The organism is Telluria sp. GW821-FHT07G12, from assembly GCF_059418525.1.
In genome coordinates this window covers 1-230,686 of sequence record NZ_JBWKQA010000004.1, presented here as the reverse complement: position 1 = coordinate 230,686, position 230,686 = coordinate 1, and the positions used below count along the sequence as shown (strand labels likewise).

Annotated in this window: 195 protein-coding genes, 5 tRNA genes and 1 riboswitch (1 of these 201 cut by a window edge); of the genes, 108 read left to right on the top strand and 92 right to left on the bottom strand. The window is 65.5% G+C overall.

Annotated elements, in window-relative coordinates:
- The 3 genes from AC07PE_RS16800 to AC07PE_RS16790 form a co-directional block, all read left to right on the top strand.
- Positions 1–900 carry the end of an HzsA-related protein gene (locus AC07PE_RS16800; protein WP_498766455.1) on the top strand. Its footprint begins 1,212 nt before the window's first position, so only the last 900 of its 2,112 coding nucleotides appear in the window; its start codon lies off the left edge, out of view; its stop codon occupies positions 898–900.
- Positions 901–980: 80 nt separating this feature from the next.
- Complete coding sequence (locus AC07PE_RS16795) at positions 981–2,858, top strand: potassium transporter Kup (protein ID WP_498766453.1); 1,878 nt, start codon at positions 981–983, stop codon at positions 2,856–2,858.
- Between the two features lie 97 nt (positions 2,859–2,955).
- Entirely contained in the window at positions 2,956–3,396 is a 441-nt protein-coding gene (locus AC07PE_RS16790) for an FKBP-type peptidyl-prolyl cis-trans isomerase (RefSeq protein WP_498766451.1), read from the top strand.
- Here the strand turns inward: AC07PE_RS16790 and AC07PE_RS16785 are convergent, their stop codons facing one another.
- Genes AC07PE_RS16785 through AC07PE_RS16770 form a run of 4 tightly spaced genes read right to left on the bottom strand, consistent with a single transcriptional unit; the run spans position 3,397 to position 10,220 of the window.
- Positions 3,397–5,793 (bottom strand): ABC transporter permease, encoded by a 2,397-nt coding sequence (locus tag AC07PE_RS16785; protein WP_498766449.1) that lies wholly within the window; start codon positions 5,791–5,793, stop codon positions 3,397–3,399.
- A 10-nt stretch (positions 5,794–5,803) separates the two neighbouring features.
- Positions 5,804–8,215 carry an ABC transporter permease gene (locus AC07PE_RS16780; RefSeq protein WP_498766447.1) on the bottom strand — a complete coding sequence of 804 codons (2,412 nt, stop codon included), beginning with the start codon at positions 8,213–8,215 and terminating at the stop codon, positions 5,804–5,806.
- Positions 8,216–8,225: 10 nt separating this feature from the next.
- Complete coding sequence (locus AC07PE_RS16775) at positions 8,226–8,906, bottom strand: ABC transporter ATP-binding protein (protein ID WP_498766445.1); 681 nt, start codon at positions 8,904–8,906, stop codon at positions 8,226–8,228.
- Between the two features lie 30 nt (positions 8,907–8,936).
- On the bottom strand, positions 8,937–10,220 hold the full coding sequence (locus AC07PE_RS16770) for an efflux RND transporter periplasmic adaptor subunit (protein ID WP_498766443.1): 1,284 nt from the start codon (positions 10,218–10,220) through the stop codon (positions 8,937–8,939).
- A gap of 211 nt (positions 10,221–10,431) precedes the next feature.
- Here AC07PE_RS16770 and AC07PE_RS16765 point away from each other — a divergent pair, with 211 nt between their 5' ends.
- The 4 genes from AC07PE_RS16765 (at position 10,432) to AC07PE_RS16750 (ending at position 15,603) form a co-directional block, all read left to right on the top strand.
- Positions 10,432–11,799, top strand: a complete 1,368-nt coding sequence (locus AC07PE_RS16765; RefSeq protein ID WP_498766441.1) for a sigma-54-dependent transcriptional regulator — start codon at positions 10,432–10,434, stop codon at positions 11,797–11,799.
- A complete protein-coding gene (locus AC07PE_RS16760) occupies positions 11,789–13,018 on the top strand; it encodes a sensor histidine kinase (RefSeq protein WP_498766439.1) in 1,230 nt (409 codons plus the stop codon). Before AC07PE_RS16765 ends, AC07PE_RS16760 begins: the two co-directional genes overlap by 11 nt.
- Before the next feature lie 89 nt (positions 13,019–13,107).
- On the top strand, positions 13,108–14,193 hold the full coding sequence (locus AC07PE_RS16755) for a hypothetical protein (RefSeq protein ID WP_498766437.1): 1,086 nt from the start codon (positions 13,108–13,110) through the stop codon (positions 14,191–14,193).
- A gap of 105 nt (positions 14,194–14,298) precedes the next feature.
- Positions 14,299–15,603 carry an MFS family transporter gene (locus tag AC07PE_RS16750; RefSeq protein WP_498766435.1) on the top strand — a complete coding sequence of 435 codons (1,305 nt, stop codon included), beginning with the start codon at positions 14,299–14,301 and terminating at the stop codon, positions 15,601–15,603.
- Positions 15,604–15,621: 18 nt separating this feature from the next.
- Here AC07PE_RS16750 and AC07PE_RS16745 read toward each other — a convergent pair whose 3' ends face one another.
- The 9 genes from AC07PE_RS16745 to AC07PE_RS16705 form a co-directional block, all read right to left on the bottom strand.
- The gene (locus AC07PE_RS16745; RefSeq protein ID WP_498766433.1) at positions 15,622–16,080 is read right to left on the bottom strand and encodes a GNAT family N-acetyltransferase; all 459 of its coding nucleotides are present in this window, start codon (positions 16,078–16,080) and stop codon (positions 15,622–15,624) included.
- Positions 16,081–16,107: 27 nt separating this feature from the next.
- Positions 16,108–17,151, bottom strand: a complete 1,044-nt coding sequence (locus AC07PE_RS16740) for a histone deacetylase family protein (protein ID WP_498766431.1) — start codon at positions 17,149–17,151, stop codon at positions 16,108–16,110.
- A 45-nt stretch (positions 17,152–17,196) separates the two neighbouring features.
- Positions 17,197–18,804: a glutamate--cysteine ligase gene (gene gshA / locus AC07PE_RS16735; protein ID WP_498766429.1), complete on the bottom strand. Its 1,608-nt coding sequence runs from the start codon at positions 18,802–18,804 to the stop codon at positions 17,197–17,199.
- 99 nt (positions 18,805–18,903) lie between these two features.
- On the bottom strand, positions 18,904–20,796 hold the full coding sequence (locus AC07PE_RS16730; RefSeq protein WP_498766427.1) for a DUF885 domain-containing protein: 1,893 nt from the start codon (positions 20,794–20,796) through the stop codon (positions 18,904–18,906).
- Between the two features lie 90 nt (positions 20,797–20,886).
- Positions 20,887–21,711 carry a peptide chain release factor N(5)-glutamine methyltransferase gene (gene prmC, locus AC07PE_RS16725; RefSeq protein WP_498767126.1) on the bottom strand — a complete coding sequence of 275 codons (825 nt, stop codon included), beginning with the start codon at positions 21,709–21,711 and terminating at the stop codon, positions 20,887–20,889.
- Entirely contained in the window at positions 21,711–22,184 is a 474-nt protein-coding gene (locus AC07PE_RS16720; RefSeq protein WP_498766425.1) for a disulfide bond formation protein B, read from the bottom strand. Before AC07PE_RS16720 ends, prmC begins: the two co-directional genes overlap by 1 nt.
- 143 nt (positions 22,185–22,327) lie before the next feature.
- Entirely contained in the window at positions 22,328–23,404 is a 1,077-nt protein-coding gene (gene prfA, locus AC07PE_RS16715; protein ID WP_498766424.1) for a peptide chain release factor 1, read from the bottom strand.
- Positions 23,405–23,500: 96 nt separating this feature from the next.
- Complete coding sequence (hemA, locus tag AC07PE_RS16710) at positions 23,501–24,787, bottom strand: glutamyl-tRNA reductase (RefSeq protein ID WP_498766422.1); 1,287 nt, start codon at positions 24,785–24,787, stop codon at positions 23,501–23,503.
- Positions 24,788–24,853: 66 nt separating this feature from the next.
- Entirely contained in the window at positions 24,854–25,543 is a 690-nt protein-coding gene (locus AC07PE_RS16705; RefSeq protein WP_498766420.1) for a response regulator transcription factor, read from the bottom strand.
- A gap of 213 nt (positions 25,544–25,756) precedes the next feature.
- On the opposite strand from AC07PE_RS16705, the gene AC07PE_RS16700 reads away from it, so the two are divergent.
- The gene (locus tag AC07PE_RS16700; protein WP_498766418.1) at positions 25,757–26,290 is read left to right on the top strand and encodes a hypothetical protein; all 534 of its coding nucleotides are present in this window, start codon (positions 25,757–25,759) and stop codon (positions 26,288–26,290) included.
- 3 nt (positions 26,291–26,293) lie between these two features.
- Here the strand turns inward: AC07PE_RS16700 and minE are convergent, their stop codons facing one another.
- The 3 genes from minE to minC are packed head-to-tail and all read right to left on the bottom strand — an operon-like array spanning position 26,294 to position 28,205.
- The gene (minE, locus tag AC07PE_RS16695; protein WP_498766417.1) at positions 26,294–26,545 is read right to left on the bottom strand and encodes a cell division topological specificity factor MinE; all 252 of its coding nucleotides are present in this window, start codon (positions 26,543–26,545) and stop codon (positions 26,294–26,296) included.
- A gap of 1 nt (position 26,546) precedes the next feature.
- On the bottom strand, positions 26,547–27,362 hold the full coding sequence (gene minD, locus AC07PE_RS16690) for a septum site-determining protein MinD (protein ID WP_498766415.1): 816 nt from the start codon (positions 27,360–27,362) through the stop codon (positions 26,547–26,549).
- A gap of 54 nt (positions 27,363–27,416) precedes the next feature.
- Positions 27,417–28,205: a septum site-determining protein MinC gene (gene minC, locus AC07PE_RS16685; protein ID WP_498766413.1), complete on the bottom strand. Its 789-nt coding sequence runs from the start codon at positions 28,203–28,205 to the stop codon at positions 27,417–27,419.
- Between the two features lie 273 nt (positions 28,206–28,478).
- Between minC and AC07PE_RS16680 the strand changes: the two genes are divergently transcribed.
- The 9 genes from AC07PE_RS16680 to AC07PE_RS16640 all read left to right on the top strand — a co-directional run bounded on the left by AC07PE_RS16680 (position 28,479) and on the right by AC07PE_RS16640 (position 37,056).
- Positions 28,479–29,654 carry an acetyl-CoA C-acetyltransferase gene (locus AC07PE_RS16680; protein WP_498766411.1) on the top strand — a complete coding sequence of 392 codons (1,176 nt, stop codon included), beginning with the start codon at positions 28,479–28,481 and terminating at the stop codon, positions 29,652–29,654.
- Between the two features lie 58 nt (positions 29,655–29,712).
- Positions 29,713–30,453: an acetoacetyl-CoA reductase gene (phbB, locus tag AC07PE_RS16675; protein WP_498766409.1), complete on the top strand. Its 741-nt coding sequence runs from the start codon at positions 29,713–29,715 to the stop codon at positions 30,451–30,453.
- Positions 30,454–30,527: 74 nt separating this feature from the next.
- On the top strand, positions 30,528–31,247 hold the full coding sequence (locus AC07PE_RS16670) for an AAA family ATPase (protein ID WP_498766407.1): 720 nt from the start codon (positions 30,528–30,530) through the stop codon (positions 31,245–31,247).
- Positions 31,248–31,320: 73 nt separating this feature from the next.
- Positions 31,321–31,713, top strand: coding sequence for a DUF2750 domain-containing protein (locus AC07PE_RS16665; protein ID WP_498766405.1), 393 nt, complete (start codon positions 31,321–31,323; stop codon positions 31,711–31,713).
- Positions 31,710–33,014, top strand: coding sequence for an amino acid deaminase (locus AC07PE_RS16660; RefSeq protein WP_498766403.1), 1,305 nt, complete (start codon positions 31,710–31,712; stop codon positions 33,012–33,014). Before AC07PE_RS16665 ends, AC07PE_RS16660 begins: the two co-directional genes overlap by 4 nt.
- 59 nt (positions 33,015–33,073) lie before the next feature.
- The gene (pip, locus tag AC07PE_RS16655) at positions 33,074–34,030 is read left to right on the top strand and encodes a prolyl aminopeptidase (RefSeq protein ID WP_498767124.1); all 957 of its coding nucleotides are present in this window, start codon (positions 33,074–33,076) and stop codon (positions 34,028–34,030) included.
- Positions 34,031–34,044: 14 nt separating this feature from the next.
- The gene (locus AC07PE_RS16650; RefSeq protein WP_498766401.1) at positions 34,045–34,482 is read left to right on the top strand and encodes a DUF2721 domain-containing protein; all 438 of its coding nucleotides are present in this window, start codon (positions 34,045–34,047) and stop codon (positions 34,480–34,482) included.
- 21 nt (positions 34,483–34,503) lie between these two features.
- The gene (locus AC07PE_RS16645; RefSeq protein WP_498766399.1) at positions 34,504–34,959 is read left to right on the top strand and encodes a hypothetical protein; all 456 of its coding nucleotides are present in this window, start codon (positions 34,504–34,506) and stop codon (positions 34,957–34,959) included.
- A 51-nt stretch (positions 34,960–35,010) separates the two neighbouring features.
- Positions 35,011–37,056 carry a 2,4-dienoyl-CoA reductase FMN-binding domain-containing protein gene (locus AC07PE_RS16640; RefSeq protein ID WP_498766397.1) on the top strand — a complete coding sequence of 682 codons (2,046 nt, stop codon included), beginning with the start codon at positions 35,011–35,013 and terminating at the stop codon, positions 37,054–37,056.
- A gap of 56 nt (positions 37,057–37,112) precedes the next feature.
- Here the strand turns inward: AC07PE_RS16640 and AC07PE_RS16635 are convergent, their stop codons facing one another.
- The 3 genes from AC07PE_RS16635 to AC07PE_RS16625 form a co-directional block, all read right to left on the bottom strand.
- The gene (locus AC07PE_RS16635) at positions 37,113–37,562 is read right to left on the bottom strand and encodes a hypothetical protein (protein ID WP_498766395.1); all 450 of its coding nucleotides are present in this window, start codon (positions 37,560–37,562) and stop codon (positions 37,113–37,115) included.
- A gap of 158 nt (positions 37,563–37,720) precedes the next feature.
- Complete coding sequence (locus tag AC07PE_RS16630; RefSeq protein ID WP_498766393.1) at positions 37,721–38,842, bottom strand: beta-ketoacyl-ACP synthase III; 1,122 nt, start codon at positions 38,840–38,842, stop codon at positions 37,721–37,723.
- 105 nt (positions 38,843–38,947) lie between these two features.
- Complete coding sequence (locus AC07PE_RS16625) at positions 38,948–40,378, bottom strand: S41 family peptidase (RefSeq protein ID WP_498766391.1); 1,431 nt, start codon at positions 40,376–40,378, stop codon at positions 38,948–38,950.
- Between the two features lie 148 nt (positions 40,379–40,526).
- Here AC07PE_RS16625 and AC07PE_RS16620 point away from each other — a divergent pair, with 148 nt between their 5' ends.
- From AC07PE_RS16620 to AC07PE_RS16595, 6 genes are all read left to right on the top strand, one after another.
- The gene (locus AC07PE_RS16620) at positions 40,527–41,591 is read left to right on the top strand and encodes a bifunctional UDP-4-keto-pentose/UDP-xylose synthase (protein ID WP_498766389.1); all 1,065 of its coding nucleotides are present in this window, start codon (positions 40,527–40,529) and stop codon (positions 41,589–41,591) included.
- 310 nt (positions 41,592–41,901) lie between these two features.
- On the top strand, positions 41,902–42,477 hold the full coding sequence (locus AC07PE_RS16615; protein ID WP_498766387.1) for a hypothetical protein: 576 nt from the start codon (positions 41,902–41,904) through the stop codon (positions 42,475–42,477).
- Positions 42,478–42,684: 207 nt separating this feature from the next.
- Positions 42,685–44,907 (top strand): TonB-dependent receptor plug domain-containing protein, encoded by a 2,223-nt coding sequence (locus AC07PE_RS16610; RefSeq protein ID WP_498766385.1) that lies wholly within the window; start codon positions 42,685–42,687, stop codon positions 44,905–44,907.
- A gap of 97 nt (positions 44,908–45,004) precedes the next feature.
- Positions 45,005–47,053, top strand: a complete 2,049-nt coding sequence (locus AC07PE_RS16605; protein ID WP_498766383.1) for a M13 family metallopeptidase — start codon at positions 45,005–45,007, stop codon at positions 47,051–47,053.
- A gap of 76 nt (positions 47,054–47,129) precedes the next feature.
- Positions 47,130–49,202, top strand: a complete 2,073-nt coding sequence (locus tag AC07PE_RS16600) for a M13 family metallopeptidase (protein WP_498766381.1) — start codon at positions 47,130–47,132, stop codon at positions 49,200–49,202.
- Positions 49,203–49,291: 89 nt separating this feature from the next.
- On the top strand, positions 49,292–51,355 hold the full coding sequence (locus AC07PE_RS16595; RefSeq protein WP_498766379.1) for a M13 family metallopeptidase: 2,064 nt from the start codon (positions 49,292–49,294) through the stop codon (positions 51,353–51,355).
- Positions 51,356–51,401: 46 nt separating this feature from the next.
- Here AC07PE_RS16595 and AC07PE_RS16590 read toward each other — a convergent pair whose 3' ends face one another.
- The 3 genes from AC07PE_RS16590 to AC07PE_RS16580 form a co-directional block, all read right to left on the bottom strand.
- Complete coding sequence (locus AC07PE_RS16590) at positions 51,402–52,595, bottom strand: right-handed parallel beta-helix repeat-containing protein (protein ID WP_498766377.1); 1,194 nt, start codon at positions 52,593–52,595, stop codon at positions 51,402–51,404.
- A 298-nt stretch (positions 52,596–52,893) separates the two neighbouring features.
- Positions 52,894–54,936: an RIFT barrel domain-containing protein gene (locus AC07PE_RS16585; RefSeq protein ID WP_498766375.1), complete on the bottom strand. Its 2,043-nt coding sequence runs from the start codon at positions 54,934–54,936 to the stop codon at positions 52,894–52,896.
- 440 nt (positions 54,937–55,376) lie between these two features.
- On the bottom strand, positions 55,377–56,240 hold the full coding sequence (locus tag AC07PE_RS16580; protein WP_498766373.1) for a c-type cytochrome: 864 nt from the start codon (positions 56,238–56,240) through the stop codon (positions 55,377–55,379).
- 188 nt (positions 56,241–56,428) lie between these two features.
- Here AC07PE_RS16580 and AC07PE_RS16575 point away from each other — a divergent pair.
- From AC07PE_RS16575 to AC07PE_RS16545, 7 genes are all read left to right on the top strand, one after another.
- Positions 56,429–56,504, top strand: a tRNA-Arg gene (locus AC07PE_RS16575).
- Between the two features lie 351 nt (positions 56,505–56,855).
- Entirely contained in the window at positions 56,856–58,145 is a 1,290-nt protein-coding gene (locus AC07PE_RS16570) for a nucleotide sugar dehydrogenase (RefSeq protein WP_498766371.1), read from the top strand.
- Between the two features lie 64 nt (positions 58,146–58,209).
- Positions 58,210–59,238 carry an SDR family oxidoreductase gene (locus AC07PE_RS16565; RefSeq protein WP_498766369.1) on the top strand — a complete coding sequence of 343 codons (1,029 nt, stop codon included), beginning with the start codon at positions 58,210–58,212 and terminating at the stop codon, positions 59,236–59,238.
- A gap of 40 nt (positions 59,239–59,278) precedes the next feature.
- The gene (locus AC07PE_RS16560; RefSeq protein WP_498766367.1) at positions 59,279–60,691 is read left to right on the top strand and encodes a TIGR03013 family XrtA/PEP-CTERM system glycosyltransferase; all 1,413 of its coding nucleotides are present in this window, start codon (positions 59,279–59,281) and stop codon (positions 60,689–60,691) included.
- Between the two features lie 60 nt (positions 60,692–60,751).
- Positions 60,752–62,836 carry an XrtA/PEP-CTERM system histidine kinase PrsK gene (gene prsK, locus AC07PE_RS16555; protein ID WP_498766365.1) on the top strand — a complete coding sequence of 695 codons (2,085 nt, stop codon included), beginning with the start codon at positions 60,752–60,754 and terminating at the stop codon, positions 62,834–62,836.
- Positions 62,837–62,848: 12 nt separating this feature from the next.
- The gene (gene prsR, locus AC07PE_RS16550) at positions 62,849–64,219 is read left to right on the top strand and encodes a PEP-CTERM-box response regulator transcription factor (RefSeq protein ID WP_498766363.1); all 1,371 of its coding nucleotides are present in this window, start codon (positions 62,849–62,851) and stop codon (positions 64,217–64,219) included.
- On the top strand, positions 64,216–65,679 hold the full coding sequence (locus tag AC07PE_RS16545; RefSeq protein WP_498766361.1) for a right-handed parallel beta-helix repeat-containing protein: 1,464 nt from the start codon (positions 64,216–64,218) through the stop codon (positions 65,677–65,679). Before prsR ends, AC07PE_RS16545 begins: the two co-directional genes overlap by 4 nt.
- A 6-nt stretch (positions 65,680–65,685) precedes the next feature.
- Here the strand turns inward: AC07PE_RS16545 and AC07PE_RS16540 are convergent, their stop codons facing one another.
- Genes AC07PE_RS16540 through AC07PE_RS16515 form a run of 6 tightly spaced genes read right to left on the bottom strand, consistent with a single transcriptional unit; the run spans position 65,686 to position 71,240 of the window.
- Complete coding sequence (locus AC07PE_RS16540) at positions 65,686–66,543, bottom strand: hydrolase 1, exosortase A system-associated (protein ID WP_498766359.1); 858 nt, start codon at positions 66,541–66,543, stop codon at positions 65,686–65,688.
- Entirely contained in the window at positions 66,533–67,375 is an 843-nt protein-coding gene (locus tag AC07PE_RS16535; RefSeq protein ID WP_498766357.1) for a hydrolase 2, exosortase A system-associated, read from the bottom strand. Before AC07PE_RS16535 ends, AC07PE_RS16540 begins: the two co-directional genes overlap by 11 nt.
- A gap of 38 nt (positions 67,376–67,413) precedes the next feature.
- A complete protein-coding gene (locus tag AC07PE_RS16530) occupies positions 67,414–68,655 on the bottom strand; it encodes a glycosyltransferase (protein WP_498766355.1) in 1,242 nt (413 codons plus the stop codon).
- Positions 68,652–68,900, bottom strand: coding sequence for an acyl carrier protein (locus AC07PE_RS16525; RefSeq protein ID WP_498766353.1), 249 nt, complete (start codon positions 68,898–68,900; stop codon positions 68,652–68,654). Before AC07PE_RS16525 ends, AC07PE_RS16530 begins: the two co-directional genes overlap by 4 nt.
- A 1-nt stretch (position 68,901) precedes the next feature.
- The gene (locus AC07PE_RS16520; RefSeq protein ID WP_498766351.1) at positions 68,902–69,966 is read right to left on the bottom strand and encodes a GNAT family N-acetyltransferase; all 1,065 of its coding nucleotides are present in this window, start codon (positions 69,964–69,966) and stop codon (positions 68,902–68,904) included.
- The gene (locus AC07PE_RS16515) at positions 69,963–71,240 is read right to left on the bottom strand and encodes a DegT/DnrJ/EryC1/StrS family aminotransferase (protein ID WP_498766349.1); all 1,278 of its coding nucleotides are present in this window, start codon (positions 71,238–71,240) and stop codon (positions 69,963–69,965) included. The genes AC07PE_RS16520 and AC07PE_RS16515 overlap by 4 nt, the downstream gene beginning before the upstream one ends.
- Positions 71,241–71,329: 89 nt before the next feature.
- Here AC07PE_RS16515 and AC07PE_RS16510 point away from each other — a divergent pair, with 89 nt between their 5' ends.
- Positions 71,330–72,931, top strand: a complete 1,602-nt coding sequence (locus AC07PE_RS16510) for an acyl-CoA ligase (AMP-forming), exosortase A system-associated (RefSeq protein WP_498766347.1) — start codon at positions 71,330–71,332, stop codon at positions 72,929–72,931.
- Entirely contained in the window at positions 72,928–74,157 is a 1,230-nt protein-coding gene (locus AC07PE_RS16505) for a pyridoxal-dependent decarboxylase, exosortase A system-associated (protein ID WP_498766345.1), read from the top strand. Before AC07PE_RS16510 ends, AC07PE_RS16505 begins: the two co-directional genes overlap by 4 nt.
- On the opposite strand, the gene AC07PE_RS16500 is transcribed toward AC07PE_RS16505, so the two are convergent.
- The 7 genes from AC07PE_RS16500 to AC07PE_RS16470 all read right to left on the bottom strand — a co-directional run bounded on the left by AC07PE_RS16500 (position 74,154) and on the right by AC07PE_RS16470 (position 83,521).
- Complete coding sequence (locus AC07PE_RS16500) at positions 74,154–75,362, bottom strand: polysaccharide pyruvyl transferase family protein (RefSeq protein ID WP_498766343.1); 1,209 nt, start codon at positions 75,360–75,362, stop codon at positions 74,154–74,156. The two genes, AC07PE_RS16505 and AC07PE_RS16500, sit on opposite strands and share 4 nt — an antisense overlap.
- Entirely contained in the window at positions 75,359–76,315 is a 957-nt protein-coding gene (locus AC07PE_RS16495) for a glycosyltransferase family 2 protein (protein ID WP_498766341.1), read from the bottom strand. The genes AC07PE_RS16500 and AC07PE_RS16495 overlap by 4 nt, the downstream gene beginning before the upstream one ends.
- A gap of 73 nt (positions 76,316–76,388) precedes the next feature.
- Entirely contained in the window at positions 76,389–78,884 is a 2,496-nt protein-coding gene (locus AC07PE_RS16490) for an oligosaccharide flippase family protein (protein ID WP_498766339.1), read from the bottom strand.
- 26 nt (positions 78,885–78,910) lie between these two features.
- On the bottom strand, positions 78,911–79,891 hold the full coding sequence (locus AC07PE_RS16485) for a polysaccharide deacetylase family protein (RefSeq protein WP_498766337.1): 981 nt from the start codon (positions 79,889–79,891) through the stop codon (positions 78,911–78,913).
- Complete coding sequence (locus AC07PE_RS16480; RefSeq protein ID WP_498766335.1) at positions 79,888–81,195, bottom strand: putative O-glycosylation ligase, exosortase A system-associated; 1,308 nt, start codon at positions 81,193–81,195, stop codon at positions 79,888–79,890. The genes AC07PE_RS16485 and AC07PE_RS16480 overlap by 4 nt, the downstream gene beginning before the upstream one ends.
- Positions 81,188–82,345, bottom strand: coding sequence for a glycosyltransferase family 4 protein (locus tag AC07PE_RS16475; RefSeq protein ID WP_498766333.1), 1,158 nt, complete (start codon positions 82,343–82,345; stop codon positions 81,188–81,190). The genes AC07PE_RS16480 and AC07PE_RS16475 overlap by 8 nt, the downstream gene beginning before the upstream one ends.
- Positions 82,346–83,521, bottom strand: a complete 1,176-nt coding sequence (locus AC07PE_RS16470; protein ID WP_498766331.1) for a glycosyltransferase family 4 protein — start codon at positions 83,519–83,521, stop codon at positions 82,346–82,348.
- A gap of 288 nt (positions 83,522–83,809) precedes the next feature.
- On the opposite strand from AC07PE_RS16470, the gene AC07PE_RS16465 reads away from it, so the two are divergent.
- A complete protein-coding gene (locus tag AC07PE_RS16465) occupies positions 83,810–85,180 on the top strand; it encodes a UDP-glucose dehydrogenase family protein (RefSeq protein ID WP_498766329.1) in 1,371 nt (456 codons plus the stop codon).
- 48 nt (positions 85,181–85,228) lie between these two features.
- Here AC07PE_RS16465 and AC07PE_RS16460 read toward each other — a convergent pair whose 3' ends face one another.
- From AC07PE_RS16460 to AC07PE_RS16410, 11 genes are read right to left on the bottom strand one after another with little or no spacing between them, the layout of a single operon-like run.
- Complete coding sequence (locus AC07PE_RS16460; RefSeq protein ID WP_498766327.1) at positions 85,229–86,263, bottom strand: GNAT family N-acetyltransferase; 1,035 nt, start codon at positions 86,261–86,263, stop codon at positions 85,229–85,231.
- 13 nt (positions 86,264–86,276) lie between these two features.
- Positions 86,277–88,172 (bottom strand): XrtA/PEP-CTERM system amidotransferase, encoded by a 1,896-nt coding sequence (locus tag AC07PE_RS16455; protein WP_498766325.1) that lies wholly within the window; start codon positions 88,170–88,172, stop codon positions 86,277–86,279.
- On the bottom strand, positions 88,160–89,371 hold the full coding sequence (locus tag AC07PE_RS16450; protein WP_498766323.1) for a TIGR03088 family PEP-CTERM/XrtA system glycosyltransferase: 1,212 nt from the start codon (positions 89,369–89,371) through the stop codon (positions 88,160–88,162). The genes AC07PE_RS16455 and AC07PE_RS16450 overlap by 13 nt, the downstream gene beginning before the upstream one ends.
- The gene (gene xrtA / locus AC07PE_RS16445) at positions 89,368–90,924 is read right to left on the bottom strand and encodes an exosortase A (protein WP_498766321.1); all 1,557 of its coding nucleotides are present in this window, start codon (positions 90,922–90,924) and stop codon (positions 89,368–89,370) included. Before xrtA ends, AC07PE_RS16450 begins: the two co-directional genes overlap by 4 nt.
- Positions 90,915–92,117, bottom strand: coding sequence for a TIGR03087 family PEP-CTERM/XrtA system glycosyltransferase (locus tag AC07PE_RS16440; RefSeq protein ID WP_498766319.1), 1,203 nt, complete (start codon positions 92,115–92,117; stop codon positions 90,915–90,917). The genes xrtA and AC07PE_RS16440 overlap by 10 nt, the downstream gene beginning before the upstream one ends.
- Before the next feature lie 2 nt (positions 92,118–92,119).
- Positions 92,120–93,229 (bottom strand): FemAB family XrtA/PEP-CTERM system-associated protein, encoded by a 1,110-nt coding sequence (locus AC07PE_RS16435; RefSeq protein ID WP_498766318.1) that lies wholly within the window; start codon positions 93,227–93,229, stop codon positions 92,120–92,122.
- Positions 93,226–94,110 (bottom strand): XrtA system polysaccharide deacetylase, encoded by an 885-nt coding sequence (locus AC07PE_RS16430; RefSeq protein WP_498766316.1) that lies wholly within the window; start codon positions 94,108–94,110, stop codon positions 93,226–93,228. The genes AC07PE_RS16435 and AC07PE_RS16430 overlap by 4 nt, the downstream gene beginning before the upstream one ends.
- Positions 94,107–95,162: an XrtA/PEP-CTERM system-associated ATPase gene (locus AC07PE_RS16425; RefSeq protein ID WP_498766314.1), complete on the bottom strand. Its 1,056-nt coding sequence runs from the start codon at positions 95,160–95,162 to the stop codon at positions 94,107–94,109. The genes AC07PE_RS16430 and AC07PE_RS16425 overlap by 4 nt, the downstream gene beginning before the upstream one ends.
- A 12-nt stretch (positions 95,163–95,174) precedes the next feature.
- Positions 95,175–96,758 (bottom strand): TIGR03016 family PEP-CTERM system-associated outer membrane protein, encoded by a 1,584-nt coding sequence (locus tag AC07PE_RS16420; protein WP_498766312.1) that lies wholly within the window; start codon positions 96,756–96,758, stop codon positions 95,175–95,177.
- Positions 96,739–97,713 (bottom strand): XrtA-associated tyrosine autokinase, encoded by a 975-nt coding sequence (locus AC07PE_RS16415; protein WP_498766310.1) that lies wholly within the window; start codon positions 97,711–97,713, stop codon positions 96,739–96,741. Before AC07PE_RS16415 ends, AC07PE_RS16420 begins: the two co-directional genes overlap by 20 nt.
- A gap of 36 nt (positions 97,714–97,749) precedes the next feature.
- Entirely contained in the window at positions 97,750–99,294 is a 1,545-nt protein-coding gene (locus AC07PE_RS16410; protein ID WP_498766307.1) for an XrtA system polysaccharide chain length determinant, read from the bottom strand.
- Between the two features lie 412 nt (positions 99,295–99,706).
- Between AC07PE_RS16410 and AC07PE_RS16405 the strand changes: the two genes are divergently transcribed.
- From AC07PE_RS16405 to AC07PE_RS16380, 6 genes are all read left to right on the top strand, one after another.
- Positions 99,707–100,441, top strand: a complete 735-nt coding sequence (locus AC07PE_RS16405) for a S1 family peptidase (protein WP_498766305.1) — start codon at positions 99,707–99,709, stop codon at positions 100,439–100,441.
- Between the two features lie 149 nt (positions 100,442–100,590).
- Positions 100,591–101,175 carry an XrtA/PEP-CTERM system exopolysaccharide export protein gene (locus AC07PE_RS16400; RefSeq protein ID WP_498767122.1) on the top strand — a complete coding sequence of 195 codons (585 nt, stop codon included), beginning with the start codon at positions 100,591–100,593 and terminating at the stop codon, positions 101,173–101,175.
- A 193-nt stretch (positions 101,176–101,368) separates the two neighbouring features.
- The gene (locus tag AC07PE_RS16395; protein ID WP_498766304.1) at positions 101,369–101,959 is read left to right on the top strand and encodes a hypothetical protein; all 591 of its coding nucleotides are present in this window, start codon (positions 101,369–101,371) and stop codon (positions 101,957–101,959) included.
- Positions 101,960–101,975: 16 nt separating this feature from the next.
- Complete coding sequence (locus AC07PE_RS16390) at positions 101,976–102,248, top strand: HPr-rel-A system PqqD family peptide chaperone (protein ID WP_498766302.1); 273 nt, start codon at positions 101,976–101,978, stop codon at positions 102,246–102,248.
- On the top strand, positions 102,242–103,159 hold the full coding sequence (locus AC07PE_RS16385) for an HprK-related kinase A (protein WP_498766300.1): 918 nt from the start codon (positions 102,242–102,244) through the stop codon (positions 103,157–103,159). Before AC07PE_RS16390 ends, AC07PE_RS16385 begins: the two co-directional genes overlap by 7 nt.
- Positions 103,156–104,271, top strand: a complete 1,116-nt coding sequence (locus AC07PE_RS16380) for a nucleotidyltransferase domain-containing protein (protein ID WP_498766298.1) — start codon at positions 103,156–103,158, stop codon at positions 104,269–104,271. Before AC07PE_RS16385 ends, AC07PE_RS16380 begins: the two co-directional genes overlap by 4 nt.
- 99 nt (positions 104,272–104,370) lie before the next feature.
- Here the strand turns inward: AC07PE_RS16380 and AC07PE_RS16375 are convergent, their stop codons facing one another.
- Positions 104,371–105,261 (bottom strand): PEP-CTERM sorting domain-containing protein, encoded by an 891-nt coding sequence (locus AC07PE_RS16375; protein WP_498766296.1) that lies wholly within the window; start codon positions 105,259–105,261, stop codon positions 104,371–104,373.
- A gap of 255 nt (positions 105,262–105,516) precedes the next feature.
- Here AC07PE_RS16375 and AC07PE_RS16370 point away from each other — a divergent pair, with 255 nt between their 5' ends.
- Complete coding sequence (locus AC07PE_RS16370; RefSeq protein ID WP_498766294.1) at positions 105,517–106,344, top strand: ThiF family adenylyltransferase; 828 nt, start codon at positions 105,517–105,519, stop codon at positions 106,342–106,344.
- Here AC07PE_RS16370 and AC07PE_RS16365 read toward each other — a convergent pair.
- From AC07PE_RS16365 to AC07PE_RS16335, 7 genes are all read right to left on the bottom strand, one after another.
- Positions 106,341–107,168, bottom strand: a complete 828-nt coding sequence (locus AC07PE_RS16365) for a PEP-CTERM/exosortase system-associated acyltransferase (RefSeq protein WP_498766292.1) — start codon at positions 107,166–107,168, stop codon at positions 106,341–106,343. The two genes, AC07PE_RS16370 and AC07PE_RS16365, sit on opposite strands and share 4 nt — an antisense overlap.
- A gap of 26 nt (positions 107,169–107,194) precedes the next feature.
- Positions 107,195–108,067 carry a PEP-CTERM/exosortase system-associated acyltransferase gene (locus tag AC07PE_RS16360; RefSeq protein ID WP_498766290.1) on the bottom strand — a complete coding sequence of 291 codons (873 nt, stop codon included), beginning with the start codon at positions 108,065–108,067 and terminating at the stop codon, positions 107,195–107,197.
- Positions 108,068–108,133: 66 nt separating this feature from the next.
- The gene (prsT, locus tag AC07PE_RS16355; protein ID WP_498766288.1) at positions 108,134–110,908 is read right to left on the bottom strand and encodes an XrtA/PEP-CTERM system TPR-repeat protein PrsT; all 2,775 of its coding nucleotides are present in this window, start codon (positions 110,906–110,908) and stop codon (positions 108,134–108,136) included.
- 226 nt (positions 110,909–111,134) lie between these two features.
- The gene (locus tag AC07PE_RS16350) at positions 111,135–111,437 is read right to left on the bottom strand and encodes a hypothetical protein (protein ID WP_230025174.1); all 303 of its coding nucleotides are present in this window, start codon (positions 111,435–111,437) and stop codon (positions 111,135–111,137) included.
- An 88-nt stretch (positions 111,438–111,525) separates the two neighbouring features.
- Complete coding sequence (gene icmF, locus AC07PE_RS16345) at positions 111,526–114,813, bottom strand: fused isobutyryl-CoA mutase/GTPase IcmF (protein WP_498766286.1); 3,288 nt, start codon at positions 114,811–114,813, stop codon at positions 111,526–111,528.
- A gap of 178 nt (positions 114,814–114,991) precedes the next feature.
- Positions 114,992–118,585, bottom strand: coding sequence for an indolepyruvate ferredoxin oxidoreductase family protein (locus tag AC07PE_RS16340; RefSeq protein ID WP_498766284.1), 3,594 nt, complete (start codon positions 118,583–118,585; stop codon positions 114,992–114,994).
- Positions 118,586–118,757: 172 nt separating this feature from the next.
- Positions 118,758–119,696: a LysR substrate-binding domain-containing protein gene (locus AC07PE_RS16335; RefSeq protein WP_498766282.1), complete on the bottom strand. Its 939-nt coding sequence runs from the start codon at positions 119,694–119,696 to the stop codon at positions 118,758–118,760.
- A gap of 132 nt (positions 119,697–119,828) precedes the next feature.
- Here AC07PE_RS16335 and AC07PE_RS16330 point away from each other — a divergent pair, with 132 nt between their 5' ends.
- Positions 119,829–121,052, top strand: a complete 1,224-nt coding sequence (locus AC07PE_RS16330; RefSeq protein ID WP_498766280.1) for an HD-GYP domain-containing protein — start codon at positions 119,829–119,831, stop codon at positions 121,050–121,052.
- Positions 121,053–121,067: 15 nt separating this feature from the next.
- On the opposite strand, the gene AC07PE_RS16325 is transcribed toward AC07PE_RS16330, so the two are convergent.
- On the bottom strand, positions 121,068–122,099 hold the full coding sequence (locus tag AC07PE_RS16325) for a GGDEF domain-containing protein (protein ID WP_498766278.1): 1,032 nt from the start codon (positions 122,097–122,099) through the stop codon (positions 121,068–121,070).
- A 397-nt stretch (positions 122,100–122,496) separates the two neighbouring features.
- Here AC07PE_RS16325 and AC07PE_RS16320 point away from each other — a divergent pair, with 397 nt between their 5' ends.
- From AC07PE_RS16320 to AC07PE_RS16265, 12 genes are all read left to right on the top strand, one after another.
- Complete coding sequence (locus AC07PE_RS16320; RefSeq protein WP_498766276.1) at positions 122,497–122,685, top strand: Flp family type IVb pilin; 189 nt, start codon at positions 122,497–122,499, stop codon at positions 122,683–122,685.
- A 57-nt stretch (positions 122,686–122,742) separates the two neighbouring features.
- A complete protein-coding gene (locus AC07PE_RS16315) occupies positions 122,743–123,261 on the top strand; it encodes an A24 family peptidase (protein WP_498766274.1) in 519 nt (172 codons plus the stop codon).
- A 102-nt stretch (positions 123,262–123,363) separates the two neighbouring features.
- Entirely contained in the window at positions 123,364–124,725 is a 1,362-nt protein-coding gene (locus tag AC07PE_RS16310; RefSeq protein WP_498766272.1) for a DUF8689 domain-containing protein, read from the top strand.
- Entirely contained in the window at positions 124,726–125,574 is an 849-nt protein-coding gene (gene cpaB, locus AC07PE_RS16305) for a Flp pilus assembly protein CpaB (RefSeq protein WP_498766270.1), read from the top strand.
- Between the two features lie 35 nt (positions 125,575–125,609).
- Positions 125,610–127,151 carry a type II and III secretion system protein family protein gene (locus AC07PE_RS16300; RefSeq protein WP_498766268.1) on the top strand — a complete coding sequence of 514 codons (1,542 nt, stop codon included), beginning with the start codon at positions 125,610–125,612 and terminating at the stop codon, positions 127,149–127,151.
- Positions 127,152–127,166: 15 nt separating this feature from the next.
- A complete protein-coding gene (locus AC07PE_RS16295; protein ID WP_498766266.1) occupies positions 127,167–127,448 on the top strand; it encodes a hypothetical protein in 282 nt (93 codons plus the stop codon).
- 81 nt (positions 127,449–127,529) lie between these two features.
- Positions 127,530–128,705 (top strand): CpaE/TadZ family protein, encoded by a 1,176-nt coding sequence (locus tag AC07PE_RS16290; RefSeq protein ID WP_498766264.1) that lies wholly within the window; start codon positions 127,530–127,532, stop codon positions 128,703–128,705.
- Positions 128,706–128,725: 20 nt separating this feature from the next.
- Complete coding sequence (locus AC07PE_RS16285) at positions 128,726–130,072, top strand: TadA family conjugal transfer-associated ATPase (RefSeq protein WP_498766262.1); 1,347 nt, start codon at positions 128,726–128,728, stop codon at positions 130,070–130,072.
- Between the two features lie 14 nt (positions 130,073–130,086).
- A complete protein-coding gene (locus tag AC07PE_RS16280) occupies positions 130,087–131,064 on the top strand; it encodes a type II secretion system F family protein (protein WP_498766261.1) in 978 nt (325 codons plus the stop codon).
- Between the two features lie 10 nt (positions 131,065–131,074).
- A complete protein-coding gene (locus tag AC07PE_RS16275; protein WP_498766259.1) occupies positions 131,075–132,016 on the top strand; it encodes a type II secretion system F family protein in 942 nt (313 codons plus the stop codon).
- Between the two features lie 18 nt (positions 132,017–132,034).
- Positions 132,035–133,129: a LytR C-terminal domain-containing protein gene (locus AC07PE_RS16270; protein WP_498766257.1), complete on the top strand. Its 1,095-nt coding sequence runs from the start codon at positions 132,035–132,037 to the stop codon at positions 133,127–133,129.
- A gap of 93 nt (positions 133,130–133,222) precedes the next feature.
- Positions 133,223–133,549 (top strand): BON domain-containing protein, encoded by a 327-nt coding sequence (locus tag AC07PE_RS16265; protein WP_498766255.1) that lies wholly within the window; start codon positions 133,223–133,225, stop codon positions 133,547–133,549.
- 70 nt (positions 133,550–133,619) lie between these two features.
- Here AC07PE_RS16265 and AC07PE_RS16260 read toward each other — a convergent pair whose 3' ends face one another.
- From AC07PE_RS16260 to petA, 8 genes are all read right to left on the bottom strand, one after another.
- Positions 133,620–134,396 carry a GIN domain-containing protein gene (locus AC07PE_RS16260; protein WP_498766253.1) on the bottom strand — a complete coding sequence of 259 codons (777 nt, stop codon included), beginning with the start codon at positions 134,394–134,396 and terminating at the stop codon, positions 133,620–133,622.
- Between the two features lie 121 nt (positions 134,397–134,517).
- Positions 134,518–134,748: a hypothetical protein gene (locus AC07PE_RS16255; protein ID WP_498766251.1), complete on the bottom strand. Its 231-nt coding sequence runs from the start codon at positions 134,746–134,748 to the stop codon at positions 134,518–134,520.
- 215 nt (positions 134,749–134,963) lie between these two features.
- Positions 134,964–135,039, bottom strand: a tRNA-Thr gene (locus tag AC07PE_RS16250).
- Between the two features lie 21 nt (positions 135,040–135,060).
- A complete protein-coding gene (locus AC07PE_RS16245; RefSeq protein ID WP_498766249.1) occupies positions 135,061–135,564 on the bottom strand; it encodes a ClpXP protease specificity-enhancing factor in 504 nt (167 codons plus the stop codon).
- A gap of 89 nt (positions 135,565–135,653) precedes the next feature.
- Positions 135,654–136,265 carry a glutathione S-transferase N-terminal domain-containing protein gene (locus tag AC07PE_RS16240; protein WP_052234221.1) on the bottom strand — a complete coding sequence of 204 codons (612 nt, stop codon included), beginning with the start codon at positions 136,263–136,265 and terminating at the stop codon, positions 135,654–135,656.
- Positions 136,266–136,356: 91 nt separating this feature from the next.
- On the bottom strand, positions 136,357–137,118 hold the full coding sequence (locus tag AC07PE_RS16235) for a cytochrome c1 (RefSeq protein WP_498766246.1): 762 nt from the start codon (positions 137,116–137,118) through the stop codon (positions 136,357–136,359).
- Positions 137,119–137,138: 20 nt separating this feature from the next.
- Complete coding sequence (locus tag AC07PE_RS16230) at positions 137,139–138,548, bottom strand: cytochrome b (protein WP_498766244.1); 1,410 nt, start codon at positions 138,546–138,548, stop codon at positions 137,139–137,141.
- 1 nt (position 138,549) lies between these two features.
- On the bottom strand, positions 138,550–139,164 hold the full coding sequence (petA, locus tag AC07PE_RS16225) for a ubiquinol-cytochrome c reductase iron-sulfur subunit (protein ID WP_498766242.1): 615 nt from the start codon (positions 139,162–139,164) through the stop codon (positions 138,550–138,552).
- A gap of 227 nt (positions 139,165–139,391) precedes the next feature.
- Between petA and mscL the strand changes: the two genes are divergently transcribed.
- From mscL to AC07PE_RS16205, 4 genes are read left to right on the top strand one after another with little or no spacing between them, the layout of a single operon-like run.
- Positions 139,392–139,820, top strand: a complete 429-nt coding sequence (mscL, locus tag AC07PE_RS16220) for a large conductance mechanosensitive channel protein MscL (protein ID WP_498766240.1) — start codon at positions 139,392–139,394, stop codon at positions 139,818–139,820.
- Between the two features lie 9 nt (positions 139,821–139,829).
- A complete protein-coding gene (locus AC07PE_RS16215; protein ID WP_498766238.1) occupies positions 139,830–140,993 on the top strand; it encodes a Do family serine endopeptidase in 1,164 nt (387 codons plus the stop codon).
- Positions 140,994–141,020: 27 nt separating this feature from the next.
- Complete coding sequence (locus AC07PE_RS16210) at positions 141,021–141,713, top strand: DUF2461 domain-containing protein (RefSeq protein WP_498766236.1); 693 nt, start codon at positions 141,021–141,023, stop codon at positions 141,711–141,713.
- 16 nt (positions 141,714–141,729) lie between these two features.
- Positions 141,730–142,101 (top strand): cupin domain-containing protein, encoded by a 372-nt coding sequence (locus AC07PE_RS16205; protein WP_498766234.1) that lies wholly within the window; start codon positions 141,730–141,732, stop codon positions 142,099–142,101.
- On the opposite strand, the gene AC07PE_RS16200 is transcribed toward AC07PE_RS16205, so the two are convergent.
- The 5 genes from AC07PE_RS16200 to AC07PE_RS16180 form a co-directional block, all read right to left on the bottom strand.
- A complete protein-coding gene (locus tag AC07PE_RS16200; RefSeq protein WP_498766232.1) occupies positions 142,098–143,129 on the bottom strand; it encodes an NAD(P)H-dependent glycerol-3-phosphate dehydrogenase in 1,032 nt (343 codons plus the stop codon). The genes AC07PE_RS16205 and AC07PE_RS16200 overlap by 4 nt on opposite strands.
- A 13-nt stretch (positions 143,130–143,142) precedes the next feature.
- A complete protein-coding gene (locus tag AC07PE_RS16195; protein WP_498766230.1) occupies positions 143,143–143,598 on the bottom strand; it encodes an SH3 domain-containing protein in 456 nt (151 codons plus the stop codon).
- A gap of 112 nt (positions 143,599–143,710) precedes the next feature.
- Positions 143,711–144,184, bottom strand: coding sequence for a protein-export chaperone SecB (secB, locus tag AC07PE_RS16190; protein ID WP_498766228.1), 474 nt, complete (start codon positions 144,182–144,184; stop codon positions 143,711–143,713).
- Between the two features lie 164 nt (positions 144,185–144,348).
- On the bottom strand, positions 144,349–144,618 hold the full coding sequence (gene grxC, locus AC07PE_RS16185; protein WP_498766226.1) for a glutaredoxin 3: 270 nt from the start codon (positions 144,616–144,618) through the stop codon (positions 144,349–144,351).
- Between the two features lie 19 nt (positions 144,619–144,637).
- Positions 144,638–145,042: a rhodanese-like domain-containing protein gene (locus tag AC07PE_RS16180; protein ID WP_498766224.1), complete on the bottom strand. Its 405-nt coding sequence runs from the start codon at positions 145,040–145,042 to the stop codon at positions 144,638–144,640.
- Between the two features lie 95 nt (positions 145,043–145,137).
- Between AC07PE_RS16180 and gpmA the strand changes: the two genes are divergently transcribed.
- The 16 genes from gpmA to AC07PE_RS16100 all read left to right on the top strand — a co-directional run bounded on the left by gpmA (position 145,138) and on the right by AC07PE_RS16100 (position 161,065).
- The gene (gene gpmA / locus AC07PE_RS16175; RefSeq protein WP_498766222.1) at positions 145,138–145,884 is read left to right on the top strand and encodes a 2,3-diphosphoglycerate-dependent phosphoglycerate mutase; all 747 of its coding nucleotides are present in this window, start codon (positions 145,138–145,140) and stop codon (positions 145,882–145,884) included.
- A gap of 41 nt (positions 145,885–145,925) precedes the next feature.
- Complete coding sequence (locus AC07PE_RS16170; protein ID WP_498767120.1) at positions 145,926–147,326, top strand: murein hydrolase activator EnvC family protein; 1,401 nt, start codon at positions 145,926–145,928, stop codon at positions 147,324–147,326.
- An 8-nt stretch (positions 147,327–147,334) separates the two neighbouring features.
- Complete coding sequence (locus AC07PE_RS16165; RefSeq protein ID WP_498766220.1) at positions 147,335–148,810, top strand: S41 family peptidase; 1,476 nt, start codon at positions 147,335–147,337, stop codon at positions 148,808–148,810.
- A 9-nt stretch (positions 148,811–148,819) separates the two neighbouring features.
- Positions 148,820–149,572: a HesA/MoeB/ThiF family protein gene (locus AC07PE_RS16160; RefSeq protein ID WP_498766218.1), complete on the top strand. Its 753-nt coding sequence runs from the start codon at positions 148,820–148,822 to the stop codon at positions 149,570–149,572.
- 135 nt (positions 149,573–149,707) lie between these two features.
- Positions 149,708–150,157: a type II secretion system major pseudopilin GspG gene (gene gspG / locus AC07PE_RS16155; RefSeq protein ID WP_498766216.1), complete on the top strand. Its 450-nt coding sequence runs from the start codon at positions 149,708–149,710 to the stop codon at positions 150,155–150,157.
- A 37-nt stretch (positions 150,158–150,194) separates the two neighbouring features.
- Positions 150,195–150,665: a GspH/FimT family pseudopilin gene (locus tag AC07PE_RS16150; RefSeq protein ID WP_498766214.1), complete on the top strand. Its 471-nt coding sequence runs from the start codon at positions 150,195–150,197 to the stop codon at positions 150,663–150,665.
- A gap of 8 nt (positions 150,666–150,673) precedes the next feature.
- Positions 150,674–151,063 carry a type II secretion system minor pseudopilin GspI gene (gspI, locus tag AC07PE_RS16145; RefSeq protein ID WP_498766212.1) on the top strand — a complete coding sequence of 130 codons (390 nt, stop codon included), beginning with the start codon at positions 150,674–150,676 and terminating at the stop codon, positions 151,061–151,063.
- The gene (locus AC07PE_RS16140; RefSeq protein ID WP_498766210.1) at positions 151,060–151,737 is read left to right on the top strand and encodes a PulJ/GspJ family protein; all 678 of its coding nucleotides are present in this window, start codon (positions 151,060–151,062) and stop codon (positions 151,735–151,737) included. The genes gspI and AC07PE_RS16140 overlap by 4 nt, the downstream gene beginning before the upstream one ends.
- Positions 151,734–152,831, top strand: a complete 1,098-nt coding sequence (gspK, locus tag AC07PE_RS16135; RefSeq protein ID WP_498766208.1) for a type II secretion system minor pseudopilin GspK — start codon at positions 151,734–151,736, stop codon at positions 152,829–152,831. Before AC07PE_RS16140 ends, gspK begins: the two co-directional genes overlap by 4 nt.
- Before the next feature lie 20 nt (positions 152,832–152,851).
- Entirely contained in the window at positions 152,852–154,063 is a 1,212-nt protein-coding gene (gene gspL / locus AC07PE_RS16130) for a type II secretion system protein GspL (protein WP_498766206.1), read from the top strand.
- Complete coding sequence (locus AC07PE_RS16125) at positions 154,060–154,578, top strand: type II secretion system protein M (protein ID WP_498766204.1); 519 nt, start codon at positions 154,060–154,062, stop codon at positions 154,576–154,578. The genes gspL and AC07PE_RS16125 overlap by 4 nt, the downstream gene beginning before the upstream one ends.
- Positions 154,575–155,348, top strand: a complete 774-nt coding sequence (gene gspN / locus AC07PE_RS16120; protein ID WP_498766202.1) for a type II secretion system protein N — start codon at positions 154,575–154,577, stop codon at positions 155,346–155,348. The genes AC07PE_RS16125 and gspN overlap by 4 nt, the downstream gene beginning before the upstream one ends.
- Entirely contained in the window at positions 155,348–157,663 is a 2,316-nt protein-coding gene (gspD, locus tag AC07PE_RS16115; protein ID WP_498766200.1) for a type II secretion system secretin GspD, read from the top strand. Before gspN ends, gspD begins: the two co-directional genes overlap by 1 nt.
- A gap of 5 nt (positions 157,664–157,668) precedes the next feature.
- Complete coding sequence (gspE, locus tag AC07PE_RS16110) at positions 157,669–159,096, top strand: type II secretion system ATPase GspE (protein WP_498766198.1); 1,428 nt, start codon at positions 157,669–157,671, stop codon at positions 159,094–159,096.
- A complete protein-coding gene (gspF, locus tag AC07PE_RS16105; RefSeq protein ID WP_498766196.1) occupies positions 159,096–160,316 on the top strand; it encodes a type II secretion system inner membrane protein GspF in 1,221 nt (406 codons plus the stop codon). The genes gspE and gspF overlap by 1 nt, the downstream gene beginning before the upstream one ends.
- A gap of 11 nt (positions 160,317–160,327) precedes the next feature.
- Positions 160,328–161,065, top strand: coding sequence for a type II secretion system protein N (locus AC07PE_RS16100; RefSeq protein WP_498766194.1), 738 nt, complete (start codon positions 160,328–160,330; stop codon positions 161,063–161,065).
- 104 nt (positions 161,066–161,169) lie between these two features.
- Here AC07PE_RS16100 and AC07PE_RS16095 read toward each other — a convergent pair whose 3' ends face one another.
- The 11 genes from AC07PE_RS16095 to AC07PE_RS16045 all read right to left on the bottom strand — a co-directional run bounded on the left by AC07PE_RS16095 (position 161,170) and on the right by AC07PE_RS16045 (position 171,734).
- Positions 161,170–161,901 carry a helix-turn-helix domain-containing protein gene (locus AC07PE_RS16095; protein ID WP_498766192.1) on the bottom strand — a complete coding sequence of 244 codons (732 nt, stop codon included), beginning with the start codon at positions 161,899–161,901 and terminating at the stop codon, positions 161,170–161,172.
- Positions 161,902–161,935: 34 nt separating this feature from the next.
- Positions 161,936–162,130, bottom strand: a complete 195-nt coding sequence (locus AC07PE_RS16090; protein ID WP_498766190.1) for a hypothetical protein — start codon at positions 162,128–162,130, stop codon at positions 161,936–161,938.
- 22 nt (positions 162,131–162,152) lie between these two features.
- Positions 162,153–163,487: an ATP-dependent protease ATPase subunit HslU gene (gene hslU / locus AC07PE_RS16085; RefSeq protein ID WP_498766188.1), complete on the bottom strand. Its 1,335-nt coding sequence runs from the start codon at positions 163,485–163,487 to the stop codon at positions 162,153–162,155.
- Between the two features lie 14 nt (positions 163,488–163,501).
- A complete protein-coding gene (gene hslV, locus AC07PE_RS16080; protein ID WP_230025057.1) occupies positions 163,502–164,035 on the bottom strand; it encodes an ATP-dependent protease subunit HslV in 534 nt (177 codons plus the stop codon).
- 88 nt (positions 164,036–164,123) lie between these two features.
- Positions 164,124–165,485 carry an STAS domain-containing protein gene (locus AC07PE_RS16075; RefSeq protein WP_498766186.1) on the bottom strand — a complete coding sequence of 454 codons (1,362 nt, stop codon included), beginning with the start codon at positions 165,483–165,485 and terminating at the stop codon, positions 164,124–164,126.
- A gap of 191 nt (positions 165,486–165,676) precedes the next feature.
- The gene (gene dksA / locus AC07PE_RS16070; RefSeq protein ID WP_230025053.1) at positions 165,677–166,129 is read right to left on the bottom strand and encodes an RNA polymerase-binding protein DksA; all 453 of its coding nucleotides are present in this window, start codon (positions 166,127–166,129) and stop codon (positions 165,677–165,679) included.
- Positions 166,130–166,288: 159 nt separating this feature from the next.
- The gene (locus AC07PE_RS16065) at positions 166,289–167,350 is read right to left on the bottom strand and encodes a CobW family GTP-binding protein (RefSeq protein ID WP_498766184.1); all 1,062 of its coding nucleotides are present in this window, start codon (positions 167,348–167,350) and stop codon (positions 166,289–166,291) included.
- 129 nt (positions 167,351–167,479) lie between these two features.
- Complete coding sequence (xerC, locus tag AC07PE_RS16060) at positions 167,480–168,418, bottom strand: tyrosine recombinase XerC (protein WP_498766183.1); 939 nt, start codon at positions 168,416–168,418, stop codon at positions 167,480–167,482.
- Positions 168,419–168,435: 17 nt separating this feature from the next.
- A complete protein-coding gene (locus AC07PE_RS16055) occupies positions 168,436–169,113 on the bottom strand; it encodes a DUF484 family protein (protein WP_498766181.1) in 678 nt (225 codons plus the stop codon).
- A gap of 99 nt (positions 169,114–169,212) precedes the next feature.
- Positions 169,213–170,484, bottom strand: a complete 1,272-nt coding sequence (locus AC07PE_RS16050) for a porin (RefSeq protein WP_498766179.1) — start codon at positions 170,482–170,484, stop codon at positions 169,213–169,215.
- A gap of 185 nt (positions 170,485–170,669) precedes the next feature.
- A complete protein-coding gene (locus tag AC07PE_RS16045) occupies positions 170,670–171,734 on the bottom strand; it encodes a porin (protein ID WP_498766177.1) in 1,065 nt (354 codons plus the stop codon).
- Positions 171,735–172,189: 455 nt separating this feature from the next.
- Between AC07PE_RS16045 and AC07PE_RS16040 the strand changes: the two genes are divergently transcribed.
- Positions 172,190–173,872, top strand: a complete 1,683-nt coding sequence (locus AC07PE_RS16040; RefSeq protein WP_498766175.1) for a tetratricopeptide repeat protein — start codon at positions 172,190–172,192, stop codon at positions 173,870–173,872.
- Here the strand turns inward: AC07PE_RS16040 and dapF are convergent, their stop codons facing one another.
- Genes dapF through AC07PE_RS16025 form a run of 3 tightly spaced genes read right to left on the bottom strand, consistent with a single transcriptional unit; the run spans position 173,873 to position 176,613 of the window.
- Positions 173,873–174,736 carry a diaminopimelate epimerase gene (gene dapF / locus AC07PE_RS16035; RefSeq protein ID WP_498766173.1) on the bottom strand — a complete coding sequence of 288 codons (864 nt, stop codon included), beginning with the start codon at positions 174,734–174,736 and terminating at the stop codon, positions 173,873–173,875.
- 9 nt (positions 174,737–174,745) lie between these two features.
- Positions 174,746–175,609, bottom strand: coding sequence for an LpxL/LpxP family acyltransferase (locus AC07PE_RS16030; RefSeq protein WP_498766171.1), 864 nt, complete (start codon positions 175,607–175,609; stop codon positions 174,746–174,748).
- Complete coding sequence (locus tag AC07PE_RS16025; protein WP_498766169.1) at positions 175,606–176,613, bottom strand: lysophospholipid acyltransferase family protein; 1,008 nt, start codon at positions 176,611–176,613, stop codon at positions 175,606–175,608. The genes AC07PE_RS16030 and AC07PE_RS16025 overlap by 4 nt, the downstream gene beginning before the upstream one ends.
- Before the next feature lie 26 nt (positions 176,614–176,639).
- Here AC07PE_RS16025 and metK point away from each other — a divergent pair, with 26 nt between their 5' ends.
- The 4 genes from metK (at position 176,640) to metF (ending at position 180,669) form a co-directional block, all read left to right on the top strand.
- A complete protein-coding gene (metK, locus tag AC07PE_RS16020; protein ID WP_498766167.1) occupies positions 176,640–177,809 on the top strand; it encodes a methionine adenosyltransferase in 1,170 nt (389 codons plus the stop codon).
- Positions 177,810–177,880: 71 nt separating this feature from the next.
- Positions 177,881–177,953: riboswitch (S-adenosyl-L-homocysteine riboswitch) on the top strand.
- Between the two features lie 28 nt (positions 177,954–177,981).
- Positions 177,982–179,397: an adenosylhomocysteinase gene (gene ahcY, locus AC07PE_RS16015; RefSeq protein ID WP_498766165.1), complete on the top strand. Its 1,416-nt coding sequence runs from the start codon at positions 177,982–177,984 to the stop codon at positions 179,395–179,397.
- A gap of 86 nt (positions 179,398–179,483) precedes the next feature.
- Positions 179,484–179,837, top strand: a complete 354-nt coding sequence (locus AC07PE_RS16010; RefSeq protein WP_498766163.1) for a phage holin family protein — start codon at positions 179,484–179,486, stop codon at positions 179,835–179,837.
- Positions 179,824–180,669: a methylenetetrahydrofolate reductase [NAD(P)H] gene (gene metF, locus AC07PE_RS16005; protein ID WP_498766161.1), complete on the top strand. Its 846-nt coding sequence runs from the start codon at positions 179,824–179,826 to the stop codon at positions 180,667–180,669. The genes AC07PE_RS16010 and metF overlap by 14 nt, the downstream gene beginning before the upstream one ends.
- Positions 180,670–180,743: 74 nt before the next feature.
- On the opposite strand, the gene AC07PE_RS16000 is transcribed toward metF, so the two are convergent.
- Complete coding sequence (locus AC07PE_RS16000; RefSeq protein WP_498766159.1) at positions 180,744–181,307, bottom strand: 5-formyltetrahydrofolate cyclo-ligase; 564 nt, start codon at positions 181,305–181,307, stop codon at positions 180,744–180,746.
- Positions 181,308–181,401: 94 nt separating this feature from the next.
- Between AC07PE_RS16000 and AC07PE_RS15995 the strand changes: the two genes are divergently transcribed.
- The 5 genes from AC07PE_RS15995 to AC07PE_RS15975 are packed head-to-tail and all read left to right on the top strand — an operon-like array spanning position 181,402 to position 186,951.
- Positions 181,402–183,417 carry a lytic transglycosylase domain-containing protein gene (locus AC07PE_RS15995; RefSeq protein WP_498766157.1) on the top strand — a complete coding sequence of 672 codons (2,016 nt, stop codon included), beginning with the start codon at positions 181,402–181,404 and terminating at the stop codon, positions 183,415–183,417.
- Between the two features lie 23 nt (positions 183,418–183,440).
- A complete protein-coding gene (locus AC07PE_RS15990) occupies positions 183,441–184,418 on the top strand; it encodes a complex I NDUFA9 subunit family protein (RefSeq protein WP_498766155.1) in 978 nt (325 codons plus the stop codon).
- Positions 184,419–184,427: 9 nt separating this feature from the next.
- Entirely contained in the window at positions 184,428–185,144 is a 717-nt protein-coding gene (locus AC07PE_RS15985) for a glutathione S-transferase family protein (RefSeq protein WP_498766153.1), read from the top strand.
- A 5-nt stretch (positions 185,145–185,149) separates the two neighbouring features.
- Positions 185,150–186,241 (top strand): multifunctional CCA addition/repair protein, encoded by a 1,092-nt coding sequence (locus tag AC07PE_RS15980; protein ID WP_498767118.1) that lies wholly within the window; start codon positions 185,150–185,152, stop codon positions 186,239–186,241.
- Positions 186,242–186,288: 47 nt separating this feature from the next.
- Complete coding sequence (locus tag AC07PE_RS15975) at positions 186,289–186,951, top strand: GNAT family N-acetyltransferase (RefSeq protein WP_498766151.1); 663 nt, start codon at positions 186,289–186,291, stop codon at positions 186,949–186,951.
- Positions 186,952–186,955: 4 nt separating this feature from the next.
- On the opposite strand, the gene AC07PE_RS15970 is transcribed toward AC07PE_RS15975, so the two are convergent.
- Positions 186,956–187,456, bottom strand: coding sequence for an Lrp/AsnC family transcriptional regulator (locus AC07PE_RS15970; protein WP_230025014.1), 501 nt, complete (start codon positions 187,454–187,456; stop codon positions 186,956–186,958).
- 165 nt (positions 187,457–187,621) lie between these two features.
- Here AC07PE_RS15970 and AC07PE_RS15965 point away from each other — a divergent pair, with 165 nt between their 5' ends.
- Positions 187,622–191,179: an indolepyruvate ferredoxin oxidoreductase family protein gene (locus tag AC07PE_RS15965; RefSeq protein WP_498766149.1), complete on the top strand. Its 3,558-nt coding sequence runs from the start codon at positions 187,622–187,624 to the stop codon at positions 191,177–191,179.
- A gap of 88 nt (positions 191,180–191,267) precedes the next feature.
- On the opposite strand, the gene AC07PE_RS15960 is transcribed toward AC07PE_RS15965, so the two are convergent.
- Together AC07PE_RS15960 and AC07PE_RS15955 are read right to left on the bottom strand one after the other, a co-directional pair.
- Positions 191,268–192,356, bottom strand: coding sequence for an ABC transporter ATP-binding protein (locus AC07PE_RS15960; RefSeq protein WP_498766147.1), 1,089 nt, complete (start codon positions 192,354–192,356; stop codon positions 191,268–191,270).
- A gap of 13 nt (positions 192,357–192,369) precedes the next feature.
- Positions 192,370–196,188, bottom strand: a complete 3,819-nt coding sequence (locus AC07PE_RS15955) for a GH36-type glycosyl hydrolase domain-containing protein (RefSeq protein WP_498766145.1) — start codon at positions 196,186–196,188, stop codon at positions 192,370–192,372.
- A gap of 189 nt (positions 196,189–196,377) precedes the next feature.
- On the opposite strand from AC07PE_RS15955, the gene AC07PE_RS15950 reads away from it, so the two are divergent.
- The 12 genes from AC07PE_RS15950 to AC07PE_RS15895 all read left to right on the top strand — a co-directional run bounded on the left by AC07PE_RS15950 (position 196,378) and on the right by AC07PE_RS15895 (position 214,888).
- On the top strand, positions 196,378–197,388 hold the full coding sequence (locus tag AC07PE_RS15950; protein WP_498766143.1) for a LacI family DNA-binding transcriptional regulator: 1,011 nt from the start codon (positions 196,378–196,380) through the stop codon (positions 197,386–197,388).
- A gap of 48 nt (positions 197,389–197,436) precedes the next feature.
- Positions 197,437–200,304, top strand: coding sequence for a TonB-dependent receptor (locus tag AC07PE_RS15945; RefSeq protein WP_498766141.1), 2,868 nt, complete (start codon positions 197,437–197,439; stop codon positions 200,302–200,304).
- A 77-nt stretch (positions 200,305–200,381) separates the two neighbouring features.
- Complete coding sequence (locus AC07PE_RS15940; protein ID WP_498766139.1) at positions 200,382–201,824, top strand: glucoamylase family protein; 1,443 nt, start codon at positions 200,382–200,384, stop codon at positions 201,822–201,824.
- On the top strand, positions 201,821–203,110 hold the full coding sequence (locus AC07PE_RS15935; protein ID WP_498766137.1) for a sugar ABC transporter substrate-binding protein: 1,290 nt from the start codon (positions 201,821–201,823) through the stop codon (positions 203,108–203,110). The genes AC07PE_RS15940 and AC07PE_RS15935 overlap by 4 nt, the downstream gene beginning before the upstream one ends.
- On the top strand, positions 203,107–203,985 hold the full coding sequence (locus AC07PE_RS15930) for a carbohydrate ABC transporter permease (protein ID WP_498766135.1): 879 nt from the start codon (positions 203,107–203,109) through the stop codon (positions 203,983–203,985). Before AC07PE_RS15935 ends, AC07PE_RS15930 begins: the two co-directional genes overlap by 4 nt.
- The gene (locus AC07PE_RS15925; RefSeq protein ID WP_498766133.1) at positions 203,982–204,815 is read left to right on the top strand and encodes a carbohydrate ABC transporter permease; all 834 of its coding nucleotides are present in this window, start codon (positions 203,982–203,984) and stop codon (positions 204,813–204,815) included. The genes AC07PE_RS15930 and AC07PE_RS15925 overlap by 4 nt, the downstream gene beginning before the upstream one ends.
- Positions 204,812–207,970 carry a discoidin domain-containing protein gene (locus AC07PE_RS15920; protein WP_498766131.1) on the top strand — a complete coding sequence of 1,053 codons (3,159 nt, stop codon included), beginning with the start codon at positions 204,812–204,814 and terminating at the stop codon, positions 207,968–207,970. Before AC07PE_RS15925 ends, AC07PE_RS15920 begins: the two co-directional genes overlap by 4 nt.
- Positions 207,967–209,382: a GH1 family beta-glucosidase gene (locus tag AC07PE_RS15915; RefSeq protein WP_498766129.1), complete on the top strand. Its 1,416-nt coding sequence runs from the start codon at positions 207,967–207,969 to the stop codon at positions 209,380–209,382. Before AC07PE_RS15920 ends, AC07PE_RS15915 begins: the two co-directional genes overlap by 4 nt.
- Positions 209,383–209,387: 5 nt before the next feature.
- Entirely contained in the window at positions 209,388–210,377 is a 990-nt protein-coding gene (locus AC07PE_RS15910) for a questin oxidase family protein (RefSeq protein WP_498766127.1), read from the top strand.
- Between the two features lie 78 nt (positions 210,378–210,455).
- Entirely contained in the window at positions 210,456–212,033 is a 1,578-nt protein-coding gene (locus AC07PE_RS15905) for a S41 family peptidase (RefSeq protein WP_498766125.1), read from the top strand.
- Positions 212,034–212,133: 100 nt separating this feature from the next.
- Positions 212,134–213,894 (top strand): M14 family metallopeptidase, encoded by a 1,761-nt coding sequence (locus tag AC07PE_RS15900; RefSeq protein ID WP_498766123.1) that lies wholly within the window; start codon positions 212,134–212,136, stop codon positions 213,892–213,894.
- A 106-nt stretch (positions 213,895–214,000) separates the two neighbouring features.
- On the top strand, positions 214,001–214,888 hold the full coding sequence (locus tag AC07PE_RS15895; protein WP_498766121.1) for a glycosyltransferase family protein: 888 nt from the start codon (positions 214,001–214,003) through the stop codon (positions 214,886–214,888).
- Here the strand turns inward: AC07PE_RS15895 and AC07PE_RS15890 are convergent, their stop codons facing one another.
- Entirely contained in the window at positions 214,889–216,175 is a 1,287-nt protein-coding gene (locus AC07PE_RS15890) for a sugar MFS transporter (RefSeq protein ID WP_498766119.1), read from the bottom strand.
- Between the two features lie 145 nt (positions 216,176–216,320).
- Between AC07PE_RS15890 and AC07PE_RS15885 the strand changes: the two genes are divergently transcribed.
- The 4 genes from AC07PE_RS15885 (at position 216,321) to AC07PE_RS15870 (ending at position 218,022) form a co-directional block, all read left to right on the top strand.
- A complete protein-coding gene (locus AC07PE_RS15885; RefSeq protein WP_498766117.1) occupies positions 216,321–216,791 on the top strand; it encodes a YciI family protein in 471 nt (156 codons plus the stop codon).
- A 24-nt stretch (positions 216,792–216,815) separates the two neighbouring features.
- Positions 216,816–217,124 (top strand): hypothetical protein, encoded by a 309-nt coding sequence (locus AC07PE_RS15880; RefSeq protein ID WP_498766115.1) that lies wholly within the window; start codon positions 216,816–216,818, stop codon positions 217,122–217,124.
- 77 nt (positions 217,125–217,201) lie between these two features.
- Positions 217,202–217,711 (top strand): hypothetical protein, encoded by a 510-nt coding sequence (locus AC07PE_RS15875; RefSeq protein WP_498766113.1) that lies wholly within the window; start codon positions 217,202–217,204, stop codon positions 217,709–217,711.
- A gap of 86 nt (positions 217,712–217,797) precedes the next feature.
- Positions 217,798–218,022, top strand: coding sequence for a hypothetical protein (locus tag AC07PE_RS15870; RefSeq protein ID WP_498766111.1), 225 nt, complete (start codon positions 217,798–217,800; stop codon positions 218,020–218,022).
- Here AC07PE_RS15870 and AC07PE_RS15865 read toward each other — a convergent pair.
- From AC07PE_RS15865 to AC07PE_RS15850, 4 genes are read right to left on the bottom strand one after another with little or no spacing between them, the layout of a single operon-like run.
- On the bottom strand, positions 218,019–218,513 hold the full coding sequence (locus AC07PE_RS15865; RefSeq protein WP_498766109.1) for a SixA phosphatase family protein: 495 nt from the start codon (positions 218,511–218,513) through the stop codon (positions 218,019–218,021). The two genes, AC07PE_RS15870 and AC07PE_RS15865, sit on opposite strands and share 4 nt — an antisense overlap.
- A 21-nt stretch (positions 218,514–218,534) precedes the next feature.
- Entirely contained in the window at positions 218,535–219,455 is a 921-nt protein-coding gene (gene ttcA / locus AC07PE_RS15860) for a tRNA 2-thiocytidine(32) synthetase TtcA (protein ID WP_498766107.1), read from the bottom strand.
- Positions 219,452–219,850, bottom strand: a complete 399-nt coding sequence (locus AC07PE_RS15855) for a dihydroneopterin aldolase (protein WP_498766105.1) — start codon at positions 219,848–219,850, stop codon at positions 219,452–219,454. Before AC07PE_RS15855 ends, ttcA begins: the two co-directional genes overlap by 4 nt.
- 9 nt (positions 219,851–219,859) lie before the next feature.
- Entirely contained in the window at positions 219,860–220,657 is a 798-nt protein-coding gene (locus tag AC07PE_RS15850; RefSeq protein WP_498766103.1) for an SDR family oxidoreductase, read from the bottom strand.
- 30 nt (positions 220,658–220,687) lie between these two features.
- Here AC07PE_RS15850 and AC07PE_RS15845 point away from each other — a divergent pair, with 30 nt between their 5' ends.
- The 4 genes from AC07PE_RS15845 (at position 220,688) to AC07PE_RS15830 (ending at position 226,207) form a co-directional block, all read left to right on the top strand.
- Complete coding sequence (locus tag AC07PE_RS15845) at positions 220,688–221,836, top strand: class I SAM-dependent methyltransferase (protein ID WP_498766101.1); 1,149 nt, start codon at positions 220,688–220,690, stop codon at positions 221,834–221,836.
- Between the two features lie 65 nt (positions 221,837–221,901).
- Entirely contained in the window at positions 221,902–222,855 is a 954-nt protein-coding gene (locus AC07PE_RS15840) for a J domain-containing protein (protein ID WP_498766100.1), read from the top strand.
- Between the two features lie 170 nt (positions 222,856–223,025).
- Positions 223,026–224,651, top strand: a complete 1,626-nt coding sequence (locus AC07PE_RS15835; RefSeq protein WP_498766098.1) for a response regulator — start codon at positions 223,026–223,028, stop codon at positions 224,649–224,651.
- On the top strand, positions 224,648–226,207 hold the full coding sequence (locus AC07PE_RS15830; RefSeq protein ID WP_498766096.1) for an HDOD domain-containing protein: 1,560 nt from the start codon (positions 224,648–224,650) through the stop codon (positions 226,205–226,207). The genes AC07PE_RS15835 and AC07PE_RS15830 overlap by 4 nt, the downstream gene beginning before the upstream one ends.
- Here the strand turns inward: AC07PE_RS15830 and AC07PE_RS15825 are convergent.
- Positions 226,173–229,433: an EAL domain-containing protein gene (locus tag AC07PE_RS15825; RefSeq protein WP_498766094.1), complete on the bottom strand. Its 3,261-nt coding sequence runs from the start codon at positions 229,431–229,433 to the stop codon at positions 226,173–226,175. The genes AC07PE_RS15830 and AC07PE_RS15825 overlap by 35 nt on opposite strands.
- Positions 229,434–229,638: 205 nt before the next feature.
- On the opposite strand from AC07PE_RS15825, the gene AC07PE_RS15820 reads away from it, so the two are divergent.
- The 4 genes from AC07PE_RS15820 to AC07PE_RS15805 all read left to right on the top strand — a co-directional run.
- Positions 229,639–229,723: transfer RNA gene (locus AC07PE_RS15820), tRNA-Tyr, on the top strand.
- Positions 229,724–229,777: 54 nt separating this feature from the next.
- Positions 229,778–229,851: transfer RNA gene (locus AC07PE_RS15815), tRNA-Gly, on the top strand.
- An 11-nt stretch (positions 229,852–229,862) separates the two neighbouring features.
- Positions 229,863–229,937: transfer RNA gene (locus AC07PE_RS15810), tRNA-Thr, on the top strand.
- Positions 229,938–230,018: 81 nt separating this feature from the next.
- Positions 230,019–230,686, top strand: a 668-nt coding sequence (locus AC07PE_RS15805; protein ID WP_498766092.1) for a GTP-binding protein, incomplete at its 3' end; no start/stop codon positions are given.

Here is a 230,686-nt window from a genome sequence, read left to right as displayed (position 1 = left end):
GCGCTGCCGACCGGCCGCTTCCGCAATCCGCTGGCGCTGGCGGATGGCACGCTGGTGGCCAGCCACGCGCCCGAGGTCGACGCGCCGGCGCCGGACCGGCCGCTGGCCGGCTTGCGCCTGGTCCGGCTGGCGCGCGGCGGCGACGGCCTGTATCGTGCCGGCGCCCCGCTCACGGCGGGCATCCGGCGCAGCGTCTGGTGGGACAGCAGGGCCGGTCGCAAGACCTGGTCCGGCGAGCTGTGGGAGCTCGAGGCGGTCGAAGTGCGCCCGCGCGCGCGTCCGCAACCCGCACGCATGCGCACCGGGCTGGAGGCACCGGAACGCGCGGTGCTGGCGGCCGAAGGCGTGGACGAAGCAGCCTTGCGGCGCTGGCTCACCGCACGCGGCCTGGCCCTGATCGTCACGCGCGACCAGACCAGCCGGGATCGGGCAGAATTGCAGCAGCCCTTCAACCTGCGCGTGCCGGGCGGCGTCAGGACCGTGTCGCAGGATAAGCCGGGCGGACGCACCTACGACATCGCGCATTTCCAGCTGTTTCAGGGCGACCAGCTGCGCGCCTATCCGGGCCGGCCCGGACGGCGCGTGCTGGCCCAGCCGCTGCACGAGGCCGCCAACCCCGCGAATCCGGGCGGACCGCCCGGCAGCGTGCGCATCGCCCCCGACGGTTCGACCGCGGCGCTGGTGCCGGCCGGGCGCGCGCTGACCTGGCAGACCACCGACCCGCAGGGTACGGCGGTAGTACGTGAGCGCAACTGGATCAGCTTCCAGGCAGGCGAGATGCGGGTCTGCGCATCCTGTCACGGGGTGAATCAACGGGACCAGGCAGGGCGCTTCCCACCCGTGAATCAGCCGGAAGCGCTGCGGACTTTGCTGAAATGGTGGAAAACCCTGCCAAAATGAGCGTCGCACTATGTAAATATTTGCATTTTTCTTGACGATATCTTATGGTGCGGTGCACCAGAACAAGCAATGGTGACATCTTGAGTGAGCAACACAAGAAAAGCAGTATCGCGGCACTGACCCTGGCCGCGGTCGGCATCGTCTACGGCGACATCGGCACCAGCCCCCTGTACACGCTGAAGACCATCTTCGACCCGACCCACGGCCTGGCGCTGACGACGCCGAACTTGTTGGGGATTGTGTCCCTGATCTTCTGGGGCCTGACGATGATCGTCTCGCTCAAGTACGTGACCCTGGTGCTGCGCGCCGACAACCGCGGCGAGGGCGGCATCATGGCCCTGATGGCGCTGGCCCTGAATTCCGTCACGCGCAGCTCGCGCTGGCATTACGTGCTGATGGTGATCGGCGTGTTCGGCGCCACCATGTTCTACGGCGACAGCGTGATCACCCCGGCGATTTCCGTGCTGGGCGCGATCGAGGGCCTGGAAGTGGCCACGCCCGGCCTCGAAAAATGGGTGGTGCCGCTGACCATCGTGGTGCTGGTGGGCTTGTACAGCGTGCAGCGCCACGGCACCGCCGGCATCGGCCGCTTCTTCGGTCCGGTGATGGTCGTCTGGTTCGCGGTGCTGGCCGTGATGGGCGTGATCAATATCGCCCAGGCGCCGGTGATCCTGCAGGCCCTGAACCCGCTGCACGCCTTCGAATTCATGCTGCGCGAACGCTTCATCGCCTTTGTTGCGCTGGGCGCCGTGGTGCTGGCCTTCACCGGCGCCGAAGCCCTGTACGCCGACATGGGCCACTTCGGCAAGAAGCCGATCCGCTTCGCCTGGTTCATGGTCGTGTTCCCGGCGCTGGCCCTGAACTATCTCGGCCAGGGCGGCCTCCTGATCACGCATCCGGAAGCGCTGGAAAATCCCTTCTTCCGCCAGCTCGGCAGCTGGAGCGTGCTGCCGCTGGTGCTGCTGTCGACCATGGCCACCGTGATCGCCTCGCAGGCGACGATTTCCGGCACCTTCTCGATGACCAAGCAGGCGATCGCCCTCGGCCTGCTGCCGCGCATGCGTGTGATGCACACCTCGGAAAGCGAGATCGGCCAGATCTACATCCCGGCCGTCAACTGGCTGCAGCTGGCAGTGGTGCTGATCGCGGTGGTCGGCTTCGGCTCGTCCGATAAACTGGCCGGCGCCTACGGCATCGCGGTGACGGCGACCATGTTCGCCACCACCATCCTCACCTTCTTCGTGACCCGCTACCGCTGGCATTTGCCGCTGTGGCTGTGCTTCGGCGCGACCGGCTTCTTCATGATCATGGACATCATGCTGTTCTCCGCCAGCACCTTGAAACTGCTGCACGGCGGCTGGTTCCCGCTGCTGCTGGGCGCGATCCTGCTGACCATCATGCTGACCTGGAAGCGCGGCCGCGAGCTGGTGTTCGAGAACCTGGAAAAGCACGCGATCCCGCTCGAGGACTTCCTGCAGTCGCTGTTCGTGGGCCCGCCGGCGCGGGTGGCCGGCACCGCCATCTTCCTGCGCGGCGAAACCGACGGCGTGCCGCACGCCCTGTTGCACAACCTGCTGCACAACAAGGTGCTGCACGAGCGGGTGGTGTTCCTCACGGTGCACATCCGCGAGGAGCCCTACGTGCCGGAGTCGGAGCAGGTCGAGGTGGTCTCGCTGGGTCACAACTGCTTCCAGCTGAACGTCAGCTACGGCTTCAAGGACGAGGCGAACATCCCCGACATCCTGCGCCTGTGCGCCATGCAGGCACTGGAATTCGAGATGATGGAGACCTCCTTCTTCATCGCGCGCCAGACCGTGATCTCGGTGCCGGGATCGGGCATGATGCCGTGGCGCGAACACCTGTTCGTGCTCATGCAGCGCAACGCGCGCACCGCCGCCGACTACTACCAGATCCCGGCCAACCGCGTGATCGAGCTGGGGACGCAGGTCGAGATCTGACGACAAAAGCCGTACAAATTATGCATAGACAGTGACGGTGAGTCCTTGGTATGGTCGAAGTTTCTCCCGTTTTACTTCCACCATTTCAAGGAGCACCATGAAACTGTTGTCCTTCCCGCTGGCAGCCGCCTTCGTCGCCGTGTTGAGCCTGAGCGCCTGTGGCGGCGGTGGCGGTGGCGATTCCGGCAGCAACGTCGTCGTCGCCAACCCGGCCGCCTTCACCAAGACCGACAGCGTGGTCGGTACCGGCGCCGAAGCGACGGCCGGCAAAAAAGCCACGGTCACCTACACCGGCTGGCTGTACAGCACCACCGCGGCCGGCAACAAGGGCTCCCAGTTCGATACCGGCAGCATCAGCTTCACGGTGGGCGCGAAGCAGGTCATCGACGGCTTCGACCAGGGCGTCGTGGGCATGAAAGTCGGCGGCAAGCGCACCCTCCTGATCCCGTCGAACCTGGGCTACGGCGCCAGCGGTTCCGGCCCGATCCCGCCGAACGCCGGCCTGGTGTTCGAAATCACCCTGACCGCCGTCCAGTAATTACTCCCGCAGCGCCAGCGCCGGCCTGATCCGCACCGCGGCCAGCGTGTGGCGCAGGGTCGACCCCAGCGTCACCGCGCAGGCCAGTAGCAGCGCCGCCACGATGGTCCAGGCGCCGATCGGCGCCCGTTCCGTGAAGCCGGCCAGGTAGCGCTGCATGGCGATCCAGGCGAAGGGCAGCCCGGCCACCGCGCCGGCGCCGACCAGCAGCGCGAACTCGCGCAGCACCAGGCTGCCCACCACTGCCCCATTCGCCCCGTACAGCTTGCGCAGCACGATCTCGCGTTCGCGCCGCTGCACGCTGTAGGCCGCCAGCACGTAGATGCCGAAGGCCGCAATCGCCATCGCGATCACGCTGGATGCCGCCAGCAGCTTGGCCAGGCGCTGGTCGTCGGCATAGAACTCGCCGACGATGAAGCTGTCCATGTGCAGCACGCTCACCGGCTCGTTGGGGAAGTGGCGCGGCCACAGTTCCTCGATCGCGTGCTTCACCGCCACCGGATCGCCGCTGCAGCGGATCGTCAGGATCCGCACCCGGTCGCGCAGGAAGAACACGCTCGGCTGCTCGCCCTCGCGCGCCGAACGGTGCCGGATGTCCGGCGCCACGCCGACGATCTGCATCTGCCGCTGCTCGTCGTCGGTCCCGAGCACCACCTTGCCGACCGCATCCTGCGGGCTGGCGAAGCCGAACTTGCGCGCCGCCGAGGCGTTGATCACCACGCGGTCGCTCTGGCTCATGCGGTCCACCGCCGGGCTGTACAGGCGGCCCGCCACCGGTGTCAGGCCGTACACGTCGAAGAATTCCGGGCTCACCCCATACTGGTTGATGTCCGCAGCCTGGCCACCCTCGCGGCGCAGCGAGGTGATGTTGTTGGCGGAGGTGATGGGGATGTTCGATTCCGCCACGCCCGCGACACCGGGCAGGCGCAGCACTTCATCGCGGAAGGCGCGCATGCGCGGGTCGCGCATGTCGTTCCCGGCGGGCAGCGTCAGCAGCGGGCGCGGATCGAAGCCGGGGTTCAAGGTGCTGGCGTAATGGGTCTGCCATGCCACCGCCAGCGTGGTGCCGGTCAGGCCCATGGCAGCGGCGAACTGCAGCGCGGTGAGGGAGCGGCGCAGCCACAGGCCGCGCGCGGTCTCGGTGCCGTTGCGGCCGGCCAGCGCGGCGCTGGCGCGCACCCGCAGCGCCGACCAGGTCGGCCAGGCGCCGGCCGCCACGCCCAGCAGCACGCCGAACAGCAGCGCCGCGGCCAGTGCGCCCGGGCTGAACATGGTGTCGAAGCGGCGCTGCACCAGGTCGGAAAACAACGGCAGCACCAGCCAGGCCAGCAGCAGGCCGAGCACGGTGGCGATCAGGCACACCAGCACCGACTCGGCCAGGAACTGGCGCGCCACCGCCTGCGCCGAAGCGCCCAGCACCTTGCGCATGGCGATCTCGCGCTGGCGCGCCAGGGTGCGGATGGTGGCGAGGTTGACGTAGTTGACCGCCGCCAGCAGCAGGATCAGCAGCGCCACCGCGGCCAGTCCCAGCATCGCCTGGCGGTCGCCATGGGTGTCGGAATGGCCTTGCAGGTCGGGGTCGAGGTAGGCGTCGGCGAGCGGGGCGAGCTTGTAGTCGATCAGGTCGCGCCCGCCGAGCGCCGCCACCTGGTCGGCATAGTCGCGCTGCATCAGCGGCGACGCGCGCAGGCCGCGCCGCAGGGCAGCCAGCACCGCCTGCGGATCGGCGCCCGGCAGCAGTTTCAGATACACGCGGCCTGCCGTTGCGCCCCAGGCGTCGCGGAAGTTCTTGATCGATGGCCAGATGGTGCCGCCGGTGCCGGCCACGGCCTCGTAGGGCAGGGTGGTGGCCGCGGGCTGGTCGGCCAGCACCGCCGCCACGACATAGGTCTGGCGGTCGTTCTGCAGGGTCTTGCCGACCACGTCGGCGCGGCCGAACAGCCTGATGGCGGTGTTCCTGGTCAGCGCCACCGCATCCGGCCGGGTGATGGCGGCCTGCAGGTCGCCGGCCAGCACTTTGGGGGCGAAGATCTTCGGGAAGTCGGGGTCGACCAGGATCACGCCGACGGTGCCGACGATGTCGCCGGCGCGCACGTCGAAGTTGGTCTCGACCACGGCGCTGGCCAGCACCGGCTGGCCGCTGGCCAGCGCCGCGTCGCGCGCCGGCAGGCTGGCGCCGGCATGCCACTCGTCGCCGAACACCGCCAGGTTCCAGTGCTGCAGCAGGCGCACCACGCGTTCGCGCTCCGGCACGTTTTCATCGTAGGAGAACGAATGGCGCACGAAGCCGAGCAGCAGGAAGCACACGGCAATGCCGACCGCCAGGCCGAAAATCACCACCGCCGAATACGCGGGCTCCTTGACCAGCAGGCGCCAGCCGATACGGAAATCCTTCACGCGGTTCTCCTTATTCGCGCAGCGCCAGCGCCGGACGGATCCGCACCGCCGCCACCGTATGCCGCAGGGTCGAGCCCAGCGCCACCGCGCCGGCCACCAGCAGCGCGCCGACGATGGTCCAGACGCCGATCGGTGCGCGCTCGTTGAAGCCGGCCAGGTAGTTCTGCATCGCCAGCCAGGCCGGCGGCAGCCCGATCAGGGCGCCGGTGCCGATCAGGACCAGGAACTCGCGCATCACCAGGCCGCCCACCGCCGCGGTGCCGGCGCCGTACAGCTTGCGCAGCACGATTTCGCGGGCGCGCCGCTGCACGCTGTAGGCCGCCAGCACGTAGATGCCGAAGGCGGCGATCGCGGTCGCGATCACGCTCGATGCCGCCAGCAGCTTGGCCAGGCGCAGGTCGTCGGCGTAGTTGGCGGCGAAGACGCTGTCCATGCGCTGCACCACCAGCACGTCGTTCGGGAAGAAGCGCGGCCACAGTTCCTCGATCGCGCGCTGCACCGTCTCCAGGTCGCCCTCGCTGCGCACGGTGAAGGCCGGCGTGCGTGTCGACACCCGGTAGATGGTCGGCTGCATCGGTTCGCGCGCCGTGCGGTGGCGGATGTCGGGCACCACGCCGACCACCTGCATCGCCACATCGTTGGCGCTGGGCGCGCGGATGGTCTTGCCGACCGCGTCCCGGGCGCTGGCGAAGCCGAGCAGGCGCACGCCGGCTTCGTTGAGCACGACCTTGTCATTGTCCTCGGCCTTGTCGCGCGCCGGGTCGTACACCCGTCCTGCTACTGCTTTCAGGCCGTAGACATTGAAGAATTCCGGGCTGACGCCGAGCCGGTTGATGTTGACCGGGGCGCCGCCCTCGCGCTGGTAGGAACTGCGGTTGTTGTTGATCGTGACCCGCGAATCGCTCTCGGCCACGCCGCTCACGCCCGGCAGGCGCGCCAGCGCATCGCGGAAGGCGCGCACGTTGGCGTTACGCATGTCGTCGCTGGCATTCAGCACCAGTAGCGGGGCCGGATCGAAGCCCGGATCGAGGTTGCTGGCGTAGCGGGTCTGCCAGGCCACGGCCAGGGTCATCCCGGTCAGGCCCATCGCGGTGGCGAACTGCAGCACGGTCAGCACGCGGCGCAGCCACAGGCCGCCGGCGGTTTCGACGTTGCCGCGGCCGGACAGGGCCGCGGTCGGGCGCACCCGCAGCGCCGACCAGGTCGGGTAGGCGCCGGCCAGCACGCCCAGGGCGCCGCCCAGCAGCACGGACAGGCCCAGCGAGGCGGGCGTGAACATGCGGTCCAGCTTGCGCTGCACCAGGTCGGAGAACACCGGCAGCAGCAGCCAGGCCAGCAGCAGGCCGATGGCGGTGGCGATCAGGCACACCAGGATCGACTCGGCCAGGAACTGGCGGCTGACCGCGCCGGCGCTGGCGCCCAGCACCTTGCGCACCGCGATCTCGCGCTGGCGGCGCAGGGTGCGCACGGTGGCCAGGTTGACGTAGTTGGTGGCCGCCAGCGCCAGGATCAGTACCGCCACCGCGGCCAGGCCGAAGATGGTCTTGCTGTCGCCGTGGGTATCGGACTGTTCGCGCAGGTCGGGGTCGAGGTAGGCTCCGGCCAGGGAGCCAAGGCGGAATTCCATCAGGTCGTGGCCGTTCAGCGAGGCGACCATTTCCGGCGTCATGCTGCGGTAGAAGTTCGAGGCCAGCATCGCGCGCCGCGCCGCTTCGGCCACCGCCTGCGGGTCGGCGCCCGGGGCCAGTTTGACGTACACCGGACCGTGGGTGGAACCCCAGTTGGTCGTCACCAGCTCGCGGTATTCCTGGTTCCAGATGCTGGTTTTGGTGCCTGCCAGCGCCTCGTAGGGAAGCGTAGTGGCGGCCGGCTGGTCTTCCAGCACCGCCATCACCTGGTAGGGGCGGCCGCCCACCTGCACGGTCTTGCCGGCGACATCCTGGCTGCCGAACAGCTTGATCGCGGTCTCGCGGCTCAGGGCCAGCGCATCCGGGCGCGCCAGCGCGGCGGCGAGGTCGCCGGCCAGCACTTTCGGCTGGAAGATGCTGCGGAAATCGGGGTCGACCACGGCCACGTTGACGGTCTGCACATGGCTGCCGATCTTGACATCGATCTTGCGCGTGATGAAGGCGCTGGCCTGCAGCGGCACGCCGCTGGCGACGATGGCGTCGCGCGCCGGCAGGCTGGTGGCATTTCCCCAGCCGCCGTCGCTGATGGCGAGGTTCCAGCGCTGCATCAGGCGGTAGATGTTGTCGCGCTGCGGTACGTGGCGGTCATAGGACAGCGAGTGATTGACGTAGCCGAGCAGCAGGAAGCAGGCGCAGAAGCCCACCGCCAGGCCCAGGATCACGACCGCGGAAAAGGCCGGTTCCTTGACCAGCAGGCGCCAGCCGATGCGGAAATCCCGCAGATTGATTTTCATGATCCGCTCCTCAAGCCGCCTGCAGGGCGTCGACCACCACGCGGCCGTCCAACAGGTGCAGGGTGCGCGAAGCCTGGGCCGCATGCGCCGGCGAGTGGGTCACCATCACCACCGTCGTACCCTCGGCGTTAATCTGGCGCAGCAGGCGCATGACTTCGTCGCCGTGCGCGGTGTCGAGGTTACCGGTCGGTTCGTCGGCCAGCAGCATGGCCGGGCCGGCCACCAGCGCGCGTGCGATCGCCACCCGCTGCTGCTGGCCGCCCGACAGCTGCGATGGACGGTGGCCGGCGCGGTGCGCTACGCCCAGGCGCTGCAGCATCTCCTGCACGCGGCGGCGCCGTTCGGCGGCCGGGGTGCCGGTGTATTCCAGCGCCAGCTCGACGTTCTCGTACACGGATAATTCTTCGATCAGGTTGAAACTCTGGAAGATGAAGCCGACCTTCCCGCGCCGCAGCGCGTTCAGGCGCGCCTCGCTCCAGCCGGCCACGTTCTGGCCCTCGAACCAGTACTCGCCGGCGCTCGGTACGTCGAGCAGGCCGAGCACGCTGAGCAGGGTCGACTTGCCGCAGCCGGACGGCCCGGTGATGGCCACGTATTCGCCGGCGGCGATCTCGAGGTCGATGCGGTCGAGGGCGGTGGTCTGCACTTCGCCCGCGTGGTGGACTTTGCTGACGCCTGAGAGTTTGAGCATTCTGGATTCCCTGTTCTGTAAGATTGAAATTTACTTCGTGAGCTGCAGCCGCTCGGCCTTGCCGAAGGGCGCGTAACTGGAAATGAGCACGTTCTCGCCCGGCGCCAGGCCGGACAGCACTTCGATCTGGGCGTTGTTGCGGCGCCCGAGTTTTACGGCGCGCTTCTCGGCCCGCTCGCCGTCGGGCCCCACCACGAACACCCAGGCACCGCCGGTGTCGTTCACAAAAGCGCCGTTCGGCAGCAGCATGGCCTTGGCCGGTTCGCCCAGGGTCAGCTGCACGTCCATGCTCTGGCCCGGGCTGATCACCCCGGGCTGAGCGCCCAGGAACACCATCTCGGCGGTGAAGCGGCCTTCCTTGATTTGCGGGTAGACGGTGGCGACCTTGAGCGCGAAGCTCTTGCCGTCCTGGGTCACGCTGCCCTGGCGCCCGACCGTCAGGCGGCTCAGATAGAACTCGTCGACCTGGGCGCTGAGCTTGAAGTGTTGGGGATCGTCGATGCGGCCGATGTGCTGGTCCGGGCGCACGGTCTGGCCGACCAGCATGCGGAAATCGGTCAGCACGCCGTCGGCCGGGGCGCGCACGGCCAATGCGTCGACGGTGGCGCTGACCAGCTTCAGGCCGGACTGCAGGCCGTGCAAGCCGCTGTCCAGCTGGTCCAGCGCGCGGTCACGCACCTTTTCCTCGCTGGCGACGGCGCGCTTTTCCTCGTCCAGTGCGCGCTGCTGCTGCGCCAGCTTGTCGGCCGACTCTTCCAGCGCCACCGCGGAGATGAAGCCCTGGGCCGCCAGCCGTTTGTTGCGGGCGTGCTGCTTCTGGGCCTGGCTCAATGCGAATTCGAGGTCGGACTGGCGACGCTGGTGGTCGGTGCGCACCGCTTCCTGGGCCACGCGCAGCTGGGCCGCGTTGAAGATCTGCTGCGAATACTCGGTCTGGCGCGCCAGCAGCTCCAGGTTGCGTTGCGGGTTTGACAGCCGGAACAGCAAATCTCCCTTCTTGACGGCCTGGCCGTCCTTCGCGAACACCTCCTCCACGCGGCCCGATTCGACCGAGTCGAGGATGATGGAATTCAGCGGCTCGGCGGTGGCGCGCACCACGATATCGTCGCGAAACACGCCCTGTTCGACCCGGGCCAGGCGCACGTCGCGGCTGGCCACCTGCAGGCCGTGCGGGACGAACTGCCAGCCGGCCCAGGCCAGCACGCCGGTCACGGCGGCGGCGACGGCGATGCGCTTGAACAGCCGGCCGCGCCGTTTGGGAACGACGGTGTCCATGGCGGCGCCGGTGACGGCGGGAGGAGGTATGTGATCCATGCTGATGCTTGTGTTGTTAAACGATGATGTGATCCCTTTTGCAAGCGCCGTGCCAGGCCGTTTTTAAGCGCTTTTTGCCCGGTTTTTCGCATCTGTCCGCGCCACCTGTCCGGATCCGGACAGCTATGCATGTGCGCTTGCGGACAGGCGTCCGCGGCGGTCATCGGCGATGGTCGCTTGCCGGGTTCGGCGCTGCTAGAATGGCAACACAATGGCCGACACCGCCCACATCCTGATCCTCGACGACGATACCGACGTCGCCTATGCCGCCCAGATGCTGCTGCGCCGCCGCCATGGCCGGGTGGCGACGCTCGACGATCCTGCGCGTTTAGCTAGCCTGCTCGAAGCGGGCGCGCCGGACGTGGTCCTGCTCGACCTGAACTTCACGCCCGGCCGCATCGACGGCGCCGAAGGGTTGGCGGTGCTGGATCGTCTGCGCGCGCTGGCGCGTCCGCCCGCCGTGATCGCCTTGACCGCCTACGCCGACGTCCCCCTGGCCGTCGAGGCCTTAAAACGCGGCGCTTCCGATTTCATCACCAAGCCCTGGGACAATGCGCGACTGATCGCCGCCGTCGACAGCGCGCTGGCGCGCCGCAGCGCGGCTGCCGGCGCGGCCGCCACCAGTGGCCTGATGGGCGATTCGAGCGCGATGCGCGACGTCAAATCGATGATCGCCAGCGTCGCGCCCACCGAAGCGAATGTGATGGTGCTGGGTGAGAACGGGGTCGGCAAGGAACTGGTGGCGCGCGCGATCCACGCGGCGTCGGGCAGGGCCGGCGCCACCTTCCTCGCGGTGGACATGGGCGCGCTGCCCGAATCGACTTTCGAGAGCGAGTTGTTCGGCCACCGCAAGGGCTCCTTCACCGATGCCCGCAGCGACCGCGCCGGGCGCTTCCAGGCGGCGCGCGGCGGCAGCCTGTTCCTCGACGAGATCGGCAACATGCCGCTGGCAAGCCAGGCGAAGCTGCTGACGGCGCTGGAGCGGCGCGAAGTCACGCCGATCGGCGCCGACCGCCCGGAAGCGATCGACGTGCGCATCGTCAGCGCCACCAACCTCGATGAAGCGCGCCTGTTCGACCCGGGCGTGTTCCGCCCCGACCTGCTGTTCCGCCTGAACACCATCGTGATCCGCGTGCCGCCGCTGCGCGAACGGCGGGATGACGTGCCCGGCCTGCTGCACCATTACCTGTCGCTGTACGAAGCGCAGTACCGGCGCCCGGTGCGCGAGCTGGCGCCCAGCGCGCTGGAACGCCTGTGCGCATGGTCGTGGCCGGGCAACGTGCGCGCCCTGCGCCATGCCTGCGAACGGGCCGTGATCCTTGCCGCCCAGGACGAGTACCGCTACGAGGATTTCGGTCTGGCGATGCCGGCGCCGGCGCCAATCGAGGCGCCATTGCGCGCGGCAGCCGGCATTCAGCTTGCCGATGGCGCGGACGGCGAATTCCGCCTCGGCGCGCTGGAGCGCGAGACCATCGCCGCGGCCCTCGACAAGGCCAAGGGCAATATCAGCCTGGCGGCGCGCATGCTCGGCCTGAGCCGCGCTGCGCTGTACCGCAAGCTGGGCAAGCATGGCATCTGAACGGCGCCTGAAATGGGGCGCCTTGCTGGCCTTGATCGGCGTCGCCCTGCTGGCCTTCGGCGCCGGCGTGGTGCGCGAGTCGCCGCGCCTGGCGGTGCTGTGCGGACTGGCCGCGCTGCCGCTGGCATTTCACTTGTGGCGCAGCCTGGACCGGCTGGCCGCTCTGCGCCGCGCGCCCCCCGAGTCGGCGCCCGGCCTGCCGATCGAGCAGCAGGCCCTGATCGACAATGCGCTGGCGCTGGAAGCGCGCCTCGAACACACCCCGGTGGCCCTGTTTCGCATCGACGGCGCCGGCGGCGATGGCCAGGCGGCGCCACTGAACGCCAACGCGCGCAAGCTGGTGGCGCCGGGCCGCGCCAGCGATCCGGCCGGCCTGTACCGTCAGCTGGCGGCGCAGCCCGGCGAGCGCCGTGCGCTGATCGACTTCGAGACCGAGCGCGGCACCGAGCGCGCGCTGCTGGCGGTGTCCTCGATCACGCTGCAGGGCAAGGCGCAGCGGCTGGCGGCCCTGATGCCGGTCGAGAGCGAGCTCGAAGCCGAAGCCCTGCACGCCTGGCGCCAGCTGGTGCACGTGCTGACCCACGAGATCATGAATTCGCTGACGCCGGTGGCCTCGCTGTCGCACACGGCCTACGGCTTGCTGGGCGAATTCCGCGGCGCGCTGCCGGAGGACGTCGGCACCGACCTGAGCACGGCGCTGGATGCGATCCGGCGCCGCGCCGACAGCCTGGTCGATTTCGTGGCCAGCTACCGCAGCCTGTCGAACGTGCCGGCCGCGCGCCCGGAGCGGGTAAGACTGGATGCGCTGTTCGAGCGCGTGGCCGCCCTGGTGGGGCCGGCCTGGCGCGCGCGCGGCGGCGAGGTGCACTTCTCCGTCGAACCGGCCTCGCTGGAACTGATGGCCGATCCGGGCCAGCTCGAGCAGGCCCTGATCAACCTGCTCAAGAACGCTTTTGAAGCGACTGCCGGCGGCGCGGGGAACGCCTGGGTCTCGGCGCGGCTGGTGCGCGGCGCGCGCCTGCGCATCGAAGTCAGCGACGACGGCCCCGGCGTGCCGGACGGGCTGGCGGCGCACATCTTCACCCCCTTCTTCACGACCAAGAAGCAGGGCGGCGGCATCGGCCTGGCCATGGTGCGCCACCTGGTGCACGAGAACGGCGGCACGGTGCGCCATGCGCGCTCGGTCGGACGTGGCGCGCGCTTCGTGATCACCTTCTGATTACCCGCCCCGCGTACGCCTGATCTGGCGCAGGCCGGGCTCTGGCGGGCAGCGTATCGTTGGCACGCCTGATGTCCGGAGCCTCTCCCATGCGCCTGTTGATGCTTGCCTTGCTGTTGCTGTTTTCATCGCTGTTGCCGGCGTCTGCGCTGGCCCAGCCGACCTTCGCCGCGACCTTCCTGCCGGCAAATTTCCAGGCCTTCGCGATCGACGACGCCGGCCGCGTCGCCGGTCGTGGCACCGATCCCAACGGCAATGCGCTGGCCTTCGTGTGGTCGGCCGGTAATCTCAGCTTCCTGCCCGCGCCCACACCGGACGGGCAATCGCTGGTGGCCAATGCCATCGACGGCGGCGGCGCGGCCGGCGCCTGGCTGTCGGGCGGCAGCATGCGCGGCTTCGTCAGCATCGGCGGCGCCAGCCAGGACATCGGCACCCTGTACGGCGGCGACACCGTCGCCTGGGGCGTCAACGCGGCCGGGCAGGCGGTCGGCGAATCGCTGGACGCCAACGGCAACAGCCGCGCCTTCCTGTACAGCGGCGGCAGCATCGTCGACATCGGCACCCTGGGCGGCGCCACCGCGCAGGCGCGCGACATCAACAACGGCGGCACCATCGTCGGCGGTTCGCAGCCGGGACCGGCGTTTCCAAACGACGGCGCCCACGCCTTCCTGTACAGCGGCGGCGTCATGACCGATCTCGGTACGCTCGGCGGCGGCTTCAGCTGGGCGAATGCCGTCAACGAGGCCGGCCAGGTGGCGGGCTACAGCCTGATCGCCGGCGACACGGCATTCCACCCCTTCCTCTACAGCGGCGGTGTCATGCTGGATCTGGGCTCGCTGGGCGGCGACTACGCCGAGGCGCGCGCGCTCAACGAGGCCGGGCTGGTGGTGGGCCTGGCCAGCCTGCCGGGCTTCGGCTTTTCGCACGCCTTCCTGTACGCGGATGGCAGCCTGCTGGACCTGAACCTGCTGGCCGAGGGTCTGGACGACTTCACGCTGACGGAGGCGGTCGGCATCAACGCCCAGGGCCAGATCATCGCCAACGGCTGCAACGACTTCGGCTTTTGCGCGCCGGTGCTGCTGACGCCGGTTCCGGAACCGGCGCAGCTGGTCCTGATGCTGGCCGGGCTGCCGCTGCTGGGCCGGCGCCTCCTACGCGCCACCAAACGCGAATAGCAATTATGATAAGTCTGCCTGGGCGCGCTGGCCTTGGCGGACCCTTTCCGGGAAGTCGTCCAGCTGCTGCCGAGGTGTATCGATGGATTAACCCGGAGGAATGGTATGGCAACGACGGACACGGCGGACGCACACGCGATCCAGGATCTCACATCGCGGCAGCGGGTTTTCGCGATCATCGGCGCATCGTCGGGCAACCTGGTCGAATGGTTCGACTTCTATATCTACTCCTTCTGCGCCCTGTATTTTTCCTCGGCCTTCTTCCCGAAAGCCGATCCCACCGTCCAGCTGCTGAACACCGCCGGCATCTTCGCCGCCGGTTTCCTGATGCGCCCGGTGGGCGGCTGGCTGTTCGGCCGCATTGCCGACCGCTACGGCCGTCGCAACGCGATGATGATCTCGGTGCTGATGATGTGCGGCGGCTCGCTGCTGATCGCCTGCCTGCCGACCTATGCCACCATCGGCACGGCCGCGCCGGTGCTGCTGCTGGTGGCGCGCCTGTTCCAGGGCCTGTCGGTGGGCGGCGAGTATGGCACCAGCGCCACCTACATGAGCGAAGTGGCGGAACCGGGCCGCAAAGGCTTCTTTGCCTCCTTCCAGTACGTGACCCTGATCGGCGGCCAGCTGGCGGCCCTGCTGGTGCTGGGCATCCTGCAGCTGCTGCTGTCGCACGAGGAGCTGGTGGCCTGGGGCTGGCGCATTCCCTTCGTGGTCGGCGCGGCCTCGGCCCTGGTCTCGCTCTACCTGCGCCGCTCGCTGCACGAGACCACCAAGGAATCGGAGCGCAAGAGCGAGCAGGCCGGCAGTGTGGCCTCGCTGCTCAAGCACCATTCGCGCGCCTTCATCACGGTGCTCGGCTTCACGGCCGGCGGCTCGCTGATCTTTTACGCGTTCACGACCTATATGCAGAAGTACCTGGTCAACACCGTGGGCATGAGCACCACCACCGCCAGCCGCGTCATGACGGTCTGCCTGCTGATCTACATGCTGATGCAGCCGGCCTTCGGCGCGCTGTCGGACCGCATCGGCCGCAAGACCTCGATGATCCTGTTCGGCGTCCTCGCCACCATCTTCACCGTGCCCATCCTGAGCACGCTGCGCGGCGTCGGCAGCCCGTTGATGGCCGGCGTCCTGATCACCTGCGCGCTGGGGATCGTCAGCTTCTATACCTCGATCGGCGGCCTGATCAAGGCCGAGATGTTCCCGGTCGAGGTGCGTGCGCTGGGCGTCGGGCTGTCGTATGCGATCGCGAACGCGCTCTTCGGCGGTTCCGCCGAATACGTGGCCCTGTGGTTCAAGCAGGCCGGCCACGAGTCCTACTTCTACTGGTACGTCACTATCATGGCCGCGGTCGCCTGCCTGGTAGCCTTCCTGATGCCGGACCCGACCAAGTCGGGCCACCTCAAATAATATGAGCGTGGGGTTTTGTTAGGCGCTCAGCAGCATGTCGATGTGCATGATGCCGTCTTCGTCATAAGGCTCGGAGACGGTGACGAAGCCGAAGCTGGCGTAGAAGGCTTCCAGATGGGCCTGCGCGCCGATGCGGATCGCGTGGCCAGGATGCAGCTGCTGCGCCAGCGCGATACCCTGCGCCACCAGTTCGCGTCCCAGGCCGCTGCCGCGCGCCGCCGGGCTGGTGACCACGCGGCCGATCGACATCTCGGTGTACTTCGCGCCCGGCGCCAGGCAGCGCAGGTGGGCCACCAGTTCCGGTTTGCCGTCGATATCCCGCCAGCCGAGCAGGTGGTGGGCGCCCGGGTCGAGACCGTCGATGTCCGGGTACAGGCAGGTCTGCTCCAGCACGAACACTTCCTGGCGCAAGGCCAGCATTGCATACAGCTGCGCGACCGTCAGGTCGGCGAAGCCGCTCCATTGCCAAGTAATCATTTGTTTGTATCGATAAACAGTTGTTGTTCAGGCGGCTGTTTCAAAGCCTTCGAGGACGTTGACCGCATTGACCGCGAGTTCCGGCACGACAGAACCGCCCTCCAACACGAACACGGTGGGCAGGCCCAGGTAGCCGATGCGTTCGCCGATGCGCAGGAAATCCGCGCTGGACAGGCCGAAATGGGAACGCGGATCGCCCTGGAAGCCGTCGACACCCAGCGACACCACCAGCGCCTGCGGCGCGAACATCGCCATTTTCAGGCAGGCCGACTCCAGCGCGGCGAACCATTGCGCGGCTGATGAACCCCGCGGCAGCGGCAAATTCATGTTGTAGCCGACGCCTTCGCCTTCGCCGATCTCGTCGGCGTGGCCGAGGTAGAAGGGGTAGTCGTGCAGCGGATCGGCGTGGATCGAGGCGAACAGCACATCCTTGCGATGATAAAAGATGCTCTGGGTGCCGTTGCCGTGGTGGTAGTCGATGTCGAGAATGGCGACCCGCTGCAGGCCGTCGTCCAGCAGGTGCTGGGCCGCCAGCGCGGCATTGTTCAGGAAGCAGTAGCCGCCGAAATAATCGGCGCCCGCATGGTGGCCGGGCGGACGGGTCAGCGCAAAGCTGCCGCGCTCGCCCAGGCGCAGTGCGTGGGCCGCATTGACGGCGCAATCGGCCCCGGTCTTGGCCGCGACCCAGGTGCCGGCGGTGAGCGGCGTGCCGTTGTCCATCGAGTACAGGCCAAGGCGGGCCGTGAAATTGTCCGGCTCGATGTCATGGCGCATGCCGCGGATCGGCCACACTGAGGGCAGGGCGTCGCGCTCGGCATTGCGCGCATCGAGGCCGACCCACTCGCTCCAGGCCGAACGCAGGAAATGCAGGTAGCGCGGCGTGTGCACCCGCTCCAGCGACACCAGCGGCACCCCGTGCGGCGTGACGATCTGGCCCAGGCCGCGCCGGCTCAGTTCGGCGACGACGAGATCGGCGCGCTCGGGCTTTTCCGAACAGGGGACAGGCTCGCCGCGGACCAGGTCGTGGCGCGGGGCGTGCTGGGCGTGGTGTTCGTTATAAAAAGTGAGCAAGGATGACCTCGTAGCCGGGGCTGCCCGGAAACGAGGTCCCGGGAATCAGCAATTACCGCACAGTGTACTGCTGTTATACGCAGCAACAAAATCATCGAAGCTGCCGGTGTCCGTCTGCTCGATCTGGCGCTGCTCGGCCAATGAGGCCTGCGCCATTTCGTCGAACACGCCGACTTCGGCCGGCATCAGGGCTTCCGCGCGGAAGGCTTGCGCGTGCAGCTCGCTCTGCTGCAGGCCGAACTTGGCGAAGGAGCCGAGTTCGCGCACGGCGTCCAGCACGCGCGCCGACGGGGTCAGGGAAGGATCCAGCACCTTGGCCTTCTGCGCTTCCAGCGACTCGAGGTGGGCGCCCTTGTAGTTGTGCTCCTTGTCCAGCAGCTCGGCCAGCGGGCGGATACGTTCGATCAGCTCCAGCGCCCAGTCCTGCAGCGGGATCTCCTGGTCGTCGCGCGTCAGGGTCAGATCCGGACGGCGGCCTTCCTTCACGGTGCGGGCGAAGTTGCGGGCGTGGATCTGCCCCTCCATCGCATTGATCTTCGGGCTTTCCTCGAGCGCGCAGAAGAGCAGGAAGGCATCCAGGAAGCGGCCGGTTTCCAGCGCGATGCCGACCGGCTCGAAGGGGTCGACGTCCAGGCAGCGCACTTCGATGTACTGCACGCCGCGGTTGCACAGCGCCTGCACCGGGCGCTCGCCGGTGCGGATCACGCGTTTCGGGCGGATCGTCGAATAGTATTCGTTCTCGATCTGCAGGATGTTGGTCGACAGCTGCACCCACTCGCCATCCTTCTTGGTGCCGATTTCCTCATAGGGCGGATACGGACGGTTGACGGCGTCCATCAGCGAGGTGACGTAGCTTTCCAGGCTGTTCTCGTGCGGGCGCAGGCCGGACTGGGCGTCGTTCTGGTAGCCCAGGTCGCTCATGCGCAGGCTGGTGGCGTAGGGGAGATACAGGGTGTCGTCGGACAGGGTCTCGAGCTGGTGCGGGCGGCCGCGCAGGAAGCCCTTGGCCAGCGCCGGCGAGGCGCCGAACAAATACATCAGCAGCCAGCTGTAGCGGCGGAAGTTGCGGACCATTGCGATGTAGCTTTCGGACTGGAAGTCGCGCAGCGCGTGGCGGCGTTCTTCCATGATGCCTTCGCTCTGCGCGATCAGGGTCCAGAACTGTTCCGGCAGCGAGTAGTTGTAGTGGATGCCGGCGATGCATTGCATGGCCTTCCCGTAGCGCAGCGCCAGGCCGCGGCGGTAGACGTGCTTGAGCATGCCGATGTTCGACTCGCCGTACCAGGCGATCTCGATCTCTTCTTCCGGCGGCAGGTCGCAGGGCATCGACTGGCTCCACAGCAGCTCGTCGCCCAGCTTGCTGTAGGCGTAGCGGTGGATCGCATCCAGGCGGTGCAGGGCCAGGCCGATGTCGTGCTCGGCCGGGGTGATGAATTCGAGCAGGGTTTCCGCGTAATCCGTGGTGATCTGCGGATGGGTCAGGGCCGAACCGAGCTGCACCGGATGAGGCGTGCGCGCCAGGTGGCCCTGGCTGTCGACGCGCAGGGTCTCGCGCTCGATGCCGCGCAGGCCCTGCATCAGCAGGCCGCGGTGGGCATCGTCGTCCAGTAAGGACAGGCGGCGTTCAAATTGATTCGAGACGGGCTTCGACACGGTGTTTCCTTTCTTATACTGCCGATGAGGTGCAGAGAGTAACCGAAATTAGCCAAGCGCGCCGGGCACCCCCCAATTCTGCATTGTGTGGTGTTTTTGTTACTGAAATATGTCGTTCGGCTTGGCTGGCGCGCTGCCCGGCGCCGCTGCTGCCGGCGTCGCAGCCGGCGGTGTCGGGGCCGGCGCGGCCTCCTGCGGCGGCGTGCGCTGGGCGGCGATCCAGCGCCGCACCTGGCGCTCCAGCAGCCCCAGCGGCAGGGCGCCGTTCTCCAGCACGGCATCGTGAAACGCGCGCGGGTCGAAGCGTTCGCCCAGCGCCGCCTGGGCCTCGGCGCGCAGCGAGGCGATGCGCAGCTGGCCCAGCTTGTAGCCCAGCGCCTCTCCCGGATGGACGATGTAGCGGTCGACCTCGACCTCATTATCCGACGGGAGATTCGCGGTATTCGCGTTCAGGTAGTCGATGGCTTGCTGGCGCGTCCAGCCCATCGCGTGGATGCCGGTGTCCGCCACCAGGCGGGCGGCGCGCAGCAGCTCGTCGGCCAGGTAGCCGAAGCGCGAGAACGGGTCGCGCAGCAGGCCCAGTTCCGGCCCCAGGCTCTCCGCGTACAGGGCCCAGCCTTCGCCATAGGCCACGTACCAGCCTTGCCGCCGGAAGGCCGGCAGCGCGGCATTCGCCTGCATGCGCGCGACCTGCAGGTGGTGGCCGGGCAGGCCTTCGTGCAGGGTGAGCGTCTCGATCTCCCATATCGGCCGCGTGTTCAGGCGCGCCGTGTTGATCACCAGCGCCGCCGCCCGGTCCGGGCTGCCGGCCTCGTAATAGGCCGCGCCCTGGCCCTCGGCGCCCGCCGCCTGCACCGGCTTGACTGCCAGCTCGTCCTGCGGGATCGCATTGAACAGCAGCGGCAGCTTGCTGGCCACGCGCGCAATCGTCCGGCGGTAGCGGTTCAGCAGCGCATCCGGCTCGGTGTAGTAGAGGCGCGGGTCGCTGCGGGTGAAGGCAATGAACTGGGTCAGGTTGCCGCGAAAGCCCGTACTCGGCACCAGCGCCGCGATCTCGGCGCGGATGCGCGCCACTTCCTTCTGGCCCAGCGCGTGGATCTCGGCCGGGCTCAGGTCGGTGGTGGTCGCGCTCTTGACCAGGAAGGCATACCAGGCGGGGCCGCCGGGCAGGCTGGAGGCGGCGATGGTCGTCCGCGCGGCCGGCAGGTAATCGCTGCGAATGAAATCTTCGAGCTGCTGCAGGCTGGGGGCGAGGCCGGCGACCGCGGCCTGGCCGTCGAGCGCCAGCTTGTCCCGTGCTTCCTGGGGAATGGTGGCGGGCAGGCGGCGGAAAGGGTCGGACAGCGCGCCGTCGCCGAGGTGCTCGCGCAGTGCGCGCAGCTGGGCCGGCAGCGCGGCCATCGCGACCCTCGGCGCGGTCCAGCCGGTGCGCATGCCTTCGCGCAGCTGTTCGATCAGGCCGTCGATGTGGCGCGGCACCGCGTTCAGGCGCGCGATATAGGTGCGGTAATCGTCTTCGCTAACGAAGGGCATCTGCGCAGCCAGCTGCGGCAGGCGGATGTGGATGCCGTCGCGTGCCGTGATCGGCTGCGGGTCGACCGGCGCAATGGCGACGCGCGCCAGGCTGCGTTCCTTGTCGGCGACGAACAGCTCGAGCGACAGCAGGTCTTGCCCCGTCAATTGGCTGCGGTCGAGCTGGCGCGCCAGTTCCAGCATGCGGCGCTCGTGCTCGACGGCCTTGGCGGCGCCGGCCGGCGAGCTATCGGACAACTGGGCATCGTAGCGGTGGTCGCCGACCGAGGTGGCGAATTCCGGCTCATGCTTGAGGCGCCACTGCCAGTCGCGCTCGAACAGGGCGCGCGCCTGTTCTTTGACGCTGTCCGCGGCGCTTGCGCCGGGCGGCGCCAGCAGCATGGCAGCCAGCAGAAGGGCAGTGGACAGGGAAAGCGTCAGCCGGGCCGCGAACAGCCGGGGCGCGGACAGGCGAGGCATGCGTTGGCTCCGGGAAGTGGGCCGGCCATTGTAACAAACGGGATAGTCGGCCAGCGCCGGGTAGGGTGGACGGCTGGGCCGTCCACGCGTTCAGCCGGCGACCCTGCCGCCAGTGACGCGCTCGATACCGGCAAGATCGCGCCAGCTCTGCACCTCGAGATAGCCGGCGTCGTTCAACAAGGCGCGCACGGCGGCGGCCTGGTCGTAGCCGTGTTCCATCAGCAGCCAGCCGCCGGGGACCAGGTGGCGCGGGCTGCCGTCGACGATGCTGCGCAGGGCCGACAGGCCGTCCGCGTGGTCGGTCAGCGCGCCGGTGGGTTCGAAGCGCAGGTCGCCCTGGGACAGATGCTCGTCGCCGGCCGCGATATAGGGGGGATTCGAGGCGATCAGTTCGAAGCGTTCGCTCGCGTCCAGGGCACTGAACCAGTCGCTCTGCAGGAAGCGCACGCGGGCATTGTTGCCGGCGGCGTTCCGGCGGGCGATGGCGAGCGCCGCATCGCTGACGTCGAGCGCGGTAACCGTCGCGTCCGGGCGGCTGTGGGCGACGGCGACGGCAATCGCGCCGCTGCCGGTGCCCATGTCGAGCAGGCGGCCCTGCGCCGGCAGGCGCTCGAGGGCGAGTTCCACGATCAGTTCCGTGTCCGGACGCGGGATCAGCACCGCCTCGCTGACGGCGAAGTCGAGGCCGAAGAATTCGCGCTTGCCGACGATGTAGGCGATCGGCTCACCGGCCAGGCGGCGCTGCACCAGTGCATTCAGGTGCGCGGCCTGTGCTGCGTCGAGCGGCTGCTCGGCACGGGTGATCAGCTGCACACGGCTTAAACCCGTCGCATGGCACAGCAGGATGCGGTTTTCCAGCGCATCGAGCGGCAGCGCGGCCTGGACCGCACCGATCGGGGTGCCGGCTTCAATCATCATCGGCGTGCGCGGCGCACCAGCACCCAGACCAGCGCCAGGGTGAGGATGACGAACCAGACGGCCGACCACTGCGGCACGTTCAGGCCAAACACCGTGTCCTGGGCCGCTTCGCACAGGCCGTCGGCGCGGAACAGCCAGGGCAGCATGGTCGCGGTCGGGATCTTGTTCAGCATGGTCTCCATCGGGTCGATGCCGCAGGAGAAGCCCGGATGCGCCAGCACGTACAGGTGCTTGCCCACCGTGGCCAGCCCACCCAGCGCGCACAGCAGCGCCACCGTGCCCAGCGCCTTGATTTTATTGGCGAAAGCGCCGATCAGGCTGAAGATCGCAATGCCCAGGAAGGCGTAACGCTGGATCACGCACAGCGGGCAGGGCAGCATGTCCTTGACGTGCTGGAGATAGAGGGCGGCGCCAACCAGGGCAAGGCTGACGGCAGCGATCAGGAGCAGGGCGTTGCGGGACGTGGGCATGGATATTCCTGTGAAGACGAATCTTGCGATTTTCGCATGAACCAACTTAATCGAGACTGAACCATAATTCGGGGTCAGAGCACTTTTTTGAGCAATTTCCCAAAAAAGTGCTCTGACCCCGAATTAATACCGGTTTAAGACCATTAATCGCCCAAGGCGGCCAGCAGTTCGGCCTGGTGCTCGGCGGAGAGGGCGCTGGTCAGTTCGTTCAGGTCGCCGTCCATGATCATGTCCAGTTTATAGAGAGTCAGGTTGATCCGGTGGTCGGTCAGGCGGCCCTGCGGGAAGTTGTAGGTGCGGATGCGCTCGCTGCGGTCGCCCGAGCCGATCAGGCTTTTACGGGTCGCCGCTTCCTTGCTCTGCTGTTCGCGCAGCTGCACGTCCTTGATGCGCGCCGCCAGCACCTTCATGGCCTGCGCCTTGTTCTTGTGCTGGCTGCGGTCGTCCTGGCACTCGACCACGATCCCGGTCGGCAGGTGGGTGATGCGCACCGCGGAGTCGGTCTTGTTGATGTGCTGGCCGCCGGCGCCGGACGCGCGGTAGGTGTCGATGCGCAGGTCGGCCGGGTTGATCTGCACGTCCTCGACCTCGTCCGCCTCCGGCATTACGGCCACGGTGCAGGCCGACGTGTGGATGCGGCCCTGGGTCTCGGTGGCCGGCACGCGCTGCACGCGGTGGCCGCCGGATTCGAATTTCAGCTTCGAATAGACGCCATTGCCGATGATGCGCGCGATGACTTCGCGGTAGCCGCCCAGGTCCGACGGCGACTCCGACACGATCTCGACCTGCCAGCGATTGCGTTCGGCATAGCGGGTGTACATGCGCAGCAGATCGCCGGCGAACAGCGCCGATTCATCGCCGCCGGTGCCAGCACGGATCTCGAGGAAGATGTTGCGCTCGTCGTTCTCGTCCTTCGGCAGCAGCATCTTCTGCAGTTCCAGGTCGAGCTCGGCCAGGCGCCCTTTGGCGGCCTCGATCTCGTCCTGCGCGAATTCCTTCATCTCCGGGTCCGCCAGCATGTCCTGGGCCGCGACGATGTCGCCCTGGGCGGTCTGGTACTGGTGGTAGACGGCCACCAGCGGGCCGAGTTCGGCGTGCTCGCGGCTCATCTTGCGGAAGTTGTCCATGTTCGAGGTGGCGGCCTCAAGCGCCAGCAGTTCGTCCAGTTCGACGAGGCGGTTGGCCAGCTGGTCCAGCTTGAACAGCATGGATGGTTTCATAGCGTTCTGAAAAATAGAGATGAAAGGGAAGCTGCAGGGCGGCAGCATACACGCACATGGCCGCGGATGGGCCAGGCGCATGAAGGAAGGCGGGCGCTAACGGCGGCCGCGGAACAGCTGGGGCAGCAGGGCGGCCAGGCGCGCGCGTTCGTCGCCCTGGGCACGGTGCAGGGCTTGTTGCGGGCCGTGCAGGAATTTGGCGGTCAGGCCCTTCGACAGCGCTTCCAGCACGGCGTCGACGTCCTCGCCTTTTGCCAGCAGTTTTCTCGCGCGTTCGAGTTCGGCCAGGCGCAGGCTTTCGCTGGAATCGTGCAGGTCGCGGATCACCGGCACCACGGCGCGGTCGCCGATCCAGTGCATGAAGGATTGCACGCGGGTCTCGATGATGGCCTCGGCCTGGGCCACCGCCGCTTGCCGGTGTTCGACGCCGGTACGCACCACGTCGGCGAGGTCGTCGACGGTGTAGAGGAACACGTCATCCAGCTTGCCGACTTCCGGTTCGATGTCGCGCGGGACCGCCAGGTCGACCATGAACATCGGGCGGTGGCGGCGCGCCTTGATCGCGCGTTCGACCAGGCCCTTGCCGATCAGCGGCAGGGTCGACGCGGTCGAGGAAATCACGATGTCGAACTGCGGCAGCAGCTCGGGCAGGTCGGCCAGGCGGATCGCGCGGCCGGAAAAGCGGGCCGCCAGGTTCTCGCCGCGTTCCAGCGTGCGGTTGGCGATCGTGATCGATTTCGGATTGTGGGCCGCGAAGTGGGTGGCGCACAGCTCGATCATCTCGCCGGCGCCGATGAACAGCACGTTCTGCGAGCTGACCGAATCGAAGATGCGTTCCGACAGGCGCACCGCGGCGGCGGCCATCGACACGCTGTGGGCGCCGATCTCGGTGGTGCTGCGCACTTCCTTGGCCACCGCGAAGCTGCGCTGGAACAGCTGGTGCAGGTAGGTGCCGAGGCCGCCGGCTTCGTCGGCGACCCGCACCGCGTCCTTCATCTGGCCCAGGATCTGCGCTTCGCCCAGCACCATCGAATCGAGGCCTGAGGCGACGCGGAAGGCGTGGCGCACCGCGTCATGCTGGGGCAGCATGTAGAGGTGCGGACGCAGTTCGGAAAAATTCAGGCGGTGGTAATCGGCCAGGAAACGCGCGGAGGCGTCGAGCGGATCGGCAACGTCGCTGGCCGCGTACATCTCGGTGCGGTTGCAGGTCGAGAGCAGGGCGGCTTCGTGTTTGCCGCCGCTGCTCAGTTGCGTATCCAGGCGGGAGAACCAGCTGCGCGCCGCCTGCACCGCTTGTCCCAGATGCTCGGGCGCCAGCGCCAGTTGCTCGCGCAGCGAGACCGGTGCGGTGGTGTGGTTCAAGCCGACGGCGAGCAGTTGCATGGGTGGTCAAAAAATGGGCAGCGCGCCCATTATACCCTCTTGCGTGGAGGGTTTCACGGAACCGCCTCAGGCGCCCAGCTTCTCCAGCCGGTAGCCGTAGCTGTACACGGGAACCAGGCGGAAACCGTTCTCCGGACGCAGGCGCAGCTTGTTGCGCACGCGCGAAACGTGGGTGTCCATGGTGCGCGACGGCACCGCGGTTTCACGCACCCAGATCGACTCATGGATGTAGGCGCGCGACAACGGACGGCCCAGGTTGCGGAAGAACAGCAGCGCCAGGTTGAATTCCTTGTGCGTGACGTCGATCGCTTCGCCGCCCATGGTCAGGCGGCCCGGGCGGGTTTCGAAGGTGTAGGGGCCGAACTGCAGCTGCTCGGCGCCGTTCTGCGACGGGTAGGCGCGGCGCAGCAGGGCCTGCACCCGTGCCACCAGCTCGCCGCGGCGCAGCGGCTTGACCAGGTAGTCGTCGGCGCCGGCAGTGACGCCGGACACGATGTCGTCCTCGGACGCGCTGCCGGCCAGGAAGATGGTCGGCGTGTTCGGCGCCATCTTTTCCTTGGCGCGGCGCAGCAGCTCGGCGCCCGGCACATCGTTCACCTGCCAGTCGAGAACCAGCAGGTCGGTGCTGTCCTTGCGGAGTTGCCCCAGCATGTCCTTGCCGCTATCGAAGGCCTGGCATTGATGCCCGGCGCCGGTCAGAACCTGGCAGATCAGCTCTGCTTGGGCGGTATCGTTGTCCAGTACTGTGATTCTCATGATAATGCTTTTTTGGCAAGTGGGACTGCAACTAATTATGCTGTAGGAGCACTCCTACAACTTATTTCCGAATATAGCAGACTTTTTAAAATCAAAGCTACACATGCTTCAGATAAATTTACATTTTCGTTGGGGAATAGCGTCACAGCCGTGCCAACGCGCCCGCTGCAGCCGGGCTACACTGTTCTTACGAACGCAAACCGGGGGAAGGCAATGCTCAGGAAAATCTTCAGAAAAAAGACACAGAGCCATGCCGGCGCCGTGACGCTGCTGCCGCTGTCGAGCGACGACATCGGCCACGTGCGCGAGCGTTGCCGGGCGCTGGTGCGCAAGAAGGCGGCGATCTCGGCCGGTATTTCGGCGGTACCGATCCCCGGCGTCGACATCGTGGCCGATCTCACCAGTTTCGCCTCCATGGTCGAGGCCATCAACAAGGATTTCGGCCTCACGCCGGAGCAGATCGAGGCGCTGCAGCCGCACATGCGTGTTGCGACTTACCAGGCGATGGCGGCGCTGGGGAGTACGCTGGTGGGCAAGCTGGTGACCAAGGAACTGGTACTGAAACTGTTACAGAAGTCCGGGGCCAAGCTGGCGGCCAAGTCGGCCACCAAGATCGTCCCGCTGGCGGGGCAGATCGCCTCCGCGGCGATCGGGTTCGCGCTGTTCCGACAGATGGGGTACCAGCACGTGGAAGCCTGCGCCAGGGTGGCGCAGGAGGTAGGAAAAGCCGGCATGCAGCCGGCCTAACGCTTAAGCGTCCGGCAGGACCACGTTGACGTCGAGGACTTCCAGGTTGCCCTGGCGGTCCAGCGAAATCTTGATGTCGTCCGCGTTGACCTTGGTGTACTTCGAGATCACTTCGATCAGTTCGCGGTGCAGGGCTGGCAGGAAGTCCGGGCCGCTGCGGCCGCCGCGTTCGCGGGCAATGATGATCTGCAGCCTTTCCTTGGCTGCATTCGCACTTTGCTGTTTCTTGGGAAACAGGAAATTAAGCAAGGGCATGTCACTTTGCTCCGAACAGGCGCTGCAGGAAGTTCGGCTTATCGTAGCTGGTGTAACGCAGCGGGATTTCTTCGCCGAGGAAGCGGCCGACCACGTCCTGGTAGGCCTGCGCGACGTCGGTGTCCTTGAAGTGGATGGCCGGATTGCCCTGGTTCGAGGCGTGCAGCACGGCTTCCGATTCCGGAATGATGCCGATCAGCGGGATGCGCAGGATTTCCTGGACATCCTGGTAGGACAGCATCTCGTCGTTTTCCACGCGGCGCGGCGAATAACGGGTGATCAAGAGGTGTTCCTTGACCGGCTCGCCGCCGCTCTGGGCGCGGCGCGACTTGGCCTGCAGGATGCCGAGGATGCGGTCGGAGTCGCGCACCGACGACACTTCCGGGTTGGTGACGATGATCGCTTCGTCGGCGAAGGTCAGGGCCATCAGCGCGCCGTGCTCGATGCCGGCCGGCGAATCGCAGATGATGAATTCGAAGCCCATCTGGACCAGCTCGTTCAGCACGCGCTCGACGCCGTCTTCGGTCAGGGCGTCCTTGTCGCGGGTCTGCGAGGCCGGCAGGATGAACAGGTTTTCGCAGTGCTTGTCCTTGATCAGGGCCTGGGTCAGGGTCGCTTCCTTGTTGACCACGTTGATCAGGTCGTACACCACGCGGCGTTCGCAGCCCATGATCAGGTCGAGGTTACGCAGGCCGACGTCGAAGTCGATGACCGCGGTCTTGTGGCCGCGCAGCGCCAGGCCGGTGGAGAAGCTCGCGCTCGAAGTGGTCTTGCCCACACCGCCCTTGCCGGACGTTACAACGATAATTCTTGCCATGAAATATTTCAGTCCTATTCAGTATCTGGTCAGTGCTGGAGGGATCAAATGCGCTTAGGCACGAGTCGCCGAACCCAGCGATGATATATCGATTCGGTCGCCGACCAAACGAATTTGTGCCGGCTGGCGCGACAGTTCTGTCGGGAAACCTTCGTCGAACGTCCGATAAACACCCGCGATCGACACCAGTTCCGGCTGCATCGACAGTGCAAAGATGCGCGCGTCCGCATTGCCCGAGGCGCCGGCCAAGGCGCGGCCGTGCAGCGGCGCATACACGTGGATGCTGCCGTCGGCGATGATCTCGGCGCCGTTGTTGACGACTGCCGTGATGATCAGGTCGGTGCCGCGCGCATAGATGCGCTGGCCGGCGCGTACCGGGGTGTCGACGATCATGGCCTGGGCCGGCGCGGCTTGTACCGGCGCGGGCGCAGGGGCCGGCGCCGGGACGGGAGCCGGCGCCGCCGGGGCTTCCTCGCGCGCCGCCGGGGCCGCGCTGCGGGCTTCAGGAACCCGCGCGCCGCTCGAGCCGTCGTCCAGGAACAGGCCATGGGCGCGGATTGCCTCGTGCAGGGCAGCCGGGGCGCCGCGCACCGCGACCGCGTTCAGGCGGTAATTCTTCAGCAGTCCCACCAGCGCCGGCCAGTCGACCTGCGCGGCATCGTCGGCGATGGCGGCGACGTCGATGACGGCGAATTCATCCTCGAAAAAGTCCGACACCCCACCGGTCATCTGCTTGAGCGCGGCGTCGATCGCGATCGGATCGGGCGAATGCAGGATGGTCGAAATGGCCACGACCGTGGAAATCTTGATTTCGATGGGTAAGGAAGTCGGGCTCTTGGGCATAAAACGTTCTGGTTGGCACTAGCCCGTGCATTCTACTGTGAAATTTCCTTGAAAGGTAAAGGGTTTAAGCCGTTTCGTTATAGGCGGCAACGGGTATTTCCATAGATAAAAAACTGAACAATAAAAGATGCTCGGCAATAACTCGCTAAGTACTTATTCGCAGTTCTCTTCAATAAATAAACTGATAAGATTGATTTTGCTTAAAGGTGTTATTAGCGGTGCATCTAACATTGTTGGCTTTCCCGCCAAAAGCTTCACTCATCGGAGAATGATATGGAAGACGTCGTCATCGTGGCCGCTGGCCGCACAGCCATCGGCAAATTCGGCGGCACCCTCGCGAAGGTCCCTGCCACGGAACTGGGCGCGCAGGTGATCAAGCACCTGATGGCCAAGACCGGTATCGATCCGGCCGCCGTCAGCGAAGTCATCATGGGCCAGGTCCTGACGGCCGGCGTCGGCCAGAATCCGGCGCGCCAGGCCGTGATCAAGGCCGGCCTGCCGGACAGCGTGCCGGCTTCCACCCTGAATGTGGTCTGCGGCAGCGGCCTGCGCGCGACCCACCTGGCGGCCCAGGCCATCATGTGCGGCGACGCCCAGATCGTGATCGCCGGCGGCCAGGAAAACATGAGCGCCTCGCCGCACGTGCTGAACGGCTCGCGCGACGGCTTCCGCATGGGCGACGTCAAGATGACCGACACCATGATCGTCGACGGCCTGTGGGACGTGTACAACCAGTACCACATGGGCGTCACCGCCGAGAACGTCGCCCGCAAGTTCGACATCTCGCGCGCCGAGCAGGACGAATTCGCGCTGCAATCCCAGCTGAAGGCCGAAGCCGCCATGAAGGCCGGCAAGTTCAAGGACGAGATCATCCCGATCGAAATCCCCTCCAAGAAGGGCCCGACCATCTTCGATACCGACGAGTATCCGAAGCATGGCGCCACCCTGGAAGGCCTGGCCAGCCTGCGCCCGGCGTTCAACAAGGAAGGTTCCGTCACCGCCGGCAATGCCTCCGGCCTGAACGACGGCGCCGCCGCCGTGATCATGATGTCGGCCTCGAAGGCCAAGGAACTGGGCCTGACCCCGATCGCACGCATCAAGGCCTACTCGCTGTCGGGCCTGGACCCGACCATCATGGGCATGGGCCCGGTGCCGGCGGCGCGCGCCTGCCTGGAAAAGGCCGGCTGGACCCACGAAGAGGTCGACCTGATGGAAATCAACGAGGCCTTTGCGGCCCAGGCCGTCGCCGTCAACAAGCAGATGGGCTGGGACACTTCCAAGATCAACGTCAACGGCGGCGCCATCGCGCTGGGCCACCCGATCGGCGCTTCCGGCGCCCGCGTGCTGGTGACCCTGCTGCACGAAATGGTCCGCCGCGATGCCAAGAAGGGGCTGGCCAGCCTGTGCATCGGCGGCGGCATGGGCGTCGCACTGGCGGTCGAGCGCTGAACAGGCAGTTCAAGGAAACAAGCGGTTCTGACAGGTTCGTAAAAACTAGGAGAAGACAATGGCAAGAGTGGCATTAGTGACTGGCGGCATGGGCGGCCTCGGCGAAGCGATCAGCATCAAACTGCTGGCGCTCGGCTATACGGTCGTGACGACGTATTCTCCGGGTAGCAAGAAGGCCGAAGGCTGGCTCGCCACGATGAAGGAGCAGGGCTACGACTTCAAGGCCTACGAGTGCGACGTTGCCGACTACGATTCGGCCCAGGCTTGCGTGGCCAAAGTGACCCAGGAAGTCGGCCCGGTCGACGTGCTGGTGAACAATGCCGGTATCACCCGCGACATGACTTTCAAGAAGATGGACAAGGTCAACTGGGATGCCGTGATCAGGACCAACCTGGATTCCGTGTTCAACATGACCAAGCCGGTCGCCGACGGCATGGTCGAGCGCGGCTGGGGCCGGATCATCAACATCTCGTCCGTCAACGGTTCGAAGGGCGCCTTCGGCCAGACCAACTACTCGGCGGCCAAGGCCGGCATCCACGGCTTCACCAAGGCGCTGGCGCTGGAAGTGGCGCGCAAGGGCGTGACCGTGAACACCATCTCGCCGGGGTATATCGGCACCAAGATGGTGACCGACATCCCGAGCGAGGTGCTGGAATCGAAGATCCTGCCGCAGATCCCGATGGGCCGCCTGGGCAAGCCGGAAGAAGTGGCCGGCCTGGTCGCCTACCTGTCCTCGGACGAGGCGGCATTCGTGACCGGCGCGAATATCGCCATCAACGGCGGCCAGCACATGCAGTAAGCTGCGCCGTTTGCTGCTGGGACAACACCGCCCCCGGGCGGTGTTTTCTTATCTGCGTCCTGCGAAAGAGCCCCATGTCCTTTGCCGTCAAACCCTATGTGCGTTCGGTCTCGCTCGATCCCGCTGCAGAGATCGATCCCGGCGACTATCCTTTCTCGATTCCTGCCGTGCGCGAGCTGGGTGTCCTGGAACCGCATCCGGACGTCACCTTCTTCGTCGGCGAGAACGGCGCCGGCAAGTCGACCGTGCTGGAAGCGATCGCGGTCGCCCTGGGCTTGCCGGCCGAGGGCGGTACCCGCAATGTACTGCGCGAGCAGCAGGCCGTGTCGCCGCTGCACCGGCACCTGAAGCTGGTCAAGGGTTTCCGCCATCCGCGGCATGCGTATTTTCTGCGTGCCGAAAGCCTGTTCAATGTGTTCACTTACCTGGACAGTCTGCCGGGCGCGCCGCCGTCGCTGCACCTGCACTCGCACGGCGAAGCCTTCATGCGCGTGCTGCAAAACCTCGGCGGCGACGGCCTCTACCTGCTGGACGAACCGGAAGCGGCGCTTTCTCCCAACCGCCAGCTGGCCGCGCTGGCCGTCATCGACAAACTGGTGAAGCAGGGCGCGCAATTCATCATCGCCACCCACTCTCCCATCCTGCTGGCCTATCCCCGCGCCAAAATCCTGCTGTTCGACGAGACCGGCATCAGCCATGTCGATTACGAAGACACCGAGCACTACGCGGTCACGCGCGACTTCCTGAACCACTACCCGCGCCGCCTGCAGCAGTTGCTCGACGGCGAAGAATGAAGGGCTGCGCCATGCCCCCGCCAGCTTGTCGTATGCTCGACTCACGACGATAACGATGACGAGGCAGGCAAGCATGGCAATCGATACCCGGCAGGTCCAGGAAACGGTGATGCTCTCCGGTCCGCAGCGCTACGAATATTTCATCAAACGCGTGGCGGCGACCGGCACGGTATGGAGCCTGTACCGCAAGGGCTGGGCGCTGGCGAAGAAGGAAGACGGCACCCTGGTGTTTCCGCTGTGGCCGGACAGCGAATTTGCGAAAATATGCGCGGATTACGAGTGGACCGGCTACGAGCCGCAGTCGTTTCCGCTCGATGAACTGGTCGGCGGGCTGCTGCCCCAGCTGGAGCAGGACGGCATCGCCACCGGCGTGTTCTATACCCCGGGCGCGCGCGACGTGATGCCCAGCGCCGGCCTGCTGCTGCGCGACCTGGATGATGAATTGAAGAGTTCGAGGAACCCATGAATGCCTTGCCCCACGGCGGCCTAGCGCTGTCCAGTCTCGAAGAACAACTGCTGCAGCCCGGCGTCAAAGGCTTGCCGATCACGGCGCCGCTACGCCAGGGAGCGATCGGCGTGCAGGGCTGGAAGCTGCTGCACGGCGACACCAGCTTCCCGGTCGCGGTATTGAAAACCTCGGCGCTGCGCCACAACCTGGACTGGATGCGCGCCTTCTGCGAACGCTACAAGGTCGAACTGGCGCCGCACGGCAAGACCACCATGAGCCCCCAGCTGTTCGGCGCCCAGCTGGCCAATGGCGCCTGGGGCATCACCCTGGCGAATGCCGTGCAGGTGCAGGTGGCGCACCGCTTCGGCGTGCGGCGCGTCCTGATCGCGAACCAGCTGGTGGCGCGCAGCGACGTGCGCGCCGTACTGCAGCTGCTGCACGACGATCCGGACTTCGAATGCTTCGTGCTGGCCGACTCGCTGGCCGGGGTGGCAAGACTGGCCGAGGAAGTCGCCCAGCATCCGCTTTCCCGGCCGCTGCCGGTGCTGGTCGAACTCGGTCTGTCCGGAAAACGCGCCGGCTGCCGCACGCTCGACGAGGCGATGACGGTGGCGCGCGCCATCGAGCGTGCGCCTGGCCTGCTGCTGGCCGGCTTCGAAGGCTACGAGGGTTTATTGGACGACCCGCGCGCGGTCGAGGACTTCGTGCGTCAACTGTGCGCGCTGGTGCTGGAAGCCGACGACGAGGGTCTGTTTGGCAGCCCCGAGATCCTGGTCACGGCCGGCGGTTCCGGTTTCTTCGACCTGGTCGCGCGCGGCTTCCAGGGACTGCACGGCCTGTCGCGGCCGCTGCGCCCGGTGCTGCGCAGCGGCTGCTATCTGACCAGCGACCATGGCATGTACCAGGTTCAGCTGCAGCGTCTCGACCAGCGCGAGGGCGTCGGGCCGGGGGAGGGGCTGCGGCCGGCGCTGGAGATCTGGAGCGTGGTGCAGTCGCGCCCCGAGCCCGGTCTCGCCATCCTCACCATGGGCAAGCGCGACGCCTCGCACGACGCCGGCCTGCCGGTGCCGCTGTGGACCCACCGTCCCGGCCCCGGCGCGCCGCACGCGCTGCCGGCCGCTTGCGAGATCGTCAAGATGAACGACCAGCACGCCTACCTGCGCTTGCCGGAGGGCGACCCGATCCGGGACAGCCTGGTGGTCGGCGACCTGGTCGGCTGCGGCATCTCGCATCCGTGCACGACCTTCGACCGCTGGCCGCTGCTGTTGGCGGTGGACGACGACTACCTGGTGCGCGGGGCGCTGAACACCTTCTTCTGATCCTTCCACGGCCGGGCGGTGCGCTACAATCGGGCTGTCGCTCCATGAAAACCATGCCCATGCCCGCCATTCCGCCGTCGCTGTTCCCGCCCATCCTGCCCAACCGCCACGGCATGCTGGCCGTCGACGACCTGCACACGATCTATTGGGAAGAGGTGGGCAACCCGAACGGGATCCCGGTGATCTTCCTGCACGGCGGTCCCGGCGCCGGGCTCTCGCCGCAGCACCGGCGCTTTTTCGACCCGGCGGTCTACCGCGTGATCCTGTTCGACCAGCGCGGCGCCGGCAAGTCGGTGCCGCTGGGCGAATGGCGCAACAACACGACCCAGCTGCTGATCGAGGACATCGAGCGCCTGCGCGCCATGTTCGGCATCGAGCGCTGGCTGGTGTTCGGCGGCTCCTGGGGCTCGACCCTGGCGCTGGCCTACGGACAGGCGCATCCGCAGCACTGCCTCGGCTTCGTGCTGCGCGGGATCTTCCTGTGCACCCCGGCGGAGATCGAATTCTTCCTGTACGGCGTGCAGTGGTTCTATCCCGAGCTGTACGACGAATTCATCGCCCCGATCCCCGTCGAGGAGCGCGGCGACCTGCTGAAGGCCTATACCCGCCGCCTGCTGTGCGACGATCCGCAGCAGTACTGGCCGGCCGCGCGCGCCTGGAGCCGCTTCGAGGGGCGGCGCGTATTCCTGCTGCCGCAGGAAGAGGAGACTTCGTCCGACACCCTCGACCTGGGCGTCGGCCGCCTAGAATCGCACTACATGGCGAACGGCGGCTTCCTCGAGAACGACCAGCTGATCCGCGACGTCGGCCGCATTTCCCACCTGCCGGCGGTGATCGTGCAGGGCCGCTACGACGTGATCTGCCCGCCGCTGTCGGCCTACCGCCTACACCAGGCCTGGCCGAATTCTCGCCTGCGCATGATCCCGGACGCCGGCCACGGCGCGCTGGAACACGGCATCGCCCGCGCGCTCGTCGCCGCGACCGAGCAGTTCAAACGTTACGGCCGTTTCGAATAAGAAGAAAGCACCGCATGAACATCCAGACCACCGACATCGGCCACGTCATCCAGCTTGCCATTGCGCCCGTGTTCCTGCTCACCGGCGTGGCCACCAAGCTGACCGTGCTGATGAACCGCCTGGCGCGCATCATCGACCGCACCCGCGTGCTCAAGGCGGAGTTGCGCAAGGGGCCGGACCCCGAATGCCACGAGGAGCTGGACGTGCTGTACACGCGCTGGCAGCTGATCAACTACGCGCTGACCGCCAGCACCGCCTGCGGCTTCCTGATCTGCGTGATCATCGCCTGCCTGTTCGTCAACGATGCCGCCAACCTGCCGCTCGACCGCTACATCGCCGGCATGTTCGTGGTGGCGATGGTGGCCCTGATCGCCAGCTTCTTTTTCCTGCTGCGCGAGGTGTTCGTCTCGTTCCGCTACATGCGCATGCACCTGCATGACACAGCCCGTTAGAAACAATAGAAAGACCAGTTTATGCACGACTACCAACGTCCTCCCACCCTGCATCGCTATGGCATGCGCTCCGAACTGGAACAGGCGCTCAGCGCCGGCCAGTTCCGCCTGCTGCCGGCGAACGGCTTCCTGACCCTGTCGTTCTCGCAGGCCTGGGACAAGCAGCTGTTTACCGCCCTGGGCCCGGCCGATGCCTGCCTGGTCATCCACAACACCGAGGAATTCGGCGAGCGCCTGCACCGCGCGGTCCAGCGCACGCTGCCCAACTGGGCCGGCATCGACGGCCCGGTCGAATACGGCGTGCGCTCGCGCCTGGGCCTGGCCTTCAGCAAGAGCGCGGGCGAGGCCCGCGAAAAGGAGTGGAAATTCGCCTGGCGCTCGATGTCGCCGCAGGCCAGCCTGAACCCGGTCACGGTGCGGATCGGCAGCATCGAGCAGTTTGCGGAGATCCGTTCGCCCGAGAGCTATCCGGTTTAATACTGCATATTTTAGAAACACGGCTCCAGGAAAAACCGTTGTAATGGCGGGATGAACGCACCCATCCCCGCCACCGCCTACCCGCAGCTCTTATCCCCCCTCGACCTCGGCTTCACCACGCTGAAGAACCGCGTGATCATGGGCTCGATGCACACCGGGCTCGAAGACCGCTTTTATAACTACGGCAAGCTAGCGGCCTTCTACCGCGAGCGCGCGCGCGGCGGCGTTGGGTTGATCGTCACCGGCGGCATCTCGCCGAACCGCCAGGGCTGGCTGCTGCCCTTCGGCGGCACCCTCAATTTCATCGGCGACGTCCCGAACCACCGCCGCGTCACCCGCGCCGTGCACGAGGAGGGCGGCAAGATCGTGCTGCAGATCCTGCACGCCGGGCGCTATGGCTACCAGCCGCTGGTCGTCTCCGCGTCGTCCCAGAAATCGCCGATTTCTCCGTTCCGCCCGCGCGCGCTGACGGAGAGCGGCATCGAATCCACGATCGCGGCCTATGTGCGCTGCGCCAAGCTGGCCAGGCAGGCCGGCTACGACGGCGTCGAAGTGATGGGCAGCGAAGGCTACCTGTTGAACCAGTTCCTGTGCGCGCGCACCAACCGCCGCACCGACCGCTGGGGCGGCACGATCGAGAACCGCATGCGCCTTCCCGTCGAGGTGGTGCGCCGCATCCGCGCTGCCGTGGGACGCGACTTCATCATCATGTACCGCCACTCGGTGCTGGACCTGGTCGAAGGCGGCAATACCTGGGACGAGATCGTGGCGGTGGCCCAGGCCCTGGAAGGCGCCGGCGCGACCATCCTGAATACAGGCTACGGCTGGCACGAAGCCAGGATTCCCACCATCGTGACCTCGGTGCCGCGCGCTGCCTTTGCGGAAGTGGCGGGGCGCCTGCGCAAGGAAGTGAATATTCCGGTGGTGGCCTCGAACCGCATCAACATGCCGCACGACGCCGAGCACCTGCTGGCGCGCGGCGATGCCGACATGGTGTCGATGGCGCGGCCCTTCCTCGCCGATCCCGACTGGGTCGCGAAGGCGGCATCGGGGAAAAGCGAAGAGATCAACACCTGCATCGCCTGCAACCAGGCCTGCCTCGACCACACCTTCTCGAACAAGCGCGCGACCTGCCTGGTGAATCCGCGCGCCTGCCACGAGACGGAGCTGGTGTACCGCCCGGTCGTGCGCAAGCGCCGCGTCGCCGTGGTGGGCGCCGGGCCGGCCGGGCTGTCGGCGGCCACCGTGGCGGCCGAGCGCGGGCACGATGTGACGCTGTTCGATGCGGGCGATCGCATCGGCGGGCAGTTCAATGTGGCCATGCGCATCCCCGGCAAGGAAGAATTCACGGAGACCATCCGCTACTTCGGACGCAAGCTCGAACTCACGGGCGTGCAGCTGCGCTTGCAGCAGCGCGTGACGCGCGAGGAGCTGGTCGCCGCCGGCTACGACGACGTCATCGTCGCCACCGGCGTCACCGTGCGCATGCCGCGCATCGAAGGCATCGATCACCCGAAGGTGCTGTCTTACCTGGACGTGCTGCGCGGGCGCGTAACGGCCGGCAAGCGGGTCGCGATCATCGGCGCCGGCGGCATCGGCTTCGACACCGCCGAATACCTGCTGCACGATCCGCTCGAGGCGCTGCCGGTGCCGGTCGATCAATGGATGGCGGAGTGGGGCGTCGACCCGACCGTGCGCAGCGCCGGCGGCCTGCTTGATGCGCACAAGCCCACGCCCCTGCGCAGCATCTGGCTCCTGCAGCGTAAGACCACGCGTCCAGGCGCGGGCCTGGGTAAAACCTCGGGATGGGTGCACCGCGCCACCCTGGTGCGCAACGGCGTCACGATGATGGCGGGCGTGCAGTACGACCGCATCGACGACGCCGGCCTGCACATCACCGTGGGCGGCGAGCAGAAACTGCTGGAAGTGGACAACGTGATCGTCTGCGCGGGGCAGGAAAGCCTGGCGGAGCTGATGCCTTCGGAAGAGACGAAGGCTGGGCCGCGCTTCTACAAGATCGGCGGGGCCGCGCTGGCGGCCGAACTGGATGCGAAGCGGGCGATCCGCGAAGGGGCGGAACTGGCGGCGCGCCTGTAACAGGCAAAAAAATGGCCGGGTGCGTCACCCGGCCGCTATCACCAGGGAATCGGGCCTCAATCCTGCCCGGCCCCGCTGCTGCGTTTCTTGCTCTTCTTGCTCGAATAATCCGAAGCCGGCTGCGCGCTCTGGTTGGACTGCGAGCCCGACGCCTGCTTCTGTTCCATGCCGCCGTAACCCGACTGGCGCGAAGCGTTCAGGCGGTCTTCCTCACCGCGCGCCTGCATGCGCTGGGCGCTCTGGCGGGCGCTCCAACCCGCCTGCTGGGCGCCACCGCCGCCGCGCTGGCTGCCGACATTCTGGTCGCCCATGCCATTGCCCTGCAGCGAACCGCGGGAGCGCAGGGCAGCACCTTGTTGTTCAATATTTGCCGACTGCACGTTGGCACTGCCAGGTGCCACCCAGCCCGGCGCCCGCGGTTGCAGGCTGCCATTGGCAACGGGGACAATTTTTTCCTTGGCGATGCCGCGTGCGCGGACGCTATCCGGTCCTTTTTGCTTCGTCATTTTGATCCTCCTCAGGTGCTGCGCATGTTGATGCGCTGACTGGGAGATGATGCGCGCGGGGAAGGCCGTATTCCAGAGGAATCGGGAGCGCACCTTTGTAGGACTGGAACTACCAACACTCTTCAGTCGAAGAAGAGTGTTGGTTAATGATGAGCTGCTTATTTCTTGCGCACTACCACGCAACCGATCGAATAACCGGCGCCGAACGAGCAGATCACGCCCTTGCTGCCGCTCGGCAGGTCGTCCTGGTAGCTGTGGAAGGCGATGATCGAGCCGGCCGACGAGGTGTTGGCATAGGTGTCGAGAATCACCGGCGCTTCGCCGCCTTCGGCGTCGCGGCCCAGCAGGGTGCGCACGATCAGCTGGTTCATGCTCAGGTTGGCCTGGTGCAGCCAGAAGCGGGAAATGTCCTCGACCTTCAGGCCGGCGCCTTCGACCGTGGTGCGGATGGTCTCGGCGGCCATCGGGCAGACTTCCTTGAACACTTTACGCCCCTGCTGGCGGAACAGCTTGTCGGCCTGGCCGATACCCTCTTCGTCGAAGCGGTTCATGAAGCCGAAGTTGTTGCGGATATTGTTCGAGAACTTGGTCTTCAGCTTCGAATCGAGGATTTCGAACTGGTGCTCGCCGACGGCGGTGTCGGCGGCTTCGATGATCATCGCGGTGCAGGCGTCGCCGAAGATGAAATGGCTGTCGCGGTCGCGGAAGTTCAGGTGGGCGCTGGTGATTTCCGGGTTCAGCACCAGCACCGCGCGCGCCTGGCCGGTCTGCACGGCGCCGGCTGCCGTCTGGATCGCGAAGGTGGCGGACGAGCAGGCCACGTTCATGTCGAAGCCGAAGCCTTCGATGCCCAGCGCGTCCTGCACCTCGACCGCCATGGCCGGGTAGGCGCGCTGCATATTGCTGGCGGCGACCAGCACCATGTCGATGTCGGCCGGGGTGCGGTTGGCGCGTGCCAGGGCCTGGCGCGCGGCGGCGACGCAGATCTCGGCCTGCAGCGACAGTTCCTCGTCGGCGCGTTCCTTGATGCGCGGGGTCATGTGCTTCGGATCGAGGATGCCGGCTTTTTCCATCACGTAGCGCGACTTGATGCCCGAGGCTTTCTCGATGAAGCCGCTGCTGGACGGCTCCAGCGCGGTGACTTCGCCGGCCGCGATCTTTTGCGCGTTTTCGGCGTTGAACAGTTCGACGTAGGCGTTGAAGGCCGTCACCAGCTCATCGTTGGAAATCGAATTCGGTGGCGTAAACAGGCCGGTGCCGCTGATGACGACAGGTTTCATGATTGGCTTTCTAAGGTGATAACGGGAAGAAACTCCCTGCGAATCTGCCGATTCTACACAATCGTACAGACCGTGGGAACAGGCCCGATTTAGCTCAAATGTGCGTCAGTGGGCCTGCTGCGCCAGCGTTCCGCCACTCTCCGCGGCGCCCCGTTTCGACAGTTGCAGCGGCAGGCCCTGCAGCTGGCGCAGCGCCTGGGCCAGCTGGAAGTCGGTGGCGCTGCCGAATTCGACCGGTTTGCGGTGGCGCTCGGCGGCCAGGATGCGCATCTGCGCCCTGATGTCTTCCTTGCGCGTGGCTTCCTCGCGCTCGCGGTCGTTCGACAGATGGCTCTTGAGGTCGGCTTCACGCATGCGCAGCGCATTCAGGCCGTCGCCGTCGGCGTTCTCGTCGACCGCGAAGTCGGGCACCACGCCGCGCGCCTGGATCGAGCGGCCGCTGGGCGTGTAGTAGCGCGCCGTGGTCAGTTTCACGGCCGTCTCGCCGGCCAGCGGGCGGATCGTCTGCACCGAACCCTTGCCGAAGGTCGGGCTGCCGACGATGGCCGCGCGCTTGTGGTCCTGCAGCGCGCCGGCCACGATTTCCGAGGCCGAGGCCGAGCCGGTGTTTACCAGCACCACCATCGGGATGGTCTTGAACAGCTCCGGCACCTTTTTCAGGGGGTCTTCGCCGCGGCCCAGCATGTAGTATTCGGGGCGGCCATAGAAGCGCGCCTTCGATTCTTCCAGCTGGCCGTTGGTCGAGACGATCTCGGCGCCGCTGGGCAGGAAGGCGGCGGCGGTGCCGATCGCGCCCTGCAGCAGGCCGCCCGGGTCGTTGCGCAAATCGAGCACCATGCCTTTTAGCGCCGGCTCCTCGCGCGCCAGCGCGGCCAGTTTTTTCGCCAGGTCGTTCACGGTCGGCTCCTGGAATTGCGATACGCGCACCCAGGCATAGCCCGGCGCCACGATCTTGCCTTTCACGCTCTTCTGCACGATCTCGTCGCGCACCACCGTGATCTCCAGCGGCGCCGGTGCGCCCGCGCGCAGGATGCTCAGCACCACTTTCGTGTGCGGCTCGCCGCGCATGCGCTTGATGGCCTCGTCGAGGTCCATGTCCTTGACCTGGGCGCCGTCGATGCGGGCGATCAGGTCACCGGCCTGGATGCCGGCGCGCGCGGCCGGCGAATCCTCGATCGGGGCGACGATTTTCACGTAGCCCTCGTCGCTCTGGCCGATCTCGATGCCGAGGCCGACGAAGCGGCCTTCGGTGCCTTCGCGCAGTTCACGGTAGGCTTTCTTGTCCAGGTAGGCCGAATGGGGGTCGAGCGCATCGACCATGCCGGACATGGCATGGGTCATCAGCTTGCGGTCTTCGACCGGTTCGACGTAGGTGGATTTGATCAGGCCGTAGACGCCGGCCAGCTGCTGCAGGCTGTCCAGGGGCATGCCGTTCCCGACCGGTTTCTGGGCCAGCGCCGAAAACTGCATGGTGACCGCGACGCCGAGTACGGCGCCCAGAGTGAGGAGGGCGGAATGCTTGAGTTTCGAGCCCATGTGCTTGTCGGTCCTTGGTCTGCTGGGTTATGCCTGAGCGCTGTCGAGTATACCTGTCCTGCGCCCGGAAAGGACGCCCGAGCCCGGTCTGAGCGCGTATTCACGGTGATATAATGGCCCGTTCACGTGCATATGTTGCTTATTTAAAATGAAGAAAGTCCTCATTCTCGGCGTCAACGGCTTTATCGGCCACCACCTGTCCAAGCGCATCCTCGAGACTACCGACTGGGAAGTCTACGGCATGGACATGAATTCCGAGCGCATCACGGAGCTCCTGGACCATCCGCGCATGCACTTCTTCGAAGGCGATATCACTATCAACAAGGAGTGGGTCGAGTACCACGTCAAGAAGTGCGACGTGATCCTGCCGCTGGTCGCCATCGCGACCCCGTCGACCTATGTCCAGGCGCCGCTGCGCGTGTTCGAACTGGACTTCGAGGCGAATCTGCCGATCGTCCGCTCGGCCGCCAAGTACAAGAAGCACCTGGTGTTCCCGTCGACCTCGGAAGTCTACGGCATGTGCCACGACGACGAATTCGACCCGGAAAACTCGGAGCTGGTCTACGGCCCGATCAACAAGCCGCGCTGGATCTACGCCTGCTCCAAGCAGTTGATGGACCGCGTGATCTGGGGCTACGGCATGGAAGGCCTGAATTTCACGCTGTTCCGTCCGTTCAACTGGGTCGGCGCGGGCCTGGATTCGATCCACACCCCGAAAGAGGGTTCTTCGCGCGTGCTGACCCAGTTCCTCGGCCACATCGTGCGCGGCGAACCGATCCAGCTGGTCGACGGCGGCGCGCAGAAGCGATCCTTCACCTATGTCGACGACGGTATCGACGCGCTGGTGCGCATCATCGATAACAAGGACGGCAAGGCCAGCGGCAAGATCTACAACATCGGCAACCCGTCGAACAATTATTCGATCCGCGAACTGGCCCACATGATGCTGGAACTGGCCGCCGAGTACCCGGAATACCGCGACACCGCCAAGGAAGTGAAACTGGTGGAAACCAGCTCGGGCGCCTACTACGGGACCGGCTACCAGGACGTGCAGAACCGCGTGCCGAAGATCGAGAACACGATGTCCGAGCTGGGCTGGGCGCCGCAGGTGAACATGCGCGATGCACTGGCCAAGATCTTCGATTCCTACAAGGACAAGCTGGTCGATGCGAAGGACCTGATTCCGGAACGCCGCCAGCTGCAGCGCGACTAAGATCCACTACAGGTAATACTCGTCATTCCCGCGAAGGCGGGAATCCATGCTGAGCCACCAGGCACACGGCGTATGGATTCCCGCTTTCGCGGGAATGACTTTTTTACGTTTACGGCTTCATCGTCTTTACGATTTCAAGGAACTTGTAAATCCTTGTAAGCCGCCTGCCGGCGCCCCGTAAGTAATTGTAAGAATCGACACGAGAGAAAACCCCCGCGCCTATAGTTCTTATCAGTTTTTCTCTCTCTCCACTTCTTGAAGTGGTCTTTGCCCACGGTGTCCCCGTGGGCTTTTTTATGACGAGATTTCCATGCCCACTCGCCTTATCCGCGCCTGCCTGTTCGCCTGTGCCCTGGTCGCGGCAGGATCCAGCCTTGCCGTCCCGCTGATGGACATGCGCGCCGAAGACCTGCTGCCGATGGCGTCCGAATTCAAGAAGTCGCTGAACCTGAACGCCAACCAGCAGACGCTGTGGCAGCAGGTCGAAAGCCGCTCGCGCGCCGTGCTGCGCGAACGCCAGCACCGCCGCGAGGCGCTGCAGGACAAGGCGAAGACGCTGCTGGCAAAGCCGGACATCGAACTGCGCGAACTGAACGCCCTGGTGGAAGCCGAAAGCGCCGCCGCCGTCCAGGAAGACAAGCAATTGCGCGAGATGTGGCTGAGTCTGAACGACGCCCTCGACGATGCCCAGCGGCGCCAGGTGGCGACCCTGCTGAACGAGCAGCTGCAGCGCGTGGTGCCGGAAGGGCGCCCAAGCGGAGAGCGGGGCGGCGAGAAAGGCGGCGAGCGTGGCGGCCGCGGCATGGGCGGTCACGGCCGTGGCGGCATGGGTGGTCCCGGCGGCGGCATGGGCGGCGGGAGCGGGGGCATCAATATCGGCGGCTGAGGATTGTTGACTCCCAGTCAACAATGCAAATGAAACCACGGAGTGCTGCGCCGTGCCGGTGACACTTCGTTGCTTTTTGACGGATTTGCGCGCTTGCCGTGTATCGTAAAGTAACAACAGCAACTTCAGTGGTTTTTTGGCCATGCTTAACGGCTAGAATTTGGTCCAACCGGATGGCAACAGTCCGGGCAACCGATAACGATAAGCATGAGCAAATTGATCCCGATGGCCTGCCTGGCCTTGCTGGGCACGGCGGGACACGCATGGGCTGCCGACCCTGACCCCACCCCTCAACCGGCTCCGCGCAGCGGCACGGTGCCGGCCTCTCCCAGTATCCAGCAGGTCACCGTCAGCGGCGCACGCGCCGACGATACCGAGGCGCGCCGCATCTCGACCGCGGCGAAAATGGTGTTCGGCCGCGAGGAACTCGAACGCAATGGCGACACCAGCGTCGGCGAAGTCCTGAAACGCCTGCCCGGCGTGACCATCGGCGGCGCGCCCGGACGCGGCGGCGGCGGGGTCCGCATGCGCGGCATGGGCAACGGCTATACGCAGATGCTGGTCAACGGCGAGCGTCCGCCGCCAGGGTTCTCGCTGGAGTCGCTGTCGCCCGAGCAGGTCGAGCGCATCGAGGTGATCCGCGGCCCGGTGGCCGAGCACAGCACCCAGGCCATCGCCGGCACCATCAACATCATCCTGCGCGAAGGTTATCAACAGAAGGATGTGCAGCTGCGCCTGGCGGACAACATCGAGCAGGGCCGCCATGGCCTGAATGCCTCGCTGGCGATGCCGGGCAAGTCGGGCGCACTTACCTGGATGATGACCGGTTCGCTGATGCAGAACCGTCCGCATAACGAAAGCGACACGCTGAATCTCAGCACCCGCAAGGACGGCACGGTCGAGCGCCGCCAGCAGATCCACGACGAAGGCGGCGGCGTCTTCGATGGCCTCTTCCTGTCGCCGCGCCTGGCGTATAAATTCGCGAACGGCGACACGCTGAGCTTCCAGCCCTTCCTCGCCACCAACCGCAGCCGCAACGGCGCCGACAGCTGGCTGGAGCAGCCCATCGGCAGCATCGCGCCCGAGTACGCGCACCAGCGCTCGGATTCGCGTGCGCACTCGAGCTTCCTGCGCGGCTTCGGCAACTGGCTGCACCGCGGTGAGGCCGGCGCGCGTCTGGAGGTCAAGTTCGGCTTCACCGGCGGCCGCAATGACAGCGACACCGCCCGCAACACCTTCGACGCCAATGGCGGCGCGCTGCGCCGCTACATCGACAGTGACGCCAGCCGCGACAGCGGCGTGAACCTAGGGGGCAAATACAGCCGTCCGCTCGGCCAGGGCCATTTGTTCGCGGCCGGCTGGGACCTCGAAGCCAGCAAGCGCCGCCAGCAGCACGTGGCGGCCGGCGATTCGGCGGCGCTGTTCGACGACGGCGGCGCCTCTCTGGCGGCGCAATCGCGGCGCGTGGCGCTGTTCGTGCAGGACGAGTGGGATGTCACGCCGCAGTTCTCGACCTATCTCGGGATGCGCTGGGAGGGGATTCGCGTCACCAGCGACGGTAGAGATAAAAGCGTCGGAACGGACGTGGTCAACACCTCGAAAGTCTGGAGCCCGGTGCTGCACGGCGTCTGGCGCATTCCCGGTCACGAGAAGGATCAGGTGCGCGGCAGCGTCACCCGCAGTTATAAAGCGCCGGCGCTGAACGACCTGATCGCGGTGCCGTATATCTCTACCTACAACGACGCCACGCGGCCCGACCGCAGCGGCAATCCGAACCTGAAGCCGGAACTGGCGACGGGCATCGACCTCGCCTACGAACACTACCTCGGCAAGAGCGGCCTGCTGTCGGCCAGCGGCTTTGTTCGCAACATCGACGACCTGATGCGCCGCCAGACGGTGCTCATTGCAGCCCCTTCTGGTGCGCGCTGGGTCTCCACCCCGATCAACATCGGCAGCGCCTCGACCCGCGGCCTCGAACTGGAAGCCAAGTTCCCGCTCACCGAACTGTGGCCGCACGCCCCGCTGATCGACCTGCGCTCGAACTACAGCCGCTTCTGGTCGCGCGTGGACGGCATCCCGGGCCCGAACAACCGCCTCGACCAGCAGCCGAAGCAGACCGCCAACCTGGGCCTGGACTACCGTGCCAAGGGCTCGCCGCTGAGCCTGGGCGGGAGCCTGAACTGGACCCCGCAGACGATCGTCCAGACCACGGTCAACGAGACCGCCACGACCGGCACCAAGCGCCAGTTCGACGTCTACGGCTTGTGGAAACTGAATGCGGCCTCGCAGCTGCGCCTGTCGGCGAATAACCTCGACCCGCGCGTCTACGAGACCGCGCGCAGCCTCGACACCGGCCCGCTGGTGCAGAGCGCCGCGACCCTGGCCCGCACCACCACCCAATTCGGCGTTCGCTATGAAATGAAACTGTAGTAAATGCCAGACAACAGCCCGGTTTCGGCAAGCCGGGCTGTGATACATTTGCCGATGGCCACAAGCCGTTCTTTTCCCTGCAACCAAGGACAACCGCGTGAAACGTTACCTTCTGAGCACCCTGACCTTGTCGCTGATGGCCGCTTTTGCAAGCGCCGCCGACACGGCCCATTCCGCTGCCGCCGGCACGACCTCCGGCATCGAGACGCAGTACATCGATCAGGGCGTGCGCGTCCAGGACGATTTCTTCGGCCACCTGAACGGCAAATGGCTGCAGACGACGGAAATCCCGTCGGACCGCACGAGCTGGGGTACCTTCATGAAACTGCGCGACGACACCCAGGGCCAGATCCGCGGCATCGTCGAAGCGGACCAGAAGAAGCCGGGCAAGAAGCTGGGCAGCGACGAGCAGAAGATCGGCGACCTGTACACCAGCTTCATGGACGAGAAGAAGCTGGAAAGCCTCGGCACCAAGCCGCTGGCGGGCGAGCTGCAGCGCATCCGCGCGCTGAAGGACAAGAAAGGCATTCCGGCCCTGGTGGCCCACCTGGCGCAGATCGGCGTGCCGAGCCCCTACGGCATCGGCGTGGCCCAGGATGCCAAGGAGTCGACCAAGTACGCGACCTACATCCGCCAGAGCGGCCTGGGTCTGCCGGACCGCGACTACTACCTGAAGATGGATGACGCGCGCATGGCCGGCATCAAGGCCAAGTACGAGCAGCACGTCACCAACATCCTGTCGCTGGCCGGCGACAAGGACGCCGCCGCCAAGGCCAAGGCCATCGTCGCCTTCGAGACCGAGCTGGCGAAGGTGCAGTGGACCCGCGTCGAGCTGCGCGATCCGAACAAGAGCTACAACAAGATGAGCGTCGAGGAGCTGACCAAGCTGGCGCCCGACTACGACTGGAAGGCCGCGCTGGGCGCCGCCGGCATCGGCAACAAGGCGAGCTATGTGATCGTCGGCCAGCCGAGCTACATCACCGGCTTCAACGAGGTGTTGAACAAGACCGAGCTCGCCACCCTGCAAGCCTATTTCCAGTGGCAGGTGCTGCGCGAGTTCTCGCCCTACCTGTCGAAGGCCTTCGTCGACGAGCGCTTCGACTTCTACGGCAAGACCCTGTCCGGCGTGAAGGAACAGGAACCGCGCTGGAAGCGTGGCGTCGCCACCGTCGAAGGCGCGCTGGGCGAAGCCCTGGGCCGCGAATACACCGCCCAGTACTTCCCGCCGGAGCGCAAGGCCCGCATGCAGGAGCTGGTGAAGAACGTGCTGGCGGCCTACAAGGAATCGATCGACAACCTGGACTGGATGGGTGCCGACACCAAGAAGGAAGCGCAAGCCAAGCTGGCCAAGTTCAACCCGAAGATCGGCTACCCGAACAAGTGGCGCGACTACTCGAAGCTGGCCATCAAGAAGGATGACCTGGTCGGCAACGCGATGCGCACCGCCACCTTCAACTACAACCGCAACATCAACAAGCTGGGCAAGCCGATCGACCGCGAAGAATGGGGCATGACGCCGCAGACCATCAACGCCTACTACAACTCGCGCCTGAACGAAATCGTGTTCCCGGCCGCGATCCTGCAGCCGCCCTTCTTCAACGCCAGCGCGGATGACGCGGTCAACTACGGCGCGATCGGCGCCGTGATCGGCCACGAGATCGGCCACGGCTTCGACGACAAGGGTAGCCAGTCCGACGGCGACGGCAACCTGCGCAACTGGTGGACCGCGGAAGACCAGGCCCGCTTCAAGGCCAAGACCGACATGCTGGTCAAGCAGTACAGCGCCTTCGAGCCGGTGCCGGGCTACCACGTCAACGGCGAGCTGACCCTGGGCGAGAACATCGGCGACAACTCGGGCCTGGCGATCGCCTACAAAGCCTACAAGATCTCGCTGCACGGCCAGCCGGCCCCGGTGATCGACGGCCTGAGCGGCGACCAGCGCTTCTTCATGGGCTTCGGCCAGGTGTGGCGCTCGAAGATGCGCGACGAAGCGCAGATCAATCAGGTGAAAACCGACCCGCACTCGCCGGGCCAGTTCCGCGCCAACGGCACCCTGCGCAACCAGGCCGCTTTCTATGAAGCCTTCGGCGTCAAGGAAGGCGACAAGATGTACCTGAAGCCTGAAGAGCGCGTTACGATCTGGTAATACAGAAGACCAGAGCAGGGACGGCGGCGATCCCGCCGTCCCCATCCACCCATAACAATCCGAGGGAGATGCACGAATGAAGAAGCAATACCTGTTGAGCGCCCTGACCCTGGCCCTGATCGCCAGCGTCAGCCACGCAGAAGGCACTGGCGGCGCGGCCGCTGCGAAAGCCACCGCCACCAAGGGCCAGACCCTGAGCGCCGGCATCGCCACCCAATACATCGAATCGTCCGTGCGCCCGCAGGACGATTTCTTCGAATACCTGAACGGCAAGTGGCTCAAGACCGTCGAGATCCCGGCCGACAAATCGCGCTGGGGCTCCTTCAATGAGCTGCAGGAGAACACCCTGCCGCAGCTGCGCGGCATCATCGAGAAGGTCGCTGCCAAGAATGCCGCCAAGGGCACCGACGAGCAGCGCATCGGCGACTTCTACGCCAGCTTCATGGACGAAGCGCGCCTGGAACAGCTGGGCGCAGCCCCGCTGAAGCCCGAGCTGGACAAGATCGCCGCGCTGAAGAGCACGTCCGAACTGCCGGCCCTGCTGGCGCACCTGGGCAATATCGGCGTCGGCGTGCCCTTCGACTACGGCATCGGCCAGGACGACAAGGATTCGACCAAGTACGCGCCGGGCATCAGCCAGGGCGGCCTTGGCATGCCGGACCGCGACTACTACCTGAAGGCCGACGACAAGCGCATGGCCGACACCAAGGCCAAGTACCAGCAGCACGTCGAGAAGATGCTGAGCATGGCCGGCGACAAGAACGCCGCCGCCAACGCCAAAGCCATCGTCGACTTCGAGACCGAGATCGCCAAGATCCAGTGGACCAAGGTCGAACTGCGCGATCCGATCAAGGCCTACAACAAGGTCAACCTGGCCGACCTGAACACGATGGCCCCGGGCTTCGACTGGAAGACCTGGCTGGACACCACCGGCCTGTCCGGCAAGGCCACCTACGCGATCGTGGGCCAGCCGACCTACCTGAAGGCCTTCATGGAGCTGGCCAACAAGACGTCGGTCGATACCTGGAAGGCCTACCTGTCGCTGCACCTGATCGAATCCTATGGCAGCTTCCTGTCGAAGAATTTCGTCGACGAGCGTTTCGACTTCTACGGCCGTACCCTGTCGGGCGTGAAGGAACAGGAACCGCGCTGGAAGCGTGGCGTCGGCGCGGTCGAGCGTTCGCAGGGCGAAGCGCTGGGCAAGCTGTACGTTCAGGAATACTTCCCGGCCGAGCGCAAGGCGCGCATGGAAGCGCTGGTGAAGAACCTGCTGGCCGCCTACAAGGACTCGATCAACAAGCTCGACTGGATGAGCCCGGCCACCAAGAAGGAAGCGCAAGCCAAGCTGGCCAAGTTCACCCCGAAGATCGCTTACCCGAACAAGTGGAAGGACTATTCGAAGCTGGTGGTCTCGCGTGACGACCTGGTCGGCAACGTGATGCGTTCGCGCCTGGTTGAAGGCGAGCGCTCGCTGAACAAGCTGGGCAAGCCGATCGACCGCGAAGAGTGGGGCATGACGCCGCAGACCATCAACGCCTACTACAACCCGTCGATGAACGAAATCGTGTTCCCGGCCGCGATCCTGCAGCCGCCGTTCTTCGACGCCAACGCGGATGACGCGGTCAACTACGGCGGCATCGGCGCCGTGATCGGCCACGAGATCAGCCACGGCTTCGACGACCAGGGCGCCCAGTACGATGGCAACGGCAACCTGCGCGACTGGTGGACCGAAGCGGACCACAAGAACTTCAAGGCCAAGACCACGGCGCTGGTCAATCAGTACAACGCCTTCGAGCCGCTGAAGGGCTACCACGTGAACGGCGAGCTGACCCTGGGCGAGAACATCGCCGACAACTCGGGTCTGGCGATCGCCTACAAGGCTTACCACATCTCGCTGAAGGGCAAGAAGGCCCCGGTGATCGACGGCATGACCGGCGACCAGCGCCTGTACGCGGGCTGGGCGCAGGTGTGGCGCTCGAAGATGCGTGACGAAGCGCAGATCATGCAGGTGAAGACCGATCCGCACTCGCCGGGCCAGTACCGCGCCAACGGCACCCTGCGCAACCAGCCGGGCTTCTACGAGGCCTTCGGCGTGAAGCAGGGCGACAAGATGTACCTGGCGCCGACCGAGCGCGTAATCATCTGGTAATCGGCTCCCTGTTGTAACTAAGGCCGCGGCATGCCGCGGCCTTTTTTATTGACGCTACAATAAGAGCACAACAACACTGAAGGGACGTCATGAAACGCATCGCATTGAGTGCACTGAGCCTGGCGCTGGCCGCCGGCTTCGCCCACGCCGGGGAAGGCGCCGTAGCCAAATCGGCGTCAATCGCCTCCCGCCCGGCACTCGCCAGCGGCATCGCCACCCAGTACATCGATCCCGCGGTGCGCCCGCAAAACGATTTCTTCGCCCACCTGAACGGCAAGTGGCTGCAGACCGTGGAGATTCCGGCCGACCAAGCCAGCTGGGGCTCCTTCGACCAGCTGTATGAGGATTCGCTGGCCCAGCTGCGCGGCATCATCGAGAAGGTCTCGGCCGATACCAACACCCAGGATGCCGACGCCCGGCGCATCGGCGACTTCTACGCCAGCTTCATGGACGAGGCGCGCCTGGAACAGCTGGGCATCGCACCTTTGAAACCGGAGCTGGACAGGATCGCCGCATTGAAGGACAAGGCGGAATTGCCGGCCCTGCTGGCCCACCTGGGCAAGATCGGCGTCAACGTCCCCTTCGACTTCGGCATCCACCAAGACAACAAAGACTCCACGAAGTACGTCGCCGACATCGGCCAGGGTGGCCTGGCGATGCCGGACCGCGACTACTACCTGAAAGCGGACGACGCCAAGCTGGCGGACGCCAAGGCCAAGTACGAGCAGCACGTCGAGCGCACGCTGGCGCTGACCGGCAACGGGCGCGCCGTGTTCGATGCGCGCTCCATCGTCGGCTTCGAGACCGAGCTGGCGCGCATCCAGTGGACCAAGGTCGAGCTGCGCGACCCGATCAAGGCCTACAACAAGGTCAAGCTGGCCGACCTCGACAAGCTGGCGCCCGGCTACGGCTGGAAAGCCTGGCTGGACGCCGCCGGCCTGTCCGGCAAGACGACCTATGTGATCGTCGGCCAGCCGACCTATTTGAAAGCCTTCGTCGAGCTGTCGAACAAGACTTCGCTCGATACCTGGAAGGCCTACCTGTCCATGCACCTGGTCGATGCCTATGCCGGCTACCTGTCGAAGAACTTCGTCGACGAGCGCTTCGACTTTTACGGCAAGACCCTGTCCGGCACCCCGGAACTGGAACCGCGCTGGAAGCGCGGCGTCGGCGCGGTCGAGCGTGCGCAAGGCGAGGCGCTCGGCAAACTCTATGTGGCCGAATACTTCCCGCCGGAGAGAAAAGCGCGCATGGAAGCGCTGGTGAAGAACCTGCTGGCCGCTTACAAGCAGTCGATCGACAAGCTCGATTGGATGAGCCCCGCCACCAAGAAGGAAGCGCAGGCCAAGCTCGCGAAATTCACCCCGAAGATCGGCTACCCGAACAAGTGGAAGGATTACTCGAAGCTGGTCGTGAAACGCGAGGACCTGGTGGGCAACGTGATGCGCGCGCGTATCGTCGCCGCCGACCGCGAGATCGACAAGCTGGGCAAGCCGATCGACCGCGACGAGTGGGGCATGACGCCGCAGACGGTGAACGCCTACTACAACCCGGAGATGAACGAGATCGTGTTCCCGGCGGCGATCCTGCAGCCGCCCTTCTTCGATGCCAACGCCGACGATGCCGTCAACTACGGCGGCATCGGCGCCGTGATCGGCCACGAGATCAGCCACGGCTTCGACGACCAGGGCGCGCAGTACGACGGCAACGGCAACCTGCGCGACTGGTGGAGCAAGGCCGACCACAAGAACTTCAAGGCCAAGACCGCGATGCTGGTCAATCAGTACAACGCCTTCGAGCCGCTGCCGGGCTACCACGTGAACGGCGAGCTGACCCTGGGCGAGAACATCGCCGACAACTCCGGTCTCGCCATCGCCACCAAGGCTTATAAAATCTCGCTGAAGGGGAAGAAGGCGCCGGTCATCGACGGCTACACCGGCGAGCAGCGCCTGTACATGGGCTGGGCCCAGGTCTGGCGCGCCAAGATGCGCGAGCAGCAGACCATCGCGCAGATCAAGGCCGATCCGCATTCGCCGGACGCCTTCCGCGCCAACGGCACGCTGCGCAACCAGCCGGGCTTTTATGAAGCCTTCGGCGTGAAACCGGGGGACAAGATGTACCTGGAGCCGAAGGAGCGGGTGATCATCTGGTAAGGACGTCGCCGTAGAAAAAAGGGCCGCATTGCGCGGCCCTTGTCATTTACTGCGCCTCGTAGGCGCCGATGTCGAGATTACCCAGCACCGGGCGCGCCACGCCGGACGCGGTGTGCTTGTACTGGGCGACCGGCTTGAGCGACACGCCGGCGCTCGAGGTGCCCGGGGTCGAACCGGCATTGGTCACCAGCGTATTGGCCAGCGGACGCAGATCCCAGGTCGAACGGCTCACGAAGCCCGGCGACACCGAACGGTAGTTGGTCTTCTGGACTGCGCTGGTCTGGGTGGTGAGGGTGCCGGTGCCGCCGAAGATGTTGTTCTGCAGCAGAGCCGGGGTGGTCACGCCCGAACCGATGAAGACGAACGTGCCGCTCGAGCTATTGTCGTTCAGGAAGGTGTTGTTGACCACGTACAGGTCCTTGCCCGGGTTGCTGGCGCCTTCTTCACCGTAGGCCAGCATGCTCGGGTTGCCGTTGACCGAAGGCTGCTGGATCACGTTACCGATCACGTAGGAGGTGCCGGCGTTCGGCAGGTCGATCTCGTAGCTCGGCTTGCCGATCGAGGTGCTGCCTGCCACGCCGGACGAGAAGCGGTTGTACACGATCGTGTTGACGCGTGCGCGCGACTTCAGGTTGTGGCCGATGTTGGCGTCGTGCGAGTAGTTGTAGCGGAAGGTCAGGCTGCCGACGTTGTTGATGTACAGGTTGTGGCTGTAACCGTCGCCGTAGCCGTTGTGGCCGAACTCGCTGTACTCGATCACGATATTGCTCGCGGTATTCGTGTTGCTCAGAATACCGTTCTCGTTATCGTGGAGGAAGGAATTCCGCAGGGTGAAGTTGGTGCCCTCGAGGCGCAACGCGGCGCCGTTCTTGTCGGCGACCTTGGCGCCGAGCATCTCGACGTTGTCGACGATGACGTTGCTGCCCGAAACAACCCAGATACCCTTGCCCATGGCGTTCTTGCCGGCGGCGTCGATCTTCGGGCGGCCATTCACGCCACGGATGGTGATATTGCTAGCGTAGATGCCGCAGACGTCGCCGCTATAGGTGGTACCGCCGGTGATTTCGACCACGTCACCGCTTTTCGCCATGGCGATCGCTTTGCAAGGGGTAGCGTAGGTTTTGCCTGGACCCACCGACAAGGTGACGGCCGAAGCGGACGAGGCGAATGCGAGGCCGAGCAGGGCGGCCGGGATGAAGGTGAAAGCGATGCGGGTGGACGGGTTGATTCGACGTTGCATGTGTTTCCTCGTGGTCCAGGTGTAGGTTCGTTACCGAAAACAATGCTTATCGGAAACGCGAAACCCCAAGCTTAGCGAACAAATTGTCACATGTTAAGTAACTATTTGTAACAAGATTGATGACTAAATATACTTTTAGTCGCGAATCTCTCTATGAAACGGGAGAGTTTTTACCTGCAGAAAATTGTTACATAAAAAAACTAACCTCATGGCTTAAATGCGACACCTGGTTACAAAAATGAATGTAAAAAAGCCGAGGTAGCGCCGGCTGGCGATACCTCGGCCTTGTGCGCAGGGATCAGCGCGGAACGATGGCGAACTGCGGGCCGTTGCCGTAGTTGGGCTTGACGGTACGGCCGGTGAACACGGCCCAGGCGCTCTTGCCTGCGGTGCCGCCGGCAGTAGCGGCATAGGCGAGGGCCGGCTGCAGGTTCGACGGGTAGCCGTCCGTCGCGTCCGAGTAGCCCGTCATTTCACCAACCTTCAGACCAAGCGCACTTGCCATGGCGGCGCTACCGCACTGCAGAGCCAGGATGTTGGCGGCGTGGCTGGCCGTGTAAGCCTGGGCGATCGTGCCATAGACCGGCGCGGTCTTCGCGTCGCGCACCTTCATCGAATAGATACCGCCATCGATCCAGCATGCACCGGCACCCACCATGCGGGAAATCGGGAACTTCGACTTCCAGGCCAGCAGGGAGCTTGCCTTGGTGAAGCCCAGTTCGGCGGTGTGGCCGACTGCCGAGGTGAAGAAGTCGTCCTGCCACGGCGCCAGGCCGGTACCGTCGTTATAGACCATGGCGTGCTCGTCGCTGAGGACTCCCAGAACGTTGGCCGAGGCGTTGTCGGTGTAGGTGCTGTTATAGAAGTCCAGGTTGTCGTTGACGATGGCCGTGAACGTCGCCTTCAGCGGGTTCGCGTCTGGCGTGATGTACGCCGCTTCGGCCGCGGTACGCAGGCTCCAGGCCTGGCCACGGATCTGCTCGGACGAGTACAGACCTTTCTCGGCGCCGCGGTAGCCCGGGTTCGACTGGAACGAGTTCCACATTGCCCAGAACTGCAGCTCTTCCAGGTAGTAGTAGTCGCCGGTCACCAGGTAAGGCAGGTAGACCAGGTTCGGCTGGTGCGCCGGGTCATGCGTGTTCGGGGTCGTGCACGCCGTCGACGTTGCGCAGACCGGGAAGGATTCGTACTGTTTGGTGGCCTTGTTGTACGTATCGGTCGAGCGGCCGGCGATGGTCATGTACGGATAGTCCTTGACGCTGACAGGACGGTCGGTCTTGCGGTCGCGGTAGTGCGACGACCAGCTGCCCGAGAGGTCCGCGGTGCCCAGCGTGACTTCGCGGGCGCGCTTGTCCATGCTCAGCAGGTAGGTGGCAGTCCAGCCTGGCAGCAGGCCGATATCGGGACGCCCGCCGGTCATCGGCATGTAGGATGCGGCCAAGCCGGTGCCCATCGGCTGGATTGCGGCGCCAGTCCACTTTGCCTTCAGTGCGGCCAGTGCGGTTTCTGGGACGACCACGCTCTGGTCGTAATTCGGCAGTGCGCGCGAAGCGATCAGATAAGCGGTGTTGTGCTTGACGTTGAGTTCCGGTGCAGCGGTGTTGTACCAGAACATCTGGCGCCAGCGGGCGTGATTGTAATGGGTCATCGCTGCCTTGCTATAGACCGACTTGCCGCCCACGATGACGCTGGCGTCATAGGTGAAGTTCTGCGGCGAAGGCTCGTAGGCCCAGTCGTTCTCGACGACGACGTCGACGCGCGCCTTGTTCGTGCCGGCATACCAGCGGATGGCGAAACGGGCCGACAGGTGCGGATGCTGGGCGCCGCTGGCAGTGCGCAGCGGGGCCGAGACTTGCCATTCGGTGGCAACCGGGCCATTCAGCCAGGTGGTCGGCGTGGTGCTCTTGAGCAGTTCGTCAGCGGAAGCGTAGTAATCGACGCCGCCGATATTGGCGTGAACCGATGCCGTGAAGCCGGTACGCAGCAGGGAATCGACGGTGACGGTGCCGGTCGGCGCGGTGCCACCTTTCACCAGCGACATGGTACGCACCTTGGCCGCAGCGATGCTCGGCACGACAGCGGAAATGATGGCATGGCGCACCGAGCCGTCGGCATGGGTCGCCTTGACGTCGACCTGCAGCGGGACCGTGGTGCCGTCTTCCAGGCGTCCAGTCAGCTTGTCGCTCGCCAGCAGGTTACCTTGTGCGAAGACTTGACCGAAAGTAACAGGCACGTTGGTCTGGGTCGCGGTCGTGCTGGTGTTTTCGAAACGGACGTCGGTAATGGTAGTGCCGGAGACGGTTGCGGGCGTCGTCGTGGTGCCGCCGGTGGTCGGCGGCACGGTGGTGGTAATCGGGCCAGTCAGGGTACCTGGCAGGGAGGCGCTGAGAGATGCGGCGGTCTGTGCGCTGGACGCAGTGCCTTGGGCTTGATCGCTACCCCCGCCACAGGCGGCGAGTGCGGAGCTGGCTACTACGATGGAAAGGCGCCGAAGCGACAGGAAGTTTTTAACAGATTTCATTTCGGGTTTCTCTGGTTAAGCGCTAGTCGGTTTCTTTTTGTTCGGTAGCGCTAGATTACGCCAAAGAAATTAGTGATGCACGGAAAAAGTCAAATTTCTCGCCTTTTGTTCCCGTGCGGCAACGAAACATTGTCGGGGATCTTATGAATATTATTCGGAAGCAATGTAATTTCGTCAGTTATTTATATGGTTAAAAACATTGAACTAAAAACAAAAACAAAAAAGCCGCCCTCAGGCGGCTTCTTGTAAGCGGGAAATTGTTACTTGGCGGCGGCTACCATATAATCGACCGCGCTCTTGACGTCGGCGTCCGGCGCGCTCGAACCACCTTTTGGCGGCATCATGCCGGTCTTGCCCTGGAAGCCGTTGAGCGCATGCTGGTACAGCACTGCCGGGCCCTGGGCGATGCGGGGCGCCCAGGCAGCCTTGTCGCCCATCTTCGGCGCGCCTGCGATGCCGGCGCCATGGCAAGCCACGCAGGTGGAACCATATAAAGCCTTGCCGGCGCCGCTGTCGGCCGCCGCGGTTGAGGGAGCGGCGGAAGCGGCCGGCGCGCTGGCGGCAGCAGCCGCCGGTGCAGGTGCATTTGCGGCCGGCGCCTGGGCGGCAGGCGCCGGCGCTGCCGGCTCCTTGAATTTGCCGCCCGATTGATTCGCCATATATACAAGGGCGCGCGCCACTTCGACGTCGTCCAGGTCCGGGTTGCCGCCCTTGGCCGGCATGGCGCGGATCCCGTTGACCGCGTGCTGAAGGAGGGTGTCGTAACCTTGTGCGAGGCGCGCACTCCAGGCGCCGGCATCGCCAACTTTGGGGGCGCCTGCGGCGCCGGTGCCGTGGCAGGCAACGCAAACGGCAGTGTAGACGGCCTGGCCGCCCTGCAGCACCTTGGGCGCGTTCGCATCCTTCAGCGCGAAGCCTTCTTCAGCGACAGGACGCACGCGCGCCATGACCGCTTCAGGGTTCTGCCCTTCCGAGCCGGCGCCGGTCAAATGTTGATTGGTCACGAAGGACACCAGCAAGATGATGCCGATGACGATGACGAGGAAAAACCCGGCTACTGCGGCAATCAGCTGTTTCGGGGTTCGGATGAAAGCCTGATGTTCACTGTGGTGTGCGTCGCTCATGATTTCCTTACTTGATCAATAAAAAAACCTGCTGCGTCCAGCGCTTAGCTGCCTTACCCGTCATAAATGGCGCGGAACCGGGCGATTATAGATCGAAAGCACGTTAATGGAAACGCAATTTCTCTGCGGTCAACATTGGTGCCATAGACGTGCCGGTCAAAACTCTGTATCCTTCGCTTCACTCCTGCGCGGCTGTAGCTCAGTGGATAGAGTATTGGCCTCCGAAGCCAAGGGTCGTGGGTTCGATCCCCGCCAGCCGCGCCACTTCTCCCTCAGCAAATCAATAAGTTACGGGTCACCGATGACTGGCTCGCATCCGCGCGCCGTCCTGTCACGATTCATTTAAAAAAGCAATGATTCCCATGCGCACGATTGCCGCGCAAACAGAGTTGCATTTGAAAGAATGTTAAAATTACATCTGACTTAGTGATGTTGCTTTTCGGCATTCTCATGGTAGGCGCATGTTTTTTATCGTCCGCCGGAATGCCGCCAAGAGCGCCATCCTGTTGTTTTTTAAGAGTGAATCCTTGGCAGTTGTTGAGTGCAATTCTGTTTCCATGCTATATTTAAAATTAACAGAATTGCAAAAAATAATATTTGATCGGAATATGCGAGATGAAAGCAGATGAAGTCGTCGCAGTAGTTGGCTTGGGCTATGTTGGTTTGCCGCTGGCTGTCGAGTTCGGCAAGAAGGCGAAAACAATCGGTTTCGATCTGTCGGCAACCAAAATTGAAAACTATAAGAAGTTCGTCGATCCCACCGGCGAAGTCGCGACCGAGCAGCTGAAGGCGGCGCAACACCTGGAAGTCACCACCGACCCATCCGCACTGGCGCAGGCCGACTACATCGTGGTGGCCGTGCCGACCCCGGTCGACATCGCCCACAACCCCGACTTCACCCCGCTGGCAGGCGCCAGCAAGACCGTCGGCAAGCACATGAAGCGCGGCGCCGTCGTCGTCTTCGAGTCGACCGTCTACCCGGGCGCCACCGAGGAAGTCTGCATCCCGATCATGGAAAAAGAGTCGGGCCTGAAGTGGAAGGACGATTTCCACGTCGGCTTCTCGCCGGAGCGCATCAATCCGGGCGACAAGGAACACACCCTGACCACGATCCTGAAGGTCGTGTCGGGCGACGACGACGAGACCCTGGACCGCATCGCCAAGCTGTATGAATCGGTGGTCACGGCCGGCGTGTACCGCGCCTCCAGCATCAAGGTGGCGGAGGCCGCCAAGGTGATCGAGAACACCCAGCGCGACCTGAACATCGCCTTGATGAACGAACTCGCGATCATCTTCGACAAGGTCGGCATCGATACGCTGGAAGTCCTGAAGGCCGCCGGCACCAAGTGGAACTTCCTGCCCTTCCGTCCGGGCCTGGTGGGCGGCCACTGCATCGGCGTCGATCCGTATTACCTGACCCACAAGGCCGAGATGGTCGGTTACCACCCGCAGGTGATCCTGGCGGGCCGCCGCATCAACGATGGCATGGCCAAGTTCGTGGCCGAAAAGACCGTCAAGTCGATGATCTCGTCGGGCTTCCACGTGAAGGGCTCGAAGGTCAACGTGATCGGACTGACTTTCAAGGAAAACTGCCCGGACCTGCGCAACTCGAAGGTTGCGGACATCGTGCATGAACTGGAATCCTACGGCTGCGACGTGCACGTCTACGACCCGGTCGCCGACGGCGAGGAAGCCCAGCACGAATACGGCATCAAGCTGGAGCGCTGGGAAGACCTGCCGAAAGCCGACGCCCTGGTCGTGGCGGTGCCGCACAAGGAAGTGCTGGCCCATTCGCTGCTCGATTTCCAGTCCAAGCTGAACGACAACGGTTGCTTCATCGACGTCAAATCGCAGTTCGATCCGAAGGCGATCAGCGAAGCCGGCTATTGCGTCTGGCGCCTGTAATACTCCCCAATACGGCTGCCCCATACGGGCAGCCGGGTAATCAGCAAGTAAAGTGTCTGCAAACGTGAACAAGATTCAAGATGTCCAACAGCAGCTGCTGCAGCGCAGCTACCACTGGCTGGTGACCGGCGCTGCTGGTTTCATCGGCTCGAACCTTGTCGAAGCCCTGCTCAAGCTGAACCAGCGTGTCACGGGTCTCGACAACTTCGCCACCGGCCACCAGCACAACCTGGACCAGGTGCGCGAACTGGTGGGCGAGGCGGCATGGGCCAACTTTACTTTCCTGCAAGCCGACATCCGCTCTCCCGAGGATTGCGCAAAGGCCTGCGAGGGCGTCGACTTCGTCCTGCACCAAGCCGCGCTGGGCTCGGTGCCGCGCTCGATCGCGAATCCGCAGCTGACCAACGAAACGAACATCACCGGCTTCCTGAACATGCTGGTGGCCGCGCGCGACGCCAAGGTGAAACGCTTCGTCTACGCCGCTTCCAGCTCGACCTACGGCGACCATCCGGGCCTGCCGAAGATCGAGGACCGGATCGGCAAGCCGCTGTCGCCGTATGCCGTGACCAAGTACGTCAACGAGCTGTACGCCGACGTGTTCGGCCGCACCTACGGCATGGAATCGATCGGCCTGCGTTATTTCAACGTGTTCGGTCCGCGCCAGGATCCGAACGGTGCCTACGCCGCTGTGATCCCGAAATGGGTGGCGGCGCTGATCCGCAACGAAGAGCTGCGCATCAATGGCGACGGCGAGACCAGCCGCGACTTCTGCTATGTGGACAACGTGGTGCAGATCAACCTGCTGGCGGCGATGGCCGGCAGCGACGCCGCCAACCAGGTGTACAACGTGGCGCTGAACGACCGCACCTCGCTCAACCAGCTGCACGCGAAGATGTGCGAGCTGCTGGCGCCGCGCTTCCCGCACGTGGCCGCGCACAAGCCGGTGTACGTCGACTTCCGCAAGGGCGACGTGCGCCACTCGCAGGCCGACATCGGCAAGGCCGCCGCGATGCTGGGCTACGCGCCCACCCACCGCATCGGCGAAGGGCTGAAGGAAGCCATGGACTGGTACGTGCACAACCTGTCCGAATAAGCACTGCAGTATGTAACCAAGAAGAATACCGGAGGGTAGCGTGCTTAAGATTTCCAACCATTATGTGTCGAAGATCGTCTTCGTCCTGCTGTTCGTCGAGGTGCTGGTCCTGCTCGGCGCCGCCTACGTCGGCGCGGCGGTGCGCTTCATGGAACTGGGCCAGCCGCTCGGCCTGCCGAACGTGGAGAGTCTCGACCACTTCTTCACCTCGGCCATCGCCTTCACCGCCGCCATCATCTTCAGCATGAGCGCGATGGGCATGTACCAGCTCGACTTCAACGAAGGCCTGCGCAACCCCTTCTTCATGAAGCTGATGCCCTCGTTCCTGATGGGCTTCCTGATCCTGACCCTGGTGTTCTACGTCGCCCCGGACCTGTACTTCGGCCGCGGCATCCTGGCCCTGGTGTTCGCGATCGCCGCCGCCGGCATCTTCATCGCGCGCATGATCTTCTTCAAGAGCTCGGAACTGCGCTTCCTGGAGACCCGTATCCTGTTCCTGGGCAGCGGCCCGCTGGCCAAGGAATGCAGCGACCTGGCCCTGCAGAGCGCCAGCTACCACCGCTACAACATCACCGGCTTCGTCCCGACGCCCACCGAGGAGCTGTGCGTGCCCTCGACCAGCCTGCTGAACGGGCGCGAGGGCGACACCCTGGTGGGACTGGCGCGCCAGTACAACGTCGAAGAGATCGTGGTGTCGGTGCAGAACCGCCGCGGCGGCTTCCCGATCAAGGAACTGCTCGACTGCAAACTGGCCGGCCTGAAGGTCACCGACGCCGCTACCTTCTTCGAGCGCGAGACCTGCCAGATCCGGGTCGACTCGCTGCAGCCCTCCTGGCTGGTGTTCGGCGGCGGCTTCGACCAGAGTTTCGTGCGCACCTTCATGAAGCGCAGCTTCGACATCGTGTGCAGCGTGATCATCCTGGTGCTGACCCTGCCGCTGATGCTGCTGGCCGCGCTGGCCGTCAAGCTGGAAGACCGCGGCCCGGTGTTCTATTCGCAGGAGCGGGTCGGCAAGGACGGCAAGACCTTCTTGGTGCATAAATTCCGCAGCATGCGCACCGACGCCGAAAAGGGCGGCAAGCCGCAGTGGGCCCAGCAGAACGACCCGCGCATCACCCGCATCGGCAACTTCATGCGCAAGACCCGCATCGACGAGCTGCCGCAGATCCTCAACGTGTTCAAGGGCGACATGTCCTTCGTCGGCCCGCGCCCCGAGCGCCAGTATTTCGTCGACCAATTGATCGAGGTGGTCCCGTATTACAATGTGCGCCACAGCGTCAAGCCGGGCATCACCGGCTGGGCCCAGGTGCGCTACGGTTACGGTTCGTCCGCCGAGGACGCGCTGCAGAAGCTGCAGTACGACCTCTACTACGTGAAGAACAACAGCCTGTTCCTCGACGTCCTGATCCTCATCGACACCCTGAAAGTCGTCCTGTTCCGCAGCGGACGCTGACCGGATCCGCGGCCGGCGCCGGCTGCGGTCCTTCGTTCCCACCTGTCTGAACCGTCCATCGTGACCAATATCACAGCCTATAGTTACGCGTTTGCTGCAGCCGGGTACCTGTTGCTGGGATTACCCATCCTGTCCGGCTGGCGCGGGCGCTTCCAGCGCGGCAGCCTGTCGGCGGCCTGCCTGCTGACCGCCCTGTGGGCCATCGCCCTGGCCTGGGATGCGCTGCACGACAGGTTGTGGACCACGCTCACCGCTGCGCTCGAGGTGCTGCGCGACGGCGCCTGGTCGGTGTTCCTGGTTGCGCTGCTGGGCCACTGGAAGAGTGAAGACAGCCGGATGCCCCTGGGCATGCGGCCTTCGCTGTTCGCGGCCGGCTGCGCTTACCTGGTGCTGCTGGGCGCACTGCTGGTCGGCCACTGGTATAACGAACTCCTGAGCACCCTCGGCGCGCTGCCGGTGGTGACCGCCTTCGCCTGCCTGGCGGTGTACGGCATGCTGCTGGTCGAGCAGGTGTACCGCAACAAGACCATCGAGGAGCGCTGGGCGATCAAGTTCGCCTGCCTCGGCATCGGCGGCATGTTCGCCTACGACTTCTACCTGTACACCAACACCATGCTGTTCCGCGACCTGAATCCGGAACTGTGGAATGCGCGCGGCCTGATCAATGCCCTGACCGTGCCGCTGGTGGCGGCGTCGATGGCGCGCCGCAAGTCCTGGACGGTCTCGGTCGGCGTGTCGCGGCGCGTGATGTTCCATTCGGCTGCGCTGTTCGGCTCCGCGATCTACCTGCTGGCGATGGGATCGGCCGGCTATTACCTGCGCTTCTTCGGCGGCCGCTGGGGCACGGTGATGCAGGCCGGCTTCCTGTTCGGCGCCATCTGCCTGCTGCTGGTGATCCTGTTTTCCGGCACCTTCCGCTCCTGGCTGAAGGTCTCGATCAGCAAGCACTTCTTCACGTATAACTACGACTACCGCGAGGAATGGACGCGTTTCACGCGCACCCTGTCCGAGCGCGGGCCGGGCCTGGGCGACCGCGTGATCCAGGCCGTGGCGGCGCTGGTCGAAAGCCCTGGCGGCACGCTGTGGCAGCGCAACGACGGCAACCACTTCGAGCCGCGCGCGCGCTGGCAGGCGCCGGACACCAGCATGGCCGAACCAAACAACTCGCCGTTCTGCCAGTTCATGGAAAGCACCCAGTGGGTGATCGACATCGACGAGTACGTGGAACGCCCCGACAAGTACGAGGGCCTGGCCGTTCCGCAGTGGCTGCTGGACTACCCGCGCCGCTGGCTGGTGGTGCCGCTGATCCTGCACGAGAAGCTGTTCGGCTTCGTGGTGCTGCAGCGTGCGCGCAGCCCGCTCAAGCTGAACTGGGAAATCATCGACCTGATGGAAATCGCCGGCAGCCAGGCCGCCGGCCACCTGGCCCAGGAAGACGCCGCCAACGCGCTGATGGTGGCGCGCCAGTTCGAATCCTTCAACCGCATGTCGACCTTCGTGGTGCACGACCTGAAGAACCTGGTGGCCCAGCTGTCGCTGATGAACGCCAACGCGGAAAAGCACAAGGACAACCCCGAATTCCAGCGCGACATGCTGGAAACCCTGAACCACTCGGTACAGAAGATGAAGCTGCTGCTGCAGAAGCTGTCGCGCAGCGAGAACGCCGAGAAGCCGCTGCCGCTGGCGGTCGACGAGGTGGTGCGCCAGGCGGTGGCGCTGAAGAACGCCTTCGAGCCGCGTCCGCAGCTGGTGGTCGAGATGCCGGGGCTGAAGGTGATGGCGGACCGCGAGCGCCTCGAGCGCGTGGTCGGCCACCTGATCCAGAATGCGATCGAGGCCACGCCGCGCGACGGCCACGTGATGATCCGCCTCGGCCTGCGCGGCGAAGACCCGCATGCCGGGGCGGTCGAGATCGAAATCACCGACACCGGCGAAGGCATGAGCGAGGAATTCATCCGCGAGCGCCTGTTCACGCCCTTCGACTCGACCAAGTCGGCCGGCATGGGCATCGGCGTGTTCGAGAGCCGCGAATACATCACCGAGCTGGGCGGGGCGCTGGAAGTCAGCAGCCAGCCTGCGCTCGGCACCACGTTCAAGGTCGTGCTGCCGCTGTACCATGAGCCGGCGCCAGCAATGATCTCCTGATAGAGGACATCCATGACCCAAACCAAACCGAAACTGTTGATTATCGAAGACGATCCGGGCCTGCAGAAGCAGCTGCGCTGGAGCCTCGACGCGTATGAGGTCGTGGTAGCCGGCGATCGCGAGGCGGCGCTGGCCCAGATCCGCCGCCACGAACCGGCGGTGGTGACCATGGACCTGGGCTTGCCGCCCGATCCGGACGGCTCGACCGAAGGCCTGGCCACGCTGCAGCAGATGCTGGCGCTGGCGCCGGACACCCGCGTGATCGTCCTGACCGGCAACCAGGACCACAACAACGCGGTCAAGGCGATCGCCATGGGCGCCTACGACTTCCACCAGAAGCCGGTCGACCCCGAAGTGCTGAACCTGGTGATCCAGCGCGCCTTTTTCCTGCACAACCTGCAGCAGGAAAACCGCCGCATGCAGCAGTCGCAGGCCGATTCGCCGCTGGCCGGGGTGATCTCGCGCGACCCCGGCATGCTGAAGGTCTGCCGCACCATCGAGAAGGTGGCGCCGACCTCGGCCTCGGTGATGCTGCTGGGCGAATCCGGCACCGGCAAGGAAGTGCTGGCGCGCGCCGTGCACGGCATCTCGCCGCGTGCGAAAGAGCGCTTCATGGCGATCAACTGCGCCGCGATTCCGGAAAACCTGCTCGAGAGCGAACTGTTCGGCTACGAGAAGGGCGCCTTCACCGGCGCCGCCAAGCAGACCAAGGGCAAGGTCGAACTGGCCCACGGCGGCACCTTCTTCCTCGACGAAGTCGGCGACCTGCCGATGCCGCTGCAGGCCAAGCTGCTGCGCTTCCTGCAGGAGCGCGTGATCGAGCGCATCGGCGGCCATGAAGAGATCCCGGTCGACGTGCGCATCGTCTGCGCGACCCACCAGAAGCTGAAAGACTTGTGCGCGCAGGGACGCTTCCGCGAGGACTTGTATTACCGCCTGTCCGAAATCGTGGTGACGATCCCGCCGATGCGCCAGCGCGAAGGCGACGCCGCACTCCTGGCCCACCACTTCAAGAACAAGTTCTGCGCCCAGGAATCGCGCTCCTCGCTGCACTTCGCGCCGGACGCGCTGGCGGCGATCGAAGCCTATGCCTGGCCGGGCAACGTGCGCGAGATGGAAAACTGCATCAAGCGCGCCGTCATCATGGCCGACGGGAACACCATCGTCGCCGACGACCTGGGTTTGCCGGAGCTGCCCGAGTCGGATGCCGAAGAATCGCCGCTGAACCTGCGCCAGGTGCGCGACGAGGCCGAATACAAGGCCATCGTGCGGGCGCTGGCGCGGGCCGACGGCAACATCGTCAAGGCTTCCGAAATGCTGGGCGTCAGCCGCCCGACGCTGTATGACCTGATGGGACGGCACGGCATCAAGGCTGCAGCTTGAGGCCGCCGCGCCGGACGCGCGGGCTGCGCTTGCGCGTCATGCAGGCGGTGCTGCTGCTTGCCGTTTTGGGCTTGCTGGCCGCGGCCGGCGGTCTCTGGTACCTTCAGGAACAGGGCATCACGCCGCGCACGCTGGCTCCGTACATCGAGAAGCGCAGCAGCGGCCACAATCCGATGATTACGGGCACCGGTCAGGCGTTGAGCGCTGCGCTGCTGGCGATCGACCGCGGCGGCGCTATGCCGGCCGCCTTGCCGGCCCTTTCCGTGGGCGCACAGGCGGCCGCCGCCGGAACCGGCAGCGGTCTTGCGCGCAAGCTGGTCGCCTCCAGCGAGGATGCCCGGCGCGCCATCGCCGAGGCCGCACCGGGCGACGTGATCGTGTTCCTGCCCGGGACTTACCGGATACGCGGCAGTGTCAACGCCAGCCGTCCCGGGGAAGAGAGGGCGCCTGTCGTCGTACGCGCCGACCGCCCCGGCGATGCGATCATCGAGTTCGAGGCAAGCGAAGGCTTCAAGGTATCCGCGCCGTACTGGCGTTTCGAGAACCTGAGCATCCGCGGCAGCTGCGCGCGGCAGGAAGACTGCGAGCACGCTTTTCACGTGGTGGGCGGCGCCCATCATTTCGCGGCCGTCAACAATACCATCCTCGACTTCAACGCCCATTTCAAGATCAACGGCGAACATGGGCGCTTCCCGGACAGTGGCCTGATCGAGTCGAACACGTTGGCGGCGTCGGCGCCGCGCCGCACCTTGGGAACGGTCGCTTCGATCGACCTGGTGGCGGCCAGCGACTGGGTCATCCGGCGCAACCTGATCGCCGATTTCATCAAGTCCGACGGCGACCGGGTCAGCTACGGCGCCTACGCCAAAGGCGCCGGGGCGCGCAACCGCTTCGAGCGCAATATCGTCCTGTGCGAGCAGCGACTGCGCGATTTTCCGGGACAAAGGATCGGCCTGTCATTCGGCGGCGGCGGCACCGGCAAGCCCTACTGCCGCGACCAGAAGTGCGTGACCGAACAGGACGGCGGGATCATGCAGGCCAACCTGGTCGCTTCCTGCTCCGATGTGGGCATCTACGTGAATGCGGCAGCCGGCACCCGGCTGGCCGGCAATACCCTGGTCGACACGGCCGGTGTGGACGTACGCTTCCCGGAAAGCAGCGTGGAAGCCGACGGCAACCTCGTCGACGGCAGCATTCGCAGCCGCAATGGCGGCGGGCTGCGTGCCGGCGACAACCTGGAGACGCCGATCGCATTCAGCTACCTCGGCTATCATCCGCTGCGCAAGCTGTTCACGGCGCCCGACAGTGCCGATTTTAGCTGGCGCGAGGCGCCGCCGCGGCGTGGCGCCGGTCGGGCGGCCGCCGATGCGCCGCTCGACCTGTGCGAGGACGCGCCCAGGGCCGCACCGCGCTACGGCGCCTTCGAGAACTTCAAGGCTTGCCTGGCGCCGCGTCGCTAGCGCCGCCTAGACGCTGCGCAGCCAGTCCGCAGTCCAGCCGACCATCTGCTCGTGCCACTCGCGCCGCGAGCAGGTATGGTCGGCCCCCGGCAGCGTGTGACGCGTGACGCGCGGGGCCGCGAGCAGGCGTTCCCAATCGCGCGAGCCCGACGGCAGGCCGGCGAATTCCTGCGCCGTCAGGTCGGCGCCGCTCAGCATCACCAGCACCTTGCCCCTAAACTGCTGGAGCGCGGCATGCATGCGCACGGGCAGGGCGCCGGCGCGCGATCCTGCTGCCTGCGGCGTGTCCGGCGCGGCGCCCCCGAACGCAGTCCGGACCAGGGACACGAACGATCTGGCAGCCTGCTTTGCATCGAAGCGGCCGGCCGCGATCTTCTTCCACAGAGCGGGGTCGAGCAGGCGGCTGCGGTAGTAGTGTTTCAGGGTCGCCTTGGCGGCGCCGTTTTCGGTGCGCACCCATGGATTGAGCAGGGCGAGGCCGGCTACGCGCGGATCATCCGGCGCGTACAGCGCGGCGGCCGAGGCGCCGTCGCACAGGCCCCATAGCACCACGTCGCGCAGTCCGGGGGCCTGCTCGAAGAAGCAGTCGAGCGCCGCGCGCAGGTCATCCTGGACCTGTTCGAAATCGCGCGCTGCGCCTTCGCTGTCGCCCATGCCGCGGTAGTCGAAGCGCATGGCCGGAATGCCGGCCTGCGCCAGGCTGCGCGCGAGCAGGGTGAACTGACGGTGGCTGCCGGTGCGGACCTGCGGGCCGCCGACCACGATCAGCACGCCGCGCGAGGCCGGCTGCGCCGGCATCGACAGCACGCCGTACAGCCAGTCGCTGCCGCAGGCAAAGCGCAGTGCGCGTTCTTCATGCTGCATCGGCGGGCTCCCGGTAAAGTGCAGTCGTGGCATCCAGCAGCGTCGCGCATTCGCTGATTTCCGGCGTCATCCAGAAAGGCTCGCCATGGACCAGGCGCACGCCGAAGTCGATTCCCTGTGCACGCCAATCCGCCGTGATGGCGCTGGCGGCCGGCGGCAGCGGCCGGCCGGCGGCTGCCGTCAGCTCGAACCAGTCGATGCGGCAGCCGCGCGGCGCCAGCACCGAGGCGTCGAGGCGCTCGAGGGCGGCCGCCATCGCCGGCGCTAGCTCGTAGCCGGCAATCTCGAGCGACTTCCCCTGTTGTAGCCACTGGCGCAGCGCCTTGGTGCCGCCATTGCCGGCGCCGTCCTGCAGCAGTTCGGCAGCCACGCGCATGCGCAGGAACTGGGTCAGGAAGCCGGCGCCGCTGGTGACCGGCTGCCACAGCAGCAGGACCGGTGGCGGGACGGCGGCGCTAGACGCGCAGTCGAGCGCGAGCAGCGCGCCGAGGCGCAGTCCCCACAATCCGACGGGGCGGCCGAGACGCTGCTGCAGCCAGGCACGTGCGGCGTCGACGTCGCGCTTCCAGCCTTCCCAGCGCGCCTCGCCGAAGTCGCCGCTGCTGTCGCCGCAGCCGTGCAGGTCGATCTGCAGCACGCCGACCCCTAGCGCCGCCAGCGCGCGCGCCTGCAGCGCGGCCATGCGGCGCGACTTGTTCATTTCTTCGGCAAACGGGTGCAGGTAGACCAGCGCCTCGCGGCAGTGGCCGGCAGGCGCGTGGAACAGGCAATAGCGGAACCCGTCCTGCACGGGCAGAAAAAAGGCTTCGGCGGGCGCGTGTGCCGGTGTCATGCCTGGGCTCGGGCTTCGTTCAGATACATGTCAACTCCTCAATGATGAGATGGTACCGAAGCTGTCCTTACCTCGTCCAGCAGCGCCGCCAGCTGGGCCGTGCGGGCGCTGCGTGCCTGCGCCTGTACGAAGGCCTGGGTGGCGAGCGGGGCGCGGCCGCCAGCGGCCAGGTCCAGGAAGCGCGGCAAAGCCTGCGCGATGGCGTCTGCGTCGTCCAGTGCCGCCACGGTATCGATGGCGGCCGCGCGCATCAGGCTCGCGGTATCGCCGGCCGAGTCGGTCAGCGCCAGGATCGGCCGCCCGGCGCGCAGGTATTCGTACAGCTTGGCCGGTATTTGCTCGTTGCAGTTGGCCGCTTGCAGCACCAGCAGGCCATCGGCGGCCGACATCTCAGCCAGCGCGGCGCGATAGGACAGCGCCGGCGCGAGCTCGACGAGGTCGGTGATGCCATGTTCGCGCGCCAGCTCCGCCAGCAGCGTCTCATGTACCGCGGCACGCAGCACCAGGCGGAAGTTCACGGCGCTGAGCCTGCCCTCGCGCCGCAGGCGGCCCAGGGCGGCGAACAGCGGTCGTGGATCGCGCTCGGAAGGGTAGACGATCCCGCTGTGCAGCAATACGAAGGGGCCGCCCGCCGGCCCGGGCGCCGGCGTGGCATGCGCGAATTCTTCTTCGTCGTAGCCGTTCTCGATCAGGTGAAAACGCTCGGGCGGGATCTCCGGATAGCGCTGCCGGTAGCTGCGCACCGCGCCGGGCGTGGTGCAGACCGCGCGGGTGCAGTGACGCACGGTCTGGCGCTCGACCCAGGCGGCGGCCCTGCGCATCCAGGGGTCGGTAGGATAGGCGTCGTCGATCATCGGATCGCGCAGGTCTGCGATCCAGGGCAAGCCGGTGAGCCGCCGCAGGGCCAGGCCGATCAGGTGGGCGCTGGCGATCGGATAGGTTGACCAGATCACCTGGCAGGGCACGCGCCGGATGAGTCTCAGCCCGGCCGGAATCGCGCCCAGGCACCAGCCGACCCAGCGGTCCGGCAGCGCCAGCAGGCGCAGGTAGCGGCCGCGGATCGCCAGGTGGCGTGCGCTGTCGACAGCGAAGGCGCGCGTTACTTCGGCCGGGCCGGTATAGCTGCCGCCGGTGTCGCTGTAGGCGCGCGGGTGGGCGCTCAGTACCAAGGCTTGCCAGCCGTGGGCCGGCAGGTATTGGGCAAACTTGAGGGTGCGCTGGATCCCGCTGCTGCCACGCTGCGGCGGGAAATGGAACGCCACCATCAGGACCTTGTTCACTGCGCGCTTTTCTGCGCCACGAAATTGGCCAGGCTGCCGACGGTTTCAAACGTACTGGCGCTGATGTCGTCGTCGTCGATGGCAATGCCGAAGTGGTCCTCGATGGCCTCGATCACGCCGACCACGGCCATCGAATCCAGTTCGGGCAGGGCGCCCAGCAAGGCCGATTCGGCGGTAAGGGATTGTCCCGCCGGGCCCAGATTCAAGACATCGGTCAGCAGGTTCTTTACTTCTTCCAGGTACATATCAAGCTCCGTTGTTCGTGGTGGCTGCAGTACGCGCCTGCAAGCGCGCCTGACGCTGTGCATGGACGCGCGCCAGTAGCGGCCACCGGTAATGATTGAGATGGTAGAGGGTACGCACCTCGTCGGTCCAGCGCGTGTGCCACTCCATCACCTTGCCGTAGAATTCGATGCGGTCCAGCCCGGCTTCGCCGAACAGGGCGCGGCATGCTTCCTCGCGCATCAGGAGGGCCGGCGACAAGCTGGACGGCACCGATTCGTCATAGCTGGTCTTCAGGATCACGATACAGCCGCGCTCGAGGATGCACAGGTCCATCGCGACCAGCTGCTGCCCGAACCAGTAGCGGTAGGCGCGTGCCTGACCATGCCGGGCGAATGCCTCCATCATCTGCCGGTAGAAGCGGCCCTGGTCATTGCCGGCGCTGACTGCGCTGCCGTTCCGGGCCTTCCAGCCGCTGCTTTCCAGTCTGCCGTAATCGCTCACTGCGGCGGCCATGTCGCCCGCTTCGGTGAGCGTCTCCAGCCGGGTGACGATGCCGTCTGCGGCCAGGCGGTTGCGCTGCTTTTTCAGATTGCTGCGCAGGTTCTTGCCGCGCGCCTGCCAGTAGTCCTCGAAGGCGCCGTCCATGCCGATGCGTGCGGTGACGATATAGTCCAGCGTGCGGATGCACCCATGATCGGCCGGACGCGGCGTCAACAGCGGGTCGCACTGGGTCAGGCTGAGCTGTAATGGGAAGCCGGGCAGGGCTTTCAACAGGCTGTCGAGCAGCGGCGCCAGTTCCAGGCCCGGTGCTTGCAGCCACAGGCCGACCGGCGCCTGCGAAGGCTGGAAGGTGGCCCAGCGTCCAGAGCCTGCCGGGGCCAGCACCGTGGCCGCGCACAACTCGCCCTGCACCTCGCCCAGCGCCAGTATTTCGCTGCCGCTGCCGAAGCAGGTCAGCAGGGCGGACACGAAGGCCGGAGCCAGCATTGGCGAGGCGCACTGACGCACATGCAGTTCGCGCCAGCGCGCAGCGTGCTCATCGAAGCGCGCCGCCGGGACGATGCGCCAGCTGATGGGATTCCTCATGCGCGCATGCCCTCTCTTGTCGCAAGCTGAACGGCCTCCCGAACCTGCCCGGCCAGCCAGGACAGCTCGGCAGCCTGCAGTTCCTGGTGCACCGGGAACGCCAGCACCTGGCGCGACAGGCGGCTGCTCACCGGGCAGGTCGCTTCGTCGACGTCCGGCCACAGGGGGAAGGCGAAGCGCGTCACCGGCACCCCTGCGGCGCGCAGGCGCGCGAACACCGGCTCGGGCTCGTCCATCAGCAGCGGAAACATCCAGGGGCAGACGCCGCCGGGCAAGGCGGCGAACAGCGGGCGGCAGCCGGGAAGAACGCCGAGTGCGCGCTCGAGCTCCCGGTAATGGCGGCGCCGGCCCGCCACGATGTCGGCGCCCGGCACGCGGGCAAGCAGGCGTCGCGCAAACCAGGAGGCGCGCTTGTCGATCCAGGCGGGATCGAAGTCGGCGCCGCTGTCGGACGAGGCCGGCGCCAGGGCCGGCGCCGGGGCGGCGCCGCGCGCGCGCAGGTGCTTGAGCAGCTTCCACATGCCGTCCTTGGCGCCTAGTACCGGCACCAGCAGCGCCTTCAGGAGCGGCAGGCGGCCATGGGCGAAGCCCAGTTCCAGTGCGTTCAGCAGCGCCTTGACTTCGAAGCCGGCGCCGGCCGAGCGCAGTGCAGGCGCTGCAGCTTGGCGCGCTACCAGGACTCCGCCGTCGTAGGCCGGAAAAAACTTCATGCTGCTGGCGATCGCGTAATCGCCGAAGGAACCGACAGGGCGTCCGGCGTGTTCGCCGAAGAAGCAGTGGGCGCAATCCTCGACCAGGGCCAGGCCGTGGCTGTCGCAGAAAGCGCGGATCGCCGTCATGTCCTGGGGGAAGCCGAAATAATGGGTGACCACCAGCGCCTTCACGTCCGGGGCGAGGCGGCCGCGGATGTCGTCGAGGTCGGCGGCGGCATTGGCGCCGAGCCGGTAGAACAGCGGCGTCGCGCCGCGCCAAAGCACCGGCGGCACCATCGACAGGCTGTGGTAAGCCGGCAGCAGCACGCGGTCGCCCGGCTGCACGCCCAGTTCGCGCAAGGCCAGCGCCAGAGCGATGCGCCCGCTCGTCACCAGTGTGGCCGTGCCGGCGTCGAGCACGGTTGGCGTCTCCGCTTTCCCTGCCGCGCGGCGCCCGAACACGGCCTGCGCCAGCGACCTGCGCGACAGCACCGGGGCCAGCGGGATCCGCGGACGTGCCGGGCCGGACCGCGCCTGAGCGTGCGGAATCGTGGTGTCGGTGGAGGTAGAGGGGAGTAGCATCGAGGCGATGTGGTATCTACGGCGTATTGTGCCTTGTTTCGCAGATGAAATGGTAACATTGCGCCCTATTTGTACCGCAACACGATTCGATGAGCGACCTGGTCCACGACTTCATTTTCAGCTCGGCGCGCCGCACTCCGGAGGCGCCGGCGCTCGTCCATGGCGATATCCGCCTCGACTATGCCGGCCTGGCCGATGCGGTGCGCGCGGCCGCCCGGGTGCTGGGCGCGCGCCGCCGCGCGCCGGGCGAGCGCATCGCGGTGTTCCTGGAAAAACGCATCGAGAACGTGGCGGCGATGTTCGGCGCCGCTGCCGCCGGTTGCGTGTTCGTGCCGGTCAACCCGCTGCTCAAGGCGGACCAGGTGGCGCACATCCTGGCCGACTGTAACGTGCGTGTACTGGTGACCTCGGCGCAGCGCCTGGCGGCCCTGGCGCCTGTGCTGGCGCACTGCCCCGACCTGCGCACGGTGCTGGCGACCGGATTGAAAGAAGAATGCGTGCTGCCGCCCGGGGTCGAGCTGGCCGGCTGGGAACAGGCGCTCGAGACGGCGGCGCAGCTGCCGCCCGACCTGCCGCCGCGCCGCATCGATGCCGACGTTGCCGCGATCCTGTACACCTCGGGTTCGACCGGCAAGCCGAAGGGCGTGGTGCTGTCGCATCGCAATCTGGTGGCAGGCGCGCAGAGCGTTGCCGCCTACCTCGAACTGACGCCTGCGGACCGCATTCTGTCCGTGCTGCCGCTCAGCTTCGACTACGGCCTGAGCCAGCTGACCTGCGCCTTCCTGGCAGGCGCCTCGGCGGTGCTGATCAACCACCTGTTCGCGCGTGACATCGTGGCCATAGTGGCAAGCGAGCGTATCACCGGCCTGGCCGCGGTGCCGCCGCTGTGGTCGCAGCTGGCGCGCCTGGAGTGGCCGGATGACTGCACGCTGCGCTATCTCACCAATTCGGGTGGCGCGATGCCGGGTGCGACGCTGGCGGCGCTGCGTGCCGCGCTGCCGCGCGCCCAGGTGTTCCTGATGTACGGCCTGACCGAGGCATTCCGTTCGACCTACCTGCCGCCGTCCGAACTGGACCGGCGCCCGGATTCGATGGGACGTGCGATCCCGAACGCCGACGTGATGGTGGTGCGGCCCGACGGCAGCCCCTGCGCGCCCGGCGAGCCGGGCGAACTGGTGCACCGCGGGGCGCTGGTGTCGCTCGGCTACTGGAACGATCCGGTCAAGACCGCCGAGCGCTTCCGTCCGGCGCCGGGCCAGGATCCAGCCCTGCCGCTGACTGAAATGGCGGTGTGGTCGGGCGATACCGTGCGCTGCGACGAAGAGGGTTACCTGTACTTCGTGGGCCGCACCGACGACCTGATCAAGGTGTCCGGCTACCGCATCAGCCCGACCGAGATCGAGGAGATGGTGTACGCCACCGGCCTGGTCGAGGAAGTGGTCGCGTTCGGCGTGCCGCATCCAGAATTGGGGCAGGCGGTGGTGCTCCTGGCGGTGGCGCCGCACGCCACGGTGGCGCAGCTGTCGAAAGAATGCCAGCGCCGCATGCCCGCCTACATGGCGCCGGCCCATATCGAGCTGCATGCGGAAGCCTTCCCGCGCAACCCGAACGGCAAGATCGACCGCAAGGAATTGCGCGTGCCTTTCCTCGACCTTTTTCCTGACCATTCCGACAAGGGACACGCCGCATGAACAAGCCCGTCCATGCCCCGCAACTGCAGTTTCCTGTCATCGGCGGCGAGCTGCAGGTCGGCGGCATTCATCTTTCGCGCCTGGCCGAACGGGTCGGCAGCACGCCCTTTTACGCCTACGACCGGGCCTTGGTGACGGCCCGCATGGCCGCCGTGCGGGCCGCCCTGCCGGACCCGGTGCGGCTGCATTATTCGATCAAGGCCAATCCGATGCCGGCGCTGGTGCAGCACATGGCCGGTCTGGCCGATGGCCTGGATGTCGCCTCCGGCGGCGAACTGACGACCGCCCTCGACACCGGCTTCGACCCGGCCCACATCAGCTTTGCCGGCCCGGGCAAGAGTAATGCCGACCTGCGCCGCGCGATCGCGGCCGGCGTCTGCATCAACGCGGAATCGGACGGCGAGATCGCCCGCATCGCGGTCCAGGCCGAATCGCTGGGCATCGCGCCGCGCGTGGTGCTGCGCGTGAATCCCGATTTCGAGCTGAAGGCTTCCGGGATGCGCATGGGCGGCGGCGCCAAGCCGTTCGGCATCGACGCCGAAACGGTCCCGCAGGCCGCCGCGCAGCTGCGCGCGCTGGGCATCGAGCCGCTCGGCTTCCACGTGTTCTGCGGATCGCAGAGCCTGAAGGCCGAGGCGATTGTCGAGGCGCATGCGCGCAGCTTCGAGCTGGCGCTGCGCCTGGCCGGCGAGTGCGGCTTCGTGCCGGCGATGTTGAATCTGGGCGCAGGTTTCGGCATTCCGTATTTTCCGGGCGAGAGCCCGCTCGGCCTGGAGCAGGTCGGCGCCAACCTCGCCGACTGGCTGCCGCGCGTGCGGGCGGCGCTGGGCGAGGTGCGTGTCTCGCTCGAGTCGGGGCGCTATTTCGTGGGCGAGGCCGGGGTGTACGTGGCGCGTGTGGTCGACCGCAAGGTGTCGCGCAGCCAGGTGTTCCTGGTGACCGACGGCGGCCTTCATCATCACCTGGCGGCCTCGGGCAACTTCGGCCAGGTGATCCGCAAGAATTATCCGGCCGCGATCGGCAACCGCATGGGGGCGCAGCAGCGTGAAACCGTGTCGGTCGTGGGGCCGCTGTGCACGCCGCTGGACGTGCTGGCCGAACGCATGGATCTGGCTGCCGCCGAGGTGGGCGACCTGGTGGTGGTGTTCCAGTCGGGCGCTTATGGCCTGTCGGCCAGCCCGACCGCCTTCCTCGGGCACCCGGGTCCGGCCGAGGTTCTGGTCTAGCCGGCGTTCCTGTCGGCCGCGGGAACGGTGTCTTCGCTCGGTACCCGGGTCGGGTACAGTTCGGCCATCAGGTCGAAGGTGCGCATAGCGCCTGCACTGACGTGGGCGCGGTGTTCGCGGATCCGGGCGCCGTACGCCAGCAGCTCGCGCAAAGCCTCGCGGGCGGCCGCAGCCAGGCGCTCGCCCATCCCGGCTTCCATCTCGACCAGGTATTGCGGCTCGTCGAAGTCGTTGAAGACGTTAGCGACCTTGGGCTCGTAGTTGACCGCCACCACCGGGACGTTGCAGCCCAGCGAGAAGATCATGGCGTGCAGACGGACCGTCAGGTTCAGCATGGCCTGCGACGTTACCCATTTGAGCTCGGCCGCATCGAGGCGTTTTTCGTAAATATGCAAGCGCTGCGGATGCTTCATCCGGGCCTGGATGCAACGTGCCGTCGTGACGTCGTCGGGGCGGTTCTCACGCACCGACATCGGCACCGCCACCAGCCGCACTTCCGGATCTTCCGCCAACGCGTCGAGCGCTTTGGCAAGTTCGTCGAATTGTTCGCCCTTGTGCAGGGTTTCGAGTGCGAAGGTCGGGTAGAAGCCGATCGTTTTCTTGCCCGGCTCGAACAGGGCATGCAGCGCTGGGTCGGCCGGCGCGCGCGGCGCCAGCAGGAAGGCCGGGTCGCAAACGACATGGATGCGCTGCGGGTCGACACCTACCTCGCGCAGCCACTGGGCACCGCGCTGGCTGCGCACGGTCACCAGGTCGCACATGCGCACGCTGGCGCCGATCAGCTTGCGGCCGAGCAACGTCTTAAAAGGGCCGACGCCGATCCCGTACAGCATGACCTTCTTGCCAAGTATTTTGGCGTACCAGATTTCGTCGAGCAGGCGCAGGAGGTTGCGCCAGTTGGTGTTGTCACGCAGGATGCCGCCGCCGCCGAGGACGAACAGGTCGGCCTTGCGCAGTTCGCTGACGTGCCGCCAGAACCGCCCCTTGAGCAGGGCGCTGAATGTCTCACGGCCCAGCAGGGCCGGATGGAACATGCTGCGCAAGCGCGGCGACTGCGGAACGTTTTCCGGTAGTTCGGACAGGACCGTGATGTGCGCGTCGAAGCGGGCCTGCGTCTGTTCGATGAATACATCGAGAATGGCATCGTCTCCGGCATTGAGCTGTCCATACCAGCCGTTGATGAAGATATTCAGGGGAGTTTTCATGTTCGTTGATTCGCTTTTTGAAGATTTCGTTTCAGCAGTGCGGCGCTCTCCATCAACAATGCACGAGGCAAGTAGGACAGGCTCTTGACCGGGCGGATGCCGCAGGCGGCGGCCTGCAGGAACAACGGAATACTGGGCATGAAGCGGTTCGAGAAGAACAGGTCGCAACCCATCCGGAACGAACGGCTACCGCGCATGGCGCGCACTTCGCCACGGGTCAGCTTGCCGTTCTGCTCGCGGATGTGGCGCTCCAGCATCGGTACCACGATGTCGCCGGTCTGAGCGCTGTGACGCTTCATCAGGCTGTTGTTCATGTCGTAGTAGTTGATCAGGATTTCCGGCAGTACCGCGACCTTGCCGCGCACGGCCAGCTTGATCCACAGGTCGAGGTCTTCACCGACGGCGAGGTCTTCGTCGAAACCGCCCAGCTCGCGCACCATGTCGGTCCGGGTGAGGATGGTCGGGGTCGGAAGGAAGTTATACACGAGCAGGGTCTTCCAGGCGTCCTTGCCGGACACCGGGGGACGGTTCACGTGGCCTTCCTTGAGCGGCACCCCGGCCGCGGAGGTCATCTGGCTGTTGCAGGTCACCAGTGTGATGTCGGGGTCCGCCTCGATGGCGGCGACCTGTTTGGCGAGTTTGTTCGGCAGCCAGATGTCGTCGGCGTCGAGGAAGGCCAGGTAGCGACCGCGCGCCTCGCGAATGCCCGCATTACGGGCCGCCGAGGCGCCGCCGTTCTTCGGCATCCGGATCAGGCGGATGTTTTCGTCCGGGCAGATGGCGTTCTTGACGACCTCGATTGTGTTGTCGGCACTGGCATCGTCGATCACGAGAACCTCGGCGCCGACGCCGGTCTGGGCGCGCACCGAATCGAGCGCGCGCTCGATGGTCGAGGCCGCGTTGTAGGCGGGGATGATCACGCTGACCGTGATCTGCTGTTGAGAGCTGGACAATGCCCGGCCAATGATTTTTTCTGAAAGTTCTTCCATGTTTTTCAGCATTCGAAACGCCGTTTGAGGCTTTGGCTCATTGGCTGTCCGGGACGTAGGACAGGACCGGTTTGGCGGGGCGCAGGAACAGCCAGGTTGCCAGCAGGGCCGGCTCGACGCGTCCGAAATTGCCCGAGATTTCGCGCTCGGGAATATGGATGCGGCCGATCGGGCCGAGCGGCGCCGCGGCCGAGACGCCGGCCAGACGGTTCAGATGCGATTCGCTGTTGAACAGGTAACGGTAGCCGGCCTGCCGGCTTTCGCGGATTACGTCCGCCGAGCAGGCCCCGTGCGGCATCGACATCGACTCGACGACGCCACTCTGCAGCAGCTGGGCGACGGTGCGCTGGGCCGCTTGCATTTCCTGTTCCAGGTCGGCGACGCGGGTCAGCGGCTGGTGGGTCATGCCGTGCCCGCCGATCGCGTGACCGGCGCCGGCCAGCGCACGCAACTGCGCCGTGTTCATCATGGCCGGCACCGGATCGTCGCCCGGCAGCGCGGCGGCCAGCGCCAGCACGGCGCCGCGTTCGCGCTGGCCCAGCTGGCGGATCACGGTGCGGATCGTCGCTTCGTCGCAGCTGCGGCCCGAGTCGATGTCGAGCGGCTCCATACCCTGCTGCGCCAGGGCCTGCTGGAGCTGCGTCAGCGCGCCGGACTGGGTGGCGAGGAAGGAGAACACGTGCTCTTCCCAGAAAGGCTGGTAGCGGTCGATTGCACTGCCGGCGACGAATACGAGGGACTGCATGCCGAAGCGGTCGAGGACCGGCTGCGCGAATTCGGCGGTGTCGGCCCAGCCGTCGTCGAAGGTGATCAGCAGGCTGCGCGGCGGCAGCGCCGCTTCGCCGCGCATGGCCGCAAACACCTGCCCGGCGCTGACGACGTTGTAGTGGCGGCGGAAGAATTCGAGGCACTGCGCGAACGATGCCGGCGTCATGGTCCATTCCGGATCGGCGCCGGGATAGCGCGGATCGGTGGCCGGCAGCACCCGGTGGAACATGGCGACGGTCAGGTTGTCGCGGTTGCGCAGGCGGTGCCAGGCGCCCAGTAGCCCGGTACGGTAGGCCATCCGCTTGAGGTTCTCGGCCGGTGTGACCGGGCCGGTTGCCGAGCCCAGGCCGACTAGAGGCAGCACGTGCGCCGCCAGCGGATGGCGGGTCAGCGCCAGGCCGCCGATCCAGCCCAGCAGGGCGCCCAGGCCGCCGGTGAGCAGGCCGCTCCAGGTATGCGAGGGCTGGTCGCTGCCGGCCAGCCAGACCAGCAGAGGCACCGCCACCGAGCAGACGGTAATGACGGCGCTCGCGGCGCAGGCGCGCAGGATGCGGGACGGCTGGACATCGACCGTGCGGCTCAGGAACCAGCAGGTGACGCCCAGCGCCAGGCATTCGACCACCAGCAGGACGGCGGCGATCGCCAACAGGCCGTAGCGCGCGGCGGCCAGCGCACCGACAATGCGCAGCGGCTGCACGATCAGGTTGCACAGGGTCGAGCTGCGCACATTGCCGGTAGCGACCATGGCCTGGGTGGCGAACAGGCCGACGGCGGCGATGGCGCCGGATACGCACATCAGGCGCGCGACCGGCACCGAGGCGTCCCACTGGGCGCCGTAGAGGGCGCGCGTGACCGGGTAGGCCAGCACCAGCAGCACGCTGAAGAACGGCCAGGCGACCGCGGTCAGCTGGCTGACCGCCAGCAGGTAGGGCTGCGCCAGGGGCTGGCCCTCGCGCCGCACTTGCGCGAAGTAGGGCAGGGTCAGCGGCGTGAGCGCGTTCGCGATCAGGCGCGTGAACAGCTGTACCAGCCCCGTCGCGCGGCTGAAATAGCCGACCGCCGCCATGTTCATTACCTTGCCGACGATGAGTTCAGGTGAACTGGCGCCGGCAATGTTCGCCAGGTTGCCCATGCTGCTGATGCCGCCGAAGGACAGGATCGCACGCATGTTCGTGAAGCGCGGCGTCCACGGCACGTTAGCGGGGCGCAGCAGGTTGCCAACCACACCGAAGGCGAGGATGCCGGCAAAGTTGGCCCAGGCCAGGCTGATCGCGCCGGCGCCGTGCAGCGCCAGGCCGATCGCCACCGATACATGGCACAGCGCGCTGACGGTCTTGACGCAGAAGATCGCGGTGAGCTGGTTCTCGCGGCGCATGACACTCAGCACCACTGAACCGAAAGGCGAAATCGCGAAGCTGGCCGACATCACCAGCATCACGTTGCGCAGCTCCGGGTTGCTGTAGAAGCGCGATACCGGGCCGCTGAGGCCGAACAGCACCGCGCCGGCGAACAGCGCGAGGAGGATCGCCACCCCCATGGTCGACTGCAGCTTGGCGAAGGTCAGGTCGCGTTCCTGGATGACGTATTGGACGACGCCGAAGTCGCGGAAGACGTGCAGCATCGTCATCAGCATCGCCGCCAGCGAGAAGGTGCCGATTTCGGACGGCGACAGGATACGTGCCAGTACCATTACCGAGGCGAACTGGATGACCATCTCGACGTACTGCGTGGCAAACGAAATGCCGATGGCTTTGCGGCCGGTCATTGTGTTGGTTATGGTGTTCATTGTGCTTAGCGTGCCAGCCAGTACAACATGCGGGAAATATAAAATGGGCGGGTGGTGTCCCAAGGCCGGCTTCGCGGCAGCGCGAAGCGGTCGTGCTGGGTCCCCGCGGCGCCCATGGCCGTGGAAAAGGCTGCGGCGAACCCGGCTTCGCGCGCCATCGCCATGTGGCGGTCGTGGAAGTCGATGCCGGGTTTGCCGTTCGGGTAGGCGAAATAGCGCACCGGCTTGCCGGTGATGGCTTCCAGCTGGCGCTTGCTCTCGGCGATTTCGAAGCGGGCGCTCTCGTTGTCCAGCTTGGACAGGATCGGATGCGAGATCGTATGCGCGCCGATCTCCATACCCTGCCGGGCCATATTGCGGATCATGTCTTCGGTCAGCATCGGCCCGGTGTCCCGGGTGGCGACCTGGCGGTCGAGGCGATCTACCAGTTCCTGGCGCAACGTGGGCGCCAGGTATTTGGCGCGCTCGGTCAGCAAGGCCACCGATTCGCGCCGCTCGGCCATGGTGCCGACCGGGTAGCTGCCAAGGCCGGCGTCGCTCAGGTCGAGCCGTTCGGTGTCCATCGTGCGTAATGACTCGAGGATGCGGTCATTCCACATGCTGCCCGAACCAAGATAGCCGGTGGTGACGAACACGGTCGCCGGGAAGCCGAACTCGCGCAGGACCGGCATGGCTAGGTCGTGGGTCGAACGGTAGCCGTCGTCGAAGGTGATGCAGACAGCGCGCGGCGGGACCTTGCCGCTGGCGAGGGCGTCCAGTGCTTCGTCGAGCGGCAGCACGTTGAAGCAGTCGGCCAATACTTTCATCTGCCAGCGGAACGCCGCCACATCGGGCTCGGCGGCCAATAGGGGATCGGCACTTTCCAGCACCCGGTGGTAGTTCAGGATGCATAGGCGTCCCTGTCCCGAACCGCGCTGTGTCAGGCGGTTGCCGACGAAGCGGACCAGGCGCGATCCGACGCCCATCGACGGATGATAAACCTTCATGCAGTTTCCTTGGGGATCAGCGGTCCTGTGATCGTTCTGCCGGCGCCTGCGGGCGCGGTCTTGCGCTCCGGTGCCAGGCGTTCTTTCAGCAGCCGTTCGACCACGGCGAGCGTACCGACGATGTAGTAGATCAGGTCGTAGTAGGCCAGCGTCAGGAATGCGCCGCCCACTGCGAAACCGATCATGCTGACCTGGCTCATCGCGGCCAAGTCGGAAGCCCAGCGCCATTCCGGGCGTGTCTTGCACATCTTGATGATGCGGCTGCCGTTGCGCCATGCGCAGACCATGAGGATCACGAAGATTGTCAGGCCGATGAAGCCGTGCTCGCCGAGCACCTGGAAGTAAATGCTGTGGGCTGCATGATGGTTGTTCGGCTCCGGCGCGTAGACAAAGAACATGCGCGGCGAGAAGGCATGGAAGCCGCCGCCCATGATGTTGCTCTTCGCAACATTCATGGCGAAGCCCCAAGCATTGATGCGGCCCAGCGCCGACGCGTCGGCATGATAGTCGTCGATCGTTTCCATGCGGCCGAACCACTGCGGCGGCATGATCAGATAGACCAGCGGGGCGATCAGCAGCAGCGCCAGGCCGGTCCGGATCTTGGTCCGGCTTTTGAGCCACAGGAAGACCAGCATGGCGCCGCCGGCCAGCAGCGCGCCGCGCGAATAGGAGCCGGCCGCCGCGATGAGCGTGGCGGCAGCCAGTCCAAACAGGCCGATTCGCATGATGCGCTTGGTCGCCTGCTGCTGCAGGTACCAGATGATCGGCAAGGCTGTGATCAGCGCCAGCGCCAGCGCATTGTTGTCCGTGATGTAGCTGTCCTCCGGACCGAACACGTGGCCGCTGCCGCCGGACATGACGGTGTACATGCCGCCCTTGAAGCCATAGAAGCCGAGCGACATGGCCGTGACCCATACCAGCTCTTTGATGTCGCGTTCGGTGCGCACGGCCACCATCGTCAGGAACAGCATGCCGAAAGTCTTCATGACCCGGGTCCACTCGCCCCACACGAAAGTCGGCTCGAGCGCGAAGAAGCTGGTCAGGGTCGTCCAGGCGGCAAAAACCAGCAGAGTGACCGTGAAACTGTTGACCGGAATGTCCTTGCGCTGTTTGGACGCCAGCAGGCTGCTCAGCGTAGCGACGGCGATCATGGCGGCAAACGGGAAGTCGTAGGCCGCGCCATAGGTCAGTCGATGGGGATTCATTAGGCTGAGCCAGGCATAGACCATGGCGCCGACGGCCGGCCGCTTGAAGACCAGCGGCAGCGAGCCGAATACGATCAGGAAGATGAGCGCGTCACGCACGGCGCAGCAAGCCCCCAAACAGGTTGACGACGCGCAGGGCGTTTTCGTGCCAAGTCAGTTTCTGCTCGACGATGGTCTGGCGCGCATTGGCGGCAACTTTTTCGCGCAGGGTATGGTCGCTGCACAAGCGGTCCACCGCTTCGGTCAGCGACTGGGTGCTGGCTGGGTCGAACAGCACGGCGTTGTAATCCGGGCGCAGGATCTCTTCGATGTTCGGCTGGGCCGGGCCGACGATGGCCTTGCCCAGCGCGAGGTATTCGAACAGCTTGAGCGGCGAAGCGTAGGCCACCACCGCCGGCTGCAGCGCGATGTCGAAGGCGGCCACGTGGCGCGCGACGTCGTCGCGGCCGACGATGCCGGTGAAGGTCACGCGGTTCTCGATGCCCAGCTCGCGCGCCTGGCGTTCCAGGTTGGGCCGGGCCGGGCCGTCGCCGACCACCAGCAGGTGACGACGCGAGGCCGGCGGGTCGTTGGCGATCAGATTCAGCACCTTGTCCAGGCCGTGCCAGTCGCGCACGAAGCCGGTGAAGCCCAGCACCAGGCGGCCTTCCAGGCCGAGGGCGCGCTTGGCCGCCTCGACGTCCGGCGCCGATTCGAAGCGCTCGCCGTTGATGCCGTTCGGGATCACCACGATGCGCTTGGGGTCGACGCCATAGGACGCCACGATGTCGCCCAGCACCTGGGTGACCGGCAGTGTGACGTCGGCGTTGCGCCAGGCGTAGGCTTGCGACCAGCGCGCCAGCCGGGTCAGCGACAGGCCATCGTAGCGGCTGCGTTCTTCCAGGATCGGCGCATTCACTTCGAGCAGCAGCGGCAGCTTGTAGCGGTGCGCGGCCCAGATCCCGGCCGGCAGGAACAGGTTGTAGCGCTCGTAGATGCAGTCCGGCTTGTGTTCGCGGATCGCCTTGGCCAGGCGGCGGTAGGCCACCGCCGAATAGCCCAGCTCCATCAGCTCGTAGAACCACTTGGGCAGCCAGCGCTTGAGCAGTGCGACCGCACCGGCGTCGGAGCCGAAGGATTCCGTCTCGGCGCTCGGCGGCGCCACGATGATCACCTCGTGGCCCTGCTTGCGCAGCGCATGGATCATCTCTTCGATATGGACGTATTGGCCGTCCTTGGACCGCGTACGGTGGTGATAAAGAATGCGCACTTAATTCTGCCCCATGATGATGTTTCGGAACAAATCGATCTGACCCTGGGTCGTGTCGTCCCAGCTGAAGCGTTCGGCGTAGTGGCGGGTGGCGCTGCGTTCGGGGCTGGCGGCGCGCAGCAGGCGCACCGCTTCGACCAGGCTGCCCGGGGTACGGTCAAGCATCAGGCGCCCGGCCTCGGGCTGGGTCACCACTTCCGGCGTGCCGCAGACCGCGCTGGCCACCACCGGCGTGCCGCAGGCCATGGATTCGAGCAGCACGTTGGCCCAGCCTTCGCGTTCGGACGCCAGCACCAGCAGGTCGGCCGCGTTGTAATAGTTGCGCAGTTCGGTCTGCGGGACCGGGCCGACTAGGCGCACGCGTTCGGCCACGCCGAGCTCGCGCGCCAGGTTTTCCAGGCGCTCGCGGTCCGGGCCGCTGCCCGCCACCAGCAGCTTCACGTCCGGCAGCTGGGGCAGCGCGCGGATCGCGATGTCGTGGCCCTTGTGCGGCACCAGCTGGCCGACCGACAGCAGGGTGAAGCTGTCCAGGCCCAGCGCGGCGCGCGCGGCGTCCTTGTCGAGCAGCGAGAAGCGCTGCAGGTCGACGCCGTTGCGCAGCGGGACGATGCGGTCGGCGCGGGCGCCCAGGCCCACCATCTCGTCCTTCAGATAGCTGCAGACGGTGATCACGGCGCGCGCGTTTTCCGCCGCCCACAGGATGAACTTGCGCGGGATGCGGTAGCGCGGCAGCAGGTTGATGTCGCTGCCGCGGGCCGTCACCACCACCGGCTTGTTGAAGTACTTGCCGAGAATGACCGCGGCCACGCCGTCCGGATAGAAATAATGGGCGTCGATGGCGTCGAAGTCGTAGCCTTCGTCGAGGATGCGGCCGATGGTCGAACGGGCCGCGCGCGCCATCAGCAGCGGTGCGACGTTCATGCCGACCCGCGGCAGCGCCAGGTAGCGCGGGTGCTCGACCTGCAGGCCGTTGCGCTCGGCGCGCGCCGGCACGGCGGCGTATTTCGCGTATTGGCCGAAGCGCGGATGGGCCAGCGGGAACCAGGGGATGGGCGCGACGACGCGCGATTGCACTTCACCACTGGCGACCAGATAACGCAGTCGGGTTTCCACGAACAAGCCGTGATTCGGTTGTTGCGAATTTGGAAACAGTGTGCTGAAGGTAAGTAATTTCATGTCGAGCCAAAGCGGGGCGGACTGCTGATATCAACCACGCAGCACAAGTGCCGATTGTGCCAGATATCAAAAGTAAAACAGCATCTTACCGTAGAAAAATTAAAATTTCGCACTGTTTCGTGCGAGCAATAGTTGTTTTAAATTTATTTTTTTTTACAACGCACGATAGAAGATGCTTGTTTGCAAAATTTCTATGCAGCTGATAGTCTTTCGCTAACTCAACCAATCCTTGGCACCGTCTTATTCCTTGTCAAGGCTCCTGCTTCCTCTCGAAGGCCTGGATCTCATATGAAAATTTCGATTATCGGCACCGGCTATGTAGGCCTGGTGTCGGGAGCTTGCTTTGCCGACGTCGGCAACACCGTACTGTGCCTGGACGTGGACGAGCGCAAGATCGCCATGCTCAACAATGGCGGCATTCCGATCCATGAACCTGGACTCGACTCGTTGGTTGCGCGCAACGCCGCCGCCGGCCGTCTGTTGTTTTCCACCAGCTACGATGAAGCGGTGGCGCACGCCGACGTGATTTTCCTGGCGGTCGGCACCCCGCCGGACGAGGACAGCAGCGCCGACCTGACCCACATCCTGTCGGCGGCGCGCAGCATCGGCGCGCGCATGGAGCGTCCGCTGGTGGTGGTCGACAAGTCGACCGTCCCGGTCGGCACCGCCGTAAAGGTCAGGGCTGCGATCGCGTCGGAACTGGACAAGCGCGGCGTGGCGGTCGAATTCTCGGTGGTCAGCAATCCGGAATTCCTGAAGGAAGGTGCGGCGATCGAAGACTTCACCCGCCCGGACCGGATCGTGATCGGCAGCGACAGCCCGTCCGCCACCAAGCTCATGCGCCAGCTCTACACGCCGTTCAATCGCAATCACGAGAAGCTGGTCGAGATGGACGTGCGCAGCGCCGAACTGACCAAATACGCCTGCAATGCCATGCTGGCCACCCGCATCAGCTTCATGAACGAAGTTGCCAACCTGGCCGAAGTGCTGGGGGCCGACATCGAAGCGGTCCGCATGGGCATGGGCATGGACCCGCGCATCGGCCCGCATTTCCTGTATGCCGGCACCGGCTACGGCGGTTCATGCTTCCCGAAAGACGTCAAGGCGCTGGTCAAGACAGCTTCTGAGCACGGCCAGACCCTGCACCTCCTGGAAGCCACCGAGGCGGTCAACGAAGCGCAGAAGGATATCCTGTTCACCAAGCTATGCCGCTTCTTCGGCGGCGCCGATCAGCTCCAGGGCCGCACGATCGCACTGTGGGGACTGTCGTTCAAGCCCAATACCGACGACATGCGCGAAGCCCCGAGCCTTGTGCTAATTCGCGCGCTGATGGCCGCGGGTGCCAAGATCGTGGCCTACGACCCGGTGGCGACCGAAGAAGCCAGCCGCGTGCTGCTGGCCGAACATGGCCCGCAGCGTTGCGCCGACCAGCTGCGCATCGTCACCGCGGCCAATGACGCGGCGCAGGGCGCCGACGCGCTGGTGCTGATGACCGAATGGAAGGAATTCCGTTCGCCAGACTTCGGCGCGCTGGCGCAGACGCTACGCGCGCGCGTGGTGTTTGACGGCCGCAATATCTATTCGCCGGAGCTGGTGACGGCAGCCGGCCTGCACTACGAGGGCATCGGCCGCCGTGCACGCCACGACGCCGTCGCCTAATGACGAAGGCGTTGCCGGCCTTTGCAGAGCCGGCAACGCCGAGCGGCCTCAAAGACCGAATTTCCACTTGATGCGGTTTCGGATGTGCACCAGCCTGCTCGTACCTGATCCGTTCTGCCACACTCCCCGATACAGCTGATATTCCTCGTTCGCGATCTCGCGCTTGCGCGGGGTATCGCCTTCGCCGCGGTCGAGCGTGTAGAAGCCGTGTTCACGGCAGGATTCCACGATATGGTGCAGCAGCAGGCGTCCAGGCGAATACTTGGAAAATTCCGGGTTATACACCGGGAACCACAGGGTAAGAATACCGTTGCCCATGATCCCGTAGTGCGATGCGATCCATTGGTCGCCAGCGTACAGCGTCGACAGCACGCCCTTGCAGGTATCGAACTCATAGCCCAGCAGATTGGCCAGAGCCTTTCGCTTCCACGTGTCCTGCAGGGCGTCCGGGACGCCGCTGGACTGATATTGGGCCCGCTTCTGTCCGATGAGACGCTCGAGCGCTGGCAGCCGGTCCTCGCGTACGTCGAACGTGAAGTTCAGGGGACCGACTTCCTCGCAAATCTTGCGCTGGCGCTTCGCGCTGTCTTTCAGGTAGTGCTTGGTGACCGAACTGACCGAGTGGAGGGCCGGCACTGCGTTGACGTCGAGGTGGGCGCGCAGGCCGATGCGCGGCTGCTCGCCGGTCAGGCCGTACTGCAGCTGCGGTTCTTCCAGGTGCGAGAAGTTCAGGTAGTTGATCCCGGCAAGCTTCAGCAGCTCTTGTGGCGAGGTCCTGAAACCGGACGAGGCGATAATGCCGAACGAGTCGGTCAGCTCGCCGCCGACGCGGTCCGCCACCTTCCAACGCTGGTGACGGGCGCTCGGATACAGGAAGGGAAAGAATGCCACGATGTCGCCATCGTCGCGCATGATGCAGACGCGGGCATCCGCACCTGCGTCAGCGATTGCGCGGGCAAAATGCACGCTCTGGAACGGCGACGCATGCTGGGGTTGCGTTGTCGAGAAGCGCTCCCACGCCGCGATTTCATCCTGTGTGAGGCTAGCAGCGTCTTTCACGCAGGCGTCGCGAATTCTGGTCATGGTATCTCTCATCTCAGGACTCCAGGCTGACCCGCAGGAAGGCCTCGAACATCATCAGCGACCACAGCGGCGCGCTGTAGTCCGCCGTGCCGGATTCGTGCTGCGACACCATCTGCTCCAGGAAGCGCCGGTTGAAGATGCCGGTATCGAACATGCGCGGGCTGAGCACCGATTTGCGCACCGCTTCGCGCAGCGGACCGCGCAGCCAGTCCGCCACCGGGATCGAAAAGCCCTTCTTGGCGCGGTACATGATGTCGTGCGGCAGATGCGGCTCGAGCGCCTTCTTGAGGATGTACTTGCCTTCGCCGCCGCGCAGCTTCAGGTCCGGCGGCAGGCTCGATGCCCATTCGAGGAAGGTGTGGTCCAGCAGCGGCACGCGCACTTCGAGCGAATGCGCCATGCTGGCGCGGTCGACCTTGGTCAGGATGTCGCCCGGCAGGTAGGTCTTGAAGTCGACGTACTGGATCAGCGACAGCGGATCGTCGGTCGGCGCGTTTTTGGCGTGGGCGCGCATCGCCTCGACCGCGCGGTAGCCCTGCAGGTCGGTGCGGAAACCGTCGCTGAACAGCTGGTCGCGTACGCGGTCCGGCATGATGGACACGCCGTGGAAGTAGCCCTCGACCAGGTCGCGCGCCAGCGCTTCGAAGGTGGTCTTGGCGCGGAACATGCGCGGCGCCCAGTCGGCCTTCGGATAGATGCTGCCCAGGGCGCCGAACAAGGGTTTGCGGATCGCCTCGGGGACGCGCGAACGCACGCTGTGCTCGGCCATCGCATAGCGGTAGCGCCGGTAGCCGGCGAAGTTCTCGTCGCCGCCGTCGCCCGACAGCGCCACCGTCACGTGGCGGCGCGCCAGCTGGCACACGCGGTAGGTCGGGATCGCCGAGCTGTCGGCGAAGGGTTCGTCGTACAGGTGGGCCAGGGTGTCGATCAGGCCGTAGTCGTCCTTGTCGACGATCTGGGCATGGTGCCTGGTACGGTAGCGCTGCGCCACCGCGTCGGCATAGCGGGTCTCGTCGAAGTCGGGGTCGTCGAAGCCGATCGAGCAGGTGGTGACCGGATCGCGGTCTTCCTGGGCCATCATCGCCACCACCGCGCTCGAATCGACGCCGCCGGACAGGAAGGCGCCGAGCGGCACTTCGGATTCCATCTGGCTCTGCACCGCTTCGCGCAGGCGCGCGATCAGTTCCTGTTCGACCTCAGCTTCCGGGCGTTGCGGCGCCGGCTTGAACGGCAGGTCCCAGTAGCGCTGCGGACGCACCTCGCGGTCGCCCACTTTCAGCAGGATGCAGTGGCCCGGGCTGAGTTTGTAGGCGTTGTGGAAGATGGTGTTCGGTTCCGGCACGTAACCGTAGGCGAAATAATCCTCGACCGCGCGCGGGTTGATCTGGCGCGACAGTTCCGGGAAGGTCATGATCGACTTGAGCTCGGAACCAAACACGAACAGGCCGCCCGGCAGCAGAGAATAAAACATCGGCTTGACGCCGACGTGGTCGCGCGCCAGGAACATGGTCTGCTGGCGGCGGTCCCAGATGCCGAAGGCGAACATGCCGCGCAGGCGGCGCACGCAGTCGGCGCCCCAGGCGATCCAGGACTGCAGCACGACCTCGGTATCGGACTTGGTCTGGAACACGTGGCCGAGGGCGATCAGCTCGTCGCGCAGCGCGCGGTAGTTATAGATTTCGCCGTTGAACACGATGACGGTATCGCGCGCCGCGTTCACGAGCGGCTGCTGGCCGGTCGCGACGTCGATCACCGACAGGCGGCGGTGGCCCATGCCCAGGCCTTTTTCCGTGTACAGCTCGCCCTCGTCGGGGCCGCGGTGATGCTGGCTCTCGTTCATGCGCCGCAGCGCTTCGCGGTCGATTTCCCGGTTGCCCCTGGTGTCAAAGATGCCGACTATTCCGCACATGATTTTGCTTTCTTGCTTGAAGATGAAACCGGCGCCTTCCGGCGGCACAGGCCGTCGTACAGGTCGCCGTAGGATGCCAGCATGGCGCGCATGCTGAAACGCTCCTCGACGCGCGCGCGCCCGGCGCGGCCGTGCTGCCGGCCCAGTGCGGGATCGCGCGCATAGCGGGCCAGCGCCTGCGCCAGCGCATCGGCGTCGTTTGCCGGCACCAGCAGCCCGTGCTCGCCGTCGGCCACCACTTCGGGTATGCCGCCGACGCGCGAGGCCACCACCGGCAGGCCGCTGGCCATCGCTTCCAGCAGCGATACCGGCGTGCCTTCGGCCAGCGAGGGCAGCGCGAACAGCGAGAACGAATGCAGCAGGGCCTTGATGTCGGCGCGCGCGCCGGGCAGCCAGACGGCGTCCTGCAGGCCGAGTTGTTCCACCTGGCGCCGCACCGCCGGCAGCAGCGGGCCGTCGCCGACGATGGACAGTTTGAGCCTGGGCGCCAGGTCCGGCAGCAGCACGCGCAGGCGCGCGAAGGCCTCGACCAGGCAGGCGTGATTCTTGACGTCCTGCACTCGGGCCACGGTGCCGATCACGAAGTCGTCCGGCGCCCACGGCGAATCGGGCGAAGGCGCGCCGCCGGGTGCGAACTTGTCGGTATCGACGCCGTTCTTGATGAACAGGGTCTTGGCGCGCGGGACGCGCACGACATCGCCCAGCCAGCGTTCGAGGTCGTCGGAGACGGGCACGAAGCGGTCCACGAAAGGCACCAGGCGACGGCGCAGGAAATTATGCTTCGGGTTCAGGCCTTGCGGGTCGCTGGCGTCGCGTCCGTGCTCCGCGTGCACCCGCACCGGCACGCCGGCCATGGTGGCGGTGAACGCATACTCGAGCGCCGACAGGTTGTAGGTGTGCAGCACGGTCGGGCGCAGGCGCCGCATCAGCTGCCAGAATTTTACGTGGGTCGCAAGGCCCAGCCCGGGCGGCTTGCCCAGCGCGTAGAGTTCGACGTCCGCGCGGGTGATGTTGTCGGCGAAGCTGGTGTAGTGCGTCAGGCACACCACGGCGTGGCGGTAGGACGCGGCCGGCATGCGGTTGATGCAGTCGACCAGCAGCACTTCCATGCCGCCGATGCTGAGCGAGTGCACCAGGTGCACGACCAGCGGACGGCTGTCGACGCCGGCCGGCGCCAGTCCGGGCACGTAGGCGTTCATCGGCCGCGTTCCGCCGAGAGTGCGCGGTCCAGCGCCGGGCCCTGTTCCTGCACGAAGCGGCGCAGCGCCGCGCGCGCCTGGGCCGGATCGTCCGCCGGCGCCGACAGCATGATGGCCGCGCCGTCGTCGCCGCGCAGCATCGCCTTGGCGCCGGCCTGCCACAGCTTGCCGGCGATGTCGCTGCTGGTGTAATGGCCGCCGATCCACATCCAGGACCAGACCATGATGTTCCCGCCCGGCTTGCGCAGGATGGTTTCGTGCAGCGCCAGTGCCTGGCCCGCGAAGTTTTCGCTGCGGGTTGCCGACTCGACCGCATGCCAGCTGTCCTTGTAGCCGGCCAGGCGGTTGATGGAGCTGATCAGGGATTTCTGGCGGTCCTGGTTGCGGTAGTACAGCACCGTCAGCGCCACCGGCGTGGCGCCGGCCTGGTAGCTGCGGTGCAGGCTGGCGTCGGGCGCCATGTAGTCGGGCTTCCAGTCGGCGAATTCCGGCGCTGCGGGCCAGCTCACGGGAACGTCCTTGAACGCGACCGGCAGCGGATTCTGGTTGCTGCGCTCACCGTACAGCGCCAGCGCCGGCCACAGGGCCGCCGCCAGGATGACGCAAGCAGCCATGGTCGGGATGCCGCGCCCGGCGCTGGCGGCAGCGCGCGTATCCGCTGCCGCGCCGGGGCCGGCTACGGCGGGCGCCTCGGTGTCTTCGCGCCAGTAGCTGCCGATCCAGAACATGATGAACATCACCAGGCCGAAGAACAGCCAGCCGTAGATCAGGTGGTCAACGCCGGTGGCCAGCTCCATGCCGGACAGGTGGCCGATCATTACGATCATGTAGGCGCGCAGGCCGTTGGCGATGATCGGCACCACGACCGACAGGCCGATGAACAGGACCCGCCGCGTCATCGAGCGGTAGGTGAGATAAGCGTACAGGCAGCCCAGCGTGATCGAGGAGATCAGGTAACGCACGCCGCTGCAGGCCTCGACCACCGACCAGTTCCCGGTCGGCAGCTCGAAGCGGGTGCCGCTGCGCAGCACCGGGATGCCGGTGGCGCGCACCGCGGCCACCGTGAAGTCGGCGGTGAACTGGATCAGCGGCGCCACGAAGATTTCGCCGAAGGGCACCGCGAACAGCAGGAACAGCAGCGGGAACGCGAGCGAGCCGGCCAGGCGCGGCCCGAACAGGGCCAGCGCCGCCACCGGGAGCATGGCGACGAAGGTGTATTGCGAGACCACCTGCACCTCGCCCAGCTGGGACGCCAGCCAGCCGGCGCCGAGCAGCGCCAGCAGCACCAGCGCCGGGGCCCAGGGCTTGGGCGGATAGAGGCTGAAATTAGCACGGCGGCGCCAGATCAGCCACAGGCTGATCGGCAGGATCACGTAGCCGTGGGCGAAGGTCTCGGAGCTGTTCCAGATCGAGACGATCGAGCGCGCGGTGCCGAAATACAGGGCGAACGGCGCCAGCAGGGCCAGCGCGATCAGGACGATGGACGAACGCGCCAGCGGGGGCGCGGCCGGGGTGGCGGCGTGGGCGACGCCGGGCGGCGGATTCAGGAACATTCCAGGTTCTCCCCGATGCATGCGAGGTTGCTCGACCAGCTGTAGCGGCGCTGGACCCTGGCGCGCGCGGCCTGGCCGATGGCGTCCGCGGCGCTGGCCTGGCCGGCCAGCAGGGTGGCGACGGCGTCGACGAAAGCGGAGGCGTCTTCGGCCAGCACCAGTTCGCTGCCGGGTTCGGCCTCGATGCCTTCCAGGGCCTGCGGCGAGACCACCACCGCGCGCGCCATCGCCATCGCTTCCAGCACCTTGTTCTGGATGCCGCGGGCGATGCGCAGCGGCGCCACGGCCACTGCCGCATGCGCGATATACGGGCGGACGTCCGGCACGGTGCCGGTCACCACCACGCCGGGCTGGCTGGCCAGGGCCGTTACGCCCGGCGCCGGGCGGGCGCCGACGATGTAGAAGCGCAGATCGGCGAAGCGCTCGCGCAGCTGCGGGAAGACGTCCTGGGCAAACCACTGCACCGCGTCGACGTTGGGCCAGTAATCCATCGCGCCGGTGAACACCAGCGCGCGTTCGCCGGCCGCGTAGGGGCTGGTGTAGGCCTGCTCGGGCGAGAAGTAGTCGGTGTCGACGCCGTTGTTGAAGTGGCCGATCTTGGCGGTGCTTTCCGGGGCCAGCTGGCGGAACAGGTCGGCCTCGGGCGCCGACACGAACAGCGAGGCGTCGTAGTCGCGCGCCACCTGGCGCTCGTAGCGCAGCAGCTGGTTCGCCTCGTAGCGGTACAGCCAGCTGAAGGGCGCGGATTTCTTGTCCGCGTACTGGCGCCATTTATCCGAGTCGACGTCGCAGAAGTCGACCACGCGGCGCGCCTGGCGGTAGGGGTCAGCGTACTGCGCCATCGCCGACGAGAACACCAGCACGCGCTCGATGCCGTGCGCGGCCACGGTATCGCGCACCCAGCGCGTCATGCCGGCGTCACGGTAGTATTCGAGCGAGAGCGAACGGTTCTTCAGCAGCGCGCTCAGGCTCTTGATGCGCGCGGCCAGCGGGTTCATGCGGGCGAAATGGCTGCTTGCGCACAGTGCCTCGACGTGCGGCACGTACTGCCAGTCGTCGGGATCGTCCACGAAGGTCGCCAGGTGCACGCGGTAGTGCTTCGCCAGGTGCTTGAGCAGGTGGTACGAACGGATCTTGTCGCCTTTGTTCGGCGGGTAGGGGATCCGGTGGATCAGCAGGAGCAGGTCTTCCACGATTAGCCCAGGTTGCGGACGATGTAAGGACCCATGAAATTCGCCACCGGCAGCGGCAGCTTCTTCCACATCTTGATGAACAGCTGGTATTTCGGGTTCAGCGGGTTGTTGTCCGGCAGGGCGGTGGCGCCATACAGCTTGTACTCGTAGGGCAGGTGCTCGGCCGTGAAACCCCAGTTCTTCTTGAAGTCGTAGGCGCCGGTGCCCAGCTTGCTGCGGCCGAAGTCGAAGATCCGGCAGCCGCGCGCGGCCGCTGCCTGCATCAGGTTCCAGTACATGAAGTCGTTGCCGGCCACGTTGCGCGCGATGTCCATGCCGCCGCCGTAGTAGGGCACGACCTCGTCGCGCCAGTAGAAGGACAGCACCGATCCCACCAGTTCGTCGTTCTCGGTGAGGATGGTGCGCACCTCGCACTCGTCGCCGAAGGTCTTCTGCAGCAGGGCGAAGTATTTTTTCGGGAACACCGGGGTGCCGAGACGGTGCACGCTGTGTGCATAGGCTTCGAACATGCGGTCGACGTTGTCCTCGACCACGCCCTTCAGGCCCAGCTTGATGCCCTTGCGGACCATCGCGCGCTGCTTGCGCGGGATGGCGTTCAGGTTGGTCTCGTCGTCGGCCGAGATCTCCTTGCGGAAGGTGACGTACAGTTCCTTGGTGTGCCAGCTGGCGTCATCCGGGTGGAAGCGCTGCATGCCGCGGTATTCCAGGTGGCCGACGCCCAGCTTTTGCGCCAGCTCGTGCGCGGCCTGGTCCAGCACGGCGCGCGCAGCCTCATTGGTCACAGCCGGACCGCCGTAGACGCAGAAGGGCATCGCGCCCAGCGAGTGCCCGAACAGGCGGCTCTTGATCTCGGCCAGCGGCAGCACGCCCTGGATCGCGCCGTCCTGCTGCACGTAATAGAACCAGGTCTTGATGCCGAACGAGGCTTCGATCACCTGCTGCCAGCCGGACAGGTGGAAGAAGGTCGCTTCCGGGCAGGCGCGGACGAAGGCGTCCCAGCGGCTGCGGTCCTGCGGCTGCATCAGGTGCAAGGTGAGCGGGCCGGCAGCAACCGTCGGGTCGGATGCGGGCGCCGCGCGCTTTACTACTGCTGCTTCGATGATCGAGTTCATGCTTGATTCAGAAAAATGCGGTCCATGCGGTCCCAGGCGAAATCGCGCGCCAGGGCTTCGATGCGGGCTTCCATCCGGTCGATGTTGATGTAGTGGCGGAAGCGCGACTTGGCGTCGAGGCCTTCGGGACGCGGCTGCTGGGTGTCGATTTCCCACGGGTGGAAGTAGAACAGCGAGGGCTGGCGGTCGTCGCGGTTGACCTTGGCCATCATCCAGCGCGACAGCGCGTAGGGCAGCAGGCGGAAGTAGCCGCCGCCGCCGGCCGGCAGGTTACGTCCCATCATCTGCACCGTGGTGATCGGCACTTCCAGCAGGCCGTCCGGGCCGTTCGGATAGAACGCGAAGCGCGGCGCTTCCGGCATGCCGTAGTGGTCGTGCGCGATCGGGTAGATGCTGGAGCTGTAGCGGTAGCCGGCTTCCAGCAGCTCGTCCAGCGCCCACAGGTTGGCGCGGCCGATCGAGAAGCTGGGGGCGCGGTAGCCGATTACCGCCTGGCCGCCGATGTCTTCCAGCAGCGCTTTGCTCGAGCGGATGTCGTTGGCGAATTCGTCGCGGGTCTGGTCGGAGGCGCGCAGGTGGCCGTAGCCGTGGCTGGCCAGCTCGTGGCCGCCGGCGACGATGCGGCGCACCACCTGCGGATAGCGCTCGGCGATCCAGCCCAGCGTGAAGAAGGTGGCGTGGACGCCATTGCGCTCGAACAGGGCCAGGATGCGGTCCATGTTGGCCTCGACGCGGCACTCGCGGCTGGGCCAGCTGGCACGGTCGATGTAGGGAGCGAAGGCCGAGACCTGGAAGTAGTCCTCGACGTCGCAGGTCATCGCGTTGCGGATGCGTTCCCCCGGCGCCGGCAGGCGGCGTGGGGCGAGTTCGTACATGTTCATTCTTGGTTGTCCATCGGCTGGGTTACCGCCCCCTGGGGCGTGGCGACGATCTTCTTCAGGATCGACAGTACGGAAACGATCGATTTTTCAAGACGCATCATGCGTTCGTCCAGCACCTCGACGCTGGCGACGCGGCGTTCGCCGACGCGCTGGTCGAGCGTGCGCAGCTCCTGCGGCAGGCTGCCCAGGCTGGCGCCCGGCAGCGCTTCCGGCGCCGGTGCGGTCTGTCCCTCGGGCAGCTGGAATTCTTCGCTGATGTCGCTGATGACGGTGTTGATGTCGTCTTCGGTGAAGGCGTGCATCTCTTCCAGGTAGCCCATCAGCAGCACGCGGTCCATCAGCGTATTCACTTTGCGCGGGATGCCGCCGCTGTAGGCGTAGATGGCGGCATGGGCGCCGTCATCGAAAGCAGGGTCGCCGTTCCAGCCCACGGTGGCCAGGCGGTGCTCGATGTAGGCGCGGGTTTCCTGCGCGTCCATCGGGCCCAGGTGGTAGCTGGCGATCACGCGCTGGCGCAGCTGCTGCATGCCGGGGCTGTGCAGGGTGGCGCGGAATTCGGGCTGGCCGAGCAGGAAGGTCTGCAGCAGCGACTTGTCGTCGGTCTGGAAGTTCGACAGCATGCGCAGCTCTTCGACCGTGCGCGCCGACAGGTTCTGGGCTTCGTCGATGACCAGCAGGGCGCGCTTGCCCTGGTGGTCGACGTCGCACAGGAATTTTTCCAGGCGGGTCAGCAGGTCGGTCTTGCTCGCGCCTTCGTACGGCAGGCCGAAGGCCGACACCACCATGCGCAGGGTGTCGTCCGGATCCAGGTGGGTGTTGACGATGTGCGCCGCCACGATCTGGTCCGAAGGCAGGCGGTTGAACAGGTTGCGTACCAAGGTGGTCTTGCCCGCACCAACCTCGCCGGTGACGATGATGAAGCCCTCGCCCTGCGACAGGCCGTACTCGAGGTAGGCCATGGCGCGCTTGTGGCCCTTGCTGCCGAAGAAGAAGTGCGGGTCCGGGCGCAGCTGGAAGGGTTTGGCGGAAAATCCGTAAAAGGTCTCGTACATCGCTGCTCCGAATTAAAGCTGGACGGCTAGCGTCGCCGCCAGGGCGTTCTCGTTGTAGCCGGCAGGGGCTGCGCCCGCGCTGTTGATCAGGGCGCCGCTCGGCCCATGGACGTGGCGCAGCTCGAGGCTGCCGCGGGTCTTGCGGTCGAACTGGCGCGTCAGGCCCAGGCTGATCTGGTGATTTGGCGATTCGATGCCGGTCGTGAGCGACAGGGCGCGGCTGCCCGTCACCAGCAGATTGGCGCTGGTCCGCGGCGACAGGCGGTAGTCGAAGCCAGCCTGGATGCCCTTCTGGCGCACATTGTCGTTCAGTGAACCCAGCTGGCTTCCCAGCAGTTCGCTGTCGCTCTGCTGCGTCGTCAGGCCGACGCGTTCCGACTTGTACACCGACAGGCTCACGCTGCTGTGCGGCATGGTGTAGATGTAGCCCGCCTGCAGGCGCTTCTCGCGCATGAAGCGGTTGCTCAGGTAGTTCACCGAGTCGGCCAGGGTCGGCGGCAGGCCGGTGGCGGCGAGGTAGTTCTGGACCGCCTGGGCGCGCAGGACCGGATCGGCGATCGTGGCGCTGAACAGCTGGTCGAGCATGGCCGCGGTGTCGATCGCCGCGGGCAGCAGGAATTGCGAGCGGCTGGTCGTCACCTGGTCGGTGTAGCTGACGCGCGAGACCAGGTGGCGGTTGCGCTGCACCGCCTGTAGCGAACCGGTCTTGCCGAGATAGCTGTGCCCGAACCTGGCGTCGACGCTGGTGCGGGTGGTCGGCGTCCAGGTGAAACCGGCGGTGAGGCTGCGGCCGGCGTTAAGGTCGTGCGAGGCCGAGTATTCGTAGCTGTCGTAGCCCCCCGTGCCGAGCACGGTCCAGGTGCGGCTGAGGCGGTAGTGCAGCGTTGCCGATGCATTCGTCGAGCGTGAGGCGCCGAAGCGCTCGGTCTCCATGTCCTGGCGCGAGTACTGCAGCGTCCAGCCGAGCGGATTCGTGCTCTGCCTGCTGTTCAGGGTGAAGGAGCCGGCGGTCGAGAAGCTGTTGCCGAAGGCGGAGGTCTGGTTCTGGCCATCGGTCTTGACGCCGTCGCGCGTCAGCTGGGCCCGCAGGTCGGCCACGCTGCCGAAGCGGTGCTGCAGGATCGGGCTGATGCTCCACGACTGGACGTCGGTGCTGTTGAAGGTCGAGTAGGGCGTCGTGAAGCGCGGCCCGAAGGCCGAAATCGCCTGCCTGGCACCGCTCGCGCGGGTTTCCAGGGTCAGCAGGTTCTCGATCAGCAAAGCCTGCGCATTCGCCGAATAGCGGCGTTCGCGCGAGTGCGTGTTCGGCAGGTTCTTTTCGTCATAGGCATAGAAATGCCATTCGCCGGAGGCTGCCAGGCGCAAGCGGCGCGAACGGCTGACCAGCGTGAAGCCCGGGGTCGATTCGGCGATCCACTGGCCATGGGCTTCCTGGTCGCGCTGCAAGCCCGGGTTGTCGCTATAGGTTTCGGAGACGCCGATGGTCGGCGTGAATTTCCAGTCCGCACGGCACTCGGCCGACAGCATCAATGCCGCGAGGGCGAACGGCGTCAGCCGCAGCGCCTTGAGCGGCAGTTTAGCCGTAGTGATAGTCATACGTCTCTTCGATGCCGGGGAGGTCCCTGGTCTTGTTATAAATGAGATTGACGTTGTTGAAGCCTTCGATCTGGCTCAGCGCTTCCTTGACCGCGTGCTGGGTCGTGGTCTGGGCTTCGACCACCATCACGATCTGGCCCATGTGCGAGGCCAGCTCCCGCGATTCGCTGGTCAGCAGCAGCGGCGGTGAATCGAAGATGACGACGCGGTCCGGGTAGCGGTTGGCGATTTCGTTGACCAGATTAGTCATGGTCGAGCTGGCCAGCAGTTCGGTCGCGCGCGGGGTACTGGTGCCGGCCGGCAGGATCGACAGGGTATCGACGTTGGTGCGCAGCATGACGTCCGCCATGTCGAGCTTGTCGTCGACCAGGATGTCCATCAGGCCGCGCTGGTTCGGCAGGCCGAGCGTGCGCAGGACCGAGGGGCGGGCCACGTCGGCGTCCACCAGCAGCACAGTGTGGTCGAGTTCCATGGCGATGCTCATCGCCAGGTTGATCGCGGTATAGGTCTTGCCTTCGCCCGGCAGCGAGCTGGTAACCATGATCAGGTTGCCAGGCTTGCCGGTCGGTAAGCGCTCGCCGAAGGCGCGCTGCAGCAGCGGACGCTTGATGATACGGAAGTCTTCGAGCAGGGGCGTACGGCCGCCGGCTGCGGTGACCATCCCCAGTTCGCGCATGCGCGCCAGGTCCAGTTCGATGCGGCGGGTGCTGAATTTCGGCATTGCCGGCTGCTCGCTGCCGATGGCCGGGGCGGCCGGCGCGGCCGGGATCGCATGCACGGTCTCATGGACAACGGTGTCGTGGATGACCGCGTCGTGGATGACGGCTTCGGCCACGGCCGGGCTGTCGGCCAGCACGGCGTGGGCGACGCTCGCCTCGACGGGGCTGGCAGGGATGGCCGTGGCGGCGCTGCGCTGCCGGTCGATGCGGCTGGCTGCTTTTTCAATGATGCTCACGTGGTACTCCTTGCAATCTTTGCGGGGGCGCCGCGATTAAAGCGTGGGGTGGGACAGGATGGCTGCCATCCCCGCCCCATAGATGCCGAACAACACCAGCACCGATACCCCGAGGGCGGCCAGGCGGCGCTTGCGGCGCACGGTCTGTTCCGCCGTCCAGTTCATGCCGATCGAGCCGAGCACCGGCAGACCGGTCACCTCGCGCAGGGTGGCCTGGCTCAGGAAGGTCGGGCGCAGCTGGCTCATCAGGAAGGCGACGGCGATGCCGGCCGCCAGCGCGCCAGCGAACACCAGCGAGAACAGGCGCAGGCGGTTCGGGCCGGTCGGCTGGGTCGGGACAGTTGGCGGATCGATCACGCGGAAGGTCAGCATGTCGGTGGCAGTCGACAGGTCGCCAGACAGGCGCGCCGATTCGCGGCGTTCCAGCAGCTTCTGGTAGTTTTCCTTGTTGACCTGATAGTCGCGGTTGAGCTGGGCGAGCTGGGCTTCGACTTCCGGTACCTGGCCGCTCTGGGTGCGCAGGCGCGCCACGCGGGCCGCGTATTCCTCGACGCGGGTGCGCATCGACGCCACGTGGGCTTCGGCCTGCGACAGCGAGACGCTTAGCTGCTGCAGCATCGGGCTGTAGCCGGCGCCCGGATCGGCGCTGCGCTTCTTGTTCTTGGCCAGTTCGGCCTTCTGGGCCAGCAGCTGGTCCAGCAGGCGGCGGTTGGCGACGATGTCCGGGTGCTGCTCGGTGTATTGCAGGCGCAGGGCGTCCAGGTTCTTCTGGGTGGTGGCAATGCGGTTTTCCAGTTCCGGATCGGTGACTGGAATCTCGACGACCTCGCCTGGCTTGCCCGGCTTGGCCGGTTCGCCCGAGATCTGGCGGCGGATCGCATTGCGGGCCTGCTCAGCCTCGGCCAGCTCCAGGCGCGCCTGGCTCAGTTGGTCGGTAGCCTGGATCAGCTGGCCGCTGAAGTCGCCGCCGCCTTCACGCGGCAGCAGGCCCATGTTCTTGATCTTGAATTCCTTCAGCTGGTTCTCGGCGGCGGTCAGCTTTTCTTCATACGACTTGATCTGGTCGTCGATGAATTGCACGGCCTTTTCCGAGTCCTGCTTCTTGCCGCTGAAGCTGCCCTCGACGAAGATCTGCAGCAGCGACTGCACGATGTCTTTGCCCAATTTCGGGTTGGAGGCAGTGTAGGTCAGCGTATAGATGTCGTCGCGCTCGGTGCCCGCGATCTTAATCTGCGACATCAGATCGTCGACCATCTTTTCGTGTTCCTTGGTGTCCTTGGCCTTGACGTCCAGATCCGTCATGCGCATCAGGCGCTCGACGTTCGGGCGGCTGATCAGCGTGCGGCGCATGAATACCACCTGCTGGTCCAGGTTGGGCAGCGTGGTCATGCCCGAAAGCAAGGGCTTGAGGATACTCTGGGTGTCGACATAGACGCGGGCCGAGGCCTCGTACTGGTTCGGCAGACGCAGCACCACGGCCCAGCCGATGACGGCGATGGTCCAGGAAATGGCGACGGCGTACCAGCGGTACTTGCCGATTGCTTTAAGGAAGTTCAGGAGGGTGGCTGTGATCTCTGCCATCGTGTCAATCTCACCATGAAAGATCCGGAGTCGGGTAATGATCCGGATCAAAGGAAAATGGAATACCTCGCATCATCGCTTGTACTCAGAGCAATTGCAATTAAGCATAAGAAAAATGTGAGGAGCTCAACAAGGCGTACCTCGTCTACAACACAAATTCCTTTAAGAAACCCGAAGTTGCGCTACTTTTGCATTAGTGTTGAGGAATTATTGATGGAGTTGTAATGAATTGGCTGCCATTTTTTGCCTTGGTGCAATAACGCTGAGACGAGCAAAGCATTCATGAAGTAGACTTGCGGAATCGCAACTTTCTCAAAGAAACTGCTTCATTGTAATGTCTAAATTGCAAAAAGGGGTGCACGGTTGGTGCGCTACTGAAACACCGTGTAAGCCGTGGCAAGTTCTACTGGCTGTGCTGGCAGCCGTGTGCATGCTGGCGCCGGCGATGGCGGCCGAGCTGACTGCCGTGATTCCCGTCGTCAAACGCTCCGTGGTCGGCATCGGCACCTTCGAGCGTACGCGCAGTCCGTCGACCGTGTTCTTCGGCACCGGCTTCGTAGTGGGCGATGGCTTGAGCGTGATTACCAATGCGCACGTGGTGCCCGAGAAGCTGGACGACGCGCGCATGGAACAGCTAGGCATTGTCATCAGCGACGGCGAGATGGTGCGCTTCCGGCCGGCCCAGCTGGTGGCGCGCGACACCGAGCACGACCTGGCGCACCTGCGCCTGAGCGGGCCGCCGATGCCGGCGCTGAAGCTGGGCGATTCGGATGGCGTGCTCGAGGGGCAGGGCCTGGCCTTCACCGGCTATCCGCTGGCCATGGCGCTGGGCCTGCATGCCGCCACCCACCGCGCCACCCTGGCCGCCATCACGCCGGTCGTCATGCCCTCGCTGAACTCGCGCAAGCTCGACCCGCGCCAGGTGGCGCAGCTGCAGCGCACCTCCTTCGATATTTTCCAGCTCGACGGCACGGCCTATCCCGGCAACAGCGGCAGCCCGGTCTACGACCCGGCCAGCGGCGAGGTCTGGGGCGTGATCAACGCCGTCTTCGTGAAGGGCCTGAAGGAAAACGCGATCACCAACCCCAGCGGGATCACCTATGCGGTGCCGGTGAAGTACGTGAAGAATTTAATGCAACAGAAGTGAGATTCGAGGAAAGATTTCTGGCGTGCGAGGCTTTTCCTAAAGCACTATGTTATACAATACATAGCCGTTAGCGGCTTATTAACATTTTGTGTTCGACGAAAGGGAATGACGTGGGCAAGTACAAGGCGAACCTGTTCAAACATACGGCAATGGCGGCCACCGCCGCGCTTGCACTGGTCCTGAGCGGCTGCGCCACCCGGACTCTTCCGCCGCAAACCCAGGTGACCAATCCCGACTACCTGATCGGGCCGGGCGACACCGTCAACATCATGGTCTGGCGCAACCCGGAGGTGTCGATGTCGGTACCGGTGCGTCCGGACGGCAAGATCACCACCCCACTGGTCGAAGATCTGCCGGCCGCCGGCAAGACCTCAACCGACCTTGCGCGCGACATCGAAAAAGCGCTCGCCAAGTTCATCCAGCAGCCGGTAGTTACCGTCATCGTGACCAACTTCGTCGGCAATTTCAGCGAACAGATCCGCGTAGTCGGCCAAGCCGCCAAGCCGCAGGCTCTGCCGTACCGTCGCGACATGAGCCTGATGGACGTGCTGATCGCGGTCGGTGGCGTGACCGAATTCGCAGCGGGTAACCGCGCTAGTGTGATCCGTACGGTCGACGGCAAGCAGCAGAAATTTAATGTGCGATTGGACGACCTGATCAAGGAGGGCGACATCTCGGCCAACATGCCGATGCGCCCGGGCGACGTGCTTGTCATTCCTGAAAGTTTCTTCTGATCTTACACGTCGATAATTTTTACACTTGCCAGCGTTCCGGCATACAATAGAAATTTCCGGGCAGTACTTCAGGTAATAAGCGCCTGATTTAAAATATTTTTTTCGGAACAGTGTGTTCATGGCCCGGAACTTGCTTTTATGAGAAGTGAAGAAGGCTTCGCATGATCGCAACACATCTTTGGGGATATCGCACGTGGCTACCGAAAATCAAGAAAACAATGGAAACGCGACGCCGTTGTCCTTGAGTCAACGAGGTGCGACGCGGCGCCGGCTGGCGAAGGCTGGGGTTGGCGCCACCGGGGTGTTGATGACGCTGCAAAGCCGCGACACCATGGGCGCGATGATGTGCAAGGCGCCGTCGGGCTCGCTGTCCGGCGGCTTGAGCAGCCATTATGGACCGGCGCCTATGTGCTCCGGCCTGTCGCCGGGGTATTGGAAGAACCATTCCAGCGCTTGGCCGTGCGCGGTCGATACTTGGTTCGCGGACGTGTTTTACGTGTCCGGCAACCGCCGCTATTGCACTGTCAAGCAGAAGGAAACTTCTTACCTGTGCTCGACAATGATGGGCCTGCTGAGCGCGAAAGGTTTCGATAAGTACAATTTGGCAATGCACGCCATCGCGACCTACCTGAACATCAGGTCCGGCAAGATTGGCTTCCTCTCCGTCGAGACCCTGCTGAACATGTGGTACGAAGTGCAGACCAAGGGCTACTACAGCCCCACCGCCGGCGTGAAATGGTCTGCCGAGCAGGTCAAGAACTATCTGCAGGCAACCCACGACTGACGAGGCGGCAACAAGCATGTGGCGTGTGGTGCCAGGGCAGTCGCTTGCCTTCAGGGAATGGGACGGCGAAGCGGTGTTGTATAACGATCTTTCGGGCAACACCCACCTGCTGGACGGCGCCGCCATCGACGTGCTGCAGGCATTGCAGCCGGCCCCAGCCAATGCCGCCATCCTCGCCGCCCGCCTGATCGACCGCTTCGAGGCCGATGGCGATGAATTACCGGCCGTGATCGAAGACATGCTGGCCACGCTCGCCAGCCTGGACCTGGTCGAACCCTTCCCATGCTGACCCTTGCCGACCTGCCGCGGCGCGAGCTGGCCGCCCGACTGGCCGGTCCCGGCCTGGTCCTGCGTACCGGTCCGTTCGCCAGCCGCATCCGAAGCGATGTCCCGCTGCTGCTCGACGGCCTTGCGCTGCTGTACGCCGATTATCCGGTTGACGACACGGGCGGCTTTGCCGATTTCAACCTGTCGCTGCATCGCGCGGGCGGGCTGCGCCGCTGGTATCGTCCCCAGGTCCATTTCGCGCAGGAGGGCCTGGCGCCGTTCAAGCCTCTGCCGCTGGCGCAGGCCTTCGCGATGTTCGAATGGGTCATGAACTGGTGCGTCACGCACCGCGCCCACGCCTACCTGATCGTCCACGCCGCCGTGCTCGAACGCCATGGGCGCGCGCTGATCCTGCCGGCCCCGCCCGGCTCGGGCAAGAGCACCCTGTGCGCGGCCCTGGTCACGCGTGGTTGGCGCCTGCTGTCCGACGAGATGACGCTGGTGCGCCTGGACGACGGCGCCTTGCTGCCGGTACCGCGCCCGGTCAGCCTGAAGAACGGGTCGATAGCCGTGATCCGCGACTTCGCCCCGGACGCCGTGCTCGGCAAGCCGGTGGAAAACACGACCAAGGGCACCATCGCGCACCTGAAGCCGCCCCGGGAAAGCATACTGCGCGCGGCCGAACCAGCGCTGCCGGCCTTCATTGTCTTCCCGCGCTGGGAGGCAGGCGCCGCCACCAGCCTGACGCCGCTGCCGAAGGCGCGCGCCTTCATGCAGGTGGCCGAAAATACCTTCAACTACCAGGTGCTGGGCGCGGCCGGCTTCGCGGCGCTGGGACGGCTGATCGATACCAGCAGCCAGTACGAATTCCACTACAGCCGGCTCGACGAAGCCATGGCCCTGTTCGAGCGCCTGGCGGCGCAGCCGGCATGAACCGCCCCCTGCCTCTGCTGGTGCGGGTGCTGCGTGAGCCCGCCACCGCCGCCGCGCTCGACGCCGGCGGCTGGGATTTGCTGCTGCGCCAGGCGCTCGGCGCGGACATGACGACGATCCTGCAGGTGCTGCTGGAAGACGCCGGCCTGCTGGACGCGGTGCCGCCGGCGCCGCGCGCGCATCTCGAGTGGGCGCGCATGACGGGCGACCGTCACGCACAGGCGGTACGCTACGAGGTCCGGGCGATCGGACGCGCGCTGGCGGATACCGGTTTGCCGCTGATCCTGCTGAAAGGCGCCGCGTACGCGATGGCCGGCCTGGCGCCGGGACGCGGCCGCATGTTTTCCGACATCGACATCCTGGTGCCGAAAGAGCGCGTGCCCGAGGTGGAAGCGGCGCTGATGCTGCACGGCTGGTTCAGCGCGCACCACGACGCCTACGACCAGCGCTACTACCGCGAATGGATGCACGAGATTCCGCCGATGGAACACATCAAGCGCGGCAACGTCATCGACGTCCACCATGCGATTCTTCCGGAGACCGCGGCGGCGCGCCCCGATCCGGCCAAGCTGCGCGCGGCCGCGGTGCCGGTGCCGGTGGGGGACGCCGGCGACGGCCTGCCGGCCATGCGGGTGCTGGCGCCGCACGACATGGTGCTGCACAGCGCCGTGCACCTGTTCTCGGACGGCGAATTCAACCATGGATTGCGCGACCTGTTCGACATCCACCGCCTGCTGCTGCAGTTCGGCGGGCAAGCCGGATTCTGGGCGGGCCTGGCGCCGCGCGCGCGCGCGCTCCAGCTGGAGCGGCCGCTGTTCTATGCGCTGCGCCATGCGGTGCGCCTGTTCGGCACGCCGGTGCCGGATGCGGTGCTGGCCGACGCGAGCAGCGGCCGCGGCCGGCCGAACCCGGTGCTGCTGGCACTGATGGACCGCCTGTTCCTGCGCGGCCTGGCGCCTGCCCACCCGAGCTGCGCCGATGCCATGACGCCGCTGGCGCTGAGCATGTTATATGTGCGCGGCAACTGGCTGCGCATGCCGCCCCTGTTGCTCTCGCGCCATCTGTTCCATAAAGCCTTCGTCACACCGCGCACCAGCCAGGTCCAGCAGTAGAGCGGTAGAAAAGAAAACACCCCGCAGGGCCGAAACCCTACGGGGTGTTTTCTTTTGCCTGGTTCCCGGCGCTCGCGGCGCCGGAAGTCCGGACAAGAATTACTTGCGGCGGCGACGCAGGCCAGCCACGCCCGCCAGGCCCAGGCCCAGCAGAGCCAGCGAACCCGGTTCCGGCACTTCGCCGATGCCACCGCGCACGGAGCCGGTCGCGTCGACGGTCCACGAGGTCTGCGATGGATCGCTGGCGACGAATTCGGTGCTCAGGTACAGGTCGTGAGCATGGCCGTTCGCGTCGTTCTGACCATTGGTGTTGAACAGGTTTTCCCAGGTACCGCCGGTCACGTCCAGGTAACCAGCGCCATGGCCGGAGATGCTGTCGTTCTGGAAGGTCGAGGTGTAGGTTGCGCCCGGACGGTTTGCAACAGCGTCGCCGCTGAAGACAGCCGACAGCACTTGCGTGCCGCCGACGTTGGTGATGCCGTTGTAGCCCATTTCGCCCAGACGGCCCGACGGACCTGCCGATGCGTTGTAGTTGACGCCGGTCAGGTACATGTTCATCCAGCCGCCGGTGCTGTAGGTAACGGTGAACGGGTCGATCGGGCTGCCGTCGTCATTGAATTCGGTGGCGCCCACGGTGGCGCGCATGTCTTTCAGGCCGCCGAACATGCCGGTCAGGTACTGGCCGTTCTGACCGATGGTGAAGATGTTCTGGCCGGTGGTGATGTTGGTGATCGACTGGACCGAGAAGATACCCCAGGTATCTTCGCTGCCGATTGCATTCGGTGCGTGGAAAGCCGCAGCGGTGTCGCAAGCAGCCACGGTGGTGCACTTGACACCGGTGGTATCGCCGTAACCGATGGTGCCGGCGTCGTAGGCGTTCAGGGTGATCTTGATATTGCCAGCGGTCAGGGTAATTGCGCTAGCCGGGGCTGCCAGGCCGAGTGCCAGTGCGGCACCGGCGACGATTCCCGAAATCTTCTTCATGTTCATCTTTGATTCCTCACAAGGTAGTTATACACAACAGCGACATTGGCTATAAAGCAGTATCCGTGCCAGCTTTAAGATTTATCGACAAGTAATTGATTTTTAATAGGAAAAATAGGGGCGTGCTGCGATTGCTGAGATCGCAATGATGAGCCTGTAAGAAAAACCGACAGTTAACCAGCGAACACAGCTATCGTAAAATGAAAAAAATTACACTAGGATATGATCAATTTTTGCCTCTCGACCACCACTACGGGACCTATGAATACCTTCAACTACGACGAATTTACCAAGCGAAATAGTGGCTATATTAATGCCACTACCCAGGACCAGATCCGCAACACCCGCATCCTGTTCGCCGGTTGCGGTCTGGGCAGCAGTACGGTGATCTGCGCGGCGCGCACGGGTTTCCAGAATTTCGTGCTGATCGATGGCGACACGATCGACGCCCATAACCTGAATCGCCAGTTCTTCGATCTCGAGGACGTGGGGATGCCGAAGGTCGAAGCGCTGAAGAAGCACATCCTGCGCATTAATCCGGAAGCCAAGGTCGAGGCCCATGTCGCCATGCTCGACAAAAACAATGCCGCCGACCTGGTCAGTCAGGTCGACCTGATCTTCGATACCATCGACTTCGTCGACCTGGAGGCGGTGCTGGCCCTGCACGGCAATGCGGCGGCCCAGGGCAAGCCGATCTTCACGGCGATGAACATCGGCTTCGGCGCCGGTGTACTGTATTTCCCTCCTAATTCAGGCAATTCCCTGCCCGAAATCCTGCAGCGTGACGTCGAAGCCGCCGCAGCTGAAGGTAACCTGAGCTATACGGCCGTGTTCGGCCGCGTGATGGCGCGTATCGGCGCCCATCTGGACCAGCAGGTAAGGGAAGAAGTCGCCAAGGCACTGACCATCATGGAAGATGGCACGGCTTGCCCGGCGTCGCAGATTGCCGTCGGCAGTTTTTCGGTGGCGGCCCTGGCGGTGGCGATGATGCACGACACCCTGGCGGGAATGGAAGTGCCTGCAGCGCCGAATATGGTGATCCACAGCTTCCGCAACCACATCACCAAGCGCGTGAGTATTGCTGCTTAATTTTCCTGCTGGCGCACCACATGCAGGTGCGCGGCATGATGCTCGACCACCGGCAGCCGTTCGCTGAACCAGGCTGCCAGTGTCGGGTTGCCCGACGCCATCTTGTCGCGTAAGTCTTCCAGGTCGAGGACATAGGGCGTGACGGCGCCGTAATAACTCGCTTCCGGCCCGATCGGCGTGAAGCGGAATCCCATCTTTTTCAAGGCATGGGCGAGCGATCGTTCCATTGCTGCAAACCAATAGCGCACGCCCGTCTCGAAGCTGTGGCGGAACATTTCGCGGTACATGCCAAGCAAGAGCATGGGCGAGGTGTGATCGCGGCGGTCGATGGCGGGATCGATCGGCGGCTCTTCCGATCCGAAGCCGGGAATGCCGAGCACGCTATCGGCCCGCCGGCGCCGATGGCTTTTCCTGACCACCAGGCGCGAGATCTCGGCCGCCTGCTCGGGGTCGGGCATTTCGAAGTCGTCGAAGGTCTTGCAGTGGAGCTCGAAAGGATAGGGCTTCGAGCCCTTCGGCTGCACCAGTCTGACGGCGCCCACCAGTTTCTCGTCCATCGTATAGGCCGCGAAGTGGGTGGAAACATGATCGTAGTCGTCGAACTCGAGGCCATCGACGTACTGTTCGGCCTGGAGAAAAGCGCATTCCACGCAGTACACCTGGTGGCGCAGTTTGAAGATATCGTGGGGCACCGTACTGCTATGGTTGCCCAGATATATGCGGAAAATTTTACGATTGACGTAGTCGACGCGTTCCTGGTGTGCTCCGTAATCTGCGCGTGGAGGGAAAGCGCTGGGCGCGGCGTATGCTTTTCCGTTGTTCATCCCGTTTTTTGTCCGTTCGGACCCTTTTATTTTTTCCTGAATCGACCCTCCAGGAAGTTGCCGACCATAGTTTTTACCATGATCCACATGGGGATCGGCTCGTCCTTGAACCAAGCAGCCAGAAACTTATTTTCGTTCTGCAGACGGCCGATCAACTCATCCAAATCTGCGACAAAGGGAGTGACCGGACCGTAATAGTCGACTTGCGGGCCGATCGGCACAAATTTGAATCCCATCTTTTCCAGCGAACGCGCAAGCGAGCGTTCCATGGCGGCATACCAGTAACGGATGCCGTTCTGGCGGCTGTATCTGTAGAGCTCGCGATACATGCCGAGCAATAATAGCGGACTATTTCCGCGCTTGTCGCGCCGTACGGTTGGCCTCGGTTGAATCGACTTCGTGCTGCCTTTTTCCATGAAATCCGCCGAAATACCCTCCATCGAGTCGCCACGGCGCCGGCGGTGCGTTTTCTTGACGACCAGGCGCGAGATCTCGGCAGCCTGTTCGCGCGCCGGATAAACGAATTCCGAAAACGCGGCGCAATGCGTTTCGAAGGGATAGATCTGGCCGGGCGGCGGCTGCACCAGCCGCACCGTGCCGACGATATCGTTGGCCAAGGTGTAAGCGGCAAAATGGATCGAGCAATCGTCGTATTCGTCGATCTCCAGCTCTTCCGCAAAATCGCTGGCCTCCAGATAATGACGCTCGAGGCAATAGACGTCGTACCGCAGCCTGTAAATCTCTTTCAGGACGAACGATTCCATGTCCCCCTTTAATACTTTTCGGAAATTAAAGTAGGGAACCAGAATGTCGCTCTTGCCGAGGAAACGCTCGGCCATGCGCGAGAAAAATCCGGTCGGTGCCTGTTCGTAGTCTTGTTCTTGCGTTATCGAGGTCATGGTGGGCTCATCCTGGCGGACGTGATTGCGAAGCGGGAAGGAGCCACCGGAGTGGCTCTCCTTACATCAAAGTTGTTTCAGCAGTGCCTTGGCATCGTCCCTGGCGGCAAACGCTTCTTCGCCAGCCAGCGATTGTTCGACTTCCTTGCGTGCGCCGGCCTTGTCGCCACTCTTGGCCAGGGCAACCGCCAGGTGGTAACGAATTTCCGGTGCTTTCGGTGCGCCACCGGCGGCCTTGCGCAGCAAGTCGACGGCGCGCGCGGTTTCGCCTTTCTGCACCAGGATCCAGCCCAGCGTATCCATGACTGCCGGATTTTGTCCGGCCAGCTTGTATGCCTTCTCCGCAGTCGGCAATGCGCGTGCATCGTTTTCCTGCTGGTAGGCGTAGGCCAGGTTATTGAGCGTCGCCGGGTTCGACGGGTTTGCCTTCAGTGCGGCTTCCAGGCTGGCGATGGCGGGCTTGAATTGACGCTTTGCCAGGTAGTTATCGGCGACCAGCATGGCGATCATGTCGTTGCCGGGATAAGCCGTATGGAACTTCACCAGCCGCGCTTCCGCTTCCGCCGCCTTGCCGTTGCGCGCCATGATTTGCGAAATCTTGGCCAGGACCTGCGGCGAATTCGAGATGGCAAAGCCTTTTTCGTAGGCAGCCAGGGCAGGTGCAATCTTGTTCTGGCTTAGCATCAGGTCGCCTTCCAGGACATAACCCGTGGCAGTCTTCGGGTTATTTTTCTGCACCTGGCGCGCCACCTCCAGTGCCTCGTCCGGCTTGTTGCTGCGCATGGCGAGGTCCATTTGCGCGACGTATGCCTGCGTGAAGTTCGGATCGATGCTCAGCGCGCGTTTCAAATCCTGCGCGGCAGCGCTGTCGTTTTTATTTGCCGCGTGCGCGCCCGCCAGGCGTACCTGGGCTGCCGGCGATTTGGGCACGACGGCGACAAGTTTGCTGTAGGTCTCGACGGCGCCGTCAAAGTCCTTGGTCGCCACCTGGGCCTGGCCCATCAGATCCAGCAGTTCGGGATTGCCGGGATGTGCGACGAGCACCTTGCGTGTCAGCGCCACCGTCTTTTCGGGCTGTTTCAGACGCAGGTAATGGTTGCTCAAGGTAATTGCCGGAGCGACTGCATCAGGATTCTCGGCCAGGGCTTTTTCCAGCCACGTGGTGGCTTCGGCGCTGTTGCCACGGGACTGTTCGATGGCGGCCAGCGCACTCATGGCGTCGGCGTTTTTCTTGTCCTTGGCCAGGACGGCCTCGAAACGCTGTTTGGCAGCGGTGACATTCTTGTCGGCCATGTCCAGACGGGCCAGGTTAGCGGCCGCAGGGATGAAGGTGGGCTGCAGCGCAACGGCCTTTTCGAAGCCGGCGCGGGCATTCTTCGTATCGTTCTTACTCAGGTAGATTTGGCCCTTCATGTTTTGCACGGCGGGATTATCGGGCTGTGCTTTTTCGAGCTTCTGCACGGCCGCCAGCGCCTTGTCGTAGTCGCCATGGCTCAGTTCAGCCTGAATGAGGGCGAAACCCGCGGTGACCGATTTCGGATCGAGCGTCGTCGCTTGTTGAAGTTGCTCGACGGCATTGTTAAACTCGCCCTTACCCAGCTTGGACAAGCCCAGCGAGGTATGGATGTCGGCCACGCCCGGCGCCAGCGCGCTGGCCTGTTCGAGATAGGTGTCGGCCTTGCCGAAGTCGCGCATTTGCAGGTAGGACTGGCCTGCCAGCGCCAGCATCTGCGGATCCTTGCCGGCATCTGCCAGCGCGGGCGCCAGTACGGTCGTTGCCTCGGCTGCCCGGCCCTGCTTCAGCATTGCCTGCGCCAGCAGCTTGCGCGCATAGCTGTTGTTCGGGGACGAGGTCAGGTAGCCGCTCAACAGTTGCTCGGCTTGCTGGGTATTGCCCAGGTTGAGTTCGACGGCGCCCAGCAGCAAGATACTCGGCATGTGCTGGGGCGCAACTTTCAGGATTTTCTGCAGGGAATCGCGCGCTTCCTTGTTTTTGCCGGTGTTGAAGTCGAGCAGGGCCTGGACATAGGTGATGGTGAGATCGGCGGAATTGTACTTGCGGCCCGCCTCGATGTCGGCCTTGGCCGCATTGAAATCCTTCATGGCGATATGGATCATCGCTTTCTCGACGTTGGCCGAGCGGTGTGCTGGTTCGATGGCCAGTACCTTGTCATAGGCGGCCAACGCTTCCTGGGTTTTGCCTTCTAGGCGCGCGAGATTGCCTGCGATCAACCAAACTTCAGCATTTTTCGGGGCACGAGTCGTGGCCTCGGCCGCATACTTCTGGGCGTTGGCCATGTCGTGCAAGATCGCTGCATGGCGAGACATACCAATCAGGGCATCGCCCGAGTTCGGGTCGAGCGCCAGTGCTGCTTTGTAGGTGTCAAGTGCCTTGTCCTTGTCCCCGAGTCCGAGATAGGCATCACCGCGCCGCGCCAACAGAACGGCAGACGACTTGGCTTTATCTTCTGTGACAGCATCCAGTAACGCCTGAAATTTATTTTGCGTCAAAAGGCTTTGTGACAGCAAAGGCAGAGTTTTGTCAGCTGGCGAGCCCAGACTGGCAGCTTTGCGAAGTTCTTTTTCTGCAGAGACAGAATCGCCAAGCTTGAGATATTCATTGCCCAGTTGCAAGCGTGCTTCGGCATTTTCCGGATTGTTGGCGACAGCATTCTTGAGCTGGATGAGCGCTGCCTTATGATCGCCTTTTTGTTGGTATTGTTTCGCGTCGGCAAGTAATTCTTCGGTGGTTTGCGTGCGTTTACAGCCAATCATCCCTGCGCTGAGCAGGACAGCGCCGAGTACAACGGCTACTTTATTCTTGGTGAGATTACCCGGCATGATCGTTCCCTTTGATGAAGGCGCTTGCTAACTTGGGGACTGCAAGCAAAAGTTTCCCGAGTGTTAATAATACCTTATGGCATGGGAATAAAAAGCGCACGCAGTTCATCAGGCAACACAAATTACAGCTGTCCGTTGCTATTGTGAGAAATAGCGCGAGAGCAGTGTTGATTTGGGGAAAGATAACAGAAGTTCGCGTGGGAATGCCACGCCATCCAGGGGGGAATCAGGGCTTGCGCAGGCGGCTCAGCAGGGCTTCCACATTGTCGCCGGCAGGAATGCCGTGACGGCGCAACAGCTGCACGTGCAGCACCAGGTTTTCCAGCACCAGCTTGGCCGATACCGCGAGCAGGGTCATCAGGCGGTCTTCGGTGCTGAAGTTTTCCATCGACGCCGCCATCTCGCACAGATGGCTGGCCACCAGCTCGCGCAAATCGTCTTCGGCGAAGGGTAAATCCGCGAAATCGATCGGATCTTCCTGCTCGACCTCCCGCATCAGGGCGGCGAGTTGCTCCGGCTTGATCGGCATACCTGGCTCCGTGGTGGTGTCGGAACCATTCTAAAGTAGAAATGAAAAACGGCGCCCGCAGGCGCCGTCGCAAGCCGAAGCAGCTCGATTACATATTGCGGCGATACTGGCCGCCTACCTCGAACAGCGCGGTGGTGATCTGGCCCAGCGAGCACACGCGCACCGCGTCCATCAGGCGCGCGAACACGTTCTCGTTGTCGATCGCGGCCTGCTGCAGCGCAGCCAGGGCGGCTGGCGCCTCGGCGGCGTGGCGCTGGTGGAAGGCTTCCAGGCGCGTCAGCTGCGATTGCTTTTCGTCGTCGGTCGAACGGGCCAGCTCGATGGTGGCCGGGGCTTCCGCGCCCTTCGGGTTGCGGAAGGTGTTCACGCCGATGATGGGCAGCGAGCCGTCGTGCTTCTTGTGCTCGTACAGCATCGACTCTTCCTGGATCTTGCCGCGCTGGTAGCCGGTTTCCATCGCACCCAGCACGCCGCCGCGCTCGGCGATGCGCTCGAACTCCTGCAGCACGGCTTCCTCGACCAGGTCGGTCAGTTCTTCCATGATGTAGGAACCCTGGTTAGGGTTCTCGTTCTTGGCCAGGCCCCATTCGCGGTTGATGATCAGCTGGATCGCCAGCGCACGGCGGACCGACTCGTCGGTCGGCGTGGTGATCGCCTCGTCGTAGGCGTTGGTGTGCAGCGAGTTGCAGTTGTCGTAGATCGCGATCAGCGCCTGCAAGGTGGTGCGGATGTCGTTGAAGTCGATTTCCTGCGCGTGCAGCGAGCGCCCCGAGGTCTGGACGTGGTACTTCAGCTTTTGCGAACGGTCGTTGGCGCCGTACTTGTCGCGCATCGCCACCGCCCAGATGCGGCGCGCCACGCGGCCCAGCACCGTGTATTCCGGATCCATGCCGTTCGAGAAGAAGAAGGACAGGTTCGGCGCGAAGTCGTCGATGTGCATCCCGCGCGCCAGATAGGCTTCGACAAAGGTAAAGCCGTTCGACAGCGTGAACGCCAGCTGCGAGATCGGATTCGCGCCCGCTTCGGCGATGTGGTAGCCCGAGATCGACACCGAGTAGAAATTGCGCACCTGGTGGTGGACGAAATATTCCTGGATGTCGCCCATCACCTTCAGCGAGAACTCGGTCGAGAAGATGCAGGTGTTCTGGCCCTGGTCTTCCTTCAGGATGTCGGCCTGCACGGTGCCGCGCACGTTGGCCAGTACCCATTCGCGGATCTTCTGCGCTTCGTCGTCGGTCGGCTGGCGGCCGTTGTCCGCCACGAACTTGTCGATCTGCTGGTCGATGGCGGTGTTCATGAACATCGCCAGGATGGTCGGGGCCGGGCCGTTGATGGTCATCGACACCGAGGTGCTCGGGCTGCACAGGTCGAAACCGTCGTACAGCACCTTCATGTCGTCCAGGGTCGCGATCGACACGCCGGAGTTGCCGACCTTGCCGTAGATGTCGGGACGCAGGGCCGGGTCGGCGCCGTACAGGGTGACGGAGTCGAAGGCGGTCGACAGGCGCTTGGCGTCCATGCCGGTCGAGACAAGTTTGAAGCGGCGATTCGTGCGGAAGGCGTCGCCTTCGCCGGCGAACATGCGGGTCGGGTCTTCGCCCTCGCGCTTAAAAGCGAACACGCCGGCCGTGAACGGGAAGGAGCCCGGCACGTTTTCCAGCATCAGGAAGCGCAGCACTTCGCCATGGTCTTCGTACTTCGGCAGCGCGACCTTGCGGATCTTGGTGCCGGACAGCGTCGATTGAACCAGCTTGGTACGGATTTCCTTGTCGCGGATTTTGACGACGTAATCGTCGCCGGCATACGCCGCCTGCATGTCCGGCCACATGGCCAGCAGCTTGCGGGCGCCGGCGTCCATGGCGCCGTCGCGCTCCGTAATCAGGTCGTCCAGGACCACCTCGCGGTTGGCAGCGGCCAGCATGCGCTTGGTTTCCGTGAGCTGCTGGCGCTCGCGTGCCAGCTTCACCTGCTTGCCGACATTGCGGTGGTAGCCGCGCACGGTATCGGCGATTTCGGCCAGGTAGCGGGTGCGGGCCGGCGGCACGATCACGTTCTTGCCGCTCGAGTACTTCTGCGATGGCTGCGGCAGCTTCGGCGCTTCCGCCTTCAGGCCCAGATTGCTGAGTGCCGGCAGCAGGCCGTGGTAGAGGGCAGTGACGCCGTCGTCGTTGAAGCGCGACGCCTGGGTGCCGAACACCGGCATCTGGTCCGGGCTCTGCGACCACAGTTCGCGGTTGCGCTGGTACTGTTTGGCCACATCGCGCAGCGCGTCCTGGGCGCCCTTGCGGTCGAACTTGTTGATGGCAATAAAATCGGCGAAGTCCAGCATGTCGATCTTCTCGAGCTGGGAGGCGGCGCCGAATTCCGGGGTCATCACGTACATCGACAGGTCGACGTGCGGCACGATGGCGGCGTCGCCCTGGCCGATGCCCGAGGTCTCGACGATCACCAGGTCGAAGCCGGCCACTTTGCAGGCGGCGATCACTTCCGGCAGCGCCTGCGAAATCTCGGAACCGGCTTCGCGGGTCGCGAGCGAGCGCATGAACACGCGCGCCTGGCCATTCCAAGGATTGATCGCATTCATGCGGATGCGGTCGCCCAGCAGGGCGCCGCCCGACTTGCGGCGCGAGGGGTCGATCGAGACCACGGCGATGTTCAGGCGGTCGTTCTGGTCGAGGCGGATGCGGCGGATCAGTTCGTCGGTCAGCGAGGATTTGCCGGCGCCGCCGGTGCCGGTGATGCCGAGGACAGGCACCGTCAAACCTTCGGCGGCGTCGACGATCTGCTTGCGCAGCTCGGCGGACGCTTTGCCGTTTTCCAGCGCCGTGATCAGCTGGGCCAGCGGACGGTGACGCTGTTCGATCGCGCCGCTGGTGAGCGGCTCGAGCGAGGTCGGTGAATAGGCCGAGAGGTCGATGTCGCAGGTTTCCAGCATCGAACGGATCATGCCGACCAGGCCCATGCGCTGGCCGTCTTCCGGGCTGAAGATGCGGGTCACGCCATAGGCATGCAGCTCCTCGATTTCGCTCGGGACGATCACGCCGCCGCCGCCGCCGAACACCTTGATGTGCGCACCGCCGCGCTGGCGCAGCAGGTCGATCATGTATTTGAAGTATTCGACGTGGCCGCCCTGGTAGCTGGAGATGGCGATGCCCTGCACGTCCTCGGCCAGGGCCGCGGTGACGACGTCGTCGACCGAGCGGTTGTGGCCCAGGTGCACGACCTCGGCGCCGTTCGACTGCAGGATGCGGCGCATGATATTGATCGAGGCGTCATGGCCGTCGAACAGCGAGGCTGCGGTCACGAAACGCACTTTATTGGCCAGCTTGGTCTGTTCCGGCAGCTCGAGCTTGGCGGCGGGGGTGATGTCGTTCATGGTGTTCCTTGAGATTGCGGAAGCGAACAGGAGTTCTTGGTACGGTATATGACGTTAACGTAAACGTCAAGAATGCCAAAAACGCGTCATTCCCGCGGAAGCGGGAATCCATATTGAGGTCGCGTACTCGCATACTCAGCATGGATCCCCGCTTTCGCGAGGATGACGCATCGGATGATCAGGCAGCGCGTTTCTTGACCTGGCCGCTCAGCAGCTCAGCCTTGCGCACGCGGTACTCTTCGACCGCCTTTTCCTTCACGTGACCGAAGCCGCGGATCTGTTCCGGCAGCGCAGCCAGCTCGACCGCAGTTGCGTGGCTGGAAGCATCCAGCGAGCGCAGCACGTCCTCGATCATCCCACGATACTCGGTAATCAAGGCGCGCTCCATCTTGCGCTCGGCCGTGTAGCCGAACAGGTCGAAGGCGCCGCCGCGCAGGCCTTTCAGCTTGGCCAGCAGCTTGAAGGCGCTCCACATCCAGGAGCCGAACTCGGCTTTGACGAGGTGACCCTTGGCATCCTTCTTCGCGAACAGCGGCGGCGCCAGGTTGAATTTCACCGAGAACTTGCCTTCGAACTGGGTGGCAAGCTGCTCGACGAAGCGGCCGTCGGTGTACAGGCGCGCGACTTCGTACTCGTCCTTGTAAGACATCAGCTTGAACAGGGACTTGGCCACGGCCATGGTCAGTTTATTGCCCAGGTTGTGGGCGCCTTCCGCTGTGCGCACGCGCGAGACCAGCTCTTCATATTGCGCGGCATAGGCGGCGTTCTGGTAGCCGGTCAGGAACTCGACGCGCTTCTTGATGACGGAGTCGAGGCTCTGCGGCATCTGCACGACGATGGCTTGCGCCGGGGTCGCCGTCTTCTCGACGCGCTTGAGGTCCACGGCGGCGCGGCGGCCCCACAGGAAGCTGCGCTTGTTCGAACCGACGGCCACGCCATTCAGTTCGATGGCGCGCAGCAGCGAGGCTTCCGACAGCGGAATCAGGCCCTTCTGCCAGGCGTAACCCATCATGAACAGGTTGGCGGCGATCGAGTCGCCCATCAGTGCAGTCGCCAGCTTGGTGGCGTCGATGAAGTCCACGCCGGACTCGCCGCCCACCGCTTCCGCGATCAGCGAACGCACCTGCTCGGCCGGGAATTCCCAATCGCGCTGCTGGGCGAAGGTGCCGGTCGGCTGTTCGTGCAGGTTGACCACGACGGTGGTGCGGCCCGGGCGCATCTTCGAGATCGCGTCCGAGGCGCCGGCGGTCAGCATGTCGCAGCCCAGCACCAGGTCGGCTTCGCCGGTGGCGATGCGCTGGGCGCGCAGGCGTTCCGGGGTCTCGGCAATCTTGACGTGCGAGGTGACGGAGCCGTTCTTCTGGCTCATGCCGGTCATGTCCAGCACCGAGGCGCCTTTGCCTTCGAGGTGGGCCGCCATGCCCATCAGCGCGCCGACGGTGATCACGCCGGTGCCGCCGATGCCGTTGATGAGGATGTTGTACGGCGCGGCGATCGAGGGCAGCACCGGCGCGGGCAGGGCGCCCCAGCCGTCATCGCTACCTTCCTTGGCCACGCCGGCCTTGTTCTTCTTCAGCGTGGCGCCTTCGACGGTGACGAAGCTCGGGCAGAAGCCCTTGGCGCACGAGTAATCCTTGTTGCAGGACGACTGGTCGATGGCGCGCTTGCGGCCGAATTCCGTTTCCTTCGGCAGGATCGAGACGCAGTTCGACTGCACGCCGCAATCGCCGCAGCCTTCGCACACGGCTTCGTTGATCACCATGCGCTTGTTCAGGTCCGGGAACTCGCCCTTCTTGCGGCGGCGGCGCTTTTCGGCGGCGCAGGTCTGGTCGTAGATCAGGACCGTCACGCCCGGCAGTTCGCGCAGTTCGCGCTGGATGTCGTCCATGTGCTTGCGGTCGTGGATGGTGACCAGTTCCGGCAGGCTTGAGCGGTCTTCGTAGCGCGACAGATCTTCGGTGACGAGGGCGATGCGTTTCACGCCTTCGGCGGCCATCTGCTGGGCGATCAGCGGCACCGAGGTGACGCCGTCGACCGGCTGGCCGCCGGTCATCGCGACCGCGTCGTTGTAGAGAATCTTGTAGGTGATGTTGACCTTGGCGGCGATCGCCGCGCGGATCGCCAGGTAACCCGAGTGGAAGTAGGTGCCGTCGCCCAGGTTCTGGAACACGTGCGGCACTTTCGAGAATGCCGCCTGGCCGATCCAGGGCGTGCCTTCGCCGCCCATGTGGGTGGTCAGCTTGTTCATCTCCGGGTAGATCGAGGTCGCCATCACGTGGCAGCCGATGCCGGCCAGCGCGAAGGAGCCGTCCGGCACCTTGGTCGAGGTGTTGTGCGGGCAGCCGGAGCAGTAGAAGGCCGGGCGGAAGGGCGTCGTGACGGCCTTCATCAGCACCGCATCCTTCGCTTCCAGGAAGGCCAGGCGCGCCTTGATCAGGTCGCGCGTACCGTCTTCCAGATTCAGGCGGGCGATGCGGCCGGCGATCACGCGCGCGACCTGCGCCACCGAGAAGTCGGCCTTCGGCGGCAGCAGCCATTCGCCGCGCGGCGAGACCCACTCGCCCTTGTCGTCAAACTTGCCGACGATGTGAGGGCGGACGTCGTCGCGCCAGTTGTACAGCTGTTCTTTCAACTGGTATTCGACGACCTGGCGCTTCTCTTCGACCACCAGGATCTCTTCCAGGCCCTGCGCGAATTCGCGCACGCCTTCCGGCTCCAGCGGCCAGATCATCGCGACCTTGAACAGGCGCAGGCCGACCTGGGCCGCCATCGCTTCGTCGATGCCCAGTTCTTCCAGCGCTTCGAGCACGTCCACATACGATTTACCCGAAGCGATGATGCCGAGCTTCGCATCCGGGCTGTCGATGGTGACGCGATTCAGCTTGTTTTCGCGCGCGTAGGCCAGGGCCGCGTAGATCTTATAGTCCTGCATCAGCGCTTCCTGCGTGCGCGCCTGCTGGCCCAGCGGAACTGATGACAGCCGCGTATTCAGCCCACCCTCCGGCATCGCGAAGTCCTGCGGCAGCTTTACCTCGACGCGGAACGGGTCGGCATCCACCGAGGCGCTCGATTCGACCGTGTCGGCCAGCGCCTTGAAGGCGACGGCCACGCCGGCGTAGCGCGACATCGCCCAGCCGTGCACGCCGAGGTCCAGGTATTCCTGCACGTTCGATGGGTAGAGCACCGGGATCATGCAGGCCGCGAAGATGTGGTCCGACTGGTGCGGCAGGGTCGAGGAGTAGGCGCCATGGTCGTCGCCGGCCACCAGCAGCACGCCGCCGTTTTTCGCGGTGCCGGCGTGGTTCATGTGCTTGAAAACGTCGCCGCAGCGGTCCACGCCCGGGCCCTTCGCATACCACATGGCGAATACGCCGTCGTGCTTGGCCGGGCCGATCAGGTCGACGGTCTGGGTGCCCCAGACGGCGGTCGCGGCCAGGTCTTCGTTCACGCCCGGCACGAACTGGATGCTCTTGGCTTCCAGGTGGCCCTTGGCCTTCCACAGGTTTTCATCGAGACCGCCCAGCGGCGAACCGCGGTAGCCCGACACGAATCCGGCCGTGTTCAGGCCCGCGGCTTCGTCGCGCAGCTTCTGCATCATCGGCAAACGCACCAGTGCCTGGATCCCGGACAGGAAGATCTTGCCGGAGGTGGCGGTGTACTTGTCGTCGAGGCTGACGTCTTTCAGTCGGTCCGGCGATCCGGGTACAGGCGTGGCGGGAACGGCAGGCGAGGCGGACGCAGGCGCGTCCTGGCCCAGGATGGTGTCAGGCATGGTGTCTCCAAATGGTGTTCAGGTGGGACCGTCGGGGGCGTTGCGCCGGGTAGGCGCTGGCCGAAAACGGACCGGGCTATGCTTTTTTGGCTTTGGCCCGCAGTGTAGAGACAAGCTGACGTATACGGAAATACGGAATGGGGATGGGGCTATAAGAAAAAATGATGGCCCATCAGGCGGGCTGGATGGCCCTTGCGCCGATCCAGGCGCCGTTCGCGCACAGTTCCATCGCTACCTGCGCCACCAGGCGGCTGACGGCGGCGGCGGCGTTCGTCAGCGGGATGTTCTTCGAGGTGCACAGCACCACGGTGCGCGAAATCGCCGGACTGTGGATCGAAAGGGCGCGCATCGCGCCGCGCTCGACTTCGTCCTGCACCGGCGCCACCGGCAGGATGGTTGCGCCCATGCCGGCCAGGATCGCCGATTTCAGGATCGCGATCGAGTTGATCTCGATGACGCCGCGCGTGTGCAGGCCGGCGGCGCGCGCCGTGCTTTCGATGCGCGGACGCACGCCATGCTGCAGGCCGGGCAGGATCAGAGTCGCGTCCAGCACTTCAGCCAGGCTCAGGCTGGCGCGGCCTTCGGCCCAGGGGGCATCCGCACGGCAGATGAAGCGCAGCTCTTCCTCGACCAGCGGCGTGGTGGCGAAGCTGGCCAGCTGGCCGTCGTCGAGCAGCACCGCGAGGTTGACGCGGCCCGCGCGCAGCTGCTCGGCCAGGTTGCCGGTCAGCTCTTCCGTCAGCTGCAGGGTGATCTCGGGGTAACGCTGGCGGATCGCGGTCAGCAGGGGCAGGGCCAGCGCGCCCGAAATACTGTGCGGCAGGCCGAGGGTGACGCTGCCTGACGGCCGCTCGGCCGACTGGGTCACAGCCGCCTGGGCATCGGCCACCTGTTTCAGGATCGCCAGCGCGTGCTCGTAGAATACTTTACCGGCATCGGTGCTGACCACGCCCTGCGCCGAGCGGTGCAGCAGCTGCGCCCCGAGTTCGTCTTCCAGCTGGCGCAGCTGCTGGGTCAGCGCCGGCTGCGCCACGTGCAAGACCAGCGCCGCGCGCGACAGCGAGCCGTGGTCGACGATGGCAACGAAATAGCGAAGCTGGCGCAGTTCCATGAATTAATAAATGTATCTTTATGGATACACAACGTGAACAAAATTTAGCTACGGCAACGAAGCAACTCAACAGTTGCTATACTGAAAGCGCGTCGAAACGCGGCGAGATTAACACACCCCGTTTATATCCCCATGCTTAAGAAAATCGATTCCTCACAGCTGCGCGTGGGGATGGCCATCCACGACCTCGACTGCGGCTGGATGGAACATCCCTTCGTCCGTAACCGCTTTGTCATCACCAGCGAGGATGAAGTCCGCAAGGTCATCAACGCCGGGATCCGCGGCGTGACCATCGATTGCAGCAAGGGGCTGGACGTGAGCGATGCGCCGACCGTCGAGGAAGCGGACGCCGTGCTCGACGCGGAAGTGGCGGCGATCGCGGCCAAACCGGTGACGCCGCTGCGCGCCACGCTGGCCGAGGAGTTCGACCGTGCCGTCGCCATCCGCCGCCAGGCTACCGGCCTGGTGAAAACCGTGATGCAGGATGCGCGCCTGGGCAAGGCAATCGAGCTGGACAAGGTGTCGCCGGTGGTCGAGAACATCACGGCGTCCATCCTGCGCAACGCCAGCGCATTGCTCGGCCTTTCCTACATCAAGAACAAGGACGACTATACCTTCCTGCATTCGGTAAGCGTGTGCACCTTGCTGGTGGCCTTCTGCCGCTCGCGCAAGATGGACGACGAGACCATCTACCAGGCCGGTATCGGCGGCCTGCTGCACGATACGGGCAAGGCGCTGGTGCCGGACCATATCCTGAACAAGCCCGGCCGCCTGACCGACGAGGAGTTCGAGATCGTGCGCCGCCATCCGCGCGACGGCTACGACATCCTGCGCCGTTCGCCGGAGATCGGCGCGATCCCGCTCGACATCACGCTGCACCACCACGAGCGCCGCGACGGCACCGGTTATCCGGACCGCCAGGGCGCGGAGCAGATCAGTGAGCTGGCGCAGATGGCGGCCATCGTCGACGTCTACGACGCGATCACGGCCGACCGCTGCTATCACAAGGGCATGCCGGCGGCCGAGGCGCTGCGCAAGATGTACGAGTGGAGCAAATTCCACTTCAATCCGGCGCTGACCCAGGAGTTCATGCGCTGCGTCGGCATCTACCCGGTCGGCACGCTGGTGCTGCTGGAATCGGGGCGGCTGGGCGTGGTGGTCGAGCCGCACGAGACCAGCCTGCTGACGCCGAAGGTGAACGTGTTCTTCAGCACCAAGAGCCAGACCTATATCAAGCCGGAGACCATCGACCTGTCGCGCGGCCTTGGCTTCGGCGGCGGCGACAAAATCGTGCGCCACGAATCGCCCGAGAAGTGGAAGGTCGACCCGATGCGCTTCATGGCGCTCGCTGTGTAAGCCAGTCCGGCAGACTCAGAAGAATTCGGCGGTGTCGTTCGAAGTCACTGCCTGCAGCACGCCGTGCGAGACCAGGTCGTCGTAGTGGCAGGCCTGGTTGCGGCCATTGCTCTTGGCGTAGTACAGGGCCTGGTCGGCGTGGCCCAGGGTCACCACCGGCGACTCGTAGGCGCTGATGCTCACGAAGCCCACGCTGACCGTCACTTTGCCCACCTGCGGGAACTCGTGGTTCTCGACGTTGGTACGGAAGCGCTCGATGATCTTCCAGGCGTTTTCCAGGGTCGTGGACCGCAGCAGCACGACGAATTCCTCGCCGCCGAAGCGGAACACACGGTCCTGGACCCGGAACGATGACTGCAGCAGGTTGGCGATCAGGATCAGCACTTCGTCGCCGTACAGGTGGCCGAACTTGTCGTTGACGGCCTTGAAGTGGTCGACGTCGACCACCGCCAGCCACTGTTTTTCCGGCCCATGCTGCTGGCGCCGCTCGGCCGGGCCGGGCAGGCGCGGGTCCTGCTCGTGGGCGCCGTGCAGCATGCGCGCCAGCTGGTCGTCGAAGGTCTTGCGGTTGAGCAGGCCGGTCAGCGAGTCGCGCTCGCTGTAATCCAGCAGGTTCTGGAAATTGCGGTAGACGCCGACGATGCCGCCGACGGTGAGGATGGTATCGCTGCAGAAGGGCTTGTCGTTGCGCAGCTCGAGGCAGGTGCCGGCCTTGTCGCCGAACCAGATCGGCAGCCACAGCGTGCGGCTGCCGTCGGCGCCGATTGCTTCGGCGCTGGCACGGTGTTCGATCAGGCAGCTCGCCAGTTCCGCGCTCAGGGGCTCGCCGAGGGCGCCGTCCTGGGCATCTTCCAGGCGCGCTTCGCTGCCCGCCAGGATCGATGCACGGGAACGCAGGTACTGTTGTCCGGCCACGGTGGCAATGCTGAGGATGCGCGTCTGCGCGGCGCCGGCCAGTTCCTGCACCGCCGAAATCACGGAGATGTCGAGCATCGCGTGATCGCGATGACCGGTCATGTCCACCATGTGTTTCAGAAGCGAGTCCATGTCGTTCTCAGCAATGTAATCCACCGATCTGCGGGCCAAATCCAACCGCCGTTGCGTCCGCAGGTATCTGGCATGTCACAAAGAGCAAGCAAAACAGCATATAGCGTTTTTGTATTCTATGCAATTATGCAAAAGCAATTTTTTCACGCTCAAGGCATTTTCTCAAGAATCTTGACGATAGGGAGCCCCCTAGAAGGGGGTGGCTGATTCTGCTCGACAAGAAAAGATGCCCATTGGAAAACTTGCGTACAGTCAACTTGCCGTACGGCATCATCTTTTATAGTGAACTCACTGGCACGGAACACGGAGCTTCAGCCGAAAAGCGCAGCAGTGGCAGTTGCAGTTCAGCGCCTCCGGCCAGGGTTGTCTTCATTAACCTACCATATGGGAGTTTCACATGAGCACTTTCGCCTCTGCAGTCAAAACCTTCATGGCTGACGAGAACGGTGTGACCGCTATCGAGTACGGCCTGATCGCAGCACTGGTCGGCGTCGTGGTTGCTACCGGTGCTGGGATTCTGGGCAACGGTGTATCGACCTTGTTCAACAAGATCGGCAACAAGCTGAACGGCATCGTTGTGCCGTAAGGCGTCGCAACCCTCCGGGCATTTCGCCCGGAGGGTTTTTTTCTTTTGGAGGAGGCTATGCCGACCGAACAGTACCTGGACGCGGTCCTGCTTCTGCTGGTGAGCATTGCCGCCGTCAACGACCTGGCCACGCGCCGGATCCCGAACGCTTTGCTGCTGGCCGGACTGGCCGGCGCGTTCTGCCTGCATCTGCTGGGGACCGATCCGCTGTCGTCGCTGCTGACGGCGCTCGGCGGGATGGGCGTCGGACTGGCAGTGTTCCTGCCGTTTTACCTGGCGCACGGCATGGCTGCCGGCGACGTCAAGATGATGGCCGTGGTCGGCGCCTTCGTCGGTCCGGGCGATGCTTTCGAGGTCGCCGTGCTGAGCTGGTGTGTCGGCGGTGTCATGGCCCTGCTGCTGGTGTTCCTGAACGGACATCTGCGTCAGGTGCTGGGAAATATAAAACGGATCCTGTGCTCGATCTGGATGCCGGGCGCGGGCATGACGATGCCGGCGGCGCAGCCGAGCGTCGGCGCGATGCCGTATGGGCTGGCGATTGCGCTCGGCACGATTGCCATCCTGGTCCGTCATTAAGGTTGAGCCCGCTTTTGGCCGAACGCAAGAGCGTGCCGGAAAGCGGTCGCTAGAATCAATCCGACCTGATTCGGAAAACATGAAGGTTCCTAGGGGATTCCGATGCTTGAAACCTTATCGACTGGCAGTATCGCGACCGCGCCGCGCGCCGCGCACACGGCGGCGCAAGAGGCTCCGGAAATTGCGCCCATCCTGCCGCGCCAGCCCAAGACGGTGCGCGACACCGGCCTGGAGCCACGTTTCGTCACCGACCTGGTGCTCAAGGCGATTCAAACCATCGGCAAGGCCCCGCTGGCGGTTTTGGCCGGCAAGCTGCGCCTGTCGATCAACGTGCTGCGCGAAGTGCTCAATCCCTTGATCGCCGAGCAGCAGGTGGAAGTGGCCTGGTGCGGCGAATCGGATATCGACATGCAGTACCAGTTGACCGCGATCGGCCAGCGCGGCGCCACCGATGCCCTGGCGCGCTGCCGCTATGTCGGCCCGGCACCGGTCACGCTCGCTTCCTACCGTGCGGTGGTGGAACGGCAGGCGCTGCGCCATGCCCAGGACGAGCGGATAACGCCGGCCCAGCTGGCGGCCGCGCTGGGTGAGGACGGCCTCGCCGCAGGCACGCGCGACGTGCTGGGTGCCGCCCTGTATGCGCGCCGTTCGCTGCTGCTGTATGGCCCGTCCGGCAGCGGCAAGACCCATCTGGCCGGCAAGCTGGGGCGCCTGCTGCCGGGCCCGATCGCGGTGCCGTACGCGTTGATCGTCGGCCGCCAGGTGATCCGCCTGTACGATCCGGCACTGCACGCGGCGCCGCCGCCGCACGCGCGCCAGCAGGAGGAACGGCGCAGCTGCGACGCGCGCTGGACCATCTGCCAGCGTCCGCTGGTGCATGTCGGCGCCGAGCTGGGACGCGAGATGCTCGACCTGCGCTACGACGCCGAGGAAGGCCTGTACCACGCGCCGCCGCACCTGCAGGCGAACAACGGCATGCTGGTGATCGATGACGTCGGCCGTCAGCGCATCGGGGCCGCCGAGCTCCTGAACCGTTTCATCGGCCCGCTCGACGCCGGCATCGACCAGTTGACGCTGCAAGGTGGCCAGGCCGAGGCGGTGCCCTTCGATACCGCCGTGGTGTTCGCCACCAACCTCGCCCCGGGTGCGATTCTCGACGACGCGGCCTTGCGCCGGATCGGCTACAAGGCCGAGATCGGGGCCTGGCCGGCGGGCGCCTACCGCGCCTTGCTGCGCCGCCAGTGCCGGATGCGCCGCATCGAGTACGACGACGCCGCTGCCGAACACCTGATCGAACGCCTGCACGTGCAGTCCGGGCGTGCGCTGCTGGCCTGCTATCCGGGCGAGCTGCTCGACCGGATCGCCGATTTCGCCGGCTTTGCCGGGCAGGATGCGCGCCTGACCGCGGCGGCGGTCGAGCAGGCCTGGCGCAGCATGTTTATTGCTTGCGAAGCGGAGGCGTAAATGAAGAACAAGCGTGCCCTCGCGATGATGGCCATCGCGGTCCTGTTCGGCCTGGCGGCCGTGGTGTTTGCCTCGCGCTGGCTCCTGAGCCAGCCGGGTTCCGCCGCGGGACGAATCGCCGTGGCCGCCGTCGACATCAGTCTCGGCCAGCGCCTGACGCCCGAGATGTTCAAGCTGGCCGACTGGCCCGCGCACAGCATGCCGAAGGGCGTGTTCGTCGACCCGCAGAAGCTGAATGGCCGCGTCCTCAAGACCAACCTGGTGACGGGCGAGCCGGTGAGCGAAGCCAAGCTGGCGCCGGCCGGCACCCTGGGCGGCCTGTCGGCCCTGATCACCGAGGGCAAGCGCGCCATCACCGTGCGCGTCAACGACGTGATCGGCGTGGCCGGCTTCGCCTTGCCTGGCAATTATGTCGACATCATCGTCAGCATGCAAAAGGATGTGCCGCCAGGCTCCAGCGTGCACGAGCAGAGCATCTCGAAGATCGTGCTGGAGCGGATCCTGGTGCTGGCCGTGGCCCAGGAAGTCAACCGCGACGAGACCAAGCCGAAGGTCGTCAACGCGGTCACGCTCGAGGTCACGCCGGAGCAGGCGGAAAAGCTCGACCTGGCACGCAGCGTGGGCACGCTGTCGCTGGCCCTGCGCAACCAGGTCGATCCGCAGTCGGCCTCCACCGAAGGCGCCACCAAGACGACGCTGTTGCCGGAAGCGCCGCCGCCATCCAAGCCCGCACCGAAGCCTGTCGTCGTGGTGCGCCACGTGCCGGTCGTGGTCAAGACTGCAGCCAAGGTGGAGCGTGATTGCGTCACCGTGCTCAACGGCCTGCGCGCGGCGCAGGAGTGCTTCTGAACCTACCCCGGGGTGATGCCATGAACGGAAGTCTGATGCATACGCCGATCGTCCGCGTTCTCTTCGCCGGCCTGGCCCTGGCCGCAGCCGGGCCCGCGCTTGCCGCCGCCAAGACCGCCGCGCAGGCGAGCGACAGCGCGCCGGCGGTGCGCGCCGATCCCGGTCCGCGCTGCCAGGGCGAAGCGGCGCGGCCTGCCCAGCTGACTATGTATGTCGGCAAATCGCAGCTGATGCGCCTGCCGGAAGCAGTTCAGCACCGCAGCGTCGGCAATCCCGGCGTCGTGCAGGCCATGCTGGTGGCGCCGGATACGCTGTACATCGCCGGCATCGACGTCGGCACCACCAACATGATCGTGCAGGGCAAGAGCGGGGTCTGCAGCATGCTCGACATCACGGTGGCGATGGACCCGTCGGCCGTACAGGCCACGCTGGCCGCGGCGCTGCCGGAAGAGCGCGACATCAAGGTGCTGGCTGCCGGCGATACCCTGGTGCTGAGCGGCAGCGTCAGCGACAGCGGCGTCGTCGAGCGCGCGGTTGCGCTGGCGACCGCCTATGTGCACCGGCCGCTGCGTCCGCTAGCCATGCCGGACAAGGAAGAGGCGGCGCCTGGCACCGTGGCCAACGCGAACGGCGCCGGCGCGTCCAACGCGACCCAGGCCGGCGCGCGGGTGATCAACCTGCTGTCGGTCCGCGCGCCCCAGCAGGTGCAGCTGGAGGTGAAGGTCGCCGAGGTGTCGAAGTCCCTGCTCGAGCGCCTGGAAGCCGGTGCCGCCTTGCGTTTCGGCTCGGGCAGCTGGGGCGCGACCCTGCTGTCGAACTTCCTCACCGGAAACGCCCACGGCGCGCTGCAGGGGACCAAGGTCACCGGCGCCAGTGTGAAAGGTCTGACCGTGAACGCGGAGAAGCAGGACAGCCTGGTGCGCGTGCTGGCCGAGCCGAACGTGATGGCGATCAGCGGCCAGGAAGGCACTTTCCTCGCCGGCGGCAAGTTCTACATCCCGGTGGCCCAGGACAACAACCGCGTCACGCTGGAAGAAAAGGAGTTCGGCGTCGGCCTGCGCTTCACGCCGACCGTGCTCGCAGGCGGCCGCATCAACCTGCGCGTTGCGCCCGAAGTCTCGGAACTGTCGCGCGAAGGCATCGGTGTGTCGGCCACCGGCTTCGGCGGCAGCGCGATCCTGCCGGTCGTGACCACACGCCGTGCCAGCACCACCGTGCAGCTGTACGACGGCCAGAGTTTCGTGATCGGAGGACTGATCAAGAACAACCTGGTGGCCAACCTGAAAGGCTTGCCGGTGCTGGGCGAGGTGCCGGTGCTGGGCGCACTGTTCCGCAGCACCGACTACCAGCAGGACCGCACCGAACTGGTGTTCGTCATCACGGCCCACCTTGTCAAGCCGATGCAGGGGGCAGGGTACGAACTGCCGACCGACAAAGCGGGTATTCCGTCGCGCGGCGCGGTCCTGCTCGGCGGCCGCCTGGACGGTCCGGCGCCGGAAGTCAGCACCGCCGCCGCCTCGACGCCGGCCCCGGTGGCGCGGCCGACGCAGAGCGCCGGCGGCTTCGAACTGAAATAGGAGAGAGCGATGGTCATGACACGCAATCGTCTAGCGGCCGCGGCCGCGGCCGCGGCACTGGCGGCCTTGCTGCTGCAGGGTTGCACGGCGACCCCGCGCTTCGAGGATCACTTCGGCGACTCGGTGCGCGCCAATTTGGCGGCCCAGGTCATCGACCCGGCGGCAGCGGCAAACGCCAACCCCGCCTCCGGCCTGGACGGCGCCGCCGCCCTCGCAGCCCGCGAGCGCTATCAGCGTTCGTTCAAGGAATCCGATCAGCAGCCGCAGCTGTTGATCGGCGGGAGCGGCAAGAAATGATGCAGCGCTTGCCTGACTGGCTCCAGCGCGCACCGCCCCAACCCGAAATGGACCCGACCGATTGCCGTCCCGAGGAATCCGATGAAAGCCCTGCTGATCAGCCGCGACACCCAGCTTTACGCGGAGATCGCCTCCCAAGGCGCGGCGCGCGTGCCGCCGCTGAACGTGGCGGCCAGCCGCGCCAGCCTGCGCGACGCGCTCGACCGCCCACTTGTTGAGGCGCCCGGCCTCGTCATCGTCGACACCAGCGAAGCGGATGCCGCCGATGGCGACCTGCTCGAGCGCCTGACCCGTCATTACGCGGCAGCGCATTTCATGCTGCTGACCGACAATCACCACCCCGAACTCCTGATCCGCGCCATGCGTGCAGGCGTGCGCGAGGTGCTGCAACTGCCGCTGGTACACCGCGCGCTGCACGAAGCGATCGACCGCATCGCCGCCAGCGCCGGCGTGGCCTCCATGCGCGACGGTAAAATCCTCGCCTTTATCGCCTGCAAGGGCGGCAGCGGCGCGACCTTCATCTCGACCAATTTCGGCTATGCGCTGGCGACGCTGGCCGACAAGAAGGTGCTGCTGATCGACCTGCACCGCCAGTTCGGCGACGCGACCTTGTACGTGTCCGACCAGAAGCCTGCGATGACGCTGTCGGACGTGTGCCAGCAGATCGCACGCATCGACGGTCCCTTCCTCGAATCCTGCCTGGTGCACGTGGCGCCGGGCTTCGGCGTACTGGCCGCGGCCGACGATCCGGGCCAGACGACCGAAGCGAAGCCCGAGCACATCGACACCATCCTGCGCGTGGCGCGCCAGCATTACGACTACATCCTGCTCGATGTCGGCCGCCAGATCGACGCCGTGTCGCTGCGCGCGCTCGACAGCACCGATGCGATCTATCCGGTGCTGCAGCTGGCGCTGCCGGATATCCGCGACGCCCGGCGCCTGCTCGACATCTTCCGTTCGCTCGGCTACATCACCGACCATATCCGCCTGATCGTGAACCGTTACGAAAAGGGCGGGCGCCTGCGCCTGCAGGACCTGCATGCGGCGCTCGGCGCCGAAGTGCTGCATACCATCCCCAACGATTACGTTGCAGTCACCGATTCGGTCAACCAGGGCATCCCCGTGCTGCAGCTGTCGCGCGGCAGCGCCGCCGCGCGCAGCCTGGCCGACCTGGTCGAAGTGGTGACCGCGCGCCGCGTGACCGAAACCAAGGGCCTGCTCGACCGTCTGTTCGGACGCGGCGAAGGCGATGACTGAACTTTGAAGGAGCCGACCCCATGTCCCTGCGCGAGCGTTTGTCCGGAGCCGACGAGGAGCGCCAGCACCACAACCACCTGCCGGAAGTGGCGCAACAGGCGTATCAGGAACTGAAGAAAACCATGCACCAGATGATCCTCGACCGGATCGATCTGGAGCGCCTGAAGCGCTTGACCAGCGAGCAGTTCAAGCACGAGCTGGCGCTGCTGGTCCAGCGCATCATCGAAGAAGAACGGATCGTGCTGAATCAGCAGGAGCGGCACCACCTGGTGCTCGACATCCAGCACGAAATGCTCGGCTTCGGCCCGCTCGAGCCGCTGCTGAACGACCCGACCGTTTCCGACATCCTGGTCAACACCTACAACAAGGTCTACGTCGAGCGGCGCGGCCGGCTGGAACTCACCGAGGTGAGCTTCCACGACAATGCCCACCTGATGAAGATCATCGAGAAGATCGTCTCGCGCGTGGGCCGCCGCGTCGACGAATCGAGCCCGATGGTCGACGCGCGCCTGCCGGACGGTTCGCGCGTCAACGCCATCATCCCGCCGCTTGCGGTCGACGGGCCGCTGGTGTCGATCCGGCGCTTCGGCACGACCCCGCTGACGGTGCAGAACCTGCTCGACCTGAAGAGCGTGACGCCGCCGATGATCAAGGTGCTCGAGAGCCTCGGCGTGGCCAAGGTCAACATCCTGATCTCGGGCGGCACCGGCAGCGGCAAGACCACGCTGCTGAACCTGATCTCCGGCTTCATCCCCGGCAACGAGCGCATCGTCACCATCGAGGATGCCGCCGAGCTGCAGCTGCGCCAGCCGCACGTGGTGCGCCTCGAGACCCGGCCGCCGAACATCGAAGGCAAGGGCGAGGTCACGCAGCGCGCCTTGGTGCGCAACTCGCTGCGGATGCGGCCCGACCGCATCATCCTGGGCGAGGTCCGCGGCGCGGAAGCGATGGACATGCTGCAGGCGATGAACACCGGCCACGAAGGCTCGCTCGCGACGATCCACGCGAACACGCCGCGCGATGCGCTGGCGCGCCTGGAGAACATGGTCGGCATGGCGGGAGTGAGCCTGACCCCGCGCGCGATCCGCCAGCAGATCTGCTCGGCCATCACCGTGGTCCTGCAGGCCTCGCGCCTGACCGACGGCACTCGCAAGGTGGTGAGCATGCAGGAAATCACCGGCATGGAAGGCGATATCATCTCGATGCAGGAGATCTTCCGCTTCGAACAGACCGGCGTCGATGCCGACGGCAAGGTGCTGGGCCACTTCTGCGCCACCGGCGTGCGGCCGCGTTTCGCCGAGCGCCTCAAGATGTTCGGCGCCCCGGTGCCCGAAGACACCTTCGACCCCGACCGGATCTTCACCTAGGCGCGGAGTCTTGCATGGACATCCTCTTCTATGCGTTCGTGGTCTTCCTGTTCGCTGCCATCATCCTCGGCATCGAAGGCTTCTACCTGTGGTGGGTCAGCGCCCACGGCGCGGCGGCGCAGCGCGTGGCGCGCCGCCTGCAGCTCATGTCCGGCGGCGCCAGCCGCAGCGGTGAGCGCATCTCGATCCTGAAGCAGCGCCGCTTCAGCCGTCACGACCTGGCCGACCGCCTGCTGCACCGCGCCACCTTCGCGCATCGCATCGACGAGCTGCTGGTGCAGTCCGGGAAGAAATGGTCGGTCGAGTCCTTCCTGATGTGGTCGGGCGCCGCGCTGCTGATGGGGGCCTTCCTGGTCGCGCAATGGCCGCTGCCGCTGGCGCTGCGCGCCGGCATCGCGCTGCTGTTCTCGATGATCCCGCTGGTGCTGGTGCGGCGCGCGCGCGTGCGGCGCCTGGCGCGCATCGAAGAGCAACTGCCGGAAGCGGCCGACTTCATCGCCCGCGCCCTGCGCGCCGGCCATTCGTTCACCAACGTGCTGCAGATCGTCAGCAACGAGCTGCCGGAACCCCTCAGCGGCGAGTTCCGGGTCGCGCGCGAAGAGATCAACTACGGTGTGCCGATGAGCGAGGCGCTGCACAACCTGGCGGCGCGGATTCCGCTGACCGACCTGCGCTACCTGATCATCGCCATCCTGATCCAGCGCGAGACCGGCGGCAACCTGGCTGAAATTCTCGGCAATATCAGCCAGATCATCCGCGGCCGCCTGAAGCTGGCGGCCCAGGTGCGGGTGTTGTCGGCCGAGGGCCGGATGTCGGCCTGGATCCTCGGGCTGCTGCCGTTCGGCGTGGCCGGAATGCTGTTGCTGATCAATCCCAATTACATCAAGCCGCTCTGGACCGATCCGACCGGAATCAGGCTGCTCTGGTACGCGCTGGTGATGATTGTCTTCGGCGTGATGTGGCTGCGCAAGGTAATCCGTATCCACATCTGAGGAGGCATCGATGACGAGCGCACAACTGCTGTTCCTGCTGATCGTGTTCGCGATCGCCTGCGGCCTGATCTGGCTGGGCATGATGCTGTTCGCGCCCGGCACCTTGCGCGCGCGCCTGGCGGATTCCACAGCGCCCTCGGACGCCGACGTCGCCGATCGCCGCCGCGGCTGGATCGAACAGGTGGTGCGCGCCGTACGCCCGCTGACCAAGCTGTCGGTGCCGGACGAAGGGTGGGAAAAATCGGCCCTGCGCGCCCGCTTCATGAATGCCGGCTGGCGCAACCCGGCCGCGCCGGCGCTCTACTTCGCCCCCAAGACCGTGCTTGCGCTGGTCCTGCCGGCGCTGGCCGGCATCGGCATCGCCTTCGTGCCCGCCGTCCCGGACGGCACCTTGATCATGTTCCTGCTGCTGCTGGCGGCATCCTGCGGCTACTACTTGCCGAACGTGGTCCTGGCCCGCGTCATCAAGCGCCGCAAGCGCGAGATCTTCGAGACCATCCCCGATGCACTCGACCTGCTGACCGTCTGCGTCGAAGCCGGCTTGAGCCTGGAGCGCGCGCTGGTCAAGGTGGCGGCCGAAATCCACATCAAGAGCGTGACGCTGGCGCAGGAATTTCAGCTGGTGCTGATGGAGATGCGCGCCGGCTTCAGCAAGGAAAAAAGCCTGCGCAACTTCGCACTGCGGGTCGGCCTGGACGACGTCGATTCGCTGGTCGCGATGCTGATCCAGTCCGAGCGCTTCGGCACCAGCATCGGCGACGCCTTGCGCGTGTACTCGGAAAACCTGCGCAACAAGCGCCGCGTGATTGCCGAGGAAGCGGCCGCCAAAATCGGCCTGAAGCTGCTGTTCCCGCTCATCTTCTGCATCTTCCCGACCTTGCTGATGGTCCTGCTCGGACCCGCCGTGATCCAGCTCTCACGCGTCTTCGGCAGTGTCCTCAGCAATCAATGATCTTTCGCGGAGAGTGTCATGCGTACCCGAATCCTGACCCACACCTTGCCCCTGTTGTGCAGCGGTGCGCTGCTGATGGCCTGCGGCAGTCCTTACCTGCGGCATGAAGCGCCACAAGCCGCCGTCGCTGCCGCCGACGACCACTACCTGCGCGGCCGCAACCTGCACCTGGCGCGCCGCTACGAGGATGCGATCTCTGCTTACCAGCAGGCGCTGCAGGCGGACGCTACCCACGTGAACGCGCGCAACGGACTGGCGACCGCCTACGCCGAGCAGCGCGACTTCGCCAAAGCGATTCCCATCTGGCGTGAGCTCACGCGCGGCGCCACGATGGCGTCGGGCGCCGGCACCGCCTTCCTGTTCGGGAATCTCGGCCATGCTTATTTCCTGAATGGCCAATATGATGAAGCCCTGGTCGCGCTGGAGAAAGCCTGCCTGCTCGATCCGCTGAACCACCGCACCTGGCAGCGCCTCGGCGAGACCCTGCAGCAGCTCGGCCAGGACGAGCGCGCCGGGCAGATGCTGCGCCAGGCCAGCGCCCTGCGCGCGCACGATTTCCGCACCGATTACGCCGCCGTCGACGGTGGCGCCAGGCTGCCGGCCATCGAAAACGCGGTCAAGGCGCCCCCGCGTCCGGACCAGGACTGGGCCTTCGTCGAAGTCACCACCAGGGCGAACGGCCTGCTCGAGCTGCGCCGCATGGCGCCGGCGCGCAGCGCGGCGCCGGCCGGCAAGCTGCCCGTGCCGTCGCTGCCGAAGGAAAACCGCGATCCGGTCATCGTCGCCGCGCTCGAGATCAGCAACGGCAACGGGCGCCAGGGCCTGGCGCGGCTGATGTCGCGCCAGCTGCGCGATACCGATCTGAAGGTGGTGCGGCTGACCAACGAGAAGGGCTTCGCGGTGCGCCAGACCCGCATCGAGTACCAGCCGGCCTTCCGCGGCGTGGCCGAGCGGCTGGCCGAGCGTTTCGGCGCCGGCAAGCCGGTCGAGGTCAGCACGGCCGGCCGCGTCAACCTGCGGCTGGTGATCGGCCGCGACCTGTCGGCCAGTGCGATTGCCAGCCGCGCGAGCGCCACGCCGGCAAGTCAGGCGAGCGGGGCGGCAGCCCCCTGAGTGGGGAGGGTGTCGTTTTCACAACAGTATCGAGCGCCAGGCTAGTTCGAAATTGGGAATAATTAAAATCTCAACCAATTCGGGAGAACTGCCATGGCTTTTACTCGTCGTTTCCAGTCCGCTATTGCCCAATCTGTCATCGCTGGCGCCATGCTGGTATCGGTGGTCGCTTGCGCCCCGACTCCCACCCGCGAAGGCACCGGGGAATACATCGATGACTCGATGATCACCGGCAAGGTGAAGGCAGCCTTTGCCGCCGACCCGACCGTCAAGGCGACCCAGGTTCAGGTGGAAACGTTCAAGGGTACGGTCCAGCTGAGCGGTTTCGTCGACTCGCGCGAAAGCGCCCAGAAAGCTGTCGAGCTGGCCCGTGGCGTGAAGGGCGTGAAATCCGTCAAGAACGACACGGTGATCCGCTAAGCGGCCCAGCCGCGATCCGGCCGGTTCCGCCGGCCGGTGTGCGCATTACCAGCTGCTCAGTGCGGTTCAATTACTGCCAGCTCACCTTCCCGAATCCATTCGTGGTCGCATTGCGCGTCGACGGCTTGCCGTAGACGGTGGCCGAGCCCATGCCGTTCAAATTGACGTTGGCCGCGGTCTTCGCGAACACGCTGGCGCCGCCCAGACCCGACATGTCGAGGTCGACGGAGTCGGCGCGCAGCTGCTGCGCATCGAGGCTGCCGACGCCGCCCAGGTGGGCACGCAGCACCTTGGTCTGGCCGCTCACGCTGATCTGGCCGGCGCCGCCCAGTTTCACCTCGATGCGGTCGGCCTGGCCGGTCGCGTTCAGGGTCAGGCCGCCGACGCCGCCCAGGTGGGCGTCGATGTCGCGGTACTGGCCGCTCACCTTGACGGCGCCGGCGCCGTCCAGCGAGACGCTCAGCTTGTCGCCGCTGAAGCCCGATACCTCGCTCTGGCCCACGCCCTCGGACACGAATTCCTGCAGGTTCGGCACCACTAGGTCGGCGCGCAGCTCGCCCGAATTATTGCGTCCGAAGTGCATGTTGTTATTGCTCTCGGTGTCGATGGTCAGCGTGTCGCCGCGCTGGGTCGTGGTGATTTTCGAGACGTAGCGGCGGTCGCCCGACACCACCAGCGACGGCGTCGAACCCTGGCGCACGGTCAGGCGGATCACGCCGCCCAGGTGGATCTTCGAGACCTTGGCGTCGACAGGACGGTTTTCACGCACGATGTCGTCGGCCCAGGCGGCGTGGCTGCCCATGACGAAGGTGGTGGCCAGGAATGCGGTGCCGAGCAGTTTGTTCATGACTTGTCTCCAAAAGCTGTTCTGATGGATGGACTATATGCTCGTGCATTCCGTCGGCAGGCCGGATTGCGACAGACTGCAGCATCGGCGGTATGAAGCGCAAAATCGCCTGACGCTGCGCTCAGGGCTTGACGTGCGGCTGGGTGGCGCCCTGGTTCAGGATCTGGTTGGTATCGATCTGGTCCTTGTTGATCACTTGCGCATTGCTAGCCCCACGGCGGCGCGGCAGCATGCTGCCGGTCGGTTCCTCGCGGTCCGCGCGCGAGAGTTGTTGCCCGTTGGTGCCAGGATCAGTGGCGCAGGCGCTGAGCAGACAGGCCGCACCAGCGACGATCAAGAGATGTTTCATCATGCTGTTTACTCCATGGTTGTTGAGAGCCAGCCTCAGACGAGGCAGCTGGCGCGCTGCCCTGCATGTGTTACCCGGAATTCTTGAGGGATGCGTCTGCTTGCAGGCCCGGAGTGCTCAGTGTACGAGGATTGTTGCTCTTACGGCAAACAAGTGATCTGTCCGCCACAAAAGCAAAAAGCCCAACCATAAAGGCTGGGCCAAGTGCTTGATTCTTTTGGTGCCGGCTGCAGGACTCGAACCCGCCACCTGATGATTACAAATCAACTGCTCTACCTGATGAGCTAAGCCGGCAATGTGGCCAGAATTATACCTCTATTTGATCCTGGTCAACGTCGGGCGGCCACCTTTTTTGGGCGGCTCGTTGTCGCCGTCGGGTAGATGCGACACCTCGGCAGTCGGCGCACTCGCGGTCTTGCCCGGGACGGCCGACAAACCGGCAGGGGAGGCGGGCGCTGCTTCAGGAGCAGAAGCCGACGCCGGCGGCGGCGCCATGTCGGCAGCGGTGGTGCTGACATCGAAGGCCATGCCCTGGCCGTTCTCGTTGGCATAGATTGCCAGCACGTTCTGCACCGGAATGTAGAGCTCGCGCGAGACGCCGTTGAAGCGGGCGCGGAAGGTGATTGCGTCGTTGTCCATCTTCAGCCCGGAGGTTGCGCCGTAGCTGATGTTGAGGATGATCTCGCCCTTCTTCACGTATTCCATCGGAACCGTGGTCGCGGCGTCGACCTTGACCGCCAGGTAAGGCGTGTAGCCGCTGTCCGTGCACCATTCATAGATGGCGCGCAGCAGATAAGGCTTCGTTGAAATGTCTGGCATGTTCAGGATCAGAATGCTTACAAGTTGTTACACGCCAGTGTAATCCGATTCGTTATCCGACGTCGGGAACTGGCGTGCAACGGTGCAGCTTAGCGGCGCATGACCTTTTCCGAAGGCGTCAGCGCTTCGATGTAGGCAGGACGCGAGAAGATGCGCTCGGCGTACTTCATCAGCGGCGCGGCGGTCTTCGACAGTTCGATGCCGTAGTGGTCCAGGCGCCACAGCAGCGGGGCGATGGCGACGTCCAGCATCGAGAACTCGTCACCCAGCATGTACTTGTTCTTCAGGAACAGCGGGGCCAGCGTGGTCAGGCGGTCGCGGATTTCCGCACGGGCCTTGTCGTGGCTCTTGTCGCCAACCTTGCTGCGCTCGTTCTCGAGCGTGTTCACGTGCACGAACAGCTCTTTCTCGAAGTTGAACAGCATCAGGCGGGCGCGGGCGCGCATCAGCGGATCGGCCGGCATCAGCTGCGGATGCGGGAAGCGCTCGTCGATGTACTCGTTGATGATGTTCGATTCGTACAGGATCAGCTCGCGCTCGACCAGGATCGGCACCTGGCCGTACGGGTTCATCGTCGAGATGTCTTCGGGCTTGTTGAACAGATCCACGTCGCGCACTTCGAAGTCCATGCCCTTTTCGAACAGGACTAGACGGCAGCGCTGGGAGAACGGGCACGTGGTGCCGGAGTAGAGAACCATCATGGTTTATAGTTCCTTCAAGAAACAAAGGGGTGAAGCGCCACGCGGCTCACCCCAGGATAATAATTGCCCGCATTATAACCGGGCAATCAAATCACTTTACGTCTTTCCAATAAGAAGCGTTCAAACGCCACGCAAGGAAAGCGAAACAAGCAAGGAACAGCAACACGATCGCACCGAGGCGCTTGCGCAAGTCCTGCGCCGGCTCCGCCATCCAGTTCATGTAGGCGACCAGGTCGGCCACCTGGGTATCGAACTCCTGCTGCGTGAACTGGCCTTTGCTGACCTGCTCGAAACCGGCGAACTTGTGCACCTTCTTGCCGTGCTCGTGCGGATCGTCTTCCTCGACCATCTTCACGGTGCGTACGCCCTGCAGCTGCCACAGCACGTGCGGCATGGCCACGTTCGGCACCACCATGTTGTTCCAGCCGGTCGGGCGGGTATCGTCCTTGTAGAAGGTGCGCAGGTAGGTGTACAGGTAGTCCGCACCCGAACCGGCGCCGGATGCGCGGGCGCGCGTGATCACCGACAGGTCCGGCGGCACTGCGCCGAACCAGGCTTTCGCGTCCGCGGGGCGCATCGCGATGGTCATCATGTCGCCCACCTTCTCGCCGGAAAACAGCAGGTTGTTCTTGATCTGGTCTTCAGACAAGCCCAGATCCCGCAGGCGATTGTAGCGCATCGCCGACGCCGAATGGCAGTTCAGGCAGTAGTTGACGAACAGCTTGGCGCCATTCTGCAGGGAGGCGACATCGTTGCGTTCCGGTGCGCGATCCAGCGGGAAAGTCCCTTCGTTCGCAAAGACGAATCCCGGCAGCAAGGCAAGGACCGCGAGTATCTTCTTCGAAAAATTCATGGTTGTCCTTTTCCTTGCGATCAGTGCGGGGTGAAGGTCACGCGATTCGGCACGGCCTTGAACCGGCCCGAAGCGCTCCACCACGGCATCAGCAGGAAGAAGCTGAAGTAGATCAGCGTGCAAGCCTGGGCGATCAGCGTGTAGGCCGGGGTCGGCAACTGGGTGCCGAGGTAGCCCAGCGCGACGAAGGCGATGGCGAACACGAGGTACACGTACTTGTGCCAGTCCGGACGGTAGCGGATCGACTTCACCGGCGAGTGGTCCAGCCACGGCAGCAGGGCCAGGATCACGACGGACGAGCCGAACAGCACCACGCCCCAGACCTTCGCGTCCAGGAACAGCATGCCGATCTCCAGCACCACGGCGATCGCGGTGATGGCGATCTTGGTCTTGTACGACAGGCGCGAGCGCAGCCAGATGAACACGACATAGGCAGCAACGCCGGCCATCACCACCCACATGAAGTCCGAGGTGGTCGCGCGCAGCACCGAGTAGAAGGGCGTGAAGTACCAGGTCGGCGCGATGTGCGGCGGGGTCTTCATCGAATCGGCCGGCAGGAAGTTGTTGTATTCCAGGAAGTAGCCGCCCATCTCCGGTGCGAAGAAGATCACCGCGCTGTAGATGAACAGGAACACCGACACACCGAACAGGTCCTTGGTGGTGTAGTAGGGGTGCGACGGGATCATGTCGACGCCATGGCCGTCCGGGCCGACGTTTTCCTTGACCTCGATGCCGTCCGGGTTGTTCGAGCCGACTTCGTGCAGCGCGATCAGGTGCGCCGCCACCAGGCCCAGCAGGACCAGCGGGATCGCGATCACGTGGAAGGCGAAGAAGCGGTTCAGGGTCGCGTCGGACACCACGTAGTCGCCGCGGATCCACAGCGACAGGTCCGGGCCGATGACCGGGATCGCGCTGAACAGGTTGACGATCACCTGGGCGCCCCAGTACGACATCTGGCCCCAGGGCAGCAGGTAGCCGAAGAAGGCTTCCGCCATCAGGCACAGGAAGGTGGCGAAGCCGAACAGCCAGATCAGTTCGCGCGGCTTGCGGTAGGAACCGTACAGCAGGGCACGGGTCATGTGCAGGTAGACCACGATGAAGAACATCGAGGCGCCGGTCGAGTGCATGTAGCGCACCAGCCAGCCCCACGGAACTTCACGCATGATGTATTCGACCGAACCGAAGGCCAGCGCGGCGTCCGGCTTGTAGTGCATGGTCAGGAAGATGCCGGTGACGATCTGCAGCACCAGGATCAGCATGGCCAGCGAGCCGAAGATGTACCAGACGTTGAAGTTCTTCGGGGCGTAGTAGCGGCCCCATTGGTCGTTCCACAGCTTGGTCAGCGGGAAGCGATCGTCGATCCAGGCCAGGGCTTTCTGGCTCTTCGGGGCATCCGCCGGGAGTTTGGTTTCCTTGAACGCAGCGCCCATCTTATGCCTCGCCTTTCTCGTCTTTGCCGATGATCAGCTTGTTATCGGCCAGGTACATGTACGGGGGGACGTCGAGGTTGGCCGGCGCCGGCTTGTTCTTGAAGACGCGGCCGGACAGGTCGAAGGTCGAACCGTGGCAGGGGCAGAGGAAGCCGCCATGCCAGTCGTCCGGCAGGTTCGGCTGTGGGCCTTCGGCAAAGCGCGAAGAGGGCGAGCAGCCCAGGTGGGAACAGATGCCCACTGCGACCAGCACTTCCTGGTGCTCCTTGCGCGAGCGGGTTTCATTCTTGGCATAGCCCGGCGTCTCCATCTGGTAAGGCTTGTCCGAATTCGGATCGGCGACCAAGGGATCGTTTTTCTTGAGGCTCGCCAGCATTTCCGGAGTGCGGCGCAGGATCCAGACCGGCTTGCCGCGCCATTCCACCACTTTCAGTTCACCAGGCTTGACGTCGGAGATATCTACCTCGACTGGCGCGCCCGCCGCCTTTGCTCGTTCCGAAGGCTGGAAAGTACTTACCAGGACTCCGGCCGTTGAAACACCGACAACGCCACCCGCCGCGCATGTAGCCACGAGCAAGTTTCGCCGGCCGGAATCGACCTGCTTCTCTTCACTCATACCAACTCCATTCGTCAAATGCGAAATGCTGCAATGCAATAGATTGCAATGAGGTAAAAACCTTTTTTGCAACAGTCGATTATATGTGAACAGTTTTGCAAATTAAAGAAAAAATGTTCTTTGGGTTACGAGGCCTTCCAAATGCGTAAGTCACTCCAGGGCGGGAGCAAGGCCGCTTTCAGGTATCATCGCCAGGGGTTATGTCCAAAACATCATGGGAGGCGCACATGGGAATGATGCAGGAGTTCAGGCAGTTTGCGATGAAGGGCAATGTGGTCGATCTGGCAGTCGGCGTGATCATCGGCGGGGCCTTCGGGCGCATCGTCGATTCGCTGGTGCAGGACGTGATCATGCCGCCGATCGGCAAGATCTTTGGCGGCCTCGACTTCGCCAGCTATTACCTGCCTTTGAATGGACAGGCTTATGGATTGCCGCTGGCGGAAGCGAAGAAAGCCGGCGCGGTGCTAGCCTACGGTAATTTCCTGACCATCCTGCTGAACTTCATTATCCTGGCCTTCATCATCTTCCAGATGGTGCGCCTGATGAACCGGATGCGCAATACGTTCACGACCAAGGAAGAAGCGGTGGCCGCGGCCGCCACGGCGGAAGAGATCCTGCTGCTGCGCGAGATCCGCGATTCGCTGAAGAGCAAATAAGTTCCTGTCATGCGGCGCTTCTGGCTCCTGTTCGCGCAGACCGTCACGATCGCCCTCGGCATCTACGCCGTGATCGCGGCCCTGCGCCCGGACTGGCTGGCGTCGCTGACGCGGGGCCAGGCGCCGGTCCAGGTCGGCATCGGCGGCCCGGGCCGTGCGGTGCCGGTGCTGCAAGCATCCGGGATGCCGACGCCCGGCAGCTACCGCGAGGCAGCCGGCCGCGCGATGCCGGCGGTCGTCAACATCCTCACCAGCAAGGCCTTACGGGAAACCCATCCGCTGCTGAAGGATCCCTTCTTCAAGCGCTTCTTCGGCGACAAGCTGCCGCCGCAGGAGCAGATGGCCAGCCTGGGCTCGGGCGTGATCGTCAGCGCCGACGGCTACATCCTGACCAATTACCACGTGGTCGAGGGCGCCGACGAGATCGAGGTCGGCCTGGCGGACGGGCGCAAAGCCGCCGCCAGCATCGTCGGCACCGATCCGGAGACGGACCTGGCCGTGATCCGCATCAAGGCGGATAAACTGCCGGTGATCGTGCTGGGCGACCCCAACGAAGCGCGGGTCGGCGACGTAGTGCTGGCAATCGGCAACCCGTTCGGGGTGGGGCAGACCGTCACCCTCGGCATCATCTCCGCCCTGGGCCGCAACAACCTGCACATCAACCATTTCGAGAATTTTATCCAGACCGATGCCGCGATCAACTTCGGCAACTCGGGCGGCGCCCTGGTCGATACCCGCGGCAACCTGCTCGGGATTAATTCGGCGATCTATTCGCAGACCGGCGGCTCGGTCGGCATCGGTTTTGCCATCCCCGTCTCGACGGCGAAAAGCGTGCTGGATTCCATCGTCAAGCATGGCCAGGTGGTGCGCGGCTGGATCGGCATCGAATCCCAGGACATCACGCCGGAACTGGCCGACAGCTTCGGCCTCGCGCGCGACAGCGGCGCCATCATCGCCGGCGTGGTGCGCGGCGGTCCGGCCGACCGCGCCGGCATGCGCCCGGGCGACATCCTGCTGTCGGTGGACGGCAAGAAAGTCTCGAGTACCAATGACATGCTGAACCTGATCGCCGACCTGGCGCCGGGCGGCAAATCGAAAATGACGGTCATGCGCAAGAACCGCCAGGCGATCCTCGACGTCACGGTCGGCCGCCGCCCGCGCCAGACTCCCTGATTATTTTTTTACTTTCAACGAGCACCCATGCACCTGCGCGACCTGACGCAATTCCTCACCGAACTCAAGGACAACAACACCCGCCCCTGGTTCCTCTGGAACAAGCCCCGCTACGACATCCTCCGTACCGAATTCGAGGAAACGGTGACGGAGCTGATCAAGGAAATCTCGACATTCGACCGCCAGGTGGCAGGCTGCAATCCGAAGAAGGCCATGTTCCGCTTCCAGCGCGACACCCGCTTTTCGCACGACAAGACGCCGTATAAAACCCACTTTTCGGCCGGCATTGCGCCCGGAGATAAACGCCGTCCCAGCGCGGCCGGCGGCCCGACCTATTACTTCCACATCGAGGCCAACGGCACCCTGCTGTTCGGCGCCGGCGAATACCTGCCGCCGGCGGCGAGATTGAAGGCGATTCGCGAACACGTGGTCAACGATGCGACAGGCTTCAGCAAAATGTTGAAGAATAAACATCTGCGCGAGACCTACGGCGACCTGAATCCGGAAGACAAATTGCAGCGTCCGCCGAAAGGCTTCAATCCGAACCACCCGCTGGTCGAATATCTCAAACTGAAGAGCTATTTCGTGTGGATCGAGCAACCGGTCGACATCAATGCCCCGGAAAAGCTGGTGCCCCAGCTCGCGCAAGGATTCAAGGACGCCACCGCGCTGGTGAACTGGCTGCGCGGGGTGCCGCAGGTATTCGAAGAAACAGAGTAATTAAGGAGAGAACATCATGGCCTTGCAGCATGCACGATCCGGCGAATGCATCGCGCTCGAGCGCGGTGAAGACGACATCGCGAACTTCACCTCGATCGCGCTGATCAAGACCGACCACATGGAGCTGATCCGGCTGGTGCTGCCGAAAGAAAAGCCGATGCCCGAGCACTGGGTCGAGGGCGAGATGACACTGCTGTGCCTGGAGGGAGAAATCGCCTTCGACGCCCACGGCCGCACCACCATCCTGCGCCCGAACGAACTGGTCTACCTGGCCGGCGGCGAACCGCACGCGATCCGCGCCAACCAGGATGCCGTGGCCCTGATGACCATCCTGCTGCACCCCGGCGACAACAGCGGCGGCCCGACGCGCCGCGAATCGAACGCTTAAGCTAATTCATTGCGTGGATCGCGCGCCAGCAGCCGATCCACGGTCTCCTGCACCGACTTCCCGTCGAACAGCACGCCGGCCACGGCATTCGTGATCGGCATGTCCACGCCGAGCTTGGCCGCCAGTTCGCGCACCGCCTTCGCGCAGGGCACTCCTTCGGCCACGTGGCCGAGTTCGCGGACGATGGTGTCGAGCTGCTTGCCCTGGGCCAGCGCCAGGCCGACGCGGCGGTTGCGCGACAGATCGCCGGTGCAGGTCAGGATCAGGTCGCCCATCCCGGTCAGGCCCATGAAGGTGCTGGCCTGGGCGCCGAGCGTGACGCCCAGGCGGGTGATCTCGGCCAGGCCGCGCGTGATGAGCGCAGCGCGGGCATTCAGGCCGAGGCCGAGGCCGTCGGCCGCGCCGGTGGCGATGGCCAGGATGTTCTTCACGGCGCCGCCGACTTCCACGCCGATTATGTCGTCGCAGGCGTACACGCGCACGCTGCCGCCATGCACCAGCGAGACGACGCGCTCGCGCAGCTCGGCATTATTCGAGGCCACGGTCAGCCCGCAGGGCAGGCCGCGCGCCACTTCCTGGGCGAAGGAGGGGCCGGACAGGGCCGCGCCGGCAACGGTATCGCCGAGCACATCGCGCACCACCTGGTGCGGCAGCAGGCCGGTGCCGTACTCAAAACCTTTGCAGAGCCAGACGATGTTCGGGATGTTCCGGCCCTTCAATTGCTCGAGCAGCGGGCGCAGGCCGGCCACCGGGCAGGCCGCGATCAATAGCGGCGTGGTGCCGGGCGCGGCCGCGGAAACGTGGGCGAGGGCAGCCTCGAAATCGGCCGACACGCGCAAGGCGGGCGGCAGCGGATGGCCCGGCAGGTAAGTCACGTTGTCGCGCGCCGCTTCGGTGGCGGCCATCTGCTCGGGGTTGCGGCCCCACAGCAGGACGTCGTGGCGGGCGGCCAGCGCGATCGCGACCGCCGTGCCCCAGGCGCCGGCGCCGAGGACAGTGATGGGTTGGGGTTGTTTGGCTTCGTGCATGGAGTGAGCGGGCTTAGATGCCCCAGACGTCGGCTGCCTTGACGTAGCCGCTGATGCCGTCGCGGTGGCGCACGCGCACCCACGGGCCGGCTTCGGGATCGACCAGTTCGAGCAGGACGTTCTTATCGGCCGTCATCAGGACGGCGGCATTCTCTTCCGGTGCGGCGCGCACCTTGGCCCCGGCCGCGCGCACGATCACGTTGCGTTTGGCGGACAGGCCGCGTGCTTCGGTCCAGGCCAGGTCGCCGCTGGCGTCGCGCACCTTGACCCATTCGCCATAGCTGAGCATGACCTCGACCGGCATGCCGCTCGGCGCGATGAACAGCTTGCCGCCCTTGGCGGACGGGGCGTCGTACAGGATCACGGAACGCGGGCCCACCGTCTTGAAATCGAACGCGAATGCAGTGCAGGTGGCCAGCAAGAGGATGCTGCCTGCGATGAAATGTCGACGGAATGGAGCGGAGAGCATGACAGGCCTTTGGGAGGAACGACTGCGCGACACGCGCCGAAAGGCAGAAAGAGAACAGCAAGGCGTTCCGGCCTGCCCGCGAGGGACCGGCCAAAACGCCCGGAACAACGAATTACTGGTTACCTGCCGGGGTGCCGGCGGTGGCAGCCTGCTCGGCCAGTGCCTGGCGACGCTGCTGGTAGAACACTTCGAAGTTGATCTCGGCCAGGTGCACAGGCGGGAAGCCGGCACGGGTGATCAGGTCGGCGATGTTCGCGCGCAGGTACGGGTAGATGATGTTAGGGCAGCCGATGCCCAGCAGCGGATCCATCTGGTCAGCCGGGATGTTGCGGGCTTCGAAGATGCCAGCCTGCTTGCCTTCGACCAGGAAAGCGACCTTGTCCTTGACCTTGGCGGTCACGGTGATGGTCACGGTCGATTCGTAGATGCCATCGGCGATACCTTCAGCGCCGACGTCCAGCGAGACCTCGATGGTCGGTGCTTCCTGCTCGAGGAAGACTGCCGGGGAATTCGGTTGTTCCAGCGACATATCTTTCAGGTAGATACGCTGGATTTGGAACACGGGTTGCAGATTTTCGTCAGCCATGGAACGCTTTCAGTTTGTATGTAAGGGACAGCAAAGGCTGCCGCATGCTTGAATATCAAGGCATCGGCAATTGTATCAAAACCAATTCGGTTGCAATAGCATTGCCGACGCCCCTGCGGTTTACTGGCTTTTCCGTGGCATTTGCGCCGTGTTCGGGCCGAAAATCAGGCGGCGTCGCCCTTCAGCAGCGGGTCCAGGCGGCCGGCCTGATCGAGCGCGTACAGGTCGTCGAAGCCGCCGACGTGGGTCTCGCCCACGTAGATCTGCGGCACGGTGCGGCGGCCGGTGCGCTGCATCATGATCGCGCGCTGTTCCGGGTCGAGGTCGACGCGGATGCGTTCGATGTCGGTCACGCCCTTGGCTTCCAGCAGGCGCTCGGCGCGCACGCAGTAGGGGCAGCTTGCAGTGTGGTAGAGAACGACATGGGCAGTCATAAGCAATCCTTTCGTACGATTATTTGGTCACGGGCAGGCCGGCAGCCGTCCAGGCCGCCAAGCCGCCTTCCAGTGCGTAGACATCTTCGAAGCCGGCTGCCTGGAACTGGCGTACCGCCTTGTCGGCGCGGGCGCCGCTCTGGCACACCACGATCACGGTCTTGGTTTTGGCCTTGTCCAACTCGCCAATGCGATTGGCCAAGTCTGCCAGCGGAATGTTTTTTGCGTCGCGCAGGTGGCCCGCGGCGAACTCGTCGCTGCTGCGCACGTCGATCACGGCCGTGGCTTTGCCGCGGTTCATCATCTGGGTCGCCTGGAGTGCGGAAGCGCGGCGGCCGCGCGGGGCCAGCGCCGGCCACAGCAGGGCGCCTCCGGAAATCACGGCGATCGCTACAACAAAGATATGGTCTAGGATGAATTTCACGAAGTTTCCGTCGGTTGAACTGAATTGAATCGTCGCATTATAAAATAGAAGCTGAATCCGCATTCCTTCCCACTTTTATCCGATCCGAAGAGCTTATGTACAAAATCGTATTCATGCGCCACGGCGAGTCCACCTGGAACCTCGAAAACCGCTTCACCGGCTGGACCGACGTCGACCTGACCGAGAAGGGCGTCAACGAGGCGAAGACCGCCGGCCGCCTGCTGCGCGAAGCCGGCTTCACCTTCGACCTGGCCTATACCTCGGTGCTCAAGCGCGCCATCCGCACCCTGTGGCTGGCCATGGACGAGATGGACATGATGTGGCTGCCGGTCAAGAACGACTGGCGCCTGAACGAGCGCCACTACGGCGCCCTGCAGGGCCTGGACAAGGGCGAGACCGCCGCCAAGTTCGGCGACGAGCAGGTGCTGGTCTGGCGCCGCAGCTACGACACCCCGCCGCCGGCGCTGGAAGAGAACGACCCGCGCACCTCGTTCAAGGACCCGCGCTACGCTGGCCTCGACAAGAGCCAGATTCCACTGACCGAATGCCTGAAGGACACCGTGGCGCGCGTGATGCCGGCCTGGGATGAAGAAATAGCGCCGGCCATCCGCGCCGGCAAGAAGATCCTGATCTCGGCCCACGGCAACAGCCTGCGCGCCGTCATCAAGATGCTCGACAACATCAGCGACACCGACATCGTCGGCCTCAACATCCCGAACGGCACCCCGCTGGTGTACGAACTGGACGAGAACCTGAAGCCGATCCGCCATTACTACCTGGGCGACCAGGAAGCGATCGCGGCCGCGATGGCTGCCGTGGCCAACCAAGGGAAGGCGAAGTAACCTTGCCATTCCCTGCATTGAAGTCCGCCGGCAGTACGCTGCTGTGCGGCCTGCTGGCCTGTGCTCTGTCCATCGGGGCAGCGCATGCCGCGCCGCGCCAGACCGCGCGCAGCAAGCAGAAGGCCGAAGCCGAAGCCCAGCGCGCCGGCATCCAGCAAAAGCTGAATGCGCTGAAGAAGGACATCAGCCGTACCGAGAGCGAAAAGGAAGACGCGGCCGACGAGCTGGCCGAGTCGGAAGAAGCGATCTCGGACGCCAACCGCTCGTTGCGCGAACTGGCCGGCGAGCAGGCGGCAACGAATACCAAACTGCAGGATCTCGCCTCCCAGCAGGAGCGCCTGGTACAGACCATCGCCTCCCAAAAGCGGCAGCTGTCCAAGCTGTTGCGCGAACAATACGTGGCGGGGAATGAAGACCGCATCAAGCTGCTGCTGTCGGGCGACAACCCGAACCGCATCAACCGCGACCTGCAGATGATGGCCTATGTGTCGCAGGCCCAGGCCAAACTCCTGAGCTCGCTGCGCACCAACCTGGCGGCGGTCGAGGCCAACCAGGCCGAGACCCAGAACGCCAAAGACGAACTCGAAGAAATCGCCCAGGAGCAGCGCGACCAGAAGGCGCTGCTGGAAAAAGAAAAGGCCAAACACGCCTCGCTGGTCGCCAGTCTGTCCAGCAAGCTGGTGACCCAGCGCAAGGAAGCCAACAAGCTGGAGCAGGATGCCCAGCGCATGAGCGGCCTGGTGGATCGCCTGACGAAACTGATCCGCGAACAGGAAATCGCTGCCGAGAAAGAGCGCAAGCGCCAACAAGAACTCGCCGCCGCACGTGCCAAGGCGCAAGCGGAAGCCAAGGCGCGCGCCCTGGCCCGCGCCAAGGAACAGCAGGCCGAACGCGAACGCCTGGCGCGCGAAGCGGCCAAGGCCGGCAAGCCGTACAAACCGCCGCCACCGGTCAAGGAAGAAGAACCGCAGGTGGCCGAGCAGCCGGCGGAAACGAAGCCGGCGCCGAGGTCAGCCGACACCGCCCTGGCCGCCGACCTGCCGAGCGGCACCTTCGAGAGCCTGCGCGGCCGCCTGATGGCGCCGATCTCCGGCACCATCGCCGCCCGCTTCGGCGCCAAGCGCGCCGACGGCCCGGTGTGGAAGGGCATGTTCATCAAGGCCCCGGAAGGGACCGACGTGCGCGCCATCGGCCCGGGCCGGATCGTGCATGCGGCATGGATGCGCGGCTGGGGCAACATGATCATCGTCAACCACGGCGGCGAGTACCTGTCCATCTACGGTTTCAACGAAACCCTCATCAAACACGTGGGCGATTCGGTCAAGGCCGGCGAGGTCATCGCCAGTGCGGGCAGCAGCGGCGGTAACGGAGAATCGGGTCTATACTTCGAACTCAGGCATCTGGGCAAACCGATCGATCCGGCCGGCTGGGTCAAATTCTAGGAACAGCAATGGGCAACAAACTCAAGAATCTCGGTCTGGTCGGCATCGGCATGGTGGCCGGCGTGGCGGCCTCGGTCCAGTTCTCGGCGATGGCGCAAAAGAACGCGGAAGCGCCGCTGCCGCTTGACGAGCTGCGCCAGCTGGCCGACGTCTACGGCCTGATCAAGAGCGACTACGTCGAGCCGGTAGCGGACAAGAAGCTGCTGTCGGATGCGATCGCCGGCATGGTCGCCTCGCTCGACCCGCACTCGGTCTACCTCGACGAAAAGGATTTCGCCGAGATGCGCGAATCCGTGCAGGGCAAATTCGTCGGCGTCGGCGTCGAGGTGGCGATGGAAGACGGCTACGTGAAAATCGTCTCGCCGATCGAGGACACGCCCGCCTTCCGCGCCGGCATCAAGGCCGGCGACCTGATCACCCGCATCGACAACGTGCCGGTCAAGGGCCTGACCCTGGACGACGCCATCTCGCGCATGCGCGGCGAGCCGCACAGCAAGGTGATGCTGACCATTGCCCGCCGTGGCGCCGATACGCCCTGGGTGGTGCCGGTCGAGCGCGAAGAGATCCGCGTCGCGAGCGTCAAGGCCAAATTGGTCGAGCCGGGTTATGCCTGGCTGCGGATCAGCCAGTTCCAGGAAGAGACCGTCGATGAGCTTGCAGCCAAGGTCAAGGAACTGTACGCCCAGAACCCGAACATCAAGGGCCTGGTGCTCGACCTGCGCAACGATCCGGGCGGCCTGCTGCCGAGCGCGATCGGGGTCTCGAGCGCCTTCCTGCCGCAGAACGAAGTGATCGTCTCGACCAAGGGACAATTGCCGGAATCGAATACCACCTTCTACGGCCGCCGCGACTATTACGCCAGGCCGGGCGTCGATCCGCTGGCCAAGCTGCCGGCGGCCCTCAAGACCGTGCCGATGGTGGTGCTGGTGAATACCGGCTCGGCCTCGGCCTCCGAAATCGTGGCCGGCGCCCTGCAGGACTACAAGCGCGCCATCGTGATGGGCAGCCAGACCTTCGGCAAGGGCTCGGTGCAGACCCTGCGCCAGCTGACCGAGAACACCGCCGTCAAGCTCACGACGGCACGCTACTACACGCCGAAGGGGCGCTCGATCCAGGCGCTGGGCATCGTTCCCGACCTGAAAGTCGACGAAACCCCGGAAGGCGATGGCCTGAACGCGCTGCGCGTGCGCGAAGCCGACCTCGAACGCCATCTGTCGAACGAGGGCGAAGCCAAGCCGAACGCAGTCAGCGCCAAGCGCGACGAGCTCGAGGAAGAGCAGCGCGCGCTGGCCATCCTCAAAAGCGGCAAGGCGCCCGAGTTCGGCGGCAAGGACGACTTCCAGCTGGCCCAGGCCATCAACCACTTCAAGGGCCTGCCCGTGAAACTGGCCAAGGCCGACCCGCTCGACGACGCGCCGGCCCCGGCCAAGCTGCCGGGCACCGAGCAGAAGCCGCCCGAGGTGAAGGGCAGCCCGAAGAAGTGATCCGCCAGGATGGATGACCGCCAGCTGCTGCGCTACTCGCGCCACATCCTGCTCGACGAAGTCGGCATCGAAGGGCAGGAACGGGTGCTGGCGGCCCGCGTCCTGATCGTCGGCGCCGGCGGTCTCGGCTCGCCCGCTTCCCTTTACCTGGCCGCCAGCGGTGCCGGGCGCATCACCCTGGTCGACGACGACGAGGTCGATCTCACCAATCTGCAGCGCCAGGTCATGCACACCACGGCCCGTATCGGCCAGCCCAAGGTCGAGTCCGGCCGCGAGGCATTGATCCAGATCAATCCCGAGATCGAGGTCATTGCCCTGCGCGAGCGGGTTTCCGGCGAGCGCCTGCGCGAACTGGTCGCCGACAACGATGTCGTACTCGACTGCAGCGACAACTTCGCCACCCGCCAGGCCGTCAATCGCGCCTGCGTGGCGGCGCGCGTGCCGCTGGTGGCCGGCGCCGTGATCCGCTTCGACGGCCAGGTCTCGGTGTTCGACGTGCGCGACCCGGCCTCGCCCTGCTATGCCTGCCTGTTCCCCGAGGACAGCCGCTTCGAAGACGTGGCCTGCAGCACCATGGGCGTGTTCGCGCCGTTGGTCGGCGTGATCGGCGCCGTGCAGGCCGCCGAAGCCCTCAAACTGCTGGCCGGCTGCGGCCAGCCGCTGGTCGGGCGCCTCCTGCTGCTCGATGGCCGCCGCATGGAATGGACCGAGATGCAGGTCGGGCGCAACCATGCCTGCCCGGTCTGCAGCGCGCGCAACTAGCGATTCCGGCAGGCATTCTGGTAGCCTTCTCCCTGGCTTACAATTGGAAAGTCTTCCGAGTGACGGTTTTACACAATTCGGCCTTATACTAGTTCGATTATTTCGACTCTTTCGACCACCAACCATCATTATTTTATGCAGAACATTTCGCATCGTATGCAGCGGCGCCGCCAGAGCGGTTTCACCCTCGTCGAGATCATGGTCGTCGTGGTCATTATCGGCATTCTCGGCATGCTGGTCGTGCCCAAGCTGCTGGGCCGTACCGGCGAGGCGCGCGTGACCGCCGCCAAGACCGACATCGCGACCCTGATGCAGGCGCTCAAGCTGTATAAACTGGACAACCAGCGCTATCCGACCACCGAACAGGGCCTGACCGCGCTGGTGCAGAAGCCGACCACCGGCCCGGCCGCCAACGGCTGGAAAGAAGGCGGCTACGTCGAAAAGCTGCCGAAAGACCCGTGGGGCAACAACTACCAATACCTGCAGCCTGGTCTGCATGGCGAAATCGATGTGTTCTCGCTGGGCGCGGATGGCCAGCCGGGCGGCGCCGGCGAGGATGCCGACGTCGGCTCCTGGGACAAATAAGCGGAGTCCTCCAGCAGTCTGAGGAGAATCAAGCCCGATGATCAAGCACGCGCGTACCCGCGGCTTCACGCTCGTGGAGATCATGGTCGTGATGGTCATCATCGGCATCACGCTGGGGCTGGCCTCGCTCAACGCCATGCCCAACCCGCAGCAGGACCTGCAGGCCGAAGCCCAGCGCCTGACCCTGCTGCTGCAGCTGGCCCGTGACGAAGCGATCGTGCGCAACCGCCCGGTCACCTTCGAGGCCACGCCCGAACGCTACCACTTCCTGGTCCGCAACGAGACGCGCTGGGACCTGATTCGCGGCGACGATCTGCTGCGCGAGCGCGACTTCAAGAACGGCCCGCTGACCCTGCTGCTGGATCCGGCCAGCGCCGGCACCGTGAATCCGCTGCGCATCACCTTCGGCCGCGAGCCGGTCGACAAGCCCTTCGTGCTGGTCCTGGCGACCGGCGGCAACCGCGTCGCCATCCGCGCCGATGGCGTCGGCCATTTCACCGTCGAATGAAGGCCGCCATGAACCGCAGCACGTCGATATTGCGCTCACGTGGATTCACGCTGCTCGAGGTGCTGGTGGCCCTGGTCATCGTCGGCACGGCGCTCGGCGCCGGCCTGCGCGCGGTCGGCAGCCTGACCGCCAACAGCAGCGGCCTGCGGACCTCGATGATGGCGACCTGGTCGGCCGAGAACCGCCTCGTGCAGATCCGCCTGGGCAAGGAATTCCCGGAAATCGGCAAGCGCGGCTTCGATTGCCCGCAGGGCGACCTGCACCTGGTCTGCCAGGAAGAAGTGTTCTCCAGTCCGAACCCACGTTTGCGCCGCGTCGAAGTCTCGGTTTTCGACATCGAAAATCCGAACCGCCGCATCGTCAAACTGGTCCAACTCGTGCTGAGGCCGCGTCTATGACTTCCAAGCCGATGCGACAAGGCGGTTTTACCCTGGTGGAGTTGCTGGTGGCGATCAGCATTCTCGCGATCGTCGCCGTGCTCGGCTGGCGCGGACTGGACGGCATCATCCGCGCGCGCGTGGCCCTCACGAACCAGATGGAAACCACGCGCGGCATGCAGCTGGCCTTTGCGCAGATGCAGAGCGACTGCGAGCACATCGCCGGACGCGACGTGCTCGACCGCCGCCCGTATCTGCTGACGGGTACCGACCGCTTCACCCTGGTGCGCGAGGTGTTTACCGAAAACCAGCCCTCGCGCCTGCAGGTGGTGGCCTACCGTATCGTCAACGGCACCCTGGTGCGGCGCGAGTCGCCAGGCGTGCGCGACCTGGTCCAGCTCGACGGCCTGTGGCAGGCCGCGGTCAGCGACACCGACACCAGCGGCGCCGTCGCGCTGCAGACCGGGGTGGCGGGCATGCAGATCCTGACCTGGGAGAACAAGGCATGGCGCCAGTCGACCAGCGCCGCCACCGCCGGTAATGCCGCAGCGGCGGCCGCGGCTGCAGGCGGGGGCCAGGCCCAGCAGCAGGACCCGAATACCGTGCCGCTGCCGCCCACCGGCATGCAGGTGGCGCTGCAGGTGCAGGGGCAGCAAGTACCCATGACCAAGTCTTTCCTGCTGGGGGAACCATGAGCCGGCCACGCATGCGGGGACTACGCCAACGCGGCGTCGCCGTCATCACCGCGTTGCTGCTGACCACGCTGGCGATCTCCATCGTCGCCAGCCTGTTCTGGCAGCAGCAGGTGCAGGTGCGCTCGATGGAAAACCAGCGCTTGCACCTGCAGACCAAGTGGATCCTGCGCGGCGCCCTCGACTGGGCCAGCCTGGTGCTGTTCCAGGACGGTCTCGACCACCGCGATTTCACCGCCCTCGACCACGTCTGGGCCACGCCGCTGGCCGAAACCCGGCTCGACCAATACATCGAACGCGAACGGGTCGAAGGAGAAAATTTCGACGCGACCTTGTCGGGTAATATTATCGACGCCTGCTCGCGTTACAATTTACGCAATCTCGCCGACAAGGGCATGGTGGACACCCAGCAGACGGAAGTGTTCGGCCGCCTGCTGCGCAACCTGCAGATGGACCAGCAGCTGGCGGGGCGGGTCGCCGCCTTCGTGGCAGCCGGCCAGCCGCTCGAGGCGCCGGTGCCGGAGGGTGGGGCGCCGAATCCCGATGGCACGGGCGGTGGTGGGGGCGGTGCGGCAGGCGCTGGAGGCGCAGGCGGCGCAGGAGCAGGAGGCGCTGCGGGCGGCACCGGCGGCGTGCCGGCGACGACGCAGCGCGCGGCGCGCAGCAGCGTGGCTGGCTCGCCGATCAAGTTCCTGGCGGTGGACGACCTGCTGACGGTGCCGGGCTTCACGCCGGCCATGGTCGAGCGCCTGCGGCCCTTCGTGATCGTGCTGCCGGAGGTGACGCCGGTGAACGTCAACACGGCCCCGGCGGAAGTGCTGGCGTCGCTGATGCCGAACATGTCGGTGTCGGAGGCGAACTCGCTGGTCGTGCGGCGGCAGCGCGCGGCCTGGCGGGACATGAATTATTTTTCGTCGGAAATCGGAGAAAGCAGGCCGATCACACCCGGCGCGGCAGGCGTAAGAAGCGACTGGTTCCTGGTGAACAGCCGCATCCGCCTGGACCGCGCGGCCCTGGATGCCGAAGCGCTGATCCACCGCTTCCCGACGCTGATTGCCGGTGGCGGCACACAAGTGGTCTGGATCCGCCAGTACTAAAAAATAGAAAGCGAGACGGTTTGAGTACACTTTATATCCGGCATCCCGCCCGTGCGGAAGGCGAGCATGCGCTGAGCCGCTTCGCCCTCGTCAATGACGGCGGCGTCATCGAGCAACAGGGCGAAGGTCCGCTACGCAACCTGGGCGACCTGGTCGGCACCAGCCGCCGCGTCGTGGTGCTGCTGGCCGGCGCCGACGTCAACCTGCTGCAGGTGCAGGCCCCGCCACTCACAGGCGCGCGCCTGAAGTCCGCCTTGCCCGCGCTGGTCGAGGAACACATCCTGGGCGACCCGGCCGACCACGTGCTGGTGGCTGCGCCCCAGCAGCCGGACGACAGCCGCCCCATCGCCGTGGTCGACCGCGACTGGCTGGAAGCCATCGTGCGCAGCCTGCTGGCGCAGGGCGCGCGCAGCGTGAGTGCCGTGCCGGCCCAGTTGTGCCTGCCCTTGCAGCCGGGCAGCGTCTCGGCCGCCATCCAGGGCACCGAGCTGACCCTGCGCCAGGGCCTGTTCCAGGGCTTCGGTCTGGCGCTCGACGCCGTCCCGGCCGTGGTGCTGCAGACCGCGCGCGCCTTCAGCGGCGATGCCCCGCTGGTGCTGTACGTGCCGCCCGCCCAGCTGGGCGAATACCAGACCCTTGCTGCGGAAGCCGGGCCCGGCATCACGCTGGAAGCCGACGACTGGGCGCACTGGATCGCCGGCTCGAAGACCACCGCGCTCGACCTGGTGAGCGGCCTCGGCGCCGCCGGCAGCCAGCCGCGCGACTGGCGCCGCTGGCGCTGGCCGATCCGCCTGGCGCTGCTGGTGCTGGCGGTCAACCTGATCGGCCTGAACGTCGAATGGCTGCGCCTGAAGCGCGAAGCCGACACCATCCGCCAGTCGATGACCCAGACCTTCCGCTCGGCCTACCCGAACCAGACCACCATCCTCGACCCGGTGGCCCAGATGCGCCAGAACATCGCGCGCGCCCGTGCCAGCACCGGTGAAGTGGCGCCCGACGAATTCACCTACATGGCGTCGGCGTTCGGCGAAGCTACGCGTTCGCTCGGACGTCAACCCGGCATTGCGTCAATCGAATACCGCGAACGCGCGCTATCGGTCAAAGTCAAACCCGATACCGTCGACCCTGGTTTGACGGGCCAGCTGCGCAGCGCCCTCGCGCAGCGCAACATGAGCCTCGATGAAGCCGCCCCGGGCAGCTGGGTGATCCGCAGCACAGGAGCCAAGCAATGAGTCTCGCCACCACCATCGCCCAATACCGCGAGCGCGCTACCGCCATGTGGCTCGCGCGTACCGAACAGGAACGGCGTTTCCTGGGCGTCGGCGGCGCCGTCGTGCTGCTGGCGCTGCTGTACATGATCCTGGTCGACCCCGCCGTCGAAGGCCGCGCCCAGCTGCGCCGCACCTTGCCCCAGCTGCGCCAGCAGGCCGCCGAGCTGCAGGCCATGGCCCAGGAAGCGGGCAAGCTGGCCGCCGCGCCGAGCACCCAGGTCACCCCGCTCACACGGGAAACCGTCAGCACCAGCCTCAGCGGCCGTGGCCTGACGCCGCAATCGCTGTCGATGACGGGCGAATACATCAAGCTGCAGCTGAATAACGTGTCCTTCGCCAACCTGGCGACCTGGCTCGACGAACAGCGCCGCGCCAACCGTGTGCTGGTACAGGACGCCGTCGTTACCGCCTTGCCGGTGGCCGGACAGGTCGACGCCAGCATGACGCTGCGTCAGAACACCGGCGCCGCCCAATGAAGCGAGCACTGCTGTGGATCGGGCTGACCGTGCTGGCGGTCGCCGTCACGGTGCTGCTGTTCCTGCCGGCCGCCTGGCTGGGCCCGATGGTCGAGCGTCAGACCGGCGGGCGTTTGACTCTGGGAGATGCGCAAGGTACGCTCTGGCGCGGCTCAGCCTTTGTGGGCGGCGCCCCGGGCGAGGGCGGATCGGTCACGCCGCTGCTGCCGGGCCGCTTCAGCTGGCGGCTGTCGCCGCTGGTGCTGTTCGGCCAGGTGAGCATGGACCTGGCCAACGACAAGGCGCTGGCGCAGCCGGTGCGCATCAGCGGCAGCTGGTCGCAGTGGCAGGTCAGCGCCGGCGAACTGCTGCTGCCGGCCGAGGGTCTGGCCGGGCTGGGGGCGCCGCTGAACACGCTGGCGCCGTCGGGCACGATCAAGCTGTCCTGGAACCTGCTGGACATCGCACGCCAGGGCCAGACGGTGGCGGTGCAGGGACGGACCGTGCTGTCGCTGACTGACATGGGGTCGCGCATGAGTCCAGTGAAACCGCTGGGCAGCTATGAAGTGGCGATGGATTGGCGCGGACAGCAGGCCGACCTGGCGCTGCGAACCGTTCGCGGTGCGCTACTGCTCTCTGGAAGTGGTACTCTGCAAAATGGCCGTCTGCGCTTCTCGGGCCAGGCGTCGGCAGCTGAAGGATATGAAGACACGCTGGGCAACCTGCTCAACCTGCTGGGACAACGGCGTATGGTGAACGGCAAGAACATAATCGCATTAGAGTTCAGATAATGAAAAACACCCCGCAAACCCCGGCCCTGCGCCGCATCGCCGCACGTGTCATGCTCTGCTGCGCCGTTTTCGGCGCGGTTCCGCCCGCACCCGCGTTCGCCCAGGACGGCAATGGCGCCGCACTGAATTTCGTCAACGCCGACATGGAATCGGTCATCAAGGCGGTCGGCCACTACACCGGCATGACCTTCATCATCGACCCGCGTGTCAAAGGGACGCTGACCCTGGTGTCGGAGCGCACCCTGAGCAAGGCCCAGGCCTTTGCCCTGCTGACCTCGGCGCTGCGCCTGCAGGGCTATGCGGTGGTCACCGGCGACGGCTATGCGAAGGTAGTGCCGGAAGCCGAGGCCAAGCTGCAATCCTCGCCGACCCAGGTCGGCGTCGGCGGCTCCAAGGTGCGCGGCGACCAGGTCGCGACCCAGGTCTACCGCCTGCAGCACGAATCGGCGGCCAACCTGACCGCGGTGCTGCGCCCGCTGATCTCGCCGAACAATTCCATCATGGCCGACCCGGGCAACAACAGCCTGGTCATCACCGATTACGCCGACAACCTGCGCCGCCTGTCGAAGATCATCGCCGCCCTCGATGCGCCCTCGACCGGCGACCTCGACGTGGTGCCGATCCGTAACGGCATCGCCAGCGACGTCGCCACGCTGGTCACGCGCCTGATGGAGCCGAGCCCGGGCGGCGACGCCGGCCGCGTCACCGTGCTGGCCGATCCGCGCACCAATGCCGTCATCGTGCGCGCTCCCTCGGCGGCGCGGGCGAACATGGCCAAGAGCCTGATCGCCAAGCTCGACCAGCCGACCACTGAACTCGGCAATATCCACGTGGTCTACCTGAAGAACGCCGACGCCAGCAAGGTCGCGCAAACCCTGCGCGCCGTGGTGTCGCAGGACGCCTCGGCGGTGCCGGTGCAGCAGCAGGGCACCTCCGGCGGCTCGATCCAGTCCAGCGCCGCTGGCGGCACGGGTGGGCTCGGCGGCCAGCAGGGCCAGCAGAGCAGCATCGGCATGGGCGGTACCGGCAACACTGTCAGCCAGCAGGGCCAGGCCACGGCCGGCGGTGCCGGCGGCGGCCAGGGCTCCGGCTTCATCCAGGCCGACATCTCGACCAACAGCCTGATCATCACGGCGCCGGATGCGGTCTACCGCAACCTGCGCGGCGTCATCGACCAGCTCGACGTGCGCCGCGCCCAGGTCTATATCGAGGCCCTGGTGGTCGAGGTGACCTCGAACAAGGCCTCTGAATTCGGCGTGCAGTGGGTCGGCATCACCGGCGACGACAGCAGCAAGTACCGCGTCGGCGGCCTGCAGTCGTTTACCAACGGCACCAACAACAACCTGATCAACCTGGCTGCAGCGGCGGCTGGCGGTCTGAGCGGCTCGGGCAGCACCGGCAGCACCGGCGGCAGCAGCCTGCCAACCCTGGGTGGCCTGTCGATCGGCCTGTTCCGCCAGATCAATGGCCAGCTTGGCCTCGGCGCGATCGCTAGCGCACTTGAAAATACGGGGAACGCCAACATCTTGTCCACGCCGAACATGATCACGCTGGATAACGAGCTGGCGACGATCAAGGTCGGCCAGAACATCCCGATCATCACCGGTTCGTTCACGACCGGCGCCAGCGGCGCCAGCAACCCGTTCCAGACGGTCGACCGCAAGGACGTGGGCCTGCTGCTGAAAGTGCGCCCGCAGATTTCGGAAGGCGGTACGATCAAGCTCTCGATCTACCATGAGAACTCGGGCATCGACTCGACCACGAATGCGTCGGGCATCATCACCACCGTGCGCGCCATCGAAAGCAATGTGCTGGCCGACGACGGCCAGATCATCGTGCTGGGCGGCCTGATCTCGGACGACGAGGGCGACACCGAACAGAAGGTGCGCGGCCTGGGCGACATCCCGGTGCTGGGCAACCTGTTCAAGTACAAGTCGCGTACCCGTAACAAGCGCAACCTGATGGTCTTCCTGCGTCCCGTGGTGGTGCGCAGCAAGGAACAGAACACCAGTATTTCCATGGACCGCTACGAGCTCATGCGCGCAGCCGGCGCCACCAGCCAGCCGAGCGACGATTCCATCCTGATTCGTAATCTTGGCGCGCCGATGCTGCCTCCTTTGAACAACAATGGCCAGCCGCCTGCGGGCGGCTCGATGGCCACGATGCCGCCGCCGGCGCCGGTCGCGCCGCGGCCGGGCGCCGCCACGGGGCCGGGCACGGTGCAACCGGCTCAGCCGGGCCAGCGCCAGCAGCCGGAATACCGTCCGGTGCAGCCCCAGCCCGAATACCGGCCGGCATCGCCGACGCAGAACTGAAGATCATGAATAACCTGTTGCCCTACGCATTTGCACGCGACTACGGCGTGCTGGCGCGTTCCAACGGCGACCCGTCGCAGGCCGTCGAAGTCCTGGTCTCGAACGCGACCAAGCCGGCCGCGATCGCGGAAGTCTCGCGCCGCTTCGGACGCATCGTGCTGCACCGCATGGACCGCGCGGAACTGGAAGCGGCCATCGCCGCCGCCTACGCGAATGCCGGCGGCGACGCCTCCCAGGTCGCCGACGAGTTCGACTCCGACCTGGATCTCACCAAGCTGCTGCAGGACGTGCCGGCGATCGAGGACCTGCTGGAATCGTCCGACGACGCTCCGGTGATCCGCATGATCAATGCGCTGCTGACGCAGTCGCTGCGCGAAGGTGCCTCGGATATTCACATCGAGCCCTTCGAACAGACCTCCGTGGTGCGCTTCCGCATCGACGGCGCGCTGCGCGACATCGTGCGTCCGCGCAAGGCGATCCACGCTTCGCTCATTTCCCGTATCAAGATCATGAGTCAGCTGGACATCGCCGAAAAACGCCTGCCGCAGGACGGCCGCATCACCCTGCGCGTGGGCGGCAAGCCGGTCGACGTGCGCGTCTCGACCCTGCCGACCGGCCACGGCGAACGCGCGGTGCTGCGTCTGCTCGACAAGGAAGCGGGCCGCCTCGACCTCAGCCACCTGGGCATGAGCGAAGACCTGCTGCCGCAGTTCGACAAGATGATCAACCAGCCGCACGGCATCGTGCTGGTCACGGGCCCGACCGGTTCCGGTAAAACCACCACGCTGTACGCCGCGCTGTCGCGCCTGAACGCCTCGACCACCAACATCATGACGGTGGAAGACCCGATCGAATACGACCTGGCCGGCGTCGGCCAGACCCAGGTCAATGCCCGCATCGACATGACCTTCGGCAAGGCCCTGCGCGCGATCCTGCGCCAGGACCCGGACGTGATCATGATCGGCGAGATCCGCGACCTGGAAACCGCGCAGATCGCGGTGCAGGCGTCGCTCACCGGCCACCTGGTGCTGGCTACCCTGCACACCAACGACGCCGCGTCGGCCGTGACCCGTCTGCTGGATATGGGCATCGAGCCGTTCCTGTTGTCCTCAAGCCTGCTGGGCGTGATGGCGCAGCGCCTGGTGCGCAAGCTGTGCTCCTACTGCAAGCAGGAAGAGGCCCCCGGCCGCTGGCGCGCGGTCGGCTGCGACCGCTGCGGCCATACCGGCTACCACGGCCGGGTCGGCGTCTACGAACTGCTGGAAACCAACGAGCAGATCCGCGCGCAGATCCACAACCAGGTATCGGAAGCCGAGATCCGCGACGCCGCACTGCGCTCCGGCATGCGGACCATGCACGACGACGGCGAACGCTGGGTACGCGAAGGCGTCACCACTGAAGCCGAGCTGTTGCGCGTGACGAAGGCCGCCTGATGCCGGCCTTCCGCTACGAAGCCGTCGACACCGGCGGCGTTACCCGCAAGGGCGTGCTGAACGCCGACAGCCCGCGCGCCGCCCGCGCCGACCTGCGCCTGCAGGGCCTGACGCCGCTGGCGGTCGAGGCCATCGCTGCCCAGGTCGACGAGAGCGGGGCGACGAAATCGCGCGGCTTCGGCGAGCGCCTGTCGCAGGTCGAACTGGCCCTGTTCACGCGCCAGCTGGCCAGCCTGCTGGAAGCGGGATTGCCGCTCGAACAGGCGTTTACAGCGCTGCTGGAACAGGCCGAGCGCCCCTACATGCGCGACCTGATCGCCTCGATCCGTTCCGAAGTAATGGGCGGCTCGTCCTTTTCCAGCGCGCTGTCGCGGCATCCGCGCGACTTTGCCGAGATTTACCGGGCGCTGGTCTCGTCCGGCGAACAGATCGGCCAGATCGCGCGCGTGCTGGCGCGCCTGGCCGACTACATCGAGCGCCGCAACGCGCTGGTGCAGCGGGTCCGCCTGGCATTTACCTACCCGGCCATCGTCACTGTGGTCGCGTTCGCCATCGTGATCTTCCTGCTCACCTATGTGGTGCCGCAGATCGTCTCCGTGTTCGCCAACACCAAACAAAAACTGCCTTTCCTGACCATCATGATGCTGGGCGTGTCGAACTTTACGCGCGCTTACGGCATCTACGTCGGATTGGCGATCATCGGCGCCTGGATCATGTGGCGCCGCGCGCTGCGCAATCCGGCGCTCAAGCTGCGCTGGCATGCCTGGCTGCTCGACGCCCCGGTCTACGGCCGCTTCGAGCGCAGCCTGAACACGGCGCGCTTCGCCAGCACCTTGGCGATCACCACCGGTTCCGGCGTGCCCATCCTGCGCGCGCTCGAGACCAGCCGCGACACGCTGTCGAACGTGGCCATGAAAGGCCTGGTCGAGCATGCGACCGCCAGCGTGCGCGAGGGCGTCAGCCTGGCGCGCGCCTTGTCGGTACAAAAGTATTTTCCGCCAATGCTGGTGCACATGATCCGCGCCGGCGAGATCACCGGCGAATTGCCGGCCATGCTGGAGCGCGCCGCCGATTCCCAGCAGGCCGATCTGGAACGCCGCGCGCTGACCATCGCCGGCCTGCTCGAGCCGGTGCTGATCCTGGCCATGGGCCTGGTCGTGCTGCTGATCGTGCTGGCGGTGCTGATGCCGATTATTGAAATCAACCAGTTGGTGCGCTGACAAGGACACTGATGAACAAGCGTTTGCCCTTACTTTTGAGCCTGTTGGGCGTGATCTTGCTGGCGGCTTCGCTCGCCTACTGGATCCTGCAGCTGTACCAGCCGCCGCAGCGTCCGATCGCCGCGGTGCCGCACAACAGCATGCCGGACCCGTCCATCGATGCCGCCGCGACCCTATTCGGCGGCCAGATCGCCACGGCCAGCGCCACCAGTTACCAGCTGACCGGCATCGTCTCGGCCGGGCGCGAGAGCGTGGCCATCATCGTGGCCGAGGGTTCGCCGCCGAAGGCGCTGATGGTGGGCAAGGAACTGGTGCCGGGCATTACCCTGGCCGAGGTGCACCCGCGCTACGTGATGCTGTCCGATGGCGGCGTCATGAAGCGGCTCGACCTGGCGGCGGACAACAAGCCGGCCGCGGCGATGGGCGGTCCGGGCGTTGCGGCCGTTCCTGGCAATTCCGCAGCGGGCGCGATGCCGGCCACACTTGCGCCGGGCGCAACAGTGCCGGAGCCGCCGATGTCGCCGGGTGCGGTGCCGCAGCAGCCGCCGCAGAACCAGGAATTTGCCAGCCCCGGCGACGTCGGCCAGCATGAAGCGCCGCCGCCGGCCAACCCGAACAGCGCACCCGCCAGTCTCAACAACCCGAACAATCCGAACGCGAACAATCCGGCCCCGGCGCCGGTGCAGATGCCGCCGCCGACCCGTCCGGCCGGTAGCCCCGTGGGCGGCCAGGCGCCGCAGACGCAGTAAATAAGAGCGTCTAACAAGACCCTCAGGGCAAGGCGCATCGTCGAAGACAGTACGCTAGTACGGCGAGACGATGCAACGCCGCCATGGGGTCTTGTTAGGCGCTCTTAACGGCGCAATGCCGTAAATGCGGAAAACTCCCACGAGCGGAACCCCACCAGCAGGGTAAAGCCGTCGCGATCGTTCGGCGCCAGGCGGCGGTCGTTGCGGTGCAGCCGGGCCAGTTCGCCGGCCAGCTGATGCACTTTTTCCGCCAGTTCGCCGGCGCTGGCCAGCGACAGGCGCGCAGGCAGGCACATCAGCGCCTCGCCCGGGCCGTCGAAGCGGCCGTCGAAATAATCCCCCACCACGTGTTCCCGGAAGTAGCGCTGCACCGGACCGTCCGGCAGCCAGCGGAAAGCGTTCGAGACGCGCAGGCTGTAGCGGTTCAGGGGTTTCAGCTCGATCAGGCCGAGACGGTCCAGCTCGGCCAGCAGGCCGATGCATTCGGGTTCGGTCAGGCGGTAGGTCTCGATGATCTGTTCCAGGCTCCAGTGCCCGAGGCAGCAGATCGCCATCAGCAGCAGGTGCGGTTTGGCGATCAGCGAGGTTTCCTGGGGGAGCGTCAGGGTGTCGGCCTGGGGACGGGCGTCGGCCGCGCGGCGCAGCACGTCTTCCAGCGCAATGCCGGCAGCCTGGCAGATCTGGGCCAGGCGGGATAGGGTCATGTCCTTCTGGCCGAACATGCGCTTGATACTCGACTCGCTCATTGCAATGCGGTCGGCCAGCATCTTGTAGGTGATGCCGGCGGCGCGCAGTTCGGCGCGCAGGACGTCCAGAACCATGTCGGGGGAGCTCATGGGTTCTGTACTGTACAGAAGAAGGGCTCTCCTGTCACTCGTCGTCGGGCGTCAGCTTGACCTTCTTGAGTGCGCGCTTGGCGGCTTGCCGTTCGCTGGACAGCGGCTTCGTGTGCGAGCCGGCCGCGCGCTGCTTGGCGAAGCCGGCGAACGGGTTGCGCGGCTTGAGCGGCGCCGGATCGACGCGCAGCATCATCCTCTGCCGGGTTGCAAGCGCCTTGTTCGCCATCTTCGCCTCCTTCTCTACTTAATTACAGTACATAACGCGACAGGTCTTCGTTGACCGCCAGCGCATCCAGCCGCTCGTTGACGTAGGCAGCGTCGATCACCAGGGTCTGGCCCGACTTGTCGGTGGCCGAGTACGAGATTTCCTCGAGCAGCTTTTCCATCACCGTGTACAGGCGACGCGCGCCGATGTTCTCGGTGCGCTCGTTGACCGAATAAGCGATCTCGGCCAGGCGATGGATGCCGTCCGCCGCGAATTCCAGCTTCACGCCCTCGGTTTCCAGCAAGGCCTCGTACTGCTTGGTGAGACTGGCGTCGGTCGAGGTCAGGATGCTCTTGAAGTCTTCCACCGACAGCGCTTCCAGCTCGACGCGGATCGGGAAGCGGCCCTGCAGCTCCGGAATCAGATCCGAAGGCTTCGACAGGTGGAACGCGCCCGAGGCGATGAACAGGATGTGGTCGGTCTTGATCATGCCATATTTCGTGTTCACGGTCGTGCCCTCGACCAGCGGCAGCAGGTCGCGCTGCACGCCGGCGCGCGAGACGTCGGCCCCGCCATGCTCCGAGCGCGAGGCGATCTTGTCGACCTCGTCCAGGAACACGATGCCGCTCTGTTCGACGGTCTGGATCGCCTTCTGCTTCATCTCGTCTTCGTTGACGAGTTTCGCCGCTTCCTCGTCGACCAGGATCTTCATCGCGTCCTTGACCTTCATCTTGCGCGGCTTCTTGCGGGCCGCGCCGACGCCGGCGAACATCGACTTGATCTGCTCCGTCATTTCTTCCATGCCCGGCGGCGCCATGATGTCGACCTGGGGCGCGGCATCGGCGACCTCGATCTCGATTTCCTTGTCGTCGAGCGCGCCTTCGCGCAGGCGCTTGCGGAAGGTCTGGCGGGTGGTGTCGCCGTCCTTGGCTTCGGCGCTGGCGACGTTGAAGCCGAAGTCGCGCGCCGGCGGCACCAGGATGTCGATCACGCGGTCTTCGGCGGCGTCCTCGGCGCGCTGGCGGCTCTTCTTCATTTCGCTGGCGCGGGTCTGCTTGACGCCGATGTCGATCAGGTCGCGGATGATGGTGTCGACGTCGCGGCCGACGTAGCCGACCTCGGTGAACTTGGTCGCCTCGACCTTGATGAAGGGCGCATCGGCCAGCTTGGCCAGGCGGCGCGCGATCTCGGTTTTACCCACGCCGGTCGGGCCGATCATGAGGATGTTCTTGGGCGTGATCTCGTGGCGCAGGGGCTCGTCCACCTGCTGGCGGCGCCAGCGGTTACGCAGGGCGATCGCCACCGCGCGCTTGGCCTTGCCCTGGCCGACCACGTGCTTGTCGAGTTCCGAAACGATTTCGGAAGGAGTCATGTTCATATGATGATTGTTCATTACAGCGTCTCGACGATGTGGGACATGTTCGTATAGATGCACAGCTCGCCTGCGATGGTGAGCGCCTTCTTGACCACCTCGGCCGGGGCCAGGTCCGTGTTTTCCTGCAGGGCCTTGGCGGCCGACTGCGCGTACACGCCGCCCGAGCCGATCGCGCCGATGCCGTCCTCGGGTTCGAGCACGTCGCCGTTGCCGGTGATGATCAGGGTTTTCTCGCGGTCGGCCACCAGCAGCATCGCTTCCAGTCGGCGCAGCACGCGGTCGGTGCGCCAGTCCTTGGCTAGCTCGACCGAGGCGCGCAGCAGGTTGCCCTGGTGCTTTTCCAGTTTGGCTTCGAAGCGGTCGAGCAGGGTGAAGGCGTCCGCGGTGCCGCCGGCGAAGCCGCACAACACCTTGCCCTGGTACAGCTTGCGCACTTTGCGGGCCGAGCCCTTCATGACGACGTTGCCCAGGGTAACCTGGCCGTCGCCGCCGAGCGCGACCTGTTCGCCGCGCCGCACGCTCAGAATGGTCGTGCCGTGAAATTGTTCCATAGTTGCCTCGTGGTTGATTGCTCACCGAACGTGGGGCTACTTCACTTAATTACAAGAACAAACTGATGGGTCAGTGCGGAACGGGTATTCAGTACTTGTGCGCGTAAAGACGCGCCTGTTCTCCCACGCCCAGCAGGCGCAGCAGGGCGGCCACGAGGTGGTTCAGGTCGCGCAGCTCGATGCTGCGTTTGTCAGCCTCGCCGTCCTTGCTGTCGGCCAGCTGGCGCAGGCGGGCGGCGAGGGCGTTGGCCGCCGTGTAGTCGATGCGGGCCAGGCGCGAGCAGTCGAGCACCAGTGCGGCATGCTGTCCGGCATAGGCCGAGATCGCATCCAGCAGGGCGGCGCCGGGGCCTTCGACCAGGCCCGGCAGCAGGAAGCGGTCGCCGGTGACGGTGTTGGGGCCGCTGCTGGCGCCCACGCTGACGGCGGCGCGCGCCGGCGCCTCGAACGAGGGCGGCGAGACTTCGAAGGTGACGCAATAATCCATTGCCGTCTCCTCGAAATCCTTTTCGCGGTTCATCAGGAGCAGCAGTTCGAGCAGCAGCAGCCAGGGCGCTTCGCCGGCGCCGCGGTCGCCGATCGTGAGCATTGGACGCAGCACGGCAATCAGGTGGTCGGCGCCGGCCACCACCAGCTCGCGGCCGGCGCGGCGCAGGGTCTGCAGAGCCTGCAGCAGGACCGCGCAGCCTTCCGGCGTGGCCGAGGCGATGGTGCTGAATTCCAGCCGCACCAGCGGCAGCGTCGACGCCAGCACGCGCGCCAGCTGGGCGCCGGCAGTGGCGTCGAGCTGGCCGGACAGGGTGGCGGTCGGGGTCACGCCGGCAAAGGCTTGCTCTGCCTGCGCCGCCGGTCCCGCGGGCGGCGCGAAGGCCGGAGAATAGGCCGGCGGCGAGGTCTCGAAATGGCTGGCGTAGTCGATCGCAATGCTTTCGAATTCGGGCTCGCGGCCGCTGGCCTGGTAAAGGTCGAACAGCATCCACCAGGGCTGGCGCTCGTTGCGGCAGGCGCCGTCCAGGCAGGCGCGCAAGGCCGCTTCGGCGGCGTCGAACTGGCCGTTGGCATACAGGATCGCGGCTTCCTCGACCGCCGGCGCGCTGGAGGGCGCGATGGCGGTATCCGGCATGCCTTCTTCGACCAGCAGGTCGGCCGTGTTCAGGTCGAGCAGGGGCGCGCTGGGCGCACCGGACGCCACCGCCGGGGCGCGCCGGTTGCCGGCCCAGGCATGGTCGTCGAAGATGTCGTTGGCCATCTCCAGCTCGATCTCGTCGATCTTGGCGGCGGTGGCGCGCGCGATCTCGCGCTGGCGCTCGCGCTCGGCTTCGGTGTCGAGCGGCATGCGGGTGGTGGGGGCGAACATGCTGACCGGGTCGATCAGCTCGGGACGCGGGCGAGCGCCGGCCCGCGCCTGGGGCGCATCGTTCTTTTTCTTGAGGAAGGAAAAGAGTCCCACGTCGGTCCTTGTACCCGTTTTCACCGGTCGAGACAGTAGCACGGCGGCCCGAGGCGCATGGCGCGCACGCCTGAGCTGCGTCAATCAATCGGCAAGCCGACGCTAGTGTATCCCATGGGAAATATATTTGGCGCCCAAATAAAAAAAGCATGCGGAGAACGCATGCTTTTTTCGGGTCAGCCTGTCACGGTTCAATCGCCGTACAGTTTCTGCTTCAGTTCGCGGCGCTGCTGCGCTTCCAGCGACAGCGTGGCGGTCGGGCGGGCGATCAGGCGCGCTACGCCGATTGGCTCGCCGGTCTCGTCGCACCAGCCGTACTCGCCGGATTCGATGGCCGCCAGCGACTGCTGCACCTTCTTGAGCAGCTTGCGCTCGCGGTCGCGGGTACGCAGCTCGAGCGCGTGCTCTTCCTCGATCGTGGCGCGATCGGCCGGGTCCGGCACCAGTACCGTTTCACGCAGGTGCTCTGTGGTCTCGCCGGCGTTTTTCAGCAACTCTTTTTCGAGTTCCTGCAGGCGGTTCTTGAAGAACGCCAGCTGGGCCGGGTTCATGTAGTCGTCGTCGCTCATCGCCCGAATCTCTTCTTCCGTCAGGAGGCGGTCTTCGGGCTGCGCCACGGTATTCGGTTTCGTTGTTTTAGTCATGACTTCACTTACCTTTGATACGACAGAGTTTCCATTTTATCAGCTTACTCAGCGCTTACTCCTGTTGCGTCGTACACGCTGGTTCGCTGCCGTAACGGCGGGCTTGGACACCCCGCCTTGTTCAGTCGTTCAACTACCGGATTGCAGAACCGGAGTAGTTTATACCAAACATTGTTCCAATCCTCGGATAAAGACATCTTTTGGTAAATTTTTACCAATAAACACCATTTTGCTGCCGCGGGCTTCCTGATCGCCCCACTTTGCACCCAGGTCGCTGCCCATGATTTGATGCACGCCTTGGAATACCACCTTCCGGTCCGCGCCCGCCATCAAGAGTACGCCTTTATAGCGCAACATGTCGGGGCCAAACACTTGCACCATGCTGCCAAGGAACTGGTCGAGGCGTTCCGGATCGAAGGCGCGCTCGCTCTTGAAGACGAAGGCAGCGATGTCGTCGCTGTGGTGGCCATGGTGGTGGTCGTGGCTGTGGTCGCAGGCCTCGGTGTGCACGTGCTCATGGTCGTGATCGTGATCGTGATCGTGGCCATGCTCATGGGCTTCGTCGGCGGTCAGGAAGGCGGGGTCGAGTTCCAGCTTGTCGTTCAAGTTAAAACCGCGCAGGTCGAGCACTTCCTGAATCGGCGCGCGGCCGAAGTCCGAGGTGCTGATCGGCGCACGCGGATTGATGCGGCGGATGCGTGCCTTCAGTTCCTCGAGCGCGGCAGCGTCGACCAGGTCGGTTTTGGAGAGCAGGATCTTGTCCGCGAAACCGACCTGGCGCTGGGCTTCTTCATGGCGGTCCAGCTGGTCCATGGCATGGCGGGCGTCGACCACGGTCACCACGGCGTCGAGCAGGTAGTGGGCGCCCACTTCCTCGTCGACAAAGAAGGTCTGCGCCACCGGGCCGGGATTGGCGAGGCCGGTGGTTTCGATGACGACGCGGTCGAAGTGCAGCTCGCCGGCATCGCGCTTGGCGGCCAGCTTGCCCAGCGCGACGATCAGGTCTCCGCGCACGGTGCAGCAGATGCAGCCGTTGTTCATCTCGACGATCTGTTCGCCCGAATCCTGCACCAGGATTTCGTTGTCGATGTTTTCCTGGCCGAATTCGTTCTCGATGACGGCGATGCGCAGGCCGTGGTTTTCCTGCAGGATGCGGTTGAGCAGCGTGGTTTTACCGGCGCCGAGGAAGCCGGTCAGGATGGTGCTGGGGATCAATTCCATATTTCGCTATCCGATCTAAGTAGGCCGTCCGGCGGCCGAGAATCGGGGGATTATGCCGGAATTTGCGGAATGTCACCACCGAGTGCAGTCCTGCGCGCTGCCGCAAGTTTGATCTGTTCGACAGATCGCTTACTTAAGCTTGGCGCGCGGATGGGCCTTGTCGTAGACCGCCGCCAGGTGCTGGAAGTCGAGCGAGGTATAGATCTGGGTCGAGGTGATGCTGGCGTGGCCCAGCAATTCCTGGACCGCGCGCAGGTCGCCCGAAGATTGCAGCAGGTGCGAGGCGAAGGAGTGGCGCAGCACGTGGGGGTGCACGTGCACCGGCAGGCCGGCCTTGATTGCATGGTTTTTCAGGCGGTGCTGGACCACGCGCGGGGTCACGCGGGCGCCGCGCGCGGACAGGAACAGGGCGGCGCTGCCGTCGCTGGCGGGCGGACGCACCGCCAGCCAGGCCGCGATCGCGTCCAGCGCCGGGCCGCCGACCGGCACCCGCCGCATTTTATTGCCCTTGCCGGTGACCACGACTTCCCGGCCTTCCAGCTCCAGCCAGCCCAGCGAGGCGGGTGCGCCGTCTTTGGCGGCCGTGAAGGATACGTCGAGGCCGGCCAGTTCCGACACCCGCAGGCCGCTGGAATACAGGAGCTCGAACATCGCCCGGTCGCACAGTTCGGCCGGTTCGGGATGGCCGTGGCGGTTCGCGTCCATCAGGCGCACGGCGTCGTCGACGGGCAGGGCTTTCGGGAGGCGCTTGGCGCGGCGCGGCGCACGCACGCCGTCGACCGGGTTCGCGGGCAGCGCCGTGTGGCGCGCCAGCCAGTTGAAGAAACCGCGCCAGCCGGACAGCTTGCGCGCGATCGAGGTCGGGCTCTGGCCGCCGGCGTGCAGTTTGGCGGTGAAGCGGCGGATATCGAAGTGGGTCAGGCGGGTCCAGTCGGTATGCCCGGCCAGTCGGGACAATTCGCCCAGGTCGCGCGCATACGCGGCAATGGTGTGGCCGGAGAGCTTGCGCTGGGTGCGCAGCTCCTCCAGGTAACGGCCGGTCCAGTCGTCGGCGGCCGGGGTGTCCATGCCGGGCTCGCTTTACCTCAGGCTGCGCGCAGGGGCAGCAGCGCGGCGCTGGCGGTTTCGCCGATGTGGACCAGGAAATCGGTCCCCATGCCGGCGCCGAAGCGTTCCGGATCCGGCGAGCCGAGCACGAGCAGGCCGAAGGCCGCGCCAGCCGCACGCAGCGGCACCAGCACGGTCGAGCGCACATCGGCGGCGTCGTCGAGCCAGCGTACGGCTTCGAAATCGCGGTTCGGACCACAGTAGGGCGCGCGCAGGCTGTTGGCGAACAGGCGCACGTCGTCGGAGACGTCGCTCGCATACCACTCGCTTGCGTGCTCCGGCGCCAGGCTCCACAGGCGCAAGGTGGCTTGCGGCACCATGAAGTGCTGGATCAGGCCGTCGACCACGGCACGCGGCATCGCGGCCGGCGCTTCGTCGGGCGCGCCGGCTTCCAGCAGTTGCCGGGTCCAGCCGTGGAAGCGGTTGGCGATCGCGGCGTTTTCCTCGGCGTGGCGCATCAGCTCGGCCATGCGCAGCTCGAGCGCCTTGTACTTGTCGCGCATCACTTCCATCTGCCGTTCCTGCAGCGAGACGGCACGGCCGGTCAGCGGGCTCGACAGTTTTACTTCGCCCAGCAGGCCGGCATACTCTTCAAAAAACTGCGGATGGTCGACCAGGTATTGGGCGATGGCAGCGGAATCCAGTGTTACGGTCATTGCACGGTCTTGCAAAATAGGTAGACCGCCAATTTTACCTGACTGCAACCGTCATCAGCAGATAATCATGCCGTTCCACCTGCCACCGTGGCGCCAATGTCAGAAGCGGTGCCGCACCCCCAGCTGGAAAGCGCGCCCATCCTCGCCCGGCGCCTTGGTGAAACCGCCGGGAGCCCCCGCCGTTGCCGGGCTGTACTGGGCCTCGTTGTCGTTCTTGATGAAGGCGGCCACGGCGTAGATGTCGGTGCGCTTCGACAGGAAATAGTTGTAGCCGAGCGCGAACAGGGTGGCGTCGCTGTCGGACGGCGTGCGGTCGTTCTGACGGGCGACGGAGGCCAGGAAGCGGTTGGGGCCGACGCGGTACTGCACGCCGGCCTGGACGCCGACCGCATCCTGCCGGGTATTGGCGCTGATGTTGTTGACGAACACCGCACGCAGGGCGGCGGCGGTGGCCGGGCCCAGCGGTGCGAGCTGGGGTGCGATCAGGGCGTCCCAGCCGGCCACGTAGGTGGGCAGCAGCGTCGAATGCTGGTTGCGCTGGTCGTGCCAGCCGGCGAAGAACTTCCAGTCGTTCCAGGTATAGGAACCGCCGGCCGTGGTCGTGCGCAGGCTCGGCGCGCCGGACGGATCGTAGCCGTGGTTGTGGCCGATGCCGACGTCCCAGCCGCGCGCCTTGTAGGTGATGGCCGCGCCCCAGAACTTGTTGTACAGGCCGTAGTAGCCCGAGCCGTGGCCGGCCACCATCAGCGAACCGCCGAGTCCGGAGGGCAGGGCGAACCGGTATTGCAGCGCGCGCTGGGAGCGGATGTCGGCGCCCAGCGCCTGGAAGCCGGCGGTGCCGCCGGTCACGCTGCCCCAGGTACCGCCGGTGCCGACCTCGAAGGTGTCGGCCGCCGCGAACACTTCGTAGCCCGGCGTGTACATGCGCCCCACCAGGATCGCGCCCACCGGGGTGACCATGCCGACCATGGCGGTGCGGTCGAACAGTGCGTTCTCCGGATTGACGGCCGGGCCACCGCGCGGCTGCAGCGCGCTACGCACGGCCGCCAGCAGGTTGGGCGGCAGGGCGCCCATGCCGCGCGTCAGGTAGAAGCCCTGGTTCTCGTTGATCAGGACGGGCTGCTGCTTGCCGGTGTCGAGCTCGATCCGGGCTTCGAGGTTGAACACGGCCTTCAAGCCCCGGCCGAGGTCTTCGCTGCCTTTCACGCCGAGGCGCGAGCCGTCCTCGCCGCCGCTGATGATCTTGGGCGAAGAGCCGCGCTGCCACATCAGGCCGGCGTCGGCGATACCGTAGAGCTGAACGCTGGACTGGGCCAGCGCGAAAGTCGGAAAACAGGCGCCGGCGAGCGCGCCCAGCACGATCTTCTTCATTGCATCTCCCAAATCGAACTGCATCGACTTACATTCGGATGCCCATCAATTCGCGCCGGCTGATACGGCTCAGCCGCGTAAGCGTTGCGCGAATCGCACAAGGCCTGGATGCAACAAGGGCGGACCTGGTTGCCCAGGCCCGCCCTTGCGGACTTCCAGCTGAAGGGGGCGAACCCCCTGGCAGCTTAGAACGAGTGGTTCACGCCCACGTCGTAGTGGTTGACAGTCGGGGTGCCAGCCAGGTTGCCGGTGGTGGCGTTGACGATGTCTTTCTTGCGCGATGCGTCCACGTACAGGTAGGTACGCTTCGACAGGTTGTACTCATAGCCCAGCGAGAACTGCTTGGTCGAAGCAGTGTTGTCGATGTGCTTGCGGCCATAGCCAGCCAGGACCTTGCCTGGGCCGACAGCGTAGGTTGCGCCCAGCAGCCATGCCTTGGTCTTCGGACGCAGGGTGTTGGTGTGCTCCTGGTCTTGACGGGTGTAGGTGCCCATCAGCTTCAGTTCCGGGGTAGCGGCGATCGAACCGGCGATCGACCACACTTTGCTTTCGACAGCGTTACGCTCGTAAGCAACCATCGCAGCGGCCGGGCCGTTGTTGTAGGTAGCAGCGACCGAGAACGGGTTTGCCGAAGCTTCTGCGTTGGCAGCGTACGAGGTTGCGCCTGCGCCGATGCCGGTCAGTGCACCACCGGTCGATTCCTTGCTTGCCCACGAAGCGTTCACCTGGAAGCCGTTCGACACTGGCGAGTTGTAGAAGATCGCGTTCGAAATGCGGTTGTTGTTCGGCGAGCCGCCGCTGGTGTTGGTGTCCAGCGGAGCCGAGTTGAAGCCGGCGACCGAGATGTCGGTGTAGAAGCCGGCCGGGGTCGGCAGACCGTGCCACGGTTCGAACGAACCGACGATTTCCTGGAACGGGGTCAGGCCACGGCCCAGACGGACCATACCGAAGTCACCCTGCAGGCCGACGCGGGTCTGGCCCTGGAACAGCGGACGGCCGTTGTTCTCGGTGGTGCCGGTGTCCGGCTCGTAACGCATTTCGATCTGGAACAGTGCTTTCAGGCCGTTGCCCAGGTCTTCGGTGCCCTTGAAGCCCAGGGTGTTCGAGGCGCGCTTGCCGATAGCCAGGGTTTGGTCGGTACGCTTGACCAGGCCGGCGTCGATGTTACCGTAGATCTGCACGGCGGTTTGCGCTTGCGCCACACCGGCGAATGCGCCCAGCAGAGCGACTGCCAAGAGTGATTTTTTCATCTATTTGTATCCTTATAAAGTGAATCGCAGGAATCCAGAGAGCATTGAGACTTTTTCTTGTTGCTGAACACTCGGATGTGTGAACCTTAAATGCTCAATGCGTCAAGATTGTCGGATTAGTCAATTATGACGGCTCCAATTGGTGGAAAGCCAATAAATCCAATCGTGCTGTTGTATTTTCGAAACGGCTGAGCCCGTTCAGCACGGAAACCTTAAGCATTGATTAAGTTTCCCTGCGTCATCATACCAGCCCTGTTCGATTTGTGACATTTGTGCAGCCTCAAATGCACATGGAATTGCAAACGAATCGCCCCTGAGCCGGCTATAGACTCTGGCCCATCCGACAAGCGTATATATGAAGCCGACGGTCTAGCGACCTGATCCATCACGTACTCATCGTGATTTGCATGCTTCTGCGCGCATCTGCGGCGGCGTCTCCTTACCGAAAAAGAACGATGGCAAACCGTGAAGAGTTAGCAATCATCCGTGGCGCGCGCGCCGGGCGGGCCGAGTCCCAGCTGGAGCTGGGGCGGCTCTACCTGTTCGGCAGCGCCGGCTTGCCGAAGAGCCTGCCCACGGCCCTGCACTGGCTGGACCGCGCCGCCCGGCAAGGCTGCGCCGAGGCCTGGCAACTGATCGGCAACCACATACCCCTCGACCTGGCCCGCCAGAGCCCGCAGCCCGTGACCTGCTGGTACGAACGCGCCTACGACGGCGGGCTGGCGCGGGCCGGCCTCGTGTATGCGCAACTGGTGCTGGGCGGTGAGCGCGTGCCGCCGGGGCAGCGCGCCAAGGCCTTGCGTGCCCTGGAGGACGCGGGGCGCGGCGGCTTTCCCGAGGCGCAGTGGATGCTGGCGCGCGAACACGGGGTGACCCCGCCGCCGCGTTCGAATGGGCCGGCAGGCGAAGCGGCTGCCGGCGCGCCAGGCGCCCGTGCGCCGGATGCCCGTATGCCGGATGCCCGTATGCCGGATGCCCGTACGCCACGTTCCGAGCCGCAGCCGCTGGACAAGCCTGGCATGCTGCGCGACGGCGCGCCGGAACGCGCCGGCCAGCGCTGGCTGCGCCGCGCTGCGGACAACGGCGTCACGCCGGCCCAGTTCGCCTTGCTGGAACAGGAGTGGGATGCCGGCAAGTATCAGGTCTATCTCGAACGCGCGCTGCCGCTGGCGCGCGCCCTGGCCCGGTCCGAGGTGGCGCAGGGCAGGGCCTGCGCGCGCCTGGCGCCGGACGAGGTCACCCTGCTGTCGCGCTGCGCCCGGCTGGTGGATGAAGGCCTGGCCGTCCACGACGTCGAGCCCGACGAACTGCACGCGTTCTGGGAGCTGGCCGCCGCCGAGCAGGACCGGCACGCCCAGTTCGCCCTCGGCCTGTGGTGCGCGCGCATGCGCATCGACGGCCGCCGTATTCCAGGCGATAACGCCGGCGGCGGCGGCGCCGCCAACTTCAAAAAGGCGGTGCGCTGGCTGCAGCAGGCCGGCGAGCAGGGGCTGGCCGAAGCTTGGTACGCACTGTCGCGCATATATGTGAAGCCGGAGTTTTCCCAGCGGAATGTCATCGAAGCCCAGAAATACCTCGAGCGCGCCGCCGAAATGGGTTTTCGCGACGCCCAGCTGGAATGCGGGAATGCCGCCTGGCGCGCGCGCCGCGAGAACGAGGGCAATGACGTGCGCGCCGTGTTCTGGCTGCAGAAGGCGGCGGCCCAGGGCTGCCCCAAGGCGGCGGCGATGCTGCACAAGATCTCGCCGCGCGACACCGGAGCATGGCGCGAGCTGGCTGCAATGCCCGGGCGCGACCTGTCGGAATACCCCTTGCTGGCGGCGCGGCTCGAGCTGGCCCTGGCGTTCGGCCTGAGCCGCGCGGAAGCGCTGCTGTTGGACGTCAGGCACGCGGACCGCGGACACTGCCTGGTGGTCGACATCCGCGCCAGCTACGGGCGCAGCCGGCGCCGACTGGTGCCGGTGGAAACGGCGCAGGAGCGCCAGCTGCTCGACCGCATCGTGCGCCTGTTCGAGAACATCGACTGCGGCCCGGGCGGACCGGAAGGAAATTACCGGCAGCGCCTGTACCGCCTGCGGACCTTGCTGCCGGAGTCGGGCGGGCCGGACACGCCGCTCGACCTGGACCTGGCAGCCTGATTACAAGTTGATTTCGCCTTCGAACACGGTTTCGGCAGGCCCGCTCAGGAAGACCGGCTGGCCCTCACCCGCCCAGGCGATGCTCAATCGGCCGCCACGTGCCTCGACCTGCACCGGCGAGTCCAGCAGGCCGCGCCGGATGCCGGCCACGACTGCCGCGCAGGCGCCGGTGCCGCAGGCCAGGGTTTCGCCGGCGCCGCGCTCGAACACGCGCAGCTTCACGTGGCCGCGGTCCAGCACCTGCAGGTAGCCGGCGTTGACCCGCTTCGGGAAGCGCGGATGGTGTTCGATCTGCGGGCCGGTCTCCGCCACCGGGGCGGTGTCGACGTCGTCGACCACCTGCACGGCGTGCGGATTGCCCATCGAGACGGTCGACACCAGCACGGTCTGCTCCTGTCCGCGCGCGCGGACCGTGAGCGGCCACAGGGTGTCGCGGCCCTGGGCCACGCCGTCCAGGCCCTGGCTGTCGAAGGGGACGAGGGCCGGCTCCAGCACCGGGGCGCCCATGTCGACGGTCACGCTGCCGTCTTCTTCCAGGCGCGGCGTGATGATGCCTGCCATGGTCTGCACGCGGATGCTGCGTTTATCGGTCAGGCCCTTGTCGCTGACGAAGCGCACGAAGGCGCGCGAGCCGTTGCCGCACTGTTCGACCTCGCCGCCATCGTTGTTGAAGATGCGGTAGCGGAAATCGCAGCCTTCTTCGCTGGGACGCTCGACGATCAGGATCTGGTCGGCGCCGATGCCGAAGCGGCGGTCGGCCAGGCGCGCCCACTGCGCGGGGCTCAGGTCGACCTGCTGGTTGACGGCGTCGATGACGATGAAGTCGTTGCCGGCGCCGTGCATTTTCGTAAATTTCAATTTCATTGCTAATCCTTACTCGTAGAACGAAGGCTCGCCGTCCGGCCGGGTTTTAAAGCGCTTGTGCGTCCAGAAGTACTCGGCCGGGTTCTCGCGCACCCGTTCCTCGATGAATTCGTTCATGCGGCGCGTGGCGGCGACCATGTCGTCGCCGGGATAGTTTTCCCACGCTGGATAGAATACCACCCGGTAACCCTTATAGTTGGGCAGGAAGGTCGCGATCACCGGGATCACCTTGGCCTTGGTGGCAGCCGCCAGCCTGGGCATGGCGGTGAGCGTGGCCGCCGGGATGCCGAAGAAGGGCACGAAGGTGGCGTCCTTCTCGCCGAAGTCCATGTCCGGCAACATGAAGTAGGGCAGGCCGTCGCGCAGTCCGCGCAGGATCGGCTTGATGCCTTCTTCGCGCGTAAACAGGCGCACCGGGCCGAAGCGTTCGCGGCCATAGCGCAGCAGGCGGTCGAAGGCCTTGTTCTTCTGCGGCGAATAGATCGACGACACCGGGATCACGCGTGCAGCGACCCCCGCCACGTCGAGGCAGACGAAGTGCGGGCACAGCAGGATGGTCGGGCCGCTTTCCATTTCGGCCTGCGGCACCGAGGGCTCGATGTGGATCAGCTTGCGCAGGCGCGGGATCGGCGCCCACCACAGCAGCGAGCGCTCCAGAATGCTGCGCGAATACGCCTGGAAGTGGCGCCTGGCGATATCGACGCGCTCCGCTTCGCTCAGCTCGGGCATGGCCAGGCGCAGGTTGGTCAGGGCGATTTTCCGGCGCTTCGGAATCGCAACATACATCAGGCTGCCAACGGCCTTGCCGATGCGGCCGAGGATCGGCAGCGGCAACCAGTGCAGCAGCCATAACAATGCAATCAGGGCCCTCATGCGACCGCCTCGGCTTCCGGGGCTGCCACGCCTTGCGGACGCTTGTAGCGGTTATAACTCCAGAAATATTGGGACGGGCAACGCGCGATCAGCTGCTCCATGGCGCGGTTGATGCTCGCGGCCTGCTGGGCCGGGGTGCCGGACAGGTCGCCCTCGAAGGGCACGAAGCGGATCACATAGCCGCGCCCACCGGGCAGGCGCTCGGCATAGGTCAGCAGGATGTCGGCCTTGCCCAGCTGGGCAAGCTTGGCCGGCAGGGTCATGGTGTAGGCCTGGCGTCCGAAGAAGGGCGCCCAGACGCCTTCGCCTTCCTGCGGCACCTGGTCGGGCAGCACGCCGACCGGCTGGCCGCCTCGCAGCGCCTTGACCAGCATGCGCACGCCCGACAGGTTGGCCGGGGCCAGGTGCATCTTCAGGCGCGCGCGCGCGCCCTCGACCAGGGGCTTCAGCGCGCTCTTGCGCGGCGGACGATACATGACCGTCAACTCCTGGCGCAGCGAGACTTGTTGAGCGGTCAATTCGAAGCAGCCCAGGTGTGGCGTCAGGAACACAATCCCGCGGCCGCTGTCGAGCTGGCGCTGGACCAGCTCCCAGTTCTCCATCGTGACGTGTCTGGTAACTCGTTCCTGTGGTGCGCACCACACGAAAGGCAGTTCGACCAGCGCCTTGCCGGATTCGGCGACGGCGGCGCGCCACAGGGCGCCGAAGCCTGCCAGCTCGAGATTGCTGCGCAGGCGCCGCCGGTAAGAGGGGGAAAGCAGATAAACCAGCCAGCCGAGCGCCGCGCCCAGTGCGTGTAGCACAGGAAGGGGGAACCTGGATAAGAGGCGGAACAAAAAGACAAGCATCGATTGATTTAGGGTAGAGATGAGGCGACTTGCCACACCAAAATTTTTTAAGGAGCGTAAAATACCACTTTGATGCAGGATCCGCGGAGTTAATGACAACTTGCGAAGCGGAATATAAATATCGCTAAAGCGTCGCAGGCATTGGTACTGCGGCATTTATCTCAACAGTATCAGGAGCCTCAATGTCTTCCAACGACTACCTCTTCACTTCCGAGTCTGTCTCGGAAGGCCATCCGGACAAAGTCGCCGACCAGATTTCCGACGCCATCCTCGACGCCATCCTCGAACAGGATCCGCGCGCGCGCGTGGCCGCCGAAACCCTGTGCAACACGGGTCTGGTGGTGCTGGCCGGAGAGATCACGACGCACGCAAACGTCGATTATATTCAAGTTGCGCGCAATACCATCAAGCGCATCGGTTACGACAACACCGACTACGGCATCGACTATAAAGGTTGCGCCGTGCTGGTCGCCTACGACAAGCAGTCGCCGGACATCGCCCAGGGCGTCGACGAAGGCGCGGGCCTGGATCTCGACCAGGGCGCCGGCGACCAGGGCCTGATGTTCGGCTACGCCTGCGACGAGACCCCGGAACTGATGCCGGCCGCGATCTATTACGCACACCGCCTGGTCGAGCGCCAGTCGCAGCTGCGCAAGGACGGCCGCCTGCCGTGGCTGCGTCCGGACGCCAAGTCCCAGGTCACGCTGCGCTACCTGAACGGCAAGCCGGTGTCCGTGAACACCGTGGTGCTGTCGACCCAGCATGCACCTGAAATCAGCCACAGCCAGATCGAAGAAGCCGTCATCGAAGAGATCATCAAGCCGGTGCTGCCGAAAGAATGGCTGCAGGACACCCGCTACCTGGTCAACCCGACCGGCCGCTTCGTCATCGGCGGTCCGCAGGGCGACTGCGGCCTGACCGGCCGCAAGATCATCGTCGACACCTACGGCGGCGCTGCCCCGCACGGTGGCGGCGCGTTCTCGGGCAAGGACCCGTCCAAGGTCGACCGCTCGGCCGCCTACGCCGCCCGCTACGTGGCGAAGAACGTGGTCGCCGCCGGCCTGGCGCGCCAGTGCCAGGTGCAGGTCAGCTACGCGATCGGCGTGGCCAAGCCGATCAACATCACCGTCTACACCGAAGGCACCGGCGTGATCTCCGACGAGAAGATCGCCGAGCTGGTGATGGAACACTTCGACCTGCGCCCGAAAGGCATCGTGCAGATGCTGGACCTGCTGCGTCCGATCTACCAGAAGTCCGCCGCCTACGGCCACTTCGGCCGCGAAGAGCCGGAGTTCAGCTGGGAGCGCACCGACAAGGCTGCGCTGCTGCGCGCCGAAGCCGGCCTGTCGTAATCGGTTTGCGCGGGTAACAACACCTGCGCTTCACGGTGGGCACAAGCCGTGCCCACCGTGTTAAACTTATGAATTCCGAGGAGCGTTGCGACGAAAGATCCTTCTTTCGCCAGGCTCGGATCATCAACACCGCGCTCACGTTACTTTTTTCTTAACTTGAAAGGAGGGCGTGATGAGCGCCGTACTCAAAAACACTTCCCAGGATTACCTCGTTGCCGATATCGGTCTTGCCTCGTGGGGCGAGAAGGAAATCCGTATTGCCGAAACCGAAATGCCGGGCCTGATGGCCATCCGCGAGGAATACGCCGCCAGCCAGCCGCTGAAGGGCGCGCGCATCGCCGGTTCGCTGCACATGACCATCCAGACCGCCGTGCTGATCCGCACACTGGAAGCCCTCGGCGCGCAAGTGCGCTGGGCATCGTGCAACATCTACTCGACCCAGGACCACGCTGCCGCCGCCATCGCGTCGGTCGGCACCCCGGTGTTCGCCATCAAGGGCGAAACCCTGGACGAGTACTGGGAATACACCCACCGCATCTTCGAATGGCCGGGTGACAATCACGCCAACATGATCCTGGACGACGGCGGCGACGCCACCCTGCTGCTGCACCTGGGCGTGCGTGCCGAGAAGGACATCTCGGTGCTGGACAAGCCGGGTTCGGAAGAAGAGATCTGCCTGTTCAACGCGATCAAGGGCCGCCTGGCCGTCGATCCGCAGTGGTACTCGAAGCGTCTGCCGGAAATCAAGGGCGTGACCGAAGAAACCACCACCGGCGTGCACCGCCTGTACCAGATGCACCAGGAAGGCAAGCTGGCCTTCCCGGCAATCAACGTCAACGACTCCGTCACCAAGTCGAAGTTCGACAACCTGTACGGCTGCCGCGAATCGCTGGTCGACGGCATCAAGCGCGCGACCGACGTCATGATCGCCGGCAAGATCGCCGTGATCGCCGGCTACGGTGACGTGGGCAAAGGTTCGGCACAAGCCATGCGCGCGCTGTCGGCCCAGGTCTGGGTCACCGAAATCGATCCGATCTGCGCCCTGCAGGCCGCGATGGAAGGCTACCGCGTCGTGACCATGGATTACGCTGCCGAGCACGGCGACATCTTCGTCACCTGCACCGGTAACTACCACGTGATCACCGAAGAGCACATGCTGCGCATGAAGGACCAGGCGATCGTCTGCAACATCGGCCACTTCGACAACGAAATCGAAGTCGCTGCGATCAAGAAGTATCAGTGGGAAAACATCAAGCCGCAGGTCGACCACGTCATCTTCCCGGATGGCAAGCGCATCATCCTGCTGGCCGAAGGCCGCCTGGTGAACCTGGGCTGCGGCACCGGTCACCCGTCCTACGTGATGAGCTCCTCGTTCGCGAACCAGACCATCGCCCAGATCGAGCTGTTCGCCAACACCGACAAGTATCCGGTGGGCGTGTACACGCTGCCGAAGCACCTGGACGAGAAGGTCGCCCGCCTGCAGCTCAAGAAGCTGAATGCCCAGCTGACCACGCTGACCGAAGAGCAGGCTGCGTACATCTCGGTGAGCCAGGAAGGTCCATATAAGCCGGCCCACTATCGTTATTAATTAATAGTCTGGTAAGCTTTTCGTGAATCGGCGCCGCCTGAAAAGGTGGCGCCGAGCCCCCGCTCACCCTCACGAAAGACACGAACATGCGCTTGCTCCTGACCTGGTTGATCAACGCCGCCGCCCTGATGGCGCTGCCTTACCTGATGCACTCGGTGACCGTCACCAATATCGGCGCCGCCCTCGTGGCTGCGCTGGTCCTGGGCCTGGTCAACACCATCATCCGTCCCGTGCTGGTAGTCTTGACCCTGCCGGTGACAGTGGTGTCGCTCGGGCTGTTCATCCTGGTGATCAACGCGCTGCTGTTCTGGCTGGTGGCGCACCTGGTCGAGGGCTTCCATGTCGCCGGATTCTGGTCGGCCTTCCTGGCGGCCATCCTGTACAGCGTGATTTCGTGGGCGCTTTCTACCTTACTCCTGAATAAAGATGGCAACCCCTAATATCAGCATCGAGTTTTTCCCGGCCAAGACCCCCGAGGGCGCGGAAAAGCTGCGCGTGGCGCGCCAGAAGCTGGCGGAGCTGCAGCCTAAATATTTCTCGGTGACCTTCGGCGCCGGCGGCAGCACCCAGCAGGGTACGCTCGACACCGTGCTCGAGATCCAGTCGGAAGGCCATGCCGGCGCGCCGCACCTGTCCTGCGTGGGCGGCACCCGCGACTCGATCCGGACCATCCTGCGCGAGTTCCAGTCGCACGGCATCCACCGCCTGGTGGCCCTGCGCGGCGACTTGCCGAGCGGTTATGGCGGCGCCGGCGAGCTGCGCTATGCCAGCGACCTGGTCGAGTTCATCCGTGCCGAGACCGGCGACTGGTTCCACATCGAGGTCGCCGCCTATCCGGAAATGCATCCGCAGGCGAAGTCGCCGCAGGACGACCTGCAGAACTTCGTGCGCAAGGTGCAGGCCGGCGCCAATGCGGCCATCACCCAGTATTTCTACAATCCGGACGCCTATTTCCAGTTCGTCGACAACGTCGCCAAACTGGGCGTGGACGTACCTGTCGTGGCCGGCATCATGCCGATCACGAACTACACGCAGCTGATGCGTTTCTCGGAGATGTGCGGTGCCGAGATCCCGCGCTGGATCCGCCTGAAGCTGGCCAGCTTCGGCGACGACAGCGCTTCCATCAAAGCCTTCGGTCTGGATGTGGTCAGCCAGCTGTGCGAGCGCCTGCTCGCGGGCGGCGCGCCGGGCCTGCACTTCTACAGCATGAATCAGGCGGCGGCGACTACCGCCATCTGGCAGCGCCTGCAGGGTTCGCAATCGGCGGCCTGACGCAGTCGACATAAAAAATGCCCGCGCGCCACAAGCCCGCGGGCATTTATTTTTGATCCGCAGTCATCAATCCGTCACCGGATGTTGCTACGCTCCGTCACGATCACATCCAGCGGCACATCGTGGGGTCCATGCCCGAACTGCGCTTCCTGCTTGCTGTAGGCAATGCCCAGGGTCAGCGGACGCGGCACCAGTTCCAGCGTGCGGTCGTAGTAGCCGCCGCCATAGCCCAGCCGGTAGTTCTCGGCATTGAAACCCAGGCAGGGGATCAACAGGGCAGGCGGGCGCTCGATGAAACGCAGGGTGGCCGGCACCGCCACGCCCATCTCGTCGGCCAGCATGGGTTCGTCCAGCTGCCACTCGGTGAAGGCGAGCGGGGCGTTGCGCTCCATCACCACCGGCAGCGCCAGGCGTACGCCGGCCAGGGCCAGTTCGGCATAGGCGGCGCGCAGATCCGGTTCGCCGGCCAGCGGCCAGTAGACGCCGACGGTGTCCATCTGGCGCAGGCGCCACCAGGTCACGACCTGGGCGCCGATATGGGCATCCCATTGGACCTTGATTGCTGGATCGAGCGCCCCACGTGCAGTCCTGAGCGCCTTGCGCAGCGCCGCCTTTGCCGCCTGGCCATCCCCCGTCACGCTTGAGGTGTTGTCTGGCAGGCCCGAGAGGGGGCGTGGTATTCTTGAATCGCCGGTCATGGATGAAATGAAGCGTACATTGAAGGTTGGTTTGATGTTTCCATTGAAATTGTTAGCCGGCGCAAGTATTGCTGCCTCCACCCTGTTGCCGTTCCACCTCGCGCAGGCCCAGTCGGCCTCGCCGGCAGCACCTGCCGCGCCCGCTGCAACGGCGCCTGCAACAGCGCTGCCGCAAGCCGTTACTGACGCTGCCCGCGAGCAAGACGCGCTTTTCCTGCAACTGCGCGAAGCCGCGCGCCAGAACGACGCCACCAAGGCGGCCGAGCTCGCAGGGCGCCTGCCCGGCTACGCAATTCCCTCGTATGTCGACTATTATCGTCTCAAACCGCGTCTGAAGGACGCGACGAACGAGGAAGTCCTGGATTTCCTGAAGCGCTACGAAGGCAGCGCGATCGCCGACCGTCTGCGCAACGACTGGCTGCTCGAGCTCGGCCGCAAGCGCGACTGGGCCAATTTCGACCGCGAGCTGCCGCAGTTCGTCAAGAACGACGATTACCAGGTCCGCTGCTACGCACTGCTGTCGCGCGCCGTGAAAGGGCAGAACGTCAGCGCCGATGCACGCGCCCTGCTCGATAATCCGCCGATGTACGGCGAAGCCTGCGCCGCCCTGGTCGCCCAGCTGGCCCAGTCCGGCCAGTTCACGAAGGAAGACCTGCTGGCCCAGCTGCGCCTGGCCGGCGAGATGCACGCCACCGGGCCCTCGCGCCGCACCGCGCTGCTGCTGGGCGCCTCCGACACCCGCGCCGCCCAGGCGGTCGACTTTCCGGCGCTGGCGATGGCGCGCGGCATCGGCAGCTCGCGCGCCGAGCACGAGATCTACCTGGTCGCGATCGGCCGCATGGCGCGGACCAGCCTGAAGCTGGCGACCGTCGCCCTGAACAAGAACGCGCCCAAGCTGTCCGCCGAGGAAAAGGCGATCGGCTGGTCGAATATTGCCCTGGCCGCTTCTCTGGTGCTGGCGCCGGACGCCTACGATTACTGGCAGCGCGCCGCCGGCGCCCCGCTGTCCGAGAGCCAGGCCGAGTGGAAGACCCGGATCGCGCTGCGCCGCGGCGACTGGAAGATGGTGCGCGCCACCATCGAAGCGATGCCGGCCGACTTGCGCGCCCAGCCGGCCTGGACCTACTGGCTGGGCCGCGCCGATGCCGCGCAGGGCAAGAAGGAAGATGCGCAAGCCCTGTTCCGCCGCATCGCCGACCAGAACAATTTCTATGGCCAGCTGGCGCTGGAGGAAGTCGGCCAGCAGATCACGATCCCGCCCAGCGCCCTGGCGCAAACCGCGCCCACCGCGGCCGAGATGGCGCAGATGGCCGCCAACCCCGGTTTTAAACGCGCGCTGAAATTCTTCTCTCTGCGCCTACGCTTCGAGGGCACGCGCGAGTGGAACTGGACCCTGCGCGACTTTTCCGACCGCCAGCTGCTGGTGGCGGCCGAGTACGCGCGCCAGAACGAGATCCTGGACCGCATGGTCAACACCTCGGAGCGCACCCGCACCGAGTTCGACTACAGCCAGCGCTTCCCGGCCCCGCACAACGACATCCTGCACCCGACCGCGCAAGGGCTGGGCCTGGACCAGGCCTGGGTCTACGGCCTGATCCGCCAGGAATCGCGCTTCATTTCCGATGCCCAGTCCGGCGTCGGCGCGTCCGGCCTGATGCAGGTGATGCCGTCGACCGGTAAATGGGTGGCGGAAAAGATCGGCATGAGCGATTACGGCCACGGCATGCTGAGCGATATCCGCACCAATATCCTGCTTGGCACCAATTACCTGAACATGGTGCTGAACAATGCCGAGGGCTCGCAGGTGCTGGCGACTGCCTCCTACAACGCCGGCCCGGGCCGCACCCGCACCTGGCGCGGCCTGCTCAACGCGCCGATGGAAGGCGCGGTCTTCGTCGAAACCATTCCTTTCGAGGAAACGCGCAACTACGTGCGCAATGTGATGTCGAACGCAACGAACTACGCCGCATTGTTCGAGAAGCGTCCGCAGTCGCTCAAGGCCCGTCTGGGGACGATCACGCCGCGCGGGAGTACGATCGGACTGCCATGAGCGGCCTGCCCTAGGAGTTCCCCATGCGCCCGCTGTCGATAGTGTTGTTCGGAGGAACGGGATTCATCGGCAGCCACCTCGCAGCGCGCCTCAGCGAGCGCGACGTGAGCATGGTCGCCGTCACGCGCCACGAGGCGCACGCCATGCACCTGATGCCGCTGGGCGTCGACATCGTCCAAGCCAATATCCACGACGATGCCGCCTTGCAGCGCCTGGTGGCGGGCAAGGATGCCGTCGTCAACCTGGTCGGCATCCTGCATTCGCAGCGCGGCTCTCCCTACGGGCCGCAATTCCGTGAGGTCCACGTCGAGTTGCCGCGCCGCATCGCCGCCGCCTGCGCCGCCGGCGGCGTGCCGCGCTTGCTGCACATGAGCGCGCTGGGCGCGGACCGCGACGGCCCCTCGATGTACCAGCGCTCGAAGGCCGACGGCGAACTGGCGGCCGCCAGCCAAACATCGGTGGCGGCGACGATCTTCCGGCCTTCGGTGGTGTTCGGACCGGAAGACAATTTCCTGAACATGTTTGCGCGCCTGCAGCGCCATCTCCCCGTGGTGCCGCTGGCTTGCGCGAATGCCCGCTTCCAGCCGGTCTACGTCGGCGACGTTGCCGATGCTTTCATACACGCGCTGTTCGCGCCGGAATGCCGGAACAAGACCTACGAGCTGGGCGGCCCGGCCGTCTACACCCTGGCCGAGCTGGTGCGCCTCAGCGGGCGCTATTCCGGCCATCCGCGTCCAATCGTCCCCATGCCCGATGGGCTGGCGCGGGTGCAGGCGGCCTTCTTCGAACACCTGCCCGGTACGCCGCTGATCACGCGCGACAATCTGGATTCCATGAAGGTCGATAATGTTGTCAATCCGTCCAAACAGGTCTTGACAGCGGAGGCGCTCGATATCAAGCTCACGGCGCTCGAGTCCGTCGCGCCGGCTTACCTGGCGCCGACCGGGCAGCTCGACGAGCTGCGCTCGCGGGCGCGTCATGCGCATCCCCATCCGAAATAGAAAGAGACCATGCAGACTATCGAACTCGACCCGACGCTTTCGCAAACCCTCGACATGGCGCGCCAGGCAGGCCTGACCCTCGTCATCGGCAACAAGAACTATTCGTCGTGGTCGATGCGCCCATGGGTGGCGGCGGTAGCGTCCGGAATCCCGTTCACCGAAGTCCGCGTGCTGCTCGACCAGCCCGATACCGCCACCAACATCGCGCGCTTTTCGCACGCTGGCCGCGTGCCCGTGCTGCTGGCCGGCGAGATGACGATCTGGGACAGCCTCGCCATTTGCGAATACCTTGCCGAGCAGTTCCCTGAAAAGCACCTGTGGCCGCAGGACGTGGCGGCGCGCGCGATGGCGCGTTCGGTGGTCGCCGAGATGCATTCCGGCTTCGTCGACCTGCGCACGGCGATGACGATGAACATCAAAGCGCGCCTGCCGGGCCGCGGCCGTACGCCAGGCGCCCAGGCCGACATCGGCCGCATCTGCGAGATCTGGGAAGAGTGCCTGTCGCGCTTCGGCCACCACCGCTTCCTGTTCGGCGACTTTTCCATCGCCGACGCCTTCTACGCGCCGGTGGTGATGCGTTTCAAAACCTATGGCGTGGCGCTGGCGCCGGCCCTGCAAGCCTACTGCGACCGCATGCTGGCCCATCCGGCCGTGGCGCGCTGGGTCGAGGAAGCGATGCGCGAGACCGAAGTCGCCGGCATCCACGAAGACGAGCTGCCGGACTGATGGCAATGCAGGCTTACGTGGTCGGCGGCGCCGTGCGCGATGAATTGCTGGGGCTGCCGGTGCAGGACCATGACTGGGTCGTGGTCGGCGCCACGCCCGAGCAGATGGTCGCGCAGGGTTTTCGTCCGGTCGGCAAGGATTTTCCGGTCTTCCTGCATCCGGACTCGCACGAGGAATACGCGCTGGCCCGCACCGAGCGCAAGACCGCGCCGGGTTACCACGGCTTCGTGTTCCACACCGATCCCGATGTAAAACTGGAAGACGACCTGATCCGCCGCGATCTGACCATCAACGCGATGGCGCGCGCCGAGGACGGGACCATCGTCGACCCCTATGGCGGGCGGCAGGATCTGCAGGACCGCATTTTCCGCCACGTGTCTGACGCCTTTGCCGAAGACCCGGTGCGGATCCTGCGCCTGGCCCGCTTTGCCGCGCGTTTCCCGGAGTTCCGGGTGGCCGACACCACGAATGCACTGATGCGCAGGATGGCCGAGGAGGGCGAGGTCGATGCCCTGGTGGCCGAGCGCGTCTGGCAGGAATTGTCGCGCGGGCTGATGGAGCAAAAGCCCTCGCGCATGTTCGACGTACTGCGCGACTGCGGCGCCTTGTCTCGCATCCTGCCGGAACTCGACGCCAATGATCGTTTGATGCTGGCGATCGACCACGCCGCCGCGCACGGCGCCGAGCTGGCGGTGCGCTTTGCCGTCCTCATGCACGCGCTGGGCCAGGACGCGATCGCGGACCTTGCCAAACGCCTGCGTGTGCCGGTCGACTGCCGCGACCTGGCTGTCATGACGGCGCGCGAGCGTGCGCTGATCGGCCGCGCGCCGGAGCTCGATCCGGAAGCCATCGTCAGCCTGTTCGAACGCAGCGACGGCTTCCGCAAGCCGGAACGTTTTGCGCAGATGCTGCAGGCGGCCGAGTACGCGTCGCTCGGCCAGGAAACGCATGCGCGGCGCCTGCTGAAGGCGCTGACGGCGGCGCGCGGGGTGAATGCGGGAGAGATTGCGGGACGTTGCGCCGACGACAAGGCGCGGATTCCGGCAGCGGTCTATGCGGCGCGGGTCGCGGCCGTGGCCGCAGCTTGCACACCCTAGAAGCCGGCCTCGGCAGCTGCCTGCTCAATCCGCTACAATGCACCCCCATGCAGGACAAGCCCCTCCGCCGCTGGCTGAACAACCTGATCGGCAAACACGGCCGCCAGCCGGTCCTCGTCAAAGCCTTGAGCGAACGCGACCGCCGGCGCGTGCTGCGGCATTTCATGGCGCTCGACAACAGCGATCGCCTGCTGCGCTTCGGCACCCAGTTGCCGGACGAGCAGGTGAGCAATTACGTCGCCAAGCTCGACTTTGCGAACGACATCGTCTTCGGCGTCTACAACCGGCTGTTCCAGCTGGTCGGCGTCGGCCACCTGGCCTTCACCTCGAAGGAAGCGCACCCGGACAGCATCCACTACACGGACAAGGAAAAAGTGGCCGAGTTCGGCGTGTCGGTGTCGAAATCGGCGCGCGGGCTGGGCGTCGGCACGCGGCTGTTCGAGCGCGCGGCCATCCACTGCCGCAACGTCGACGTCGACACCTTGTACATGCAGTGCCTGTCCTCGAACCGCACCATGATGCACATCGCCAAAAAGGCCGGCATGGAGATTCAGCGCGAATATGGCGAGGCCGACGCCCACCTGCACTTGCCGCCGCCCAGCCCCTCGAGCGTGCTGGCCGAGGCGCTGGAAGAGCAGGTCGCCAAGATCGACTACGCCGTCAAGCGCAATGCGCGCATGGCCTTGAAGTGGTTCGCGCCTAAAAAATAGGCAGTCAGACGATCGGCAGCGCCGTCGTTTCCTTGATTTTCTGCAGGGCAAAGCTGGACTTCACGTCCAGCACCGCCGGGTGACGCAGCAGCGTGCCCATCATGAAGCGCGAGAAGTGGTCCATGTCTTCCACGTGGACGCGCAGCAGGAAATCCATCTCTCCCGTCATCGCATAGCAGTCGACGACTTCCGGCCAGGCCGACACGGCCTGGGCGAACTCGAAGCGCGGCGAGGTTGCCGGCACGCGCGCGTTGGGCGCGCCTTCCGCGTGCTTTTCCAATCGTACATTTACGTAGGCCAACAGGCCCAGTCCCAGCTTGTCCGCATCGAGCAGCGCCACGTATTGGCGGATCACCCCGGCTTCCTCGAGCCGTTTGATACGGCGCAGGCAGGGCGATGGCGACAGGTTGACCTTCTCGGCCACATCCTGGTTGGACAGGCGCCCGTCGGCCTGCAGGATGGCCAGGATCTTCCGGTCGGTTTTATCCAGCTCGATTTTTGACATGACTCCCTCGTTCTCCAATATTCCCGCAATTTTATTGCGCAAATCCATGGAGTGGGGGAATCGTTTGAAATTTTATGGCCGCGGCTCGCGCATATACTGGGCACCATCCCGACGCGGGCCCATCACGGAGAACACCGCGCGCACAAAGACATCACTGGAGACACAATGAACGCACCCCTGGACCGCACCCAGCTGGAACCGGCGCAGCCGTCGCACGAGATCACCCTCGACGACAAATGGACGCTGCAGCGCGGCCGCGCCTTCATGACCGGCACCCAGGCCCTGATCCGCCTGCCGATGATGCAGCACGAGCGCGACGTCGCTGCCGGCCTGAACACTGCCGGCTACATCACCGGCTACCGCGGCTCGCCCGTCACCTCGGTCGACCAGACCGCCATGAAGGCGAAAAAGCACCTGCAAGCCCACAACGTTCACTTCCACCCGGGCATGAACGAAGACCTGGCGGCCACCGCCGTCTGGGGCACCCAGCAGACCAATCTGTTCGAAAACGCCAAGTACGACGGCGTGTTCGCCATGTGGTACGGCAAGGGCCCGGGCGTGGACCGCTGCGGCGACGTGTTCAAGCACGGCAATAACGCCGGCTCCGCCAAGCATGGCGGCGTGCTGGTGCTGGCCGGCGACGACCACGCCGCCAAATCTTCGTCCACCGCCCACCAGTCCGACCACATCCTGCACCACGTCGGCATGCCGGTGCTGTTCCCGTCCTCGGTCCAGGAATACATCGACTACGGCCTGCACGCCTGGGCGATGAGCCGCTACAGCGGCCTGTGGGTGTCGATGAAGTGCGTGACCGACATCATCGAATCCGGCGCCGTGGTCGACCTCGACCCGGACCGCGTGCAGCCCGTCATCCCGACCGACTTCGAGATGCCGCCGGGCGGCCTGAACATTCGCTGGCCGGACGCCGTGCTGGACCAGGAAGTGCGGATGAACAACTACAAGTGGTACGCGGCCCTGGCCTATGCGCGCGCCAACAAGTTGAACAACATCATCTGGGACAGCCCGAAGCCGAAGATCGGCATCATCACCGCGGGTAAAAGCTACCTGGACACGCGCCAGGCGCTGGCCGACCTCGGCATCGACGAGCAGGCGGCGGCCGACATCGGCTTGCGCGTCTATAAAGTCGGCATGACCTGGCCGCTGGATTCGGTCGGCGTGCACGAGTTCGCGCAGGGCCTGGACGAGATCATCGTCGTCGAAGAAAAGCGCCAGGTGCTGGAATACGCGCTGAAGGAAGAGCTGTACAACCTGCCGGACGGCGAGCGTCCGCGCGTGGTCGGCAAGTTCGACGACAGCGGCGAATGGGATATCAAGAACCGCTCCGGCCAGGGCGACTGGCTGCTGCCAGGCACCTACGAGCTGAATCCGGCCCAGATCGCGCGCGCCATTGCGTCGCGCATCGGCCACTACTGCGCCGGCCACCCGGTGGCGGAGCGCGTCAAGCAGCGCATCGCCTACCTGGAAGCCAAGGAAGCCGTGCTGAAGGCGATCCCGGTCAAGGCCAATCCGGAAACCGACCGCATTCCCTTCTTCTGCTCGGGCTGCCCGCACAACAGCTCGACCAAGGTGCCGGAAGGCTCGCGCGCGCTGGCCGGCATCGGCTGCCACTACATGGTCCTGTGGATGGACCGCGAGACCTCGACCTTCACCCACATGGGCGCCGAAGGCACGACCTGGATCGGCCAGGCCCCGTTCACCGACGAGAAGCACGTGTTCGCCAATCTCGGCGACGGCACCTATTTCCACTCGGGCGTGCTGGCGATCCGCGCCTCGGTCGCGGCCAAGGTCAACATCACTTATAAAATTCTGTACAACGACGCGGTCGCGATGACCGGCGGCCAGACCCACGACGGTCCGCTGGACCCGGCCAAGATCAGCCGCCAGCTGGCCGCCGAAGGCGTCAAACCCATCATCGTTGTCACCGACGAGCCGGAAAAATACCCGGCGGATTATCCGTGGGCCGAAGGCGTCACCGTGCGTCACCGTGCGGAACTGATGGACGTGCAGAAGGAACTGCGCGAGATGCCGGGCGTCTCGGCGATGATCTACGACCAGACCTGCGCCTCCGAAAAACGCCGCCGCCGCAAGAAGGGCGAATTCCCCGACCCGGCCAAGCGCGCCGTGATCAACGAAGCCGTCTGCGAAGGCTGCGGCGACTGCTCGAAGCAGTCGAACTGCCTGTCGGTCGAGCCGCTGGAGACGGAGCTGGGCCGCAAGCGCCAGATCAACCAGTCCTCGTGCAACAAGGACTTCTCGTGCACGACTGGTTTCTGCCCGAGTTTTGTCACCGTCGAAGGCGGCGGACTGAAGAAGCCCAAGAAGGCTGCATCGTCCGAAGCCGCGCCGCCTGCACTGCCGTCGCCGAGCATCCCGGCCACCATGGAACCCTTTGGCATCCTGGTGACCGGCATCGGCGGCACCGGTGTGGTGACCGTCGGCCAGATCCTGGCCGTCGCCGCCCACGTCGAGGGTAAAGGTGCGCTGGTGCTGGACATGAGCGGCCTGGCCCAGAAGGGCGGTCCGGTGATGTCGCACGTGCGCCTGGCGAACAAACAGGCAGACCTGCACTCGACCCGCGTCGGCACCGGCAGCGCGGACCTGGTGATCGGCTGCGACCAGATCGTCACCGCCAGCCGCGACGCCTTGTCGCGCATGGGCGAAGGCCGCACCCGCGCCTTCGTCAACAACAGCGGCGCGACGACGGCCGCCTTCATCAAGAACCCGGACTGGCAGTTCCCGGCCGAAGGATCGAAGGGCGCCATCGTGCAGGCCTGCGGCGCGGACAATGTCGATTTCGTCGACGCCGGCCAGATCGCGACCAGCCTGATGGGCGACGCCATCGCCACCAATATGTTCATGCTCGGCTACGCCTTCCAGAAGGGGCAGGTGCCGCTGCAGGAAGCCTCGATCATGAAGGCGATCGAGCTGAATGGCGTGTCGATCCCCTTCAACAAGGCCGCCTTCAACTGGGGCCGCACCGCCGCCCACGACCTGGCGTCCGTCACCAAACTGACGACCCCAGCCAAGGTGATCGAGTTCAAGCGCGCCCAGACCCTGGACGACCTGGTCAAGCGCCGTGTCGAACTGCTGACCGCTTACCAGAACGCTGGGTATGCCGCTCAGTACAAAGGGTTCGTGGACCAGGTCCGCGCCGCCGAAGAAAAGCTGGGTAAAGGTACGCGCCTGAGCGAAGCCGTGGCGCGCTACCTGCACAAGCTGATGGCCTACAAGGACGAGTACGAAGTCGCACGCCTGTACACCGACCCGGCGTTCATGGAAAAGGTGAATAACATGTTCGAAGGCGACGTGAAGCTGAAATTCCACCTGGCGCCGCCGCTGCTGGCCAAGACCGGCAAGGACGGACTCCCGGTCAAGCAGGAATTCGGCCCGTGGATGATGAAGGCCTTCGGCGTGCTGGCGAAATTGAAAGGCCTGCGCGGCACGGCCCTCGACGTGTTCGGCTATACCGGGGAGCGCAAGATGGAGCGTGCGCTGATAGTCGAGTACCGCCGCACGGTGGAAGCGCTGCTGCCCAAGCTGACGAACGAGAACCTGGCGCAGGCGGTGGCGATCGCCAGCATTCCGGAAGAGATCCGCGGCTACGGGCACGTGAAGGAGCGTCACCTGCAGGCGGCCAAGCGCAAGGAAGCCGAGCTGGTGGCGGCTTTCCATGCGGGTGGTACGGTGCCGCGCGCGGCGTAACGTCGTCATTCCCGCGGAAGCGGGAATCCATTCTGAATCGGCATAAGACGCTCAGTATGGATCCCCGCTTTCGCGAGGATGACGGCTCTCAGGCGAGCGGCTTTAAGCGCTTCCCATCCGCCCCAAACACGTGAATGCGCCCCTGCGGCGCTCCCAGCGATAACACCTGTCCTGTCTCCCAGGCCCGCTCCGGGTCCGCCCGCATCACCACCTGCTCGCCGCTTCCGGCAACGCTCGCATACAAATACGCCCCATCTCCCAGGTGTTCGACCGCGAACACGGTTGCCGGAATGCCGCCTGCGGCATCGGCCACCAGATGCTCCGGCCGGATTCCGACCGTCACCTTCTGCCCGCGCGCCGGCGCCGCCGCCAGCGTCACGCGCAATAAGGCCTGCGCGCCGGCCACCGCAATCGTCGCCTGGCGGCCGTCGCTCTCGCATACGTCGCCGTGTAGAAAATTCATGCTCGGCGCGCCCAGGAAGCCGGCCACGAACAGGTTGTCGGGTTCGTGGTAGAGCTGCAGCGGCGGGCCGACCTGCTCGATGCGGCCGGCATTGAACACCACGATGCGGTCGGCCAGGGTCATGGCTTCGACCTGGTCGTGGGTCACGTAGATCATGGTCGTCGCCAGGTCGCGGTGCAGCCTGGCGAGCTCGATGCGCATCTGCACGCGCAGCGCCGCGTCCAGGTTCGACAGCGGTTCGTCGAACAGGAATACCGAGGGCTGGCGCACGATGGCGCGGCCGATCGCCACGCGCTGGCGCTGGCCGCCGGACAGTTCCTTCGGACGGCGCTGCAGCAGCGGTTCGATGCGCAAGGCCTGGGCCGCTTTCATCACCGCGGCATCGATCTCGGCCTGCGGGCGCTTCGCCAAGGTCAGTGCGAAGGCCATGTTCTCGCGTACCGTCATGTGCGGATACAGGGCATAGCTCTGGAATACCATCGCCAGGCCGCGTTCGGCCGGCGGCACGCCGTTCATGCGCCGTCCGCCGATGTGGATATCGCCGCCGTCGACCTCGTCCAGGCCGCAGATCGCGCGCAGCAAGGTCGACTTGCCGCAGCCGGATGGGCCGACGAACACGATGAATTCGCCGTCCTCGATGGTGAGGTCGATCCCGTGCAGGATCGTGTTGGCGCCGAAGGACTTGCGCACGCCTGCCAGGTCGAGATTCGCCATCTGCGTTCGTCTCTCAGCCGGCGTGCAGGACGATCTCGACGCGATGGCGGCCGCGGCCGGCGCGCAGCGGCACCAGCGCTGCGCCGTCCTGCAGTGCCACCGGCGCGCCGTCGAGCGTCGCCGAGGACACCGCCGGGTTGCCGCCCGCACCGCTGTTGCTGGTCGCATTGACCACGCTGATCTCGTAGACCGTGACGCCGTCCGGCAGGCGGTAGCAGATCGTGAAGCCGGGCCAGGAGGACGGGATCACCGGCTTCATGCGGACCGTGTCGCCGCCTTGCAGGGTGAAGCCGAGCACCGATTCCAGCGCCACGCGGTACATCCAGCCGGCCGAGCCTGTGTACCAGGTCCAGCCGCCGCGGCCCACGTGCGGATCGGCGCCGTAGATGTCGGCGGCGATCACGTAGGGCTCGACCTGGTAGACGGCCACGTCTTCGGGGGTGGACGAGTGGCTCACGGGGCTGAGCATCTCCAGCACCTGCGCGGCGCGCTCGTTGCGCCCGGCCTCGGCCAGCGCGCGCACCGCCCAGCAGGCCGCGTGCGTGTACTGGCCGCCGTTCTCGCGCACGCCCGCCACATAGCCCTTGATGTAGCCCGGGTCCTGCGGCGTGTCCTGGAACGGCGGGGTCAACAAGCGCACCAGGCGCTCTTCATCCGACACCAGGTGCTGCTCCATTGCGTCCAGCGCCTGCGCCGCGCGCTCCTGCGGGGCGGCGCCCGAGATCACCGACCAGGCCTGGGCCAGGGCGTCGATCTTGCACTCGTCGCTGTCGCGCGAGCCCATCACCACGCCGTTGTCGTAATAGGCGCGGCGGTACCACTCGCCGTCCCAGCCGGCCTCGTTCAGGTCCAGCAGCAGCTGGTCGCGGTAGGCGCCGTAGCGGGCGATGCGTTCGCGGTCGCCGCGCCGTTCGCAGATCGGCAGGAAGTCCTCGATGATGCGGACCAGGAAGAAGCCCATCCACACGCTCTCGCCGCGGCCTTCGCGGCCGACGCGGTTCATGCCGTCGTTCCAGTCGCCGGTGCCCATCAGCGGCAGTCCGTGCGCGCCCCTGGTCAGCGAGCGGTCGAGCGCGCGGCAGCAATGCTCGTAGACGTCGGCCGAGACGCCGGCCTGTGTCGGCTGGAGGAAGACCTCGTCCTCGCCGTCTTCCAGCAGCGGCGCAGTGAGGAAGCCCTCGACTTCGTCCAGCACGCTCCAGTCGCCAGTGCTGTCGATGTAGAAGGCGGTGATGTAAGGCAGCCACAGTAAATCGTCGGCAAAGCGCGTGCGCAGGCCTTTTTCCAGCGGCGCCGGGTGCCACCAGTGCAGCACGTCGCCCTCGACGAACTGGTGGGCGGCGTGCAGGCGGATCTGGCGCCGGGTCAGCTGGGGCATCGTGTAGACCATGCCGCTCGAATCCTGCAGCTGGTCGCGGAAGCCGTAGGCGCCGCCGGACTGGTAGAAGGCGGAACGGCCCCAGATGCGGCAGGACAGGTTCTGGTAGACCAGCCAGCCGCCCATCATCAGGTCGAGCGCCGGCAGTGGCGTCGAGACCTCGACCGCGCCGGTGGCGCGGCGCCAGAACTCGCGGGTTTCATTCAGCGCGGCCTCGATGCTGCCGGCCGCGCGGTAGCGGCGCGCCAGCGCCAGTGCCGTCTCGCGCTGGGTGGTTTCGCCCAGCAGCACGGCGCATTCGACGGTGGCGCCCGGCGCGATGCGGATGCGCGCCTGGAATGCGGCGCAGGGATCGAGGCCGGCGCCGCAGCGGCCGTCCAGCGCGGGACGGCTGAGCGCCGCCGGCGCCGCAGTGCTGCCATGGGCGCCGAGGAAGGCGGCGCGGTCGGCGCTGAAGGTGCTGCTGTCGGCGCCGGGCGCGAGCAGGGTGGCGAAGGTGACGCCGTCGGCAAAGGGGCCGGCCATGCGGTTGGTGGCCAGCAGCACGCCGTCCTCGAATTCGGTGAGCACGTGGCGGCCGCTGTCGGCCGGGGTGCCGCCCAGGACCAGCTGCTGGTAGGAGAACAGGGAGACGGTACGCGCCTGCGCGCCGCGGTTGCGCAGGCGGATGCGCACGATCTTGAGTGGATCGTGGCGCGGCACGAACACCGTGCTTTCCTGCTCCAGGCCGTGGCTCGCATGGCGGAAGCTCGTGTAGCCGAAGCCGTGGGCGGCTTCGTAGTCGGCGCCGGCCGGCATCGGGCCGGGCAGCGGCGACCAGCAGGCGCCGTCGTCTTCATCGCGCAGGTACAGCGCCTCGCCATGCGGGTCGCAGACCGGGTCGTTGAACCAGGGCGTGAGCCGGTGTTCGCGGCTGTTGCGGCTCCAGGTGTAGCCGGCGCCGGTTTCGCTGACGATGACGCCCACCTGTTCGTTGGCGATCACATTGGTCCAGGGCAGGGGCGGGCGAGATAACTTGTCGCCGTCCCAATCCAGGCGCACCACGTATTCCTTGCCGTCCTTCGAGAAGCCGCCATTGCCGTTGAAGAAGCGCAGCGCTTCGCGTTCGGGGCGCAGGTCGGCGCCGCCTTGCGGGCGGGCGGCGGGCGCCGGCGCTGGGGCTGGTAACTGAGTTGGCGTAAAGCGCGGCAGGCCGCCGGACAGCACCCCGCGCGCGAGGCAGTCGATGCGGTCGAGATCCGTGCGCGGCACGCGGCCCGGGTCGAGCAGGGTGGCGAAGCCGGCGTCGCCGATCACAGCGGCCCAGTCTTCGCAGGCGCCGATCACGACCAGGTGCAGCGGCAGGGCCAGCGCCTGCCACCAGCGCGCCGCCGCCAGCAGGGCCGTCACGCTGGCGTCGCCGGCGCCGTTCGCGACCACCACGCACAAGGCCTGCGAAGCGGGCAGGCGGTAATCGGACAGGATCGCGGCGCTGCCATGGACGCGGCGCTGGACCACGGCCGGGGCCCGCAGCGCCGGCTCGCCGTAGAGCAGGGCGGCGCCCAGTTCCTCGGCGGCGCCGGCCTGCTGCGCGTCGACGCCGGCCTCGCGCATCAGCTGGCGGCGCCGTTCGGCGGCCATCTGTGCGACGGCGGCGGTGTCGCCGGCACGATCGGCCAGCGCCAGCGCGGCGGCACGGTCCGGCGCCACGCCCAATACATAGTGCAGTTGCGCGTCCGCGCCCGCATCGAGCTGGATGCTGCGGCGCAGGGCGAAGGCCGGGTCGAGCACATTGCCCGCGGTGCCGGACAGCGCTGCGCTGCCGCTCAGGGCCAGCGGCGCCGCCAGGCTGCCGCCGCGGCCGACGAAGCGCTTGCGGTCGGTTTCGAACTGCGCATCGCTGCCGCCGCGCACCGCCTGCACCAGCCACAGCGAGGCCGTCTCGTCGGCGCCGCGCGGACGGCGGCGCGCCAGCAGGGCGCCGCTGGCGGCATCGAGCTCGGTCTGCACGAACAGTTTCGAGAAGGCCGGGTGCGAGGCCTCGGCGGCGCGCGCGTTCAGCACGACTTCCAGGTAGCTGGTGACTTCGATGCGGCGTGCGCCCGCGCCGAGGTTGCGCAGCGAGAGCGTGCGCAGTTCGACGTCGCCGTCCGCCGCCACCGCGGTCTCGAGGCGGGCCTCGATGCCGTTCCAGGTGCAGGCGATCCAGGCCAGGCCGTCGTCGGCACCATGCGTGAACGTGGCGCCGGCTGGGGCCAGCGGGCGCATGCCGACCGACCAGAATTCGCCGCTGTCGAGATCGCGCAGGTAGATGAAGCTGCCGTCCGCGTCTTCCACCGGATCGCCTTGCCAGCGGCTGAGGGCGCTGCCGGCGAACTCGGCATAGCCGGTGCCGGCGGGTGTGATCAGGGTGGTGAAGCGGCCGTTGGACAACAGGCGGGCGCCGGCGGCCGGGCTGGGAATCATCGAAGTCATGGGGGGAGATGTGAATTGTAAACGGTTACATCCGGGCCATTCTACACAGTTTGCTTGTCTTTCCAACAGCTTTTCGTGCTGCGCCGCAGCAGTGTTTCACTCTGTGGACATCGAGAGAAAAATTATCCAAAAATAAAAATAATGCGGTAGAGTATAAAAATGTAACCGTTTACTTGACCTCTTTTACCTATGGCCGTAACCATCAAGGATGTTGCCAAGGCAGCCAACGTGTCGGTGGCCTCCGTGTCACGCGCGCTCAACGGCAGCAGCAGCGTCACCGAAGAAACCCGCAGGCTGGTGCTGGAAACGGCGCGGGCCCTGCGCTACGTGCCGCACAGCGGCGCGCGCAGCCTGTCGACCAGCCGCACCAACACCATCGGCGTGGTGCTGCCGGACCTGTATGGCGAATTCTTCTCGGAGCTGATCCGCGGGATCGACCTGGCGGCGCGGCGCCGCGGCCTGCACCTGCTGGTCTCGAGCTCGCACGGCGACGCCGCCGAGGCCGGCGCGGCGCTGCGTGCGATGAGCGGCCGCGTCGACGGCCTGATCGTGATGTCGCCGCACGTCGACGCCGGCTTCCTGGCGGCCAACCTGCCGGACACGCTGCCGATCGTCCTGCTGAACACCAGCGACGCCGGCCACCACTGTTCCTCGCTCAGCATCGACAACTACGGCGGCGCCGCGGCGATGGTGCAGCACCTGGTCGAGATGGGCCACCGCCGCATCCTGATGGTGACCGGTCCGGCCAACAACTTCGAGGCGGCGGAGCGCCTGCGCGGCTTCCGCGAAACGCTGGAACGCCTGGTGCCGGACCATGACCCCAACGACCTGTGCGTGCTGCATGGCGACTTCAGTGAGGAGTCGGGCTACCGCGCCGGGCACCAGCTGCAGTCGCTCAAGCGCCTGCCCGACGCCGTGTTCGCGGCCAATGACATGATGGCGATCGGCTGCATGTTCGCCCTCAACGAAGCCGGCCTGCGCGTGCCGCGCGACGTCGCCGTGGTCGGCTTCGACGATATCCCGACCGCGCGCTTCGTCACCCCGCCGCTCACCACGGTCCGCATCCGTATCTCCGAAATGGGCAGCCGCGCACTGGAGACGCTCGCCTTTCAGGTCGAGAACCCGGACAGTACCAAGCTTTCGAACCACGTCCTGCAGACCGAGCTGGTGGTAAGACGCTCCTGCGGTGGCAGAACCTGACAGATCCTCATCGCACACGTAGTCCATAAAAACCAAAAGGAGACAGACATGAGAATGAAAACAGGCGTACGCGAACTGCGACGGGCCCTGCTGGGCTTGTCGGCGGCCGCGGTACTGGCGGCCGGCACGGCGCACGCGCAGGTGAGCACCGCCACCATCAAGGGCCAGATCACGCAGGCCGGCGCGGCGGCGCCGGCGGCGACCCAGATCGTGGCGACCAACACCGCCACCGGCTATACCTACCGCACCACCACGGCCGCCGACGGCAGCTATGTGCTGCCCGGCCTGGCGCCGGGCTCGTACACCATCCAGGTGGGCGGCCAGCGCTCCGAGCCGGTCACCCTGAGCATCGGCCAGACCGCGGCGCTCGACCTGAGCGTCGGCGACGCCGCGCAGGCCGGCGGCGACGTGCGGCAGGTGGTGATCCGCGGCTCGGCCCAGCGCCGCGACGTGCGCACCTCGGAAGTCGGCACCAGCGTGTCGCGCGCCCAGATCGAGAACCTGCCGCAGGTGAACCGCAACTTCCTGGCCTTTGCCGACCTGGCGCCGGGCGTGCGCTTCGACGTCGAGCAGAAGACCGGCTACGGCACGCTGCAGAGCGGCGCCCAGAACCAGGACAACGTCAACGTCTTCATCGACGGCGTCGGCCAGAAGAACTACATCCTGCGCGGCGGCATGAGCGGCCTGGATGCGTCGCGCGGCAATCCCTTCCCGCAGTCGGCGGTGGCCGAGTACAAGGTGATCACGCAGAACTACAAGGCCGAGTTCGACCAGGTCTCGTCGGCCGCGATCACGGCGATCACCAAGTCGGGCACCAACGAATTCCACGGCGACGTCTTCGTCGACCGCACCGGCGCCAACTGGACCGCCTACGATCCCTTCCAGCAGAAGAACCGCGCGGCCGGCGTCGACCGCCCGAGCTATACCCAGGCGCAGTACGGCGCCACGCTGGGCGGCCCGATCAAGAAGGACGTGGCGCACTTCTTCCTGGCCTACGAGGGCAAGCACATCGACCAGCCGCGCCAGGTGGTGGCGCAGCGCCAGGACCTGCTGCCGAACGCCGGCATCGTGCCCGAGCTGCTGAAGATGGCCGGTTCGGCCACCTCGAAGTTCAAGGAAGACCTCCTGCTCGGCAAGATCGACGCCCAGATCGACGAGGACAACCGCATCGAATTCAGTACCCGCATCCGCCGCGAGAGCGACCTGGTGCCGGAAGACTTCAAGCTGTCCGTGCCGGGCAACGAGAAGGACCGTAAGAACGACGAAACCCGCTTCGACCTCAAGCACGAATGGAGCCACGGCGACTTCCGCAACGAGGCGCGCCTGGGCTACGAGCAGTTCCACTGGAACCCGCACGCCAAGCTGGGCACGCCCTATGTGAAGTACGTGGTCTCGCCCAGCAACCAGGCGCAGAACGTGGTCGACGTGCTGTTCACCGGCGGCTCGCCGGATGCCCAGGACCGCAAGCAGAGCGGCTACTCCTTCCAGGACGACCTGACCTGGACCGGCCTGGCCGGCCACACGGTCAAGGGCGGCCTGAAAATGAAGCGGGTCGACTTCGACCTGTTCGGCACCCCGCGCAGCGTCGACATCCGCCGTGAGATGATCGACAACAAGACCGGCACCACCACCGTGATCCAGCTCGATCCGGCGCTGGCGCCGGTGGGCGTGAGCTACAGCGACAACCAGTACGGCCTGTACCTGCAGGACGACTGGCGCGTCAACAACAAGCTGGAGCTGAACCTGGGCGTGCGCTGGGACTACGAGACCAACATGCTGAACAACGGCTACACGACCCCGGCCGACCGTCTCGCCATCTTTGACAAGCAGGACCCGCGCGACGGCGCCGCGGCCGGCCAGACCTATGCGCAGTCGCTGGCCAAGGGCGGCGTCAACATCCGCGACTACTACGCCAACGGCAGCCGCAAGCCCTTCAAGCACGCCTTCCAGCCGCGCGTCGGCTTCTCGTACGACCTGAACGGCGACCAGAACACCGTCATCTTCGGCGGCGCCGGCCGCGCCTACGACCGCACCATGGCCAACCAGGCGCTCGACGAACTGCAGCACAATGCATCGCCGGGCGGCGAGATCTGGATGATCACGAACGACCTGAAGCAGCCGTACACCGACCAGTTCAGTCTCGGCCTGCGCCAGGCGGTGGGCCAGTGGAACACCGAGATCGGCTACATCAACTCGCGCAGCCACAACCAGTTCAACTGGTTCGGCGGCAACCGCGATCCGAAGGGCGGCTGGGGCACGCAGAGCCCGATCGATCCGCTGTGGGGCTCGGTGCCGGGCTTCGGCACCCTGATCCTGGGCGACTTCATCAGCCAGGCCAGGACCGAATCGGTCTACCTGAAAGGCGACAAGCCCTTCACCAAGGGCAGCGGCTGGGGCCTCAGCGCGACCTACACCTATTCGGAAGGCGAGACCACCAACAAGGAGTGGACCAACGATATCTTCAACTGGACCTACGGCCGCTCGACCTCGGGCTGGAATCCGTCGAAGAACGTCGAGAAGCACCGCCTGGTGGTGGCCGGCCTGAGCGACCGCCTGCTGCCGTGGGGGATCATGACCTCCGCCAAGCTGACCTACGGCTCGGGCCTGCCTTTCCGCATTACCGATTGCTCGGCCGGCTGGGACAAGTGCGTCTCGCGCCGCGGCGACGGCGGCCCGTTCCGCCAGGTCGACCTGGCGCTGGCCAAGGACGTGTCGGTCGGCTTCGGCCAGGTCTCGCTGCGCATGGACGTGCTGAACCTGTTCAACACGATCAACTACGGCGGCTACGACGAATGGGGCGGCGGTCCGGGCAATCCGCAGAACTACCTGGGCGGGGATAACAAGAACCTCGGCGTGCCGGGCGGCGTGAGCGGCCCGATGCGCACCGTGAAGCTCACCGCGCGCTACGCCTTCTGACGTTTCCGGCGGCGGCTGCACAACCCCCTCCGTGCGGCCGCCTGCCGATTTTTGTCTCTTCTGCCGAGGATTCAGACATGCTTCATCGTTTCACCAGGCTGGCGCCCTTGCTTGCGGCCGGCGCGCTGGCTGCCGGCAGCGCCACCGCACAGGCCGCGGCGCCGGCGCCGCAAGTGCCGGCCTTGTATGCGGCGAATGCCGCCCTGCTCGACGACCTGTCCGAGCGCACCTTCCGCTTTTTCTGGGACACCGCCAATCCGGCCAACGGCATCGTGCCGGACCGCTGGCCGACGCCGTCCTTCGGCAGCATCGCCGCGGTGGGCTTCGGCCTGACGGCGTACACGATCGGCGTCGACCGCGGCTACATCACGCGCGCCCAGGCGGCCGAGCGCACCCTGACCACGCTGCGCTTCTTCCGCAACGCGCCGCAGGGCCCGGCCGAGCAGGGCATGACCGGCCATAAGGGCTTCTTCTACCACTTCCTCGACATGAAGACCGGCGCGCGCAGCTCGAACTGCGAACTGTCGACGGTCGATACCGCGCTGCTGCTGGGCGGCGTGCTGCATGCGCAGTCCTATTTCACCGGCAACGATGCGAAGGAAGCCGAGATCCGCCGCCTGGCCGACGAAATCTATCGTCGCGTCGACTGGGCCTGGGCGGCATCCAGCCGGCCGAACGCGGTGGCGCTGGCCTGGGACCCGAAGACCGGCATGAGCGGCTACGACTGGAAGGGCTACAACGAGGCCATGCTGGTGTATGTGCTGGCCCTCGGCTCGCCCAGCCACCCGCTGCCGGCATCGAGCTGGGGCGACTGGACCAGCACCTACGACCGCAGCTGGGGCACCGTCTACGGCCAGGAACACCTGGCCTTCGCGCCGCACTTCGGCCACCAGTACTCGCACCTGTGGATCGATTTCCGCGGCATCCAGGACGCCTACATGCGCCGGCGCGGCATCGATTATTTCGAGAACAGCCGCCGCGCCAGCTATGCGCAGCAGGCCTATGCTGTCGCCAATCCGGAAGCCTGCAAAGGCTACGGCGCGACCATGTGGGGCGTGACCGCCAGCGACGGCCCGGAAGACGTGGTCATCGACGATCACGGTAAACAACGCAAGTTCATCAGCTACGCCGGGCGCGGCATGGGCCATTACGATGACTGCACCATGGCGCCGACCGGGGCCGCGGCCTCGATCGCCTTCGCGCCGGAGATCGCGATTCCCGCCATCGCCCATATGCGCAGCCAGTACGGCAAGGAGATCTACGGACAATATGGCTTCCTGGACGCTTTCAACCTGAGCTTCGACTTCGACGTCAAGATCAAGCACGGGCGCCGGGTGCCGGGCTTCGGCTGGGTCGACACCGACTACCTCGGCATCGACCAGGGCCCGATCCTCGGCATGATCGCCAACTACCGCGACGACAGCGTGTGGCGCGTGATGCGCACCAATCCCTATATCCGCGCTGGCCTGCTGAAAGCGGGCTTCAGCGGCGGCTGGCTGGAAGGGAAGCAGGGCAAGTGAAGCGTGCCATGGCCTTGCGCGGATGGCTGGCGCTGTTGGGCGCAGCACTGCTGGCGATCCTGCTGGCCGCCTGTGCGCCCTCCGAAAAAGGAGTGGTTACACTCCGTTTCTGGGCCATGGGCCGCGAGGGCGAGGTGGTGCGCGAACTGCTGGCCGACTTCGAGCGCAGCCACCCAGGCATCCGCGTGGACGTGCAGCAGCTGCCGTGGACGGCGGCCCAGGAAAAGCTGCTGACATCCTTTGCCGGCGACGTCACGCCGGACCTGTGCCAGCTCGGGAATACCTGGATCGCGCAGTTCGCCGCGCTCGGCGCGCTGGCGCCGTTGCAGGATCGCGCCGCGCGCTCCGGGATGGTGCCGGCGCTTGACTACTTCGACGGCATCTGGGCCTCGAACCGGATCGGCGAGAACGTGTATGGCATTCCCTGGTACGTCGATACCCGCGTGATCTTCTACCGCCGCGACCTGCTGGCCAAAGCCGGCTTCGACCACGCCCCGCGCGACTGGCAGGAGTGGACCCGGACCATGGCTGCCCTCAAGCGCCGCAGCCCGGACACCTATGGCGTGCTGCTGCCGCTGAACGAATTCGAACAGCTGCTGGTGCTGGCGCTGCAGCAGGACACGCCGCTGCTGCGCGACGGCGACCGCTACGGCAATTTCCGCAGCCCGGCCTTCCGCCGTACGCTGCAGTTCTATGTCGATATGTTCCGCCAGGGCTGGGCGCCGCGCGCAACCAATACCCAGATCTCGAACGTCTGGGACGAATTCGGCAAGGGCTATTTTTCCTTCCACATCAGCGGCCCCTGGAACATCGGCGAATTCAAGCGCCGCCTGCCGGCGAACCTGCAGGACACCTGGATGACGGCGCCGCTGCCGGGCCCGAACGGCCCGGGCGCATCGAATGCCGGCGGCGCCAGCCTGGTGGTGTTCGAGCGTTCGAAGCACAAGGAAGAAGCCTGGCAGGTGATCGAATACCTGTCGCAGCCGGCGGTGCAGCTGCGCTTTTATGCGATGACCGGCAATCTGCCGCCGCGCCGCAGCGCCTGGGCCGACGATCGCCTGGCCCACGATCCGTATGCGGCGGCCTTCCGCGACCAGCTCGAGCGCGCCAAGTCGCCGCCCAAGGTGCCGGAGTGGGAACGCATCGTCACCGAGATGCGCCTGGTGACCGAGGCCGCGGTGGCCGGCCAGCTGACGGTCGACCAGGCCGCGGCCGAACTCGATGCGCGCGCCGACCGCATCCTCGAAAAGCGCCGCTGGATGCTGGCGCACGGAGGCGAACGATGAAGACCTCGCGCGCCGCCTGGCTGCTGGCCGGCCCCGCACTGGCCATGATCCTGTTGTTCTTCTTCCTGCCGGTCTGCGCCGCGCTGGCGCTGAGCCTGACGGACTTCGACCTGTACGCGCTGGCCAGCCTGAAGAACCTGCGCTTTATCGGCCTCGATAACTACCTGCAGCTGCTGCGCACCCCGCTGTTCTGGAAGGCGCTGGCCAACACCCTCCTGTTCGTGGTGGTGGGTGTGCCGCTGTCGATCGCCGCCTCGCTGGGCGCGGCGCTGCTGATCAATTCGAAGCTGGCCTGGTTCAAGCCCCTGTTCCGCACCGTGTTCTTCGCCCCGGTGGTGACCTCGATGGTGGCGGTGGCCGTGATCTGGCGCTACCTGTACCACACGCGCTACGGCGTCATCAACTACCTGCTCGACAGCATCGGCCTGCAGCCGCTCGACTGGCTGGGCGACCCGCATCTCGCGATGCCGGCGATTATCCTGTTCGCCGTCTGGAAGAACTTCGGCTACAACATGATCATCTTCCTGGCCGGCCTGCAGTGCATCCCGAACGACCTGTACGAGGCGGCCGAGCTGGACGGCGCGCGGCGCCTGGCGATGCTGCGCCATATCACGCTGCCGGCGCTGGCGCCGACCATGTTCATGGTGAGCCTCCTGACCATGACCGGCTATTTCCAGCTGTTCGCCGAACCCTATGTGATGACCCAGGGCGGGCCGCTGCAAAGCACGGTCAGCGTGCTGTACTTCATGTACGAGCAGGGTTTCAAATGGTGGAACCTGGGCAGCGCGACCGCGGTGGCCTTCGTGCTGTTCGTCTTGATGTTCGGCGTGACCTTGCTGCAGCTGCGCTTTGCCGGAAGGGGACTGGAAGAATGAGCCTGCGTTCCAACACATGGTCCGCACGCGGCGCCATCAACGCCGTGCTGGTGCTGGGCGGGATCGCCGCGGTGTTCCCGCTGCTGTGGATGCTGGCGGTGTCCTTCATGGCGCCGGGCGAAGCCAGCCACTTCCCGCCGCCGCTGCTGCCCCGCAAGCCGACCCTGGCCAACTACGTCACCCTGTTCGCGGACGCCGGCATCGGCCGCTACTTCCTCAACAGCCTGCTGCTGGCGACCGGCGCGACGCTGCTGTCGCTGGCTTTCAACGTCGGCGCCGGCTATGCCTTCGCCAAGCTGCATTTTCGCGGACGCGAAAAACTGTTCCGCATGCTGCTCGGCGCGCTCGTGATCCCGGGCCAGGTAGCGATGCTGCCGCTGTTCCTGATGCTCAAGCAGATGGGGCTCGTGAACAGTTTCGTCGGCGTCCTGATCCCGTCGGCGGCCAGCATCTTCGGCATCTTCCTGGTGCGCCAGTACGCGCTGACCATTCCCGACGCCCTGCTCGAAGCGGCGCGGCTGGACGGTGCCGGCGAGCTGCGCATCTTCCGCTCCATCGTGCTGCCGCTGCTCGGGCCGATCCTGGTGACGTTGGCACTGTTCAGCTTCCTGGGCAGCTGGAACGACTTCATGTGGCCGCTGATCGTCATGACCGACAAGGACTTGTACACGCTGCCGGTGGCGATCGCCTCGCTGTCGAGCGAACACGTACAGGACAACGAAATGATGATGGCCGGCTCGGTGCTGACCATCGTGCCGGTGCTGCTGATCTTCCTCGGCCTGCAGCGCTATTACCTGCAGGGGCTGACGATGGGAAGCGTGAAGGGATGAAGCGGCGCTTGAACGCCTGTGCGGCGCTGTTGGTGGTGGCCGGGGCCTCGGCCCAGGAACGGACGCTCGACGATTTCGAGCGCATCGCCGGCTGGAAGACCGTGGTGTCGGACGGCGTGAAGGGCACGCTGACCCAGGCTCCCGGCCACGCCGGCCAGGCCCTGCGCATGGACTTCGACCTCGGCGCCAGCGCCGGCTACGTGGCCGCGCGCCGCGCGCTGCCGCTGGATTTCGAGGGCGATTACGAGATCTCTTTCTGGATGCGCGCCGATGCGCCCGTGAACAACTTCGAACTGAAGCTGGTCGACGGAAGCGGCGAAAACGTCTGGTGGGTCAGCCGGCCGAATTTTGCGGTGACGAAGGAATGGCGGCGCTACACCTTCAAGAAGCGCCATATCGCCTTTGCCTGGGGGCCGGCCAAGGACCAGCTTCTCCGCCACACCGAGCACCTGGAATTCGTGGTCAGCACCGGCCGCGACGGCGGCCGTGGCCGCATCGAGATCGACGACCTGGTCATCCGCCAGCTGCCGCCGGCCGGGGCGCTGCCCGAACCGCGTCTGTCCGCATCGTCCGGCCAGCCGGCGCCGGGCCTGCTCGATGGCGGCAGTGCCTGGTCCAGCGCAGGCGGCGACGAACAGCATCTGGATATCGACTTCGGCCGCGCGCGCGAATTCGGCGGCCTGGTGCTGCACTGGGCGCCGGGCGCGCACGCGAGCCGCTACGAGATCCAGTTCTCCGACGACGGCAACAGCTGGCGCACGCTGCGGAAGGTAGACGACGGCGACGGCGGCCGCGATCCTATCCTGCTGACCGAGAGCGAGACGCGCTACCTGCGCATCGCCATGCACGACGGTCCCGGCAAGCGCTACATGCTCGACCTGGTCGAGATAAAACCGCTGGACTTCGGCGCCACCGACAACGCCTTCTTCCAGGCCCTGGCCAAGGACGCGCCGCGCGGCCACTACCCGCGCGGCATGTCGGGCGAGCAGAGTTACTGGACCGTGCTGGGCGTCGACGGCGGCAAGGAAACGGGTTTGCTGTCCGAGGACGGCGCGCTGGAAGTGGCGCGCGCCGGTTTTACGGTCGAACCCTTCGTGCTGGAGCAGGGCAGGCTGCGCAGCTGGGCCGACGTCAAAGTCAGCCAATCGCTGCAGGATGGCTATCTGCCCATCCCCAGCGTGAGCTGGCAGGCGGAGGGCTGGCAGCTGCGCACCACTGCCTTCGCGCACGGCACGCCGGACCAGGCGCAGCTGGTGTCGCGCTACCAGCTGCGCAACGACAGCAATGAGACGAAGACGCTGCGCCTGGTGCTGGCCCTGCGGCCCTTCCAGGTCAATCCGCCCATGCAGTTCCTGAATACGCCGCCGGGCGTCAGCCGCATCGGTGCGATCGCCTGGCGCGACGGCCACTTCGAGGTCGACGGCAAGCCACGCGTGTACGCATTGGATACGCCGGATGCTGCGGGCGTGTCCTCCTTCGACGCGGATGCGATTCCTGCCCGCCTGGCGGGCGAGGGCTGGAGCGCCCAGCGCAAGGTCGAGGACAGCTTCGGCTTCGCGTCCGGCGCGCTGGCCTACGATGTGACCCTGGCGCCGCATGCGAGCGCGGAAGTGGCCCTGCTCACGCCGCTGACCGGCGCGGCGCCCGCCCTGCCTTTGGCCACGGGCTGGGTGCAGGCCGCGCAGGACGAAACCGCCGCCATCTGGCGCAAGCGCCTGAACGAAGTGAGCCTGCAGGTGCCGCCGCAGGGCCAGCGCCTGGTCGACACCTTGCGCTCCTCGCTGGCGCACATGCTGATGACGCGTGCCGGTCCGGCCCTGCAACCGGGCACGCGCTCGTATGCGCGCTCGTGGATCCGCGACGGCGCGATGATGTCCGAAGGGATGCTCAGGCTGGGCAACGACCAGGTGGCGAAAGATTACGCGCGCTGGTTCGCGCCTTACCAGTTCGCGAACGGGAAGATCCCCTGCTGCGTCGACCGCCGCGGCGCCGACCCGGTGCCCGAGAACGACAGCCAGGGCGAATTCATCTTCCTCGCCGCCGAGCTGTGGCGCTACACCCATGACCGCGCGCTGCTGCAGAAACTGTGGCCGCACGTGGCAGGGGCGGCAAAGTACATGGAGCAGCAGCGCCAGTCCGAGCGTGGCCCGGTGAATCGGACGCCCGAGCGAAAACACCTGTTTGGCCTGCTGCCGCCCTCGATCAGCCACGAGGGCTACTCGGCCAAGCCCATGCACTCCTACTGGGACGATTTCTGGGGCCTGCGCGGCTACCGCGACGCCGCCATGCTGGCCGGCGCCCTCGGCCAGCGCAGTGACGAGAACAAGCTGAAGGCACAGGGCGACGAATTCGAGCGCGAGCTGCTGGCCTCGTTGCGCGGCACCGCCAGGGTCCACCGCATCGATTACCTGGCAGGCGCCACCGATCTCGGCGACTTCGACGCCACCTCGACCACCATCGCCCTGTCGCCGGGACGGCTGCAGCAGCGCCTGCCGCAGGATCTGCTGCACGGCACTTTCGAGCGCTACTGGCGCGAATTTGTGGAGCGCCGCGACGGCGGCAAGGACTGGAAGGATTACACACCCTACGAGCTGCGCAACGTGGCCGCCTTCGTGCGCCTGGGCTGGCGCGGCCGCGCGCATGAACTGCTCGACTTCTTCATGCACGACCGCCGTCCCGAGGCCTGGAACCAGTGGGCCGAAGTGGTCGGGCGCCTGCCGCGCGAGCCGCGCTTCGTCGGCGACATGCCGCACGGCTGGATCTCGTCCGACTACATCCGCTCGGCGCTCGACCTGTTCGCCTGGGAGCGCGACACGGACCGCGCGCTGGTGATCGCCGACGGCATCCCGCTGACCTGGCTGGCCGGCGAGGGTATCGCCGTGCACAGGCTGCGCACGCCCTACGGCCCGCTCAGCTATGCGATGAAGCAGGCCGGCGCCACCGTCACCCTCGAACTCGAAGCCGGCTCGCGCCTGCCGCCGGGCGGCATCGTGCTGCGCGAACCGGGCGCCGGCTGGGACCGCGGCCGCACCACCGTCAACGGCAAGCCGGCGCGCTGGAAAAACAAAGAGCTGCGCGTGCGCACGCTGCCGGCGCGGATCAGGATAGAAACGGCGATCGAACCGAACAACCAACCGACTAATACAACACCATGACCCAGACCATCCGCTTCCCCGACAACTTCCTGTGGGGCGCATCGACCTCGGCCTACCAGATCGAAGGCTCGCCGCTGGCCGATGGCGCCGGCCCCAGCATCTGGCAGCGCTTCGTCCACACCCCCGGCAACATCCGCGACGGCGACACCGGCGACATCGCCTGCGACCACTACCGCCGCTGGGAGCAGGACGTCGAGCTGATGAAGAGCATCGGCCTGCAGGCCTATCGCTTCAGCATCAACTGGGGCCGCGTGCTGCCGCAGGGCCGCGGCGCCGTCAACCAGGCCGGCCTGGATTTCTACGACCGCCTGGTCGACCGCCTGCTGGCGAACGGCATCAAGCCCATGGTGACCCTGTTCCACTGGGACCTGCCGGAAGCGCTGGACAACCAGGGCGGCTGGCTGAACCGCGACATCGCCGACTGGTTCGCCGACTACGCGCGCGTCATGTTCGGCAAGCTGGACGACCGTGTGACCTCATGGGCGACGCTGAACGAGCCGTGGGTGGTGTCGGACGGCGGCTACCTGCACGGCACCCTGGCCCCGGGCCACCGCAACCGTTTCGAAGCGCCGATCGCCTCGCACAACCTGCTGCGCGCGCACGGCGCCGCCGTCAAGGCCTACCGCGAGATGGGTGGCAAGCACGACATCGGCATCGTCGTGAACATCGAGCCGAAGTACCCGGCCACGAACAGCCCGGCCGACATCGACGCCGCGGCGCGCGGCCACGCCTACATGAACGCGCAATATCTCGACCCGGTGTTCCTGGGCCGCTATCCCGAGAAGATCAAGGACGTGTATGGCGAGGCCTGGCCCGAGTGGCCGGCCGAGGATTTCGAGCTGATCAAGCAGCCTATCGACTTCGTCGGCGTCAACTACTACACCCGCAGCGTCAGCAGGGACGATGCGCAGGGCTATCCGGTGCGCGCGACCCCGGTGCGCCAGGCCTCCGCCACCTATACCGAAACCGGCTGGGAAGTGTTCGCGCGCGGCCTGACCGACACCCTGACCTGGGTCGCCAAACGCTACGGCAACCCGCCGCTCTACATTACCGAGAACGGCGCCGCCTTCTTCGATCCGCCGGTGGCCGAGGGCGGGCGCATCGACGATCCGCTGCGCGTGGATTACTACCAGAAGCACCTGCGCGCGATCCACGACGCCATCGAAGCCGGGGTCGACATGCGCGGCTATTGCGCTTGGTCGCTGCTGGACAACCTGGAGTGGGCGCACGGCTTCTCGAAGCGCTTCGGCCTGGTGCACGTGAATTTCGCGACCCAGGAGCGCACCCTGAAGGACAGCGCCTATTTTTACCGCGAGATCATCGCCAGCAATGGCAAGGTGCTGGAGGGCGTGCCGCCGCGCCCGGTGGTGTGGAACGGACCTGCAATGTGGACCGAAGAGGCGTATAAATAAGCGTCATGAGCACGATGTCCGACGCATGCCGTGCGCTGCTGCAGCAGTCACTCAGCCACGGACCGCTGTACGGCAACCGCCTGGCCAATCACCTGCCGATGGCGCTGCTGGCGCTCGACCGCCTCGGCGCCGATGCCGAGGTGATGCGCCGCTTCGCCGACGGCTATGCGCACAAGCTCCTGCCCGCCGCGGTCTCTAGCAGCGAGCTCGATCCGCACGACTACCTGGGCAGCAGCGGCGACTATCCGCGCTTCGTCGCCTTCTTCCGCGACCGCATCCGCGAGGCCGGCGTCGACGCCGTCTTACACGACTGGGTGCCGGTCCTGATGCCGGGGCTGGCGGCGTCCGCCTTCCACGCCATGATCCGCCTGGCCTATGCCATCGAGGGCGGGCTGGAGGACGAGATCGCGCTGTCGCTCGCATACTGGGCCAGCGAGTACGCGGCGCTGCCGCTGCCGCTGGAACCGGGCGAAGGCACGCTGGAGGAGATCGCCGGACGCCTGCGCGCGAAGGTGGCGGATCACGTGTTCAAGCCGGGCATCATCATCGACAGGATGAGCGAGATCGCCTGGGATCCGGCGCTGGCGGGAACGGCGGTGCAGCCGGCTGCGGCGCCGCAGCTGGCCGACATCGCGCGCTTCGCCCTGCAGGCCTATACCGAGCGCGAAGACTTTACCCTGCTGCACATCGTCACCGGCTGCCATGCCTTCCGCATCGTGCAGCCCTACGCCAACGACAAGGCGCTGGCCCGGCGCTACCTGTGGCAGGCGGCGCTGGCGGCCTGGCTCACCGTCGTCCTGACGCCGCCGGGCCGGCAGCAGGCGCCGGAGCAGGGCGGGCGCGAGCTCGACGAGCGGGACATTGCGGCGCGCGCGGTCCTGTCCAGCGACGACCACGTCATAAAACTCTGCCATTCCGCTCTGTGCGAATACCGGGAATACGGCGACCCCGGCTACCTGCGTGTGGCCAGCCGCAAGCTGGAACTTGATTTATAGAACATACCGCCTGTCGCGTTCGGCCAACTGTTACAGTTGCTTGCATTTCGCGAGGCGGGCGCGTCTATAATCGGACGCATGACCTCGTTTTATGCGCCCCGGCTTGCTGCGACGGCTCTCGCGGCTCTTGTCCTGTTGTCCGCCTGCGGTGGCGGTGGAGGCGGCGGTGCATCCGTAGCCAGCCCTCCGGTTGCCGTCACGCCGACCACGCCCCCGACCGTCCCATCCGACCCGACGACGCCGACGACGCCAACGCCGCCGGTCACCGCAGCAGATCCGATCCCGGCCAACTACCAGAGCTACGCGAACCTGTGCGCCAAGCCGCGCACCGGTGTGGATGCGCAGGGCTTCGCCTTCCCGGACCGCCAGGGCACGCTGCAGGACGAGATGAAATTCCTGCGCGGCTGGGCCGACCGTTTTTACCTGTGGTACGACGAGATCCCGTCCACGGTGCACATGGCCGACTTTACGAACACGCTGGATTATTTTGCCGCACTGAAGACGCCTGCGCTGACCGCGGCCGGCAAGCCGAAGGACCGTTTCCACTTCACCTACACGACGGCCGAGTGGGACGCGCTGACCACGGCCGGCGAGGAAGTCGGCTACGGCCTGACCTGGTCGCGCAACAGCGCCACCGCGCCGCGCACCTGGCTGGCCTCCATCGTCGAACCGGGTTCGCCGGCAGCAAGCGCGGGCATCCAGCGTGGCGACATGCTGGTGGCCGTCGACGGCGTCGACTTCATCAATACCACGGGCACCAGCGGCGTCAACGCGATCAACGCCGGCCTGTTCCCCGACAATGCGGGCGAGTCGCACCGCCTGACCATCCAGCGCGCCGGCAACCGCTTCGACGTCAGCCTGGTCTCGCAAGTGGTGGCCGCCGCTTCCGTAAAAAACACCAAGGTGATCGACACCCCGACCGGCAAGGTCGGCTACCTCACCTTCGACGACCACAACGCAGTGGCCGAGAAGCAGCTGATCGACGCCTTCAGCCTGTTCAAGAGCCAGGGCGTGAACGACCTGGTGCTGGACATGCGCTACAACGGCGGCGGCCTGCTGTACATCGCCAGCGAACTGGCCTACATGGTCGCGGGCCCCAGCGCGGCCGGCAAGACCTTCGAGCGCCTGAACTACAACAACAAGACGGCGCCGGACGCGCCGATTCCGTTCCTCAGCACGGCCTACGGCTTCACCTCGCCGAACCCGGCCACCTCCGGCATGGCGCTGCCCTACCTGGGCCTGAAGCGGGTGACGGTGCTGACCACCCCCGGCACCTGCTCGGCCAGCGAAGCCGTGATCAACGGCCTGCGCGGTGTCGACGTCGAAGTGAACATCATCGGCGGCCAGACCTGCGGCAAGCCCTACGGCTTCACCCCGGTCGACAACTGCGGCACGACCTATTTCTCGATCGAGTTCCAGGGCGTGAACGCGAAAGGCTTCGGCGATTTCGCGGACGGCTTCGCGCCGACCTGCACCGTGGCCGACGACCTGAACCACGCCCTCGGCGACCCGGCCGAGAACCTGCTGGCCGCGGCGCTGAGCTACCGCGCCACCAACGCCTGCCCGTCATCCGGCACGGCGCGCGCGAGCGCGGTGCAGATGCAGCTGGTGCGGCCGGAGGCGAAGGAGATTGCGGTGCTGCGGAAGCGGCGATAGACCGACAGTAGTGAGATCGTCATTCCCGCCTGCGCGGGAATGACGTTTTAGCGTCTATAATTTCCAGACAACATTTTCCCCACTCTGCTGGAGCTTATAGATGATTCGTTCTGCGTTACTGCTGGCCATGCTGGCCGCCGTTCCCCTCGCGCACGCCGCGCCCGACCTGGTGACCGTGTCCGAGCGTTCGGGTTTCACGGCCACCGGCCGCTACGACGAAGTCATCCAGCTCTGCAGCGCCTTCCAGCAGGCGTATCCGCAACAGGTCAAATGCTTCCAGTTCGGCACCACGCCGGAAGGCCGGCCGATGATGGCGCTGGCCGTGACCCGCACCGGCGCCTTCACGCCCGCCGCCGCCAATAAACGGAAGCTGCCGGTGACCCTGATCCAGGGCGGCATCCACGCCGGCGAGATCGACGGCAAGGACGCCGGCTTCCTGGCCCTGCGCGAGATGCTGGAAGGCCGCATCGCCAAAGGCGCCCTCGACAAGCAGGTGCTGATCTTCGTGCCGGTCTTTAACGTCGATGGCCACGAGCGCTTTGCGAAATGGAACCGCCCGAACCAGCGCGGCCCGGTCGAGATGGGCTGGCGCACCACCGCCCAGAATTTTAACCTGAACCGCGACTACGTGAAGGCCGACGCACCCGAGATGCAGGCCATGCTGGCCCTGGTGAACGCCTGGGATCCGCTGACCTATGTCGACCTGCACGTGACCGACGGCGCCATGTTCCAGCACGACGTCTCGATCCAGGTCGAGCCGGTCAACTCGGGCGACCCGGAATTCCGCAAGGCCGGCCTGGCGCTGCGCAGCAATGTGATCCAGGACATCACCAAGGAAGGCTCGTCGCCTCAGTCCTATTACATGTCCTTCAAGGAAACGGACGACCCGCAATCCGGTTTCGTCGACAGCGTGTCCGACCCGCGCTTCTCGACCGGCTACTTCCAGCTGCGCAACCGCATGGCCATGCTGGTCGAGACCCATTCGTGGAAGGATTATCCGACCCGTGTGCGCATCACCCACAATGCCATCGTCTCGGTGCTGAATCAGGTGGCCGTCCACGGCAAGGAATGGCAGCAGGCTGCCGCCGCAGCCGACGCCCGCGCTGCCCGTATCGCCGGCCAGACTGTGGCGCTGACCTATAAAACCACCGACAAGACGACGATGGTCGACTTCAAGGGCTATGCCTATACCCGCAGCCTGTCCGAGGTCTCCGGCATGATGATGACGCGCTACGACGAAACCAAACCCCAGGTCTGGCACGTGCCGCTGCGCGACGAGATCGTCGAAGACCTGCGCGTGAAGGCGCCGGGCGCCGGCTACGTGGTGCCGGCCGCGTTCGCGCAGATGGTCGCCGCCAAGCTGGTCCAGCATGGCATCGCTTACCGCAAGCTGGACAAGGCGGTGCCGGATGCGCAGGTCGAAACCTTCCGCGCCGACAAGGCGGCGTTTGCCCCGGCATCCTTCGAATCGCACCAGCGCCTGAAGGTCGAGGGCGCCTGGAAGCAGGAACCCCGTACGCTGGGCAAGGGCGCGCTGTTCGTGCCGATCGCCCAGCCCAAGGCGCGCCTGGTGATGGCGATGTTCGAACCGCAGGCGCCGGATTCGCTGCTGGCCTGGGGCGAGTTCAATAATGCCTTCGAGCGCAAGGAATACATGGAAGAGTACGTGGCCGAGGACGTCGCGCGCGAGCAGATGGCCAAGGATCCGGCGCTGGCCGCGGAATTCCGCCGCCGCGTCGACACCGACGCCGCCTTCGCAAAGAATCCGCATGCGCGCCTGGAATTCTTTGCCCGCCGCCATGCGTCCTGGGATGAGCGCCTGAACCTGTACCCGGTGATGCGCACCGACGCCGCGCTGTAAGTCTTTCAGCTCATCTGCTGATCTCGCGCAAAGGCCGTCGATTTCCCTGCAACGGCTGACCGCAGGGCCGCTCTGATCCTGTATGGACGAGCGGCCCAAAACCACCATGAATCCGCCGGCCAGCTGCGCCATCGTCTGTCGCCGTCAGCGGCCGGAACAGGTCGAGCGCCTGCTGGCCAGCATCACCACCGGCAGGCCCGGGCTGCTGGTCTTCCTGATCGAACAGGGGCCGCAGGAAACGCTGCGCGCGCTGGCCGGGCGCTTCGGCGCCCATTACCGCCACCAGCGCATTAATCCCGGCTACGCCTGCACCCACAACCTGGCGCTGCGCGAGGCCATCGCCGGCGGCAGCGTCTACCACTTCATCCTCAACCCGGAAATCCAGATCCCGCTCGATGGCATCGGCAAGCTGCTGGCCTGGATGGAGCAGCACCCGGAAGTCGGCCTGCTGGCGCCGCGCGTGCACTATCCGGACGGCCGCCTGCGGCCCCTGTGCAGGCTGCTGCCGCATCCGCTCGAACTGCTGGTGCGCCGTTTCTTCCCGCTGCTGCACCGGTCCAGCGGCCGGCAGGCGCGCTACGAACTGCATGGCAGCGGCTACACCCGGGTGATGGACGTGCCGGCGCTGTCGGGCTGCTTCCTGCTGATGCGGCTCGAGACCGTGCAGCGCGTCGGCCTGTTCGACGAGCGCTTCTTTCACTACTTCGAGGACGTCGACCTGTCGCGGCGGGTCGGCCGCATCGCGCGCACGGTGTTCGTGCCGCACGTGGCGGTGGTGCACGAGGATGGGGGTTCCTACCGGGATTGGCCGATGCTGTGGCATCGCCTGGTGTCGGGCGCGCGTTATTTCAACAAGTGGGGCTGGCTGCGCGACGAGGAACGCGCCCGGGTCAACGCCAGGGCGCTGCGCGCCGCGAATCCGGCGCGTGGGGTTCAGCCGGGGGAGGGAGGGCGGCCGGGCAGCCGCCCGGCCGGGACCGATGTGAGTCCGTGATCAGCAGTTTTCCAGCGGACGGCGGGCGTACCAGCCGAAGGCCAGGATCAGCAGGTAGCAGATGGCAGGCACGGCCAGCGACATGCGCAGGCTGCTCATGTCGGCCGCAAAGCCGGTGATCAGGGGCACGATGGCGCCGCCGACGATGGCCATGCAGATCAGGCCCGAGCCTTCGGCGGTGCGCTCGCCCAGGCCTTCCGAAGCCAGCGTGAAGATGGTGGGGAACATGATCGAATTGACCAGGCCGATGGCCAGCAGCGACCAGCCGGAGATGGCGCCGGTGGTGCCGGCGGATACCAGCAACAGCACGGCAGCCAGGCCGCCGGCCACGGCCAGCACCTTGCCCGGCGAGCAGATGCGCAGGACATAGGCGCCCAGGAAGCGGCCGACCATCGCACCGCCCCAGTACAGCGGCACGTGCTTGCCGGCGTCTTCCGCGCCCAGGCCCAGCACGTCGAACTGCATCAGGTAGTTGACGATCAGCGAGCCGACCGCCACTTCCGCGCCGACGTACAGGAAGATGCACAGCGCGCCGAAGGCAAAGCGCGGGCGCTGCAGCAGGCCGAAGGCGCTGAGGATGCTGCCTTCCGGGCTGGTGTGCTCGACCATTTTGTTCCGGTTCGCCCAGACCATGACCGCGACGATGGCCAGCGCGATCGCCAGGCCGATGTAGGTATGGACCACGACCTGGCTTTCGGCCGCGCGGTAGGCCGCCAGCTGCACCGCGTCCAGCGTGGCCTGGTCGACCTTGGCCAGCGAGCCGAGGATCAGGATCGCGCCGACGTAGGGGAAGACGGTGGTGCCGAGCGAGTTGAAGGCCTGGGCGAAGGTCAGGCGGCTGCTGGCCGTCTGCGGCGCGCCCAGCATCGAGATCAGCGGGTTGGCCACCACCTGCACGATGGTGATGCCGGCCGCCAGCACGAACAGGGCCAGCAGGAAGGCGCCGAACAGGCTCGACGAAGCCGCCGGGATGAACAGCAGGCAGCCGGCGGTCATGGTCAGCAGGCCGACCACGGCGGTGCGCATGTAGCCGATGCGGCGCACGATGCTGGCCGCCGGCAGCGAGACGATGAAGTAGGCGGCAAAGAAGGCCGACTGCACCAGCATCGCCTGGGCATAACTGAGTGTGAAGAGATCCTTCAGCTTGGGGATGATGACGTCGTTCAGGCTGGTGATGCCGCCGAAGATGAAGAACAGGGCGAACACGAAGACGCGCAGGCTGGCGACGTTCGCATTGGCTGGGGCGTTGCCGGTCTGGGCAGCGCCGGCAGGATGGCCGATTTGCATAAGAATAGTCCAGGTGGGTTGATGCAGCAGGTAAGAATATTACATGGCTTTGCACCAAAAACATGCGCTTGCGTATGAAAGCTACAGGTTTCCTTTAGATATTTTTCATGCTAGGCTGACAACTTGTTCGTTCGGGGGTGACACCATGTTATTGAACCGCTTCTTCCTTTCCGCGGCCCTACTGGGCGCGCTGGGACCCGTGGCCGCGCAGGACAAGCCGCCCGTGCAATACGATGCCGAGCTGGCGAAGTCACTTGGCGGCAACGACAATGGCATGCGCAGCTATGTGCTCGTCATCCTGAAGACCGGCCCGAACAAGATGGCGGAAGGAGAAGGCCGCAAGAAGATGTTCGAGGGCCACTTCGCCAACATGCGCCGCCTGGGCGGCGAGAAGAAGCTGGTGCTGGCCGGGCCGCTGGACGGCGTCGAGGGACGGCGCGGGATCTTCGTGTTCAATACCCCGGATATCGAGGAAGCGAAGAAGTTCGTGGCGACCGATCCGGTGATCATCAACGGCGAGATGGTGGCGGAGTATCACAAGTTCTTCGCGTCGGCCGGGCTGATGGCGGTGAATGATATTCATGCGAAGATTATGAAGCCGGCCGAGAAGAACTGAGCGCACCGGTCCACTTGCAGCAAAGTGAAACGCATCCAAATCGAAGTGCATTTCAAGCCGACTGCAGCAGGTGGGCGGCTGACACCGGTCTCGCTGATGACGGGCAGCTATCGTCCGCACCTTGTTGTCGAACCGGGGCAGATGCTCGGCGTCGTGTTCATTCAAGCCGATGTGCCCATGCCGCTGCCGGGGGAAAAGACGATTGCCACGGTCGCGCTGATGTATGAAGGCGTGGATTACTCGGCGCTGGTGCCTGGCGCCGTATTCGATGTCGTCGAAGGGCGCCAGATCGTTGCTACGGGCAAGGTACTGCCGCTGGAATTCCATATCTGAGTGGAGCGCGCCTTGAGCTATTGCTTGATGAGCAGATTAGTTAAAAGTCTTGCCTGGACATATGTAATGAAGCGTGAATGAACATCGACAAAGTATGTCAAATCCTGCGCACAAACGACGGCTCTTTACCTGATATTAATTTTGATTTCGGGCGGGAGCGTGTTGTAGGCGACACATACGCTCTCATTCAAGGCCGGGGCACTTATCTGGCTTCGGAAGGCGCATACTACTGGTCAAAAAGTAAAAACACGGAGATTCCGATCCGTTTTGGTGAAAATCCGGCGCTCACTTTCTTGAGCGGAGATGCGGAGGTGTTTCATGTCGTGTTTGGCGGCCTGCAATCCACAGCTGGGGCGCCGATTCCTGATTTGGGCGTGTTCGTCCTGGGCACGGGATTCATCGCTCTGGATTACAGGATGGGACCGGAATGGGATGAGCCAGCGATACTTGGCTTGTTTGAAATAATGCAGGAGCTGAAGGCACTCTCCGACGTCGTCAAGATTTCTCACGTTGGAAATATCTATGAGTCTAACGAGGGTATACTTTTGGCCGAATTCAAGAACTGGTCAAACGCGTGCAACTCGTAAGGATGGTCTTTTCCGAACTTGGCCTCAAACTCGAAGGGCGCGCTCCGATTGAGGGGCGCAGCTGCAATCTGCAGCACAGGAATTCAATGGAACAAAGACTCGACAAGCAACAACTACTTCAGCTGCTGGACAGTATCCAGCCGCCGAAGCAGCACGCCCTGTCGGAAGAAGAATTCGAATCGGTAATCAACACCTTCTGCGCCGGCTGCCCGGACCCCGTCCAGGCAAGGTGGCTGCTGCTCGACTGCCTCGACCCGCTTAGCGATGAAGAACTGGTCGATCGCGCGCTGGCAATGCCGCCGAGGACTTAAGGCGTCCCCAGCAGAATAGTCCTGACCTGCCCATCCGCCCCCGGCAGCAACTGGTACAGCCGGTCGAACTCATCATCAAGAATATCCGCCCCCGGCGCGCCGCCGAACAGCTTCACCAGCTCCGGCAAGGTATTCGAATGCCCGACCACCACCACCGCCCCCGTCAGCTTGCGCACTTGCTCGACCAGCGCGCGCGGCGCCAGCGGATCGTAAAACTGCACGCTTAAACCGGTTTGCTGCGCCAGCGGCGCTGCCGTCTGCTGCGTGCGCAGCGTTTTGGTGCTGAAGATGGCCGTGATGCCCGCCCGGTGCAGGATGGCGGCGACGTCGCGGGCGCGCGCCAGGCCGCGCGGCGTCAGCTCCGGATCCTGTCCGGCCATCTTCTCGCCATGGCGCACGAGGTAGATGGCGCTCGGTTCCGCCGCCGCCAGGCCCGGCAGCAGGGACAGGGCCGCCAGCGCGGCGCACAGCAGTCGGCGGAAGGTGGTCATCGGCGGTCTCCGTTCAAAGGATTAGAGCGGCTGCAGCGGAATGGTACCGACGGACGGCGTCGAGCACGGCTCCTCGTCGAAAGCGATGTCACCGTTCGGGTTGGCGACGCCATCCGTCTTGAGGTCGACGAAGCCGAACATGTCGCGGTCCATCAGGTGCGACGGCACCACCGTGCTCAGCGACGAGAAGATGTTCTCGACACGACCCGGGTGCTTCTTTTCCCAGTCGCGCAGCATGGCCTTGATCTGCTTGCGCTGCAGGTTTTCCTGGGAGCCGCACAGGTCGCAAGGAATGATCGGGAAGCCTTTGACTTCGGCATAGCGCTCGGTGTCCGCTTCCTTCACGTAGGCCAGCGGACGGATCACCATGTGCTTGCCGTCGTCGGAGACCAGTTTCGCCGGCATGCCCTTGATCTTCGCGCCGAAGAACATGTTCAGGAAGAAGGTCTCGAGGATGTCGTCGCGGTGGTGGCCAAGGGCGATCTTGTTGCAGCCGAGCTCGTCCGCCACGCGGTAGAGGATGCCGCGGCGCAGGCGCGAGCACAGCGAGCAGGTGGTTTTACCTTCCGGGATCAGGCGCTTGACGATGCTGTAGGTGTCCTGGTTCTCGATGTGGTACGCCACGCCCAGCTTGTCCAGGTAGGCCGGCAGCACATCGGCCGGGAAGTTCGGCTGCTTCTGGTCGAGGTTGACCGCGACGATCTCGAAATTGATCGGCGCGCGCTCGCGCAGGGTCATCAGGATGTCCAGCAGGGCGTAGCTGTCCTTGCCGCCGGACAGGCAGACCATGACCTTGTCGCCATCCTCGATCATGTTGAAATCGCCGATGGCCTGGCCGACCTGGCGGCACAGGCGCTTGTGCAGCTTGTTGTTCTCGTACGCTACTTTCTCGGCCTGCTTGTCGACAGGCTGCGCAGTCAATTGATCCATCACTTCACTCATGCTTCATCCTTGATCTGGAATACTTCGACGCCGACGCCTTCGCAGTCGGGGTACACGTCCGGTTTCATCGTCGACACGCTGGCGGCGCGCACGCGCGGGTGGGCCAGCATGGCCTTGACCACGTCGTCGCACAGGGTTTCCTGCAGGTGCACGTGGCCTTGGGCGATGCGTTTGGCGATGGTTTCGCGCATGAAGTCGTAGTCGACCACCTCGTGCAACTGGTCGTCCTTCGGGGTCGACATGGCCAGCGGGATGTACAGCTCGACATTGATCAGGACGCGTTGCTCGCCCTTCTTCTCGAAGTCATGCACGCCGATGTTGATCATGACTTCGTAATTGCGCAGGAACAGGCGACGGCAATCGCGCAGCTGCGGGTGGGACAGGGCGGACAACATAGAAACCTTTTATTTAGTTAAAAACATCACGTCGCGCTCCAGCGGCACCAGGTGCTGGCCGCCATCGACCAGCAGGGTGGTGCCGGTCAGGGCGCGTGCATTCGCCGCATAGCAGACGGCGTCGACGATGTCCTGCGGGGTGGACGAGCGCCCCAGCGGCGTGACCGTATGGGCCTGCGCGAAGCCGTCCTCGGTCTGGTCGCCGGACACCATCGTGATGCCGGGGGCGACGCCGACCACGCGCAGCTTCGGCGCCAGGGCCTGGGCCAGCAGCGTCGTCGCCGTGTGCAGTGCCGATTTGGACAGCGTGTACGACAAAAAATCCGGGTTGAGATTGTACAGTTTCTGGTCGAGCAGGTTGACCACCACGGCCTGGCCGCCTTCCGCTACCAAGGCATGCAGTTCCTGTGCCAGCAGCAGCGGCGCGGCCACATTGCACTGCATGTGGCTTGCCAGCAGGGCGGGCGAGAAGGCTGCCGGCTTGTCGTATTCGAACAACGAAGCGTTGTTGACGATGCAATCCAGGCCGCCCAGCAGGTGGGCCGCTTCACGGGGCAGCTGGCGTACCGCATGCTCGTCGGCCAGGTCGGCGTGCAGCGCGACGGCGCGGCGGCCGAGCGCGCGGATCGCGTGCACCACCTCTTCGGCCTCGGCTTGCGAGGCGCGGTAATGCACGGCGAGGTCCCAGCCGGCTCGGGCCATGCCGAGCGCGATTTCGCGCCCGATGCGGCGGCCGGCGCCTGTCACCAGGGCCACGCGGGCGCGGCCGGCGTGGCCAGTGCTGTCGATGGAAGCGGTGTCTGTCATGTTCTGCTTGATATGTCCTACAATGGCCGGATGTCCCTACCCGCACCGAATAGCGACGCGCTGGCCGCGTCCCAGGCCTTGCAGCGCCTGATTGCTGCCGAGATCGCCGAACAAGGCGGCGCCATCCCGTTTTCGCGTTTCATGGAACTCGCGCTGTACGCGCCCAACCTCGGTTATTACAGCGGCGGTGCGGCCAAGCTGGGCAGGGACGGCGACTTTACTACCGCGCCCGAGATCAGCCCACTGTTCGGCGCCACGCTGGCGCGAGCAAGCGCCGCTATTATGGCCCAAAGTGGCCCCAACATCATCGAATTCGGCGCCGGCACCGGCAAGCTGGCGCGCGACGTCCTGACTGCGCTGGCCGAACTCGGGGTGCAGGTCGACAGCTATACCATCATCGAACTGTCGGGCGAGCTGCGCGCGCGCCAGCAGGAGGCGCTGAAGGATTTCCCGCAGGTGCGCTGGCTGAACGGCTTCCCGGACGGTTTTCAGGGCGTGGTGCTGGCCAACGAGGTGCTGGACGCCATGCCGGTCGAACTGGTCATGAAGGAGGGGACCGGCTGGACCCGCCAGTACGTCACCATCGCGGCCGGCGCCTTCACCCTGATTCCCGGTGAGATCGACGCCGCGCTGCTGGAGCAGGTCGAGCGCCAGATCCCGGACGCCGCCTCCCTGCAGGACGGCTACCTGACCGAGGTCCACCCGGTGGCCTGCGGCTTCATGCGCTCGCTGGCCGCGATGTTCAAGAACGGTAAGGGCGCGGCGATCCTGTTCGACTACGGCTTCCCGGCCCACGAATACTATTTCCACGAGCGCAGCAGCGGTACCCTGATGTGCCACTACCGCCACCACGCGCACCCGGATCCCTTCTATCTGCCCGGCCTGCAGGACATTACGGCCCACGTCGACTTCACCGCCATGGCCCTGGCCGCGCAGGATGCCGGCCTGGACGTGCTCGGCTACATGAGCCAGGCGCCCTTCCTGCTGGCGGCCGGCATCGGCGATCTGCTGCTGCGCACCGACCCCGAGGATGCGCTGCGCTACCTGCCGCAATCAAAGGCTGTTCAAAAATTGGTGTCGCCGGCTGAAATGGGGGAACTCTTCAAGGTCCTGCTGGTCGGGAAAGATGTAGAGCTCGACCCGGCAATTGTGCGTGCGGACCGTAGCCACCGGCTTTAAAATCTGACAACTTGCGCGCCGGATATAAACCCGGCTATGCTGTACCGTCACTACGCTCCGACCTTATGGCCAAAATCCACACACACTATGACAATCTGAAGGTGTCGCGTCACGCGCCTCAGGAAGTCATTCGTGCGGCCTACAAGGCGCTGAGCCAGAAATACCATCCCGACAAGAATCCGGGTGACGAGCGCGCCGCCAAGATCATGGCGATCGTCAATACCGCCTACAACATCCTGTCCGACCCGATCCGCCGCAAGGAGCACGACGACTGGATCGCTTCCGAGGAATGGGAAGTCGAATGGCTGGAGAGCAGCGGTGAAGACGGCCAGCATAAAACCCGCGGCGAGGCCGCATGGGAGCCGCGCCAGGTCGCCGCGCCGTCGCGCTGGCGCTTCCTGCTGGCGCCGCGCTGGTGGGGCGGGATGCTGGCCTTTTTCGCGGGCGGCGTGGTGCTGACCATCCTGCTGGTCGATCCGCCCAAGGTGCTGCCGGCCGCGCTGGCCTGGGCCGGCAAGCCGCCGGGCTCGAGCAGCGGCGCCCCGAATTCCCCGCCCGATCCGCTGGGCACCGACACCAGCAACGACGGCTGGGCCCGTCCGGCGGGCCAGACCGATGTCCCGCCCGACATCAAGGCCCTGGGCGTGACCCAGCTGGTGGTGCCGGCGCGCGCGCCGGACTGCGATACCGACCTGCAGAGCCAGGTTTCGCCGAACGGCGACCCGTGGCCGGCCCAGTCCGGCTATATCGACAGCTTCCCAGTCGGTAACCAGGGCGAGGAAATGCAGATCCTGATCGACAACAGCAACAATCCCTCGCCGGTGCTGGTCAAGGTGTACGACCTGGACCGCCGCTCGAACGTGCGCCATGCCTATGTGCTGGGGCGCGCCAGGTTCCTGGTCGACAAGCTCTCGGCCGGCAAGTACGAGGTCCGCTACCAGAACATCGTGGTGGGCGGCACCCGCGCCGAATGCGCGAACGGCGGTCGTCGCCCGGTACGCCAAGCGGCCGCCAACTAGGCTTTCACCCGCCGCCACCCACGAAGTGTGGTTTTCTGAGACAGTTCATGCGGCCGCGCAGGGGTGAATTTAAGTATTTTGTTCCCTGGACGTAATATACTCGGACAGCCGCGGGCCCATGCAGTCCGCAGGCCCACGCCCAACGCAGGCAGAACGGAAAACACCGGGATATGAACGAACTAGATGGGCTGACCGCCCTCATCATCGAGCCGCATGCCGGGATGCGCGCGACGATCCATAACATGCTGACAATGTGCGGCTTGAACAAGGTCGACCATGCCGGCAGCTCCAACCAGGCGGTCAAGCATCTTGGAATCAAGCCCTACGACCTGGTGCTGTGCGAATACGCGCTGGAAGGCGGCCAGGACGGCCAGCAACTGCTCGAGGACCTGCGCCACCACAAGCTGATGCCGCTGGCGACCATGTTTTTCATGGTGACGGCCGAGGGCGACTATGGCAAGGTCGTGAGCGCCGCCGAGCTCGGCCCCACCGACTACATCCTGAAACCCTTCACCGCCGACCGCCTGCTCGAGCGCATTGCCCGCGCGCTCGAAAAACGCAACGTGTTCCTGCCGGTGTACGAGCTGATGGAGTCGGGCAACCAGCGCGAGGCGATCGAGCTGTGCATCGAGGGCGAGGAAAAGCATCCGCGCTACGCGATCGACTTCCTGCGCCTGCGCGCCGAGCTGCACATGTTCCTGGGCGAACCAGAGCAGGCCGAGCCGATCTACCGGCGCCTGATCGAGGCCAAGGCGATCGCCTGGGCGCGCCTGGGCCTGGCCAAGACCCTGTTCCTGCGCGAGCGCTTCCACGAGGCGCAGGACCTGCTCGAAGACCTGGTCGATAGCAACAAGAACTTCGTCGATGCCTACGACTGGCTGGCCCGCACCCACGAGGCGGTGGGCGCGCTGGACCAGGCGCAGGCGGTGCTGGGCGAGGCCGTGGCCGTTTCGCCGCATGCGGTGCGGCGCCTGCGCAAGCTGGGCGAGACCGCACTCGAGGCCGGCGACCACGATATCGCCGAAAAAGTGCTGAAGCAGGTGGTCAGCAAGGCCAAGTACTCGGAATTCAAGGACCCGCAAGACCACGTGCGCCTGGTGCAGACCCTGGTGCGCAAGGGCGATCCGGTGCAGGCCGCGGCCGTGATCCGCGACCTCGACAAGTCGATGGCCTTCCAGAAGGGCACGGCGCTGTGCAGCGCGATCGCCTCCAGCATGGTGCATGAATTTACCGGCAACGAGGCGCGCCTGAACGAATCCCTGATCGCGGCGCTGGCCGCCTGCAAGGATGCGCCGGCGCTGGCGCCCGACCTGAAGCTGGAGCTGGCGCGGGTGGCGATCGAGAACAACATGGAAGAGGGCGCCGCCGAGGTGATGCGCGAGGTGATGCGCAACGCCCCGAACGGCGCTGCCATGGGCCGCGCGATGGCGGTGTTCGAGAAGACCGGCCATGGCGACCTGGCCCAGCAGCTGGCCAGGGAAAGCCGCCAGCAGGTGGTCGACCTGGTGGCCGGCGGCGCCGCCAAAGCGAAAGAGGGCGACTTCAAGGGCGCGGTGGCGCTGATGCAGGAAGCGGTGGCCAAGCTGCCCGACAACCCGCAGGTGGTGTTCAACGCGGCGCTGGCCGTCTTGAAATGCCTCGACAATGGCGGCTGGGACGAGCGCCTGGGCCAGCAGGCCATCTCGTATATCGGCGCGGTGCGCCGCCTGGACCCCGTCAACCCGAAACTGCCGGCGCTGGCCGGCCTGCACCAGCAGGTACTCAAGAAATACAACAAGGCTCCGCGACGTAAATGAATGCAGCACCCCTTTCGCCATTGGCGCCGGACGAGATTCCTGACGGCCGCCGGGTCCGCGCCGCGCTCCTGAACAAGGTCTGCGGCGACGAAGACATGTTCGCGCTCGGCAGCTCGGTCGCGCGCGTGGTGCAGATGGCGTCCTCGGACGACGAAGGCACCCATGCGCTGGCCTATTACGTGCTGTCCGACGTCGCCCTCACCCAGCGCATCCTGCGCCTGGCGAACACCGTCAAGTACCGCACCGCCTCCGGCACCGCCGTCACCACCATCTCGCGTGCGATCTCCCTGCTCGGCTTCGACAACGTCAAGACCACCGCGCTGGCGATGCTGCTGGTGGACGCGCTGGCCAGCAGCGAGCATGCGTGGAGCGTGCGGATCGAGCTGGAGGCCTCGCTGTGCGCCAGCCTGGTCGGGCGCGAAATGGCGCGCCACAGCTTTTACCAGGGCGCCGAGGAAGCCTCGATCGGGGCCCTGTTCAAGAACCTGGGCCCGCTGCTGGTGGCGTCCCACGAGCACGAGCGCTACCGCGAGGTCAAGGCCTTGGTCGCCTCCGGCAAGCACAAGCTCGCGCAGGCGGCCCAGATGATCCTCGGCTGCAGTTACGACGCGCTGTCCGAGGCCGTGCTGGGCGAATGGAAGATCCCGGACGTGATCATGCGCGCCCAGCGCCCGCTGCCGGAGGGCACGCTGAAGGTGGCCGTCAACCGCGGCGAATGGATGCGTCAGGTGGCCTCGTTCAGCCTGGACGTGGCGCGCCTGCTGGCCAAGCCCGGCGACCCGGCCGGCAGCCCGGAAGCGCAGGCCCTGCTGGCGCGCTACGGCCATGCCTTGAACATCGACGCCCAGCAGCTGAACGAGATGTTCGCCGCGGTGGCGCAGGAGATGACCGGCCTGCTGCAGAGCATGAACCTGGAGCCGGTGCCGCGCCCGCCGGAAAGCGACGGCGACGGCATGCCCAACGTGCTGCTGCTGGCGACCCTCGGCGCCGGCGAGGAAGAAGAGGGCAACTACCCGAGCGGCAAGCCGCGCAATGCGCGCGAACTGCTGCTGGCCGGGGTCCAGGACGTGACGCAGATGCGCGCCGCGGGCGGACACAAGGTCAACGACGTGGTGCTGGCGGTGCTCGAGACGCTCTACACGGCGATGGGCTTCCGCTTCGCCACCGTGGTCCTGAAAGACGCTCAGCGCGGCCAGTACCGCGCTCGCGTGTCCTTCGGCGCCGACAAGGCGGCGACCCAGGCCGGGTTTGCCTTCCCGGCAGTGGCCAGCAACAACGCCAGCCGCGACCTGTTCTTCCTGGCGATGGCGAACAACGCCGACCTGATGATCTCGGACGCCTCCAGCCCCAAGATCCGCGACCTGCTCCCAAGCTGGCACCGCCAACTGCTGCCGGATGCGAAAAGCTTCATCGTGCTGCCGCTGGTGGTGGGCCAGGCCCAGCTCGGCCTGTTCTATGCCGACCGCATCCAGACCGCGCCGGAAGGCGTGCCGGCCGACGAGACCTCGCTGATCAAGGCGCTCAAGGGCCAGGTACTGGCTGCGCTTGCGCCCTGACGAAGTCGCCGAACTCGCGCGCCGGCATCGGCCGGCCGAACAAATAGCCCTGGGCTTCGTCGCTGCGCTTGTCGCGCAGGAAGCCGCGCTGGTACTGGGTCTCGACCCCTTCCGCCACCACCGATAAGCCGAGCGAATGCGCCAGCCCGATCGTCGCGCCGACGATCGCGGCGTCGTTCGGGTCGTGCTCGATGTCCTTCACGAAGCCGCGGTCGATCTTGATGCGGTCGATCGCGAACAATTTGAGGTAGGCCAGCGAAGAATAGCCGGTGCCGAAGTCGTCGATCGCCAGCTTGAAGCCGCGCGCGCGCAGCTGGCGCAGCAGGGCGCGGGTGTTTTCCGGGTCGCGCATGGCGGCCGTTTCCGTAATCTCCAGTTCGAGCAGGGAAGGGTCGATCGGGTGCTGGTCCAGCAACTGGTCGAGCCGGGCCAGCAGGGCGCCGCCGCCGAACTGGCGCGCCGACAGGTTCACGGCCAGGCGCAGCCCGCCCAGCCCCTCGTGTTGCCATTCGGCCAGCAGGGCCATGGCGCGCGCCAGCACCCAGTCGCCGAGCGGCAGGATCAGGCCGGATTCCTCGGCGATCGGGATGAAGCGGCTCGGCTCGATGTCGCCCAGTTCCGGATCGTGCCAGCGCAGCAGCGCCTCGGCGCCGATCACGCGCCCGGTGTCGAGCGCGACCTGGGCCTGCAGGTGGACCTCGAAGCCGCCGTGCTCGAGCGCCGCCCACATCCGGTTCTCCAGCATCAGGTGCTCGTGGGTGGCGGCGTTCATCGCCGGCGAGAAGAACCGGAAGTTGCCGCGACCGTCACGCTTGGCGGCGTACATCGCCATGTCGGCGTGGCGCACCAGGGTGTCGGCTTCCTCGCCGTCGTCCGGGAACAGGGCCACGCCCACGCTGGCGCCGCTGTGCGCGGTGATGCCGCCCAAGTAATACGGCTGCTGCAGCGATTCGACCAGGCGCACCGCCACCGCCGTCACGCTGTCCGGCGTGAGCGGGCCGGCCAGCACGATGATGAATTCGTCGCCGCCCAGGCGCGCCAGGGTGTCGACGTCGCGCAGCAGGTCCTTCATGCGCGCGCTGGCGCCCACCAGCAGCTGGTCGCCGGCCTGGTGGCCGAGCGAATCGTTGATCTTCTTGAAGTGGTCGAGGTCGATGAACAGCACCGCCAGCGGGGTGTTTGCGCGGCGCGCCAGGGCCAGCTGCTGCTCCAGCCGCATGCCGAGCGCGGCGCGGTTCTCGAGGCCGGTGAGCGGGTCATGGTGGGCCAGGCGATGGATGTCGGCCTGCGAGCGGTGCTGCTCGGTCAGGTCGCGCAGAATGCAGACGTACATCCGCTCGCCCGGCAGCTTTACCTGCGACACCGATACGGCCAGCGGGAAGGGCACGGCGCGCGCATCGATGCCGTTGAGTTCGCGTTCGTCGGTCGGCGCCCCGTCCAGGCGCCGCAGCAGCTCGGCGCCGTCTTCGCCGGCCGCGCCCGGCACCAGGGTGGTGAAGTCCAGGCCCTGCAGGTGGTTCAGCGGATAGCCGAACAGCGCGGCCGTGGCCGGATTCGCCGACACCACCACGCCGCCGGCGTCGACGGTGACGATGGCGTCGCCCGCATTGTCGAGGATGGCCTGCAGGCGCGCCTCGCGGTCGCGCAGGCGCGCGGTGCGGTCGGCCACCTTGGCTTCGACCGCGGCGCGTTCGCCGCTGGTCAGCAGCATCAGGGCGCCCAGCAGCGCGGTCAGCAGCAGGCCGCCGGTCAGCACGGTCCAGCTGACCAGGCCGCGCTGCTCTTCCATGTAGGCCGGCGTGGGCGAAAACCGCAGCGCATACGCGCGGCCGCCGTAGGACAGATTGACGCGGTAGTCGGCGCGCTGGGCGGGGCGCAGGAAGTCGCCGACCAGCGCATGCGGCTTTCTGTCGCTGACGTCGGCCAGGCTGAGCTCGAAGCCGCCGAAGCCGCTGCGCTTGAGCGCCTGTTCGACGAAGGTATGTGCGTCCAGCACCAGGGCCAGCATGCCCACCGGCGCCAGGCCGGGCTCGGCCACCGTCCGCAGCAGCACGATACCGGTGGCGCCGGTCGTGACCAGCTTGAGCGGCGGCGAGGCGACCGGCTGTGTGCTGCTTAATGCGCGCCGCGTGATTTCGATGCGCCCCGGCGCCGTCAGGAAGTCGATGCCGCGCATGAAGCTATTGCTCGGCGGCCAGGTATAGAGCATCGGCAGGTAGAGCGCCCGCTCAGGGGCCGGGTGCGGTTTTTGATCCGCGCCGATCTCGCGCAAGCCCGTGAAGGCCGGGTCGATCTCCGCGCGCACCCAGGCTTCGAAGGCGGGGCGCTCGGCGCTGCTCACCGGCACCATCCAGTTGATGCCGGTGATGTCGCGCCGGCCATCCACATAGCCCCTGGCGATGCGCAGGAATTTGTCGCGCGCCATGTACTTTTCTTCAGCGCCGAGGGTGCGCGCGAAAGTGCCGACGAAGCGTTCGTGTTCGTTCAGCTCGGCCTGCAGCTTGTCCGCCACCTGCTGAGCCTTGAGGCGGTAGGGCTGCAGGTGCTGCTCGGTCTCCCATTTGACGGCCTGTTCGTAGACCGCCACCACGGCCGTTGCCGCCATGATCAAGGGCAGGGCGACCGGCAGGGCGCGGCGGCGCCATAGCGGGCGCGGGCGTCCGCAGATGATCCATACCAGCGGCGCGGCGAGCAAAACGCCGATCGTGTCGCCGGCCCACCAGTTGACCCAGTTGGCCCAGCGCTCCGCGGCAGGCACCAGGCCCAGCCAGTACAGCGTGGGCACGCTCAGGCTGGCGTTGATCAGGCACATCAGGGGCGCCAGCAGCAGGAAGCGGCCGACGTCGCGCGCCGAGTCGAGCGCCGGCCGCGCCAGGCGCCGGAACCACCTGGCGCCGAGCCAGGCCTGCAGCACCGAGCCGATGGTGGTGACGATCAGGATGACGGCGCCGGCGGACGGGGTGGCGTCGGGCCCGAGCCAGGCGCCGGGCAGGTGCAGCAAACCCGAGCCCAGGGCGATGGCGGGAAGGATGCGCCAGCCGGTCGTGACCGCCAGCGCGAAGCCGGCGCCGGCCGGGAGGAACACCGGCGTGGCATAGCCGGGAGGCAGGTCGAGCACGTCGCTGATGAAGCGCATGGCCACATAGATGCCGACGACGAACAGACTCGCCAGCAACAGCTGGGACCAATGCCATCGTGCCGTACCGCGCGGTGGAATGCGGACCATGCTCAACCCCGTTTTGGGAGCAGTCTAGCGGTTTCGGTAAATACGGGGCGCTTGTCATGAATAATCTGAAAACAGCCCTTGCGGACTTGCGGTCGGGTCGCTACAATCACGCCCCGAAGCAACGACACTATGTGAGTCGGATCAGTTCTGATAAAACAATAGTTGACAGTAGTTTGTCCGTGCTTCATACTCTGCGGTTCTTCGCGGTGGGGTGGCCGAGTGGTTAAAGGCAGCAGACTGTAAATCTGCCCTCTCTGAGTACGCTGGTTCGAATCCAGCCCCCACCACCAAAAAGCGTTGATCGTGTTGTGAATCGAAAGCAGTTGAGTTGAGAAGTACCTCGTGCGGGTGTAGCTCAATGGTAGAGCTGAAGCCTTCCAAGCTTATGACGAGGGTTCGATTCCCTTCACCCGCTCCAGTTTCAAATAAGCCCTTGTAGCTCAGTGGTAGAGCACTCCCTTGGTAAGGGAGAGGCCACGTGTTCAATCCACGTCAAGGGCACCAGAATTTAGTACGGCAGTCGTAGTCTCGACCGTCAGGCGTGCCTGGTAATTTCAAACATCGTTAGGATCTTAGGAGTCAAGAATGGCAAAGGAAAAATTCGAACGGACCAAGCCGCACGTCAACGTCGGCACCATTGGTCACGTTGACCACGGCAAAACCACCCTGACGGCTGCAATCGCAACCGTTTTGTCGAAGAAATTCGGCGGTGAAGCCAAGGCCTACGACCAGATCGACGCGGCTCCGGAAGAGAAAGCACGCGGCATCACCATCAACACCGCGCACGTCGAGTACGAAACCGCAAATCGTCACTACGCGCACGTTGACTGCCCAGGCCACGCCGACTACATCAAGAACATGATTACCGGTGCTGCCCAGATGGACGGCGCGATCCTGGTGTGCTCGGCCGCTGACGGCCCGATGCCGCAGACCCGCGAGCACATCCTGCTGGCGCGTCAGGTTGGCGTTCCGTACATCATCGTGTTCCTGAACAAGTGCGACCTGGTCGACGACGCAGAACTGCTGGAACTGGTCGAAATGGAAGTGCGTGAGCTCCTCTCGAAGTACGAGTTCCCGGGCGACGACCTGCCGATCATCAAGGGTTCGGCTCGTATGGCGCTGGAAGGCCAGGCTGGCGAGATGGGCGAAGACTGCATCATCCGTCTGGCTGAAGCACTGGACACCTACATCCCGACCCCGGAACGTGCCGTTGACGGCGCCTTCCTGATGCCGGTGGAAGACGTGTTCTCGAT

Coding starts and splice junctions, on each gene's coding strand:
- AC07PE_RS16680 (WP_498766411.1), top strand. CDS start 28,479: ATGGAAGACGTCGTCATCGTGGCCGCTGGCCGCACAGCCATCGGCAAA.
- minD (WP_498766415.1), bottom strand. CDS start 27,362: ATGGCAAGAATTATCGTTGTAACGTCCGGCAAGGGCGGTGTGGGCAAG.
- AC07PE_RS16745 (WP_498766433.1), bottom strand. CDS start 16,080: ATGATTACTTGGCAATGGAGCGGCTTCGCCGACCTGACGGTCGCGCAG.
- prfA (WP_498766424.1), bottom strand. CDS start 23,404: ATGAAACCATCCATGCTGTTCAAGCTGGACCAGCTGGCCAACCGCCTC.
- AC07PE_RS16510 (WP_498766347.1), top strand. CDS start 71,330: ATGAGCGACCTGGTCCACGACTTCATTTTCAGCTCGGCGCGCCGCACT.
- AC07PE_RS16790 (WP_498766451.1), top strand. CDS start 2,956: ATGAAACTGTTGTCCTTCCCGCTGGCAGCCGCCTTCGTCGCCGTGTTG.
- AC07PE_RS15945 (WP_498766141.1), top strand. CDS start 197,437: ATGAGAATGAAAACAGGCGTACGCGAACTGCGACGGGCCCTGCTGGGC.
- AC07PE_RS16165 (WP_498766220.1), top strand. CDS start 147,335: ATGGGCAACAAACTCAAGAATCTCGGTCTGGTCGGCATCGGCATGGTG.
- AC07PE_RS15875 (WP_498766113.1), top strand. CDS start 217,202: ATGAACATCGACAAAGTATGTCAAATCCTGCGCACAAACGACGGCTCT.
- pip (WP_498767124.1), top strand. CDS start 33,074: ATGCCCGCCATTCCGCCGTCGCTGTTCCCGCCCATCCTGCCCAACCGC.
- icmF (WP_498766286.1), bottom strand. CDS start 114,813: ATGAACGACATCACCCCCGCCGCCAAGCTCGAGCTGCCGGAACAGACC.
- AC07PE_RS16370 (WP_498766294.1), top strand. CDS start 105,517: ATGAATACCTTCAACTACGACGAATTTACCAAGCGAAATAGTGGCTAT.
- AC07PE_RS16705 (WP_498766420.1), bottom strand. CDS start 25,543: ATGAGAATCACAGTACTGGACAACGATACCGCCCAAGCAGAGCTGATC.
- AC07PE_RS16770 (WP_498766443.1), bottom strand. CDS start 10,220: ATGGATCACATACCTCCTCCCGCCGTCACCGGCGCCGCCATGGACACC.
- AC07PE_RS16230 (WP_498766244.1), bottom strand. CDS start 138,548: ATGGGCGCTGCGTTCAAGGAAACCAAACTCCCGGCGGATGCCCCGAAG.
- prsR (WP_498766363.1), top strand. CDS start 62,849: ATGACCCAAACCAAACCGAAACTGTTGATTATCGAAGACGATCCGGGC.
- AC07PE_RS16090 (WP_498766190.1), bottom strand. CDS start 162,130: ATGGCGAACAAGGCGCTTGCAACCCGGCAGAGGATGATGCTGCGCGTC.
- AC07PE_RS15970 (WP_230025014.1), bottom strand. CDS start 187,456: ATGTCAAAAATCGAGCTGGATAAAACCGACCGGAAGATCCTGGCCATC.
- AC07PE_RS15890 (WP_498766119.1), bottom strand. CDS start 216,175: ATGCAAATCGGCCATCCTGCCGGCGCTGCCCAGACCGGCAACGCCCCA.
- AC07PE_RS16600 (WP_498766381.1), top strand. CDS start 47,130: ATGAAGAAGCAATACCTGTTGAGCGCCCTGACCCTGGCCCTGATCGCC.
- AC07PE_RS16455 (WP_498766325.1), bottom strand. CDS start 88,172: ATGTGCGGAATAGTCGGCATCTTTGACACCAGGGGCAACCGGGAAATC.
- AC07PE_RS15930 (WP_498766135.1), top strand. CDS start 203,107: ATGAAGACCTCGCGCGCCGCCTGGCTGCTGGCCGGCCCCGCACTGGCC.
- AC07PE_RS15940 (WP_498766139.1), top strand. CDS start 200,382: ATGCTTCATCGTTTCACCAGGCTGGCGCCCTTGCTTGCGGCCGGCGCG.
- AC07PE_RS16460 (WP_498766327.1), bottom strand. CDS start 86,263: ATGACCAGAATTCGCGACGCCTGCGTGAAAGACGCTGCTAGCCTCACA.
- AC07PE_RS16030 (WP_498766171.1), bottom strand. CDS start 175,609: ATGAGGGCCCTGATTGCATTGTTATGGCTGCTGCACTGGTTGCCGCTG.
- AC07PE_RS16065 (WP_498766184.1), bottom strand. CDS start 167,350: ATGGAATTGATCCCCAGCACCATCCTGACCGGCTTCCTCGGCGCCGGT.
- AC07PE_RS15960 (WP_498766147.1), bottom strand. CDS start 192,356: ATGGCGAATCTCGACCTGGCAGGCGTGCGCAAGTCCTTCGGCGCCAAC.
- AC07PE_RS16625 (WP_498766391.1), bottom strand. CDS start 40,378: ATGGGCTCGAAACTCAAGCATTCCGCCCTCCTCACTCTGGGCGCCGTA.
- AC07PE_RS15905 (WP_498766125.1), top strand. CDS start 210,456: ATGACCTCGTTTTATGCGCCCCGGCTTGCTGCGACGGCTCTCGCGGCT.
- AC07PE_RS16240 (WP_052234221.1), bottom strand. CDS start 136,265: ATGATGGTTCTCTACTCCGGCACCACGTGCCCGTTCTCCCAGCGCTGC.
- minE (WP_498766417.1), bottom strand. CDS start 26,545: ATGCCCTTGCTTAATTTCCTGTTTCCCAAGAAACAGCAAAGTGCGAAT.
- AC07PE_RS15865 (WP_498766109.1), bottom strand. CDS start 218,513: ATGACCACCTTCCGCCGACTGCTGTGCGCCGCGCTGGCGGCCCTGTCC.
- metK (WP_498766167.1), top strand. CDS start 176,640: ATGTCTTCCAACGACTACCTCTTCACTTCCGAGTCTGTCTCGGAAGGC.
- AC07PE_RS16040 (WP_498766175.1), top strand. CDS start 172,190: ATGGCAAACCGTGAAGAGTTAGCAATCATCCGTGGCGCGCGCGCCGGG.
- cpaB (WP_498766270.1), top strand. CDS start 124,726: ATGAAGAACAAGCGTGCCCTCGCGATGATGGCCATCGCGGTCCTGTTC.
- AC07PE_RS15885 (WP_498766117.1), top strand. CDS start 216,321: ATGTTATTGAACCGCTTCTTCCTTTCCGCGGCCCTACTGGGCGCGCTG.
- AC07PE_RS16310 (WP_498766272.1), top strand. CDS start 123,364: ATGCTTGAAACCTTATCGACTGGCAGTATCGCGACCGCGCCGCGCGCC.
- AC07PE_RS15955 (WP_498766145.1), bottom strand. CDS start 196,188: ATGACTTCGATGATTCCCAGCCCGGCCGCCGGCGCCCGCCTGTTGTCC.
- AC07PE_RS16215 (WP_498766238.1), top strand. CDS start 139,830: ATGCGGCGCTTCTGGCTCCTGTTCGCGCAGACCGTCACGATCGCCCTC.
- phbB (WP_498766409.1), top strand. CDS start 29,713: ATGGCAAGAGTGGCATTAGTGACTGGCGGCATGGGCGGCCTCGGCGAA.
- AC07PE_RS15925 (WP_498766133.1), top strand. CDS start 203,982: ATGAGCCTGCGTTCCAACACATGGTCCGCACGCGGCGCCATCAACGCC.
- AC07PE_RS16410 (WP_498766307.1), bottom strand. CDS start 99,294: ATGGCAGAGATCACAGCCACCCTCCTGAACTTCCTTAAAGCAATCGGC.
- AC07PE_RS16050 (WP_498766179.1), bottom strand. CDS start 170,484: ATGAAGAAGATCGTGCTGGGCGCGCTCGCCGGCGCCTGTTTTCCGACT.
- gspE (WP_498766198.1), top strand. CDS start 157,669: ATGAATAACCTGTTGCCCTACGCATTTGCACGCGACTACGGCGTGCTG.
- AC07PE_RS15985 (WP_498766153.1), top strand. CDS start 184,428: ATGCAGACTATCGAACTCGACCCGACGCTTTCGCAAACCCTCGACATG.
- AC07PE_RS15840 (WP_498766100.1), top strand. CDS start 221,902: ATGGCCAAAATCCACACACACTATGACAATCTGAAGGTGTCGCGTCAC.
- AC07PE_RS15910 (WP_498766127.1), top strand. CDS start 209,388: ATGAGCACGATGTCCGACGCATGCCGTGCGCTGCTGCAGCAGTCACTC.
- AC07PE_RS16470 (WP_498766331.1), bottom strand. CDS start 83,521: ATGAAATTACTTACCTTCAGCACACTGTTTCCAAATTCGCAACAACCG.
- AC07PE_RS16235 (WP_498766246.1), bottom strand. CDS start 137,118: ATGAATTTTTCGAAGAAGATACTCGCGGTCCTTGCCTTGCTGCCGGGA.
- AC07PE_RS16515 (WP_498766349.1), bottom strand. CDS start 71,240: ATGCTACTCCCCTCTACCTCCACCGACACCACGATTCCGCACGCTCAG.
- AC07PE_RS16255 (WP_498766251.1), bottom strand. CDS start 134,748: ATGATGAAACATCTCTTGATCGTCGCTGGTGCGGCCTGTCTGCTCAGC.
- AC07PE_RS16385 (WP_498766300.1), top strand. CDS start 102,242: ATGCTGACCCTTGCCGACCTGCCGCGGCGCGAGCTGGCCGCCCGACTG.
- AC07PE_RS16650 (WP_498766401.1), top strand. CDS start 34,045: ATGAACATCCAGACCACCGACATCGGCCACGTCATCCAGCTTGCCATT.
- AC07PE_RS16760 (WP_498766439.1), top strand. CDS start 11,789: ATGGCATCTGAACGGCGCCTGAAATGGGGCGCCTTGCTGGCCTTGATC.
- ttcA (WP_498766107.1), bottom strand. CDS start 219,455: ATGAGTGAAGTGATGGATCAATTGACTGCGCAGCCTGTCGACAAGCAG.
- gspD (WP_498766200.1), top strand. CDS start 155,348: ATGAAAAACACCCCGCAAACCCCGGCCCTGCGCCGCATCGCCGCACGT.
- mscL (WP_498766240.1), top strand. CDS start 139,392: ATGGGAATGATGCAGGAGTTCAGGCAGTTTGCGATGAAGGGCAATGTG.
- AC07PE_RS16635 (WP_498766395.1), bottom strand. CDS start 37,562: ATGACGAAGCAAAAAGGACCGGATAGCGTCCGCGCACGCGGCATCGCC.
- AC07PE_RS16325 (WP_498766278.1), bottom strand. CDS start 122,099: ATGGACTCGCTTCTGAAACACATGGTGGACATGACCGGTCATCGCGAT.
- AC07PE_RS16520 (WP_498766351.1), bottom strand. CDS start 69,966: ATGAGGAATCCCATCAGCTGGCGCATCGTCCCGGCGGCGCGCTTCGAT.
- AC07PE_RS16280 (WP_498766261.1), top strand. CDS start 130,087: ATGGACATCCTCTTCTATGCGTTCGTGGTCTTCCTGTTCGCTGCCATC.
- AC07PE_RS16465 (WP_498766329.1), top strand. CDS start 83,810: ATGAAAATTTCGATTATCGGCACCGGCTATGTAGGCCTGGTGTCGGGA.
- AC07PE_RS16720 (WP_498766425.1), bottom strand. CDS start 22,184: ATGCCCACGTCCCGCAACGCCCTGCTCCTGATCGCTGCCGTCAGCCTT.
- AC07PE_RS15845 (WP_498766101.1), top strand. CDS start 220,688: ATGTCCCTACCCGCACCGAATAGCGACGCGCTGGCCGCGTCCCAGGCC.
- ahcY (WP_498766165.1), top strand. CDS start 177,982: ATGAGCGCCGTACTCAAAAACACTTCCCAGGATTACCTCGTTGCCGAT.
- AC07PE_RS16210 (WP_498766236.1), top strand. CDS start 141,021: ATGCACCTGCGCGACCTGACGCAATTCCTCACCGAACTCAAGGACAAC.
- AC07PE_RS16200 (WP_498766232.1), bottom strand. CDS start 143,129: ATGCACGAAGCCAAACAACCCCAACCCATCACTGTCCTCGGCGCCGGC.
- AC07PE_RS16425 (WP_498766314.1), bottom strand. CDS start 95,162: ATGTACGAGACCTTTTACGGATTTTCCGCCAAACCCTTCCAGCTGCGC.
- xrtA (WP_498766321.1), bottom strand. CDS start 90,924: ATGTTCCTGAATCCGCCGCCCGGCGTCGCCCACGCCGCCACCCCGGCC.
- AC07PE_RS16750 (WP_498766435.1), top strand. CDS start 14,299: ATGGCAACGACGGACACGGCGGACGCACACGCGATCCAGGATCTCACA.
- AC07PE_RS16140 (WP_498766210.1), top strand. CDS start 151,060: ATGACTTCCAAGCCGATGCGACAAGGCGGTTTTACCCTGGTGGAGTTG.
- AC07PE_RS16010 (WP_498766163.1), top strand. CDS start 179,484: ATGCGCTTGCTCCTGACCTGGTTGATCAACGCCGCCGCCCTGATGGCG.
- gspN (WP_498766202.1), top strand. CDS start 154,575: ATGAAGCGAGCACTGCTGTGGATCGGGCTGACCGTGCTGGCGGTCGCC.
- AC07PE_RS16420 (WP_498766312.1), bottom strand. CDS start 96,758: ATGACTATCACTACGGCTAAACTGCCGCTCAAGGCGCTGCGGCTGACG.
- AC07PE_RS16540 (WP_498766359.1), bottom strand. CDS start 66,543: ATGCAGCATGAAGAACGCGCACTGCGCTTTGCCTGCGGCAGCGACTGG.
- AC07PE_RS16450 (WP_498766323.1), bottom strand. CDS start 89,371: ATGAACGCCTACGTGCCCGGACTGGCGCCGGCCGGCGTCGACAGCCGT.
- gspI (WP_498766212.1), top strand. CDS start 150,674: ATGAACCGCAGCACGTCGATATTGCGCTCACGTGGATTCACGCTGCTC.
- AC07PE_RS16615 (WP_498766387.1), top strand. CDS start 41,902: ATGCCCACTCGCCTTATCCGCGCCTGCCTGTTCGCCTGTGCCCTGGTC.
- dapF (WP_498766173.1), bottom strand. CDS start 174,736: ATGAAATTGAAATTTACGAAAATGCACGGCGCCGGCAACGACTTCATC.
- AC07PE_RS16670 (WP_498766407.1), top strand. CDS start 30,528: ATGTCCTTTGCCGTCAAACCCTATGTGCGTTCGGTCTCGCTCGATCCC.
- AC07PE_RS16700 (WP_498766418.1), top strand. CDS start 25,757: ATGCTCAGGAAAATCTTCAGAAAAAAGACACAGAGCCATGCCGGCGCC.
- AC07PE_RS15825 (WP_498766094.1), bottom strand. CDS start 229,433: ATGGTCCGCATTCCACCGCGCGGTACGGCACGATGGCATTGGTCCCAG.
- AC07PE_RS16160 (WP_498766218.1), top strand. CDS start 148,820: ATGGATGACCGCCAGCTGCTGCGCTACTCGCGCCACATCCTGCTCGAC.
- gspG (WP_498766216.1), top strand. CDS start 149,708: ATGCAGAACATTTCGCATCGTATGCAGCGGCGCCGCCAGAGCGGTTTC.
- AC07PE_RS16580 (WP_498766373.1), bottom strand. CDS start 56,240: ATGAGCGACGCACACCACAGTGAACATCAGGCTTTCATCCGAACCCCG.
- AC07PE_RS16775 (WP_498766445.1), bottom strand. CDS start 8,906: ATGCTCAAACTCTCAGGCGTCAGCAAAGTCCACCACGCGGGCGAAGTG.
- AC07PE_RS16320 (WP_498766276.1), top strand. CDS start 122,497: ATGAGCACTTTCGCCTCTGCAGTCAAAACCTTCATGGCTGACGAGAAC.
- AC07PE_RS16590 (WP_498766377.1), bottom strand. CDS start 52,595: ATGCAACGTCGAATCAACCCGTCCACCCGCATCGCTTTCACCTTCATC.
- AC07PE_RS16335 (WP_498766282.1), bottom strand. CDS start 119,696: ATGGAACTGCGCCAGCTTCGCTATTTCGTTGCCATCGTCGACCACGGC.
- prmC (WP_498767126.1), bottom strand. CDS start 21,711: ATGATTGAAGCCGGCACCCCGATCGGTGCGGTCCAGGCCGCGCTGCCG.
- gpmA (WP_498766222.1), top strand. CDS start 145,138: ATGTACAAAATCGTATTCATGCGCCACGGCGAGTCCACCTGGAACCTC.
- AC07PE_RS16390 (WP_498766302.1), top strand. CDS start 101,976: ATGTGGCGTGTGGTGCCAGGGCAGTCGCTTGCCTTCAGGGAATGGGAC.
- AC07PE_RS16730 (WP_498766427.1), bottom strand. CDS start 20,796: ATGCCTCGCCTGTCCGCGCCCCGGCTGTTCGCGGCCCGGCTGACGCTT.
- xerC (WP_498766183.1), bottom strand. CDS start 168,418: ATGGACACCCCGGCCGCCGACGACTGGACCGGCCGTTACCTGGAGGAG.
- prsT (WP_498766288.1), bottom strand. CDS start 110,908: ATGCCGGGTAATCTCACCAAGAATAAAGTAGCCGTTGTACTCGGCGCT.
- AC07PE_RS16125 (WP_498766204.1), top strand. CDS start 154,060: ATGAGTCTCGCCACCACCATCGCCCAATACCGCGAGCGCGCTACCGCC.
- AC07PE_RS16525 (WP_498766353.1), bottom strand. CDS start 68,900: ATGTACCTGGAAGAAGTAAAGAACCTGCTGACCGATGTCTTGAATCTG.
- AC07PE_RS15830 (WP_498766096.1), top strand. CDS start 224,648: ATGAATGCAGCACCCCTTTCGCCATTGGCGCCGGACGAGATTCCTGAC.
- AC07PE_RS16365 (WP_498766292.1), bottom strand. CDS start 107,168: ATGAACAACGGAAAAGCATACGCCGCGCCCAGCGCTTTCCCTCCACGC.
- AC07PE_RS16765 (WP_498766441.1), top strand. CDS start 10,432: ATGGCCGACACCGCCCACATCCTGATCCTCGACGACGATACCGACGTC.
- AC07PE_RS16485 (WP_498766337.1), bottom strand. CDS start 79,891: ATGAAGGTTTATCATCCGTCGATGGGCGTCGGATCGCGCCTGGTCCGC.
- AC07PE_RS16285 (WP_498766262.1), top strand. CDS start 128,726: ATGTCCCTGCGCGAGCGTTTGTCCGGAGCCGACGAGGAGCGCCAGCAC.
- AC07PE_RS16400 (WP_498767122.1), top strand. CDS start 100,591: ATGGCGGCCACCGCCGCGCTTGCACTGGTCCTGAGCGGCTGCGCCACC.
- hslU (WP_498766188.1), bottom strand. CDS start 163,487: ATGAACATGACTCCTTCCGAAATCGTTTCGGAACTCGACAAGCACGTG.
- AC07PE_RS16375 (WP_498766296.1), bottom strand. CDS start 105,261: ATGAACATGAAGAAGATTTCGGGAATCGTCGCCGGTGCCGCACTGGCA.
- gspF (WP_498766196.1), top strand. CDS start 159,096: ATGCCGGCCTTCCGCTACGAAGCCGTCGACACCGGCGGCGTTACCCGC.
- AC07PE_RS16275 (WP_498766259.1), top strand. CDS start 131,075: ATGACGAGCGCACAACTGCTGTTCCTGCTGATCGTGTTCGCGATCGCC.
- AC07PE_RS16340 (WP_498766284.1), bottom strand. CDS start 118,585: ATGCCTGACACCATCCTGGGCCAGGACGCGCCTGCGTCCGCCTCGCCT.
- AC07PE_RS15850 (WP_498766103.1), bottom strand. CDS start 220,657: ATGACAGACACCGCTTCCATCGACAGCACTGGCCACGCCGGCCGCGCC.
- AC07PE_RS16055 (WP_498766181.1), bottom strand. CDS start 169,113: ATGACCGTAACACTGGATTCCGCTGCCATCGCCCAATACCTGGTCGAC.
- AC07PE_RS16260 (WP_498766253.1), bottom strand. CDS start 134,396: ATGAACAAACTGCTCGGCACCGCATTCCTGGCCACCACCTTCGTCATG.
- AC07PE_RS16500 (WP_498766343.1), bottom strand. CDS start 75,362: ATGAAAACTCCCCTGAATATCTTCATCAACGGCTGGTATGGACAGCTC.
- AC07PE_RS16205 (WP_498766234.1), top strand. CDS start 141,730: ATGGCCTTGCAGCATGCACGATCCGGCGAATGCATCGCGCTCGAGCGC.
- AC07PE_RS16300 (WP_498766268.1), top strand. CDS start 125,610: ATGCATACGCCGATCGTCCGCGTTCTCTTCGCCGGCCTGGCCCTGGCC.
- AC07PE_RS15855 (WP_498766105.1), bottom strand. CDS start 219,850: ATGTTGTCCGCCCTGTCCCACCCGCAGCTGCGCGATTGCCGTCGCCTG.
- AC07PE_RS15870 (WP_498766111.1), top strand. CDS start 217,798: ATGGAACAAAGACTCGACAAGCAACAACTACTTCAGCTGCTGGACAGT.
- AC07PE_RS16645 (WP_498766399.1), top strand. CDS start 34,504: ATGCACGACTACCAACGTCCTCCCACCCTGCATCGCTATGGCATGCGC.
- grxC (WP_498766226.1), bottom strand. CDS start 144,618: ATGACTGCCCATGTCGTTCTCTACCACACTGCAAGCTGCCCCTACTGC.
- AC07PE_RS16780 (WP_498766447.1), bottom strand. CDS start 8,215: ATGAAAATCAATCTGCGGGATTTCCGCATCGGCTGGCGCCTGCTGGTC.
- metF (WP_498766161.1), top strand. CDS start 179,824: ATGGCAACCCCTAATATCAGCATCGAGTTTTTCCCGGCCAAGACCCCC.
- AC07PE_RS16535 (WP_498766357.1), bottom strand. CDS start 67,375: ATGACACCGGCACACGCGCCCGCCGAAGCCTTTTTTCTGCCCGTGCAG.
- petA (WP_498766242.1), bottom strand. CDS start 139,164: ATGAGTGAAGAGAAGCAGGTCGATTCCGGCCGGCGAAACTTGCTCGTG.
- AC07PE_RS16595 (WP_498766379.1), top strand. CDS start 49,292: ATGAAACGCATCGCATTGAGTGCACTGAGCCTGGCGCTGGCCGCCGGC.
- AC07PE_RS16270 (WP_498766257.1), top strand. CDS start 132,035: ATGCGTACCCGAATCCTGACCCACACCTTGCCCCTGTTGTGCAGCGGT.
- AC07PE_RS15980 (WP_498767118.1), top strand. CDS start 185,150: ATGCAGGCTTACGTGGTCGGCGGCGCCGTGCGCGATGAATTGCTGGGG.
- AC07PE_RS16195 (WP_498766230.1), bottom strand. CDS start 143,598: ATGCTCTCCGCTCCATTCCGTCGACATTTCATCGCAGGCAGCATCCTC.
- AC07PE_RS15835 (WP_498766098.1), top strand. CDS start 223,026: ATGAACGAACTAGATGGGCTGACCGCCCTCATCATCGAGCCGCATGCC.
- AC07PE_RS16430 (WP_498766316.1), bottom strand. CDS start 94,110: ATGAACATGTACGAACTCGCCCCACGCCGCCTGCCGGCGCCGGGGGAA.
- AC07PE_RS15915 (WP_498766129.1), top strand. CDS start 207,967: ATGACCCAGACCATCCGCTTCCCCGACAACTTCCTGTGGGGCGCATCG.
- hemA (WP_498766422.1), bottom strand. CDS start 24,787: ATGCAACTGCTCGCCGTCGGCTTGAACCACACCACCGCACCGGTCTCG.
- AC07PE_RS16045 (WP_498766177.1), bottom strand. CDS start 171,734: ATGAAAAAATCACTCTTGGCAGTCGCTCTGCTGGGCGCATTCGCCGGT.
- AC07PE_RS15895 (WP_498766121.1), top strand. CDS start 214,001: ATGAATCCGCCGGCCAGCTGCGCCATCGTCTGTCGCCGTCAGCGGCCG.
- AC07PE_RS16570 (WP_498766371.1), top strand. CDS start 56,856: ATGAAAGCAGATGAAGTCGTCGCAGTAGTTGGCTTGGGCTATGTTGGT.
- gspK (WP_498766208.1), top strand. CDS start 151,734: ATGAGCCGGCCACGCATGCGGGGACTACGCCAACGCGGCGTCGCCGTC.
- AC07PE_RS16330 (WP_498766280.1), top strand. CDS start 119,829: ATGCTTAAGAAAATCGATTCCTCACAGCTGCGCGTGGGGATGGCCATC.
- AC07PE_RS15950 (WP_498766143.1), top strand. CDS start 196,378: ATGGCCGTAACCATCAAGGATGTTGCCAAGGCAGCCAACGTGTCGGTG.
- AC07PE_RS16660 (WP_498766403.1), top strand. CDS start 31,710: ATGAATGCCTTGCCCCACGGCGGCCTAGCGCTGTCCAGTCTCGAAGAA.
- AC07PE_RS16755 (WP_498766437.1), top strand. CDS start 13,108: ATGCGCCTGTTGATGCTTGCCTTGCTGTTGCTGTTTTCATCGCTGTTG.
- AC07PE_RS16490 (WP_498766339.1), bottom strand. CDS start 78,884: ATGACCGGCCGCAAAGCCATCGGCATTTCGTTTGCCACGCAGTACGTC.
- AC07PE_RS15900 (WP_498766123.1), top strand. CDS start 212,134: ATGATTCGTTCTGCGTTACTGCTGGCCATGCTGGCCGCCGTTCCCCTC.
- AC07PE_RS16290 (WP_498766264.1), top strand. CDS start 127,530: ATGAAAGCCCTGCTGATCAGCCGCGACACCCAGCTTTACGCGGAGATC.
- AC07PE_RS16665 (WP_498766405.1), top strand. CDS start 31,321: ATGGCAATCGATACCCGGCAGGTCCAGGAAACGGTGATGCTCTCCGGT.
- dksA (WP_230025053.1), bottom strand. CDS start 166,129: ATGACTAAAACAACGAAACCGAATACCGTGGCGCAGCCCGAAGACCGC.
- AC07PE_RS16630 (WP_498766393.1), bottom strand. CDS start 38,842: ATGAAACCTGTCGTCATCAGCGGCACCGGCCTGTTTACGCCACCGAAT.
- hslV (WP_230025057.1), bottom strand. CDS start 164,035: ATGGAACAATTTCACGGCACGACCATTCTGAGCGTGCGGCGCGGCGAA.
- AC07PE_RS16350 (WP_230025174.1), bottom strand. CDS start 111,437: ATGCCGATCAAGCCGGAGCAACTCGCCGCCCTGATGCGGGAGGTCGAG.
- AC07PE_RS16360 (WP_498766290.1), bottom strand. CDS start 108,067: ATGACCTCGATAACGCAAGAACAAGACTACGAACAGGCACCGACCGGA.
- AC07PE_RS16505 (WP_498766345.1), top strand. CDS start 72,928: ATGAACAAGCCCGTCCATGCCCCGCAACTGCAGTTTCCTGTCATCGGC.
- secB (WP_498766228.1), bottom strand. CDS start 144,184: ATGGCTGACGAAAATCTGCAACCCGTGTTCCAAATCCAGCGTATCTAC.
- AC07PE_RS16610 (WP_498766385.1), top strand. CDS start 42,685: ATGAGCAAATTGATCCCGATGGCCTGCCTGGCCTTGCTGGGCACGGCG.
- AC07PE_RS16620 (WP_498766389.1), top strand. CDS start 40,527: ATGAAGAAAGTCCTCATTCTCGGCGTCAACGGCTTTATCGGCCACCAC.
- AC07PE_RS16380 (WP_498766298.1), top strand. CDS start 103,156: ATGAACCGCCCCCTGCCTCTGCTGGTGCGGGTGCTGCGTGAGCCCGCC.
- AC07PE_RS16640 (WP_498766397.1), top strand. CDS start 35,011: ATGAACGCACCCATCCCCGCCACCGCCTACCCGCAGCTCTTATCCCCC.
- AC07PE_RS16435 (WP_498766318.1), bottom strand. CDS start 93,229: ATGAACTCGATCATCGAAGCAGCAGTAGTAAAGCGCGCGGCGCCCGCA.
- AC07PE_RS16100 (WP_498766194.1), top strand. CDS start 160,328: ATGAACAAGCGTTTGCCCTTACTTTTGAGCCTGTTGGGCGTGATCTTG.
- AC07PE_RS15920 (WP_498766131.1), top strand. CDS start 204,812: ATGAAGCGGCGCTTGAACGCCTGTGCGGCGCTGTTGGTGGTGGCCGGG.
- AC07PE_RS15965 (WP_498766149.1), top strand. CDS start 187,622: ATGAACGCACCCCTGGACCGCACCCAGCTGGAACCGGCGCAGCCGTCG.
- AC07PE_RS16265 (WP_498766255.1), top strand. CDS start 133,223: ATGGCTTTTACTCGTCGTTTCCAGTCCGCTATTGCCCAATCTGTCATC.
- AC07PE_RS16245 (WP_498766249.1), bottom strand. CDS start 135,564: ATGCCAGACATTTCAACGAAGCCTTATCTGCTGCGCGCCATCTATGAA.
- AC07PE_RS16315 (WP_498766274.1), top strand. CDS start 122,743: ATGCCGACCGAACAGTACCTGGACGCGGTCCTGCTTCTGCTGGTGAGC.
- AC07PE_RS16025 (WP_498766169.1), bottom strand. CDS start 176,613: ATGCCGCAGTACCAATGCCTGCGACGCTTTAGCGATATTTATATTCCG.
- AC07PE_RS16295 (WP_498766266.1), top strand. CDS start 127,167: ATGACACGCAATCGTCTAGCGGCCGCGGCCGCGGCCGCGGCACTGGCG.
- minC (WP_498766413.1), bottom strand. CDS start 28,205: ATGCCCAAGAGCCCGACTTCCTTACCCATCGAAATCAAGATTTCCACG.
- AC07PE_RS15995 (WP_498766157.1), top strand. CDS start 181,402: ATGTTTCCATTGAAATTGTTAGCCGGCGCAAGTATTGCTGCCTCCACC.
- AC07PE_RS16095 (WP_498766192.1), bottom strand. CDS start 161,901: ATGAGCTCCCCCGACATGGTTCTGGACGTCCTGCGCGCCGAACTGCGC.
- AC07PE_RS15975 (WP_498766151.1), top strand. CDS start 186,289: ATGCAGGACAAGCCCCTCCGCCGCTGGCTGAACAACCTGATCGGCAAA.
- AC07PE_RS16150 (WP_498766214.1), top strand. CDS start 150,195: ATGATCAAGCACGCGCGTACCCGCGGCTTCACGCTCGTGGAGATCATG.
- AC07PE_RS15990 (WP_498766155.1), top strand. CDS start 183,441: ATGCGCCCGCTGTCGATAGTGTTGTTCGGAGGAACGGGATTCATCGGC.